At 55.4% G+C, this 230686-nt stretch carries 201 protein-coding genes and 2 pseudogenes (1 of these 203 running past the window's edge); 103 read left to right on the plus strand and 100 right to left on the minus strand.

What is annotated here, in order from left to right:
• Positions 1-176: the 5' portion of a tRNA (guanosine(46)-N7)-methyltransferase TrmB gene (gene trmB / locus DYY88_RS01040; protein WP_039724967.1), read on the minus strand. The gene continues 457 nt to the left of window position 1, outside the view; the window shows 176 of its 633 coding nt (coding positions 1-176); the start codon lies at positions 174-176; its stop codon lies beyond the left edge, outside the window.
• A 218-nt stretch (positions 177-394) separates the two neighbouring features.
• On the opposite strand from trmB, the gene rpsP reads away from it, so the two are divergent.
• From rpsP to DYY88_RS01055, 3 genes are all read left to right on the plus strand, one after another.
• Entirely contained in the window at positions 395-640 is a 246-nt protein-coding gene (gene rpsP, locus DYY88_RS01045) for a 30S ribosomal protein S16 (protein WP_039724697.1), read from the plus strand.
• A 67-nt stretch (positions 641-707) separates the two neighbouring features.
• Entirely contained in the window at positions 708-1064 is a 357-nt protein-coding gene (locus DYY88_RS01050; RefSeq protein ID WP_039724695.1) for a KH domain-containing protein, read from the plus strand.
• Between the two features lie 29 nt (positions 1065-1093).
• The gene (locus DYY88_RS01055; protein WP_039724693.1) at positions 1094-2074 is read left to right on the plus strand and encodes a PhoH family protein; all 981 of its coding nucleotides are present in this window, start codon (positions 1094-1096) and stop codon (positions 2072-2074) included.
• A 16-nt stretch (positions 2075-2090) separates the two neighbouring features.
• Here DYY88_RS01055 and DYY88_RS01060 read toward each other — a convergent pair whose 3' ends face one another.
• The 4 genes from DYY88_RS01060 to DYY88_RS01075 form a co-directional block, all read right to left on the minus strand.
• Positions 2091-2759: a PD-(D/E)XK nuclease family protein gene (locus tag DYY88_RS01060; protein ID WP_039724692.1), complete on the minus strand. Its 669-nt coding sequence runs from the start codon at positions 2757-2759 to the stop codon at positions 2091-2093.
• A gap of 1352 nt (positions 2760-4111) precedes the next feature.
• Positions 4112-5092 carry a hypothetical protein gene (locus DYY88_RS01065; RefSeq protein WP_052288137.1) on the minus strand — a complete coding sequence of 327 codons (981 nt, stop codon included), beginning with the start codon at positions 5090-5092 and terminating at the stop codon, positions 4112-4114.
• Between the two features lie 519 nt (positions 5093-5611).
• Complete coding sequence (locus DYY88_RS01070) at positions 5612-6616, minus strand: endonuclease/exonuclease/phosphatase family protein (RefSeq protein ID WP_130199287.1); 1005 nt, start codon at positions 6614-6616, stop codon at positions 5612-5614.
• A 36-nt stretch (positions 6617-6652) separates the two neighbouring features.
• On the minus strand, positions 6653-7222 hold the full coding sequence (locus tag DYY88_RS01075; protein WP_039724690.1) for an SRPBCC family protein: 570 nt from the start codon (positions 7220-7222) through the stop codon (positions 6653-6655).
• A 293-nt stretch (positions 7223-7515) separates the two neighbouring features.
• Here DYY88_RS01075 and DYY88_RS01080 point away from each other — a divergent pair, with 293 nt between their 5' ends.
• The gene (locus DYY88_RS01080) at positions 7516-9186 is read left to right on the plus strand and encodes an ATP-binding protein (protein WP_039724688.1); all 1671 of its coding nucleotides are present in this window, start codon (positions 7516-7518) and stop codon (positions 9184-9186) included.
• On the opposite strand, the gene DYY88_RS23905 is transcribed toward DYY88_RS01080, so the two are convergent.
• The 8 genes from DYY88_RS23905 to DYY88_RS01110 form a co-directional block, all read right to left on the minus strand.
• Positions 9173-9322, minus strand: coding sequence for a hypothetical protein (locus tag DYY88_RS23905; protein ID WP_160299473.1), 150 nt, complete (start codon positions 9320-9322; stop codon positions 9173-9175). The genes DYY88_RS01080 and DYY88_RS23905 overlap by 14 nt on opposite strands.
• Positions 9323-9374: 52 nt before the next feature.
• Complete coding sequence (locus tag DYY88_RS01085) at positions 9375-9776, minus strand: type II toxin-antitoxin system VapC family toxin (RefSeq protein WP_039724687.1); 402 nt, start codon at positions 9774-9776, stop codon at positions 9375-9377.
• Positions 9773-10027 (minus strand): AbrB/MazE/SpoVT family DNA-binding domain-containing protein, encoded by a 255-nt coding sequence (locus DYY88_RS24990; protein ID WP_039724686.1) that lies wholly within the window; start codon positions 10025-10027, stop codon positions 9773-9775. Before DYY88_RS24990 ends, DYY88_RS01085 begins: the two co-directional genes overlap by 4 nt.
• Positions 10028-10080: 53 nt before the next feature.
• Entirely contained in the window at positions 10081-13650 is a 3570-nt protein-coding gene (gene mfd / locus DYY88_RS01095; RefSeq protein WP_039724684.1) for a transcription-repair coupling factor, read from the minus strand.
• A gap of 620 nt (positions 13651-14270) precedes the next feature.
• Entirely contained in the window at positions 14271-15218 is a 948-nt protein-coding gene (locus DYY88_RS01100) for a glycosyltransferase family A protein (RefSeq protein ID WP_044150283.1), read from the minus strand.
• Between the two features lie 479 nt (positions 15219-15697).
• Positions 15698-15853, minus strand: a complete 156-nt coding sequence (locus tag DYY88_RS24400) for a hypothetical protein (protein WP_201278884.1) — start codon at positions 15851-15853, stop codon at positions 15698-15700.
• Between the two features lie 9 nt (positions 15854-15862).
• Positions 15863-16345, minus strand: coding sequence for a Uma2 family endonuclease (locus tag DYY88_RS01105; protein ID WP_201278883.1), 483 nt, complete (start codon positions 16343-16345; stop codon positions 15863-15865).
• A 185-nt stretch (positions 16346-16530) separates the two neighbouring features.
• Complete coding sequence (locus tag DYY88_RS01110) at positions 16531-17046, minus strand: phycobiliprotein lyase (protein ID WP_052288136.1); 516 nt, start codon at positions 17044-17046, stop codon at positions 16531-16533.
• Positions 17047-17221: 175 nt separating this feature from the next.
• On the opposite strand from DYY88_RS01110, the gene hemE reads away from it, so the two are divergent.
• The 4 genes from hemE to ftsE all read left to right on the plus strand — a co-directional run bounded on the left by hemE (position 17222) and on the right by ftsE (position 21938).
• Entirely contained in the window at positions 17222-18286 is a 1065-nt protein-coding gene (gene hemE / locus DYY88_RS01115; protein ID WP_039724682.1) for a uroporphyrinogen decarboxylase, read from the plus strand.
• Between the two features lie 137 nt (positions 18287-18423).
• Positions 18424-19410, plus strand: a complete 987-nt coding sequence (locus DYY88_RS01120) for an NAD-dependent epimerase/dehydratase family protein (protein ID WP_044150287.1) — start codon at positions 18424-18426, stop codon at positions 19408-19410.
• Between the two features lie 302 nt (positions 19411-19712).
• Positions 19713-20864, plus strand: a complete 1152-nt coding sequence (gene ruvB, locus DYY88_RS01125; protein WP_039724681.1) for a Holliday junction branch migration DNA helicase RuvB — start codon at positions 19713-19715, stop codon at positions 20862-20864.
• Positions 20865-21041: 177 nt separating this feature from the next.
• Complete coding sequence (ftsE, locus tag DYY88_RS01130; RefSeq protein ID WP_084606896.1) at positions 21042-21938, plus strand: cell division ATP-binding protein FtsE; 897 nt, start codon at positions 21042-21044, stop codon at positions 21936-21938.
• Positions 21939-22031: 93 nt separating this feature from the next.
• Here the strand turns inward: ftsE and DYY88_RS01135 are convergent, their stop codons facing one another.
• The 5 genes from DYY88_RS01135 to DYY88_RS01155 all read right to left on the minus strand — a co-directional run bounded on the left by DYY88_RS01135 (position 22032) and on the right by DYY88_RS01155 (position 29598).
• Positions 22032-22625 carry a DUF2808 domain-containing protein gene (locus tag DYY88_RS01135; protein WP_063776143.1) on the minus strand — a complete coding sequence of 198 codons (594 nt, stop codon included), beginning with the start codon at positions 22623-22625 and terminating at the stop codon, positions 22032-22034.
• 177 nt (positions 22626-22802) lie between these two features.
• The gene (locus tag DYY88_RS01140; RefSeq protein ID WP_039724680.1) at positions 22803-24080 is read right to left on the minus strand and encodes a glycosyltransferase family protein; all 1278 of its coding nucleotides are present in this window, start codon (positions 24078-24080) and stop codon (positions 22803-22805) included.
• 134 nt (positions 24081-24214) lie between these two features.
• Positions 24215-25474: a rod shape-determining protein RodA gene (gene rodA / locus DYY88_RS01145; protein ID WP_039724679.1), complete on the minus strand. Its 1260-nt coding sequence runs from the start codon at positions 25472-25474 to the stop codon at positions 24215-24217.
• 297 nt (positions 25475-25771) lie between these two features.
• Entirely contained in the window at positions 25772-27379 is a 1608-nt protein-coding gene (gene murJ, locus DYY88_RS01150) for a murein biosynthesis integral membrane protein MurJ (RefSeq protein WP_039724677.1), read from the minus strand.
• Between the two features lie 227 nt (positions 27380-27606).
• Entirely contained in the window at positions 27607-29598 is a 1992-nt protein-coding gene (locus DYY88_RS01155; RefSeq protein ID WP_130199288.1) for a prolyl oligopeptidase family serine peptidase, read from the minus strand.
• 886 nt (positions 29599-30484) lie between these two features.
• Here DYY88_RS01155 and DYY88_RS01160 point away from each other — a divergent pair.
• The 3 genes from DYY88_RS01160 (at position 30485) to DYY88_RS01170 (ending at position 34193) form a co-directional block, all read left to right on the plus strand.
• Entirely contained in the window at positions 30485-31801 is a 1317-nt protein-coding gene (locus DYY88_RS01160) for a glycosyltransferase family 4 protein (RefSeq protein WP_044150289.1), read from the plus strand.
• A gap of 435 nt (positions 31802-32236) precedes the next feature.
• Positions 32237-32710 (plus strand): NAD(P)H-quinone oxidoreductase subunit N, encoded by a 474-nt coding sequence (ndhN, locus tag DYY88_RS01165; RefSeq protein WP_039724676.1) that lies wholly within the window; start codon positions 32237-32239, stop codon positions 32708-32710.
• 169 nt (positions 32711-32879) lie between these two features.
• On the plus strand, positions 32880-34193 hold the full coding sequence (locus DYY88_RS01170) for an IS4 family transposase (RefSeq protein ID WP_039724675.1): 1314 nt from the start codon (positions 32880-32882) through the stop codon (positions 34191-34193).
• A gap of 318 nt (positions 34194-34511) precedes the next feature.
• On the opposite strand, the gene DYY88_RS01175 is transcribed toward DYY88_RS01170, so the two are convergent.
• The 4 genes and pseudogenes from DYY88_RS01175 to DYY88_RS01185 all read right to left on the minus strand — a co-directional run bounded on the left by DYY88_RS01175 (position 34512) and on the right by DYY88_RS01185 (position 39222).
• A complete protein-coding gene (locus DYY88_RS01175) occupies positions 34512-35501 on the minus strand; it encodes a GGDEF domain-containing response regulator (RefSeq protein ID WP_039724674.1) in 990 nt (329 codons plus the stop codon).
• Positions 35498-37351 (minus strand): response regulator, encoded by a 1854-nt coding sequence (locus DYY88_RS24600; protein WP_242517559.1) that lies wholly within the window; start codon positions 37349-37351, stop codon positions 35498-35500. The genes DYY88_RS01175 and DYY88_RS24600 overlap by 4 nt, the downstream gene beginning before the upstream one ends.
• A 241-nt stretch (positions 37352-37592) precedes the next feature.
• Positions 37593-38540 (minus strand): annotated as a pseudogene (locus DYY88_RS24420) (GAF domain-containing protein); the annotation flags it as partial.
• Positions 38541-38562: 22 nt separating this feature from the next.
• Entirely contained in the window at positions 38563-39222 is a 660-nt protein-coding gene (locus tag DYY88_RS01185; protein WP_084606895.1) for a response regulator, read from the minus strand.
• Between the two features lie 229 nt (positions 39223-39451).
• Between DYY88_RS01185 and DYY88_RS23910 the strand changes: the two genes are divergently transcribed.
• Positions 39452-39613: a hypothetical protein gene (locus DYY88_RS23910; protein WP_160299472.1), complete on the plus strand. Its 162-nt coding sequence runs from the start codon at positions 39452-39454 to the stop codon at positions 39611-39613.
• Between the two features lie 32 nt (positions 39614-39645).
• The gene (locus DYY88_RS01190; RefSeq protein ID WP_039724671.1) at positions 39646-40470 is read left to right on the plus strand and encodes an HAD-IIB family hydrolase; all 825 of its coding nucleotides are present in this window, start codon (positions 39646-39648) and stop codon (positions 40468-40470) included.
• Here DYY88_RS01190 and DYY88_RS01195 read toward each other — a convergent pair.
• Both DYY88_RS01195 and DYY88_RS01200 read right to left on the minus strand, forming a co-directional pair.
• Positions 40467-41000, minus strand: coding sequence for a GNAT family N-acetyltransferase (locus DYY88_RS01195; RefSeq protein ID WP_052288134.1), 534 nt, complete (start codon positions 40998-41000; stop codon positions 40467-40469). The genes DYY88_RS01190 and DYY88_RS01195 overlap by 4 nt on opposite strands.
• A gap of 169 nt (positions 41001-41169) precedes the next feature.
• Positions 41170-42273, minus strand: a complete 1104-nt coding sequence (locus tag DYY88_RS01200; protein WP_039724670.1) for an isocitrate/isopropylmalate family dehydrogenase — start codon at positions 42271-42273, stop codon at positions 41170-41172.
• 299 nt (positions 42274-42572) lie between these two features.
• Between DYY88_RS01200 and DYY88_RS01205 the strand changes: the two genes are divergently transcribed.
• Together DYY88_RS01205 and DYY88_RS01210 are read left to right on the plus strand one after the other, a co-directional pair.
• A complete protein-coding gene (locus tag DYY88_RS01205) occupies positions 42573-42776 on the plus strand; it encodes a hypothetical protein (protein WP_039724669.1) in 204 nt (67 codons plus the stop codon).
• A 467-nt stretch (positions 42777-43243) separates the two neighbouring features.
• Entirely contained in the window at positions 43244-44767 is a 1524-nt protein-coding gene (locus DYY88_RS01210; protein WP_242517560.1) for a YcjF family protein, read from the plus strand.
• 349 nt (positions 44768-45116) lie between these two features.
• Here DYY88_RS01210 and DYY88_RS01215 read toward each other — a convergent pair whose 3' ends face one another.
• From DYY88_RS01215 to DYY88_RS01225, 3 genes are all read right to left on the minus strand, one after another.
• Positions 45117-46025 (minus strand): polymorphic toxin type 23 domain-containing protein, encoded by a 909-nt coding sequence (locus DYY88_RS01215; RefSeq protein ID WP_039724667.1) that lies wholly within the window; start codon positions 46023-46025, stop codon positions 45117-45119.
• Between the two features lie 139 nt (positions 46026-46164).
• Positions 46165-47409: an MlaD family protein gene (locus tag DYY88_RS01220; protein ID WP_052288132.1), complete on the minus strand. Its 1245-nt coding sequence runs from the start codon at positions 47407-47409 to the stop codon at positions 46165-46167.
• Positions 47410-47495: 86 nt separating this feature from the next.
• Entirely contained in the window at positions 47496-48326 is an 831-nt protein-coding gene (locus DYY88_RS01225) for an ABC transporter ATP-binding protein (RefSeq protein ID WP_044150293.1), read from the minus strand.
• Between the two features lie 232 nt (positions 48327-48558).
• On the opposite strand from DYY88_RS01225, the gene DYY88_RS01230 reads away from it, so the two are divergent.
• The 3 genes from DYY88_RS01230 (at position 48559) to DYY88_RS01240 (ending at position 52338) form a co-directional block, all read left to right on the plus strand.
• A complete protein-coding gene (locus DYY88_RS01230; RefSeq protein ID WP_039724665.1) occupies positions 48559-49947 on the plus strand; it encodes a gluconeogenesis factor YvcK family protein in 1389 nt (462 codons plus the stop codon).
• Between the two features lie 149 nt (positions 49948-50096).
• Complete coding sequence (locus DYY88_RS01235) at positions 50097-51068, plus strand: cation diffusion facilitator family transporter (protein WP_039724664.1); 972 nt, start codon at positions 50097-50099, stop codon at positions 51066-51068.
• Positions 51069-51204: 136 nt separating this feature from the next.
• Positions 51205-52338, plus strand: coding sequence for a geranylgeranyl reductase family protein (locus tag DYY88_RS01240; protein WP_039724663.1), 1134 nt, complete (start codon positions 51205-51207; stop codon positions 52336-52338).
• A gap of 56 nt (positions 52339-52394) precedes the next feature.
• On the opposite strand, the gene DYY88_RS01245 is transcribed toward DYY88_RS01240, so the two are convergent.
• The 3 genes from DYY88_RS01245 to cysS form a co-directional block, all read right to left on the minus strand.
• A complete protein-coding gene (locus DYY88_RS01245; RefSeq protein WP_130199289.1) occupies positions 52395-52742 on the minus strand; it encodes a cupin domain-containing protein in 348 nt (115 codons plus the stop codon).
• Positions 52743-52916: 174 nt separating this feature from the next.
• Entirely contained in the window at positions 52917-53240 is a 324-nt protein-coding gene (locus DYY88_RS01250; protein ID WP_130199290.1) for a hypothetical protein, read from the minus strand.
• Positions 53241-53358: 118 nt separating this feature from the next.
• Complete coding sequence (gene cysS / locus DYY88_RS01255) at positions 53359-54834, minus strand: cysteine--tRNA ligase (protein ID WP_039724661.1); 1476 nt, start codon at positions 54832-54834, stop codon at positions 53359-53361.
• Positions 54835-55207: 373 nt separating this feature from the next.
• Between cysS and DYY88_RS01260 the strand changes: the two genes are divergently transcribed.
• The 3 genes from DYY88_RS01260 to DYY88_RS01270 all read left to right on the plus strand — a co-directional run bounded on the left by DYY88_RS01260 (position 55208) and on the right by DYY88_RS01270 (position 58007).
• Positions 55208-56299 carry a Gfo/Idh/MocA family protein gene (locus DYY88_RS01260; RefSeq protein ID WP_039724660.1) on the plus strand — a complete coding sequence of 364 codons (1092 nt, stop codon included), beginning with the start codon at positions 55208-55210 and terminating at the stop codon, positions 56297-56299.
• A gap of 184 nt (positions 56300-56483) precedes the next feature.
• The gene (locus DYY88_RS01265) at positions 56484-57278 is read left to right on the plus strand and encodes a hypothetical protein (protein WP_039724658.1); all 795 of its coding nucleotides are present in this window, start codon (positions 56484-56486) and stop codon (positions 57276-57278) included.
• 36 nt (positions 57279-57314) lie between these two features.
• Complete coding sequence (locus DYY88_RS01270) at positions 57315-58007, plus strand: YdcF family protein (RefSeq protein ID WP_039724657.1); 693 nt, start codon at positions 57315-57317, stop codon at positions 58005-58007.
• Between the two features lie 212 nt (positions 58008-58219).
• Here DYY88_RS01270 and DYY88_RS01275 read toward each other — a convergent pair whose 3' ends face one another.
• Together DYY88_RS01275 and DYY88_RS01280 are read right to left on the minus strand one after the other, a co-directional pair.
• Positions 58220-58684: a slr1601 family putative cell division protein gene (locus tag DYY88_RS01275; RefSeq protein ID WP_039724656.1), complete on the minus strand. Its 465-nt coding sequence runs from the start codon at positions 58682-58684 to the stop codon at positions 58220-58222.
• Between the two features lie 152 nt (positions 58685-58836).
• Positions 58837-59463, minus strand: a complete 627-nt coding sequence (locus DYY88_RS01280) for a TenA family protein (RefSeq protein ID WP_039724955.1) — start codon at positions 59461-59463, stop codon at positions 58837-58839.
• A 302-nt stretch (positions 59464-59765) separates the two neighbouring features.
• Between DYY88_RS01280 and DYY88_RS01285 the strand changes: the two genes are divergently transcribed.
• The 3 genes from DYY88_RS01285 to DYY88_RS01295 all read left to right on the plus strand — a co-directional run bounded on the left by DYY88_RS01285 (position 59766) and on the right by DYY88_RS01295 (position 65168).
• Complete coding sequence (locus DYY88_RS01285) at positions 59766-62129, plus strand: ABC transporter permease (protein ID WP_039724655.1); 2364 nt, start codon at positions 59766-59768, stop codon at positions 62127-62129.
• A 17-nt stretch (positions 62130-62146) separates the two neighbouring features.
• Entirely contained in the window at positions 62147-63553 is a 1407-nt protein-coding gene (locus DYY88_RS01290) for an efflux RND transporter periplasmic adaptor subunit (protein WP_084606894.1), read from the plus strand.
• A 415-nt stretch (positions 63554-63968) separates the two neighbouring features.
• A complete protein-coding gene (locus tag DYY88_RS01295; protein WP_039724654.1) occupies positions 63969-65168 on the plus strand; it encodes a class I SAM-dependent methyltransferase in 1200 nt (399 codons plus the stop codon).
• A 10-nt stretch (positions 65169-65178) separates the two neighbouring features.
• Here the strand turns inward: DYY88_RS01295 and cpcF are convergent, their stop codons facing one another.
• The 9 genes from cpcF to DYY88_RS01340 form a co-directional block, all read right to left on the minus strand.
• A complete protein-coding gene (gene cpcF / locus DYY88_RS01300; RefSeq protein ID WP_039724653.1) occupies positions 65179-65820 on the minus strand; it encodes a C-phycocyanin alpha-cysteine-84 phycocyanobilin lyase subunit CpcF in 642 nt (213 codons plus the stop codon).
• A 65-nt stretch (positions 65821-65885) separates the two neighbouring features.
• Positions 65886-66704: a C-phycocyanin alpha-cysteine-84 phycocyanobilin lyase subunit CpcE gene (gene cpcE, locus DYY88_RS01305; protein ID WP_039724953.1), complete on the minus strand. Its 819-nt coding sequence runs from the start codon at positions 66702-66704 to the stop codon at positions 65886-65888.
• Between the two features lie 183 nt (positions 66705-66887).
• Complete coding sequence (cpcD, locus tag DYY88_RS01310; RefSeq protein ID WP_039724652.1) at positions 66888-67124, minus strand: rod-capping linker protein CpcD; 237 nt, start codon at positions 67122-67124, stop codon at positions 66888-66890.
• Between the two features lie 149 nt (positions 67125-67273).
• Entirely contained in the window at positions 67274-68143 is an 870-nt protein-coding gene (locus DYY88_RS01315) for a phycobilisome linker polypeptide (RefSeq protein ID WP_039724952.1), read from the minus strand.
• 113 nt (positions 68144-68256) lie between these two features.
• A complete protein-coding gene (locus DYY88_RS01320; RefSeq protein WP_039724651.1) occupies positions 68257-69081 on the minus strand; it encodes a phycobilisome linker polypeptide in 825 nt (274 codons plus the stop codon).
• A gap of 106 nt (positions 69082-69187) precedes the next feature.
• Positions 69188-69676, minus strand: a complete 489-nt coding sequence (gene cpcA / locus DYY88_RS01325; RefSeq protein WP_039724650.1) for a C-phycocyanin subunit alpha — start codon at positions 69674-69676, stop codon at positions 69188-69190.
• Between the two features lie 84 nt (positions 69677-69760).
• Positions 69761-70279 (minus strand): C-phycocyanin subunit beta, encoded by a 519-nt coding sequence (cpcB, locus tag DYY88_RS01330; RefSeq protein ID WP_039724649.1) that lies wholly within the window; start codon positions 70277-70279, stop codon positions 69761-69763.
• A gap of 742 nt (positions 70280-71021) precedes the next feature.
• Positions 71022-74189 carry a WD40 domain-containing protein gene (locus DYY88_RS01335; RefSeq protein ID WP_039724647.1) on the minus strand — a complete coding sequence of 1056 codons (3168 nt, stop codon included), beginning with the start codon at positions 74187-74189 and terminating at the stop codon, positions 71022-71024.
• A 145-nt stretch (positions 74190-74334) separates the two neighbouring features.
• The gene (locus DYY88_RS01340; protein ID WP_039724646.1) at positions 74335-75111 is read right to left on the minus strand and encodes a hypothetical protein; all 777 of its coding nucleotides are present in this window, start codon (positions 75109-75111) and stop codon (positions 74335-74337) included.
• 192 nt (positions 75112-75303) lie between these two features.
• Between DYY88_RS01340 and DYY88_RS01345 the strand changes: the two genes are divergently transcribed.
• Positions 75304-75531, plus strand: coding sequence for a hypothetical protein (locus tag DYY88_RS01345; protein WP_130199291.1), 228 nt, complete (start codon positions 75304-75306; stop codon positions 75529-75531).
• Positions 75532-75583: 52 nt separating this feature from the next.
• Positions 75584-76243 (plus strand): chorismate lyase, encoded by a 660-nt coding sequence (locus DYY88_RS01350; RefSeq protein ID WP_242517561.1) that lies wholly within the window; start codon positions 75584-75586, stop codon positions 76241-76243.
• Here the strand turns inward: DYY88_RS01350 and DYY88_RS01355 are convergent.
• Together DYY88_RS01355 and DYY88_RS01360 are read right to left on the minus strand one after the other, a co-directional pair.
• The gene (locus tag DYY88_RS01355) at positions 76240-77310 is read right to left on the minus strand and encodes a hypothetical protein (protein WP_039724645.1); all 1071 of its coding nucleotides are present in this window, start codon (positions 77308-77310) and stop codon (positions 76240-76242) included. The genes DYY88_RS01350 and DYY88_RS01355 overlap by 4 nt on opposite strands.
• An 85-nt stretch (positions 77311-77395) precedes the next feature.
• Entirely contained in the window at positions 77396-78934 is a 1539-nt protein-coding gene (locus tag DYY88_RS01360) for a phytoene desaturase family protein (protein ID WP_039724644.1), read from the minus strand.
• Positions 78935-79123: 189 nt separating this feature from the next.
• Here DYY88_RS01360 and DYY88_RS01365 point away from each other — a divergent pair, with 189 nt between their 5' ends.
• Positions 79124-82483: a TIR domain-containing protein gene (locus DYY88_RS01365; RefSeq protein ID WP_084606893.1), complete on the plus strand. Its 3360-nt coding sequence runs from the start codon at positions 79124-79126 to the stop codon at positions 82481-82483.
• A gap of 49 nt (positions 82484-82532) precedes the next feature.
• On the opposite strand, the gene DYY88_RS01370 is transcribed toward DYY88_RS01365, so the two are convergent.
• Positions 82533-84080 (minus strand): multicopper oxidase family protein, encoded by a 1548-nt coding sequence (locus DYY88_RS01370; RefSeq protein WP_039724643.1) that lies wholly within the window; start codon positions 84078-84080, stop codon positions 82533-82535.
• A gap of 155 nt (positions 84081-84235) precedes the next feature.
• Here DYY88_RS01370 and DYY88_RS01375 point away from each other — a divergent pair, with 155 nt between their 5' ends.
• From DYY88_RS01375 to DYY88_RS01400, 6 genes are all read left to right on the plus strand, one after another.
• On the plus strand, positions 84236-84646 hold the full coding sequence (locus DYY88_RS01375) for a hypothetical protein (RefSeq protein ID WP_130199292.1): 411 nt from the start codon (positions 84236-84238) through the stop codon (positions 84644-84646).
• A gap of 37 nt (positions 84647-84683) precedes the next feature.
• Entirely contained in the window at positions 84684-84971 is a 288-nt protein-coding gene (locus DYY88_RS01380; protein ID WP_039724640.1) for a hypothetical protein, read from the plus strand.
• An 83-nt stretch (positions 84972-85054) separates the two neighbouring features.
• A complete protein-coding gene (locus DYY88_RS24605; protein WP_084606892.1) occupies positions 85055-85537 on the plus strand; it encodes a DUF411 domain-containing protein in 483 nt (160 codons plus the stop codon).
• Positions 85538-85965: 428 nt separating this feature from the next.
• Positions 85966-88176 carry an APC family permease gene (locus DYY88_RS01390; RefSeq protein WP_039724639.1) on the plus strand — a complete coding sequence of 737 codons (2211 nt, stop codon included), beginning with the start codon at positions 85966-85968 and terminating at the stop codon, positions 88174-88176.
• Between the two features lie 63 nt (positions 88177-88239).
• The gene (locus tag DYY88_RS01395) at positions 88240-89007 is read left to right on the plus strand and encodes a precorrin-2 C(20)-methyltransferase (protein ID WP_044150299.1); all 768 of its coding nucleotides are present in this window, start codon (positions 88240-88242) and stop codon (positions 89005-89007) included.
• Between the two features lie 35 nt (positions 89008-89042).
• A complete protein-coding gene (locus DYY88_RS01400; RefSeq protein ID WP_130199293.1) occupies positions 89043-90386 on the plus strand; it encodes a hypothetical protein in 1344 nt (447 codons plus the stop codon).
• Positions 90387-90714: 328 nt separating this feature from the next.
• Here the strand turns inward: DYY88_RS01400 and DYY88_RS01405 are convergent, their stop codons facing one another.
• Together DYY88_RS01405 and hemC are read right to left on the minus strand one after the other, a co-directional pair.
• On the minus strand, positions 90715-91659 hold the full coding sequence (locus DYY88_RS01405; RefSeq protein ID WP_039724637.1) for a lysophospholipid acyltransferase family protein: 945 nt from the start codon (positions 91657-91659) through the stop codon (positions 90715-90717).
• Between the two features lie 18 nt (positions 91660-91677).
• Positions 91678-92652, minus strand: coding sequence for a hydroxymethylbilane synthase (gene hemC / locus DYY88_RS01410; protein WP_044150301.1), 975 nt, complete (start codon positions 92650-92652; stop codon positions 91678-91680).
• A gap of 139 nt (positions 92653-92791) precedes the next feature.
• Between hemC and DYY88_RS01415 the strand changes: the two genes are divergently transcribed.
• Positions 92792-94108, plus strand: a complete 1317-nt coding sequence (locus DYY88_RS01415) for a tetratricopeptide repeat protein (RefSeq protein ID WP_039724636.1) — start codon at positions 92792-92794, stop codon at positions 94106-94108.
• A gap of 26 nt (positions 94109-94134) precedes the next feature.
• Here DYY88_RS01415 and DYY88_RS01420 read toward each other — a convergent pair whose 3' ends face one another.
• Complete coding sequence (locus tag DYY88_RS01420; protein ID WP_039724635.1) at positions 94135-94725, minus strand: hypothetical protein; 591 nt, start codon at positions 94723-94725, stop codon at positions 94135-94137.
• Positions 94726-95431: 706 nt separating this feature from the next.
• Here DYY88_RS01420 and alaS point away from each other — a divergent pair.
• The gene (alaS, locus tag DYY88_RS01425; RefSeq protein ID WP_039724634.1) at positions 95432-98071 is read left to right on the plus strand and encodes an alanine--tRNA ligase; all 2640 of its coding nucleotides are present in this window, start codon (positions 95432-95434) and stop codon (positions 98069-98071) included.
• A 40-nt stretch (positions 98072-98111) separates the two neighbouring features.
• Here alaS and DYY88_RS01430 read toward each other — a convergent pair whose 3' ends face one another.
• Positions 98112-99479, minus strand: coding sequence for a Na+/H+ antiporter NhaC family protein (locus DYY88_RS01430; protein WP_052288131.1), 1368 nt, complete (start codon positions 99477-99479; stop codon positions 98112-98114).
• Positions 99480-99735: 256 nt separating this feature from the next.
• On the opposite strand from DYY88_RS01430, the gene DYY88_RS01435 reads away from it, so the two are divergent.
• The 3 genes from DYY88_RS01435 to DYY88_RS01445 all read left to right on the plus strand — a co-directional run bounded on the left by DYY88_RS01435 (position 99736) and on the right by DYY88_RS01445 (position 103122).
• Positions 99736-100548: a carbon-nitrogen hydrolase family protein gene (locus DYY88_RS01435; protein ID WP_039724633.1), complete on the plus strand. Its 813-nt coding sequence runs from the start codon at positions 99736-99738 to the stop codon at positions 100546-100548.
• A 666-nt stretch (positions 100549-101214) separates the two neighbouring features.
• Positions 101215-102000 (plus strand): phycobilisome rod-core linker polypeptide, encoded by a 786-nt coding sequence (locus DYY88_RS01440; protein ID WP_039724632.1) that lies wholly within the window; start codon positions 101215-101217, stop codon positions 101998-102000.
• A 387-nt stretch (positions 102001-102387) separates the two neighbouring features.
• The gene (locus DYY88_RS01445; protein ID WP_039724631.1) at positions 102388-103122 is read left to right on the plus strand and encodes a TspO/MBR family protein; all 735 of its coding nucleotides are present in this window, start codon (positions 102388-102390) and stop codon (positions 103120-103122) included.
• Positions 103123-103211: 89 nt separating this feature from the next.
• Here DYY88_RS01445 and DYY88_RS01450 read toward each other — a convergent pair whose 3' ends face one another.
• Entirely contained in the window at positions 103212-104342 is a 1131-nt protein-coding gene (locus tag DYY88_RS01450; RefSeq protein WP_039724630.1) for an aldo/keto reductase, read from the minus strand.
• Positions 104343-104387: 45 nt separating this feature from the next.
• Positions 104388-104897, minus strand: coding sequence for a bifunctional nuclease family protein (locus DYY88_RS01455; RefSeq protein WP_039724629.1), 510 nt, complete (start codon positions 104895-104897; stop codon positions 104388-104390).
• 293 nt (positions 104898-105190) lie between these two features.
• On the opposite strand from DYY88_RS01455, the gene ribE reads away from it, so the two are divergent.
• The gene (gene ribE, locus DYY88_RS01460; RefSeq protein WP_039724628.1) at positions 105191-105856 is read left to right on the plus strand and encodes a riboflavin synthase; all 666 of its coding nucleotides are present in this window, start codon (positions 105191-105193) and stop codon (positions 105854-105856) included.
• Positions 105857-105991: 135 nt separating this feature from the next.
• On the opposite strand, the gene DYY88_RS01465 is transcribed toward ribE, so the two are convergent.
• Entirely contained in the window at positions 105992-107920 is a 1929-nt protein-coding gene (locus DYY88_RS01465; protein ID WP_039724627.1) for a putative bifunctional diguanylate cyclase/phosphodiesterase, read from the minus strand.
• Positions 107921-109014: 1094 nt separating this feature from the next.
• Here DYY88_RS01465 and DYY88_RS01470 point away from each other — a divergent pair.
• Positions 109015-109608 carry a 5-formyltetrahydrofolate cyclo-ligase gene (locus DYY88_RS01470; RefSeq protein WP_044150302.1) on the plus strand — a complete coding sequence of 198 codons (594 nt, stop codon included), beginning with the start codon at positions 109015-109017 and terminating at the stop codon, positions 109606-109608.
• Between the two features lie 86 nt (positions 109609-109694).
• Here the strand turns inward: DYY88_RS01470 and kaiC are convergent, their stop codons facing one another.
• From kaiC to DYY88_RS01485, 3 genes are all read right to left on the minus strand, one after another.
• Entirely contained in the window at positions 109695-111248 is a 1554-nt protein-coding gene (kaiC, locus tag DYY88_RS01475) for a circadian clock protein KaiC (protein ID WP_039724625.1), read from the minus strand.
• Positions 111249-111432: 184 nt separating this feature from the next.
• Complete coding sequence (kaiB, locus tag DYY88_RS01480) at positions 111433-111747, minus strand: circadian clock protein KaiB (protein ID WP_039724623.1); 315 nt, start codon at positions 111745-111747, stop codon at positions 111433-111435.
• A 410-nt stretch (positions 111748-112157) separates the two neighbouring features.
• Entirely contained in the window at positions 112158-112865 is a 708-nt protein-coding gene (locus DYY88_RS01485; RefSeq protein ID WP_084606890.1) for a lysozyme, read from the minus strand.
• A 359-nt stretch (positions 112866-113224) separates the two neighbouring features.
• On the opposite strand from DYY88_RS01485, the gene DYY88_RS01490 reads away from it, so the two are divergent.
• A complete protein-coding gene (locus tag DYY88_RS01490) occupies positions 113225-114553 on the plus strand; it encodes a M16 family metallopeptidase (protein WP_039724622.1) in 1329 nt (442 codons plus the stop codon).
• Between the two features lie 97 nt (positions 114554-114650).
• On the opposite strand, the gene DYY88_RS01495 is transcribed toward DYY88_RS01490, so the two are convergent.
• Together DYY88_RS01495 and DYY88_RS01500 are read right to left on the minus strand one after the other, a co-directional pair.
• On the minus strand, positions 114651-115472 hold the full coding sequence (locus DYY88_RS01495; RefSeq protein ID WP_039724621.1) for a toll/interleukin-1 receptor domain-containing protein: 822 nt from the start codon (positions 115470-115472) through the stop codon (positions 114651-114653).
• Positions 115465-115881, minus strand: coding sequence for a toll/interleukin-1 receptor domain-containing protein (locus tag DYY88_RS01500; protein WP_039724620.1), 417 nt, complete (start codon positions 115879-115881; stop codon positions 115465-115467). The genes DYY88_RS01495 and DYY88_RS01500 overlap by 8 nt, the downstream gene beginning before the upstream one ends.
• A 97-nt stretch (positions 115882-115978) precedes the next feature.
• Between DYY88_RS01500 and DYY88_RS01505 the strand changes: the two genes are divergently transcribed.
• The 5 genes from DYY88_RS01505 (at position 115979) to DYY88_RS23920 (ending at position 120528) form a co-directional block, all read left to right on the plus strand.
• A complete protein-coding gene (locus tag DYY88_RS01505; RefSeq protein WP_084606889.1) occupies positions 115979-117187 on the plus strand; it encodes a toll/interleukin-1 receptor domain-containing protein in 1209 nt (402 codons plus the stop codon).
• Between the two features lie 161 nt (positions 117188-117348).
• Entirely contained in the window at positions 117349-118647 is a 1299-nt protein-coding gene (locus DYY88_RS01510) for a flippase (protein WP_201278882.1), read from the plus strand.
• A 365-nt stretch (positions 118648-119012) separates the two neighbouring features.
• A complete protein-coding gene (locus tag DYY88_RS01515) occupies positions 119013-119843 on the plus strand; it encodes a Cof-type HAD-IIB family hydrolase (RefSeq protein WP_039724617.1) in 831 nt (276 codons plus the stop codon).
• A gap of 211 nt (positions 119844-120054) precedes the next feature.
• Complete coding sequence (locus tag DYY88_RS23915) at positions 120055-120201, plus strand: hypothetical protein (protein WP_163685883.1); 147 nt, start codon at positions 120055-120057, stop codon at positions 120199-120201.
• Positions 120202-120366: 165 nt separating this feature from the next.
• Positions 120367-120528, plus strand: coding sequence for a hypothetical protein (locus DYY88_RS23920; RefSeq protein WP_160299471.1), 162 nt, complete (start codon positions 120367-120369; stop codon positions 120526-120528).
• Positions 120529-120543: 15 nt separating this feature from the next.
• Here the strand turns inward: DYY88_RS23920 and DYY88_RS01520 are convergent, their stop codons facing one another.
• Positions 120544-121881 carry a Coenzyme F420 hydrogenase/dehydrogenase, beta subunit C-terminal domain gene (locus tag DYY88_RS01520; protein WP_367889247.1) on the minus strand — a complete coding sequence of 446 codons (1338 nt, stop codon included), beginning with the start codon at positions 121879-121881 and terminating at the stop codon, positions 120544-120546.
• Between the two features lie 355 nt (positions 121882-122236).
• Here DYY88_RS01520 and DYY88_RS24995 point away from each other — a divergent pair.
• The 4 genes and pseudogenes from DYY88_RS24995 to DYY88_RS01535 form a co-directional block, all read left to right on the plus strand.
• Positions 122237-122308: pseudogene (locus DYY88_RS24995) on the plus strand (4-Cys prefix domain-containing protein); the annotation flags it as partial.
• 18 nt (positions 122309-122326) lie between these two features.
• Positions 122327-124300 carry a serine/threonine-protein kinase gene (locus tag DYY88_RS01525; RefSeq protein WP_236146261.1) on the plus strand — a complete coding sequence of 658 codons (1974 nt, stop codon included), beginning with the start codon at positions 122327-122329 and terminating at the stop codon, positions 124298-124300.
• 156 nt (positions 124301-124456) lie between these two features.
• Complete coding sequence (locus DYY88_RS01530; RefSeq protein WP_039724614.1) at positions 124457-125374, plus strand: FTR1 family iron permease; 918 nt, start codon at positions 124457-124459, stop codon at positions 125372-125374.
• A 21-nt stretch (positions 125375-125395) separates the two neighbouring features.
• Entirely contained in the window at positions 125396-126292 is an 897-nt protein-coding gene (locus DYY88_RS01535) for an AEC family transporter (RefSeq protein WP_039724613.1), read from the plus strand.
• A gap of 145 nt (positions 126293-126437) precedes the next feature.
• Here DYY88_RS01535 and DYY88_RS01540 read toward each other — a convergent pair whose 3' ends face one another.
• The 3 genes from DYY88_RS01540 to DYY88_RS01550 all read right to left on the minus strand — a co-directional run bounded on the left by DYY88_RS01540 (position 126438) and on the right by DYY88_RS01550 (position 129332).
• Complete coding sequence (locus DYY88_RS01540) at positions 126438-127370, minus strand: 2-hydroxyacid dehydrogenase (protein ID WP_039724612.1); 933 nt, start codon at positions 127368-127370, stop codon at positions 126438-126440.
• Between the two features lie 14 nt (positions 127371-127384).
• Positions 127385-128314, minus strand: coding sequence for a thylakoid membrane protein ThyD (thyD, locus tag DYY88_RS01545; protein ID WP_039724611.1), 930 nt, complete (start codon positions 128312-128314; stop codon positions 127385-127387).
• Between the two features lie 175 nt (positions 128315-128489).
• Positions 128490-129332, minus strand: coding sequence for a basic amino acid ABC transporter substrate-binding protein (locus DYY88_RS01550; protein WP_039724610.1), 843 nt, complete (start codon positions 129330-129332; stop codon positions 128490-128492).
• A gap of 120 nt (positions 129333-129452) precedes the next feature.
• Here DYY88_RS01550 and DYY88_RS01555 point away from each other — a divergent pair, with 120 nt between their 5' ends.
• Positions 129453-130217 (plus strand): amino acid ABC transporter ATP-binding protein, encoded by a 765-nt coding sequence (locus DYY88_RS01555; RefSeq protein WP_044150305.1) that lies wholly within the window; start codon positions 129453-129455, stop codon positions 130215-130217.
• A 134-nt stretch (positions 130218-130351) separates the two neighbouring features.
• Here DYY88_RS01555 and DYY88_RS01560 read toward each other — a convergent pair whose 3' ends face one another.
• Both DYY88_RS01560 and psbX read right to left on the minus strand, forming a co-directional pair.
• Positions 130352-131275, minus strand: a complete 924-nt coding sequence (locus DYY88_RS01560) for a Ycf66 family protein (protein WP_039724609.1) — start codon at positions 131273-131275, stop codon at positions 130352-130354.
• 488 nt (positions 131276-131763) lie between these two features.
• Positions 131764-131883, minus strand: coding sequence for a photosystem II reaction center X protein (gene psbX / locus DYY88_RS01565; RefSeq protein WP_039724608.1), 120 nt, complete (start codon positions 131881-131883; stop codon positions 131764-131766).
• Between the two features lie 597 nt (positions 131884-132480).
• Between psbX and DYY88_RS01570 the strand changes: the two genes are divergently transcribed.
• The 4 genes from DYY88_RS01570 (at position 132481) to DYY88_RS24820 (ending at position 136383) form a co-directional block, all read left to right on the plus strand.
• Positions 132481-134007: an adenylate/guanylate cyclase domain-containing protein gene (locus DYY88_RS01570; protein WP_242517562.1), complete on the plus strand. Its 1527-nt coding sequence runs from the start codon at positions 132481-132483 to the stop codon at positions 134005-134007.
• A gap of 47 nt (positions 134008-134054) precedes the next feature.
• Complete coding sequence (gene dusB, locus DYY88_RS01575) at positions 134055-135149, plus strand: tRNA dihydrouridine synthase DusB (RefSeq protein WP_044150307.1); 1095 nt, start codon at positions 134055-134057, stop codon at positions 135147-135149.
• Between the two features lie 121 nt (positions 135150-135270).
• On the plus strand, positions 135271-135927 hold the full coding sequence (locus DYY88_RS01580; protein WP_072041270.1) for a DUF3318 domain-containing protein: 657 nt from the start codon (positions 135271-135273) through the stop codon (positions 135925-135927).
• Between the two features lie 330 nt (positions 135928-136257).
• Positions 136258-136383, plus strand: a complete 126-nt coding sequence (locus DYY88_RS24820; protein WP_302849220.1) for a hypothetical protein — start codon at positions 136258-136260, stop codon at positions 136381-136383.
• Between the two features lie 111 nt (positions 136384-136494).
• Here the strand turns inward: DYY88_RS24820 and DYY88_RS01585 are convergent, their stop codons facing one another.
• Both DYY88_RS01585 and DYY88_RS01590 read right to left on the minus strand, forming a co-directional pair.
• Complete coding sequence (locus tag DYY88_RS01585; protein WP_044150309.1) at positions 136495-137310, minus strand: peptidoglycan recognition protein family protein; 816 nt, start codon at positions 137308-137310, stop codon at positions 136495-136497.
• Positions 137311-137432: 122 nt separating this feature from the next.
• The gene (locus tag DYY88_RS01590; RefSeq protein WP_039724605.1) at positions 137433-137882 is read right to left on the minus strand and encodes a T3SS (YopN, CesT) and YbjN peptide-binding chaperone 1; all 450 of its coding nucleotides are present in this window, start codon (positions 137880-137882) and stop codon (positions 137433-137435) included.
• Positions 137883-138004: 122 nt separating this feature from the next.
• Between DYY88_RS01590 and DYY88_RS01595 the strand changes: the two genes are divergently transcribed.
• Positions 138005-139462: a GTP-binding protein gene (locus DYY88_RS01595; RefSeq protein WP_039724604.1), complete on the plus strand. Its 1458-nt coding sequence runs from the start codon at positions 138005-138007 to the stop codon at positions 139460-139462.
• A gap of 64 nt (positions 139463-139526) precedes the next feature.
• On the opposite strand, the gene DYY88_RS01600 is transcribed toward DYY88_RS01595, so the two are convergent.
• From DYY88_RS01600 to DYY88_RS01630, 7 genes are all read right to left on the minus strand, one after another.
• A complete protein-coding gene (locus DYY88_RS01600) occupies positions 139527-140480 on the minus strand; it encodes an RNA polymerase sigma factor, RpoD/SigA family (protein WP_039724603.1) in 954 nt (317 codons plus the stop codon).
• A 425-nt stretch (positions 140481-140905) separates the two neighbouring features.
• Positions 140906-141454 carry a plasmid pRiA4b ORF-3 family protein gene (locus tag DYY88_RS01605; RefSeq protein WP_039724602.1) on the minus strand — a complete coding sequence of 183 codons (549 nt, stop codon included), beginning with the start codon at positions 141452-141454 and terminating at the stop codon, positions 140906-140908.
• A gap of 8 nt (positions 141455-141462) precedes the next feature.
• On the minus strand, positions 141463-142866 hold the full coding sequence (locus tag DYY88_RS01610) for an LCP family protein (protein WP_039724601.1): 1404 nt from the start codon (positions 142864-142866) through the stop codon (positions 141463-141465).
• A 535-nt stretch (positions 142867-143401) separates the two neighbouring features.
• Positions 143402-143770, minus strand: a complete 369-nt coding sequence (locus tag DYY88_RS01615; RefSeq protein ID WP_236146260.1) for a hypothetical protein — start codon at positions 143768-143770, stop codon at positions 143402-143404.
• Positions 143771-143979: 209 nt separating this feature from the next.
• The gene (locus tag DYY88_RS01620; protein WP_039724600.1) at positions 143980-145338 is read right to left on the minus strand and encodes a leucyl aminopeptidase family protein; all 1359 of its coding nucleotides are present in this window, start codon (positions 145336-145338) and stop codon (positions 143980-143982) included.
• Positions 145339-145526: 188 nt separating this feature from the next.
• Complete coding sequence (locus tag DYY88_RS01625; RefSeq protein WP_130199294.1) at positions 145527-145724, minus strand: hypothetical protein; 198 nt, start codon at positions 145722-145724, stop codon at positions 145527-145529.
• Between the two features lie 10 nt (positions 145725-145734).
• Complete coding sequence (locus tag DYY88_RS01630; RefSeq protein WP_052288128.1) at positions 145735-146472, minus strand: PPC domain-containing protein; 738 nt, start codon at positions 146470-146472, stop codon at positions 145735-145737.
• 303 nt (positions 146473-146775) lie between these two features.
• Between DYY88_RS01630 and DYY88_RS01635 the strand changes: the two genes are divergently transcribed.
• Both DYY88_RS01635 and glgB read left to right on the plus strand, forming a co-directional pair.
• On the plus strand, positions 146776-147075 hold the full coding sequence (locus DYY88_RS01635) for a hypothetical protein (protein ID WP_039724598.1): 300 nt from the start codon (positions 146776-146778) through the stop codon (positions 147073-147075).
• A 263-nt stretch (positions 147076-147338) separates the two neighbouring features.
• Positions 147339-149642 carry a 1,4-alpha-glucan branching enzyme gene (glgB, locus tag DYY88_RS01640; protein ID WP_039724597.1) on the plus strand — a complete coding sequence of 768 codons (2304 nt, stop codon included), beginning with the start codon at positions 147339-147341 and terminating at the stop codon, positions 149640-149642.
• 103 nt (positions 149643-149745) lie between these two features.
• Here the strand turns inward: glgB and pheT are convergent, their stop codons facing one another.
• Positions 149746-152187, minus strand: coding sequence for a phenylalanine--tRNA ligase subunit beta (gene pheT / locus DYY88_RS01645; protein ID WP_039724596.1), 2442 nt, complete (start codon positions 152185-152187; stop codon positions 149746-149748).
• Positions 152188-152881: 694 nt separating this feature from the next.
• Between pheT and DYY88_RS01650 the strand changes: the two genes are divergently transcribed.
• Positions 152882-154486 carry a serine/threonine-protein kinase gene (locus DYY88_RS01650; RefSeq protein ID WP_039724595.1) on the plus strand — a complete coding sequence of 535 codons (1605 nt, stop codon included), beginning with the start codon at positions 152882-152884 and terminating at the stop codon, positions 154484-154486.
• Between the two features lie 181 nt (positions 154487-154667).
• Entirely contained in the window at positions 154668-155594 is a 927-nt protein-coding gene (locus DYY88_RS01655; RefSeq protein ID WP_039724593.1) for a pentapeptide repeat-containing protein, read from the plus strand.
• A gap of 160 nt (positions 155595-155754) precedes the next feature.
• Here the strand turns inward: DYY88_RS01655 and DYY88_RS01660 are convergent, their stop codons facing one another.
• The 10 genes from DYY88_RS01660 to DYY88_RS01705 form a co-directional block, all read right to left on the minus strand.
• Positions 155755-156633 carry a ChaN family lipoprotein gene (locus tag DYY88_RS01660; protein WP_063776142.1) on the minus strand — a complete coding sequence of 293 codons (879 nt, stop codon included), beginning with the start codon at positions 156631-156633 and terminating at the stop codon, positions 155755-155757.
• An 11-nt stretch (positions 156634-156644) separates the two neighbouring features.
• Positions 156645-156863, minus strand: coding sequence for a hypothetical protein (locus tag DYY88_RS01665; RefSeq protein ID WP_039724935.1), 219 nt, complete (start codon positions 156861-156863; stop codon positions 156645-156647).
• A gap of 5 nt (positions 156864-156868) precedes the next feature.
• Positions 156869-157087, minus strand: coding sequence for a hypothetical protein (locus DYY88_RS01670; protein WP_044150315.1), 219 nt, complete (start codon positions 157085-157087; stop codon positions 156869-156871).
• 54 nt (positions 157088-157141) lie between these two features.
• Positions 157142-157621, minus strand: a complete 480-nt coding sequence (locus DYY88_RS01675) for a thioredoxin domain-containing protein (RefSeq protein ID WP_039724591.1) — start codon at positions 157619-157621, stop codon at positions 157142-157144.
• 107 nt (positions 157622-157728) lie between these two features.
• Positions 157729-158259 (minus strand): globin family protein, encoded by a 531-nt coding sequence (locus DYY88_RS01680; protein WP_039724590.1) that lies wholly within the window; start codon positions 158257-158259, stop codon positions 157729-157731.
• Positions 158260-158351: 92 nt separating this feature from the next.
• The gene (locus DYY88_RS01685) at positions 158352-159083 is read right to left on the minus strand and encodes a hypothetical protein (RefSeq protein ID WP_201278881.1); all 732 of its coding nucleotides are present in this window, start codon (positions 159081-159083) and stop codon (positions 158352-158354) included.
• Positions 159084-159607: 524 nt separating this feature from the next.
• A complete protein-coding gene (locus DYY88_RS01690) occupies positions 159608-160258 on the minus strand; it encodes a c-type heme family protein (RefSeq protein ID WP_039724588.1) in 651 nt (216 codons plus the stop codon).
• Positions 160259-160371: 113 nt separating this feature from the next.
• A complete protein-coding gene (locus DYY88_RS01695) occupies positions 160372-161184 on the minus strand; it encodes a hypothetical protein (protein WP_201278880.1) in 813 nt (270 codons plus the stop codon).
• Positions 161181-161825 (minus strand): cytochrome c3 family protein, encoded by a 645-nt coding sequence (locus DYY88_RS01700; RefSeq protein ID WP_044150316.1) that lies wholly within the window; start codon positions 161823-161825, stop codon positions 161181-161183. The genes DYY88_RS01695 and DYY88_RS01700 overlap by 4 nt, the downstream gene beginning before the upstream one ends.
• 27 nt (positions 161826-161852) lie before the next feature.
• Positions 161853-162851 (minus strand): globin family protein, encoded by a 999-nt coding sequence (locus DYY88_RS01705; RefSeq protein WP_039724586.1) that lies wholly within the window; start codon positions 162849-162851, stop codon positions 161853-161855.
• A gap of 731 nt (positions 162852-163582) precedes the next feature.
• Between DYY88_RS01705 and DYY88_RS01710 the strand changes: the two genes are divergently transcribed.
• The 7 genes from DYY88_RS01710 (at position 163583) to DYY88_RS01740 (ending at position 175707) form a co-directional block, all read left to right on the plus strand.
• On the plus strand, positions 163583-165400 hold the full coding sequence (locus DYY88_RS01710; protein WP_039724585.1) for a cytochrome c biogenesis ResB family protein: 1818 nt from the start codon (positions 163583-163585) through the stop codon (positions 165398-165400).
• A gap of 187 nt (positions 165401-165587) precedes the next feature.
• Positions 165588-167303 carry a cytochrome c biogenesis protein gene (locus tag DYY88_RS01715; protein ID WP_039724584.1) on the plus strand — a complete coding sequence of 572 codons (1716 nt, stop codon included), beginning with the start codon at positions 165588-165590 and terminating at the stop codon, positions 167301-167303.
• Positions 167304-167429: 126 nt separating this feature from the next.
• Positions 167430-167894 carry a QcrA and Rieske domain-containing protein gene (locus tag DYY88_RS01720; RefSeq protein WP_039724582.1) on the plus strand — a complete coding sequence of 155 codons (465 nt, stop codon included), beginning with the start codon at positions 167430-167432 and terminating at the stop codon, positions 167892-167894.
• A gap of 698 nt (positions 167895-168592) precedes the next feature.
• Positions 168593-169084 (plus strand): CGLD27 family protein, encoded by a 492-nt coding sequence (locus tag DYY88_RS01725; RefSeq protein ID WP_039724581.1) that lies wholly within the window; start codon positions 168593-168595, stop codon positions 169082-169084.
• Between the two features lie 40 nt (positions 169085-169124).
• Positions 169125-170078, plus strand: coding sequence for an asparaginase (locus DYY88_RS01730; protein ID WP_039724580.1), 954 nt, complete (start codon positions 169125-169127; stop codon positions 170076-170078).
• A 208-nt stretch (positions 170079-170286) separates the two neighbouring features.
• Positions 170287-171753, plus strand: a complete 1467-nt coding sequence (locus tag DYY88_RS01735; RefSeq protein ID WP_201278879.1) for an alanine/glycine:cation symporter family protein — start codon at positions 170287-170289, stop codon at positions 171751-171753.
• A 294-nt stretch (positions 171754-172047) separates the two neighbouring features.
• Complete coding sequence (locus DYY88_RS01740; RefSeq protein WP_052288126.1) at positions 172048-175707, plus strand: EAL domain-containing protein; 3660 nt, start codon at positions 172048-172050, stop codon at positions 175705-175707.
• Here the strand turns inward: DYY88_RS01740 and DYY88_RS01745 are convergent.
• The 3 genes from DYY88_RS01745 to DYY88_RS01755 all read right to left on the minus strand — a co-directional run bounded on the left by DYY88_RS01745 (position 175704) and on the right by DYY88_RS01755 (position 177474).
• Complete coding sequence (locus DYY88_RS01745; protein ID WP_039724579.1) at positions 175704-176264, minus strand: NUDIX hydrolase; 561 nt, start codon at positions 176262-176264, stop codon at positions 175704-175706. The genes DYY88_RS01740 and DYY88_RS01745 overlap by 4 nt on opposite strands.
• An 80-nt stretch (positions 176265-176344) precedes the next feature.
• Positions 176345-176866, minus strand: a complete 522-nt coding sequence (gene folK / locus DYY88_RS01750) for a 2-amino-4-hydroxy-6-hydroxymethyldihydropteridine diphosphokinase (protein WP_044150318.1) — start codon at positions 176864-176866, stop codon at positions 176345-176347.
• 164 nt (positions 176867-177030) lie between these two features.
• Positions 177031-177474 (minus strand): hypothetical protein, encoded by a 444-nt coding sequence (locus DYY88_RS01755; RefSeq protein ID WP_039724577.1) that lies wholly within the window; start codon positions 177472-177474, stop codon positions 177031-177033.
• Between the two features lie 140 nt (positions 177475-177614).
• Here DYY88_RS01755 and pyrE point away from each other — a divergent pair, with 140 nt between their 5' ends.
• From pyrE to metX, 4 genes are all read left to right on the plus strand, one after another.
• Entirely contained in the window at positions 177615-178232 is a 618-nt protein-coding gene (gene pyrE, locus DYY88_RS01760; protein ID WP_039724576.1) for an orotate phosphoribosyltransferase, read from the plus strand.
• A gap of 202 nt (positions 178233-178434) precedes the next feature.
• The gene (locus tag DYY88_RS01765) at positions 178435-179340 is read left to right on the plus strand and encodes an EamA family transporter (RefSeq protein WP_039724574.1); all 906 of its coding nucleotides are present in this window, start codon (positions 178435-178437) and stop codon (positions 179338-179340) included.
• Positions 179341-179590: 250 nt separating this feature from the next.
• Positions 179591-180877: an O-acetylhomoserine aminocarboxypropyltransferase/cysteine synthase family protein gene (locus DYY88_RS01770; protein WP_039724573.1), complete on the plus strand. Its 1287-nt coding sequence runs from the start codon at positions 179591-179593 to the stop codon at positions 180875-180877.
• Positions 180878-181169: 292 nt separating this feature from the next.
• Positions 181170-182312 (plus strand): homoserine O-acetyltransferase MetX, encoded by a 1143-nt coding sequence (gene metX, locus DYY88_RS01775; protein WP_039724572.1) that lies wholly within the window; start codon positions 181170-181172, stop codon positions 182310-182312.
• Between the two features lie 179 nt (positions 182313-182491).
• Here the strand turns inward: metX and DYY88_RS01780 are convergent, their stop codons facing one another.
• Positions 182492-183139: a hypothetical protein gene (locus DYY88_RS01780; protein WP_039724571.1), complete on the minus strand. Its 648-nt coding sequence runs from the start codon at positions 183137-183139 to the stop codon at positions 182492-182494.
• A 146-nt stretch (positions 183140-183285) separates the two neighbouring features.
• Between DYY88_RS01780 and DYY88_RS01785 the strand changes: the two genes are divergently transcribed.
• The gene (locus DYY88_RS01785; RefSeq protein WP_039724570.1) at positions 183286-184797 is read left to right on the plus strand and encodes a UbiD family decarboxylase; all 1512 of its coding nucleotides are present in this window, start codon (positions 183286-183288) and stop codon (positions 184795-184797) included.
• 148 nt (positions 184798-184945) lie between these two features.
• Here the strand turns inward: DYY88_RS01785 and DYY88_RS01790 are convergent, their stop codons facing one another.
• The 4 genes from DYY88_RS01790 to rfbC form a co-directional block, all read right to left on the minus strand.
• The gene (locus DYY88_RS01790) at positions 184946-186124 is read right to left on the minus strand and encodes a citrate synthase (protein ID WP_039724928.1); all 1179 of its coding nucleotides are present in this window, start codon (positions 186122-186124) and stop codon (positions 184946-184948) included.
• Positions 186125-186634: 510 nt separating this feature from the next.
• The gene (locus tag DYY88_RS01795; protein ID WP_242517563.1) at positions 186635-187717 is read right to left on the minus strand and encodes a glucose-1-phosphate thymidylyltransferase; all 1083 of its coding nucleotides are present in this window, start codon (positions 187715-187717) and stop codon (positions 186635-186637) included.
• Between the two features lie 13 nt (positions 187718-187730).
• Complete coding sequence (gene rfbD / locus DYY88_RS01800; RefSeq protein WP_039724569.1) at positions 187731-188618, minus strand: dTDP-4-dehydrorhamnose reductase; 888 nt, start codon at positions 188616-188618, stop codon at positions 187731-187733.
• Positions 188615-189166 carry a dTDP-4-dehydrorhamnose 3,5-epimerase gene (gene rfbC / locus DYY88_RS01805; RefSeq protein WP_039724568.1) on the minus strand — a complete coding sequence of 184 codons (552 nt, stop codon included), beginning with the start codon at positions 189164-189166 and terminating at the stop codon, positions 188615-188617. Before rfbC ends, rfbD begins: the two co-directional genes overlap by 4 nt.
• Positions 189167-189762: 596 nt before the next feature.
• Here rfbC and DYY88_RS01810 point away from each other — a divergent pair.
• The 4 genes from DYY88_RS01810 to DYY88_RS01825 all read left to right on the plus strand — a co-directional run bounded on the left by DYY88_RS01810 (position 189763) and on the right by DYY88_RS01825 (position 193503).
• A complete protein-coding gene (locus DYY88_RS01810) occupies positions 189763-191484 on the plus strand; it encodes a M48 family metalloprotease (protein WP_044150321.1) in 1722 nt (573 codons plus the stop codon).
• A 124-nt stretch (positions 191485-191608) separates the two neighbouring features.
• Entirely contained in the window at positions 191609-192991 is a 1383-nt protein-coding gene (locus DYY88_RS01815) for a pentapeptide repeat-containing protein (protein WP_130199295.1), read from the plus strand.
• Positions 192927-193151 (plus strand): pentapeptide repeat-containing protein, encoded by a 225-nt coding sequence (locus tag DYY88_RS25000; protein ID WP_367889248.1) that lies wholly within the window; start codon positions 192927-192929, stop codon positions 193149-193151. The genes DYY88_RS01815 and DYY88_RS25000 overlap by 65 nt, the downstream gene beginning before the upstream one ends.
• 61 nt (positions 193152-193212) lie before the next feature.
• Positions 193213-193503, plus strand: a complete 291-nt coding sequence (locus tag DYY88_RS01825) for a nucleotidyltransferase family protein (RefSeq protein WP_039724567.1) — start codon at positions 193213-193215, stop codon at positions 193501-193503.
• 94 nt (positions 193504-193597) lie between these two features.
• Here DYY88_RS01825 and DYY88_RS01830 read toward each other — a convergent pair whose 3' ends face one another.
• Together DYY88_RS01830 and DYY88_RS24825 are read right to left on the minus strand one after the other, a co-directional pair.
• The gene (locus tag DYY88_RS01830) at positions 193598-194650 is read right to left on the minus strand and encodes a Fe(3+) ABC transporter substrate-binding protein (RefSeq protein ID WP_039724923.1); all 1053 of its coding nucleotides are present in this window, start codon (positions 194648-194650) and stop codon (positions 193598-193600) included.
• Positions 194651-194882: 232 nt separating this feature from the next.
• The gene (locus DYY88_RS24825) at positions 194883-195017 is read right to left on the minus strand and encodes a hypothetical protein (RefSeq protein WP_302849221.1); all 135 of its coding nucleotides are present in this window, start codon (positions 195015-195017) and stop codon (positions 194883-194885) included.
• A 266-nt stretch (positions 195018-195283) separates the two neighbouring features.
• Here DYY88_RS24825 and DYY88_RS01835 point away from each other — a divergent pair, with 266 nt between their 5' ends.
• The 9 genes from DYY88_RS01835 (at position 195284) to DYY88_RS01875 (ending at position 205000) form a co-directional block, all read left to right on the plus strand.
• Positions 195284-195901 carry a PHP domain-containing protein gene (locus DYY88_RS01835; protein ID WP_236146259.1) on the plus strand — a complete coding sequence of 206 codons (618 nt, stop codon included), beginning with the start codon at positions 195284-195286 and terminating at the stop codon, positions 195899-195901.
• 98 nt (positions 195902-195999) lie between these two features.
• Entirely contained in the window at positions 196000-196692 is a 693-nt protein-coding gene (locus tag DYY88_RS01840; RefSeq protein WP_039724566.1) for an urease accessory protein UreF, read from the plus strand.
• A 136-nt stretch (positions 196693-196828) separates the two neighbouring features.
• The gene (gene ureG, locus DYY88_RS01845; protein ID WP_367889249.1) at positions 196829-197509 is read left to right on the plus strand and encodes an urease accessory protein UreG; all 681 of its coding nucleotides are present in this window, start codon (positions 196829-196831) and stop codon (positions 197507-197509) included.
• Positions 197510-197850: 341 nt separating this feature from the next.
• Positions 197851-199125 (plus strand): urea ABC transporter substrate-binding protein, encoded by a 1275-nt coding sequence (gene urtA, locus DYY88_RS01850; RefSeq protein WP_242517564.1) that lies wholly within the window; start codon positions 197851-197853, stop codon positions 199123-199125.
• A gap of 347 nt (positions 199126-199472) precedes the next feature.
• Positions 199473-200873, plus strand: a complete 1401-nt coding sequence (locus tag DYY88_RS01855) for an ABC transporter permease subunit (protein ID WP_039724564.1) — start codon at positions 199473-199475, stop codon at positions 200871-200873.
• A gap of 9 nt (positions 200874-200882) precedes the next feature.
• Positions 200883-202058, plus strand: coding sequence for an urea ABC transporter permease subunit UrtC (urtC, locus tag DYY88_RS01860; RefSeq protein ID WP_039724563.1), 1176 nt, complete (start codon positions 200883-200885; stop codon positions 202056-202058).
• Positions 202059-202223: 165 nt separating this feature from the next.
• The gene (gene urtD, locus DYY88_RS01865; RefSeq protein ID WP_039724561.1) at positions 202224-203345 is read left to right on the plus strand and encodes an urea ABC transporter ATP-binding protein UrtD; all 1122 of its coding nucleotides are present in this window, start codon (positions 202224-202226) and stop codon (positions 203343-203345) included.
• Positions 203342-204094, plus strand: a complete 753-nt coding sequence (gene urtE / locus DYY88_RS01870; protein ID WP_207223282.1) for an urea ABC transporter ATP-binding subunit UrtE — start codon at positions 203342-203344, stop codon at positions 204092-204094. The genes urtD and urtE overlap by 4 nt, the downstream gene beginning before the upstream one ends.
• A 120-nt stretch (positions 204095-204214) precedes the next feature.
• Positions 204215-205000: a dienelactone hydrolase family protein gene (locus tag DYY88_RS01875; protein WP_039724919.1), complete on the plus strand. Its 786-nt coding sequence runs from the start codon at positions 204215-204217 to the stop codon at positions 204998-205000.
• 308 nt (positions 205001-205308) lie between these two features.
• On the opposite strand, the gene DYY88_RS01880 is transcribed toward DYY88_RS01875, so the two are convergent.
• From DYY88_RS01880 to DYY88_RS01895, 4 genes are all read right to left on the minus strand, one after another.
• On the minus strand, positions 205309-206136 hold the full coding sequence (locus DYY88_RS01880) for an inositol monophosphatase family protein (RefSeq protein ID WP_039724560.1): 828 nt from the start codon (positions 206134-206136) through the stop codon (positions 205309-205311).
• A gap of 4 nt (positions 206137-206140) precedes the next feature.
• Positions 206141-207556 (minus strand): BCD family MFS transporter, encoded by a 1416-nt coding sequence (locus tag DYY88_RS01885; RefSeq protein WP_039724559.1) that lies wholly within the window; start codon positions 207554-207556, stop codon positions 206141-206143.
• 432 nt (positions 207557-207988) lie between these two features.
• Positions 207989-208678, minus strand: coding sequence for a type 1 glutamine amidotransferase domain-containing protein (locus DYY88_RS01890; RefSeq protein WP_039724918.1), 690 nt, complete (start codon positions 208676-208678; stop codon positions 207989-207991).
• Between the two features lie 162 nt (positions 208679-208840).
• The gene (locus DYY88_RS01895) at positions 208841-209245 is read right to left on the minus strand and encodes a GNAT family N-acetyltransferase (protein ID WP_039724558.1); all 405 of its coding nucleotides are present in this window, start codon (positions 209243-209245) and stop codon (positions 208841-208843) included.
• Between the two features lie 101 nt (positions 209246-209346).
• On the opposite strand from DYY88_RS01895, the gene DYY88_RS01900 reads away from it, so the two are divergent.
• Positions 209347-209685 (plus strand): hypothetical protein, encoded by a 339-nt coding sequence (locus DYY88_RS01900; protein WP_039724557.1) that lies wholly within the window; start codon positions 209347-209349, stop codon positions 209683-209685.
• 252 nt (positions 209686-209937) lie between these two features.
• On the plus strand, positions 209938-210861 hold the full coding sequence (locus DYY88_RS01905) for a HEPN domain-containing protein (protein WP_130199297.1): 924 nt from the start codon (positions 209938-209940) through the stop codon (positions 210859-210861).
• Between the two features lie 220 nt (positions 210862-211081).
• On the opposite strand, the gene DYY88_RS01910 is transcribed toward DYY88_RS01905, so the two are convergent.
• On the minus strand, positions 211082-211627 hold the full coding sequence (locus DYY88_RS01910) for a PadR family transcriptional regulator (protein ID WP_039724555.1): 546 nt from the start codon (positions 211625-211627) through the stop codon (positions 211082-211084).
• A gap of 102 nt (positions 211628-211729) precedes the next feature.
• Here DYY88_RS01910 and DYY88_RS01915 point away from each other — a divergent pair, with 102 nt between their 5' ends.
• From DYY88_RS01915 to DYY88_RS01925, 3 genes are all read left to right on the plus strand, one after another.
• Complete coding sequence (locus DYY88_RS01915) at positions 211730-213079, plus strand: efflux RND transporter periplasmic adaptor subunit (RefSeq protein ID WP_052288122.1); 1350 nt, start codon at positions 211730-211732, stop codon at positions 213077-213079.
• 101 nt (positions 213080-213180) lie between these two features.
• Entirely contained in the window at positions 213181-214353 is a 1173-nt protein-coding gene (locus tag DYY88_RS01920) for a GUN4 domain-containing protein (protein WP_052288121.1), read from the plus strand.
• Between the two features lie 196 nt (positions 214354-214549).
• The gene (locus DYY88_RS01925; RefSeq protein WP_084606886.1) at positions 214550-217675 is read left to right on the plus strand and encodes an efflux RND transporter permease subunit; all 3126 of its coding nucleotides are present in this window, start codon (positions 214550-214552) and stop codon (positions 217673-217675) included.
• An 11-nt stretch (positions 217676-217686) separates the two neighbouring features.
• On the opposite strand, the gene psb35 is transcribed toward DYY88_RS01925, so the two are convergent.
• Complete coding sequence (gene psb35 / locus DYY88_RS01930; RefSeq protein ID WP_039724914.1) at positions 217687-217899, minus strand: photosystem II assembly protein Psb35; 213 nt, start codon at positions 217897-217899, stop codon at positions 217687-217689.
• Here psb35 and DYY88_RS01935 point away from each other — a divergent pair.
• The 7 genes from DYY88_RS01935 (at position 217899) to DYY88_RS01965 (ending at position 224099) form a co-directional block, all read left to right on the plus strand.
• Entirely contained in the window at positions 217899-218153 is a 255-nt protein-coding gene (locus DYY88_RS01935) for a hypothetical protein (protein ID WP_130199298.1), read from the plus strand. The two genes, psb35 and DYY88_RS01935, sit on opposite strands and share 1 nt — an antisense overlap.
• Positions 218154-218314: 161 nt before the next feature.
• A complete protein-coding gene (locus DYY88_RS01940) occupies positions 218315-218521 on the plus strand; it encodes a photosystem I reaction center subunit IV (RefSeq protein ID WP_039724554.1) in 207 nt (68 codons plus the stop codon).
• Between the two features lie 155 nt (positions 218522-218676).
• On the plus strand, positions 218677-219525 hold the full coding sequence (locus DYY88_RS01945) for a DNA-formamidopyrimidine glycosylase (protein WP_039724553.1): 849 nt from the start codon (positions 218677-218679) through the stop codon (positions 219523-219525).
• A gap of 151 nt (positions 219526-219676) precedes the next feature.
• A complete protein-coding gene (locus DYY88_RS01950) occupies positions 219677-219898 on the plus strand; it encodes an NAD(P)H-quinone oxidoreductase subunit O (RefSeq protein ID WP_039724552.1) in 222 nt (73 codons plus the stop codon).
• Positions 219899-220201: 303 nt separating this feature from the next.
• Positions 220202-220963 (plus strand): response regulator transcription factor, encoded by a 762-nt coding sequence (locus DYY88_RS01955; protein ID WP_039724551.1) that lies wholly within the window; start codon positions 220202-220204, stop codon positions 220961-220963.
• An 89-nt stretch (positions 220964-221052) separates the two neighbouring features.
• Positions 221053-222657, plus strand: a complete 1605-nt coding sequence (gene ggt / locus DYY88_RS01960) for a gamma-glutamyltransferase (protein WP_039724549.1) — start codon at positions 221053-221055, stop codon at positions 222655-222657.
• 731 nt (positions 222658-223388) lie between these two features.
• The gene (locus tag DYY88_RS01965; protein WP_044150329.1) at positions 223389-224099 is read left to right on the plus strand and encodes an amino acid ABC transporter permease; all 711 of its coding nucleotides are present in this window, start codon (positions 223389-223391) and stop codon (positions 224097-224099) included.
• 60 nt (positions 224100-224159) lie between these two features.
• On the opposite strand, the gene DYY88_RS01970 is transcribed toward DYY88_RS01965, so the two are convergent.
• Positions 224160-224618 (minus strand): hypothetical protein, encoded by a 459-nt coding sequence (locus tag DYY88_RS01970; protein WP_039724547.1) that lies wholly within the window; start codon positions 224616-224618, stop codon positions 224160-224162.
• A 128-nt stretch (positions 224619-224746) separates the two neighbouring features.
• On the opposite strand from DYY88_RS01970, the gene DYY88_RS01975 reads away from it, so the two are divergent.
• From DYY88_RS01975 to DYY88_RS01985, 3 genes are all read left to right on the plus strand, one after another.
• Entirely contained in the window at positions 224747-224998 is a 252-nt protein-coding gene (locus DYY88_RS01975) for a DUF7219 family protein (RefSeq protein WP_039724545.1), read from the plus strand.
• 147 nt (positions 224999-225145) lie between these two features.
• Positions 225146-226501, plus strand: a complete 1356-nt coding sequence (locus DYY88_RS01980) for a histidine phosphatase family protein (RefSeq protein WP_039724543.1) — start codon at positions 225146-225148, stop codon at positions 226499-226501.
• A 22-nt stretch (positions 226502-226523) separates the two neighbouring features.
• Positions 226524-227813, plus strand: a complete 1290-nt coding sequence (locus tag DYY88_RS01985) for a dihydroorotase (protein WP_039724542.1) — start codon at positions 226524-226526, stop codon at positions 227811-227813.
• A 106-nt stretch (positions 227814-227919) separates the two neighbouring features.
• Here DYY88_RS01985 and DYY88_RS01990 read toward each other — a convergent pair whose 3' ends face one another.
• Positions 227920-228321 (minus strand): RidA family protein, encoded by a 402-nt coding sequence (locus DYY88_RS01990; RefSeq protein ID WP_039724541.1) that lies wholly within the window; start codon positions 228319-228321, stop codon positions 227920-227922.
• A gap of 278 nt (positions 228322-228599) precedes the next feature.
• On the opposite strand from DYY88_RS01990, the gene DYY88_RS01995 reads away from it, so the two are divergent.
• The 3 genes from DYY88_RS01995 to DYY88_RS02005 all read left to right on the plus strand — a co-directional run bounded on the left by DYY88_RS01995 (position 228600) and on the right by DYY88_RS02005 (position 230636).
• The gene (locus DYY88_RS01995; RefSeq protein WP_084606884.1) at positions 228600-229103 is read left to right on the plus strand and encodes a 2TM domain-containing protein; all 504 of its coding nucleotides are present in this window, start codon (positions 228600-228602) and stop codon (positions 229101-229103) included.
• A 50-nt stretch (positions 229104-229153) separates the two neighbouring features.
• A complete protein-coding gene (locus DYY88_RS02000; RefSeq protein WP_039724539.1) occupies positions 229154-229390 on the plus strand; it encodes a helix-turn-helix domain-containing protein in 237 nt (78 codons plus the stop codon).
• Positions 229391-229628: 238 nt separating this feature from the next.
• Positions 229629-230636, plus strand: a complete 1008-nt coding sequence (locus DYY88_RS02005) for a WD40 repeat domain-containing protein (protein WP_165390095.1) — start codon at positions 229629-229631, stop codon at positions 230634-230636.
• Positions 230637-230686: the final 50 nt, after the last annotated feature.

Consider the following 230686-nt stretch of genomic DNA (forward strand, 5'->3'; position numbering starts at 1 on the left):
CAGTCTGGCTGTAGTGCCGCCATCTGGTTAATAAAGTGGCCCTTGGCGCAACCAATATCGATATGCAAAGACTGATGTGGATTTTGGTAAATCTCGGCCCAGTCCAATGCCTCAACCTTAGTCTGGTACTTATAGCTAAGGGGATTCACATGTTGCCGAACGCGGACAGCCGCCACCACAGACTCCTAAATTACTTACAGATATCTACCCTACAGCAAACCTCAGTCCTTGGAAAAAGGCCGCTCGTCAGGCTAATTCAATCAACTCAAGTACAGATAATTCACAGGTCTGGGCTTAGCTGATAGAATAAAAGACTTGCGAATCCAAGATCAGTTCACTAGGATCGAGGTCTTGTCATTTTCAGTCGTTGTCAATTCTAAGCAGTCAAACATCCATGATTAAGTTGCGTCTAAAGCGATTTGGTAAAAAGCGTGAAGTCAGCTACCGTATCGTCGCCATGCCTAGCCAAGCTCGCCGTGATGGCCGTCCCCTCGCTGAGTTGGGCTATTACAACCCCCGCACCGATGAAACGCGGTTAGAGGTGCCGGAAATCGTTAGCTGGCTACAAAAAGGCGCTCAGCCCACGCCAACCGTGCGCAGCATTTTGCAAAAAGCCAGCGTGTTTGATCAGCTGAAGTAAATTCTATCCCCGGCGCAGGCTGTGTTTCCTGTTGAGCCGCACTGCTAACCCCATGAAATAAGCTGCAATGGCTGAAAAACCAGACTATGAGGGCCTAGTCAGCTACCTGATGAAGCCCTTCCTCGACTCTCCTGAAGCACTCAAAACTGACATCGAGCGTGTCACTGGCAAGTCTCGGGTAACTTTGAGAGTCGCCTTTTCACCAGAAGATCGCGGTCGCATGTTTGGGCGAGGTGGTCGTAACATCCAAGCCATCCGCACGGTCTTGCAAGCGACGGCGGCTTTATATGACGAACGAGTATCTCTCGACGTTTATGGCGAGTCGGCTCACAAATCGCGCAATGATGATGAAGGTGGCGGTTCCCGTCGTCGTCGCCCGCCCCGCCGCGGCGGCGATCGCCCCGCGCCACCGCGTAAGAAATAACTGTTCTATTGACGCCGAGATGCCTCTGCATGCAGCAGACCGCCCACATCGATTTATCTTCCTCTGAAAGCGCGATCGCGCTTTCTGGTCAACAGAACGACAACATTAAGTTCATCGCCGAGCAAACCGGAGTCAAAGTTGCCCTGCGAGGTCGTGATTTATTGCTATCGGGCACGGCAAAAGGGGTTGAGCTTGCCCAAAAAATTGTTCGTGCTTTAGAGCCGTTATGGAGCGAAGGTACGATTATCAGTCGGGCTGATATTCTGACGGCGCGTCAAGCCATTAACACTGACCAGCTAGACGAACTGCGGGCCATTCAAAGCGAAACCGTTACCCGCACCCGACGCGGGGAGATCATCAGGGCCAAAACTTTTCGCCAGCGGCAATACATCCAAGCGCTTAGAAAGCACGATCTGATTTTTTGCAGTGGGCCAGCGGGCACAGGCAAAACTTTTTTGGCCGCAATGGTCGGCGTACAAGCGTTGCTCAACGACGAATATGAGCGCTTGATCTTGACTCGTCCCGCCGTCGAAGCGGGCGAGCGCCTGGGTTTTTTACCCGGTGATTTGCAGCAAAAGGTGAATCCGTATTTGCGGCCCCTCTACGATGCGCTGCACGAGCTAATTGACCCCGAAAAAATTCCAAGTCTGATGGAGCGCGGCGTCATCGAAGTCGCGCCGCTCGCCTATATGCGGGGCCGTACTTTGAGTAACGCCTTCGTGATTTTGGACGAAGCGCAAAATACCACCCCAGCCCAAATGAAAATGGTGCTAACGCGATTGGGCTTTCAGTCGCGCATGGTGATTACCGGCGACACGACGCAGACTGATTTGCCGACCACTCAAACCTCAGGCATGGCAGTGGCCCAAAATATTCTCGCCTCCGTCGAGGGGATTGCTTTTTGCAAGCTGACTCAAGCAGACGTCGTGCGCCATCCGCTGGTGCAGCGCATTGTCGCCGCCTACGAAAAGTACGAAACAACTCGCCCTCGTCGTCAAAACGCTGGCTAAGCGGTTGTGTATTTGCTCAAGACAGCTGAGGGCGGAGAACGTAATACTCTGCCAAACGCTGTTGGAACTGATGCCAATGAGTTTGCAAGTCGGCCTGATCGAGCCAAAAGGTTTGCGCTGGCGCATCATCAAGAGCGATCGCAATGAGTGCCCCCTCAATCTTCAGACCCGTGGCCTCATACACCTGGTCCACCGCCTGGGCATAGGCGCTGACCTGCAGACAGTAATCGCTGATCCACTCGCGCTTTTTGGGCTTAATCGCCGTCTTCCAGTCGCAGACACACAGTTTGCCCTGATAGGTCATCACTGCATCCGGAAAGCCCACATACCCGGCATCGTGCCACACCGCCCCCTCCACCAGTAGCGCCTCTTCTACCTGATTGAGAATGGGCCACATCGACTCCCAGTAACCACCGATATCTGCGGGAATATCAACAGCATTGCCCTGCAGAAACGCCGCAATTTGCTTGTGCAGGCGGGTGCCCGCTGATGAGGCCTTGTTGGAGATTGATTGAGCCGCTTCCTGACCAATCCGCTGCCGCCACTCATAGAGCGCCTTTCTCGCTTCGGCTGGCTTCGTGACTGAGAGCACCGTCGTCACTCCCGGATACCGATAGCCATTGATTTCGTAAACCCGCCGACGATTTACCCGAACCGTTTTGGCCTGATACCGCTGTAGTTGCAAACGAGAACTCCTGTATTGGAGGACTTCATACGCCTCATCTATCAGGGCGATCAAGAAGAGTAATTAGGACAGCGCCAATGGCAAATACCTCTAAACATGCCGACCAAGAGTTCTCCCAAAATAAAGACACACGCCGCTCAAACGTACAGAGCAAATTCCAAACATCATCGAATCATGTAAAAAACAAAGCACTTAGTAACTAAGCAACCTTACTCAACAGCAAAGCAAGGAAGACATACAGAAATGCGCTGTAAATCAAACAGACTCTTAGTCAAGCTCACCCAAAGCTGGAGGCATATCGGCAATCCCTCCTCCCGCTTTATTCAACGAATGACTCGAAAAAGAATCAGACAAGTGCGTACAAGCTGAAATTGCGAAAGTAACTAAAAAGCCGCAAACGAGGATAAGTACATACTTTCTATCTAATAGTCCGCGCATAACCCACCTAAAATGTGGTTAGTAAGTACACAAGTAAGCTAATCGTCGTCGGAGACAGCAACCGCTCACATTGATTGCTTCAACACCTGACAAGCATTGCCCGTAAAGATAGAGCGTCAGCTTCGAAGCCAATAAGAATATCCTGCAGCGAGCCTATTATATGCCAATGGTGAATCACTTGCCACACTTTTTACGTCAATTCACGAAAGTCGAATACAGTTTGTTTGAACTACATTTGGGTGCGGCGAAATAAAAATCAGTCCCTTACTGAGAGTCACTTAACTGACTCAGAGGCACATGAGTCTATATTGCAGGTGCTCAGTCTTACCTTGGTTATAGATGTGTATGCGGAGATTCTACCGAGAGGAGACCGAAAGCACTCCTTAAATTCAGGATAAGCCGATTTCCAGGAACGCAGAGGATGTTGAATATTCCACAAAAGGCACCCCACTTGCTCAAAAGAAGTGAGCAAATGGGGCGTAGTTGATATCGTAATACCAAGAACCTTTCCTGGAATGGCAACCGCAGGCCTACCGAGTTAAATAGCACTAAGTGTTTTGATAATCTGCAACGACAACAAAATATCAGAATCTTGTTGGTGGCATACTACCGGAATAGGGTGGTGGCATTCTCCCAATGCCCCCGCCAGTTGCATTAAAACTGTCTGCTCCTTTAAAGATTTCCTTGGAAACACCAAACGAAACCAATAAAAATGTTGATGCTAGAACACTGCCCAGTAGAACAAGAAATGATCTGCTCATAGGTTTTGGTGAGTGCAACTCACTGATTCGTTGGACATGCCGATAGTAAATAGAATGCTGCCCATAAACCATCTCAGAAAACTCAGCTAACTTCAGGCGTTTTTTCAGGATCACCAATTAACGGGTTAAGTATGCACCCAAACAGTCTTTCGCTTAACTAGATCCACTGAGAGGGGATTGTTGCAAAGGACACGTCAATGCACAAGGATAAGCTGCATAACTGTCAGAATCTAATGCAGATGCAGTTAAAAGCGGCTTCAAAATGCGGTTGTTATTGAGGCTAATACCAGCACCTTCGTAATAGTTAGTATTGATTTCTGTAAGCTTACTTTCGATCATATTAAGAGCGTCAGGAGTCGACATTCCTCCATAGCGATGTAAAAGAGCAAAAGCCAAGGCAGTATTAAAGTTGATCCTGTCAGGAATGAAGTTTTTTTCGTCATACATCCAATTAATCCAAGCCATAGCTTCTTCACTGGTATCTTGCTTAACAAAATCAATCAGTTGAAAAGCAGTTTCGCCATCTTCAATAGCTATACGAGCATACTTTAGAGCGGATATCTCATCGCATTCCACATCGCTAGCAATCAGATAGGCATACTGAGAGTAGTGATATTTAGCAATTTGGGCACCCAGATCTTTTTCAATACTTGAATCCTGAATTAAATGAAAACGTTCGCCTATATTACTGGCCTGCCTACGAATTTGCTGGCATGGATTAGCATTTTCTTCCATCTCGTCTAGTCTTTCCCAGTCGTTTGAGAGTAATGCCAGCTCTTTGTGTAATTTATCGAGTTGATTAATCTGTGGCGATCTTGGGTCGTCGATAACGAGGGACGCAGGATTCAGTAAATAAATAAGGACGAAGACAGCAATCGCTCCTCCAGCCTTTACGATGCCAGATATATTTACGTTGATCAGTCCTGGTATAATCGCAGCAACGCCCGCAGCTGCAAGCGCTAATACCACCCGAAATACAAAAAACTGAAAAGCAGTTGGGTTTGGTGTCCGAAAGGCGATACCAAGTAAAGCGACAATCAAACTAGCTCCAAACAAAAAAGCCAGGATTAATTGAAGCAGTCCGTACTTATCCGACGAGTTTGGATCTGGTTGGCCGTTATGGTTGTTGCTCATCTCGCACCCAGTCAATCGAAAACATAGAGTAAAACCACTAACAAAACTCGTAAAGTGTTTTGCCTTGTCACACAAAGCGAAGAATTTTAGGATCAGGCTTCAGGCAGACGTCTAGTCGCAATCTTAACTGCTAAGACTGTTTCATACAAGGAGAATGGAGGCACTGAAAAATATTCAATTTTCTCTAGTAAAACCTTCTGTAATGATTATATCGATTTGATTGAAGCGACTTTATCTTTCTCCTTGCCATTTCAACGTTTTCTCTACTGAACCGGGGCTTCGACGTAGAAAAAGATTATCAACGTGCATCTGCCCCAGACCTTAAAGCCGATTTTGTGCATAGATCCTTACATCAGCAACCAGGAGTAATCCCAACAATTGTGCTCGCTAACAAGCACAATTGTTGGGATTACTTGAACGCTAATCGTAGTGCAATAGTCTAACCAGACTGACTATTTATGGATGAACAGCATGGATGAATAGCGGAACAATCGAAAAAAGGTGAGGGTGATTAAGCCTCTAAATCATTAAATCCAACACCACTGGGCGATGGTCAGAGCCAATATCCGGGCCAATCTGGACGCGCCCGACCGTCAACTCTGGACTGACCAACCCGTGGTCAATGGGAATAGCGAGCCAGGGCGTCAACCAGCTAGGGAGAGGCGGAAAAGATTCAGCGCTTGGCCAACTGGGCAAAATGCCAAAGCCGTGGCGGACGTTTTTGAGTCCTGTTTGCTGCTGCCAACGCCGATAATAGGGCGACCACATCGTAATGTTGAAATCGCCGATAACCACTTGGGGCAACTCGACGGTTTGGAGGTATTGGCCTAGCTGCTCAAGCTGTCGATTGCGAGACTGAAAGTATTGGCGATTGACCGGCGGCAGAGGATGGGTACCCACGATCGCCAATGACTCCCCTTGCACAGTAGTCGTCGCGACAATGCTGGGCATACTGTCAGCCGCAAAATTCACCATCTCCGCCGTAGTGAGCGGATAGCGGCTGTACAGCACCAGGCCGAAGTTGTCGTCACGGTCTTGACCCGCCATATGGGGCAGTTCTGCTTGAAGCGGAGAAAGTTGTTCAACCCAACGCGCATCAACCTCCATAAATAGTGCCAGGTCAGGATTAGTTTGCTGGGCCCATTGCAAAACTGCTTCAAAGTCGCGATTTTGGCGGTTTACGTTCGCAATCAGAATGCGGTAGTTGCCTGGTTCACTGGCGGCCACAAAATGGGGCGGCAGATACCAGGGCAAAAGTTGAGCCGTTAGGGCCGTGACGCAGAGGAGGCTAAGACAGAACGGTAGACGGCGACGAGTCAGTCCGATTGTTCCCATGCCCAGCACACTCAAGCCCCAGTATTGACGCTGAAAATGCGACAGCAGTTCTAGATATAGCGGCCAGCCAAAGTGACTGCTGATCAGAGCGATCGCCGTCACTACCCCAACGCCAACGAGCAGCCCCCAAGCGAGCAGATGGCCGAAACGCGATCGCGGTTGCCCCATAAACGCAAAAACCCTACTCACAGGAGTAGGGTACACAATCTGTTCATCGAATGACGCCTAAGCTGCGCCATTCGCGGCGATCGCATAATTACGAATCGCCTGAAGATTTTGGGTCAGGTCGTGACGCAAATGCCGCTCAATTAGCACGGCAGGAATGGCCCGAGGCGGACAAATCGTGATTTCGTAGTTCAAGCGAGTGCCCTGTTCAGCGTCTTCGGCTTGCTCTAGTTTCCACGCCCCCTCAAAAGATTTGAAGTCGCCTTCCACCATGGAGAAACCAATGCAATGGGGAAACTGCTCGGCCATATCGAGCACTACCCGCGCACAAAACTGAATATTAAGGAAACACTGAGAGCCGACCTGTTCTAGTAAGGTACGCGAGCCATCGGTCTCTAAGCGACGGCTGACTGTCAGGTTCGGGATGAAGCTGGACAAATTTTCGTAATCGGTCAAGATGCCCCATACTTGCTCGACCGAACAAGGAATGGAAATCGAAGCGAGAATCCGACGATGGCGGTGCGGCAGCTTTTCCGTCGCAATCGACAAATTACCTTCACTGGGGAGTTCCTCCACTGAAGGGTCGAGTTGAGTGTCTTCTACGGTTTCGAGCGGAGTGGCGTCAGTCATGATTGATGCTTGCCGATACCTACTGCATATTAGACCCAAATTTCCACGATTGATCAAGTCCATGGCCTGAACTCCACCTCAATTATGACTAACATTGAGTCGTTAATTCATAGCGTACTGTGGGGCTTGGTCGTCATATCACCGTGGAATCGCGGCAGTTTTAGCGGCAGCAACGTCCGGTTCCGTAAAATCCCTAATTTTGCTGCACGTCAGAAAATTATTGATTGTGCTGACTGCTGCCCCATGCGAAACATTTGCACTATAGTTTTGCTTAGGAGAATCCGGAATCCGCTATGACCGCAGATATGCTTCAAGTTGTCGGTACTGTGAAAGGCCCTGGTGAAAACGGCAACGAGTATTTGTTCATCACTGCTGATAATCGCGAGGTCAAAATTGGCGAATTCGTGGCCTATCAGGTGCAACAAGGGGACGAAACGCTCGATATCTTGGGCAAAATTGCCGATCGCCGGTTAATCGACCATCTACCTGATCGCATCTTTGCCGATACTGCAATCAGCCCTGAAGCGATCGCGGCCTTAGTCGGCTTTGCCTATCCTGATCCCGAAATCTACGAAGTCACCGTTACGGTCATCGGCTACTTCCATCCCGCCTTAGGATTCATCAATCCCCGACTGACGCCAGATCCGGGTGCCAAGGTCTATCGGGTCGATGACGCCACGCTGGTTCAGGTCGTGAACAAAAGGCAACCGGGGGAAATCGGTGGGGCGCATGTCGGCTCCCTGTTGCTGCGTCCGGGCGAAGCGGTACCCGTGGCGCTCGATGTGAAAGAACTGGTGAGTACCCACATGGCGATTCTCGCCGGGACGGGTTCCGGCAAATCGTACACGGCTGGGGTGCTGATCGAAGAGTTGCTGCGCCCTAACAATCGCGCTGCCGTTCTGGTGTTTGATCCCCATGGCGAATACGGCACACTGGGCGACATGCGAGGACATCCAGCCTTTCAAGGCGATGATGGCTATGCGCCCCAGGTCAAGGTACTAAAGCCGGAGGATATTCGCATTCGCATGTCCTCGCTGGATTATTACGATGTCATGACCCTGCTGCCGAATATGAGCGATCGCCAGCAGGCCATTCTCAGCAAGGCATTCAAGATTCTCAAGCGCCATCGCCACGGCGACTATCGCTGGGATGTGGAGGATCTGATTCGCGCGGTGAATGAAGCGGACACGAGCGAAGACGAGGACGGCAATCCCAAGATTGGGTCATCGGCGCCCGCGATCGAATGGAAACTAGAAAAGCTCGCCAGTTCCGACTATTTTCACCAGGCGGAACACTTGGCCCCAAAGGATTTGTTTGAGCCAGGGCAAGTAACCGTACTGCAAATGAACGAAATCAGTCAAGAAGAGCAGCAGGTCATTTGTGCGGCAGTCTTGCGGCAGAGCTATCAGGCACGCATGGGTACGGAAAAGCAAAACATCTCAGATGGAGATGAAAATTATTTGCCCTATCCGGTATTCATTTTGCTGGAAGAGTCGCACCGCTTTGCCCCCGCCCATGAACCGGCTCGCTGCAAGCAAGTGCTGCGGACCATTCTGAGTGAGGGGCGCAAGTTTGGCATGGGAGTGGGCCTGATTACCCAGCGTCCCGGCAAGTTGGACTCGGATGTGTTGTCGCAATGCATGAGCCAGTTTCTCATGCGCATTGTGAACCCAGTGGATCAGGAAAGTTTGAAATATGGCGTTGAAGCAGCAGGGCGAGATCTACTGAAAGAGCTGCCAGCCCTCACCAAAGGTCAGGTGATCATTTCAGGGGCCTGTGTGAACACTCCGGTGTTATGCCAAGTCCGCAAACGTCTCACCCAGCACGGTGGCGAGACGATGGATGCACCCCAAGATTGGCAACGATATTTTCAGCAGCACCACGCGCGCAAACGCAAAATCGAAAAATCCACTGTGGCTCGCCCCAGACCCGCCGAAACTGTCGGCGGCATCAGCATTGAGTAGCCTTGAGTCGAGCGATCGCCCCTACCCCCACACTTTCCTTCTCAGGCAAGCCTGCCGCCTGCATGAGTTGGAACCACTCCAGCAGATTGTCTAACTGCTTTTCGGGCTTGAGGCGCGAACGGTGGATTTGGCTCATTTTTTTGCTTAATCACAGTTCAAACTCTGTTTAAGCCACTTATGGCTCTTACTTACTCCGGCAAGGTCACCCTCACGTCACATTGCTTTAGGTCTACTGCCCATTTTACAAAGCGCTGATCAAACGTATACAACGTTTCACAGCTCTGACACTGGGCCAGATGTAGAGCATCGGCAAAATCCAATCCGGTCTCATGCCAACGCAATGCGAGGGCTAACTGGCTTCCGTTATCCACCCGCACGTTGGGCAACCCCAACACCTTTCTTAAGGCAGTGCAAATTGCTTTTGGCTGAAAGTCATACAGAGTCCGTAACACCCAAGCGGTTTCTAGGATCACGGTTGTAGGTATGAAAATCGTATCGGGGCTTTGAAACAGCTTTACACTTCGCTCGTATTGATCAGCATCATCCTGTGTGAGTAGCCGCACCAGCACGTTGGTATCGACTGCAATCATGACCACTGTTCCTTGAGGGTTTGGGCGATCGCCTGGTCAAACTCCTCAAGCGATTTGGGTGGGCCTTCATACCGCAGGCAACCCGCAACTTCCTCTAGCGTCGTTGTTTGAAAGGGTGGCTTCGGTTGTAGTAACACTCCATTATCGGTATCAATAGCCACAAACTCCTGGCCTGGCTCCCACTGGTGGGCTAATCTCAGCGACATTGGAATGATGACTTGGCCATCACTTGACAAGCGCGTTACTTCCACAGCCCTGGCTCCCTGGATAAGTCATTTGGAACTATTGTATTGAATCAAGTTGCTCACGCGATCGCCTCTAACCCCACACCTTCCTTCTCGGGCAAGCCCGCTTGCATCAGTTGGAACCACTCCAGTAGATTGTCCAACTGCTTTTCGGGTTTGAGGACGCCGAGGCCGCGGACGGTGACTTTGCCGCCGGCGTAGATAAAGCGGGACTTGAGGTGGCCGGGGATGGCGTCGAAGAGGAGCTTCCAGGCGGGTTCCTCCATCGGGGTTTCGAGGATGATGTGCTGCTTACCTTCCGGCTTGATGCGGGAGAAGCCGAGGCGTTTGCCGAGCTGCTTGAGTTCCAGCACGCGGATGAGCTGTTCGGTGGCGAAGGGGATGGTGCCGTAGCGATCGTTGAGGTCGGCGGCGACTTGGGCCAGTTCGCGTTTGCTGTCGGCGGCGGCGAGGGCGCGGTAGGCGCTCATCTTCTGTTCCGTGTCGTCGATGTAGTCGTTGGGGATGAAGGCCGTGACCTTGAGATCCACCTGGGTATCGTCCACCTTGGGAATCTCCTGGCCGCGAATTTCGGCGATTTCTTCCTCCAGCATGTCCATGTAGAGGTCAAAGCCGACGGCATCCATCTGGCCGGACTGCTGGACGCCAAGCAGGTTGCCGACGCCGCGAATCTCCATGTCGCGCATGGCGAGCTGATAGCCGGAGCCGAGTTGGGCAAATTCCTGGATGGCGCGGAGGCGCTGGCGGGCTTTGGGCGTGAGGGTTTGCTGGCGCGGGTAGAACAGCCACGCATGGGCTTGGATGCCCGATCGCCCCACCCGTCCCCGGAGCTGATACAGCTGGGATAGGCCGAATTTATGGGCATCTTCGATCAGGATGGTGTTGACGCGGGGAATGTCCAGGCCGGACTCGATGATGGTGGTGCAGACGAGAATATCCGCCTCGCCGCTGCTGAAGCCGAGCATGGTGGATTCCAGTTCGCCTTCCTGCATTTGGCCGTGGGCAATCATGATGCGGGCACCGGGAATCCATTCCCGCAGGCGAGCGGAGACATCTTCGATGCCTTCGACACGGGGCACGACGTAGAAGATTTGGCCGCCGCGATCGAGTTCCTGCCGCGCCGCACTACGGATGGCTTCGGGATCGTAGGGGGAGAGGTGGGTTTTGATGGGGCGGCGGGAGGGGGGCGGCGTGGTGATCAGGCTCATCTCGCGCACGCCGGACAGGGCCATGTAGAGCGTCCGGGGAATGGGGGTGGCGCTGAGGGTGAGCACGTCCACCTCCGTCTTCAGGGACTTGATTTTCTCCTTTTGGTTCACCCCGAAGCGCTGTTCTTCGTCCACCACCATGAGGCCCAGGTCTTTGAACTGGACGCTTTTGCCGAGAAGCTGGTGGGTGCCAACGACCACATCCAGTTCACCCGTTTTGAGCCGTTGCAGGATGTCTTTTTTCTCTTGGGCGGTGCGGAAGCGATTCAACAAGCCGACCTGGATGGGGTAGGGGGCGAAGCGTTCTTTCAGGGTGTGGTAGTGCTGCTGGGTGAGGATGGTGGTGGGGGCCAGCATCGCCACTTGTTTGTGGGAATTGATGGCTTTGAAGATGGCGCGGACGGCGACTTCCGTTTTGCCGAAGCCGACATCGCCGCAGACCAGGCGATCCATGGGGCGATCGCTCTCCATGTCCAGCTTCACGTCCTGTACCGCTTTGAGCTGGTCGGTGGTGGGCTGGTAGGGGAAGGAGTCCTCCAGTTCTTGCTGCCAGGGGGTATCGATGGGGAAGCGGAAGCCCTCCAGCTTGGCCCGCTGGGCATAGAGCTTGAGCAAATCGACTGCCACTTTTTGGACGGCTTTGCGGGCTTTGCCTTTGGTTTTCTCCCAGGCTTTGCCCGTCATTTTGTTGAGGGTGGGCGCGCGCTCGGTCGTCGCCCGGTAGCGGGAGAGGGAACCGACTTGATCCGCCGCCACCCGCAGCAGTCCGTCTTCGTACTGGATGACGAGGTATTCGCGGGTTTCGTTGTCTACCGTCAGGCTTTCGAGCTTGAGGAAGCGCCCGATGCCGTGGTTGCGGTGAACGACGAAGTCTCCCGGCTTCATCTTGTTGGGATCGACCTGTTTAGAGGTGGCTTTGCGCCGCTTGCGGACGTAGCCGGGGGTAGCGAGGCTGTGCTGGCCGAAGAATTCGCGATCGGTGACGATCGCAATCCGAAACGTCGGCAACACAAACCCTTCCAGTTCCGCCAAACCGGAATACTTCAGTGCCACGGGGATGTGCTGCCCCTGCAATTTCTCAATGGCGGGGTAGTCGCGGGTATTCGGGATGAACTGCGCCGGACAGTCGTGCTCTTGCAGCAGCGCCACGGAGCGGGACGGCTGGGCGGAGATCAGCCAGATGGCAAAGTTGCGATCGCGCTCCCCCCGAATGGTTTCTGCTAATTTGCCAAACTGGTGGGGAATGGCGGGAATGGGGCGACTCGCCAAGTTCAGGCTGCTGTTGTTGGCTTCGGCGATTTCCGTCAGGTGAACGGCGGGGAACAGGGCGATTTCGTCCAGGGCATCGGTGAAGAGACGGTGGATTTTTGGAAGAGTGTGAGGGTGTGAGGGTGTGAGGGTGTGAGGGTCCGAGGTTGGCTCAGAACCTGATAGATCGTCTTTTGAATTTTGAATTTTGAATTTTGAATTTTGAATTTCCCGCCAATGGTCTTCGACGTGTTCGATCCAGCGATCGCTGTGGGCCTGGCATTGATCCGGTTCGTCCAGGGCGATGACGGTGTTCTCTGGCAGGTAGTCGAGTAGGGAGGCGGGGGAGTCGAAGGCCAGACCGAGCCAGCGGCGAACGCCTTCGGGGAAGATGCCGTCGGCCAGTCCTTCGAGGGATTCGGCGGGGAAAATCTGGTCGAGGAGGTTTTTCTCTTTGAGGACATCCAGGATGAGGGGAACGTAGTCGGTGGGGGTGAGGACGAGGCGATCGATGGCGTCGAGCGATCGCTGGGAGGAGGGGTCAAATTCGCGAATGCGCTCCAGTTCGTCGCCGAACAGTTCCAGACGAATGGGCAATTCGGAGGAAACGGGAAACACGTCGATGATGTCGCCCCGCTGCGCCCACTGGCCTTCCGTTTCGACGAGGGGCACTTTTTCGTAGCCGAGGCGCGCCAGCCGCAGGGCGAGATCCTTGAGGTTGATCTCCAGCCCTTTATTGAGGGTGAGGCAGTAATCTTTGAGGACTTCGACGGGAGGCAGGTGGGGCTGAAGGGCGCGTTCGGTGGCGACGATCGCGGTTCTATCCAAGCCGCTCTCGCTGGTGAGGTCGGCGAGGGCTTGCAGTTGGCCCCAGGTCATTTCCGATTCCTGGTCAAAGGGTTCGTAGGGGGAGGCTTCGGAGGTGGGGTAAAAGTGGACGGTGCTCCAGCCCATCGCTTCGAGCTGAATCGCCCAACGGCTGGCTTCTTCGAGGGTGGCTGTCACTACCAGCATCGGCGCTTGGGATTCCTGCGCCAGGGTGGAGGCAACGAGTCCTTTGGGTAGCCGCGACGCCCCGCTGAGCTTGACGCGCCCCTGCTGCTGCAACTTGCTAAGAAGTTCTGAGGTGAGGGGCGATCGCCCTAATGCCCGAACTACTGAAGAAAATGCCATGTCAGTTCCACCACCCAATCAAAAACGCCCCCTAATGTGCAAACACCAGGGGTTGAAGCTAGTTTTCAGTTACTTGTTTGCGATCGCTGCCCTCCCATTCACTTCAGGACGAGCCAGACAGCAAACCGCTTTTCATTTTAAGAGGGTTTTTACTCGGATTGCTAGGACTGCAGGGAAGTAGTTGCTGTCTAGGAGACACTACAGCAAAGTACTGACTGTTCAAGCAATTATCAGCAATTTGAGATATGGAGTTTTTGAAACGGGTGAAATAATTAATGCTGTAATAGCCTGAAATCCATATGATCAGCTAATTGCCTACCTCACCAGGCAAGGAAATACTGTAAGCCAAGGCAGCAACAACTAGGAACCTTACTCTGCCATTATTCTCATCTCAAATTAATGAAATTTATCATTAAAGAACTAATGTTTCGGCCAACTCAAAGAGAAAAACAACCAATTAAAACTAGAAATTTTTCTCCTCATACATTTCAATAATCAGTAGGCATCTCATCCATCATTTTCCTTCTTGCCGAATAGCCTATCAACTCGAACAGCTAACCAAAGAGATGCCGGAAAATTCGAGCTTCGTTGACTATCATGTCTACAATATGTCAGGTCAGTCAAGTAATTTCTTTCGCAGGAGTTCCCGTTCGATAAGTTTTTTTCTGTAGCTTCCACTTCAGCGATTTACCCACTATCCGGGGCAGATAAGACACCTTGTTGAAAAATAAGTTCCAAAAATAACCGTACTGAGGAAAATGCTTGACTAACAGAAAATCTGATAGGAAGTGATAGCGTGGTGGCTTTAGGGCCGGATCTTGACTGATAAACCGAACTTGGGCGGGTCGGGGCATCCAGTGACCTACAGTTATGCCAGATTCAAAACAGGTGGCTTGCACAAATAATCCCATCAGGCGGTCAAAACCAGAGCGTGGTATCCATGTGAGTATGCCCCCTAGAATCGTTGCCTGAGAAATTTCTACCAAAGATTTCTGCACAACATCATTGCGCCAAACCTTAGTGTTGAAATTTTCGATATGGGGAGCCCGGTCGTCTCGGCGTTCGATGAAGGGCCAGACGAGATAACGCTTATCAAAAGGAATATCAAGAGGAGCAATGGGCAACTGCTGCAATTGTCCGGCCTGTCTTTTTCCCTCCGATAAGTTAGAAACTGCTGGAATGGGCTCCCATGCCCGACGATATGCTTCAACGTTTTGCTCGTCAATTTTGTCGGTCATCAGCCGCAGCACTATGCTGTCTGGAAAGCGTTGAAAGTAGGCAGCAACAGTAGCAACGACCTCAGGGTGCAGATAATCATCGTCGTCCAGGGCAATAACATAGTCACCGTCCGCATTGAGCAGGCCGACAAAACGCTGAAACATTTCACCTTTGTAGGGACTCTGCAAGACCTTGATGCGGGGGTCAGCAAAAGATTGATATCTGGTTCCTGGCGGAAAGACCAGCACGAACTGCACCTCTCCTTGAATACAAAGTAACTGCTCCAGCCAGTATTCTGAAAAATTTCCACGGGTAGGGGTCACAACCGAAAGGATAGGCTTGGCAGTCATAGAACCATTTCTCCGCAAGGTGCCAATTCAGTCTGCCCAGAAACTCTCCGGGAAACAGAATGTTTTTCAAGCTTCACTCCGATTTCAAAGGAATGTTAAGAAAGAATTGATGATGGCAGAATTGCTACTTGAGAGAACTGTGGATGCAATGCTTCAATCGCTCCTCCAGCACAGGCCGATCGCCCTAATGCCCGAACTACTGAAGAAAATGCCATATCAGTTCCACCACCCAATCTAAAACGCCCCCCAATGTACAAACACCAGGGGTTGGAGCTAGTTTTCAGTTACTCGCGATCGCTACCCTCCCACTCACTTTTGAGAGATTCAGCAACGAATCGATTTTCATTCTAAAAGGGTTGCCACCCGGATTGCTAGGACTTGGGGGAGCGATCGCCCCCTCAATGTCTCATTAACTTGCTGCGCGCAAATCAGTTTTAGGTAGAGTCAGTTAGTGATGATCTGGGTTAGCATCAAGGGGGTTAGCGATCGCGACAAAACTGCCGAACGGCTCTGATTACCGTCAAGTCCGTTCCCGTCTTGCGCAGTTGAATCCACTGATCAAGCTGGGGCGCTGAGATTTCAGGAAAGGCGCGACTAAACCTTTGAGGTTGATATTCGTCAGCTTCAAGCACCAAAATAGTCAATTACTCTTGACGGCAAAGCCAGATCTCAGGCACTGCCATCGCTTGATAGATCGGCAACTTACTGTCAGAGCGATTGGCGATATCGACTTCTATCGCTAAATCGGGTGGCAAATCTTGCGGAACGGTCGTCTCAATCCCCTGTCCAGCTTGGGCGTTTTGCAGGTAAAAGCAACTGTCTGGTTCGATGCCCTTGTCCAAATCAGAGCGGTTCATCCGCATTGAGCCTAAATTGTTGAACTCTAAGCCGAGTTCTTCCGCCAATACCAGGATGATTGCGGCTAGCACTTGATTCAGGACTTCATGCAACTGTCCCGGCATTCTGATTTCGAGGACTCCACTGTCATAAGCTATGCGCGTCTGGCGACTTTCTCCCAGTTCGCTGAGCAACGCGACATAACTTTCCCAAGTGACACCTGTAATCCGCAAGGCACTACCGGGGGTGAGTTCGATCTGACTGAGCGGCGTCGCAAGTATCGCTGTCATGCTGACCAGAGAAAACGACTAATTCAAGTATGGTCTATGGCCTGAAATTTGAGCCGGAAATTGCAATTCGCAGCGACACCCTAAAAGTTTGTGAACAGAGATTGCCCCGACGCCCCCTTACATCACTTCGGTGCGATCGCCTATCCCATTTCTAGCGCTGTGATAGCTAGAGTGTTTGCAACCAGTTAGGACGATCGCCGAATTTCGGAACAAAAGGACGCCATTTGATAACCGTCGGCCCGTTTGACCAGACTGGTGCGCATCCGCAGGTTGGGGTTCATATACCACAGCCGCTCGTCTGACTGAAATTCCTCGTTACGAACGCTGAGGGTCAAGACTTCACCCTCCAAACAATATTTGCCCGCGATCGCGGGTTCGCGGTCAGTTTGGCTAAAAAACTGGCCTGAGCAGTCATCGTCAGACTTGAGCCCCACCATCAGGGTCGTGCGTGGCGGTGTGGCGGCACCACTGCCATAAAGGCTCGCTTGCCCTTCTTGCTGAATGGTGTACGCAAAAATCGCGGCATTCGCATCGGCGTTGCACTGCTGGCACAGAGCCGTTACCCGAGCATCACTGGTTTCAACGCGGGCGATCTTGAGCGTCGCCTGCCCAGTTTGGGAAGGTTGCCCGGGGGCAAAGTGGGTCGTGCGTTGTGAAAACCAGGTTCCTTCAACTGTTTCAAAAAAATTAACGATACTCATGCCAATGCTTTCAGGGGCGTCAAATGTCCTTGTGCCCTTTATTCTACGTTGAAGCGATCGCTCTCCCTCGGTAAAAAACGGCAAACTCCTGAGAACCCCTGAGATAGGGGGCTTCACTGAATGTTACGCTAGCCTCTACGCTTAAAAACTTTTCGTAAACACAGGTAAAGCTTCAATGACTGGTTTGAATCAGGAACCTTTATTACTTCGGGCGGCTCGCGGCGAATCGGTAGAACGCACCCCCGTTTGGATGATGCGACAGGCCGGGCGCTACATGAAGGTCTACCGTGATTTACGCGAAAAGCATCCGTCCTTTCGAGAGCGGTCCGAAAATCCTGAGTTAGCGATCGAAATTTCCCTCCAGCCGTGGAAAGCGTTTCGTCCCGATGGCGTCATTATGTTTTCCGACATTTTGACCCCGCTGACGGGAATGGGCATTCCTTTCGACATTGTGGAAAGCAAAGGCCCAATGATTGATCCGCCCATCCGCACCCAGGCACAGATCGACGCGGTTCACGAACTCGATCCCGATACGGCGACTCCCTACATCCGCACCATTTTGAGTACGTTGCGATCGGAAGTGGGCAACGAAGCAACGGTATTGGGCTTTGTCGGTTCTCCTTGGACCCTGGCCGCTTATGCCGTGGAAGGGCGCACCTCCAAGAATTACGCCAACATTAAGGGCATGGCCTTTTCAGAGCCCGCCATGCTGCACCAGCTACTCAGCAAGCTAGCAGACAACATTGGCATTTATGCTTGTCACCAAATTGAATGCGGTGCGCAGGTCGTTCAACTGTTTGACTCTTGGGCGGGTCAGCTCAGCCCCATGGACTACCGCACTTTTGCGTTGCCCTATCAGCAGCAGGTGGTGCGTCGGGTCAAAGCGAAGTATCCCAACACGCCCCTCATCCTCTATATCAGCGGCAGTGCGGGGGTGTTGGAGCTGATGGGCGAGTCGGGTGTCGATATCGTCAGCGTGGACTGGACCGTGGACATGGCGGAAGCGCGTCGTCGCCTCGGTCCTGGAATGGCGGTTCAGGGCAACGTTGACCCCGCCGCCCTGTTTGGCTCGAAGGACTTTATCCGCGATCGCATTCTCGACACCGTCCAAAAAGCCGGACGCCAAGGCCACATCCTCAACTTGGGCCACGGCATTCTACCCGGCACCCCCGAAGAGAACGCCGCCTTTTTCTTTGAGACAGGCAAGAACCTGGATCAACTGCTGGCGGTGCCTGCGTAAGCCGAATTTTTCAGTCGGGTGATACGCTGGGATCACCCCAAACTCGTCTCATCGCGATAGCGGACGCTGCGTTCCCACAATGGGGGCGCAGCGTTTGCGTATGATTGGGGCTTTGAGTGTGTTTTCCCAGCAGTACCGTGTCTGAACTAAACCCAGCTTTCGAGAGTCCGCAGCCGAAACGAATTTTCATCACCGGAGCCAGTGGCTGCATCGGCCATTATCTGGTCGAAACTTTGCTGAACGATACCCCCCACGAACTCTTTTTGCTGGTGCGCAATCCGGCGAAGCTGCTCTTTAACTGGCAGGACGAGCCGCGCCTCCATGTGATTCAGGATGACATCCGCAATATCGACGCCCATGCCGAATTGCTAAAGACCATCGACACGGCAATTTTGGCGGCAACGTCTTGGGGCGGCGCACCGGAAATTTACGATATCAACGTCACGGGCAATCATCGGTTAATGGAGCTGTTGGATGGCGATCGCTGCCAACAGGTGCTCTACTTCTCCACTGCCAGCATTTTGGACAGCAATAATTTGCCGCTCAAGGAAGCGGGCGAAATCGGCACTGATTACATTCGCAGCAAATATCAGTGCTACATGCAATTGCCGGAGCTGGCGATTTATCCCAAAATCACCACCGTGTTTCCGACTCTGGTGTTTGGCGGCGACAAAGACAAACCCTACTCCCACATTTCCGCTGGCATCACCGATGTCACGAAATGGATGGGGATCATTCGGTTTCTCAGAGCTGACGGCAGCTTTCACTTTGCCCACGGCAAAGATATTGCCCTCGTAGTGACCCATCTCGTCGATCATCCCCCCAGCCCCGAAGCGGCCCATCAGGTCATTATCGGCAATCCGGCCCTCACCATCGATCGCACCATTGAAGAAATTTGCGAGTACTTAGACAAACGCATCTATTTCCGCATTCCCCTATCCATGTGGCTGGCCGATCGCATCATCGACTGGTTCCACATTCGCATGGCCGACTGGGATCGTTTTTGTCTGCACTATCGCCATTTTGTTTACAATCAACCCGTCCATCCCGAAAAGCTCGGTTTGCAGCCCTATTGCCCCACCGTGGCGGATTTGATGCGGGTCAGTGGCGTGCAGCCGGGTTGAGTAATACGACCGTTCTCATTAGAATCAGAGGCAATCTGCGATCGCGCCAGCCTTCGTTGAGAACTACACCAGCGTGTTCATGGGCAATCCGACCTCACCGCCTGCGGCACCTCTCCTTGCCAAGGAGAGGTTTAGGGGAGTGACTGTTCTCTCCCAAAGGCTTAACAAAACCCCGATTCCTCTCCTTGAGAAGGAGAGGTTAGGAGAGGTTCATCGATCGCATATGGCTTTAGCATGCAACCTCCATCAGGGTTAATGCGCACTCAGTACTTAGTATTAAAAATCTCTCGCCCACCGAGTTTATGGCTATTATTTCTTCCAAGTCATCACCAGAGCCAAAACCACCGAAAAAGGGCGATGCCCCTTTGGAGACGACAGCCGCACCCAAGCAGTCAGCCCCAGAGTCGCTAGTGCGAGAGCCCAAGACTCCGCCCCAGAACGACGCAACTCCGGCGGCGGTGCCGGTAGAAGATGGGCTGCGACCGCAAAAGCTGGCGGATTACATCGGGCAAAAATCGCTGAAGGAAGTGCTGGACATCGCCATTCGGGCAGCGCAGTCGCGGAAGGAACCGCTGGACCACTTACTGCTCTATGGACCGCCAGGACTGGGCAAAACCACGATGGCGCTGATCTTGGCCCAAGAGATGCAGGTTGATTGCAAAATTACCACCGCGCCCGCCCTCGAACGCCCCCGCGACATTGCTGGCCTGCTGGTGAATCTGAAGCCAGGAGACATCCTGTTTATTGACGAAATTCACCGCTTACCGCGCGTCACCGAAGAGATTTTGTATCCGGCGATGGAAGACTCGCGGCTGGATATCACCATCGGCAAGGGCCAGAGCGCACGCACCCGGAGCATTCCCCTGCACCCATTCACGCTGGTGGGGGCGACGACTCGGGTGGGAGCGCTGACCTCGCCGCTCAGAGACCGCTTTGGCCTGATTCAACGGCTGCGATTTTACGAGGTAGACGAACTCACGAAAATTGTGCAACGCACGGCGCAGGTGCTGAGTACCCCCATTCAGCCGGATGGAGCGGAGGAGATTGCCCGGCGATCGCGCGGCACCCCCCGCATTGCGAACCGATTGCTCAAGCGGGTGCGCGACTATGTGGAAGTGAAGCAGTCGGGAGACATTGATGAGGCGATCGCGGCAGAAGCCCTGGAACTCTTCAATGTTGATCCCTGTGGTTTAGATTGGACTGATCGCCGCCTGCTCTCGGTCATGATTGAAAACTTTAACGGCGGCCCGGTCGGGCTCGACACCATGGCTGCGGCCACGGGAGAAGACGCTCAGACCATTGAAGAGGTCTACGAACCCTATCTGATGCAGCTTGGCTATTTGCAACGGACTCCTCGGGGCAGAGTGGTCACTCGCGCCGCCTGTCGCCATTTGGGATACGAAGACAGTGCTGTGCCCGATTTCCATGGTGAACAGCAGCTATCCATCATGTAGGGCCAAACCAATGGGAGCTAACGCTACCGGTAGCGTCAAAGGCTTCAGGTCGTTGCTCATAACTTTACAGAGAAAAACTAGACATTTGCGCGAAGTTCAGTACAATACAGCGTCATGGCGTCCAGTCAGCGAGTCTCCGGGAAATTCTGGTCGTCAGCCTGTTTTAGGACTTTACCCATGACCTCAGTTGTTACTCGGCCCACTAGCAGCAACTATGACCGACTGCCCGAAGAGGTACGCACAGCGTTGAGCGATCGCCTCCAACCCACGGGGTTAGCCACACCGAGCCAACCGCCATCGCCGCCTACAGCAGAGCACAAATTGCCCAAACAGGCGCGTCGCCCTGCCGCCTCAGGGACAACAGCTCAATCGTCGACCAAGACTCGGCAAACGGCCCCCAATCGGGATGTCGTCGTGGCTCTGCAAAACGTCTCTAAACAGTACGCCAAGGGCAAGCCCGCCCTCGTAGACGTCAACTTACAGATGCACAAGGGGGATTTCCTTTTTATCACGGGGCCATCTGGTGCCGGGAAATCGACTCTGCTGAAGCTACTGTATGGTCAAGAGCGTCCCACTTCTGGAGAAGTGATTGTTGAAGGCACCCCCATCAGCCAACTTCGGGGCAACCAACTCGCAAAAGTTCGTCGTCGCATTGGTGTGGTCTTTCAGGACTACAAGTTGATTCCTCGGCGCACCGTGGCCGAGAATGTGGCGTTTGTGCTGTGGGCGCAGGGCTATTCCCGCAAAGAAATTCACCGCCGCCTCTGGCCGACACTCAAAATGGTGGGCCTGCAAGACAAGTCAGAATCTTTTCCCCATGAGCTCTCTGGGGGCGAGCAGCAGCGCGTCAGCATTGCCCGTGCGGTGGTGGGCACGCCGCCACTCCTGTTGGCCGATGAGCCCACGGGCAACCTCGACCCCGACAATGCCCTTCAGGTCATCAAAATTCTCAAAAAGCTCAATTCCATCGGCATCACCGTCGTGGTGACCACCCACAATGAACAGTTGGTCAGGGTGTCGAACCATCCGGTAGTGCAAATCAAAGACTGCCATTTGCGGCATGTGCGCAAGTAAGCGCGATCGCGCCTCTTTGCCTGGTCAATCCCTCTGTGATGACATCATTGCTGCGTCATTGCCGATATCGCAGTCAATCGCTCATGACGCAGCTCAATCAAAGAAGATAAAGTCTCGCTGGTAAATGTGGATGCGGCCCGTGCCGACTCGCTGAAATTGGGGCTTTTCACCCGCTGGGGCAGCCGTCACTTCGTATAAATAAACGCCTTCCCAACGGGGATTGCGCACCAGTGTGAGGGCAAAGGTGAGCAGTTGCCCGGGTTCGGCGGGCTCGGCCAGTTGCACAGTGAGGGTTTGCGAATCGGCGTCATAGTCCGCCGTGGCAATGTCGTACGATGCACCGCGATCGCGCCGGGTGCCCGTAAACACCTCAATGTCCTGAGTGCGATAGTTCAACCGCGTAAACCGCCCCTCAATGAGCGACACGGTCAGGGTTTCGAGGGGTTCCTCAGCATCAGGCGGCAGGTTGACTGTGACGTAATAAGTTGGCCGACGGTCATAAGTATCGTTATCCAGCGTGACGAAGTCGGCCAAGCGCGGGGGACTCGTGAAGACCGTCGTGCCATCCCCCAGCTGCACGGCGGCGGTTGGCCCCAGTGGCAGCACGACTGTCGCTATGCAAGTGATACTCGCCAGGGCTAAAGCGAGTCGCGATCGCCCTCGTCTCCGTGGCTTTCCCAGTTTCATGATGACTTTCCTCAACGGACATTGCGGTACCGAAATGCTCCCTTCTCCAGCATAGAACTTAGCATTGGCTTTGCGTCTAGCGGCGGTGATAGAACGCGATCGCCATACACCTGTGGGGAAGCAGACTCTCTTAGCCGCTCCTGCCTCTATCGGTTGCCACGACCGGGAAACGTTGCTTTATTCTGCAAACTGCAGCACCAGTTTCGCCAACTTGTAGGCAGCTCCTGACTCTCCCCTCACCTGTTGCAAATCCTCGCGTATCTGCTGGAGCTGTTCAGGGTGGTCGAGATAGTTGAGCACGCGATCGCCCAAATCCTCTGCGGTCAATCGTCCCAGCAGTTCAGGCACCACCTCGCGGCCAGCCCAGATATTCGGCCAGGCAAAGAGCTTGCGGCGGCGCGATAGATAAGCCAACAGCAAGCGATTAATCAAAATATTGAACGGTTTGCCCACCAGTGGCAGCGCCACCAAGAGTCCCAAAATGCCGTCCCAGGCGTTCATCGCCTCCAACTGTTGTGTCGGCAGCAAGACGATCATGGGCACCGCGAGGGCTCCCAGTTCTGCCGTGTTGGCTCCCACAGTGGTGAGACAGAGCCGACATTGACTGGTCACCGCCTGAGCCGGAAACGTCTGCCACAAGAAGATCTGACACCCCTGAGCCGTTTTGAGGTAAGGCAATTCCCCAGCCTCAGACGGCATCACCAGGGTGAGTTGGGGCGCATTAAAGACCGAGTGAAAGGGATTTTGGGCGGGGTCAGCATAGGTCATCAGCGACGCTAAATCGACCGTTGGCGCGACCGGAATGACAAATCGTACGTCGGGGCGATGCTGGTGAACGTAGTCGGCAGTGGCGGTTAACAATGGCACCCCCTGAGTCAGTTTGGCCCGTTTTGAACCGGGCAAAATACCAATGAGGACGCTGTCATCCGTCAAGCCCAACTGTTGAGCGGCGGCGGCTTGTCCGGCGAGGGTGGTCTGACCGTCCGCCATCAAATCGCCCACGACGGTATACTTCTCGCGATACTTTTGGGGTGCCTGTTCCACTAGGCGCGGGTTCATCACGCCAAAGGCATCAACCCAGCGCGGCCAGTTGGTAAACCATTCGGCGTAAATGACGGTTTTATACCCCAGATGTCGCCCGATGATCACGGGGTAAACCTGGTCGCCACCGAGAAAGAGTACAACGCCACGATCGCGCCAATCCCAACCCTCCGCAGTTTTACCCCGCAGCAAAAACGGCCAGAAATGCTGCGCCGACTGCACGCGATCGACTTCGGGATATTGTTGGGCAATGTCAGCTTCCCGGCCAGTGGCATTAGGACAAGGCGACAGTACCACCGAAATCCGTAAATCTTCGCGGGAGGGCACCTGAGTCCGTAGCGCAGTCACCACGGGCTTGACCCAAGTCGTAATCTCACCGGGACCATTGGCCAATATCACCACATCCATTGCCATGACTCACCGGCTCCTAAAATTGACAATATCCGGTCTGAGCGCAGCGACTCCGCATTCACCATTAGGACATGCTGCCTGAGTTAAACCACCCATCCCCCCGGCTCCCGTGCCATGCAGACAAGCACCCATTATTCTCAGAAAAATTTGAAGCGGGAACGATGGTTCGCCACTGATTCCACAATGCCAACCGCTAGGAAATTCGTGATGAGGGCCGATCGCCCATAACTCATCCACGGTAGCGGAATGCCCGTCACCGGGGCGAGCCCAATGGTCATGCCAATGTTGACCACCACCTGAAAAATCAACATCGAGAAGACCCCGATCGCCAGCAGTGAACCGAAATTATCCTTGGCATTTTGGGCAATGAGGACGAGCCGCAAACAGATAAACCAGTAGGCTGTGAGCACTGCGATCGCCCCCACAAAGCCCCATTCTTCGCCTACTGCCGAAAAGATAAAGTCGGTGTGCTGCTCTGGAATGAAATTCAACTGAGTCTGAGTGCCCTGGTGCAAGCCGCGCCCCCATAGCTGTCCAGCCCCAATCGCAATGCGCGACTGAATCAAGTGATAGCCACCGCCTAGCGGGTCTTTATCGGGGTCCAGGAAAAGAATGAGGCGATCTTTTTGATAATCCTTGAGCAGCCCCCAAAAGACTTCGCCGAGCTTGCCCGAAATGAGATTGATCGCAGTCGCGGTTACCGTACTGAACAGCCGCCATGGCAGAGTGAACCAGGCAATCAGCCCCATGCCAACGGACCATACCAACCAAATCGGAATCGAAAAGTGAAAGATGATTGCCGCCACTAAAGGAGAAATCATCAATACGAGCCAGCCGGGATTCACGTTGGCCCAATAGAGCATCCCCAAGGTAATGGCCCCAAATACCAGCGAGGTGCCCAAATCCGGCTGCAAAAAGACCAGCGCCCAGGGCACAGCCGCGATCGCCAACACCTGGATCAGGTTCAGCAACGTGATGGAGCGCAATCCCTGTAAATTGGCCGCGAGGGTGATGATTAACCCCACCTTGGCAAACTCTGAGGGCTGGACGTTAAAGCCAAAAATTGTAATCCAGCGCTGCGCTCCCAGTCCTGACGTACCGATAAAAATGACCGCCAGCAGCGACGCATTCACCAGGGCATAAATTACCCAGCGCCACTGCAGGTAGACTTCATAGCGCACTCGGGCCAACGCCAAGGCTAAGCCGACCCCAATCACCCCCAGAAAAATGTGATTCCAGCCGTAGGGAGTCGCCTCTTGACTGTACTGCGTGCTCGCAATTACCACGCTGGCAAAGATTGTCAGGCCAGTTGTCACCAGCAACAACGACCAGTCAAAGTGCTGCCAACCCCGCCACCAACGTTGCCAGCTAGAGCTAATCCGAGAAGAACTAGTCATACCTCATCCTGCCGAGAACTGTCGGCTGCTGCCATATGGGCGCTCAATCCTGAAAGCAGAGAGTTGAGCGTTAACTACAGTAACACTCAGGAATGCTTGTCGGAGTAAATCGGCCGCCACCGTCGCTGCTAGTGGAACCTAGAATTTGGAACCGACGGAGTTGCCTCACCCCCAGGCCCGACATGCTTCTCAGCCCTTCCCTGGCTGATGTTTGAACGCTTGGGGCTTGGGGCTGAGAGCATGGATTTTGCGGTGAGGATGGAGTCCTGACCGCGCATTCAGAACTTTGTGCCCTGTTTAGCGGCGGGTAAAGCGCGATCGCACCCGATTCACTAGCAGCGTCGCTTCGGGGATGCGCAGGACCAGAGTACCCAGACCAAAGACAGTGAGGCCGATCGCGCTGGCGATCGCTAACTGCACTAAGCGGTTCACAAATCCTTCAATACCGAATATCTGCTCCAGGCCTAACCGGGTACCGTAAGTCACGAGTCCAGCCACACCGCTGAGCAGGGTGAGCACGAAAATCGAGCGGCCCCAGTCGAGCCAGGGCAGGCCGTTGAGTTTGCGATGCAGGATGACCACCATCGCGATCGTGGAGGTAATGTTGACCCCGACTGTCGCCAACACCAGCCCCGGTGCGCCGAACCAGCGAATGAAGAAATAGTCGAGCACTACGTTGAGACCGATATTTACGAGGCTGATCCGAAACGGCGTTTGCGCATCGCCCAGGGCGTAATAAACCCGCACCAACACATCCCGCGCCAGATAAACAAACATGCCCAGACCGTAGGCCACCAGGACAGCGGTGACGATTTCGGCGGCAGCCAAGTCAAACGCCCCCCGTTCGTAAATGACCTGCACAATAGGCAGCGCCAGGGTCATGATCAGCACCCCTAACGGCAACATGGTCAACGCGACCATCATCAAGCTCTGGCGAATGCGATCTTTGAGTTCGGGCCAGTCTTCGGGGGAGGCCAACCGCGCAAAAATCGGCAAAAACGGCACCAAAATCACGTTGGAAATGATGCCCAGGGGGGTCTGCACCAACAGCGTGGCATACCCCAAGGCCGCTGCCGTACCAGGAATGTAGGAAGCAAAAAACAGATCGGTGAACACATTGATCTGCATCATGCCAGAGGCAAAGGTGGCCGGGGCCAGAATTTTGAAGACATCTCGCACCCCCGGTTCACGCCAGTTGAACCGCAGCCGCAGTCGTCCCAACCCAGAGCGCCACAAAGCGGGAATTTGCACCAGCCACTGCATCACGGCCCCGAGCAAGGTAGAACCCGCCAGCACCATGCCGCCCAACATAAAGTAGCTTGGCTGGGTCATATCACTGCCGATCGCCGCATATAGCAGCCCCAACCCGACAATTACCGCCACGCTCGAAAACATCGGACTCACGGACGGCAACCAATATTGATCGTCTGCATTTAACGTGCCAAAGCCGATGCCGATCAACCCGGCAAACACAGCCATGGGAGCCATGATTTGCAACTGACGAATGGCGATCGCCCGCGCAGTCGGATCCGTATCGCTTAACCCCTGGGCGACAAAGTCGATGATTGGGGCCGCAAACACCACCATGGCAATGGCGACCAGCAACAAAATTGCTGTAACCAGCGTGCTGATAGTTTCGACCAGCGGGCCAATTTCTTCGCGATCGCGCTTAGCGACCACACTCACAATGGCGCTGTGAAAGGGGCCGTTGATGCCCCCCAGCAGCACGAACAAAAAGCCTGGGATAACATAGGCAAAGTTATAAGCATCAGCCACTGGCCCGACGGCAAAAGCAGCCGCGATCGCCTGCTGCCGCACCAGCCCAAAGACTTTGCTAATCAGGGTCGCCGCCGCCACAATCGTGGCAATATTGGCCAGAGAACGAGCAGGTTTCGCGTCAGACACAGGGCGATTCACCGATTCCGCAACAACAGTGCGCAGCTAGCTTATCACCTTATTGGAAAGCAGCAGACAGGCGACAGCAGACACTAACTGCTTGCTCTAGGCACCCGGTCCCTGCCTGGTCAACCGATATCTCAAGGTCATAACCCAGGGACCGGGTGCCTCTCCTGAGGAAATGTCCCCTTTTCAGCATTCGGTGTATCCATAGACCATGACTCTGCCCGTCACGCCTAATTCAACGCCCCTTCTACCAGCTCATCCAACAGAAACTGCCGCATAAACATAATGTTGGTATAGAACTGGTAGTCGATGTTTTGCTTCTTCGCAAAGCCGTGCCCTTCATCCGTGGCCACCAGGTACCAAACCGGCACCTCCTGGCCGGCGAGAATGTCGAAGAGTTGCTCGGCTTCACTGACTGGCACTCGGGGATCATTGGCCCCATGGACGATCAACATGGGCTGTTGAATATTGTCAGCGTTGGTCAGCGGTGAGATGTCTGTCAAAAATTGGCGCATTTCCGGATCGCGCTCATCGCCGTATTCCACCCGCCGCAGGTCGCGACGGTAGTCCTCCGTGTTTTCTAAAAAAGTGACGAAGTTGGAGATGCCCACCACATTAATGGACGCGCGAATGCGATCAGGGTAGTTGGTCGCCACGGCCAGAGACATGTACCCGCCATAGCTGGCACCGCTCACCAGAATGCGATCGCTATCCAACCCGGGTTCTGCTGCAATCCAATCCAGCAGCGCCCCGATATCCTTCACCGAGTCCTCTCGCAAATAGCCATTGTCGAGCTTAGTAAAGGTTTTGCCATAGCCCGTCGAGCCCCGCACATTGGGAAACACCATGGCAATGCCGAGTTCATTGATGTAGTAATTCAACCGCCCCAGATAAGTGGGCCGAAACTGCCCCTCTGGCCCCCCGTGGATATACATCGCCACGGGGCGCGGACCCGGGAATTTGTCTGCCGGGGGGCGATAGAGAAAGCCCGTAATCTCGCGCCCGTCAAAGCTCTCCCAAGCAATCAGCTCGGGCTCCACAAAAGTATCCAGATTCAAGCCCGCCGTCTCGCTCTGCGTCCACCGTTCGAGCGCCCCGGTAGATACATTGAGCGAGTACACATCAGCAGTCGATTGGGCGGAATAGAGGGTGAACCCCAACTCTGCGCCGTTGTGGCGCCATTCCAGCCCCCGCAGTCGCCCGGCAGGAATGGTGTCAAACGTTTGTCTGGCACCCGTAGCAGCATCAATGACGTATAAAACGCTGGCCCCATTTTCATTCATGATGACGGCAATCTGAGAACCATCTGGCGACAAATCCACTGCCTCCACATCCCAAGGAATGTCATCCGTCAGGTGAGTCAACTCCAACGTTGCCAGATCGATATAGCCGAGGTGCAAAAATTCCGAATCGCGATCGCTCACCGTATACAAGCGCTGACCATCGGGACTAAAAATGCCATCTAGATAAGCCACTGACTCTTCGTTCACTGGCGGCGTCAGCAGCGTACGCTCTCCCGTTTCGGCATCAAAGAGCCAGAGATTAGCTTGGTTAATTGAGATATATTCAATCACCACAATCTGGCGGTCATCCGGCGACCAATCCGTGGGGAACCAGCCCCCCCCTGGCACTTCGGCCAGCAAGCGATCGCGCTCAGGCTCGCGGGGATTCATGACGTAAAGATCGCCATCAGCCCCATTACGCCGGGTTGAGGTGTAAACAATGCGATCGCCCGCTGTAGACCACACACCGCCACTGTTACGAGACGTGCCATCCGTCAACAGCATCACCGCTCCCGTGGCCACGTCGTAGCGAAAAGTTTGATTGGCCTCACTGCCACCAATGTCTTTACTGAATAAGAAGTAATCTCCGACCGTCGGCTGGTAGCTCACCCCCGACACCCCCTCCTCAAAAAAGGTGAGTTGGTAGCGTGCCCCCAGCGGTTCACTCACTCGATGGGTTTGAGACGTGTCACCAAACCGGGTCGAAATCAGCATCTCGCGCCGGGTGGGGTGCCAGCTTTGCAACGACGCCGTACGGTACTGAGTGTAGCGATCGGCTTGCTCGACCACACTCATCGGGATGGGCGGGATACCTTCAATCACCAGGTTTTCGCCGGGTGGCAACACGGCGTCAGCCGCCGACGTCACCGCCAGCTGAGGCCACAACACCGACGACAACGCCACGCAAACGGCCAGCAAAACAAACTTAGGTTTCACCATCACTCCCCACCTCACCGGATAACTGCATACCGAACGCCCCGCCGATTACTCTACCGAGAAAATCATTCGGATCGCCATCCCTCAACGGCTAACAGGGACTACTAATGACAGCAAGATGACACCGCTCACTATAGATAGAGGAAATTTAGATAGAGGAAATTCCCCATCAGCAAAACGAGATCGCTGACCCAGAACATGGCATCCCCACAGCCCCCTGGCCGTTCAATTGGTTCGCCATGCCCCATCTGACCAATAGCGCCCCCAACAGGACTACCTGAGCGCCAAATTCACCAGTCTTTAATAAATGACTAGTGAAGCTTAATAAACAACTCATGGAGAAACTTAGAAGGAACCTAAAGTTTTTGATCGCGTCATCAACTTTGTCCTTTTGAGTGGTACTTAATTCAGGTTTATAGAGAGGATATACAGGCGATCGTCACCCTCGCATTTATCTGAACTTAATCACCAATTAGAAAGAAATTCACATTTCTGTTGAGCTTCTGCGAAGCAGATTCAGTCTCCTTTTTTGACATCCGTAATCTTACTGAAGATGCCATGGTTACTGATTAAATCACAGGTGAAAACACCTGAAAATATTAGAACTGAGTCATTTAGGCACTTATTCGGGCACCCTAAGTATGCCAAAAGCATAGACTCATTTCTCTTTGCTGTAACTTAACCAAAAGTTTTGAATCTCATAAAGTCAACCTTGATCTCCGGACATTCCATGTAAATCAAGGCATATGTAGAAGTATGAGCTAGCTAATAAGGCTGCACGTACACGTTTGTTGTCAAGCGTTGAGTCGCCTCGATGACTAGTCATCCTTCTGGAATCTCTTGCCCTCAGACCAGCCAACAGTCAATATCTCAAGGAAATTCTGCAAACATGCGCATCCTGATTTATTCCTACAACTATCATCCTGAGCCCATTGGTATTGCGCCGCTGATGACGGAATTGGCTGAAGGCTTAGTAAAACGTGGGCATGAAGTTAGAGTGATCACCGCAATGCCGAATTATCCGGAGCGGAAAATTTATCCCGCTTATCGAGGCAAATGGTTTGCGACAGAGGAGAAAAACGGCGTCACTATTCAACGATGCTATGTCTGGATTCGGCCGAATCCAGGGCTCTCTACACGATTGCTGTTGGAAGGTAGCTTTGTGGGGCTCAGTCTCATCAAAGCGTTACAGGGCTGGCGACCTGATGTAATTTTGAACACCAGTCCGTCTTTGCCAGTAGCGGTACCGGTAGCTCTGCTCAAACTGATCTATCGATGTCCGACCGTCCTCAATTTGCAAGACATTTTGCCCGAAGCGGCAGTTCAGACGGGGCTAATTAGTAATCCGTTGGCAATTCGGGCCTTTGAAATTTTAGAAAAGTTTGCCTATCGCTCTGCCACTCAAATCAGCGTGATTGCCGAAGGCTTTCGGCAAAACCTGCTGGGCAAAGGCGTCCGCGACAGCAAGATGAAAATTATTTCCAACTGGGTGGATGTGAACTTCATCCGGCCCATGCCTAAATATGAGAATGCCTTCCGTCAGGCCAACGGCTTAGAGAATAAGTTTGTTGTGCTTTACTCGGGTAACATTGCGCGAACCCAAGGCATTCAAACCGTGATTCGAGCGGCCGCCCGACTACAGCATATTGAGGACCTGGTCTTTGTAATTGTTGGCGAAGAAAGCCAGCTTTCTGATTTGGATGAACTGCGACAAGAGTTGGGTGTGCAAAACGTTCTGCTTCGACCGTTTGCTCCCCGAGCTGAGTTGCCGGAAATGCTGGCAGCGGCTGATGTGGGGCTGATTATGCAAAAGCGGAATGTGGTGGGCTTCAATATGCCATCGAAAACTCAGGTGCTGCTGGCGAGTGGGCGGCCCATTCTGGCCGCAGTGCCCGATCATGGCACGGCAGCACAAGCGATTCGCGCAAGTGGCGGTGGCCTAGTCGTCGAGCCAGAAAATCCCAGTAAGCTGGCAAAGGCCATTCAGCACCTCTACGAAAACCCTGAAGTTGCTGAAAAGCTAGGCCGCCAGGGACGGCACCATGCTCTGAGCGAATATTCCTTCGAACAGGCACTCAATCGATATGAGACGCTCTTTAAGCAATTGGTTGAAGGCAAGCGCTCTCAGACCCCTTACGGTAAGATGACTCCTCAAATGGCCTCAGCAGAAGCGGTTTCGAGCAATCAGCTACCGCCTCGGGTGTAATTCAACGACCAGTTTGACTGGCGCCTGTGCACGCATTGCCCCCAGATGAGCAAATCCTTAATCTGGGGGTTTTGAGTGCGATCGCAGGCGGGTACACAATCAAACCTAAATTTTAGAGTTTGTCGCTTGGCGTCGAGGTGCTAGTCCGTCAGGTTCGCAGGGCACCGTAGGGGGCCTCAATTTGCAGGTTGACCAAGCACTCAGCTGATGAGCCTGGGTCCAGCAAGTGAAATGCGCTGAAATTCAAGCGGTCGAACATGGCGGGGGCGATGCCGACGCTGATACTAGCTCGGGGCTGTCTAACAGATGCTGCAGTCGTATCAGTCAAGGCAATTGCAGAGCACAGGAAAGCCAATCGCGATCGCTGCTCTGATGGCCGCTAAACCAGTAGGATAAAGGTTGGAGACCGAACGTTATCTAAACTTCAAAATCACCATGGCATTGATCACTACTGGCAAGCGCTTTATCAAAGACCTCGAATCTGCTGGTGCTTTAGCTGTGAGGGCTCCCCTAGAAGGGGGCTTTGAAGGGCGATATCAGCGCCGTTTGCGAGCTGCGGGCTACGAGTGTGTAAATTTAACGGTCAAGGGATTGGGTGATCTGTCGGCCTACCTGACCGATATCCATGGTGTGCGCCCGGCTCACTTAGGCAAGAAAACGATTGGCCAATCAGCGGCAGTGGGGTATCGCTATTACATCCCCCCCATTATCAGCTACCGCATGGAAGGAATGTCGCCCAAGGCGAAAGGCATGGTGCTCTGGCTGATTGAAGGAAACATTTTGTCCCAGCAAGAAATTGCTTACCTGACTGAGCTGCCCAAAACGATGCCCAATGTCAAAGTGGTGCTGGAAATGGGGGGCGATCGCGTCTTTAGCTGGCAACCTTTAGAAAAAGAACTCGCGGCCTAGTCTATGGCTTGAGTAGAGGGCTTGCTCCTTAGGAATCAGGATTTTATAAAATCCAAGTTTTGTCGGGCAGGCATCTTGCCATAGGCGTCAAGTTAACAAATAGGTTCAAAAGTCAATCCGTTTGGGACTGTCCTTGCTAATCTGAATTGCTACCGTTGAGTTGAGCGCCATGAGCAAACCTCACAAACGCCGAGGCAATCCTGACTTTCGGCGGTTTGTAACGCCACCGGCCCCCTCGAGCGAGGCGCTGGAACAGCGGTTGATTGCCTGGTTGACGCCGGGTACCTTTGCCAACCTCAAGACCGTCAACGATAACGGTCGTCAGCTTCGAGATCGAACGCTCACGCTGTCGGTCATGGCGGCGCTGGTGGTGAGTCTGGTGTATCGCCAAGTGCGCTATTTGTCAGACATCGTGCGCCTACTGGAGCAAGCGGGATTGCTGTGGGTGCCGGCGCAATCGGTCACGAAACAAGCGGTCTCTGAGCGTTTCAGGACTCTGCCGGCGGCGTTATTTATGGAGATGTTTGAGCACGTTGTCAGCCGCATTCGCGCCAGTCCCCAGCCCGGCGGCGGCGGGGCTTATCAAAGCGTGTCAGAGCGCTTCAGTGCCATTTGGATTGCCGATGGTTCGACGATGTCGCGCCTACAGCGTCGGCTCGCTCAGCCGCAACCCCTCAAGTCGAACCCGTTGGCCGGCAAAATCATGATGGTGGTGGAAGCGCTGAGCCATCGGCCGGTGAAGGTTTGGCACGATGACCATCCGCAACGCTCCGATATGAGCTGGAGCGATGAGTTCACCGCACTCTTGCCCGTGGGTGGACTCTTGATTGTCGATATGGGCTTTTTCGCCTTTCCTTGGTTTGATGCGATGACGACGGCGAAGAAGTGCTTTTTAACGCGTCTCAAACAGAAGGTGAACTACCAGGTCGTGCGGGGGCTCTCGCAGGGACCCTGCTACCGGGATGAGCTCATTGAGATGGGATTGGGCCGTCATCCCTGTGAGCATCCAGTCCGACTCGTTTCAGTGCTATGGGGCCAGACTTGGTATCGATACCTCACCAATGTCCTGGACCCAGACGTGCTGTCCGCGCAGCAGGTTTGTGACCTCTATCGGCGGCGCTGGCGGATTGAAGAAGCATTTTTGCTCACCAAACGGTTGTTAGGCTTAGCTTACTTGTGGGTCGGTGGCAGTAATGGCGTCAAAATTCAAATCTATGCCACCTGGACGTTTTATGCGGTGCTCAATGACCTCTGCGCGGAAGTGGCGATTGCCTTAAAACAGCCGATAGAGATGATTTCGGTAGAAATGGTGTTTCGTAGCCTTTATCACTATGCCCAGGCAAAGCAAAGAGAGGATGAAACCGAATTGATTCCGTTCTTGGTCAAGTTTCACCAATCGTTTGGGCTCATTAAAACTAAACGAAGGCGACAACTGAAACAGCAAACACAATCTGTTGACATTTGGACTGAGACCCTAACTTGACGCCTATGGCATCTTGCCTGCTCTTGAACAGCCGAGACGGCTGTTCACACTTAATTTAATTCCAATTCCTTAGCAAATCAGTTACGCAGAGAATGGCTTTTAGCCACATGCGGACACTGGTCTGATTAGGGAGGGGGACTCCTTAGCATCTAGCTCTGGCTACGTAAATCTAGTGCCGATAAATGAACGGCTAAGCAGGCTTTCCAACAGTTCCGGTTCTCGCACTCTCGGGCATAAGGGGTGGTCGTTAGCATGCCGTCGTTGCGCGGTGGATGGAACTGCAACTTTGATACTCAAGCCCGTTATTTATCTGCTGCTTTAATCATGCTGAACGGCAGCTTTTTTGCGTCTCTTTTGCTGATACATCAGATCGTCGGCATACTGGATAAGGGTTTCCAGTGATGCTTGCTGGTGCTTCAGGCATTCGACAAAAGCGAAACTCATCGCAATTGAATATGGGCGCGTCTGCGTTTGATTAAATGCGTCGATATGGGTTTGTAAGCGTGACTGAAGTTCTGCACTTTCGCGATCGCAAGCAGGAATCAACACCACAAATTCATCCCCACCGAGACGTGCCAAAATGTCAGTTTGCCGAAAGGTATCTCGCAAAATCTGGGCGGTATCTTGAATCATCTGGTCGCCCGCTGCATGGCCGAGGGTGTCGTTAATCGTTTTTAAGCCATCCAAATCGGCAAACAGCAGATAGCCGTGACTAGTGGCTCTTTGGGCCAATTTAAGTTGTTGCGTCGCTAAAAGATGAAAACCACGGCGATTGAGCAGGCTCGTCAGTTCATCCGTAATCGCCAGACGTTGCACCTCTGCTTCCGCTTTTTGGCGTTCTTGAATTTCTTGTTTAAGTTGTTCATTTTTGGCCGCAAGTTGCTGGCGTTGCAAATCTATCGCTTGTTGTTGTTGCTGAATGAGGAGCTGATTTTTGACCCGCATGAGGATCTCTTGCTCTTGAAAGGGTTTGGTAATGTAATCACTGCCGCCGGTTTCAAAAGCGAGCACTTTGTCCTGAATCTGGTCGAGCGCACTGATGAAAATGATCGGGATATGGGCGGTTTTAGGATTGCCCTTGAGAGCGCGACAAACCTCGTAGCCGCTCATTTCCGGCATGTTGATGTCGAGCAAAATCAGGTCAGGGGGCTGCCGCAAAACGCCTTGCAAAGCCATTTTGCCGTTCAGGGCTTTGCGCACAATGTAGCCCTGGGTTTCTAAAATTCTGGCGATCAGCCGGAGGTTATCTGCCGTGTCGTCAACAATCAGCAGGGTGATTTCGCTGGGCGGTTTTAGCAGGGTAGTCATGGCTGCTCCTTCAGAGAGGAGTCAGTCAGTCGGGAAAGCGCCTCAAGCTGAAAGTTATCGACCAGTTGAGTGAGTTGGCCGGCAATGGTGGGCGCGGTGGGCGCGATTTCTTGGATCAACCGATAGAGCGTGGCATCGTCTAAGTCGAGTGCCGCTTCGTAGACGGCCTCGCGCCAAACGCCAGGAAAATCGGCTAAGTCTTGGGGGCGCAGGGGCGACGGCAAGGATGGCGAGTCCGTAGGAGCAGTTTCCTGATATTGATACCGCAGATCGAGCGTCTGGGCAATTTTTGCCAAGAGGATGTTAGGGTCAAACGGTTTGGCGAGATAGTCAGTGCAACCCGCGGCGAGGCACTGGTCACGATCGCTCTCAAAGGCATAGGCAGTGAGGGCAATGATCGGCGTCGGCGATCGCTGCTGTCGGGCTTCGGCTTGGCGAATTTGGCGCGTAGCGGCTAAACCATTCAGATGCGGCATTTGCACATCCATCAAAATTAGATCGGGATGCCAGGTCTGCCACTGCTGCACCGCCGCCTGGCCATGCTCAACCACACAGACGATAAAGCCAAGGTCGGTGAGCAATCGCTGTAACAAGTGACGATTAGCAAAGGTATCTTCGGCAATCAGCAGCCGATAAGAGGGTTGATCTGGTGCGATCGCGACAATTTTGGGAGCCTGGGACTGAGGAGGCAGCATGAGCGTCGTCGAGGGATGCACCATAACATGACAGGTAAAGGTCGAGCCGGTGTTGCTGCTGCGTAGAGTAATGTCGCCGCCCAACAACCGGGCAAACTGACGGCTAATAGAGAGACCCAGGCCGGTGCCTTGGGAGTCGCGACCCTGCTGAGTTTGGCGAAACGCCTCAAAAATTGCTTGTTGGTCGGCAGGGGCAATGCCGCAGCCTGTATCAGTCACCGCTAAGGCCAGGGCTAGGGGCACGGGGCCAGGGGGCTGAGCCAGATCAGGCTCTAAAGCCCCGGTAACACGAAGCCGAATCTGTCCCTGATCCGTAAATTTCACCGCGTTGCTAAGTAGGTTAATAAGAATCTGCCGCAGTTTTGCCTGGTCGGTGCAAATGTATTGAGGAACATCGATGGGTACATCCAGCGTGAGTTGGATACCTTTTTCTGCCGCTTTGAGGGCAAACATTTGGTGCAGAGACTGCAACAAATCAGTCAGCGAGAAGCAGCTATGGTTGAGTTCCAGTTGACCCGCCTCAATCTTCGACATTTCCAACACGTCGTTGATTAGGGTGAGTAGGTGCTCACCACTCTGACCAATGATGTCTAAAGAATCGCGGAGTTCATGGGAGACCGAGTCATCTCGCAGCATGAGTTGGGTAAAGCCCAGAATGGCATTCAGCGGCGTGCGGAGTTCGTGGCTCATTTTGGCGAGAAACTGACTTTTGGCCTGGTTGGCGATCGCGGCCCGCTCGGCCTCAGCGGCAAGAGCTGCTTGCGAAAATTCCAGCACCGCGAGCAGTAGCGTGTTGCGCATCTCTTGGGCAGCAGCGAGTTCAGCCGCTTGCCAGGGGAGGGCTTGTCCCCTGACCGTCTCTTGCCAGCGTTGAAAAGAGTGACGCGGGCATAGACTCAGTTGCTCCAGGTCGGGATCGAGTTGCAGAGCGGATTGGGGGTTACCTGCCCAATTGATGGTTTGCAGCACTTCGGGGCGAAACCACAGCAGATGATAAGACCGCTGCGGATGATTGCCCAGGCAAATGGAAGCAGCTAGCAAGCCGCTGGCCTGGGCTTGATAAGCTTGGGCGGGCGCATAGTGTTGAGCGAGTTGATGAGTGGCAAACACCGGTTCGGTCGTTTGCTCGACTAACCAGTCCACTAGCGATCGCACAGCGGCAGCGGGGGGGGGTGTGGCCCAGCAGCGTCAGATGATCGTCAATGAGGATGGCCGCGCCCTCGGCGTTGACCAGGGTCAACAGGTGGTCACGATGGCGAGTTAAGACCGCCTCGATAAAGTTAGGGGTCGTCGCAAACGCCCGCTGCAGTTCGGCTTGAATGGCTCTGACCTGTTGTTGATAGTGGTGTCGACCGCGCGACTGCTGATGCATCAGCTCAATGGAAGCCAATTGACCGATTAATTCACAGGTATGGCGCATTTCATAGTCAACGGTTTTGGGCTGGTAATGGTGACAGGCAATCAAGCCCCACAACCGCTGTTCGGTGATCAGGGAAAGGGTCATGGTGGCGGCGACGCCCATGTTTTGCAAGTATTCGATGTGATAAGGCGAGACACCGCGCAGCACCGAATCGCTCAAATCAATCGCGTGGTCAGCATCGGGGGGCAGCAAGGGCACCGGGGCCGCTTGTACATCGGGGATGAGCCGCACCCAATTACGCAGAAAAAGCTGTCGCGACGCGGGCGGAATATCGAAGGCGGGATAATGCAGTCCCAGATAGCTTTCTCGGTCGGGGCGCTTGGTTTCGGCGATGACGACACCGTGATCATCGGGTTGAAACTGATAGACCATGACGCGATCAAAGTCGGTCAAATGGGCGATGGTCTGGGTCAACCGTTGGGCTAAATCGTGCAGGTCGGTGCTTTGCCGCAGTTCTAACAGGGTGGCTTGCAAACGGTGGTACAAGCTCACACCGTTGAACGATGAACGTGGATGGAGGGGCTCTAGTTCTAACAGCACGCCGTCAGCGATCGCCTGTAGCTGGCAGCGAAAGCTCTGACGGGGCGGAGTTGGGGTCATCTGGTGGTGGGCTTTGAGCCGTAGCTCAAACGGGGTGCCCAAGCCAGCGTAGACCTGGTTGAGATGGTGCAAGACACGTTGATATTGGCTGGCCGACAAAATTTGCTGAAGGGGCTGGCCTATTAACTCGGCCTCGGAAAGATGAAGCCAGGCGGGGGCGTTGGCGCTCAGGTGTCGAATGGTGAGGCCGGGCGCTTGCAGTACCAGTAGCAAGCCATGGGGTTGAATATAGCCGGGGGCGATGAGCGAGGCGGCACTGCATTGCTCGTTGAGTCGCTGCTCGTAAGCGGCCAGCCAGGCAATGGTGGAAGAGAGAGAAGGCATAATCGGCGAAGTCTACCTTTGACTAAGAATTAGACAAAACTTGGAACATTTGGACAATGCGCTCGAACTGGTAGTGATCGGCGAGGTGGTTGAGCCGCTGGGCCAGCCCCGCCAGGTTAGTCGGCAACTGCCTGACCAGGGTGTGGATGGCGAGGTCGGTGCCACAGATAGCGGCGTCATCCAGGTCTTGCAGCCAGGTCGCGGGCAAATGGCGCAAATCTTCCGGCGCTAGGGCAGTGGGCTTGTACTCATCGGCACATGGGGGCTGAGCGATCGCGGCTGGATTCGGAAGATTCGGAAGATTAGGTTGGGCAAAGACATATTCCAGGCCCAATTGTTCTGCCATTTTGAGAAAAAGGGTGGCCTCTTGAAAGGGCTTGATGATGTAGTCGTCACAACCAGCAGCAAGGCTAAGGGCGCGATCGCGGTTGGAGACTTGCGCGGTAACGGCAATAATCACCGTTCGAGCAGCGGGATCTTCTAAGCGGCGAATCTGGCGAGTGGCGTCGTAACCATCAAATCCGGGCATGCGAATGTCCATCAAGATCAGGTCAGGCTGCCAAGCCAGCCACTTGTCGATGGCATCGTGACCGTTGTAGGCCGATTTTACCCATAACCCTACTTGCTCTAGCAGCTTGACTAAGAGTTGACGATTTTCGGGCTGATCATCAACTACGAGGATGCGGCGTTGCTGATTTCAGGAATGACTGCTTCAGAGGCGATCGCGCCGGGCTGCTTTGTTTAGTAAGCCGCAATCGTCCAGCGCTCTAGAACCCAAGTTTGAAAAATTATTGATTAGTAATGAAGCGGGTAAAACCAGCAAACTATCCAATCAATTCTTATTAATTGGTCTGGCCCGACCAAAAAATTGGTAAGTCGCAGGGGTGAGACGATTCAAGTTTCATTTCTGGATGCCCAAACTTGCGGTGGCGGCGATCGCGCTAAGAGACGTGTTGGAAGGCTGGCGATTAGAACCTATTGGTGGCTGGGACTCGGCGATCGCGCTGGGTTCTGTGGAGTTCTGCAACGGTTTGGGGCTGGCATGTCCGAGATCATTCAGCTTGTTGCGATGATAAGGGCGATATGTGGGAACTGGGATGAAATCATGACGGCGCTCATTCTCTTTACCGATTTGGATGGCACCTTGCTCAATGGCGAAAGTTACGCCTATGACGCGGCGTTGCCCGTCTTGCAAACGTTGCAGCAGCGAGGCATTCCGGTAATTCCGGTGACGAGCAAAACGCGGGCGGAGGTGGAAACGCTGATTCTACAAATCGGGCTGACGGGGCCGTTCGTCACCGAAAATGGCAGCGCGATTTACATTCCCCGCGACACCTGTCCGTTTGCGCTGCCGGAGGGTGAAGACGACGGGCCGTATCGGGTGGTGGCATTGGGGGTGATTTACGTGATGGCGCGGGCGGGACTGAAGGCGATCGCGCAAGAACTGGGCCGACCGCTCAAGGGCTTTGGGGATCTCTCGGTGGAGCAGGTACAGCAGCTCACCGGGTTGTCAGCGGATGACGCCCACCAGGCCAAAATGCGCGAGTTTACCGAGCCGTTTCTGACGCCGAAAAATACGCCGCCGGAAAAACTCACTGCTGCCGTCGAGTCGATGGGCTTCAAGGTGGTGGTGGGCGATCGCTTTTCGCACTTGATTGGGGGCGCAGCCGGTAAAGGCGTTGCTGTCCATCAACTGGTGGAGCTGTACAAGCCCACCTTTCCAGCCGGGGAAGACATCGTCACCGTGGGTCTGGGCAACAGCCCCAACGATATTGACATGTTGGAGAACGTGGATCGCGCGATCGTATTGCCGGGAACGGATGGACCACATCCACAACTCAGCGATCGCGGCTGGGCGATCGCCCCCCAACCCGCTCCTGAAGGCTGGGCTATGGCGGTCAATCAAGTGCTGGCGGAGTTTCCTGACTAGACTGCACGAGTCCGGCAAAACAGGCGTAGATGATAGCCGCCGTAGTGGTCGTCACTCATGCCCAGATCGGTCATGCCCAGGCGGCGCATGACGTTGAGCGAGCGATCGTTGTCGGGCAGGGTCACGGCGTAAATGGCTGGCAGGTCGAGAGTGGTGAAACCGAGCTGTAGAATGGCGCGGGCAGCTTCGGTAGCGTAGCCATGGCCCCAACTCGCGGGGCGCAAGTGCCAGCCAATTTCGACTTTGCCGCTGGGTTGGTTATCGCGATCGGGCAGGGGCATCAGCAATATTGTGCCGATCGCCGTGTCGCTGTCTTGCTGCACAATGGCCCAACATCCCAAGCCTGGAAAGGCGGCGGCGCGATCGCGATACCGCTGCAATCGCGCCTGCACCGCCTCGACGGTGGTATCGAGAGATTTGTCGCCAATCCACTGAGTGACTTGAGGATCGCCGTAAATGGCGATCGCGTCCGGCGCATCCGACTCGGGTTGCCAGTCACGAATCAACAAGCGAGAGGTTTCTAATTGCATGGCGATACTCCATCGCGAGATCGCTAAGGGGACGGGTCCCTGTCGGCTCAACCAGAAGGGTCAGAAATCGTCCGAGGGACCCGTCCCCTGACAGGTTACTTCCAGGGCCAAGATACCCAATCCTCAGCGCGATCGCCCTAGCCACGACCAGCGTCAGAGCGACCATCTGTCATGAGCCAGACTCCAGTGTAGACCAGACCTCCAGCTTGGTTTTGACCTTGCGAATCACCTCGTCGGTAAAGTCAGAAGTGGTCAGGGCTCCCCCCAGATCGGGGGTGGCTTTGCCCTCGTGCAGTGCTTCAAACACCGACTCGTAAATGGAACGGGAAGCGCGATCGGCCAGCGGCGTTTTCACATAGGTGAGCAGGGCCGCCCCCGCCAAAATCATCGCCATCGGGTTGGCAATATTTTTGCCATACAGCGCCGGAGCCGTGCCGTGGGGCGCTTCGGCCATCACGGTTTTGACCTGCAAGGTAGCAGCGTCAAAGCCCATCACTAAACTTTCTGACCCGGCAATGCTGCCATACATTTGCAACACCATGTCCGAGAGCAAATCACCATCGCGATTCAGCGCGGGAATCACTAACGCTTCGCCGCTGTTTTGCAGGAGCAGCGCAAAGGTGGCGTCGATTAGCAGCGGTTGATAGGCCACTTCGGGAAAGCGCTGCGCGGCTGCGTCCAGTTCTTCTTTAAACATGCCTTCGTAGGTGGCGCTGACGGTAAATTTGGGGCCGCCAAACACTTTGGCCCCGGTGCGCTGGGCATGGGCAAAGGTAAATTCCGCCACGGTGCGGCAGATTGAGCGGCTAATTTTGGAGGTACGCCAGGCAATTTCATCTCCGGCTTCCGTGGTTTCGCGCCACTCCTGCGCGCCATAGGCATCGTCCACGGCCATGCGCACAATGGTGATCGGCGCATACACGCCCCCGATGGGTCGCACCTGGGGAATGCGTCGTCCCGTGCGCAAAATGACTGAGGCCCCCAGCTCTTCGCGCAAAATCGCGTTCGGACTCCCCACGTCACCAGAGATTTCGGGGGTGATGGTGGCGGCTTTGAGTGAGAGTCCGGTTTTACAGGCAGCAGCGGCAGACTCGCGCACCACATCGTTTTTGGTGGCGCGCCGATTTTCTAAACTCAGGTCGTAGTCGATAAATTGCAGCGGTTGGCGAATGACGGCAGGCTGCAAAACTCGCAGTGCTTCGGTGAGCAGTTCTTCCCCGGTCTGATCACCGTGCATCACTACGATCGCGGGGGGGGATGGCTGAGCTGACATAAACGCGGATTAATCCTTGCAGGGGTTTGCTGCCCCGATTTTTAGGGGAGGCCGCCGCCGTCGTTGTAAACGTCGGTACTAAATGGGCAGACTTCGCTTTTGCTTAACGTCTGGCGACGGTTCCGCAAGGGGGGCAGGGGGGCGAGGGGGGCGATCACCAGCGGGGGTTCACGCGATCGCCGCTTTTCCTCGGAAGTTGTCCACTAGAATTAACTACTTGAGAGGAGCCGACCCGGAGCCCTTGTGCAGCCACAATCGATAATTGTGCCTCGATCAATTCCCGACCCTGAGATGAAGTAATGACCCAACCGACGAAATTTGAGCTAGTCATGGCCGCGATTCAGCAGATTCAGGCACAGCTAGATGACATCGATGTGCGTCTCCGACGGATTGAAAAATCCACCTTGCAGCCGCCGGAACCGCCCAAACCGCCCGGCAATTTAGAGCGGCAAAACGAGTTTCTCTCGCGGGAGTCGCGAAAGCAGCGGTTTGTGGAAGATTGACCAGCGATCGTTCGGATTAGCGAAACTGTCACCAGTGATGGCGATTAGGAAGGTGGCAGTAAATCAGCCTATGATGCCTCCTTATCGTCCGATCCATTCGGCATGAGGCGGGTATAGTCAAGCTTCTGTCAGCAACGTGCAGGGGTTTGTTTAGCCAAGATTCAGGCTGCGTTAAGTCGTTACGACTGGGGGAAATTTCGTTTTGCCCCCAGACCCCCAGCTTCGCGCGGCCTACGGCCTACGACCAGGACGAACTGCCGTCCTGGACCTCGCAGATCAGGTTATCTGTAGGAGTTTGAGTAAGCTTTTGTCATGGGTCGGGCTAGTCAATTTAATGGTTTAGCATTCCAAACGGGTCGTGAAACCACTGCTATGTCAGCAACAAAGCAACTTTTGCGTAAAGGATCGCCTTGGAGCATAGGGCAAGTGAGTAGGGCATGAGGCGATGGCGGCTTCCGATAATCGTGGTGGCAGCAGTTTTGGGGCTGGGAATGCTGCTCTGGCTGGTGGATTTTGTGCTGCGGTTGCAAGGGGCGATCGCGCTCTTTTCGCCGTTGCTAGCCCAGATCTTTCTGATTGCGGTGGGGGTGGGGGCGATCGCGGTGATCGCGGGGGGAATTTATTACCTGCGCCCCTTTTTCCGTCCCCGGCGTGCCGCCGCACCCCAAGTCCCCGAGGCCAAGGCTGAGGCCGCGCAGGTGGCGCTCTCGGGAGTCGAGCAGCAAGTGGCCCAGATTCAAGATACCGTCGCCCGCACCGCGTTAGAAGAAAAGCTCGCGGCGCTCAAGACGGATTGGCAGCAGCGCGACATTCGCGTGGTGCTATTTGGCATCGGTTCCGTGGGCAAAACCTCCATTGTGAACGGGCTGCTGGGCGACCTGGTGGGCACGGTCGCCGCGCCGTTGGGCACCACGACCACGGCCACCGCCTATCCGCTCCAAGTGAAAGGCGTGGAACAGGTGGTGTGGCTGACCGATACCCCCGGTCTGTTAGAAGCGAGCGCCGCTGGCCCCGATCACGAAACCCAAGTGCGGCAACTCGCCACCGACGCCGATCTGCTGCTGTTCGTCATCGACAATGATCTGCGCCAGTCAGAATATGCGGTGGCGCGATCGCTGCTCGACATGGGCAAACGGGTGATTGTGGTGCTCAACAAAGCCGACCTGTATCCCGACGATGAGCTGTCGGAAATTGTGGAGAAGGTGCGATCGCGCTTAGCGGCGGCCCTTGACCCCGCCGATGTGGTGGATGTGGCGGCGAATCCCCAACCCGTACGCCTCATTACCGGAGAAGTGGCCCAGATGGAGCCCGACCTGTGGCCGTTGGAACAGCGTCTCACCGCCGTGCTCCGAACCGAAGGGGCTGACTTGCTGGCCGATTCGCTCTTGCTGCGATCGCAGCGGTTGGGGGTCGAAGCGCGCAATCTGATGCAAGCCCAGCGACACCAAGCCGCCAACGCCGTCATCGAGCGCTATCAGTGGATCAACGCTGCCGTCGTCGCCGCGACACCACTCCCAGGCATTGACCTGTTGGCCACTGCAGCCATCAACGCCCAAATGGTGCTGGAACTCGGCAAAGTCTACCAATTCAACCTTTCCATCGAAGAAGGCAAAGACCTAGCCTATGCGGTGGCGCGATCGCTCACGGGCTTAGGCATTGCCAAAGGCGTGATGAATCTGCTGGCCCTGGGCATGCAAACGACGCTGCCGACGGCGATCGCCAGCCGGGGCGTCCAAGGCATCACCGCCGCCTACTTGACCCGCATTGCGGGCAAAAGCTTTATGGACTATTTCACTCAAAATCAGGACTGGGGCGACGGCGGCATTGGTGAAGTCGTGCAAAAGCAATTCCAACTCAATCGCCGCGAGCAGTTCGTGCGGGAATTCATCGCTGATGCGATCGCCCACCTGCGCGAAGAAGTGTCCGTCCCCCTCGACCTGCCCCTGCAACTCAAAGACCTGCCCCCGCTAGATAACGCCCCAGATCGATAGGCACTGGGCTGGGGCGTTCGACCCTCAATCTCATCCCAAATGCTCAGGCTCCTCACCCAGCTCACGCGGCTTGACTCAATGTTGCGAGGGGTGTGGGGAAGTCGAGTTCCCCACATCGGGGGTTTGGGGGCCTGCCCCCAAGGGTTCGGCTTTCAGTTTCTTGCAGACCTCATCAATCACCCCCTTCTGAGTTAGGTCATCCTCTTCCCAAAGGTCAGGGAGTTACCTATGAAGCCTCCCCGATGGTTGGGGGTTGGGCAGTGCCCAACCCGTACAGATCCTAGGTGGGGCTGGCAAGTTGATTGCAGCACCCAGCCTGATTGCACCAGCGCTTACAGATTTGAACTCGTCAGGGATACAGTGTTTGCCCATGATTGGTGCCCACCTGCACATAGGGGCGACCTTCGACCTCACGCAGCGGAATGCGAGGATTGGCCAGTAAATCGTGCAGCCGATTTTGCACCCCATCGCGAATGGCCTCATCACTCCAGCCCACCCGCACTTGCAGATTGTCGAATCCCAAAGCGTGCCAGGTATCGTCATTGGCCTGCGTCAGATCCAGATTGCGGATACCGACGTAAGCATTGCCAATGGAGCGATCGCCCGCCTCAATCGGGCGACCATTCCGCTCCGTCCGGGAATATTCGCCATGGGGACCCGCGCCGCCGTCTTCGGGCCGAATGATGTAGCCATCACCAATATCCCCCGTAAACGTGTTGAACCCCGCAACAAAGTTGGTGCCATCTGCTGCGCGATAGCCGACTTCCAACGCCCCCGTACGGAAGCGATCGCCATACTCTCCCAAAATCCCAATGGGGTCAAAATCATTTTCAAAGCGGAGGTTAAAGGCTCCGACATTCAGCCCCAGGCCGATGTTGCCTTGACTCGTGTTGTAGGTGTCGTCATAAAACGTGGCGTACAGGCTGACACTGTTCGTACGCTGGGTGTTGTTGGCGGCAAGCGACCAATCGTAATCCTCGGGCAGCGATCGCACCCCACCAAACCCATGAGTCAGCCCCACCGTCACCTGACTTTCCCACCCCGACTCCGCCGTTTCGATGTGCGATAGATTGCGGTAGCCCGACCAACTCATAAACGACTCCAAATTGTCAGGATTCGCCCGCACAAAGCCGCCCGCATTAAAGCCTACCCGGTTGCCCTGAGTGCCAAACTGATAGCTGATGCCCGCCCTCACCCCAGTCGCGATATTGGCCGTTTGATCCACCGATAGTTGAGCAATCAGCATAGGGGCAAACATGGGCGAGTCTCCGCACGAACAAATCAACGACCGCAAGCGGCATCTTCTTCATTGACCTGGCAGCATCCCTTGGTGACCAATGACGGACGCTGACCAGTTCCGAGTTCCATCCACCCTGTCGTTGCGGGATGATGCGACGCTATCGGCCCGAGTTGGTCGGGGTCGGCTGGCGATTAGCCAGTTCAGCAAGTTGAGCTTGCAAAGCTTGGTAGTCAGCGCGGGAAAGGGCGATCGCTCGACTTTGGGGCGGGGTAGATGCAGCTCGTTGCTCCAAGGGCGCGAGGGCGATCGCTAATTGCGTCTGATACTCCAAAATCTCGACACTAGAGAGCAAATCACTGAGCCCGTAGATCAAGCGCCGAATATTCTCCCGCACCTCCGGATCACCCGTGATCTCATCAATATCGGATAACACCTTCTGCACCCCCTGAAACACATCTCGCGCCGATTCCAGCGACTGTTGAAGGAGCAGCACGTTGTCAGGCTGATTAATCGCCCCGGTGAGGGTGCTGAGGTCAATCGCCGCATCGCGAAAATAGCCTGACGCCTCTGCCGCATTGGCCGATAGGATGCGCAAGTCCTCCAGCAGTTGGGGATCTTCTAGCTGGGTGGCTAATTGGTTCAAGATACTCGACAGCCGTTCAGAACCCTGACTGACATTGGTCAGCGTAGAGGTGATGTTGACCCGGTTAGCCGCCAACAACGTGCGCACCTCCGTTGCCGTCAGCTGAACTTCCTGGGCGGCAGCGGCGGCACTCGTGGTCGCCGCCTGCACCGAGTCGCTCAAGGGCTCCACCTCGGACTGGGCGGTCATGGTTAACGTCGTCAGTTCCTCAGCTAGGGCCGTCGCCTGCGCGGTAAAGTCAGTCGTGTTAGCCAGCGTCTCTTTAAAGCCTTCCATCAATTCAGGATCAGCCAAGGCCGCCGCAAGGCTATCGGCCGACTCCAGCAGCGAGGCATAGCTGACTCCCGTGATCCCCAACAGCGTTTCGCCATCACAGACGATCACCTCAGGGTCACAGTCATCACCAAAGGGACTGATGGCTTGTTCGGCCTCCGTCAAGTCGGTCATGGGGGTAATGTCAATCGTCGTCTCGCCAATAAACCCCGACTGGTTCGCCGCAACCCGGAGATCAGCTTTGGGAATCCGCAGGGTGGACTGCGTGATTTCCAAACGCACCTCAACCTGATTGCTGGTTGGGTTAATGCCGACGACGCGGCCCACCGGCACCCCGCGATATTGCACCGACGTGCCGACTTGCATGCCCAGCGTGTCTTCAAAAATGATGGTCATGTCGTAGTTGCGATTGCCAGGGTTGAGCCCTCGCAGCCAGAGCACTAACCCCCCAAAGAGCCCGACTCCCACTAAAATCAATAATCCCACTGAGCCTTCTCGAACTGCTCTTGCTCGCATTTCAACACTCCGTCACCATGTCGCTTACCAAGGCATGCATGCGGTCTTACTCCTGATTACTGCACCAGCTGAATCGGGCCTTCGACATTGCCACTAAAAAATTGCCGCACAAACGGATTATCCGTCTCGTCAATTTCGGTGATGCTGCCATTCCACTGAATTTGGCCTCGGTGCAAGAATATCACTCGGTCTGCCGTGCGGCGGATCGTGCTGTCTTGGTGGGTGACGATGAGGTAAGAACGACAGCCATGCCCACTGTGAATCGTTCGAATCAGGTCTTCAATTACTGTGGAGGCGATCGGGTCGAGTCCGGCAGTGGGTTCATCGTAGAGAAGCACGGCGGGGCGATCGGTCGGGTTTTGGGGATTGGAGACGATCGCCCTTGCAAAGCTCACCCGCTTACGCATCCCGCCCGACAGTTCAGCCGGATAGCGATCGGCAATCCCCGGCAGGCCCACCATTTCCAACACTTCTTCCACCAAGCCATGAATCTGGCGATGAGAGAGGGTGGAATGCTGATACAGCAGAAACCCGACATTCTCTTCCACCGTCAGCGAGTCAAACAGAGCCGCCTGCTGAAAAACCATGCCAATGCCGACAGGATCTTGGGCGTCTTCAATCAGGCCCACCCGCCGCTGGCCCGCGATGTAAATTTCCCCTTCGTCGGGCGGCAATAATCCAGCAATGATCCGCAGAATCGTCGATTTACCGGTGCCCGAAGGGCCAATCACGGCCACCGCCTCACCGTGATAGATGGTCAAGTCCAGTTTATCGACCACGCGATTTGACCCAAAGGATTTCGAAATGCCCCGCAGCTCGATTAACGGCTCAGTGTTATCGCAGTCGGCAGTCGCCGCAGCAGAGGATTCGAATAGCTGATCGGTCATGGGCTAACTCAAACAGGTCACAGAGACAGCAAAAAAACTTAAACGGTGGGGACAGGTCACAAACTGACCGATTTTATCTTCACACCTCTTCTAATTAATGCTAATGATTAACAGGTTGAATTGATCCCAATACTTGATTGAGTTGGCCCAGGTCTGAGATATGATGCGTCGCAGTCTCCTTCTGTCAGTCTCCATCATGGACTGAATTGTTCTGGAAGCCACTCGGTAGGACATGTTCTTTAACTCACTGAACAAATCGTTCTCGCAAATGTTGCGCCGGGTGCGCCACGAAACGCCGTGGCTGGCACCAGATCCGCCGCGCCGTGTCAACCGCATCTTTAAGTGGCTGGCCCCTGGCTTGCTGGTTAAGCGCTGGCTATTTTTGAGCGTCGGTGGCGTCTTGCTGGTCGGCTTGGGCGTTTTGATCTCTCTCAAGTTAACGCCTGTTTTCTATACCGGCCAATTTTTGGGGTCAATTTTTCGATTTTTAGCGAACCAGATTCCCAACTATGTGAGCGGGCCGCTGGCGATTTTGATGGGGCTGCTGTTCATTCTCTGGGGGCAGACCCGCACGCTGGGAGCGATTACCGAGGTCTTGCTGCCGGGCAATGAGACCGAGTTGGTCGATGTGCTGATGCAGGAACGGCGGCTGGCGCGCGGTCCTAAGGTGGTGGTGATTGGCGGCGGCACGGGCTTATCGAATTTGCTGCGCGGACTCAAGCAATACAGCCACAACATCACCGCGATCGTGACGGTGGCAGATGATGGCGGCTCGTCAGGCCGCTTGCGACGCGAGATTGGGGTGCTGCCCCCAGGCGACATTCGCAACTGTTTGGCCGCCCTAGCGGATGAAGAAAAGTTGCTCACCGAACTGTTCCAGTATCGCTTCAAGGCTGGAGATGGGCTGGTGGGCCATAGCTTTGGCAACTTGTTTCTCACGGCGATGAATGATGTGACGGGGGACTTGGAGCAGGCGATCGCCGCTAGCTCTAAAGTGCTCGCCGTGCGGGGACAGGTACTGCCAGCGACCCTGAGTGATGTCAAGCTATGGGCCGAGTTGAGCGATGGGCGGCGCATTGAAGGGGAGTCCAAAATTCCCGAGGCGAAGGGTCAAATCGTGAATATTGGCTGCTCTCCCAGTCATCCCCCGGCGTTGCCGAGAGCGATCAAAGCGATTCGCGAAGCCGATTTTATTGTGTTTGGTCCCGGCAGCCTGTATACCAGCATCATTCCGAATTTGCTGGTGCCGGAGATTGCTGAGGCGATCGCGACGCGCAAAATTCCCCGCATTTACGTTTGCAACGTTATGACCGAACCGGGGGAGACCCTGAGCTATGCCGTGTCTGACCACATTCGGGCGATTGACCGCGCCTGTGGCAAACCGTTATTTGATGCGGTGTTGGTGCAGCGGCGGGGTCCCTCTGAAGTGGCGGAAGAGCGGTATGCCCAAGTTGGAGCTGCGCCCGTGCTGCTCGATCGCGAAACGGTACTCAGTTCAGGACGACGCATTATTCTCGCCAATGTGATGGAAGAATCGGCCACCGGCTCAGTCCGTCACCATCCCCAGCGCTTGGCGAAAGTTTTAATGCGCTGGTATTCTCGCACCCAAGGCATTTGGTAACTGGCAGGATGACCCTTGGGCGGTTGGCCCTGGGAAGAGCCCTGTTGCTGGGCGACCAGAAAACATTACAAATCCCCCGGTTGCGGGGTCACGACGATGCCAACCAGATTTAATGAAAGACTGATAAGCCTGCTGGAGTAACGTATTCGGTGAATCTTGCCGCTGACCCGCAACGCCGTCGCTGTTATCGGTTGCTGCTGACCTGGCTCTGGGTCACGCTGCTGGTGCTCGGCATTGAGGCGATCGCGGGCTGGGCCACCCGTTCGCTGTTGCTCTTTGCCGAGGCCCTGCACACCTTTATCGATGCCTTTAGCACCGTCTTGAGTCTGGTGGCGGTGGCGTCAGCGCAGCGACCGCTGGGGCGCGAGGTCTGGGGGCATGGGCGCGCCGAGGTGGCAGGAACGCTGGCCGCGGTGTCGCTATTAGGCTTCACCGGGCTCAGTTTGGTGTTCACCGCGCTGAGTCAGCTGTTCAGTGCCGTGACGAGCAGTGCCGACGCCTTTCGCGTGGCGCTTGACCGGCCAGTGGTGTACCTCATGGTGGTGTTGCTGGCGCTGTCACTGGCGATCGCCGCCTATGCGTACTATCGCATTCAAGACTTTGGTAGTTTGGCGCTGATGCTGCACACCCAGCATGTGCTGGGCGATGTGTGGCTATCAGGGGTGACCCTGGTGGGGCTGATAGCCATCTGGCAGCAGCAGACTTGGGTCGATCCGGTATTGGCGGTTGGGCTCACCGTGTTTTCGATTAGCAGTCTGTGGCAAGTCTTGGGCGACCAACTACCGACCCTGCTCCGCCCCATGGCGATCGCCCCCGAAGCGATCGCCCAGATCGTGACTCAAATTGAAGGGGTGACCCGCTGTGTCCGCATTCGTTCTCGCGGGCTGGTGGGGCGGCAAGTCTGGGTCGAGTTGCATCTCATCATTCACCCTGAGTTTGCGGGGGTCGCTCACATCGTGGGCGAACGGGTCGAAGCGGCTTTGCGGCTACAATATGGCCCGTTGCGCGCCCAAATCTGGGTCGAAGATGCCCCCCCCAACCAAGCCGCCTATTTGCAGTACCCCCAGACCGAATGGACGGAGCCCGAAAGTACCCCCGATAACTGGCTGGAAGGTGGATAAGCCAACCGACAAGCGGGTAATGACCCAAGCAGGAGCCCCTGGGCCAGCGTTTGGAGTACACCAGATGAGCGTACTAAGATGAGCAGCTAGGCCATACCAGGCAACCTGGGCCAATTCATCATCCTGGCAGAAAATTATGTACGACTGCATCATTGTGGGAGCTGGCCCTAGCGGTGGCACGGCAGCTTATCACCTCGCGAAACGCGGCCACTCCGTGCTCCTCATCGAGCGAGCCAGCCTGCCCCGTTATAAGCCCTGCGGCGGTGGGGTTTCGCCTCAAGTGGCAGAATGGTTTGACTTTGATTTTTCCCCAGTCATTTCCCAGCGGGTGCGCCACATTCGCTGCACCTGGGAAATGGAGGATGCCGTGGAAGCCGAAGTCCCCGCTGACGAAGCGCTTTGGATGGTGCGACGTGACGAGTTTGACTATTTTTTGGTGCAGCAGGCCCAGCAGCAGGGAGCTGAACTATGGCAGGCCACGAAAGCTCAGGGCATCGAGTTTGTGAGCGATCGCTGGCGGGTCGAGACCTCTCGCGGTCCAGTCGAGGGGCGCTACCTGATTGCCGCTGATGGCGGCCGGGGCACCCTATCGCGCTGGCTGGGCCTGAGTCCGCGCCCTGACAAAATAGCCGCTGCCGTAGAAATCGAACCGCGCCTCCCCATGCCTGATCAAGCCTTACTGCATCTAGAGTTTGGCATGGTGCCCTATGGCTATCTCTGGAACTTTCCCAAAGCCGATGGCTACTCCATTGGGGGGGGCGTCTTTGCTGCCTACACGAAACGTCGGTACGACTTGCGACCCTTGCTCACGACCTACGCTGACCAATTTGGGGTGCAGGTTGCCCAAGAAAAAGCCTACGGGCATCCCATTTTGATTTGGGACAAACACCGTACCCTGCACACCCAACAGGCACTCATTGCCGGGGAAGCCGCCCGAGTGGTCGATCCCTTTACCGCCGAAGGGATTCGCCCTGCCATCTTTAGCGGGATGCAAGCCGCCGTCGCCGTTCACGCGGCATTGGGGGGCGATCGCGACGCTCTCCCGCGCTATACCGAGACCATGCAAACCGAGTGGGGGCAGGAAATGGTCTGGGCTAAACGCCTCGCCAAGCTGTTTTACAACGTCCCCAAGGTGGCTTATCAGGTGGCAGTAAAACACCCTGATGCCGCGCCACAACTTATTAAGCTGTTCAACGGCAAACAGACCTACGCTTCTATCACCCAGCGAACGGTCAATCGCCTGAGCCGAGGCTTATTGGGCCGCCGGTAAGCAATCTTTTTCGTCAGTGTGAACAAGCCGCGATCGCCCTCCCTGGTCTTCCAAGGTCATGACACCGCTGGGGGTAGATGAACGGCTAGCCAAATACAAGGTGGCTGTTGGCTAGTGGCCATGACTCGATGCTTGCAATGGGCGGGCAAAAAGACGTAGTCTCCTGGTCCCAGTTCAGCCGTCGTGCCGTCTTCATAGGCAAGCGTCGCCTGACCTTGCAGCAGCACGACCCACTCATCCTCATTCTGGTCGTACCACTCGCCGGGCGGAGTCGTCTGGCCGCACGAGACAATGCGCTCAATCCGAGCGGCAGGGTGCTGGAGTAGCGGCTCAAAAACTTCTTCGGCAGGCGCTGCTGCCGCGAGCTGAAACAAATTCTGCACCTGGGGGTTAGGGAGTGGCATGCGCTTCTCAACCATTGTGAATCGTGCAGGTTGCCAGGGGAACGAGGCTAAAGGGGGTGAAATCGCCCTGGCAAGCCGTCACATTGACGGCTCTTGAACAGCCGATACGGCTGTCCACACTTCATTTAATGCCTATCCCTAAGGCTCGGCCCAGACCGCACCGAGCGATCGCCCTCACGGCTCAAACATCGTGGTATCAATGCCGAGCACCTGATGATATTTGATATACAAAAAGGCGATAAGCGTTTCCCAGCCTTTGAGTTCTTCCGCCAACTGACCATATTCTGCGGGCATATCAGCTATCACTTGATCGGTGGCTAAAGCAACTTGGTTGATATCAAGACGCCGATTTTTAGCGACCTGAAAAATGACTCCATCTAGCAGCCGCTCAAAAGTCTGTTTATCCGTCACCTCTGAATCTTCAACAGTTTTGATGACTTTGCTTACCATGCGATCGATTTCGCGCATGGCGTTACGGCGAGAATTGGGGAGTTTCATGGTGTGAGGCTTGTAAGGGAACTGCGCGTAGATAATGTGCCGAATACAGGAAGGGTTCTTGTAGGGGTTTGGCGTGCCAAACCCCTACAAGCCGCGACCCTATTTTCAAGCGACTCCCTTAGCGATGCCATTCGGTGACGCCGCCGGGTTTGTCGATCAGGGTGATGCCTTGGGCTTGGAGTTCGTCGCGGAGGCGATCGCTCTCGGCAAAATCTTTCGCGGCTCTGGCGGCTTTGCGCTGCTCAATCAGGGCCTCAACGTCAGCGTCAGAGAGTCCATCGACGGCTGCCACAGGCTCAGCAGGCGCGGCCTTCAGACCCAAAACCGCTGCCAGGCACACCAGGGTTTGCCACTGTTGGCGCAGGACATCGCTGGCGGTGTCGGCGCTTCCGGTGTGGGTGATCAGATTGCCCGCGCGGCGCAGTTCCTTCGCCAGCTCAAACAGCACTGCCAGAGCTCCAGCAGTGTTGAAGTCGTCGTCCATGACCGTCTGGAACTGCTGCACCGGGGCGCTGTCGCGATCGATGCGCATGGCGGCAGGATTCAGAAAATCGGGATCGTCTACATCGGGCCAGCCCAGTTTGGCTCCATAGTCAGGGCCAAAGCGCAATCCTTCTGACAGGGTGTGCCAGCCGTTGGTGGCGGCGGCGATCGCTTCGTCGGTAAAGTCCACGGGCTTGCGGTACTGACCTTGCAGCAAAAATAGGCGCACCGCCATGGGCTCTGGCCCATCCGGCGAGTCCAACAATTGGCGAATGGTGATGAAGTTGCCGAGGGATTTCGACATTTTTTCGCCGCCGACGTTCACCATGCCGTTATGCATCCAGTAACGCGAGAGGGGATGCCCCGTCACCGCTTCCGACTGGGCAATTTCGTTTTCGTGGTGGGGAAAGACGAGGTCGCTGCCGCCCATGTGAATGTCGATGGAGTCGCCAAGGCGATCGCGAATCATGGCCGAGCATTCAATATGCCAACCGGGACGCCCCGGCCCCCACGGCGACTCCCAAAACGGTTCCCCCGCTTTCGCCCCCTTCCACAGGGCAAAGTCAGACGGATCGCGCTTAATGTCAGTGTCGGTAGACACGCGCCCGCCTGCCCCAGCCAGCATATCTTCCAGCTTGCGCCCCGAGAGCTTGCCATAGCCGTCAAACTGGCGCACCGCATAGTACACATCGCCGTTGGCCGGATAGGCGTACCCCTTTTGTTCCAGTTCAGAAATTAATCGCTGGATGCCATCCAAGGTCTGGGTGGCATAGGTATATTCGTCGGCCTCCAGCACATTCAGCCGCTCCATATCCTCAAAGTAGGCTTGGGTGTAGGTCTCCGCCACGGTCTGCATCGACGAGCCTTCGTCCTTGGCCCGATTCAGAATTTTGTCGTCGATATCGGTGAAATTTTGCACATAGTGCACGTCGTAGCCCCGCCACATCAGATAGCGCCGCACGGTGTCCCAGGTGATGTAACAGCGGGCATGGCCCAAGTGGGAATAGTCATAGACCGTCACGCCACAGCAGTACATCTTGACCTTGCCGGATTCCAAGGTTTCAAAGGGCTCTTTCTTTCGCGTCAGCGTGTTGTAGAGAACGAGGCTCATGGCGGTTTGGCAAGCGAGGACACAGATTGATTCAACACTGAATGGGGGTTGGAGGCAAGGAGGGTGGCCGGGGGATGGGTAACAGGGTGGATGGGGGGATGGGTCGGTGGGTAACGTAGGGGCGAGGCAGTTTCGGGATATCTGGTGACAGCCTAGCCAGTCGATCATGGCGAAATTGCCTCGCCCCGATAGCAGGACAGCGGGATAGTGGAGAAAGTCCGGGCGATCAATGGTGGCAAAATTGCCTCGCCCCAATGGGAGGGTTCGGGATATCGTGAACATACCGAGCCCGTTTGGTACGGTAAAACTGCCTTGCCCTGTCAGGATTGTTTTGTATCAAGGTTGGGCTTGCCGTGTTGTAGAGGAGAGCAGGATGACTGGGGAAACGATTGGCGTGGCCGTCATTGGCACGGGATTTGGGCAGAAAATCCATATTCCAGGATTCCAGATTCACCATCGGACGGGGGTGGTGGCGGTTTATCATCGCGATGCCGAAAAAGCCAAGGCGATCGCCACCCAACACCAAATTCCCCACGGTTGCAGCTCCATCGAGGAATTACTAGCACTGCCAGAAGTGGATGCGGTGAGTGTGGCGACACCGCCGTTTTTGCGTAAAGAGATGGCGATCGCGGCCCTGCAAGCGGGCAAACACGTGCTGTTGGAAAAGCCCACGGCGCTGACTGTGGAAGAAGCCCGGGAAATTGAAGCCGTCGCCCAGCAACAGCAGAAAGTTGTGGGGCTGGATTTCGAGTTTCGCTTTGTCCCAGCGTGGCAACAGTTAAAAGCCAAGCTGACCGAAGGCTATGTGGGCACGCCCCGCTTGATCAAAGTGGACTGGATGGTGCCGGGTCGGGCTGATCCCCAACGAGCGTGGAGTTGGTATGCTCGCAAAGATCAGGGGGGCGGTGCTTTGGGCGCGTTTGCGTCGCACACGTTTGATTATCTGGCGTGGCTGTTTGGCCCGGTGCAGCGGCTCAGCGCCAATTTGGCGACAGCGATTCCGCAACGGCCTGATCCGCAAACGGGGGAAATGAAGCCCGTGGATGCCGACGATACCTGCACCCTGATGCTGGAAATGCAAGATGGCACGCCCTGTCAGGTCACGATCAGTTCCGTGACCTATGGCGGTCGGGGGCACTGGGTCGAGGTGTATGGCGATCGCGGCACCCTCATTCTCGGCAGCGACAATCTCAAAGACTATGTGCACGGGTTTAAGCTCTGGGGTGCCCCCGCTGGCGAGGCCCTGGCCGAACTGCCGATTCCCGCCACGCTGGAGTTTCCGCAAACCTATGACGATGGCCGCCTCGCTCCGTTTGTGCGGGTGGTCGATCATTGGGTGAACTGCATTGATCAGGAAAGGGCGATCGCCCCTGCGATCGCTGAGGGCATTTATTCACAACTGTTGATGGATCTGGCCCATGCCTCCCACGAGCGGGGCATTTGGATGTCGGTCAAGCCGTTGTAGCGCCCAATGACAGCAGACACTCAACGACCGTTACACTTTCCCTGCGGCTAACGATTAGCAGCGTCTCAACGTTGGCACAATCGTGACGCAAGCTTACGAAATGCAGCGATCGCCCCTGATCTTGAATGTTTGCGGTTGCTATTGGGGATAACTAAGAACTACAAGGATCGCCGATTTTGCCCCTATGGCTCTGCAAAAATTCTCATTAGACGTTGTCCAAAAAGTACAACAATACATTCAGTCGCAATTGACGCTGCCAGCCTCAGAGCAACAACCGGTCAGCGATATGAATGAGCGGGCCATGGCGATCGAGGCAATGGCCCCAGAATCGCTGGACGCCCTGGGTGACTTGTTTCGCGTGGGCGGCTTTGGCGATGACGAAGGGGTGGCCCCCAATGCCGAGGGACGTTGGTTTATCAGCACGATTAATCCGGCGGCAGCCCTGGGTAAACTGCCTGGCTTAGAACTCAAAAACAAAGTCCGCTTGGTGACGTATTTGCAGCGGCAGTCGACGGGGGGCATGGGGGTCACCTGGGCCTTACCAGAGTTGATGAGCACCACTGCGGAACTGGAAGCCGCCATTGAAGCGGCGGGCGATCGCGCCATTCCGCCCCATCCGAAGGGGGCGTTGGGCAATGTGATGGATGGGGTGACGGGCGATCGCTCTCCCGCTTCCTACCTGGAAGCCTCCATCCTGCTCCGAGAATTCAAGGAATTTGGCCGCAGCGGCCAAAACTGTCGTTGGTCGCACCATCGTTTGATTACCGCCGCCCCGAATAAACCGTGGAAGTGGCGCACGCAAAAACCGCTCACCAACCTGGCCCCGAAAGTCCAAATTAAGGACGAAAAAATGGTCATGGTGGAGTTTTTCTCTTGTCGGGTGGTGCCCCCGATCGCCCTCTTTCGCCATTTAGATCAATATGTTGCCAAGTCTTATCGTCCCAAGACCAATGATCAAGTGGTGGCCCTGCTGCCTTGACCCGTTACCGGGAGCGATCGCGCCCCGTCATCGTAAATGACTCAACCTCCATCGGCTCAAGTGAGACACGGGTGGCGTCACCAGCGCTGGCTCGGGTGGGCGCTTCTTCTCGTTCTCGCTATCTGGGGCAGCAGCCTCGCGACCCAACTCCATCGCCATGCGCGTCAACCGGCAGATGCGGTGCTGGTGTTGGGAGGCAGCATTCGCCGCGAAATTGTCGTCGCTGATGCGGTGGCCCAAGGCAATTCGCTGCCAGTGCTGATTTCCCACGGGGCGAAACCTCCCTGCACACGGTTGGTGTTTGAACGGGTGGCGGCCCCCATTGATCAGGTGTGGTTGGAAACCTGTGCCGAATCGACTTTTGATAATTATCGCTACAGCTTGCCCACGTTAAAGCAATGGGGCGTACAGCATGTGGTGGTGGTGACTTCTCCCACGCACCTGCCCCGCGCCGAGTGGCTGGCCCGCATTTTGCTCAGCAGTCACGGCATCTGGGTCGAGATGCAACTGGTAGAAGAAATCGGCATCCCAGCCAATGTAGAAGCACCGCTCAAAACGATGCTAGATGTGGGGCGATCGCTCGCATGGGCCATCATCAGCCAGGTTTATCGTCCCGCTTGTGACAGCGTCTTTCCGCTCTCGTCTGTTGACCTGGCAGAATGGACCGCTCGCGGTTTCCAATGCGAGCACCAAGCCGATATTCAAATTCCGGACACAGACTCCAACTAGCCGCGGCAGTCAGCTTAGGAATGAGAATTGAATTAAGTGTGGACAGCCGTCTCGGCTGTCTGAGGGCAAGCAAGATGCCTGCCCAACAAAACTTGGATTTGATAAAATCCTGATTCCCTAGGAGATGTCTGGAAAAGAATTGCCCACTCATAGGGCGTCATGGGCGCAGCGTCATGCACCGCAGCCGGATACTTTTGCTGCTGGAACTCTCTTTATTCAGCGGCGGCTTCGGGCGACTCGACAGGATTGGCAGCATCCACCGGATCAGTGGAGTTGCCAATTTGCTCAGGCAACTGCTCCACCCAGACAATGGGAATGTGCTGCGCTGACTCCCGCGCGCCGTTTTCTTGCAAGATTTGGCTCGTTTGCGCCGGGTCAAAATACCGGGTGAAATCTTTGCGGAGCCGGCGATTATGGACTTGCAGCGTAGCCACGGAATCTTCCAGTTCGCTTAAAACTTGGCGTTGGGTCTGGTGATAGGGCACCAACTTAACCAAAGCAGCGAGCGCCACCAAGGTCAGCACCAGGTTCACCGTGAGCCGTCCCGTAAGCTCCCACCCCAAAGCGCGAAACCGCGCCGATCGCAACGACCGATGATATTGCTGCTGTCGCTTTTGGCGCAGCGACAACACTTTTTCGGAAGGCTCAACATCTAAGGTCGGTTGAGGCAAGGACATACACGCTACTCACAGCACTGAACACAAGATAATGGGGCTAATTTTGGCGAACAACCCGACATCAGCCCCCATTATGAAACAAAAATACACGAGAATGAGCTGAACTCGTCAAACCTCGGCAGGATAGGGATTTGAGCCACGGCACCGAATGGTTACACAGCGGCATTGTAGGCCATCTGCCAAAAGTCTTTTTCCAACGCAGCCACCCGCAGAAAAGCTGTCTCTGCCGCTGCTTGTTCCCCTGGCGGGGCGATCGCAAGAACCGTATCCGCCTGATTCGCCAACAGTTTCACATAGTCGGTGAACCCCGGATTGCCCCAGCGATCGGCAAATTCAGTATACGGAGCAGGCATCGGTCCAGGCAGTTGCCAGCCCTGATTGTAGGCGTACTCAATGGCCCACAACGCCGTCGCTTGCACAGCATAGGGCGCATTCACCAAGCTGCCCATAAACTCGCAGTAAATCTGGCAGGTCATTTGGCGTGGGGTGCTTAAATCGAGCGATCGCTCCGCCGCTTTTTCCCGAAACCAGTTCAGCTCATCCTGTAGGGCATTCAAGCCACTGAGCAAAATATCCAAGTGCTCATCGGGGGCCGCCGCCAATGTCCGCCCTACAAACCGGGTGAACTGCGTCACGAATAAATAATCCTGCACCAGCCAAGTATTGAACTGAGCCGGACGAATCGTGCCCTGCTGGCACTGCGTCAAAAACGGATGCACCGTCGCCGCCTGCCACGCCTCCGGATAAGTAGAGAGCAACCCTTCACACGTCAAAACCATCGCTACAAAAATCGCCAACAACACCGTTGATTGTGACAAAGTATTGGCCGCAGCGACACACCCGTGGTCCCAGCGTTCAGCATTAGAGAGGAAGGATGCTTGAGGGGTGAGGGAGCATGGGAGCGAGGGGGCGAGGGGGCGTTAGCTGTTGGCTCGGCCATTCAAGCTTCCGCAAGGGGGCGAGGGGGCGTGGGAGCAAGGGAGTTTCTGCCACTGTGCCACCCTGCGACTCTGCGACCCTCACACCGTGCCACCCTGCTACCCACACCCTGCCACCCTCCTGCCTCTGCTAACTACTCACCATGACTGCTCTCGATCGCAAACTCATCCGTGACCTGCTACACCTGCGGGGCCAGGTGATTGCGATCGTGCTGATTGTGGCTTGCGGCATTGCCAGCATGGTCACGATGCTGAGCGCCTACGATTCCCTCAAGCTGACCCAGCAGACCTATTACGACCAATATCGCTTTGCCGATGTGTTTGTGCAGCTCAAGCGGGCACCCGAACATTTGCGCGATCGCATCCAGGCCATTCCTGGCGTGCAGCAGGTGCAAACGCGGGTGGTGCGCGATGTCATTATCGATGTCCCTGGCCTAGAAGAACCAGCAACGGGACGGTTAATTAGCATCCCCGAGCAGCGCCCCCCTCAGTTGAATGGCCTGGCCCTACGGGAGGGCCGTTATATCAACCCAGGGCGGCGGGATGAGGTGATGGTGAGTGAAACCTTTGCGGCGGCTAATGATCTCGCGATCGGCGACACCCTAGGCGCTGTCATCAATGGGCGGTGGCAAAACTTACGCATTGTCGGCACAGCGCTCTCCCCCGAATATGTGTACGAAATTCGCGGCACAGATTTAGTGCCGGACAATCAGCGCTTTGGGGTGATCTGGATGGGGCGGCAGGCCTTAGGCACCGCCTTTGACATGGATGGCGCGTTTAACGATGCCAATCTGCTGCTGACGAAAGGAGCCAGCGAACCCGCTGTCATTTTCCAGCTCGATCGCCTGTTGGAACCCTATGGCGGGTTGGGTGCCTATGGTCGCCGCGACCAAATTTCCCACCGCTTTTTGTCAGACGAAATCACCAGCCTGCGGGCCACTGCCGTGATCATGCCCATCATCTTTTTGGGCATTGCCGCCTTTTTGCTGAACTTACTGCTGGCGCGGCTCGTCAGCACCCAACGTGACCAAATCGCCGTGCTCAAGGCGTTTGGGTACAGCAATGGGGATGTGGGCTGGCATTATCTCAAGCTGGTGACGTTGGTGGTGTTAGCGGGTACCTTGCTGGGCTTGGGCCTGGGCCTGTGGATGGGCGAAGCCGTCACCCGCAACTATGCCAATTATTACCACTTCCCGGTGTTGACCTTCGAGGTGGAACCCAGCCTGGTCATCATCTCCCTCGCGGTGAGCTTGGCGGCGGCACTTACCGGAGCGTTTGTTGCGGTGCAACAAGCGGTGCGTCTGCCCCCCGCCGAGGCGATGCGGCCCGAGCCCCCTGCCCAATTTCGTCCCACCTTGGTGGAGCAGTTGGGCTTACAGCGCTGCTTTTCCCCTGCTGGACGCATCATTTTGCGGAATGTAGAACGCCAGCCCATTAAAGCGGGTTTGACGATTTTGGGCTTGTCCCTAGCCGTGGCGATCCTCGTGGTGGGCAATTCTTTTAGCGATGCGATCAACTATTTGATTCGGGTGCAGTTCTACGAGATTCAGCAAGAGGACATCACCCTCACCTTTACGGAACCGCTATCCGGCAGTGCTCAATTTGACTTGCACCATTTGCCGGGGGTAATTCGGGTCGAACCGTTTCGGGCCGTCCCGGCGCGGTTGCGGTTTCAGCAGCGGACCTATCTGGGGGGCCTGACGGGGTTGCCCGCCGAGGGCAGCTTGCGTCGCCTGATGGATCGTGATTTGAACTTGTTAACATTGCCCACCCAAGGGGTGCTGCTGACCGACAAGCTGGCGGACATCCTCGGGGTGCAGCCGGGCGACACCCTCACCGTTGAGGTGTTAGAGGGGGCACGTCCCCAGCGTGAAGTGCCCGTGGTGGGCTTGGTCAAAGAATGGGTGGGGGTGGCAGCTTATATGAATTTGTCGGCGCTGAATCAGCTAATGAGAGAAGACACAGCGCTCTCGGGGGCCTACCTGACGGTCGAGCCAGCCTCTCTGGAGGCCATCTATGCCGAGCTGAAGGTGACGCCCGCCGTTGCTAGTGTTGCCCTGCGGCAAAACAGTCTCGATCGCTTTGAAGAAACCATCTCCGGCAACTTAGCCGTATTCACCACGGTGATTGCGATGTTTGCCACGATCATTGCCTTTGGGGTGGTTTACAACGCTGCCCGCATTGCCTTATCAGAGCGGGGGCGCGAGTTAGCGACCCTGCGCATCATGGGCTTTTCGCGGGCGGAAGTGGGCTTCATTCTGCTGGGCGAACAGGCGCTACTGTTGGGCGTGGCCATCCCTCTGGGCTGTGCCCTGGGCTTTGGCCTGGCGGCATTGATGAGTGTGGCTTACGATACGGAGCTCTATCGCTGGCCGCTGGTAGTGAGTCGGGCGACCTACGGCCTGGCGATCGCCATCATTGCGATCGCGGCCCTGATTTCCGGCGGGTTGATTTTACGGCAGATCACCCGCCTCGACCTCGTTGCCGTGTTGAAAACCCGTGAGTAAGTAAAAGGAGTAACTAAATGGCTCACGATACTGATTTGCGGCAATCTGCCCAGCCAGAGGCAGCCGAGTCGCCAACCGACTCAAAGTCATCGCGCTGGTCTTGGCGATCGCTCGACCAGCGGTGGTGGTACTTGCTGGCGGGCTTAGGGCTAGTGGGGCTCGGTAGTTGGGCCTTACGCCCGAGTCCGCAGCGGGTCGACCTGGTCACGGTGGAGCGAGGCTCGCTAGAGGTGTCCGTAGAGGCCGAAGGTCGCACCCGCGTGCGCGATCGCTTCGTGGTGTCAGCGCCGGTGGATGGTCGCCTCACCCGCATTGAGCTGCTACCGGGCGATGCCGTCACCGACAATCAGGTCGTCGCCCGCATTGACCCGCTGCCCCTCACCAGCGAAGTGCAGCAAGCGCAAGCTCGCATGGATGAGATTCGCGCTCAAATGGCCGGGGTCGAAACGCTGCGCCCGAAGGAAGCCGCACTGCAACAGGCCCAAAGCCGCATTACGGCAGCCCAAGCCGAGCAGCAACGAGCCACCGCTGACCTCGCCCGCGCCGAGGCCAGTCTACAGCAGGCGCAACGGGACATGACTCGCGCCAACGAGTTAGCCGCCCAAGGCGCCATTTCCGAGCAGCAGCGAGAATCAGCGGGACTCGCGGCGACCGCCCGCCAGCAAGACCGCAATGCCGCCCAGCAGCAAGTAGCGAGTGCTGAGGCCGCGATCGCCGCCGCCCGCGACGACCTCAACATCCTCCAGGCCGAGCAACAAGACCCCGATTATTTGCTGGATGTGTATCAAGCGGAAATGGCCAGCGCCGAAGCCCAACTGGCCCGCTTGGCCGACGAGGCTCGCCGCACCGACATTGTGGCTCCCGCGGCGGGGCAAGTGCTGCGCGTGTTGGAAGAAAGTGCCCGCTTCGTCACTGCTGGAACGCCGCTGCTGGAAATCGGCGACGCGGCCCAATTGGAAATCGTGATCGATGTACTGTCCAGCGATGCGGTAAAAATTCAGCCGGGCGATCGCATTCACCTCAACCAGTGGGGCGGCGACGATACGCTGGCAGCTCAAGTGACCTATTTAGAACCCAGCGCTTTTACCAAAGTCTCCGCCCTCGGGGTCGAAGAGCAGCGCGTTAACGTTATCGCCAACTTCACCAACCCCGACGTGCCCCTGGGCGACAGCTTCCGCGTCGATACGCAAATCGTGATTGATGAGAATCCCGACGCCCTCATTATCCCCATCAGCGCCCTTTTTCCCTGCGAACCGGGCACCTGCGTCTTCACAGTAGAGAACAATCGCGCTCGACAAACAACCGTAGAAATCGGCCTGCGCAATACCTTTGACGCTGAAGTCACCGACGGGCTGGCCGTCGGCGATATCGTTATTGCGTACCCAGAGTCCGTGGATGGGGGCGATCGCGTCCAGCCCCGTTAATGCCAATGACTGAGTCCAACTCGCAAAATGCTATCCGTATTACCCAAGCCTTCTCCCTGCGACGAATGACTATAGCGTTGCGCAGATAGCTCTGTTCATCGCCTTGGCAGAAAACCGAGGGGATTGAGATTGAGAAAGCCAGATTTTGTGAAATCCAAGTTGGGACAGGCATCTTGCCTGCTTAGAGACAGCCGAGACGGCTGTCCACACTTAGATGGAATGCCAATTCTTTAAGCTTTTGGGCTCTCGGCACCTGACTGCGGATTGCTATATCAAAGCGCGGCCTGAAGCTTTGTAAACTAACGGTATCAGCCATCACCGTCTGATAGATTTGTCAGAGGCTGCGAAGCCGCCCCCGTCTTGAGAGGAAATCAGCGACATCCACTCAGACCCCGCCCACAGGAATTGCTCATCCATGTCAGACTCCCAGCAGATCAGCGCCGCCGTTGCCAAGCTCTACGACACGTACCCCTTTCCGCCAGAACCGCTGTTGGACGAGCCGCCCCCTGGCTACAACTGGCGCTGGAATTGGCTCACGGCCTACGCCTTTTGTACGGGCCAAAAGCCGCCCCGCCAGGATGTGCGCATTCTCGATGCCGGTTGCGGCACCGGCGTCGGCACCGAATATTTAGTGCATCTCAATCCTGAAGCCACTGTGACCGGCATTGATTTGAGTGCCGGAGCCCTCGCGGTCGCGAAAGAACGCTGCCAGAAATCGGGAGCCACGCGGGCCGAGTTTCATCACCTCAGTTTGTTTGATGCCGAGCAGTTGCCGGGGGAATTTGACCTCATCAATTGCGTCGGGGTGTTGCATCACACGCCTGATCCCATTGGCGGCATTCAAGCCCTGGCGAAAAAGCTGGCCCCTGGCGGCTTGCTGCACGTCTTTGTGTATGGTGAACTCGGTCGCTGGGAAATCAAGTTAATGCAGGAGGCGATCGCGCTGCTGCAGGGAGATCGCCGGGGCGATTATACCGATGGGGTCGCGATCGGTCGCCAAATTTTTGCCCACCTGCCCGAAAACAACCGCTTGCGGCAGCGCGAGCAAGAGCGCTGGTCGTTGGAAAATCAGCGGGATGAATGCTTCGCTGACATGTACGTCCATCCCCAAGAAATCGACTACAACATCAATACTGTGTTTGACTTGATTGATGCCTCGGGGTTGGAATTCGTCGGCTTGTCGAATCCCCATGCGTGGGATCTCAAGCGTCTGGTTGGCACGGCTCCCGAGTTGATGGAGCGGGCGCAGGGGCTGAGCGATCGCGATCGTTATCGGCTGATCGAACTCCTCGACCCTGGTAACGTCACCCACTACGAATTCTTCTTAGCCCGCCCCCCGTTGCCCAAACAAACCTGGCAGGACGATGCCACCTTGCTAAAGGCCATCCCCGAACCCAGTCCCTGCCTGGAAAGTTGGGAACACAGCCCCCAATTTTTCAACCAGGACTATCAACTGGTGACCTTGGAACAGGCTCCGTGGGAGTTTCTCGTCGCCTCGGGTAAAGCATCCGGCCAACAATCTGTCGGGGAGATTTTGGCCACCGTTGACTGTACTTTGGACGACGTGCGATCGCTCCAGCAACAGCAGTACCTTCTGCTCACGCCAGGATCATGATCTGATTTGGTTACGGCAAGGGCATCAAGGCCATCTGAGCGCGAGCCCGCACCACAATCTCGGCGTCTTCATGGCTGCAAGCGGATAGCCGCTGTTTAATTTCTTCCACCCTTTCATCTGACTCAGGCTGGGCTGTCATCAAACCTGAAAGTCCGACAATCGCGGCATAACGCACCACCCATTCGGGGTCATCCAAAGCGACTAGCAGCGTATCGATCGCTAGAGCTAGAGCCGCTGCCCGGTGCTCATCTGGCAGCGCATCCCAGTCGATAAAGCCGAGGCCCTTGGCCGCCGCCCGCCGAACACTCAGCGCAAAATCACCCCGTGCCGTTTCCATCAGCACGTCCAGCGCACGCGGGTCGCCAATCATCGACAAGGCCCGAATCGCCCACGCCCTCGCCCCATAGTTGTACCCGTCCAACTGCTCCAGCAAGGCTGGAACGGCGTCCTGGCCCAAGGCAACTAAGCCATCTACCGCCGCTACCGCTGCCCCCGGATTATTGAACCCGAGGACGGTGATCAGGGTGGTCACGGCTTCGGGTGATTGGGCTGCTGCCAGCGATCGCACCGCACCCACCAGAGCGGCAGCAGAATCAGCCGTTTCCACAGCATTAATCAACGATTGAATATTGACAGAATCGGTCACAAGCATGGAAGTGATGAGTAGAAAAGTTGGTCTCTAGCAAACCGCCAGCGAAATCGTCGCGATTGTGAGTTTTACAGCAATCCGTCCATCAGCTGCATGACCTCGATGGCACGGGGCGTGAGTTCAAGGTCCCTCGACGGCTCACAGGCTAAATGGTTGTCCATCAAGCCCTTCATGGCAATCAGTTTCAGACTGTTTTCGGTGAGGGCGGAGGCGATCGCTTCCGCCGCTGGCAGATAGCCAATCGCCCCCAAATCCATCAGGGCCGAGCGCCGCAATTGCAGACTGTGCCCTTGCAAGGTGGTAATCAAGCGATCGGCATATTGCGCATCGTCTGTGAGTTGATAAAGAGCCCGCGCCGCCGCATTTTTGACGGTGGCGAACTCATGGTCAATGAAGGGCTGGATGGCGGCGATCGCCTCCGTCACTCGCAGCATACCCAGCGCCTCAATAATGGCGGCATAGGGTTGCGTGAGATGCGGCTTGCCGGGCACCTGAGTGGCCGCCTCAATCCCCCCATCCAGCAGCGCTAATAAATCAGGCGCACACTGAGCGTCACCCAGTTCCGCCAGCGCTTGGGCAGCAGCTTCGCGCACATAATAATCATCACTGCTGAGGCAGCGGGTCAGGGCTGGCACCACGCGGGTATTCCCCAACTTGCCCAGGGCGCGAGCGGCATTACGCCGTAGCGGATAGCCCCCATCCGGCGAGCGACTGTCGGTATCTTCCAGCGCAGCTTCTAGGGCATCAATCACCACGGGCTCGTCGACGCGAAAGCGCCCCAGCCACCAAGCCGCGTAATATCGCAAGCTGGGATCAGCCGTTTGCTGCAGGTTAGCGATCGCCTCTTCTTTGGTCAGCGATTCACTCGTAATTTCAATATCCGTCATCAGAGAAAAAGACAATAAAAGCAAAATAAAGAGACGCACTTATGGAATTCAAAGAATCCGAGAAAAACGGTGTTTTCACACAGGTTCTTCGGCTCCCTAGAGCCCCATAATGGCGTCTCAAAAGTAAGATTGAGAACCCCAAAGGGTGAGTTAGCACAGTTGGTGAGGGTCACCAACCACGACTTATTCGCCAGTTAATGGCTTGATGCTGACAATCTCACCACCCATGCGAGTGATGCGCTGCATCTCTTGATTCATGCGGCTATAGGGCACCTTGATAAAGATGCTGCCGCTCTGACGAATGGGATACCCATTCTTGTCAGTTTCCTGGTTTTGACGCATGCCGGTCACTTCGTACAAAAACATGCGCCCCTTAGACGGGGAAGCGGTCGCAGTCCCGAAGGCATTTTGACCCATCATGTAGAGATATCTCCTACGCAATAAAACAGCATCTCCACTGTAAGTAAGGAGATCACTGCAAGATGTTCTTCTCAGTACTAAACAGTGGGATTAAGTCACAAATCAGGGCAGGCAAAGCCCACCCTGATCGCATTCTAACCAGCCGCTAACTATCTGCTAGCTGCGGTCACGCTCGACACTCGACCGCCCATGCGGTTGATCTGTTGGAGCTTGCTAGACAGTTGCTCGTAGGGCACCAAGAAAGCGGTGTTGGTACGGCGGATGCGGGGATAACCCGGCCCCGCCATGCCGACCACTTCGACGCGATACATCTTGCTGTCTTGGCCACCAAAAGGCGTCGTGCCGCCCAGAGCCTTGCTGGGGGTAACGCTGCCCTTACGAGTGGTGGAAGACCCGACCGAGCTCGGTGGCTTGATGGAAGAAGCCTGATTACGACCCAACTCTTCGGCCAGTTTCGAGATGCCGCCACCCATTTGGGCGCGATCGCTCGTGGCATAGCCGCGATAGAGCTGGAACATGCGCGTAAAGCCTTGGCTCCGCTGACCCGGCTGATAGACGAAGCTGCGGTAATAGGGCACCACATTTTCGCCAAAGTTAGCCTGGTACTCTTCGCTATCGATGAAGGAATCGACATCGGCGTCGTAGCCTTCGTTCTCATAGCGATCGAGGTGCTCAATCACTTCCAACTCGCTGTAGGGAGCGCGGCCCAGCAAATGCTTGAACTGCAACTCGATCACGCGAGTTTGAAAGCTGTTATGAAAAAACTTGTTCTTATACAAGTCGGACTTGGCGACAGCGCGCACAAATTCACGCACCGAAATGTAGCCGTTGCGCAACAGCGACTCAGCGCTAGTCAGACGCTCAGACTTCATCAGGTAATCATTCCCGAGCAGTTGACGATAGACCGCCCGAATCACCCCTTCGGCATCTTCGGCAGACCAGTTTGCCCGTAATTCGACTTTGCCCGTTTCCTCAAACGGAACAGTTCCCAAGCGGGATGCTGCCGTAGTAATCGGCATGAGATTCATCCTCCATAAACAACAGGATACGCAAACTGACCCGGAAGAGACCCAAGACCTTTCGCAAAAAGTCTCAGGCTCCGCCGAGGCAGTTTACCGATTTGAGTGCTGGTTTAAGCTTCGGTAACGCCTGTTACCCGGCCACCGGCACGGTTGATTTGTTGGAGCTTGCGAGACAGTTGCTCGTAAGGCACCAGATATTCGGTGTTGCTGCGCCGGACTCGAGGCAGTTGACCAGGGGCCGCTGCTTGAGCTACGCGCACCCGGTAGAGCTTCTCTCGGTTGCCGCCGCCAGTACCCACAAGTGCAGCACCTGTGCTAGCGTCAGATACGGGGGATGAAGAGTTTCTGGCGATCTCTTGAATCAGACGAGCGCGAACTCCCGATTGTTGAGAGCGATCGCTCGTCGCATACCCCCGATATAATTTGAAAAATCGAGTGAAGCCGACCGTTTTTTGACTCCGCTGAGTCAAATAGCCACGACTAGAAGGCACCGTGTTTTCACCAAAGTTTTCCGCATATTCGGCAGAATCAATATAAGAATTGATCTCCGCTTCATAGCCTTGACTGTGGTAAATCGCCCCATGGGCTTGAATTTCTTCTTGCCCGTAGGGAGCGCGCCCTAGCAAATGCTTAAAGTTCAGTTCAATAAAACGATTTTGCGGACCAGAAGCAAAAAACTTTTCGCGATACAGTTCCGACAATGCCAATGCCCGCACAAAGTCGCGCACTGAGATATCGCCCTGCCGCAATAAAGATTCTGCACTCACGAGCCGCTCATTCGCCATGATGTACTGGTTGCCAAACACCTGACGATATGCAGCCCGAATCACCGCATCGATGTCAGTCGTTTTAGTCCAGTTTTGGCGTAGCTCTACCTTTTGGTTCTCCTCAAACGGAGACACTCCCAGACGTCCTGCCGCAGTTGTGACTGCCATTGGCCTTTTCTCCTTCGGCAATTCAGATACAACAATGCCCGGACAAGCAAACAACTGTTAACCATGCGCTAACAACTGTCTGCCCCTCCGGGCAATTTAGGGCAACCTAGCTGAGAGCGTTGATTGCGTAGTCGAGGTAGGAGTTAGCGATCACAGCAGGGTCACCACTCAAACCGTGGCTAGCCTTGATGTTGCTGAGCGCTTCAACATACCAGCTGGGGGACAGCTCAAACGTGCTGTTGATTTCATCCAAACCAGCGATGAGGTACTCATCCATGGGGCCAGTACCACCAGCGATGCAGCAGTAGGTGACCATGCGCAGGTAGTAACCGATGTCACGAGCACACTTGTCCTTACCACGCTGGTCAGCAGCGTAGTTAGGGCCCTGCATTTGGGTGGTGTAGGGGAACTTGTTGTAAACAGCCTGAGCTGCACCAGAAACCAAGGAATCAGCCTTGGAAGTCAAGGTCTTAGCAGCTTCCAAACCAGAAGCAGCCTTGTCCAAGCGGCCAAAAGCAGCTTGCATTTCAGTGTTGCTCAAAAAGCGGCCCTGGGAATCAGCAGCAGCAACTGCTTCAGTCAGAGGAGTTTTCATTGGAACTATCTCCTAAAAGATGTACAAGTTTGGTCTTGGTAATTCGAGAAAATTCGTGCGTTTCGCACAGAAAACTGCCTAGGACTAGGCAACAGCAGCAGCAGCGAGATCGAAGTAGCTGCCGATTTCGGAAACGAGGCTGGAGCAGTCACCTTGGGTGATGTTCGCAGGATCGTTCACGATCGCAATGGCAGAAGCCTTCATCTTCTCAACGCCAGCAGCGACGGAAGCACCGGGAACACCCAGAGCCACGTAGGTCTCACGCAGGCCGTTCAAGCAGCGATCGTTCAGCACGGAAGAGTCGCCAGTGAACACAGCGTAAGTGATGTAGCGCAAGATGATTTCCATGTCGCGCAAGCAAGCAGCCATGCGGCGGTTGGTGTAAGCATTACCACCAGGAGCGATGAGCTGGGGCTGCTCAGCAAACAAGGCGCGAGCGGCATCAGAAACGATTTTGGAGGCGTTGCTGGTGATCCGGTTAACGGAGTCCAGACGCTTGTTGCCATCAGCAACAGTCTGCTGCAGCGCATCGATCTGATCCATGGACAGGAAGTCGCCACGAGCATCAGCCTGGGAAACAACCTTGGAATAAACGTCAAACATTAGACTCAGTCTCCTAAATAGATGAGTTTGGTTTGTTTTTTCTTGACTGGAATCGCAAGTTAGCCAGCTCACGCTGCCTAAAAGCGTATATGAGAGGATCTTAAAGAGAGGCAACAGTCGACTCTTATTTTCTTGACATTTCTTCAACTTCTGACACAAAGCTCATTTGCGTAGAGTTGCCGAAAAATCCACCGGAATAAGAGAGACCATTCCTTGGAACTGAGTGTTTACAAGAACAACTTCAAGTTACTTGTAAGTCACTTAGGCTCCTGAATTAAGCCCTCCAGAATTTTATACACTGCCCTCGGGCCAACACAATTTACGAGTTGTTAAGCCTGATACAGTTTGCAACATTACTGAAAAAGCTTAACCTCAGTGGATTTTCGGATTTCCTGAGATTTTCCGGCTAAAGATAAATGAGCCTTTGTTACATAAGTAAATAAAACGCCACGATGGAAAAATCCTGATTGCGGTTTTACGACTCAGGAAAGGAATTTTTAGTCTGGAGAGGATAGGCAGTCGGCAGCGGTGCGATCGCCTCTCTTTATTCCCCGTTGCCAGCCAGGAGACGACCAACGGCCAAGCAGCACAACATTAGATTTTTGATGGGCTGGGGTAGCGCCCTGCATTGGAGCTTGGCCGGCCATCGGTAACGAGGAACCAGCGCTCTACGACATGCTGCGACTCAAACCACAGAAAAGCGAGGAAGGAGAAGATGTGACCGCGTTTCTCGCACCTAGAGCTAATTAGTACTCGTGGCTGCGGTATCAGCTGCCGTGTCGGGCTCGGGAGTTTGGCAGAGCGTCTGAAGCGTAGGGTCAACTCGGCTATTGTGGGCGAGGTAGTCTTCTAACCAGGCACAACTGCTGGCGAGCGAGGTGGCAATATCTTCAATGCCATCGCGTTCCCAAATCAGACCTCGGCCATCATTACTCGCAGACACCACATAGCCCTCTTTAGAATCGACAGCAACATCGTGCACCCCTTGGGTATGACCTGAGAGAGTCGAGATGGTTTGACCATCCAAATCCCAAATGCGAATGGAATTGTCGTTGCTGGCAGTAATAATGTGCTGGCCACTGGGGGTAAAAGCAACCGACAGCACGCCATCTTCATGGCCCTTGAGGGTGGTTAACTGTTCACCGGTGCTGGCCTGCCACAGCTGCACCGAATTGTCGTAACTGGCAGTGGCAATAAGCGAGCCATCAGGGCTGAATTGAGCATCGAGCACCCATCCCTGGTGGCCTGCCAAAATTTGCGGCGGCGTCCGGTCAATGTCGGCAACTGTCCAGATTTTCGCGAGGTGATCCCAACCCGTAGTCACGATTTTTTGACCATCTGGACTAAAGGCAACGCCAAAGGCTCCATCGCTATGGGCGTCTATTGTAGCCACCAAAGTGCCATCGGGCCGCCACAAGCGGAGGGTGTGGTCTTCACCAACAGACGCCACCAGGTCACCACTGGGACTAAAGGCAACATTATTCACAGCTCCCACGTGGCCTGAGAAGACTCGCACGTCTGGGGTGTCCGATTGGAAATTTTGCCAGAGACGCACGGTGCCATCTGTCCCGGCGGAGGCAAGCAGCGCGCCATCAGTGCTGAAGGCCACGGCGTTGACGGAGCTACCATGTCCAGTCAATGTCTGGAGCGGGTTACCCGATTCTTGCCACAGGCGGACGGTGCCATCGCGTCCCCCGGTAGCGATGAGGTCTTCGATGGGGGAAATGGCGACAGTGTTGACGGAGCCTTGGTGACCGAGCAACACGTGCAGGTTATCGCGCTGTAAATCCCACAGGCGGATGGCATGATCACCCCCAGAAGTGGCAATCATTTTGCCATCGGGGCTAATGGCAAGGGCCGCAATCAGGCCCGTGTGCCCCACAAGGGTGGCAGAGGGGGTACCGTCTAACCGCCACAGGCGAATGACTTTATCGTCACCGACCGTAATCAATTGTTCGCCATCAGGGGTGAACTGGACGTTGTAGATGGCCCCCTCATGGGCGGGAAATTCGCGAATGAGGGTCTGGTCGGCGAGATTGTGTAGCCGCACCTGGCGATCGCTACCCACGGCCGCCAAAGTCGTGCCATCAGGGCTCAGAGCCAGGGCAATCAGCGCCATCGACGAACTGGAAAACTGGCTCAGTAACTCCCCAGTGGCATCCCAAACGTAGATGTTGCCTTGCTCGTTCCCCGCGATGATTTGATTGTCAGCCGTCCATAACAGCGCTTGAAAGCCGCCGATATCCCCCTCTAGGGTGGTTACGAGGTCACCTGCTGTCGACCAAATTTTGACGGTGGCATCTTCGCTTGCTGTGGCGATTTGATTGCCGGAAGGGGCAAAGGCAACGGCGCGGGTGGGCTGTTCGTGGGCCCGCCAGGTGTTCTCGAGAATGCCATTGGCACTCCACAGGTGGATCGCGCCATTGTTATCCACCGCCACGAGGCGATCGCCATCGGGGGCAAAGGCCACATCCAGCAGCGGCGACCCGTCGCATTCCAACACGTTTAAGAGTCGGCCATCAAGGCCCCACAGGCGCACATCACCATCAGCGCTGACCGACGCCAGTTTTTGCTCATCGGGGCTAAAGGCCACCTGCCACACAGTGCCGGTGTGGCCTTCTAACCGATTCCGTTCTTGAATCCAAAACAGGGACTGCTGGAGCGCACTGAGCACCTGCGATCGCAATTCAGGCGTCTGCCATTCTGGCTCTAACGACTGAAAGAGCTGCCCGGCTTGGGTGGCCGATAACAGGGCATCAAACCGCTGATCGGAGAGAAATAACGCCTGGGCCGACTGATTGAGCGCTTTGAGTTGGGCTTGCTCGGCGCGTTTTTGGGCAGTTTGCGCCTGCCGCGATAGCCCCCAACTGGTGATGCCCATCGCCACGGCGAGTACCGACACGGCAGTCACCAGCTGCAGCCAGCGTTGTTGGCCCGCCATCGCAGCCTTCTGGCGTTCCAGTTCGACGGCCCGAGCCGCAGCTTCCACTTCCCCACTGGCGATGACATATCGATGGTGCAGCGCCGTGGGGCGAGGCTCTTGATCTTTGCCTTGGGCCAGGTAGTGATTAGCGCGATCGAGGTCGGCCCCCCGCAACAGGTAGCTCGTATCGAGTCCGTTGCGCTCCCATTCCAAGGCCCGCACTAAAATGCGCGTATGTGTCCGCACATAGTCCAGGTCTTGATCCAGAGCTTCGAGGAGATTTTTGAACCCCTGCTGAAAATCGTCTTGCGTGCGTAGAAAAATCCAATTCAGGCGGGCCAGTTCGGGATGGACTTGATCGGGTTGCACATCCTGACAGACGACAGGCACCAGCCGCTTGTTGTGTTTCAGGGCTTCTTCAATTTCCTGACCGCAGACCTTGGAAGCGACCGAATCAGGACTCAGTACGAAGACGAAGGTATCAGCCAGTTCAATCCCGAGCTGAATTTCCTGCCACCAGTCCACCGCGACGGGAATATTTTCCCAATCGACCCAGACTTCGCGCTTAGTTGCCTCCAAAGCACTGTGCAGTTCTTGCACAAATTCCTTATTACGCCGCGAGTAGGAAATGAAGACGTTAGCTTGCTTGGTGTCGCGGTCTAAGACTTGCCAAACATCGGTAGGCATTTGCCGACCCGACTTGGGGGCCAGCTTAACTCGATAAAAAGTGGTGCCCTGACGGTCAATGGTTTTGAGCAATCCCTGTTGGGTCAGGGTGTCAAGGCTGGCTTGGACCTGCTGCTGCGATTGATTGATGTTTTGGGCAATGGTTTCAGCCTGCGCTTCATAGTGACGCAGCAACCAATTCACGAGCGATTGTTGCTCCGGTGGCATGGTGAGAATGTCTGCCACCTTAAGTCCGGGCAGACGCGCCTGCCGTTTTCTCGGTTCACCTTTGAGTAGCGCATCTAGCGCATCATCTGGCATGGGCACTCCTGATTGCTGAGGCCACCGCCCCCCAATCAAGAGGCCAATGGCGGGAACTCCTTGCCTCTTATCATATCGGAGGAAGTTTTTCCGGCTGTGTAGCCTGAGTGGAACCGTTCACAATTATCGAGGAGGCCTGGTTCGCTCAACCCATGAGCATATTTTTGAGGTCTTGAATGAAGTCGGCGGGGCGGTTGTCTAGGTCGATCGCGGTGAGTAGCTCATCCGAGGTGTCAATCAGTTCCGCCAGTCGAGGATCTTCAATGGTTTTGCCTTCAACTACTTTGTACCGCAGCGCTTTCACAATGTCGTCGGCAATGCGTCCGGTGCCCGCCACAATCACAATTTCCCGCCCGGCGGCAACACTGGCATAGGCGTCGCTCACCGTCACTGAGCCGCCGTTGATCAAGATGGTCATGGACTCATGCTCGCCAGACAAATGGGTGGCAATCTTCGCAATCCAAGGCGATTCGTCGCCCCATTGCTCACCGGGGACTAGCAGACAGTGCGTATGGTTTGGCTCGAGCGTCGAGGCGTCGGGATGGGTGGCGGGCTGATCGGGCAAGTTGACCAGCGATCGCGGGGCCACCCCAATTAACGGAAAACTCGCGTTAATAGCTGTGCGGGCTTGTCCCATCAGGCGCATGACGCCCGCATCAGTGCCGCCATCCACGACATAGAGCTGCATCTCTTCGGCGAGGGGCGCTAAGACGCGATGAAAGAGGTCATCTAACTGAGTCTGTTGGTCGTTATCTAAGCCGCTGGCCCCACCCACAATGACCAGGGTCAAATGCGGCTGTCCTAAACCCGTTTCGTCAAAAAAACGGGTGACATCGTCGATTTGATCGACAAAGCCAACCTGAACCCCTTGATGGTCGGTTTTCGTTTCTTGTAATTGATAAATCTGAACGGGAGATGACATATATCCAAGTTGGATGCATAAATAGCTGAAATTTGCCCGCTCTGACGCCAGTCCGATGGCGGCTGCCCCCCAACCAGAAGCTGTCGCTAGCAGCGGTATATCACCCTAATCGAGCATTAATATGCCCAGCTTGACCGCTGGCAGAACTCGTATAGTTTCAGAACTCAATAGTACCCAAAGAAATTCAACCGGGTGCATAGGGCATCACATATTGATGAATCGCGACTATTGGGCGGTGGCTTGGGTGACCGACTCATCTTGATAGAGCGCCCAGTCGGGCTGGGGGCAGAGGCTCTTGCCACTCAGCAACCAGTGGCGGCGATCGCGCCATTCCCCAATCGCCTTGCAATGCCCAGCGGCGGCATGGATAAGCGGCCCCGACCATCCCGAGCCCCACCGGATTCGGCGACGGCCCAGTAAGCAAGAGATTTCGGGGCGGCTGCGGTCCCAGGGGGAAAGCAGGTACTATGATGTGAAAGAAAGCTTAACTTTTGTAAACATTTTGACTCCGGCTGTCAAACCCTCCCAAGTGATTTCTGGCGCTTCTGCGTGGCTGGCCCTTGACGTACTCTGGCAGGGCGGCGGCACTGTGGTGAAGCGAGGGTTGCCCCATGACCAGCTCTCGCCCGCCTGGCAAATTTTGCTGCTGGGGGATGGGTCACCGACTCGGCACTTGCAGTTACTCACCCGCGAGCGCACTGAGGTCGATGTGATTGACATGTCGGCCATTGGCATGGCCCCCGACGATGCGCCACAAATCATTGATGCGGTCCCTGGGCCTCGTCTGCGCCGTCAGGTGTGGCTACGAACATCGTCGGGGCAGCGGCTTGCCTATGCCACCTCATGGTGGGAAGCCAGCCATGTAGATGAGTATTTGCAAAATCGCTCGCTGCCCATTTGGGCCAGTCTCACCCGCATTCGCGCCGAACTGTATCGCGACATTCGGGGCATTCATTACGGCCATTCTCAACCGCTGGAAGTCGCATTTGGCGAACGGGGTCCCTTTTGGGGGCGGCATTACTTGTTCTGGCACAATGGCAAGCCGCTGACGCTGATTTACGAGGTCTTTTCCCCTTATCTGACGCGCTATCTGGGGCCGACACGGGCGGAAGTGCTGCCGCCGGAGCACTAATACTGCACTGGGTAGCCCCCACTAAATTGAGGCTGATACGGCGAGGCGGCGAGCTGGGGTTGAGATACAGGGGTCACGGTTGGGGCCACCTCGGTCTGCGCCAGGGTAATTTGTTCCTCGCTCCAGCGATGCACCATGGGTTGAACGGCCTGCCAGCGATGGGTGGTGGGATCGATCTGGTGGGCGATCGCGATCGCGGCATCCCGCTCCATCACGCTCCCCGAGTGCCACAATCGCTGGGCTTCATTCCACAGTCGTGTGGTTTCGCGTTCGACGGTGATTTGGTGCGCCAGTTGCTGAGATAACTCGGCAGCACCAGCCATCTGATCGAGCTGTTCTAGCTGCGCCAGTGATTGGTAGGCAGTGGCCCAATCCGCGGTGGCGAGGGCGGCCTGCGCTTGCGTATCGAGCGCTTGGGCCAGTTGCTGATGTTGCGTGTGGAGTTGGGCTTTCAGCGCTTGTGCGGCAGCAAAATCTGGACTCTGCCACGACACTTGTTCGACGAGGGCGATCGCCGTAGCCCAGTCTTCCGCAGTGGCGGCCTGTTGGGCTGCTTCCAGAGCGGTGCGAGACCACTGTTCCAGCAAATCTTGCCCTTCACTAAAGAGGGGATGGCTGACGGGCCAGCGGCTCACTTCAGCTACCGCCATTTGCCGCGCTTGCATGTCGCCAGCCGCGATCGCCCCTTGCCAGCAGGTCAACTGGTCGCGGGCCACATCGAGACTGGTCAAATCAGTGCAGTCGGGGGCGGGGGGCACCCCTACTAACTGGTCAAAGGCCAGCAGCGTCAGGTTGCCAGCGGCGACGGTCCCAGCCAACAGGCCGAGCGTCCAATGGCCAGACAGGCCCCCGAGGGTTTGGACCAGCAGTTGCCCCATCGACTCTGAGGGGCACAGCGTGACCGGGTCGGCGAAATCTGCTTCATCCGGGAGATCGTCGCTTTCGACTGCTAACGGCTGGGACTGCAGAAAGCGCTGCCACCCTGATAAATCTGCTGGGGCGGAGGCGATCGCGCTAGCAGTCAGGGGTGTGACGGGCTCAGACGCTGAGTAGGAAGAGGACACCATGACCACACGATGATGAGGGCATTCGCCTCATGTTTCACCCTGTCGTCGCGATCGCCCGGAGAAAACAGCGACCTAGTCGTGCAACTTAACGGAGCCCGATGGCAGCTAACAGCTTCAGCTGATCGGGGACGGGCACCAGGGTATTGGCCGTGAGCCAACCGCTGGCCGCCACCGCTGGCAAGCCAATGCCGGGAAAGGTGGAATCGCCGCCGCAGAGCAAGCCATCGAGGGGCGTCGTGGGGCCGGGGAAGATCGCTTGGCCAGCCGCGATCGCGGGGCCATAGCTACCCCGGTGTCGGCGCAAAAAGCGTTCGTGCGTGAGGGGGGTGCCGACGAGGGAAACTTCGACGCGATCGCGAATGTCGGGAATCACTCGCTCCAGGGCTTGCCACATGACTTGGGAACGTTCCGTCTTGAGTTGCTGGTAGGCGTCGCTGCGGCGATCGAGCCCTTGCCACAGGTCGTAGGGTTCGTTGCCGGGAGTGTAGACGTGGATCATGTCTTTGCCGGGGGGAGCCAGGGTGCGATCGAGGCGGGAGGGGATGGAGATGAGTACCACATTTTGCGGGGCGGTGACGCCCATTTCCCAGTCATTCACCACGATGTGATGGCAGGCCAAGTCATCGGGCAGGCCGGTGGCGTCGATGCCAAGATGGAGGTGCATGAAGCTGTCGCAGGGGGGCAGGTCTTGCCGCTGACGGCGCAGCGATCGCGTGGCGGGATGATCGGGCAGCAGTTTCAGCGTGTCCCAAATGGAAGCGTTAGAAACGACGGCGCGTTTGGCATGGAGGGTTTCACCGGAGCGGAGGCTGACACCGGAGGCGCGATCGCCTGTTACCAAAATTTCCTCGACGTGCGCCCCGAGACGGAGCGTGCCGCCGTGCTTTTCCAATCCCCGCACTAGGGCATCCACCAGGGCCGCACTGCCCCCGACGGGATAATCGAGCTGCACACCGGGGCGATACCAATCGGCAAACATGAAGGCCATCTCGGCAGCGCTAGTGCCAGACGCGGGCAGGCCCGATAGCAAGAAGCACAGCAGATCCAACCAATTACGGAGAAAGCGATCGCTCACCACTCGCTCCATCAGGCGGCTAAATGGCCCGGTGAGATCGAAAATGCGGGGGGCGTGGCGCAGCATCGGCCAGGCATAGGGTGCCGCTGTTTGTAAACCGCCCCAGTCAAAGCGCAGCGCTGCCGGGGGCAAGGCGACGACAGCTTCGCCATAGGGCTGCATGAAGGTTTGGAGGGCGCGCCATTGGGCGATCGCGTCGGCTCCCCGCAACTCGCCCAACACCTCACAAAACTGATCGGCCCCGACCTGAGTATCAAAGGTGCCTTCGGGTAGGCAGCAGCCCCAGGTGTCATAGGTATGCCACTCAGGGGCTTCGCCAATGGCATCGAACACGTGGCGCAGCGGATTGTGGGAAGGACGGTAGGACAGCCCGGAATAGAGCGATGGCCCGGAGTCGAAGGTGAAGCCGTCTCGCTCAAAGCCGTGGGCGGCCCCACCGGGAATCGTGTGGCTTTCGCACACCACTACATCGAGTCCGTAACGGGCTAATAAAGCCGCACAGCTCAGGCCCCCGATGCCACTGCCAATCACCACCACGTCTGTTTTCATTCGGTTCTCAATCGCCCATTTTTCTCTTAGTGTGGCGAAAATTTGGCGGGGCTGTAAAGGCGAGGGGAAAGGGGGCGATCGCGGGCCAATTTGGGCTAAGGCGGTGTTGATATCGGCCCTCCATGTCGGAATTCTTTATCTAGGGGTTAAAACTGAGAGGAGAGTTGTTGACTTGCCCCGCATAATTTGATGAGCACTAAGCGATTTCGGGTGGCCTTTTCCTTTGCCGGAGAAAAGCGCGCCTTTGTTGAACGGGTAGCGGCGCTACTGGCCGACTGTTTTGGCGAAGCGCAGATTCTCTACGACAAATATTGCGAAGCGGAATTTGCTCGTTACGACCTGGGCATCTATTTGCCGCGACTCTACAGCGAACAGTCTGATCTGATTGTGCCGGTGCTGTGCTCAAACTACGACCAGAAACACTGGACTGGCTGGGAATGGGTGCATATCTACGGCTTGCTGACAAAAACTGACGGCGAGCGGGTAATGCCCTGTCGCTTTGACTATGCCACTGCCGATGGGCTCAGCCCTGTTTCTGGCTTTGTTGAATTGGATAACAAAACGCCCGAGCAGTTGGCAACCCTTATCCTGGAACGGTTGGCCGTTAACGAGCATCGGCCGAAGGACTACTACACGTGCACCGCCAAATTTGTCAGAAATGATGCCACAAGCCGTCAACCTAGCGTTAAGGTTCCTTATAGTAATTTACCCCAGGTGCAACCTTCTTTTGAGCGAGATACTACCTCTGCTCATCCCCCAACCCGCGATTTTTTCATCAGCTACACTAAGCCAGACCGGGCTTGGGCCGAATGGATTGGTTGGATGCTCGAAGAAGCTGGTTACACCATTTTTATTGACGTGTGGGATTTTCGACCCGGCTCCAATTTTTCCATCGAGATGGATAAAGGCACCCAGTGTCGGCAAACCATCGCTGTCTTGACGCAAAACTATCTCAAGGCCCGCTACACCAAACCCGAATGGGCCGCCGCCTTTGCTGACGATCCGGAAGGTGATAATCGTAAATTCATTCCCATTCGTGTGGAAGATTTCAACCCCTCCGGGTTACTGAAATCCATCGTTTACGTTGATTTTGTTGGAGTTGACTCGCACCAGGAAGCGAGGCAGCGTCTCCTGAATGCATTGAAGGAGCGAGGTAAACCGGATACCCCACCTATCTTTCCTGGCGATCTCAATCTTGACGCGGCTCTAGAGATAGCGGCTACAGAGCGCGCTAAGCCTGACAGTCAGCCGTCCTTCCCGGCCCTTGCCGATAGGATAATAGAACAGACCGCCAACCCTTTTCTTCCGCTGTACGGTGGGATAGAAGAAGCCGATCAGTTTTTCAACTGTGAAAGTCTGCTCAAAACTGTGTTCGAGTTGTTGAACACGAATCACAATTTGGCTCTCATTGGCAAACATAATTCAGGCAAGTCTTCGCTACTAAGAGCTATTGTTCGCCAAGCTCCGAAGCGGTTAACGGTAGATCGCGCACCAATCTATCTCGACTTGACCAATGTGTTTGCGGAAGAAGACTTCTTTGAAGATCTTTGTGAAGCAATAGGGTTGGAACAATTAGAAGGAAAGGCTTTAGTACGAAAGCTGAATAAAGAGAAAGGCAAACATAAATATCTTCTGTTACTAGATGAAGTAGAACGGTTTTGCCAGGAGGGATTCACACGCAGAATTCGCGAGCAGTTACATGGCATTGCCAATACCAATGATTCTCCCATCAAGTTAGTAATTGCAGCTCGGGTCTCGCTCGATCAACTTTTTCCAGATAGTAATCAAGATCGAGAAGTCACTCCAATTGAAAATATTTGCATGGAACAAGGAGTACCTGCCTGGACTGAAGTTATGTGTCGCGAATTCATTATCAACCGTCTAAACGGCAGCCCCTTCAAATTTTCGGATCAAGAAATCGCTCAACTTGTTAAGGGTAGTGACGGCAATCCTCAGCAACTCATACAAACCTGCCACGAACTGTATAACCAATACCGTATGACTTATACGGAGCTCGAAGTAAAGCAAGAAGAACAAGTTAGCCAAACTACTAAACTCCCTCCAAAGCTGCCTCATGGCGCGGAGAAATTCACCATGATGAGTATATTGGCACAGTTTCAGCAGGCAAAAACTGCCTCAGAAATTGCAGCGCTTGGGATAAATAAATTTCCAATAGATCTACTACATCCCATAACTTGGAAGGCAATGCAGCGATTTGGCCACGTGATTTCTGACACGAAAACAGCGGCAGGAAGTGCATCGCGAACCTCTAAAGCATTTTCGTCGAACCGAGCATTAGGAGAGCTTCAGAATATTCTCGATTACATCGACGATGTACCAGAAGCGGAGCGCGGAGTGATTGAGGAAATTGTCAAACAGTGGCGCAATGCCTTGCTTGATATGGCGACTTCTGGGGGTGAGCAGACTATTACTACTCCCGTTCAAAACCCCTACATTGTCGGCGATCCGGTGGAGGGCAATCTGTTTGTGGGGCGAGAGGATGTGCTGCGGCAGTTGGAGGAGCTTTGGTTAATGGGGCAGCAGATGCAGTCGGTAGTGCTGTATGGCCATCGCCGCATGGGCAAGACCTCCATTCTGCGCAATGCCGCCAAGACGGTGGGGGCGGGGTTGCGGCTGGTGTATGTGAACATGCTGCGATCTGCCAGTGCCGAGTCCATTAGCGATGTGCTGCTGGCGATCACCGATGAGCTAGCGGCGGTAATGAATGTGCCGCCGCCCAGTGATGAAGAGATGATGGCGCAGCCAATGCGGACGTGCGATTGTTACCTCAAGCGCATCCTCGACAACCTGAGCAACGACGAAACCCTGATTATCGCGATCGATGAATTCGAAAAAATTGAAGAGCTGATTGATACGGGCAAGCTCGCTCCTGACTTCATCGCTTACTTGCGGGGGCTAGTGCAGATGAGTCCCAAACTGGGCTTTGCCTTCGCCGGACTCCACACCCTGGAAGAAATGACACAGGACTATTTCAATCCCTTCTTTGCCAGCGTCATCCCCATCAAAGTCGGATTCCTGCAACCAGGGGCGGTGCACCAACTGCTAGCGAATCCGGGGGGTGAGTTTTTGCTCGACTACGATCGCGCCGCCCTCGATCTCATCTATCAACTCACTAGCGGCCAACCCTATCTCACCCAACTCGTCGGCTTCCAGCTCGTGCGCCGCTACAACAATCTGGTCTTTGAGCAGGGCCGCGAGCAGTCTGCTATTTTCACCGTCGCGGATGTCGATACCGTCACCACTGACCCCGAGTTCTTCCAGCTGGGGCGCTACTACTTCACCGGTGTCTGGGATCAAGCCGGACTCGACGTCCCCGAACAGCGTCCTGTGCTAACGGCCCTCGCCCCTCATCCAGACGGCCTCAGCCTTGATGACCTGGCCCACACTGCCCGCCTCAGCCCCACCCAACTCACTGCCGCCCTCACTCGCCTCGATCGCCATGATGTCGTCACCGTCGACAACAACCAAGCCCGCATTCGCGTCGAGCTGTTCCGCCGCTGGCTGCAGCAACAACAGCCTCAGGAATAACGCTAGTAGCGTCGGATAGAGTCCCAAGCTGGGGGCATTGCGGCCCCACTTACGCTTGTATCTGCAACGTCCCCATCATGCCGCGATCTTCGTGATCGAGAATGTGGCAGTGGTACACCGTTTTGCCAGGATAGTCGCGAAAGGCGATGCGGATGCGGGCCGTTTCACCGGGGGCGACATTCACAATATCCTTCCAAGCACGATAAGGTGCGGGCTCACCGTTGCGAGCCATGATTTGAAACTTATTGGTGTGGACATGGAAGGGATGAGCCATCATGCCGGTGTTGATGATTTCCCACTCTTCCACCGCGTTCAGAGCAACTTGGGTGTCGATGCGATCGTGGGCAAAGGGTTGGCCGTTAATCAAAAACACCATGCCGCCGCCCATACCCATACCCATGCCGCCACCCATGCCGTGATTCAGCGTGAACTGTCGCACCTGCTGCGGTTCTGGCAGGGGCTCTACCGCAATCAGTTGGTTGGGCAATGGCGTGTCCTGGCGATCGCCCTCATAAACCACCGTCGCAATGGCTTCCAGTCCTGCCTCGCGGCGACCTAGTTGGTCCGCGTTCCTCGGTGTTTCGGGGGCACCCATCATACCGGGGCCACGCCCCATGCCGCCCATCATGCCAGGGCCGCGTCCCAGGCCACCCATCATGCCCTGCGCCGGATTAAATGCGCGATTCAACAGGCGATAGGAGCCGGGCGTCTGATCACCCCGCACGAGCACCTCCGCCCGCTCGCCAGGAGCCAGTACCAGTTCATCCAGTTCCACTGGGGCCGCGATCGCCCCGCCATCCGTCGCAATCAGATGCAGTGGATGATTTGCTAACGACAGGGCAAAGAAGCGCGACGACGATGCATTTAACAAACGGAGGCGCAGCAAGCCGCCGGGTGCGATCGCCACCGATGGATTGAACTGCCCATTGACCGTCAGCAAGTCCCCCACCCGGCCCGTCATTTGGGCCATGTGCCCCGGCTCCGGAATGGCACCGTTCGCGGTCAGGGCAAAATCCTTAAGCACCATAAAGGCTTCTTGCGCCGCCTGAATTTCGGGAATCTCGTCCAGTTGCCCGCGCACGACAAATAACCCCGCCAGACCGCCAAACAACTGTTCTGCCACCAAGCCATGCAAATGCGGGTGATACCAAAAGGTGCCCGCCGGATGATCGGCAGGAATCTGAAACTCGTACTGGTAGCGCTCTCCGGGCGGAATTTCCAGAAACACATTGTCCGCAGTGCCCGTGGGGGGAATGTGGAGGCCGTGATAGTGCAGATTAGTGGGTTGATCGAGTCGATTGTCAAACTGCAAACGCACGGTATCGCCGGGGCGAGCCTCAAGTCGGGGGCCAGGCATTTGGCCGTTGTAGGTCAGCAGAGACGCGGGGCGATCGCCCAACTGCACCGTCTGTGGTCGCGCCTGCAACGTCGCTTCCAACAATCCGCCTTGGCTCTGATACACCTTGGGCGTGGCGTCCATGGCGTTGCCCGCGTTGCTCGTGCTGAGCTGACCCAGCCAAGGACTCCGAGCACACCGAGGCGCGATCGCCGCACTCGCTCCGACCAAACCCCACTGTAAAAATCGTCGGCGTTGCATACCGTATCCGCTCAACTTACTTCTTTATTTAGGAAGTGGACAATCTAGGCTGATGCCCAACAGGCTTTTCAAGGCCATTACGCTCAGTCTAGACACTCCAGTAGACTGCAGGGTCTATAGTATGGGCGAAGTCAGGCAAATTGCTGGGAGCCATCTTGCGTTGGGTATCGCGATTAACACTCGGAGCCGCTGGACTGCTGACGGTATCAACCACGCAATTGGCCGTGGCCCATACCGGACACCCCCACGGCGAAGCCGCAGACACCCCCACGGCGGATACCCCGACAACAGACACCCCAGAGCCAGAATCCCACTCGTCACCGCTGCATGCGGATGCCCTGGTACAGGAAATTGCGCATCCCTATGGGGCGGTGATGGTGCCAGCGGTGCAGTTGGCAGAACAGGTCGACTTCACCGCGATCGCGGCCCTCACCGATGACAGTCCGATAGCTCAGCTCGCCTCTCCAGAAGGGTTGGTGGGCTTGGGGGAAACACTGTTCTGCCTTATGCTTGGCACTCCGCTGTTGCTGTATCTGGCCCGCGATCGCGGCTCCACATCCGCTTAATTGATCCATCCATCCACGCCCTGTGAGGACTGCCCGCATGAATCGCCTACAAGTGCGCCAACTGCACCGTTTTCTGGCCCCGATCATGATGGTGCCACTGCTCTTGACCCTGACGACCGGAATGCTCTTTCAGCTGGCGATCGCGCTGGGCAAAGGCAGCGACTTTGTCTGGCTGCTGGCCCTGCATCGCGGCAAATTTGGCAGCATTAATCTTGAACTGGTCTATCCCTTTCTGAATGGTTTAGGATTGCTGACACTCGTGGTCACCGGCATCCTCATGTGGTGGCGTGGACCGCGATCGCGGCGACGGTCTCTGCGCCCATAGCAATCCGCATGTCACCGTCGTTCGCGTCATGGCCCAACCCCAATTAGCAACGTACTCACAAAATTTGCCCCTGATCAAACCCGATGAAAAATCCTTTAGCCTCTCTCCGTTTTTGGTTTTTAAGCGCGATCGCCGCTGGCCTCGTGGTGAGCGCTTGCAGCATGGCGAATCCTGGCGGACAGAGCGCGATCGCCGCTGAACTCACCGTTTTTCGCAGTCCGACCTGCGGCTGCTGCAGCCTGTGGATTGACCACATGAAGGAAGCCGGATTTACAGTGCGCGATGAAGTCACGGAAGACATGACCGCCATTAAGCAGGAATATGGCCTGCCGCAAAATCTGGCTTCTTGTCATACCACCATTGCCAATGGCTACGTGATTGAGGGGCACATTCCCGCTGCCGATGTCCAGCGCTTGTTGACAGAGAAGCCTGACATTGCTGGCATTGCCGTGCCGGGCATGCCCATCGGCTCACCCGGTATGGAGTCGGGCAATTATGTCGAGCCTTACACTGTCTTTTCTTTCACCGACACGGGCGAGACAGCTGCCTTTGCCGAGCATTCCTAATAATCTGTCAACTGATTGAATGTGAAGCGGTGTCGGCTAGGCAGAACGGCGATGACCTCAATCCCCCCTGCGACCGACCATACAGGGGTCTAGAAGCGCCCCGGGTCCTTGCGGAAGCCTCGCCTTGGACCGTAGTGAGCAACTGCCATACTGGTCAGGAGTTCCGGCTTCTACGATGAATGCCTGTAATATAAACCCGGATCGCCCCCGCAATCTGTGATTGGTCACGTTTGCCTGTCACCGCTTTGATGGGCACTCTGGGCTGGGCGCTGCTTCCTCGCCCTTGGATAGAGCAGTGATCGTCGTGCGCGATCGTACAATCTTTTTTGCTGGCAGGGGTTAATCACCAAACTGGGTTTAGCACGCTCTCGACTTCTTTCTTTTTGCCGTGTATTTTTATGTCTCAACACAGCTCTGATTCGGGCCTGATGACAACCAAGTCTCAAACTGCGGACGAGGCCACGGGGCTGGGAACCTTTGGTGGGGTGTTTACCCCCTCAATTCTCACCATTTTGGGGGTGATCATGTACCTCCGCTTTGGTTGGGTGTTGGGACATGTGGGCCTAGCCAATACGCTGCTGATTGTCACCATTTCCACCAGCATTACGTTTTTGACGGGGCTCTCGATTTCCGCGATCGCCACCGACCAAGTCGTGCGAGCAGGCGGCGCCTACTACATGATCAGTCGCTCCCTCGGCATCGAAACCGGGGGCGCGGTCGGTATTCCGCTCTTTTTCGCCCAGGCGCTATCAGTGGCCCTCTATACCCTGGGGTTTGCCGAGAGTGTGGTGCGCATTTTCCCCAACCTCAATTTGACGCTGGTGGCGCTGATCGTCACGGTGCTGGTGACGGTGCTGGCGTTGCAGTCCGCCGAAATCGCGATCAAAGCCCAGTACTTCATTATGGCGGCGATCGCCCTCTCGCTGGTCTGCCTGGTCTTTGGACATTCGACCGAACCCACCGCCGCCGCCGACTCCGTAGAAGTCGGCTCCGTGGGCTTTTGGGAGGTGTTGGCGGTCTTTTTCCCAGCAGTGACGGGCATTATGTCCGGCGTCAACATGTCCGGCGATTTGAAGAATCCGTCGCGGGCAATTCCGGTGGGGACGCTCGCCGCCATTGGGGTAGGCTATCTCATCTACATGCTGATTCCGCTGACCCTCTATTTCCGGGCCGATCCGGCTTCCATGATTGCTGACCCGCTGATCATGCGCCGCATCGCCCTATGGGGTGACTCCATTTTGCTGGGGGTCTGGGGCGCGACCCTGTCGAGTGCGATCGGCAGCATTCTCGGGGCCCCCCGCGTATTGCAGGCCCTGGCCCGCGATGGCGTGATCCCCAAATCGATGCGCTGGCTCGGCAAAGGCGAAGGCCCCAACGACGAGCCCCGCTTGGGCACCTTGTTCACCCTGGGCATTGCCCTGGCGGCGGTCACCATTGGCGACCTGAATTTGATCGCTCCGGTGCTGACCATGTTTTTCCTCACGACTTACATGGTGCTCAATGTGTCGGCAGGTATCGAGGGCTTTCTGCGCAGCCCCTCCTTTCGCCCCACGTTTAAGGTGCCGTGGATTCTTTCGCTGCTGGGGGCGGTGGGCTGCATCAGCATCATGTTTTTGATCAACGCCGTGGCGACGGTGGTGGCGGCGGCGATCGTCCTCGGCATTTATCTCTGGCTCGAACGGCGCGAAATTGAAGGCACCTGGGGCGATGTGCGTCAGGGTGCGTGGATGACCCTGATTCGCACGGGCCTGTTTCGCATCAAGGGGCCGCTGGATTCCAAAAACTGGCGACCGCATTTGCTCGTGTTCTCCGGCGCGCCGACCAAACGCTGGCACTTGCTGGATATGGCGGATGCCCTCACCCACAAGCGGGGTCTCTTCACCGTGGCGAGTGTGCTGCCCGAGGGCAGTCGCGACGTGGGTCGGCAAGAAAAACTGGAAGCCACCTTACAGGATTATTTGGAAAAGCGCGGGATTCAGGCGTTTGTGCGGCTGGTGACGGCTCCCGATCCCTTTCAGGGGATGAAGCAGTTGATCGAGGCTTACGGCATCGGGCCGTTATTGCCCAACACGATTTTGCTGGGGGATACGGAAAATCCTGAGGGGCGCGATCGCTTCAGCGATCTCGTCGCCCAATGTCACCAGGCCCGGCGCAACGTGGCGATTTTGCGTAGCAGTCCCGAACAGTTCACCTTGGTACAACGCCGCCCGGCGCGCTTTCGCCGCATCGACGTGTGGTGGGGCGGTCTGCAATCCAACGGCGGGCTGATGCTGATTTTGGCCTACCTGTTGAGGACGAGTTGGGCCTGGCGCAATGCCGAGATTTGTCTCAAACTCGTCGTCCCCGATGCCGCTGCCGCCGAATCCGCCGAAAAAAACTTGGAGGGCTTGACGGAGAGCTTGCGAATTGGGGCAGTTTCTCAGGTGATTGTGTCGGAAGGGCGATCGTTCGACGAAATTTTACTGATTTCCTCGCAGACGGCGGATCTCGTGCTGCTGGGGCTCGCGACCCCCGATGCGGTGGATAGCTTTACTGACTACTACGCCCAGTTGCAGCAGCGCATTACCCCGTTGCCTAACACGTTATTGGTAATGGCCTCGGAAGAGCTCGACTTTTCGGATGTGTTGCAAAAGGAATAAGTTGAGGCGTTCCCCAGCGATGCAAACAAGCGCGGCGGCAATGCTTAGCGGCATAAAGGTGTGATGGCAGAACAATCAACTGGGACACTCTGGGGCATCAGTGCCGGGCCCGGCGACCCCGAATTGCTTACCCTCAAAGCGGCGCGACTGTTGCAAACCTGTCCCGTGGTGGCGTTTCCGGCGGGACGACAGGGACAACCCGGCGTGGCGCAAAAGATTATTCAGCCCCTGCTGGCTCCTGAGCAAGTGCAACTGCCGCTGACGTTTCCCTTTGTGCAAGATGCGGCAGTGCTCACCGCTGCGTGGTCACAAGCGGCCCAAGCCGTATGGTCATATCTAAAAACGGGTCAAGACGTGGTGTTCGCCACCGAGGGGGATGCCAGTTTTTACAGCACGTTTACGTATCTGGCGCAGACCTTGCAGCAACACCATCCTGAGGCCAAGGTAGCCACGGTGCCCGGAGTCTGTTCTCCTTTGGCAGCGGCGGCCCAGTTAGGTCTGCCGCTCACGATCTTGCAGCAGCGGCTGCTGGTGTTGCCCGCACTGTATGCGATCGCTGACCTCGAAACCGCCCTGGATCAAGCCGATGTCGTGGTCTTGATGAAGGTGGCGTCGGTGTATGCCGAGGCCTGGCAAATTTTGCAGCGTCGGGATTTGCTCGCCCATAGCCGCGTGATTGTGCGGGCGACCCAGATCGACGAGCAAATTTATACGGATTTGAGCGATCGCCCCCACCTGGATCTACCTTATTTTTCGCTCATGATGATTAATTGCGATCGGTCATCTTCTGCGCTGCCCGCAACACAGCGTCCAGATTTCCGTCTAGGATAATTATCGCGTCTGGGCTTAAGGGAGCGATCGCGTTCATGACTGCCAACTCACCTTTATCGTCACGATTTAACTGGCGACAATTCCTCCAACCGACCTGGTTAGCCGGAGCTATCTCAGTGGGATTCCACGGCGTCTTGTTTGCCGCTGGCCCGACGTTTCCGAGTCTCGGGTTTGAGCAACTGACCGAAGCGGATTTGGAAGCGGAACGCCGTAACGTGCCCCTGGTTGAGCTGACAGCAGCGGAACAAGAGCGGCTGCCAGACTTTTCGAATTCTTTCTACAACTTCGACGAGTTCGGTAGTTTAGATCCCCTGTCGCCCCTCTTCGAAGGCGATAACTCGTCAGGCGGCGATCGCGTCATCAATTCCGAACCCTTATTATCTCCAGGGCGCAACAATTCCCCGCCGTCAGCCTACAATCTACCGTTTAACATCAGCGGCATTGGCCGACCCCGCTCGCCGTTCCCGCTGTCGGGCGGCAAGCCGCCGATCGGCAGCACCGGCACCGAGCCGGCCAATCCAGACGCCGTGACACCCGGCGGAACGACGCCCAATCAGCCCCCTGGTGCAGCGGCTCTCCGTCCTGATGATGATGACTCAAGCCCCGTTTCACAAGCAGAGGCTGAGGCGATCGCGGCGAATAGCAACCCCACCGATACCCTACCCCTCGAAGAACGTTTGCAGGCGTACACTTTTGACGCGGACAGGACGAATATTGATCAGGTCAATGACAGCTATGGCGAGTGGTTAGACACAGGCGAAACCTTTGCCCGAGATTTAGAAATCGGCGACGCCGACGCCATTGGCAGCGCCTTTGAATCGGCGGCAACCGCCGGGATCTTGACGCCAGTCTCAGACGAGGATGAAACCACCGATCCGGAAGAGGCGCTAGTGGCAGGTATCATTCGTCGCCCCCTCACTTTAGAAATTGAACATGATGCGGGGATCTGTTTGACCAAAGAACCGCAAAAGGGCTTGATCGGTGCCTGGGTGAGTCCGGCGGGCGAATTATTGGGAGAACCCACTGTGATTCGCAGTACGGGGTATCTGGGCCTCAATCAACAGGCCATTGCCTATATCGAAACTCTGGATTTTTCCACTGTGGAAAGCTTCACTGGCTACCAGTTTGAGGTGTTGGTGGCCTACGAGCCCGGCAACTGTGTTGAGGTCGGCAACCGCAGACCCAGAACACCGGGAGCAGATGCAGCCACCGAGCCGGAACGAGATACCGCTGAAGAAGATAAACCGACAAGTCTAGACAAGCTGCGATCGCCCGCCGCGACGGAGGAACGCGATCGCCCTTCCAATGCTGAGTCGGCAACGGCAGACGAACCTAATAGCCCCGCAGCGCCCTCAGAAGACGCTTCATCTGAAGACTAAAAGTTCTGTAAGCGACTGATAGACGAGAGCGGTGCTCGTCTCGATTTTCCCAAAGCCGCTGCCTACCCATAGAGCAATCCACAGTCAGGTGTCGAGAGCCCCAAAGTTTGAATGGGAATTTAATCTAAGTGTGGACAGCCGTCTCGGCTGTCCCGGGACAGGCAAGATGCAAAACTTGGATTTGTTAAAATCCTCCGTCCTCATCTAATCCCCTCGTTTTTCTGGCAAGGAGATGAGATGAACGGAGCTATCTGCCAACAGCTATACGAGCAAATACACCTCACGTCTGACGACCGACGCCCCATCCGCATTGTGAACGCAGCACGAGTTACCAAAATAGATGGTTGAGCCAATTTTGTAAGGGTTTCGCCCCAGCAGGCTCCTGATAGTCGCTGGCTAAGAGGTCGAGCATGGCCGTTTCGAGTTGACTCAGCGCATCGTCAATGTCGGCTCGTTTGGGACGGGTGTGTTGGCCCAAGGTCAGCGGGTCACCAAAGCGTAGGAGCAGTCGTTTGCGAAGAAAGAGGGTTTTAGTCCCCGCGATCGCCACGGGCACAATCGGCACCCCCGATCGCATGGCATAAATCACCGTGCCCCGTTTCAGCGGCAGATGCAGCTGACCTTCCTGCCCACCCAAGCGCCCCTCAGGAAAGAGCATCAGACCGTCCCCCCGCTGCAAAATCGCCTGCACCGCCTGGTCGATCTGGCGCATTTGTTTGATGGAGCTGCCGTTCGGCACATCAGCTTTAATCGCGTCCGCCAGTTCTTTCAGGTCGGGGCGATCGCTCTCTGCTTGATGCATCACGGCCACTTCTTCTTTCCACCAGCGTTCCAGGGGAATCACGCCCCCTGACTGGCCGACCACCCAGCGTTTCCAACGCTTGTTATACAGCGTGCGAGCATCCCCCAAGATGTAGTAATACGGGTGAGGAGGCACCGCCGCCAAAATCAAAAACGGATCGAGGTGGCTGAGGTGATTCGCCACCAGCACCACTGGCCCCTGGGGAATCTTCTCGGGTGACTCCACCTCAACGCGAAATAGCAGCCGAATAAAGCGTTTTAGCAACCAATGGCGAAAGCGCCCGCTCACCCGAGGGTCGGCCTGCCCTTGAGCCACCGCCGCAATTTGAGTGAGGGCGGTTTGCGTGTGGTGCTGGACTTTGGGATTGCGAGCCGCTGCTAACCCCTCGCGCACTCGCTGCACGACGTCAGGGGTCAACTCCACAGACTCGATCTCGGCTGACGGCAATTCCGCCTCAGTTGGCTTCGTCATGCTCGATTGGCCGATTTCCTATCGATTGGCTGCGTTGATTTCATCCAAAATAGCCTGAGCCCCTTGCCCTCGAACGCTTTTGGCAAGGGCAGTGCCCATCGCTTCCGCTTCGCTAGGAGCCCCTTGAATTTGTTCTTTAATCAAGGTTTGTCCGTCCAGGCTAGCAACCAAGCCCGTCAACGTCAGAGTCTCGCCGTCCAACACGGTGTTGACGCCGATGGGGACCTGACAGCCCCCTTCCAATTCACGCAAAAAGGCTCGTTCGGCCAAGCAGCGATAGGCCGTCTCGCTGTGCTCTAAGGCCTTGATGACATTGAGAATGTCGGTGTCGCCCTCGCGGCACTCGATACCTAAAGCCCCTTGACCGACCGCATGGAGGGAAATGTCAGCGGGAATGTTTTGATGAATGCGATCGCCCATCCCCAGTCGTTCCAGACCCGCAACCGCGAGAATAATGGCGTCGTATTGACCTTCATCGAGCTTGCGCAGGCGCGTGTTGAGGTTGCCGCGAATGTCTTTGAAGGTGAGGTGAGGAAAATGGTGACGCAGTTGCGCCAGACGTCGTAGCGAAGAAGTCCCCACCACAGCACCTTCAGGTAGGGTGTCGAGCTGCTTGTCTTGATGCTTTTCGTGAACGACCAGGGCATCAGCGGGGTCTTCCCGCTCGGTAATGCAGCCCAGCATCAACCCTTCGGGCAAACGGGTCGGCAGGTCTTTGAGGGAATGCACGGCAAAGTCAATATTGCCCTGCAACATGCCATCTTCCAGTTCTTGGGTAAACAGCCCCTTATCCCCAATTTTGGACAAGGAGACATCTAATACCTTGTCGCCCTGGGTATCCATAGTCGTGACTTCAAAGGTCAGGTCAGGGAACTGTTTTTGCAACTCATCCCGGACCCAGTAGGTTTGCACGAGGGCCAATTGACTCTTGCGAGAACCAATGCGGATGGTGCGGGTCGGAGTAGCGGTGGGCGTTGGAACCGTGGAAGTCATGGAAACTTATGGGCTTGCTAAAGTCGTCTAGGGATTGATATTGCGCAGAAAAACTGCAAGATCTTAAGACTACCGCAATTGTTTCCTCTTTCTGGTTTGGTAAGGGGACTGTAAACGAACGTGAAGTTGCTTCGCAATCATGGCAAACACCCATTCTCGATCTTGGCGTCGCTGGCTGGTGGCGATCGCGCTCACTGCGACTAGTTGGGCGGGGCAACCACGTCTGGCTGAGGCCCAGCTAGCCCCCAGCCTCGTGGAGCAGTTTCTCTCTGATCCAGAGTTTTCGGAACCGCGCGATCCGCTCCTGCCTGAGTTTGCGGTGGAACGTCCCTTGAGTCCGCTCGAAAGGCGGGAGCTCGCGGCTGAACTTGATGAACTCGCACTGGAGACTGAAGCCCGTTATCTCGAAGAGGGAGCAACGGAAGAGGTAGTGATCGACTGGATGCGGGAGGTACGACTGCGGCGCATCTTAGGGATTGAAGCAGAACTCGCAGCCATTCAACGGGTGGGACTGCGCCTGTGGGAAAATTCACAGGCCGATGAAGTGCAATTGCTGAGTCTGCGATTGCAAGAAATTCAGGCCGAATTGCTGGCTCAACCAGTGCCCGATCTGGAACTGATTGGCGAATTAGTGGCGGCTTTTGAAGTGCTGCGAGATGTGGATGCGGCCGTAGCGGTTTATGAGATTTTGCTGGAGCGAGCGGTGCAAGCGGGCGATCGCGAAGCCCAGCAGCAGATTCTCGAAAACCTCGCGAGTCTGCGAGAAAGTTGGTTTCGGTTTGCGCCCGCTGCGGCGACCTATGAGGCTCTGCTGGACTTTGCGGATGAAGACGATTTACTGGCAATCGAATATCTCAAAGGGGTGATTCGCAATTATCAAGATTTGGGCGAGCTCGCGACGACCATTGAGTATCAACGTCGCCTGGTGGGTAAGTATGAAGAGACGCTGCAACCACAGCCGATACCGGCGCTCACACTCGCGATCGCCCGCAATTTTCGCGATCTTGAGCAGCTCACCGAAGCGCAAAACTACTATTCCGCCACCTACTCTGGCGCGTTGGCGCAAGCGCAAACGGATGTGGCGAGCGACGCGCTGCAAGATTTGGCTGCCCTGTACCTAGCGGATGACCAACCCGAAGATGTGCAGTATCTGTATGAACAGCGCTTAGCCGTGGAACGGCTCTCGTATAACGGGTATGGCCTGATGCAGACCTTTGATCACTTAGGCCAACTTTACGAGGCGCAAGACTTGCCAGATAGCGCGATCGCGGCTTACAAAGAAGCCCTGATCATTGCCGAGCATTTGCACCATCGCGAACGCTACTTTAAGCTGCGGCTGCAAACGCTGCTGTTAGAGCAAGGTCGCCTCGAAGTCTTGCCATTGGTCAATCACCTGGCTAGTCCGGTGGAGCCACTGCGAGATCCGACCCTTTGGACGGGCAATCAGCGTTCATAGACTACTGACCTGTCGCTGAGCCCCCATCAGCCTTCGGCTTCGATTTCAGCTAAGGCATAGCGGGCGATCGCGAGACTCAGTTTTGCTTGTTCCATTTCCGACAGGTCGGCCCAATCAGCCGCCCGAACCGACTGCACAATGGTGTCAACCGACTCGGTTTTGCCACTACGCATCGCCATCGCCATGGGGCGGGCTACCACTTGCAGGTCGTCTACGGCTAAATCTGTCAGCACTGCCTGAGTCGCAGTCACCAGTTGGTCCATCAGCGACTGACCATTGTGCGCCACAGCTTGCACCTGCGTCGCTAACTGCGCCAGCAATGCCTGCGGCATACGAGTCCCGAACTTTTGAGCCAGGGTGGTCAGCAAGCTACTATCCGCCGACTCCCATAAGGCAGCCGCTAACGCTGAGACCTGCGACCATTGTGAAGCGATTTCGAGGTCGTCACCGAGTTCATCCGCCACCGCTTGCTCGAGTTGGTCAAAATATTGAGAGGCGGCAGGGCTATATGGATGCCAAGGCACAGTTGGGGTCGAGCCTAAAACGGAGTGCAGCAGATCGAGTTGGGCTTGCTGCTCAGCATTGCTGGGAATGGCAGGATTAGTGGACTCACTCATGGGTATGCTCTCAATAAATGGATGCACCGATATGAACTACATGGGCGCGATGATGGTCAAAATAGCCAGCAATTTCATTGGCTGAGATTAGCTACAAACGGGCTTCCAATGGTTCCGCATAAAACAAAATAAAGTTGCCGTTAAAGAAAACATGAGTCGGCACTACAGATTTATGGCTGATGTGACTGACCGGGAACTCAAAGCCACCTGCGAATGGCGATCGCCTACTGACCAAGCACTATGCACCTGAGTTTTCATAACTGTGGAGCCACTTTACCAAATCCTGCTTTTTTGCACAGAGGGGTTAGCCCTACCCCTAGAAACGCCCGTATTGCTGGGTTAAAGCAGGTGATCAATATGACAGAGTTAGGGGATGTTACGGAACTTTACTCTGGATACTGGTTGACTGCATCGTATGGCCTCAGAGGACAAAACCGCACAGTGTCCTTCATACAGATGATGGATTTGAGCACTCCCCCCAACCGACAGTAATCACCACCGCTTTCAACTTTCATCACTGGCAACTCCCAAGAAACACTTAATTTGTGCCCGAAGCCTTTGCACGGCTACCACAGAGACTGGTCGAGACTTCGACGGCTCTGAGTTCCATGAGTTTGTTTGGGCTTTCCTTACCAGATGGGCTAACATCCCTCACAATAGATAAATAGTTGTCAAGTTTGCTTGCGCCAGAATTGCCCATCGTCCTATGCCTACATCTCAGTCTCAGTCCGTGGTGACCCGTGGAGCGGATATTCGCAAAACCTTCCTAGAGTTTTACGCGGAGCGGCAGCACAAGATCTTGCCGAGTGCGTCGCTGGTGCCTGAAGACCCGACCGTATTGCTGACGATCGCGGGCATGTTGCAGTTCAAGTCCATCTTTTTAGGACAGCGACAGGCGGAAGTTGATCGCGCCACCACTTCGCAGAAATGTATCCGCACGAACGACATTGAAAATGTGGGACGCACCGCCCGGCACCATACGTTTTTTGAGATGCTGGGCAACTTTAGCTTTGGCGACTATTTCAAAGAGCAGGCGATCGCCTGGGCGTGGGAACTCTCCACCGAAGTCTTCCAACTACCGGCGGAACGGCTGGTAGTCAGCGTCTTTCGAGAAGACGACGAAGCCTTTGCCATCTGGCGCGACCAGATTGGAGTGCCGCCCCACCGCATCCTGCGCATGGATGAGGAAGACAACTTTTGGACCTCCGGCCCCACCGGGCCTTGTGGCCCCTGCTCAGAAATTTATTACGACTTTCATCCCGAACTGGGGGACGACGAAATTGATCTGGAAGATGACTCGCGGTTTATCGAGTTCTACAACCTGGTCTTTATGCAATACAACCGGGATGCCGAGGGCAACCTGACGCCCCTGCAAAAGCAAAACATTGATACGGGGTTGGGCCTAGAGCGCATGGCCCAGATTCTGCAAAAGAAGCCGAACAACTATGAAACCGACCTAATTTTCCCCATCATTGAGACGGCGGCGAAAATTGCAGGGCTGGACTACGCCCAGTGCGACGAGACCACCAAGGTTTCCCTCAAGGTGATTGGCGACCACGTGCGGGCCGTTGTGCACATGATTGCTGATGGCATCGCGGCGTCGAACGTCGGGCGCGGCTACATTTTGCGGCGACTGATTCGGCGGGTGGTGCGCCACGGGCGACTGATCGGCATTGACGGCGCGTTTGTAAATCAGGTGGCGGAGACCGCGATCGCGATGTCGGAAGACGTCTACCCCAATGTGCGCGATCGCGAGACCGCCATTAAGGGGGAACTGGAGCGGGAAGAAGCCCGCTTTTTAGAAACGCTGGAGCGCGGCGAAAAGCTGCTGGCGGAGATTTTGGCCAAGCAGCCTCAACAAATCTCAGGGGCCGATGCGTTCGTCTTGTACGACACTTACGGGTTCCCGCTGGAACTGACCCAGGAAATCGCCGAAGAACAGGGGCTGACAGTGGATGTCACTGGGTTCGAAGCCGAGATGGAGCAGCAGCGCCAACGCTCGAAAGATGCCCACGAAACCATTGACCTGACAGCGCAGGGCAGTTTGGATGCCTTAGCTCAAAGCGTTCACTCGACGGCGTTTTTGGGCTATACCGACCCGGTGAGCACCAGCAAGGTCGAGGCGATTTTGGTGGCAGGCATTGCCCAAAATGCGGCGGAAGCGGGAACCGAAGTGCAGATCGTCATGGATCAGACGCCGTTTTATGCGGAGTCCGGGGGCCAGATTGGCGATCGCGGCTACCTCTCCGGCGATAACGTCGTCATTCGCGTGGAGGATGTCCAGAAGGAAAGCGACTTTTTCCTCCACCTGGGTCGCGTGGAGCGGGGCACCGTGCAGGTGGGCGATCAAGTCACCGCTCAGATTGACCGAGCCTGTCGTCGTCGCGCCATGGCCAACCACACGGCCACGCACCTGCTGCAGGCGGCGCTGAAAAAGATCGTGGACGACACCATTTCTCAGGCGGGGTCACTGGTGGCCTTTGACCGGATGCGATTTGACTTTAACTGTCCTCGCGCCTTGACGGCTGAAGAAGTTCAACAGGTCGAAGAACAGGTCAACACCTGGATTGCCGAGGGTCATGGGGCCACGGTGGAAGAGATGCCCATTGAGGAGGCCAAGCAGCGGGGCGCGATCGCCATGTTTGGCGAAAAGTACGGCGCAGAGGTGCGCGTGATCGATTTCCCCGGCGTGTCGATGGAGTTGTGTGGCGGCACCCACGTCAGCAACACAGCAGAAATTGGCCTGTTCAAAATCATTTCAGAAACGGGCGTGGCGTCGGGCATTCGTCGCATTGAGGGCGTCGCCGGGCCAGCAGTATTGGATTACTTGAACGTGCGCGATACCGTCGTGCGTGACTTGTCCGAGCGCTTCAAAGTGAAGCCGGAAGAGGTGCCCGATCGCATTACCAGCTTGCAAACGGAACTCAAGTCTTCCCAAAAAGAACTGGAGGCGCTGAAGTCAGAATTGGCCGTAGTCAAGTCAGATCAGCTGGTCGATGACGCAGAAACGGTGGGCGGTCTGAAAGTGCTCGTGGCAGAAATGCCCGGAGTCGCCCCCGATGCGCTGAAGACCGCAGCGGAACGGCTGCAGCAAAAGCTCGGTGAAGGCGCAGTGGTACTCGGCTCGGTGCCAGAGGAAGGCAAAGTGAGTCTGGTCGCCGCATTCAGTCCCAAAGTGATTGAGCAAAAGTTGCAGGCGGGTAAGTTTATTGGCGCGATCGCGAAGCTCTGTGGCGGTGGCGGCGGCGGGCGACCCAATTTGGCCCAAGCCGGTGGCCGCGATGCGTCGAAACTACCGGAAGCGCTGACGACTGCCAAACAACAGCTGCTGGACGCCTTGGGTTAATCCTGCCAGGGCTTCATCCTCATGATGGGAACCACCGCCGTTATGGTGGCGATGTCGTCGCGTCGATTTTTGGGAGGGCCACCGAGGGGTGGGAGGGCGATCGCCCTTTTCGGCAACCCCAGAGCCAGTGCCACAGCGGCAGCAAATACAAGTACACCGCGTAGGGAATAAAGCTGGCATCGGCGAGGATTACGGTTGCGGGCACCAACCCGGCAATATTCCAGGGGATGAGCGGGGCAATGACCACGGCGGAATTTTCAATATCCACCGCGAGGGTATCGGCCTTGGCTTGGGTCGCGACGTAGTGTGGTTGCGTGATCTGTTGAGTCAGCAAAATGGCAATCGTCTGGGTGCAGCCAAACGCACTGGTGAGCACACTCGCTAAAACCGTACTGCCAAAGCGTCCCCGAGGGCTCGACCATCGCGATAACAGTCGCCCCACCCGGTCAAAGGTGCCTTGTCCCGAGAGCAAGCCCGCCAACGCCGTAGAAACGAGGACGACACTGCACACCCGGGCCATCGGCCAGAGCCCGCCCCCTTGAAAAATGAGACTGAGGTCATGATCCTCGGGGAGACGGCTCCCCCAGAGTAAGGTGGCAGCGACGTGACCGAGGGATTGCGATTGCAGGGTCAGGGCTAGGGCGATCGCACTACCCAAACTGATCCACAAAGTCCGCAGTACGGGGCATTGCAGCAACGTCAACACAATCAGCAGCACCGCTGGCAGCAACGTCAATGGTTGTACGACAAATGCAGTTGGAATCGCTGTCACCAGCGCCTCATCCACCACAGTCAGCGGGTGCAGCCGAGAGGCCCCAGCATAAATGATCGCTGACACCAGCAGCGGCACCCAACTGGTCTGCACCATGCGCCACAGATTTTGGGCAACAGCGGTATTGGTAATGGCCGCGACTAAATGAGCGCTGGATGACATGGGCGAGCAGCGATCGCCAACATAGGCCCCGGCAATAATGGCCCCCGCCGTCCACCCTTCCGAGACTCCGGCCCCCCGCGCCATAATCATCAACGCCAGACCAATCGTGCCCGCACTGCCAAACGACGTGCCCAAGAGGGTAGACACCAGAGCCGTGAGGCCAAACGCTGAGACCAAAAAATATTGCGGATGCAGCCACTGCAGGCCGTAATACACCAGCGTTGGCACGGTGCCTGCGGCTAGCCAACTTGCCACGACCGCACCAATTAACAGCAAAATGCTCAGCACGCCTGCCGATTGTCGAATCCCGGCAAACAGGTGCTGTCGCAAGACCGATAGTGGGGTCCCCCGCCGCCAGTAGACCGTTGATAGCAGTCCCAAGGTAAACAGCAGCGGCCACACAATCAACACGCCACGATGCACTGCGATTAGCAGAGTCATAAAGGCCAGGGCTAGGGCGATCGCAATATCCATCAAAGGGCATCCTCAGGCCAAGACTACGCCCCACTATCCAGCGACCAATCAGGGACCATAGCCAATCCGTTTTCCGGTAACAATCCTAGTCGATTGGCACGATTGCCCCTGGCCGCTGCACCCGCAAGCCTGGGTCGATCAGCAGGCGGCTGGCGACCGCGAGCAAACCTGAGTCAAGGATTGCAACCGGGCGTCAGTGGAGGCCCCAAATCCGCGTAAAATTGACAGTTAATGATTCGTTCGGTGGCGATCGCGCATGAAGTCATACCTGGCAGCAGCGGTACAAATGACCAGCGTGCCCGATTTAGAGAAAAATCTGGCCCAAGCTGAAGACCTGATTGATCTCGCGGTGAAACGCGGGGCCGAGTTGGTCACCCTTCCAGAAAACTTTTCGTTTTTAGGCTCAGAGGAAGACAAGTCCGCACGAGCCCAGGAAATTTGCGATGCCAGCGAGCAGTTTCTCAAAAAAATGGCCCAGCGCTACCAAATCACCTTGCTGGGTGGCGGCTATCCGGTGCCGGGGGAGGGAGGCAAGTTCTACAACACGGCCTTGCTGGTCGATGCCGATGGCAGCGAGTTGACCCGCTACGAAAAAGTGCATCTCTTTGATGTCAACGTGCCCGACGGCAACACCTATCGAGAATCCAGTACAGTAATTTCGGGACAATCCCTGCCTGCCGTCCATCCGTCTAAGCATCTGGGCAATTTGGGCCTCTCCGTCTGTTATGACGTGCGCTTTCCCGAGCTATATCGTCATTTGTCCCAAATGGGAGCCGAAGTCATCATGATTCCGGCGGCCTTTACGGCCTTCACCGGCAAAGACCATTGGCAAGTACTCCTGCAAGCGCGGGCGATCGAAAACACGTCTTACATCATCGCCCCGGCTCAAACCGGCTTCCACAATAGCCGCCGACAATCTCACGGTCACGCCATGATTATTGACCCCTGGGGCATCGTGCTCGATGATGTGGGCACGGATGTGGGGGTTGCGATCGCCGAAATCAATCCCGCCCGGCTCGCTCAAGTCCGGCAGCAAATGCCATCGTTGCAACACCGTGTCTTCATCTAAACCAGTGGCTCAGCAGAGTGGAGAAGAGTGAACCCGCCGCGACCTGACCGACATCACTGGTCGAAAAAACTTTTTTAGGTAGCCTTTGCGATCGCGGTATTCGATCAATTTTGAGTGCCGTCTATTTTTTGCCAGACTTGAGGCGGATAGGGCACCGACTCCAAGCCATTAATAAGTTCGCATAAGTAGGCAGCATTCCTGAACTTTGTTGTCTATTTTTCTAGCATTCAAAGTCTTTTAATCATCCAGGAAAATTGGCACACCAGACAAACAAAAATCTTATGGGATCAATTGATTGATATCAGCTTATTAATGCAATTAAAAATCGAAATTCATCTCGCAGAATATAAACATATTTGAATTTATATTCTTCCTTTGTGAACAAAACTTTCAAAGTGTAGGGTCTAGAAAAGATAATTTTTAGGCAAGCCACCTGTATGGAAAGCCTATCAAACGGGCTTTTTTGCAGAGGCCATAGCCCTCACCCAAGGGTAAATTAATCCAGCTGAGCAGCCTGGATTCAACAGTCATATCGGGCGATCGCTTGCTTGTGGAGCATATTCTTCGATGGATGAACATGGTCTGCTGGGAGGCATTTTGCCCAATGGCTTTAATCGTAACTATTGATGAAACGAGTTCCAAAACAGTTTTGATAAGGAGACGCTAGTGGTTCTGCAACAATTGACTTATGCCCCCAGTAGCCAAAATCAGCGAGTTAAAAACTTTGAGGTGCCGGGGGATGAGTACCCCAGAATGTTTTCTGGCGACAATCTACTGGACGACAATGGCGAAGTCCAAGATCTGATCTCTGCGGCCTATCGCCAAATCTTTAATGAGCAGCAATTATTAGCAAGCAATCGCCTGCCCAAGTTAGAGTCACAACTCAAAATGGGACAAATCACCGTCAAAGAGTTTGTCCGGGGACTGTTGCTTTCCTCGACGTTTCGAGAGCGTAATTTTGATGCGAATAATAACTATCGGTTTGCCCGCATGTGCTTGCAGCGCGTGCTCGGGCGTGAACCCTATAGCGATCGCGAAATCCTGTCGTGGTCGATCGTCATTGGCACCAAAGGCTTAGTGGGCTTTGTTAACGGGCTCTTAGAAAGTCAGGAATACCTGGATAACTTTGGTGAGCACATTGTGCCCTATCAGCGGCGGCGCATTTTGCCCCAACGGCCTCAGGGAGACGTGACCTTTGCCCATATGCCGCGCTATGCCGAAGATCACCTGGCCCAACTGAAAGCTCTGGGCTATGACTTCGATCGCGATCATGTACCGGGTGGTTATCGCTGGTCGTCGCAACCGTCTCCGGTGCGCTGGCAATGGCAAAAGCCGCCTTATTCACCTGTGGTGCGACGCATCGGGGCAGGCATCACGATCTTTGGGGCGAGCGCGATCGGCTTGATTTTGGCCGCCGTAATTCTGTCATGGTTTGGCTGGCTGCACATTTAAGCTGACTGTTTGCCGCCTTGCAGGAGGCTAACTGTAGTGCATTCCCTGGCGTTACCCCCTAGTCGATGATGCGCGGCTGTGGCGGTAACGTCAGGGATTTTTCGTTTAAAACAAAAAGTTGGGTAGAAGCTTCTTTGCAGAAGACTTCCCCCAACTAGTGCTCAAGGAGCACACGCGAGTCTACAGGATGTTTTTATGATGGCGGGCGCTTGATGATGTGACCACGGGGAAAAACTCAGAAAAATTCAGGTGTTGTCCAAAAGTGATGAAATTTGCCGGCCTGCTCAACCGCAACGCTCGGTAAAGCGGCTTTATTCTTCTGGCCCGGGCCGGATAGGATATGCCTGGTAGCAAAATCTTGGCCTGTTAGCATTCTGAGCGTCAGAAATGAGTGATCAAAATCTTGTGAATAGTGGTGTCCGCTCGGTCATGGGCGTCAGAGAAGGGGCGACGGATAAAACCGTGCAGACCGATCTGGCCAATCCCAAGTGGGATCGGGCCGCCACGTTGAATTATGTCGGAGCCACGATCGCCCAAATCAGCGTGATGACAGCTCTGCTGTGGTTCATGGACTTGGGGTTTGAGCGGCTGCCGTTGGCGACGCTGCCTAGCTGGAGTGCGACGGCGATCGCCGTTGCCTTTTTCGCATTTATCACGTTGCGATCGCGCCTCTTCTCTCTGCTGGACAATACGCGCAACAGTGGACGCTATAACGCTATTCAGCGACCGGGGTGGGCACCGCCGCCGCTGGCTTTTCCCATTGTATGGATGAGCATTGCGGTATTGCGGGTGGTCTCGGCTTACCTGGTGTGGTCAACGTTGGGACAAACGTTCCTGTGCTGGCCCTTGGTGCTTTACATGATTCACCTGAGCTTAGGCGATACCTGGAACACGATTTTCACCGTGGAAGGGCGATTGGGCCATGCCGTGCCCGTGGTGATAGTCGGACCACTGCTCTCAGTCATTGTGGTCACGGTGAGCTATTACCTCACCCTGCCGCTCGCGGGGTGGATCATTGCGCCATCGGCGGCATGGCTGGCGATCGCCACGGTGCTCTGCATCAGTCTCTGGCGCTTAAATGGAGTAGAGCCGCTGTATCCGGTGGTAGCCAAGGCGAACTAACACGGGCTCTAGGGGACGCTTCCCTGTCGGATAATCCAATGATCTAGGGCGTAGGTTAAGGGAAGCGTCCCCTTGAAGCCTCATCAGTCTTAGCCCCAGAGGCGGCGGCGGTCTGGGCCATTTAGGCGTTGGTGGGCATCGCGGAGCAGCTCAGGAATTGGCAACTCACTGGGACAACGGGGCAGGCAGTCGCCACAGTCGGTGCAGCGGTTGCCCTTGCGACCCGAAAACCAATGTCCGGCATTCTCAAACATGCGATAGCGGTATTGGCCGTACTCGGCCATGTCGTAGGCCACGGCCAAATTTCGCAACCGCAGCACTTCGGGAATGTTGATGGATTCGGGACAGGGCAGGCAGGCGTAGCACTGCTGGCAGCGATCGCTCCCCAAGGTTTCCTGAGCTGCTGCTTCCAACCGTGCCAACGCCGCCACTTCTGCCGCATTGAGGGACTCGGTGCGATCGCACACCGCTAGCGGATACGCAAGCTCATCGGGTGCAGCAGGGCCAATGCTCAGGGTCGTCACGGCGGGTTGGCTCAGCAACCAACGATAGGTCAAATGCAGGGGCTCAAAGGGGGCGCAGAGTTCGCGCAGGCGAGCAGGCGGTGTGTAGAGCAGTCCGCCTTTGTCGGCTGGTGAAATGATAAACACACCCAAATCATGCTGCTGGGCCAACTTTACCGCTGGTTCATGGCGACGAAAAAAGGCGTAGTAGTGCAGATTGACAAACGCAAACAGCCCAGTGTTGATCGCGGCGGTGATGAGCTCTAAACTGCCATGGGTCGAAAAGCCGATGTGGCGGATCTTGCCCGCCTGCTGCGCCGCTTGCAGGGCCGCCATACACCCCTCGGGAGCCTGCACCCAGGCTAGATGCTCCGGCGTATTGATACCGTGAACCGCAAGGCAGTCGATCGCGTCAATCTGCAAGCGTTGCAACGACTCATCAATCTGGGCGGCCATACTGGCGGCGTCAGCAGTGGGCGGAATTTTGGTGGTGATGATGAGGCGATCGCGGGTTGCCGCCCCAAGTTGCTGCAATGTTTGCCCTAACAACAGTTCGCTCTGGCCGTAACCCCGAGCGGTCTCGATGTGGTTAATGCCCCGGTCAATCGCCGCACTGACTGTCTTGGTGAAGATCTCGGCAGTCGAGAGCGATCGCATCGTGCCCACCGAAAACACCGACAACTGCAACCCCGTTTTGCCAAATCGGCGATATTGCATCGTGTCGCATTTCACCCGTGCATCCTGCCCAGCCCTGCGTTACCCTTACTGCTCAAAGGTGTCGTTGCTAATGCCACCCTGCTGGGTAAAGTCGGAGGGGCTTAGATTAGAAATGAACTCTCGGAAGGCTTGTTTCTCGGCTTCGTCGGCGGCGCGATCCACCGGAATTGACGCATCAGCGATGACTTCTTCCATCACCCAAATCGGGGCGTCTAACCGGAGGGCGATCGCGATCGCGTCACTGGGGCGCGCATCCAATTCTTTCCGGGTTTCCCCCGCGCTCAGCGTCAGCAGCGCATAAAAAGTATTGTCTTTGAGTGCGTGGATCACGATGCGTTCTAGCGTCATTTCCCAGTCATCGATGAGATTGACGAATAGGTCGTGGGTCAACGGCCGGGGAGCTGGCTGATTTTCCAGCGCACCAATGATGGATTTGGCCTGATCTTGCCCGATGTAAATGGGTAGGGCGCGGCGATCATCGGTATCTCGCAGGAGCACCACGGGATTGCGTGAAATCGCGTCGAGTGCAATACCAGCGACTTTCATCTCAATCATTAGCTTGGCCTCTACAGCTCACTGGACGGGATAAAGGGTGGGGAAGCTCCACAAGTTAGTGTGATTCTAAGCGATAGCCACCGCTTTGAGGGCTCAGTCTTTCACTCCACGATTTGACTTGCAACGGCGGAAAAAGGTTCGGCTGAGGCCTGACCTGACTCCCCCCGATGTTAAAGACAACCCGACATCAGTATGGATGTGTTGGGAGAGAAAAATCGGTATCGTTTCTAAGTATGCCCTTATATTTCAATGTGTGGGGCCAGATGTCGTGAATATTTTGGGATGAAAATTTTGTGTTTACAGGCTTAATACAAACGCTAGGAAAGTTAACACGAGTCGACTCTAACCATCTCAAGATTGTCTGCGACGGGCCGGGTAGCGATCGCTTGCTGGCCGATATGGAATTAGGGGACAGCATTGCCGTCGACGGCGTGTGCCTCACCGTCGAAACCGCCCTGAACAATGGTTTTATTGCCACAGCCTCGCCAGAAACATTGGCAAAATCCACCTTGGGTAACGTGGTAGAGAATGGCTGGGTGAACTTGGAAAGCTCGCTGCGGGTGGGCAGCAAAATCGGCGGCCATTTTGTCACCGGCCATGTGGATGGCTTCGGGCGATTAGCATCGGCGGTTTCTGACGCCACCTCTTGGGAACTGCGGTTTGCCGTGCCCTCGCCCCAAGTAGCCCGCTACATCGTGCCCAAGGGCAGCATTGCCGTGAATGGCATCAGCCTCACGGTGGCTGACTGTAGCGCCAGCGGCGACTGGTTCACTGTGGCCGTCATTCCTGTAACCTATCAGGAAACCAATTTGCAGTATCTGCAGCCCCAACAAGCCGTCAATTTGGAAGGCGATGTACTGGGCAAATATGCCGAAAAATTTCTGAATTTGGGACCCACTCACAGGACCACGGAACCCGATATCGCCCTCGACTTTTTGGCTGAACACGGTTACGTCTAGCTGTTGTAAGGCGACGCATCAGTTCGCCAGTGTTGAGAAATCATGTTCACCCAAGACAATAGAGACACCTTGGCTCAGTCTGGGGTTTAGCGTTGTGGACTGGTGGATTCTTAGAGAGACAGCGATCGCACTGGTTTACTGGGTGCGCACTCGATTCCATTCGGCTTGCAAGACCGCTTCTATTTCCGCCGCGGGCAGGGGTTCGCCATGCTCAAAATAAAAGCCCTGACCAAACTGCACGCCTGACTGAGTGAGCGCCTGAGCTTGGTACTGAGTTTCAATGCCTTCAGCAATGACTGTCATGCCAAAGTGATTGGCGATCGCGCAAAAGGCATCGCACAACAACAGTGAAGCTTTCGGACCCGAAATAAAGCTTCGGTCAATCTTGAGCACATCAAAGAGACTGCCAATCTGATTAACCACACCCAAGCCGTTATAGCCAGTGCCCGCGTCATCAATGGCCCAGCCCGCCCCAGCCGCCTTCAAAGTCTTAATCGTATTCAGCAACGCCGCTTGCGATAGATCAGCGAAGGCTTCTTCTGTGAGTTCAAACACAAAATCATGATTTTTCAAAATGCCTTGCTGCAACACCTTTTGCGCGTGGTTGAGAAACTCAGAATTATTTAAGTCGTGAGCACTTAGATTAATGCTCATCTTTAGGGATTTATCAAAGCGGCTCCAGACGCAAGCCTGCCGATAGGCCTCAGCCACTACATAGTTTGTGATCAGCCCAATGAGGCCAGACTTTTCCGCCATGGGAATAAAGTCATCCGGCATGATCAGCCCCTTTTGGGGATGCTGCCACCGCACCAACGCTTCAAAGCCAACAGTGGGGTAGCTCGGATCTTGGAGATCAACAATGCGCTGATAGAACAAGACAATTTGCCCGTCAATGATGGCCTGTTTCAGCTCCCGGTCAAACTGATATTCTTGCTCGACCCGTTCTCCCATAGCCGGTTTATACAGCACCACAGGTTCATATTTTTCTCGCTCCGCCTTGCGCGTGTTGAGCGCAATATCAGCCAGACGCATGGCACTCTCCAGTGAGTCGTCTTTGTGGGCCAAATAAACCCCGATCGAGACCCCAATGTGCAAAATCAGGTCATTCACCGAATATGGTTTTTGGATGGCATCATGAATGCGCCAGGCCGTTTCTAACGCCACTTCTTGAGGGGCCGCATCGTCAATAGCCATCAACACCAAAAACTCATCTCCCCCCAGTCGAACAATTAGATCTTTGGGGCGGATACTGTGGCGAAGGCGATCCGCAACCTGCTGTAGCACCTCATCACCGACGGCATGTCCCTGCAAATCATTCACCTGCTTGAAACGGTCTAAGTCCAGATAAAGCAGGGCATTAAACTTGGGGGTTTGGTCTAAGATTTGACGACTATGCAGGCCCGTGAGACGGTCAAAAATAGCGGAATTTTTAAGCGCAGTGATATTCGCAAAAGTCACTCCAAATCCTTGCAGTAGGGGAAATGAACGATTTTGAAACCAGCCCAGGTTGGGGTAGTTAAATTCTGCAGTAATGTTTTCGCCTGCGGTGCTGCGGCAATATTGTTCAAACAGGCCGCTTTCTAAATGCTGTGGCATGGCCTGCAACAAGAGACGTCCCACCATAGTTTCGCGCGCTCCCTGTTGTATGGCGTAGGGGTTTTCAAGGGTGCAGCGAAAATCGACAATTTCATTAGTGTCACTATCTCGCACGGCATCAAAGGCCATCATGCCGATCTGAGCATTATCGAGAAAGCCTTTGAGCAGGCGCTGAGCTCGCAGTTGGCGGATAAAGTTGTCAGCCATCCCCCGTGCACTCAGGATGAGGGCGACGGCTTCGCCGCCGCTGATCAAAGCACACGGATAAATCGCCCAAGAATCGTGTCCCAAAAGATGGGTCGTGGCACAACTCAAAATAAACGCTGAGAATAAACCCAAATGGGCAAATAACTGCCACGGCAATTGATACTTACGCAGTCTCCAGAGCCAATAAATCAGACAAAAAGGAATGATTAGATACGCGATCGCAGTAGCGATATTGGCGATTTCAGAGGCAGTCAGTTCCACATCACTATGCTCCTCTGGTGAATTCTGTGACCATCTGAATCAGCGGGTTTCGTGAGCGACAGCTTGATCTCCGCCAATGGCCAACCGACAATCACCTGACATTTACTTTCGAATATAAGCCACATTTCTCACCAGGTTTCCAAAAACAGGGCAGCTCCTAGTCTCAGCAATATTCCTGTTACGGCCCGCAGTTACGCGAGTTCGATATGTTCAATCAACCTTACCTGACTTATCTGCTGGCAAACTGGCAAGACCAAACACATTTTTTCCCCAGCGAGGAAAAAATTGGCACAGATGTCCCCCAAGGCTCAAACTTTCAATCAAGATGCCGCGCCTCAAATTTGCGTTTAACCCTTTGGCACTTTAGGCCTGGGGCAATGAGGGCCATCCGTTCTGAAGCGTCACTGCAACCTAGTGGCGGCGATCGCAGAGTCAAACTCACGCCATGAGCGTTAGAGCCAGATATCTCAAGACATAAGGTCATCAGAGTTATTTTTAAAAGAGCTTCTAAAAAAACAATTAACGTTAGTAGATGTCTTAACCCAGCTATTCTATCGGCTGTTTTCTCTTTGAATATTTTGCCTGGGTTTAACAGAAGAAAAAATGCCGTTATTGACACAATCACCACAACATTAGTTGGCAATTTACCTGTGGTTGAAGATCGGCATTTGATCCACAGGCAAAGGGTATTCAGCAACATCGGCATGCCCTTCTCTGTTAGCAGCACATGCGCTAAGTAGGTGGAGATAAATAAACGTAGGTATATGTAGGTTGTGGTTGAGGAACGAAACCCAACGCCCGCATGGGTTATGCTGCGCTAACCCATCCTACAAAAGCTTTAAATATTTAGGGCACTTTACTTACTTTGGGCAGAACGAGTTGCTGACCTGATCACGATCGCGTTACGCCGATACTGGGTTCTGCCCTAGTGCGGCTGGCGCAGTCCAGCCATGGTTGAGCAGCCTATCCCATTGCATCTCGTAGCCTAGAGCATTGGGCAATTTGCCCAAATTCGTCGTGCCGTTTCGCCCATTCCCGTTTAGACTTTCTAGCAACGATTTTGCTCACGCGAAGGTCTACACACCGAGTCTCTGATGTCCCTACCTGTTCAGTCATCCTTGTCTAGCGATCGCCCCACCGAAAAAGCTGATTTGCGCCGTCGGTTACTCAAAGCTCGACAGGCCATTCCCCCCCAACAATGGCGTCAAAAGAGCGATCGCCTCTGCAAACATCTACAAACCTGGCCTACCTTTCAAAATGCTCATTGCATTCTCGCTTATTGCAGCTTTCGCAACGAGCCCGACCTCAGCCCACTGATGAATCATCGGCGCTATTGGGGGCTACCGCGCTGCGTGGGCAAACAAATGGTGTGGCATCAGTGGCTCGGGCCGCAATCTTTGCAGACAGGCAAATACGGCATCACCGAACCCGTCGAAATGGCGCCCGAGATTCATCCCGATATGGTGGATTTGATTTTGGTGCCAGCGGTAGCCTGCGATGTCACGGGCTATCGTCTGGGCTATGGCGGCGGCTATTACGATCGCATGTTGACCAAACCCCAGTGGCGACAAAAGCCGACGGTGGCGATCGTGTTCGAATATGCCCGCTTACCCAAGCTCCCCCGCGATGTGTGGGATCGCCCCATGCAGGGCATTTGCACCGAGTCGGGACTCTTTTTGCGAGGTTGACAACAGGGGCTCAGAGAGCGATCGCTTCCAACTATCTAGCGCGTTGATATCGGCCGATTGTTCAGTAAATGGATGATACAGACAGACTAAATCTCCTCGTCCTGCACACCCTGGACAATGCGCGAGAGTTCGCTCTTTTCATCAACAGCGATGCGCGTGGGAGAACCGCTAATGACGCGCTCCAAGTTGCGGAAGGAATCCTTAATGTCGGGACCACCATCGGTAATCTGATACTCGCGAATGCCCTTGTCGTGCCAGGAACCGCGCATTTTGAAGACGTTGAGGGCGCGCGACATTTCGCCCCGCACTTCCACATACTGAAGCATCAAAATGGTGTCGGTAATGGTGGAAATATGTGACTCGGTAATGGAGTGCAGACCCATGAACTGCTCGGTGGTGTTGGTGAAAAAGCCAGTGATTTCTTCCTGCTTAGCGTAACCCGTCACCCCAATCACAAACTGTCGGAAAGAACTGTTGCTCACGCCGCGGTCTAAGGCCGAGAGGGAATCGATCGCAATTCGGGCTGGTTTAAATTGCGAAATCTGCGACTTGATAATTTGCAAGTGATCTTCTAAGCCCGCCGATTCGGGGTAAGCGCAGAGAATTTTTAACAGCCCTCGCTGTTCCAAATCTTCAAAATCAATCCCCCAAGATGTGGCGTTGCGCAGTAATTGAGCGCGGGACTCTTCGTAAGCAAACAAAATCGCCTTTTCGCCATTAGCGCAGCCGTTTTCTAAGAACTTGCTGACTAGCAGTGTCTTGCCCGTGCCAGTGGCTCCAGTCGCCAGAATAATGGAATCGCGGAAAAAGCCACCGCCACACATTTCGTCCAAGGTCTGGACCCCAGACGACACCCGCACGTTGGACGATCGCTGCGTGAGCCGCATCGCCCCGAGAGGAAAGATGTTGATGCCGTTATCAATAATCGTGAAGGGATATTCTCCCTTCATGTGGGTGGTGCCCCGCAGTTTCAAAATCTCAATGGTGCGGCGGCGGCGCTCACCTTCCAGCACATTACGAACGATCACCACATTGTCAGAGACAAACTCTTCCACGCCATAACGCGCAACGGGGCCGTACTCGTCAACCCGCTCGGTGGTCATGATGCTGGTGACGCCCATTTGTTTGAGTCGCGCCGATAGGCGAAAAATTTCTCGCCGGACCACTGAGGCCGCATCATATTGCTGAAAAATCGCGGTCACCGAGTCGATAGATACGCGCTGCGCTTTGTATTTGCGAATGGCATATTGAATGCGCTCGATCAGCGCCGACAAGTCAAAGTTACCGACAACATCTTGACCTTCGGGATCGGGTGACGCATCAAGGATAAAGAGCTTGCCGTCATCAATCAGTTTTTGCAAATCCCAGCCAAAACTGAGGGCGTTTTTGACAATATCGGCGGGCGATTCTTCAAAGGTGACGAATACCCCAGGTTCGTCAAAATGGACGATGCCCAAATACAAAAATTGCACCGCCATCAGGGTTTTACCAGTCCCTGAAGTGCCGCTCACCAGGGTCGTGCGCCCAACTGGCAAACCGCCATGAGTAATATCGTCAAACCCTTCGATTAGGGTGCGAATTTTAGCAATGCTGTTAGAGCGCGTAATTGAATAAATATCAATGTCAGAAGATTGACTCATGGAGTTTATAAAACAGCCTTAGTTATTAACTAGCAAAGAGTTATTGAAAGTCACACTCAAGCCATAAGCCTATCGCGATCGCGGCACATTGAAAACTGTCGTTAATGACCTGTCGGCCTTTGGTGCCGTTGATCTAGACCGCTACTCAGGGCCGATGTCAGAGACGCCATCCCGCGAGTCTTCTCTAGTTGTAGAGATCGTCCTCACGTAGTTCTTCGTAGAGCAAATCGAGCCCAATCAATACCCGCTCGCGATCGGACAAATCACCAATAATTTTGCGTACTGGCGGCGGCAGAATTTTGGCCAGGGTGGGCGTCGCCAAAATCTTATCTTCTTCGGCTAGCTGGGGATTTTTCAGTACGTCAATCACCTTGAGCGCATAAACGCCTTGGAATTCTTGTTCTAGGATTTGATTGAGCGTTTTCAGCGCACGCACCGAGTTGGGCGTGTTGCCAGCTACATAAAGCTTGAGGACGTAGGTTTTCTTAGCGGGAGTCATTGATTCATCAACCAAAGTTAAGGGAACGGGTTTAAGCGCGGATGGCGAATTACAGGAGACGACCAGCCTCAGCAGCTCAGAGAGATGCTAATGGAGCTCGGGACATACTGACCCGGAAAGCGCGGCAAGCTTACGGAGAAGCTACAGCAAAAACCTAGCGATTCAACCTAACTCTAGGTCAAACGCCTTAATTTTGGGACTGAGCACATTTACTTTTGTCTTGATCCTTAACCTATCAAGGCACCTTAAAAGGTAACTGATCAAAGCCGATTTTTTTTAAGATTTTCGGGGCGAATTGAGACGTCTGCAGCGATCGCTGACGCTGTGACGGAGCGGTGTCTCCCAGTTGCGCTTGCCGCAGGGTGGACCGATTGGCGAGTGAGGGATGCTGGCGCGATCGCCCTCAAATCCTAGTGAATGAATTGTTGGTAATCTTGGCTCAAAAATAGTGCCCTCTCAGCATCGCGCCGCCGCACCAAACCGGGCAACGTTGCCCCACCGGCCTTGACCCAACGGGTAAACTCATCGGCGGCCCCAGCGTAATCGCCCGCGTTGAGTTTGCGGAGCAACGTCGAGTTGCCAAACGCCCCCAAACCGACGTTAAAGCTAAAGGAAACCAGGGCCGAAAATTGGTCGCTGTTGAGAGGCACTTGCACGCGATCGCGCACCCCGGTTTCAAACAGCTCTAAATCGGTTTTGAGAATGTCTTCCGCCTCTTGTTCCGAGATGGTCATCCCGGCCCGCACCTGGGGATCGCCCGCCGCCGAAGTATGGCCATAGCCAATCGTCCAAATGCCGACCGAGTCTTGATAGGCTTGCAGCTCTCGCCCTTCAAAATGTTTGATGATTGCGAGGCCCGCGTCATTGATGTGGTCGGTGCCTGAGCTGGGGGGCGGGGCGGGCGGAGTCGGTTTCGGATTGGGCTCTTCCGTCGCTTTCAGGGCAACCGTCATTGCTTGGGGATAATCTTCGCGCATAAACCAAGAGCGCACGGCTTGAATATTCAAGACTTGCTCGTCTGGATTAGTCTTCGAGGGATACTTAGTCAGCCGGGAAATCCAGTAACCGCCCTCCATTAAATAGATCGCTTTGCTCGTTTCTTTGATCCAGGTGCCCATGGGGATTTGTCCGGAAATACACAGCCCAACTTTAGAGTCGGCATCAAGGCTCGCATTCAAAGCCGTCCCGACTCATCATGGGGGCTCATTGGTTGCTGCCTCAGTCTAGTTTAGAAACTCAGGCAGCGGCGCATGAAACCCAGCAATTGCAACGATCTGCAAACTCTCGGGTCAGCTAATCAAGCCACCTTGCCATGCCCCAAATCGAGGTCGACTGATACAAACTTTTGTTGCGCCTAGCGGCCTGATCGTCAGGGTAGACGGACATTATGGCGAAGAACTCAGGTGACGGTAGAACTTCCCGATCGCAGCCGTTAAGATAGGTGAAGTTAGTTATCCGCTCGGAGTACCCGAATTTAATGACAGCCGCGATCGCCGATCATTCGTTTCAATCTGCTTTGGCAGTCCCCACCGTGCGGCGATTGGATAACGGACTCACCATCATTGCGCAACAAACCCCGACGGATGCAGTCAACCTGAATCTCTGGTTTCGGGTGGGGTCGGCGGTCGAGTCAGACAGCATCAATGGCATGGCCCACTTTTTGGAGCACATGCTGTTTAAGGGCACCGACCACCTGCCCCAAGGGGAATTTGAGCGCCGCATTGAGGCCCGGGGCGGGGTCGCCAATGCCGCCACCAGCCAAGACTATACGCACTTCTATTTCACCAGTGCACCGCAGGATTTTGCGGCCCTTGCGCCCTTGCAAATCGAACTGGTGCTGAATCCACGCCTCGCGATATCAGACTTTGAACGGGAGCGATCGGTGATTTTGGAAGAGATCGCCCGCGCCCACGACAACCCCCGACGGCGCATCTTTGCGCGATCGATGGCGATGACCTTTGACCGGCTGCCCTATCGGCGATCGGTGTTGGGCACCGCTGCGGTGGTCAAATCGCTAACCGCCCAGCAAATGCGGGACTTTCATCACTATTGGTATCAGCCCGAAAGAATCACCGCCGTCGCCGTCGGCAACCTCCCAGAAGAGGAACTCATTCAAACGGTAGCGGCTGGCTTTGAGCAGGCACTGGCCCGCCGTCAGCGAGTCGACGAGAGCCGCAACCCTGCCACTCAAGTGTGTCGCTCGGCCCCAGAAGCGCCGTTCGCGACAATCCAGCGTCACTCCTTTACGGATGCGGCGTTGCAGCAAGCCCGACTGGTGTTGAGCTGGCGGGTGCCGGGCCTCACGGATGTGGAACAGACGAATGCGCTAGATGTGTTGACGTCTATTTTGGCGCGGGGGCGACTGTCTCGCCTCGTGCGCGACCTGCGAGAGCAGCAGCAGCTCGTCACCAGCATCGCCGCCAGCAATATGTCGTACTGGCAGCAGGGTGTCTTTACTATTGCCGCCAGCCTACCCACGGAAAATATTGAGACGGTGGAAGCAGCGATCGTCGATCATGTGCAGCGGGTGCAGACTGACCCCGTCGCGCTAGCAGAGTTGCAGCGGGTGCAGACCCAAGTCGCTAACCGTTATGTCTTTGACAGCGAAAGCCCCAGCGACCTGGCCGGGCTCTATGGGTATTACCAAACCCTCACCGGGCAGTTGCAGCCAGCTTTGCATTACCCCAATGAGATTCAGCGACTGACGCCCGCCGATATTCAAATGGCAGCGCAAATCTACCTCTCGACGCAAGCCTACGGTGCCTTGCACATTTTGCCCACCGCTGCCCCGTCCACAATCTCGTGACCCATCCACGCAAGATTTAGATGCAATTAGCAAACTGAGGAGAGCCACTTCCCCTTGGTTCCTGCTCCTGTCCCTTATTGAGGCGACCTTCATAGCATTAGTGATTTTGACCCAATAGTGTAGCAATCTCCGTTGCAGTATTTCTTACATCAGGTGCAATATCTTTGACAGCATCCGCGGCCTCAATCAAACCCTCTGCACCCAAATTTAAGAAAGATGTATTAGGTGATTTTCGGGAACTTTCAGAAACCAAAACATCAGTCATTTCTGAAATACGTTGGGCATCTTCCAAACGGTCAGAAGGCATCTTTTGTAATGCTGCTTCCAGATTGGTCAGCAAGATTTTCAGCCTTTGGTGTTGGGTAAGATCACCCCAGGTTATATCGTTAATTGTAGGAAAACATCCAGTATTGTGAACATTTCCCCTCATGCCGGCAGTGCCGCCAAAAGCAACCGGGCCAATGATTTCCCCAATTTCAATATCGCTGAAGGATTTAGCGGCAGAGCGCTCACTCGATTTCATCTCGACGCGAGTGATGGCTCGTCTCAGTTGTAAGGCCAGCTCGTCAAAATCTGTAGTCTTGTCCACTTTGATAGCCTGACGATCAGAAACCAGAGGCCAGATCCAGTTGTGGGTTGCTTCATCATCCAGCAACAGTGGAACAACAAGTTTGTCTCCTTCAAGAGCGGAGACTAGTTCTTGCTTGACCCAATGACTACGTTGTGCGTGACGTGATAACACCAAAACAACGGCCCGAGCCTCCGCGATTTCACGAGCCACCTGGACTGAAAACTCTTCCCCCGCAACTAGGGTTTCTACGTCCAGGCAGGTAGATAGGTGGTACGGTTGGAGAGCATTTGCTAGTCGTAAAGCTACACCACTATCTTGTCTAGTGTACGAAATAAAAACGTCATGCATTGTGATTCTCCACTCGGTCGCTCAACTGTGAGAGATATTTGTCAACATCTTCGTCTGTCAGGTTCAAAAGATTGTTCGTTCCCAGCAGAGAGAGTATGCCAAGTTCTTGCAACTCTGACTCCGAAGGACCGTAGCGAATCGCGACGATGCGCTTATTGCGGACAAGAATAGCGCCGACCTCGGCCAGAACCCAAGGTCGGCGCAAGGAGGACCTAGTGAAAAGTACGAGCAACTCGTCGCAGATCGCTAGCTCGTCTAGAATCTTCCTTCGGAAATCATCTCCGTACTCAATTTCACCTGCATCTAAGAAAACTTTAGCGCCTGTGGCCTCTACTTTGGGTTTTAGCAAGTTGGCGACGACATACTTGTCATCGCTGCCATGAGAGAAAAAGACTCGATATGGTTGCATATGAGTGCACTCTGTTGCCTAGATGCCCTCAACCTCACAAGACTAGTAACTTGAAGGGCATACCGCTTAACTCATGATAAGTCAGTGATAGATCGAGATGCTGACATCGCAACGCTTTTGTTCAAGCTGGCTGGCTCGGATTAACGTTGCTAAATTGGTGACATCGCTAGGACACGCAACAATGGCGAGCACAGAACAATTAGCTTTACTCAAACAAGGGGTGGACGTTTGGAATCAGCAAAGGTTAGTGCTGTGGAATAAGTTCAATAAACAGCAGCTTTGGGAAGAGCCAAATTGGTTAGCTTCAGAAGAAGGCAAGCTGCTGTTCCCGGATCTTCGGGGTGTCAATCTTAGCGAAACCAGTCTCGAAAACGTTGACTTGCGAGAGATCAACCTTTTCAAGGCATCATTCCGGAACTCAAATCTTTTTCAGTCTAGGCTCGCTGGAGCCACGTTAGATGAATCAGATTTTAGTGGGGCTAGCCTAGAACAAGCCGATCTCAGTTTCGCTGATTTGTGTGGTGCAAATCTGAGTGGGGTGAATCTAGTTGCAGCAGACCTGACTGGAGCAGACTTGACTGGAGCAGACCTAACCGGGGCAGACTTAGACAGCGCTACTTTCAATATCACTAAACTTTCCGGCACTAAGTTCAACAGCGCGAACCTAAGCGGCACGATTTTTGCAGGTGTTGATTTAAGTAGTTCCCAAGGGTTGGAAGATTGCAGGCATTCATCCTACAGCCACGTTGACCACCAAACTCTCCTGAATAACAGTCAACTACCGCTGTCTTTTCTTCGAGGTGTCGGCTTACCAGATACCCTTATCGATTACATGCCATCTCTGTTGAATAAGCCAATTCAATTCTACTCTTGCTTCATCAGCTACTCTCATAAGGATGAGGAATTTGCTAAGCGCCTCCATGCAGACTTACAAGATAAGGGTGTGCGCTGCTGGTACGCACCAGAGGATTTGCCGATTGGAGCCAAAATTCGAGCAGGTATTGATCAAGCAATTCGCAGGCATGACAAATTGTTGCTGATTTTGTCGGAGCAGTCCGTTAACAGTCCGTGGGTGGAAAGCGAAGTGGAGTCAGCGCTGGAGAAAGAGCAAGAGAGCGGGTGTCTAGTGCTATTTCCGGTGAGGATTGATGATGCAGTGATGGACTCCAGCGATGGATGGGCGGGATTGATTAAGCGATCACGCAACATTGGTAATTTCTGCAACTGGAAAAACTACGATGTCTATCAATCTGTCTTCGATCGTCTCGTGAAAGACTTGAAACGTTCTCTGTCAGAGACAAGTTGACCCAGCTGGAATGATTCTATTTTGGGGTGGCCTTAATGAACTGTCAGGGATTATTGCTCAACATTTTGTCATCATCATTGACTACCCTTAAATTGCTACTCGTGTCGAGGATATTATTCGTAATAACTGACAACGTTGCCCAGTGACTATCAGGACTGCGGGTGCAACCATCGGGGCTGTTGACCACATTTATGCGCGGGGCGGGGGCGGCGCTGAGCGTGCAACTCCTGAGCGCCTGCATCCTTTACGCGGCGCAGGTGTGGCTGGCCCGCTGGCTGGGCACTACCGATTACGGCGTGTATGAATACGCCACTGCCATCAGCGTCATTGGCGCGTTTATTGCCAGCTTTGGGCTGCCGGGGGTAGCGCTGCGACTGGTATCGGCCTATCGCGCCCAAAGCGATTGGGCGCGACTGGGGGGGCTCATTGGCGGCAGTTGGCGACAGCTGTTGCTCGTCAGCATCGGCGTTGCCGGGTGCGCCACTGCCGGGTGGGTCTGGCTGCAATCAACTCGCGACTTGGGGGTCTATACCTGGCCCCTGCTCCTCGGCATTTGGAACATTCCGGGCTTGACGCTGCTCAGCCTCCAAAAAGAAATCATTCGGGGCTTTCAGCAAATTGTCTTGGCGTTTGCTCCGTCACTGATTGGGCAGCCCGTGATGCTGCTAGTGTTGGCGGTTAGTTGGCGATCGCACCGCTCCTTGAGCAGTACCGTCGCGATGGGGCTGAGTCTCATCGCCCTGCTCCTGGTGCTGCTGTTGCAGTGGGGCTGGTTTCAGACCCGACTCGCGCCCCCCATTCGCCGCCCCCCGCACATTTATGAAACCGCGCAGTGGTGGCGCATCGCCCTGCCGCTGATGCTGATGGGCGGTTCCTACATGATTTTGAGCCACACCGACACCCTGATGATTGGGCTATTGTTGAACGCCCAAGATGTGGGGATTTACACTGCCGCGTTAAAAACTGCCGCCTGGGTGCCCTTCATCTTGATGGCGGTTAATGCCATGGCCGCGCCCCTGATCGCCACCCTCTATGCCCAGAATGACCAAGCCGGGTTGCAGCAACTCGTTTCCACGATCGCCCGCTGGATGTTTTATCCCGCCCTCGCCATGGCGATCGCGATCGTGTACTTTTCGCACCCCATCCTGCAATTATTTGGAGCCGAGTTTGTCGCCGCCCAGGGAGCGCTAATTGTTTTGATGCTGGGACAACTCGTGAACGTCGGGGCCGGGTCAGTGGGCTATCTGATGACCATGACCACCTACCAAAACCAAGCCGCCGGAGTCATGGCCGCCAGCGCCCTCGTCAACGTGATTTTGAACCTCGTCGGCATTCACTGGTTCGGCATCTTAGGAGCCGCGATCGCCACCGCCCTCTCCATGGCCATGTGGAATATTTGGCTCTATCGCCTAGTGGTGCAAAAGCTCGGCGTCCGCCCCTCCATCCTCGATACCTTTTGAGGTGCAATCCTGATTGACTGACCAGCTGCCAGCGCCCACTCTCCCCCAAAATGTCGCCTTGAGGACACCCCCACGATCGCTCTTTTCAGCCCTCAATCACCATCAGTTTGCGGAGGCACCCCACCCGGCTTTCGCCGCTTGGCCGAACCTTTCGAGGGGCGTGGGGAAGTTAGGTCCCCACATCGGGGGTTTGGGGGCCTGCCCCCAAGGGTTCGGCAACGCAGCCCATTAGCTTCCCCACACACTCTCTCACCGCAATCCCATGCACCAATTCTCGTCGTCAGCAAATTTGTGCTCCCTCGCCCTTGTGATTTGCCCCACCTCTGCGTCACGCTGAAGGGCGATCACTTAAAGGATGCGGCGGCATGACAGACATTCGACTATTGGTGCTCGACATTGACGGCACAATCGCAGGCAAATCAAACGACGTCACCGAAGGCGTGAAGCAGGCGATCGCCGCCGCTCAGCAACAGGGCGTGCAAGTGGCGATCGCCACCGGGCGCATGTACCGTTCCGCCGTGCGCTTTCACCAGGCCGTGCAATCGCCCCTGCCGCTGATGTCCTACCAGGGCGCGCTGATCAAAGATCCCGTTTCCGGCAAACTGTACCGCCACACCCCCCTCTCCCGCGAACACACCCTGGCATTACTCGCCGCCCTCGCCGAGTTAGAAGCCGCCGAACGCCTCTCCATTCACCTTTACATCGACGACCAACTGCACGTCCGCGAGATTTTGACCGATACTCGCGAATATGCCGAACGCTCCGGCATTGAGCCGATTCCCGTCGGAGACTTAGCCGCTTATTTGAATGGGCAACGCGCGATCAAAACCACCAAGCTGCTCGCCCTCAGTCCCGATCCCACCGTCATCTCCGAATTGCTCAGTCGCTTTAAGCAGCAGTATCCCCCCGCTGAGCTCTATCTCACCCAGTCCGTGTCCACCTTCTTTGAGGCCACCCACCCCCTCTCCAACAAAGGCGCTGCCGTGAAATACCTGGCCGAAGAGCTGCTGGGTCTCACGCCTGATCAGGTCATGACCGTGGGTGACAACTTTAATGACTACGAAATGATTGGCTATGCCGGCGTCGGGGTGGCGATGGGCGATGCACCCGAAGGCGTTAAAGCGATCGCTGACTGGGTGGCCCCCAGTGTGGAAGATGACGGTGTGGTGAGCGCCATTGAGCAATTTATTTTGTAGCGATCGCTCGGCTCAGACAGCCCTAAAAAATATTTAAAACAGAAAGGACACCGACGACTGGCCGTGTTTCGTCTCGGTGCCCTTACTGGTTCGCTCCTCACACAGTAGTAACTGTATCGGAGAAACGAGAGTCTGTCACTAGGAATCAACCACTTTCTACTTTAGATTTTCTTATCAGTGGCGCGATTGCCCTCCTCAGAAGTAGGCCAAAGTGGCCCAGCAAGGAGATTTCAGGCTACCGCGATCGCCCTTCCCAGAGGGCATTAAACTGTCGCGACTTATACCAAACTTAATTTTGGCTGGCGACGAATATCCTTCCGAATGGGCGATCGATGCCAGCCCTACCGCCGCCACCTAAAACCGTGAGCGTTATAAACCTATAGAGCATCATGGCTTTATGCCGCTTTATGACAGATTGCCGCGCCGCCGGGATGGATTGCTAAGATCGACCCATACGAGCCGCATCCATGCCACTCCTCTGCAATTCTCAGGCACCTTGCGGCACTGCTGCCTGGCTAAACCCATGAAAACGACACTCGCCACCGAGGACGCGATCGCCACCCGCACCTCACTGCAACAGGAAAACCAAGCTCTGCGATCAGAAAATCGCCGCCTCAAAGCGGAAGTTCAACGGCTGAAGCAGCTTGTGCGGCAATTGGAGTTGCTGGTCAGACGACACTGGTAAGGCCCAAAATCGGACTTACTCAGGCAGCTTGTATTGACCCACAATGCGCTTCGCAAACTCAGGCACATGCTCCTCCAGCTTTTCGGGATGGTTGCGCTTCACATAGAGATAGTTGCGGGTAAAGTGCGAGTCAATGGAAAAGCGGGCGTATTCCAACCCTTTGGGGCCAACCCGCTCAATCACGACGCCCATCAGTTGCGCCGCCCACATGGGCAGGGTCACGCCTTTGTCATAAGCGGGAATGCTCTGCTGCACAGCGGCGTGGCGATCGCCCTTGGAATCCACTGGCTGCGTCTCTAACTGATCCATCACGATGTCGAGCATTTCTTGCCCGCGCTCATTGCGCACCGTGATCCACTGCCAGCCAAAGGGCGCACCCATGTAGCCCACCACAATGTCCGCCAGTCCATTCACATAGTCAAAACAGCTCATACAAGACGGCGCAAACACATCCTTGAGCTGATTGGTTTTGAGCCCAAAGAACGGCACTTTTTCAATGGAGCCGTCTTCGTGTTTGAAATGCACCCGAAAGTCTTGCATGAACTCGTAATGCACCACGGTTTCCGGCGAGCGGCTGGTGGTTTCCAAAAACTTTTGCAGCCCGGTACGGGTAACGTTATCCACACAGGGCGTCCCGAGGACGTAAAGCTTTTCCAGCCCTAACTCTTTTTCGACCGCGCGTAGGGCTTGAATCTGGCAGCCGACGCCAATTACCAGCAGCCGCTTCATGCCCGACTGTTCGACCTGCTCCAGTACGGAAAGGTTCGGTGAGAGGGTGGGCTTGTTGACCCGCGCCGCCAAAATTTCCTCTGGCGTGGTGGCGATCACCGGCTTGGGTTGAAAGCGGTCTTCCTCAGTGTTTTGGACGCACACAACCCCTTCGACATGGCCTTGAGTCAGCATGGCGATCGCAATGGAACTGACGATCCCCGTCCACTGAGCGCCTTCAATGGGCTCGAGCTTGCGGGCCGCCATCATATCGTGGTGCACGCCAAAGTATTGCTCTAGGGGCTCATCTAAGTCGCGATCGCGGCCATGGGTCTGAGTTTCCAACTCCGGAAACTGCTGATTCAAAAAAGCGCAGGCTTCTTTTACGTAGTGGATGTAATAGGTGTCGCACAAGCCGCATTCACTACAGAGTTCCTTAGCCGGACGGCGGGCTCCGGGGCGGAGGGCTTTCGCTTTTTTGTGGGCAGACTGAGCCAACGTCATGGGTTCAAAAACAGTTTGTAATAGGAGTCTGACAACCACCTTACCGCAGGGCTTTGACGGTTTCTCGTTGGCGGCAGAAATGTAAAGAATTGCTGCGATCGCCCGGCTGTTCGTCGCTGCGCCAGCCCCACCCCCTGTCACTACAACGGTTCCCTCTTTCATGCTCAGGGCTGCCACATGACAGCGACCCTGGCCTGTTTGCGAAACTTTTGATAAACGGTGGCGAATCAAAAAACTACACTATGCTTAGGTGTGAGTTTCCCGGTCTGGTGAGCCGATTTTGGCCAGACGGTGGGCAACCTAGAGACAGCAAGGGAGTTGATCGCCGCGTCGTTATTGCGGCCCGCTGTCAGTCACGGTGTGACTAGCGGCAGGTCTCTCTGCTTGCCTGTTGACGAGCCTCCTGGGCTAATGGTGGGTCTTAGGTCACCGCTTGGCCGGGTAGTTAGCGAGGTTCACATGTTTGCCGGCAACGTGACCGGACAGGGTCTGTTGAATGATTTGTTGTTTGAATCCTCAGTGTGCTCATCCTTTAAACCGTGACACGGCGCAAACCTGCCGAAGTTGCGGTACGCCCCTGGTCAAGATGCTAAGGGGGCGCTATCAGCCTCAAAAATTAATTGGCCGAGGCGGCTTTGGCCGCACTTATCTCGCGTTAGACAGCGATCGCCTCAATGCGCCCTGTGTGATCAAGCAATTTGCGCCGCAAACCAAGGGCACCAAAGCCTTTAACAAAGCGGTCGAGCTCTTTAATCAAGAAGCCGTGCGCCTCCACGACTTGGGCGAGCATGTGCAGATTCCGGCCCTCCTGGCTTACTTTGAACACGACCATTTTCTCTATCTCGTCCAGCAGTTTATTGACGGTAAAACCCTCATTCAAGAGGTGCTGGAAAGCGGCCCCATGGATGAGCACAGCATTCGCGATTTATTGCTCGATATTCTCCCTGTGCTGGATTTTATCCATCGGCACAACGTTATCCATCGCGACATTACGCCGACCAATTTGATCCGGCGAGATACCGATCGCCGCCTCTTCTTAATTGACTTTGGTGTGGCTAAGCATTTTGGCGAAGCCTTATCCGAAGCCGCACCAGGCACTCGCATCGGCACCGAGGGCTATGCTCCGATTGAACAGTTGCGCGGCGGCCAAGCCTATCCCTGTAGTGACCTGTATAGCCTGGGGGCGACCTGCCTGCATCTGCTGACGGGCTGCAAACCCGAAAAGCTTTATGACCACATGGCCGGCAATTGGCGATGGCAAGACGTTTTGGCGCAACAAAGTCGCTCCGTTAGCCCCGAACTCACGGCCGTGCTCGATCGCCTGGTGATGGATGCCGTGGGAGAGCGGTTTGTGGATGCCCCAGCGGTCTTAGCGGCGCTAGATTCATCACCGACCTTTCGCGGCAACGTGCCGGGCTGGGTACGCCAGCATCCTGAGAGTCAGGCCGCCACTCCGACAGCGCCTCAACCAGACTCCGTGGCCGTACCAACCCAGAACTCAGTGGCGGTGCCAACGATCGATGCGCAGATTCCCCAAACGAGTCCGCCACCGGCCACTGCGACCGCCCCGGCGCCCACACCACTCCCGACGCCAGCGACGCCAGCTCTGGCCATGCCGGTGACGGCACCCGACCCCGTAAAAGCCCCTGACAGACCTGCGGAAAGCGACAACTGGCAATGTGTCCGCGTGCTCTCAGGACATCAGTCTTGGGTGACGGCAGTAGCCTTTAATCCGCGATCGGCAACGTTAGTTAGCGGCAGCTTAGACGACACCATTAAGGTGTGGGATTTACAAACTGGGGCGCAAATGGTGACCCTGCAAGGGCATCCCCGTGGGGTCAATGACCTGCGCATTAGCACCAAGGGTCAAGTGCTGGTCAGTTGCGGTGATGACGGCACCGTCAAAGTTTGGAACCTATCGGCTGGGCGCTTAATCCACACGCTGGAAGGACACGCTCGTGACGTCACCAGCGTCACCATCGGCCACAAAGGCTGGATTCTGGCGAGCGGTAGCAAAGATAAAACGATCAAACTCTGGAAGCTAGACAAGGGAACTGCCATTCGGACGTTGCTGGGGTCGCCAGCAGCGGTGCGCGCCGTGGCTATGATGCCGGATGAATCAACGCTATTTAGCGGCGGTCTGGATAATAAGGTACGACAGTGGGATCTCAAAACCGGCGAAATGATTCGCTTCTTTTCAGGCCATGTCAGCCCAATTAACGATGTGGCCGTGAGTACCGATGGTTTGTTTGTAGTCAGCGCCAGCAAAGATAAAACGTTGGTGGTTTGGAGTGTCGGCACCGGGTCGATCATCCATGTGCTCAAGGGGCACAACCAAGAGGTGAACTCGGTGGAAATCGCCCCCGATAACCGCACCATTGTCAGTGGCAGCAACGATCGCACCGTAAAAGTATGGGATGCCCGAACAGGCACGCTGTTGCACACGCTGTTAGGACATAGCCATGTGGTGAGCGCGATCGCCATTCACCGCACGGGCCGACTCATTGCCAGCGCCAGTGCCGACAAGACCATTCGGGTTTGGCGGTTGGGGGGCAACTGACCCCGTGATCGCGTCGCCTCGCAGAGAAACCCTTTACAATCACCATCAGAAGTACCCAATGGGAGCGGCCCCGGCTCGTCTCCAGACAGGCTTTCCGGCAACCGCGACTGGGTTGTACCTCCATTTCACGATTTACCGTCATTGCTCCCCCCATCTATGGATTTTGCCCCTGCTCTCCCGACCTTTTTTGTCACCCTGCGCGAAGGGGTCGAAGCGGCTCTCGTGGTTGGTATCGTCCTAGCCTGTCTCAATAAAGCCCAGCAGAGTCAGCTCAATCGCTGGGTTTATCTCGGCATTGGAGCCGGATTACTGGGCAGCTTGCTGACGGGCATCTTGATTTTTAACAGCGTGGCTCAGGCGCAGCAAGCGTTACCCACCCTGGAACCGATTATCGAACCATTGTTCGACAGTTTGTTTTGCGCGATCGCGATCGTCATGCTGAGCTGGATGCTGCTCTGGATGACGCGACAGGCGCGATCGCTCAAGGGCGATATCGAAGGTGACGTGATTGCGGCGCTGCAAGAGGATGACGCCGCAGGTATCACCATTTTCAGCCTGGTCTGCATTGCCGTCCTGCGAGAGGGGATTGAAACGGTGCTGTTTATTTTCACCAGCGTGGAGCAAAGCGTCACCGCCGCGATTGGGGCGGCTGGCGGGCTACTGGGAGCAACCCTAATTGGGCTGGCATTGTTCAAATGGGGCGTCCGCATCAACTTAAGGGCCTTCTTTCAAGTAATGGGCGTTTTGCTGATTTTGATTGTGGGGGGCCTCGTGATTTCGTTTTTCCGCAATTTGGATGCCGCCTTTCTCGCCATCAGCAATTTTGATCCGGTCAACGTCGACCTTTGCATTTCCCAGACCTCATGCATTCTCGGACCACAACTGTGGGATGCCCGCGACGTCTTGCCCGATAAAGCGTTTCCCGGCGTGCTGCTGAAAACCCTGCTGGGCTATCGCGAGCAACTTTTTGCCGGTCAACTCTTGGCCTACCTGGCGTTTATCATCACCGTCGGCGGCACTTATTTCCGCAGTCTTGGGGCAGGGCCTACCGCCCAAAAGTCGCCCTCTAGTTAAACGTCACTCAGCGCCTGCGTTATGGCTGTTTTACTGCCCGCGATCGCGCCCGTAGCCCTGATTATTTTGGTGGGATTCATTGCAGGTCGTACCCTCGGCCTGGATCGCCGTACCTTGTCGCGGCTCAGTCTCTACGTTCTACTGCCCGCCCTGATCGCCAGCAGCCTATACGGCATTACGCTGACCGCCGAGCGGGCCTTGCTGATTGTGGTGGGCTTCTTTGTCGTATCGGCCCTGCTGTATGGCTTAGTGTATGGTTTATGTCGCCTCATCAAAGCGCACCCGCTGCAACAAAAAACGCTCCTCGCCACCACCCTCTTTGCCAATACGGGCAATTTGGGATTGCCGTTTATCACCTTTGCCCTGGGGCAAACGGGGTTAGAACGGGCGATCGTTTACTTGATCAGCAGCAGCATTTTGCTCACCACCGTCGGGCCGACTCTCCTTAAAGGGCAGGGCTTAGCCACTGGACTCAGAACAACCCTGAGGCTGCCTGTCTTTTGGGCGATGCTGGCCGGTCTGGCCTTACAAGCGTTGACGATTACTTTGCCGCTGCGGCTCGATGAAGGGTTGGACCTGCTGGGTGGGGCGGCGATTCCCGTGGCGCTGATCACCCTGGGTATGCAACTCGCCAAAACGCAGTTTTACCTGGATCGCCCGGTGTTAGTCGCCGCCGGATTGCGCCTGGTCCTCGGCCCCGCGATCGCCCTAATCATTGGCGGCGCGATCGGCCTTCAGGGCCAAGACTTGCAAGTGCTGGTGCTGCAAGGTGCCATGCCCACAGCGGTGAATACGTTTATTTGGGTGACGGAATTTGGTGGCGATGCTGACTTAGTAGCTAGAGCGATCGTGCTTTCCACCCTGCTAAGCTTCATTACCCTGCCCAGCATTTTGTGGGCACTGCTAACGTTTACCTGAGTCCCTTTAACGAGGCACCCGGTCCCTGCCGGATAACCCGATACCCTGAGGTCAAGACCAAGGGACCGGGTGCCTGGAGCGATCTATCCCATCACGCATGCCCCTGCTCATCCATCTCCCGGCCCCCCGGCCACCCATTTCTCCCTCAATAGCCGCGCGATCGCGAGACTTGATTGAGCAATGGTTCTCCCGCCTGCGATCGCCGATAATTTTCGACAATCTGGGGAGCCACCGACTCCGGATTAGTAATGCTGGAGCAGTGGGGCGTCACTCGAATCTGAGGATGTGCCCAAAAGGGATGGCTCGGCGGCAGGGGCTCTTGGCGAAAGACATCCAAGCAAGCCCCACGCAAATATCCGGCATGAATCGCCTCCACCAGATCCGCCTCGACCAAGTGCGCACCGCGAGCCACGTTAATGAGGTAAGCCGCACGCGGTAGTTGGGCAAAGAGGTGAAGATTCAAAATATCGCGCGTCTGTGGCGTCAGCGGGAGTAAACAGACCAGGATCTGGGTCTGCTGCAAGAACTCCGGTAGTTGCGCATCCCCAACATACGCGGTGACACCTGCAATCTGTTTGGGCGATCGCGCCCAACCGACCACGTTGAAGCCCAAGTCCACAAGTTTTTGAGCTGTATACGTACCGAGTTGCCCCAACCCCATAATGCCGATGGTGCAGTGCTGGCTTAAGGTGAGCGCGTGGGGCTGCCAAATTCCCGCCACCTGCTGCGCTTCGTACACATCGAAGTCTCGCAAAACCCCCATAACCCCCGCCGCAATGTATTCGAACATGGACTGAGCCAATAACGGATCGACCAGTCGCACAATCGGGAGGGCGATCGGCAGGTCGGGATCTTGCAGCAAATGGTCAACCCCCGCCCCAAACGACGATACGCAGCGCAAATTCGGCAATTGCGGCCAGATGCCAGCAGGCTGCTGCCATGCCAACGCAAAGGTGACATCTTCCGGGGTGGGGACTTGAGGCCAGATCGCCATCTCTAAATCGGGGGCGATCGCTTGCAGGGCCTGTTGCCAACGGTTGAGATCGGGACGATTTGGCGAAACAATGAGCAAGGTCATCAGGAACGAGTGGCTTAAAGCGCGTTAACTACCGCCTGCATGGCCTGTCCCACGGTGGGGTATTGGTACTCAAACCCCTCTGCATATAAATGTTTGGGCAAAACCTGCTGTCCTTCTAACACGACCACCGCCCCATCGCCGAGCAGTGCCTCAATCACAAAATCAGGCACGGGCAGCCAAGAGGGACGATTGAGGGCTTGCCCCAGCGCTTCGCAGGCTTGCGCCATGCGCACAGGGTTCGGAGCCGTAGCATTGTAGACGCCGCTCATCGACTCATCCGTGAGGGCGCGCATCAACACAGCGACCAAATCATCACGGTGAATCCAAGAAAACCACTGTTTGCCGCTGCCAATGGGGCCACCGGCGAACAGACGAAAAGGGGTTAGCATCCGCTCCAACGCGCCGCCATCCCCCAGCACAATGCCAATGCGGGGAATGACCAATCGAACGCCCTCAATGTCTTGCACCTGCAGGGCAGCGGCTTCCCATGCTTGACAGATTTGTGAGAGAAAATCGCTCTTAACTGGGTCACTGCTTTCGTCAAAGGTCGCCGTTTCACTGGTGCCGTAGTAACCGATCGCCGACGCACTCACCAAGACCTTCGGCTTTACCTCAGCTTGGGCGATCGCCTCCACCAACTTCTCCGTGCCGACTTTGCGGCTATCCATCATGGCTCGCTTATGCGCCGCCGTCCACCGTTCCGAGATGGGCGCTCCGGCTAAGTTCACCACCCCATCACAGCCCGAAATGGCCGCCTGCCAATCACCGGAAGTTTGGGGCGTGTAAGTGACCGTCGTTACCTGAGGAAAGGTCGCTGCAGGAAAGATCCGTCGGGCTTTGGCAGCATCACGAGAGAAAACCAGCACTTCGTGGCCGGCAGCTTGCAGAGCTTTGACCAGCCCACTGCCCACAAATCCAGTGCCCCCGGTGACTGCCACTTTCATGTAACCCCGACTCCTTCACAATTCACTGCCTTAAACCTACCAAATTGCCTTGCGCTGTGCGGCAGCGAAATTAGGCGCAAGATTCCGACCCGCCGGTTTGCAGCAAAAACGGCTGATTCGGACAACCTGTTAGGAAAAAGTCCAAACCAGCCGCTTCACAACTGTTCAAATGAGCTTAAAAAGCGGACTCTGGCAATTCGGGCGGCTCTTCACCAAACCATTTTTGGTAGATTTCAGCGTAGGTGCCATCTTCCATCATGGTCATGAGGGCGTTGTTAATCACCTCTACATTGGGCGAGCCCTTGGGCAAGGCGATACCGTAAAACTCAGTGGTCAGCAGTTCGCCGACAACCTTGAGGCCATCGATGTTACCGGAGGCGATCGCATCCAGCGTTACCGGAGCGTCGTTAATGACCGCATCCACGTTGCCATTCGCCAACTCTTGCAAGGCAAGGGGGGCCGAGTCAAAGGTACTGAGTTCAGCCCCAGGAATTTCTGCCGCTGTTTCCGCCCCGGTGGTCCCAATCTGCACGGCAATCCGCTTGTCTTGCAAATCATCCAGCGTCGCGACTTCGGTATTGTCGGCTTGCACCGCGATCGCCAGACCCGCTTTCACATATGGTCGGGAAAAATCGACAGTTTGCAGACGTTCTTCGGTGATCGTCATGCCACTAATTGCTGCATCCACTGTACCTGCCTGCAAGGCGGGAATGATGCCGTCAAAGGGCAATGATTCAAACTGCACTTCCAAACCAGCGGTTTCGCCAATGGCGTTCATTAAATCAATGTCAAAACCGGCCAGTTCGCCATTTTCGTCCTGAAATTCAAACGGCGGAAAGGCCGGCTCAGTGGCGACGGTCAGCGTACCTGTGGCTTCCTCGGTGTTGGCTGAGTCCGTTGCTGAGTCGGTGCCATCGGCCGTGTCAGTCGGCGCAGAACCGCCACAGGCAGCCAATACCAGCGATGCGCTGAGGCCAAACGCGACATTCCGTAAAAAGGCTGAACGCTTAATCGTCATATAAAATCTTTCCTTTCACCACAAACTGGCTTTCCACGATACGATACTGCCAGTTTGTCGATGATAATCTTCACAGTATTTCTCGAATGCCATCCCCATTACAGAATTCGCCCATTTGCTATGCCTGACTCTCAGATTGCGATCGCCTTTAACCAACTCCGCAAAAGCTATGGTCCCTTAGAAGTGCTGAAAGGGCTCAGTGGCGAAATTTATTCTGGGCAAGTGGTGGCCATTATTGGGCCGTCAGGCTGTGGCAAAAGCACGTTGCTGCGATGCTTCAACCGCTTAGAAACCATTAACGGTGGCACTCTGACGGTAAATGGCATGGACCTATCCAACCCTAATTTGTCCCGCAAACAGCTGCAACGGCTGCGGGCACAGGTGGGCATGGTGTTCCAGCAGTTCAACTTGTTTCCGCACCTGACCGTACTGGAAAACTTGACCCTGGCACCGCAAAAGGTCCTGGGCAAACCCAAAAACGACAGTCGAGAACTGGCCAGCCACTTTCTGAGCAAAGTCGGCTTGGTGGCTAAGGGCAACTCCTATCCTGACCAACTCTCAGGCGGACAAAAACAACGGGTCGCGATCGCCCGTGCCCTCTGCATGTCGCCTGACATCATTTTGTTTGATGAGCCGACGAGCGCCCTTGACCCTGAGCTCGTGGGCGAGGTGCTAGATGTCATGAAGCAACTCGCCGAAGAAGGCATGACCATGGCCATCGTTACCCATGAGATGCAGTTTGCTCGGGACGTCGCCGATCGGGTTATCTTCCTCAATCAGGGCTTAATTGAAGAAGATGGCAAAGCCTACGACGTGATCACCAATCCCCAGAGCGATCGCCTCAAATCGTTCCTGAGCCGCATGCAGCTCGCTGGTGTCGTTTAGCCTCTCCACTCCCTTGCCCCAAATCAAAAACGGCGTCACTTAGAATCCAGTGACGCCGTTTTTGATTCAATACACCGAGGGGCTGAGTTACATCAGAGTTTCAAAGTAGCTGCCTGCCTCAAAAACTCGGTGAGTTAATATTGTCGGCTGCCGTAATCGGCAGGGGGCTGACCAGCTTCATCGTTGGGATAATTATTCACCGGGCGATAGTCAACATAACTGTCGTCCCCGCCATTCCCAGCAGCGGCATCGCTAGACTCTGGTGATGAATGACTGCTGTACCCCCCAGACCCCACATAATTATCTTCGCTGGCGGCTGAATAACCAGACCCAGCAGCATTCCTGCCATAGCTATCAGCGCCGTAATTACCGCCGTTAGCCGAGTAGCCCCCCGAATTTGCAGCATAACCGCTAGCTGACTCATCCCATCCGCGCGCAGGTGGCATGTCATACCGACCCGCGCCCGGTTTAGACCGACGGCGAAGGCGATCGCTACTCGGGTTCAAACGCTCCACCGGGCGATCGTTCGGCGGCATGGAGCGATCGCCATACCCACCAGGACTAGCCCCGTAGCGATCGTCATATCCCTCGTCATAATATCCTGACCTGCGCGGCGGCTCATCCCGACCGCCAATCATCCGGCGGTCTTCCGGAAAGCGTGGGCGATATGGCCCTTCATTATCCAACTCAGCCCGCACGTTCATGCGGGGGCTGCTGCCCCGATAATCTTGCGGGGGGCGACTGGGCCGGTAGTAGTCATCGCGACCACCACCCGCTGGCTGCGGAGCATAGCGATCTTCCCTGGGGGTCCGGGCGTTCACACTTTGAATCGTGACGGTAATCAACATACCCGCCATAATCAACTGCTGAAACGAAGCCAGCAGCTCCATGTTGAGGTGCCCTAACAAAAACACCCCGGAAATCAACCAGAGAACTGCATAGACCTTGTCCGAGTCTCGCCCGTAGCCAGGTTTGAGCCTGTCTACAAAAAACAGGGCAACCCCGCCAAGAATCAGAACAATGCCGATGAGAAGGGGAACTGGTGTACCGAAATTCACAGGGGATTCCTCTCAGGATGAAGACGCAACATTGATAGACTTGGCCAATTCTTTCAAAGGTACCCATCTCAAGGCAGCCTGTCGCTGTCCCCAAGCGGTTAACCTACTGTGGCAAAGCTATTCTAGCGGTTGCCACTATGACCTGTTGCTTGTCACATGCTAACGGACTTTAAAGAGCTTTCAAAAAATCTTTTGACTCGTTTTATCCGTTTCAGTTGCGGCAATTGGCTGAGCGTGTCGGCACGGCTAACGACAGGTTGATGAGTCAAAACAGAGCCACTGTCTTTCATAGGTCTGGTGCCCCATGGCAGTAATGTGCGAGGCGTAATCGGCAAGTATCGAAAAACCTCAACAGCCCATTCAGTCAGGCGACCACGCCGCAAGAACACAACTTAGCCAAACAAAAAGAGCATGCCGGTATCAGGATGCCCTTTTTGTTTAATCAATTGCTTAACCAGTGTCTAACCAGGCTGATGCTGGAAACTTAGCTACTGGCGCTGAATTTTATCCTTCTGGCTAACAAAGACCAAAAAGGCGGTAGCTGGGATGACCACGATGAGGGTACCAGCCAAGAGGCTCAACAAAAAATTAGCAAGAGAGGGTGTCATGATTTGCAGAGTATTTTAATAAACCAACTTCCAGAATTGTAACCTACCCCCTGACAGCACAGGCCCAAATCATCGGTGGCAATCCTCAAATCTTAAGACCTGTAGCGGCTTGGCCTTGGCCCCCATGCACAGCCAAAGTGGGCTCAAGGCATTTCTAGGCGTTCATCAATTTAGATTAGCGATCGCCCTATCCTGAGCAGCCCATTAACTCTCTGTAAAGAAAACATAGGTTGACCTTGGGCTAGTTCACAAATCCCTTATATGCTGATGCTTTCAGCTATGTTAAAGATTGGTGCGCTTGCGTTCAATGCATTTGCGCTGGTTCAGGGCATCATATGACTACTGTCCACGGTTAGCCATTGTTCACCGTCACAGAACCAGTCCTTGATGTTCAACCTTATTCAGAAAGTTAGGGCAAAGATAATCAGTCGATTTTAGGTATGGTGCAGCTGGCATCGGTTGAGTGGCATGTCATAAATCCAACCATGGAGATTGGTAGTGGGGTTTTGCCAAGGTCTCACCCAGTCGATCAATTTAACAGGCGACACTGCACTAGGCCACAGAATAAATCAATAGATTGGCAGGGATAGAGCAGTTTTGAATCAGCAGGCGGAGTTTTCTGACACCAGAGACGACTTTCTTCCGGTAGGCCAAGATTGCCTGCTACTAATGTATCGTGACCAGCTTACCAAAACCGCTCTACAACAAGTATTGGATGCTCACTATCGCTTGGAGTTTAGCCAAGACACGGCGATCTCCCTGGATTTATTGAAGTCCTATGAAGTGGCCCTAATTCTGATTGAGAGTAGTCTCTTTGTCGAGATGGGCCAGGACTTTTGTCAACAAATCAGAGCTCAGCGCTGGAGCCGTGATCTCCCCATTATTGTGGTAGGCGATCGCGACCCGCAGCTAGTGGCGACCGCCTTTGCGGCCGGAGCGCAAGATTATCTCAGTCTGCCACTACTGGCGGCAGAAGCGATCGCCCGCTTGCAGGCGCGACTAAGTGACTACCATCGCAGACAGCAGTTGAGCCAGCAAAACCGCCTGCTGCTAGCCGAAGTACGCGAACGCAAACAAGCCGAAGAAGCGCTGCAACAAGCCGAAATCAAATACCGCCGCATTTTTGAAAATGCAACCGAGGGAATTTTTCAAACCAGTCGCGAGGGCCGCTACATCAGCGTCAATCCGGCCCTGGCCGAAATTTATGGCTATGCCTCACCTGAAGAATTGATGCAAACCATCACCGATGTCGGCAAGGAGTTATACGTCGAACCACAACGGCGGGCTGAACTCGTGGTCTATCTTGAACAGTTCGACCAAATTGAAGGCTCAGAATCAGAGGTTTATCGCCAAGACGGCAGCAAGATTTGGATTAGCGAAACAATTCGCAAGGTTTATGACGAGGCGGGCAACTTTCAGTACTACGAGGGCATCGTTCACGACATTACTGAACAGCGGCAGATGGAAATGGAACTGCGGCAGCAGCGACAACAAGCTGATCGCCTCCTGGGCAACATCTTGCCTTATCAAATTGCCAATCGGCTAAAGATGGGGCCAAAGTCGATTGCCGAAAATTACGATTCAGTCACCGTTTTGTTTGCCGATTTGGTGCAGTTCACCGCGGCTTCCGGTGAGATGGAAGCCCACAAATTAGTCAAACTGCTGAACGAAATCTTCTCGGCGTTTGATCGCTTAGCAGAGAAATACGGATTGGAGAAGATTAAAACGATTGGGGATGCCTACATGGCTGCAGCGGGCTTACCCACTCCCCGCGCCGATCATGTAGATGCCGTGGCCTCCATGGCCCTAGAGATGCAAGCAGCAATTCAGCACTTTCATCGTCCCGATGGTCAGCCGTTTCAACTCCGCATTGGCATCAGCACGGGTCCTGTCATTGCGGGCGTGATTGGGGTGCGCAAGTTTGCCTATGACCTCTGGGGCGATACGGTCAACCTGGCGAGCCGCATGGAAAGCACTGGCATTCCGGGCAAAATTCAAGTCACGGCGGAAGTCTACGAACGGCTTCATCACCTTTACAACTTAGAACCTCGGGGAGCCGTCTTTGTCAAAGGGCGCGGCAATATGGAAAGTTACTGGTTGCTCAGTCGCAAACGGGCGCTGTAGCGATCGCCCCTGGCATACTGAGAAAGCACTGTATTGCTGCCTGGCCCATGACCGCGCTCTCTCCTACGCTTCAGCAAAAGCTGGCCACCCCGTTGCACATTGGGGCGATCGCCGTCCACAGCCGCGTTTTGCAGTCGCCCCTCTCAGGCGTTACCGACAAAGTATTTCGGCAACTCGTCCGGCGGTATGCGCCGAGCTCGATGATGTATACCGAAATGGTGCACGCGCCCAGCGTTTGCCACGTAGACACGCTGCCCAAAATCATGGAAGTCGATCCCGACGAGCATCCCATCAGCATTCAACTGTTTGACTGTCGTCCCGATTTTCTCGCGGATGCGGCCCGCAAAGCCGTCGCCGAAGGGGCCGACACCATCGACATCAACATGGGCTGCCCGGTGAACAAAATCACCCGCAAAGGCGGGGGGTCATCCCTCCTGAAAGATCCCGACATGGCGGTCAAAATTACTCGCACGGTGGTGGAGGCAGTGAATGTGCCCGTAACCGTCAAGACGCGCATTGGCTGGGACGACGACCACATCAACGCGATCGAGTTTGCTCGTCGCTTAGAGGATGTCGGCATCGATATGCTGACCCTGCATGGCCGCACCCGCGCCCAGGGCTACACAGGCACCGCCCGCTGGGAATGGATTGGTCGCGTCAAAGAGGCGCTCGCGATTCCCGTGATTGCCAATGGCGACATCGACTCGGTGGAAGCAGCCGTGCGGTGTTTAGAAATGACCCACGCGGATGGCGTCATGTGCTCGCGCGGCACTTTGGGCTATCCGTTTTTGGTCGGCGATATTGACTACTTTTTGAAAACCGGCGATCGCCTCCCGTCGCCCACGGTGATTGATCGCTTGCTTTGCGCGCAAGAACATTTGCGACTGATTGCTGCCTACAAAGGCTATCGCGGCATTTGTCAGGCCCGTAAACACATGACCTGGTATGTCAAGGGCTTTGCGGGAGCGGCCGACCTGCGGGAAGCTCTGTGTCGCATTGAGTCAGTCGCCGATGGTGAAACCTTGCTACAGGGGGCGATCGCGGGGTTGCAGGCCCAGGGCGAAACCGCCTGTCGTTGGATGTCGCCGCTGCCGTCCACAACCCCAGCCGTGAGACATACCCCATTACCGATCACTAGATAGTACGGAAATATACCCATGAAATTTCCGATTTTTGGCTAGGATAGTAAGCACTACTGCCTCGCACAGATGATCTATCGGGTCAGGCGAACGCTGAGGTGATCATTTTATTCATCAAGTTTTCATGACTTCCTACGCAACATCCACCGCTAGAGCCGATATGGGAGAGTTACGCCGCCTACGCAGTCTATTACCACCAGAGCTTCAAAGTTGGGTGACAGTCGAAGCGGCGACCGATGTGACGCCTCCGCTGATCACCAGTGAGGAGTTGGGCAAAGACCAGGTTGAAATTCAAATTGATCTGGCCAAGTGGGAAAACTTTGCCCTCGACCAGCGCAATCTCCTGTTCTGGCATCAAGTCGGTCATGTCCAAAATGACACCATTCCTCGGGATGGCTGGGAAATGGCAGCCCTGGCAATTGGTCTCGGTGGTGCCATCGGTGAGCTGTGGGTACAAGATGGTTTGTTATTGATGCTGGCCTTGGCGCTCTGTAGTTTTTCCGGTTGGCGGTTGTATAAGCGCAACAATCCGATCAAGGCGGTCGAAGAGGCCATTGATGCCGACGAACGAGCGATCGCGATCGCCACGCGGTTTGGCTATACCCTACCCAACGCTTACAAAAGTCTTGGCAGTGCGCTCAAAACCTTGATCGAGCAAACGCCGAAAAAGCGCAAGCGAGATCAATACATCAAGCGATTAGATGCGCTGAAGAAAAGTGCCGCCAAAGCGAAAGAGCGTGCTCGTGGAGGTGCAACACCGGACACTCGCCCTGCTTATTAAGATCAATCTTGAAAGAACACCATTCATGGGAAAGGAAGCTGCAGTTGGGGCTTCCTTTTTTATTAAGCCGGTTTTTATTGAGTGGTTTTAGCCTGTACAGTGCCTTACTTTAGTCAGTAGCCACTTCAAAATCTGTCTGTTTCTAAGGTTTCGAGCCCCTCTATTCCGGCAACATTGCTATCTGAGCACCACCGATAAAGCGATCGATTAGCTTGCTAAGCGCTAGTCTTACAGGGACAAGAGCTCCGATCAGCCCCTTTCTGAGGATTTAACATGCCCCCCCATGAGGTTCGCCCCTGGCGCCTTGCTGCTTTATTCATCGGCGTTTTTATGCTGACTGCTTACATGCCTCATCCCAACCTGGGTGCATCGCTGCCAGATGCCATCGGGGCATGGCTTAAAGGGGGTGCGGCGACGGCAGACACTCCCACCGAGGTGGCTTATCCAGACTCTTGATCAGGGGCGCTTGTCGCGCCCCGTAGCTGCTAGACACAGATATCCACGGCTAGCAGTTTTTTGAGGACTGGGAGTAAGTTTTCATCTGCTCACAATCCTATTCTCAGACCCCTAGCCTGGGCGATTGGGATACCGTCGTAGCAAGGTAAAAAAGCGATTGTAATCAAACGAGCGGGGATCTTGGCGACTACCCGACTGATCCACAGCCTTGTGGGTAGTGATGCGATTATCTGGAATACTGCTCTGCGCCAATAGCCAGGCCAAAGATTCATACTGGGCTGAGGTGTAGCCGCTGTGAGTGGGGCCATTGCCGCGACCATCGCCTGGCGTTTCGAGAGAGACGTGGTAAGCGAAATTATTGACCGAAGACGGAAAGGCCGGGTTAGTGGTCACCGATTCTGGGCCGTTGGGGCCGTTAAAAACGGAATTCCCAGCACCATAAGCGCGTTTTTCGGGCGGCACGATGTAGTAAATAGTGCCGTCGCGTCCAATCAGGGTGTGATAGCTGACCTGATCGTTGTCATTGGGGTGATAAGTCTGAAACAGGTTGATGGCGCTTTGGGCTGATCCTACCGTTTCATGCATCACGGCAATGAATTGATTACGAATCGGACGGCCATAGGCATCAGTGCTGTAGCGATCGCCATAGTTGGAAGGATCGGCAAGCTGAATCACCTGACGCGGCTGATAGTTGGGGGCGGTTTGGGCCACCACGTTTTCGGCGGGGACAAAATCAAGAGGACTGTCGACGTTGCCCAGAGTCGTGGGCACCATGGCAACGACCGCTGACTCAGCTAGTTCTGGCAAGCCGGAGACAGACTCGATCGCTTGAGGATGGGGCGATCGCGGCCACAACAGTAACAGCATCAAGCTCATCAAAATTGCACTCAAGCCCTGCCACCAAAATTTGCGGCTGCGTCTCAGCATGACAATTCACTCCCCAGTTGTGTTGCGCTTGTGGATGGTTATGGTTATAAACCAGCTTGCTGTCAATTTTGCCGAAGACTTTGATAGCGATCGCAGGTTTTACAATTATTTTTCTGCAAAGTTTACCAAGAAGACCAGCGATCGAGCGCCCGTTTGCCGCCCCAACGCGCCACAATTTCATCGTCATAGCTGTCGGCCTTGCTGACGACCGTCGTCACTGAGTACTGCAGCTCAATTTGATCACAGGTCGAACCCACCAAACTGTGTTCAAAGACGATGTCATTTTCCGAATCGAGAGCAAAACGACCAAAGCGAATATCGTTGTTTTCTCGGAGCAAATAATAGGAAAGTTCTGGAGTGACCTGGATATCCGTCACCACATAGGAACGGGTTGTAATCAGCGCATCATTATGTTCCCAGGGAATGACACGAGTCGATGCCACGGCTGAGCCAAAATTCACCACAAAAAGGGGTTCGTCATCAAAGAGGACAACGCTGCCGCCAAACAAATGGTGCATCCAGGGGCCAATACGCTTGTAGCAGGCTTCTTGAGCGGTTGTCTGAAATTCCATTACTACAGATAAATCGATCCTGACCTTTATTTTCGCATCGATAGGTCGCCCTGATCGGCGGTAAACCGCCGTTAATGTGATTTTTGTATCACAGTATCTTAGAGAAAAATGTCGCGATTTGTATGCGCTCTCCTGATATGCCTGATGTGCCCGACACAAACTCTTTGGCTGATGAGCTCGATGCGGTCATTGTTGAGTTTGAAGATTTGCAATCTGAACTCACCTACGACCAAGCTAAAGGCGCGTTGCAGTCCATCTTAGAGCGGCTGCAACTTACCCCCCGCGAGGCAGCCGGCCTAGAGCAAGAAGTGCAAGCGCTCACGGGACTCATGCAAAAGCTGGACCAAGCTGTGGTGCAAATTGCCGTCTTCGGCCTGGTGGGTCGGGGCAAATCTTCGTTATTGAATGCGCTCGCGGGGGAGACGGTATTTGCCACTGGCCCGACCCATGGCGTGACTCAAACCATTCAGGCAACCGAATGGCAGGTGAGTCAGGAGCATCTGGGCGATCGCACCACCATCAACAAAGCGACTCTGCAGGGGGTGGGCCAGTCGCGTATTGAGCTCATCGACACCCCCGGGCTGGATGAAGTCGCCGGGGACGAACGCGAGCGTCTGGCCCGCCAACTGGCGAACACCGCCGACCTGATTTTGTTTGTCATTGCGGGAGACATTACCCGCGTCGAGTTTGAGGCCCTGGCCCAACTGCGCGAAGCCAGCAAACCCATCCTGCTGGTCTTTAACAAAATTGATCAATATCCGGCTGTTGACCGTCAGGCGATCTATACGGCCCTGGTAGATGAGCGATTGCGGGAACTCATTTCTCCCAATGAAATTGTCATGACTTCGGCGGCACCGTTAGTGGCGGTGGCAAAGCCTCAGGCAGACGGCCGCTTGCGTCCGACCTTACAGCGGGGCACCCCTGATGTGGCAGCCCTCAAGTTCAAGATTTTAGAGATTTTGCAACAAGAAGGGCTAGCGTTAATTGCCCTAAACACGCTGCTGTATGCCGATGAGCTGAATGAAGCCATTGTGCAAAAGAAGCTAGCCATTCGCGAACAAATGGCGAATGAAATCATTTGGCGCAGTGTCATGACGAAGGCGATCGCGGTCGCCCTGAATCCCGTTACCTTACTAGATATTCTGACGGGGGCGATCGTCGATGTCGCCATGATTGTCAGCCTCTCGCGCCTCTATGGGCTACCGATGACCCAAGCCGGCGCCATTAAACTATTGCGCAACATTGCCTTAGAACTGGGGGGACTCTCTGCGAGCGAGCTCATGGTGACCCTTGGCTTGAGCTCTTTAAAGGGGCTGCTCGGGGCGAGCGCCCCTGCCACTGGGGGACTGTCCCTAGCGCCTTATACCTCTGTTGCCATGACCCAAGCGGCGGTTGTCGGGGTGGCGACCTACGGCATCGGCCTCGTGACGAAACAATACCTCGTCAACGGCGCGACCTGGGGTCCCGAAGGCCCTAAGCCTGTCGTTACTCGCATTCTCGACAACCTAGACGAAACATCCATTTTGAATCGCATCAAAGCTGAGTTGGCACAAAAGCTGGCAACCCCGCCGAAAACATGAAGCGACTGCCCAGGCTTGCTAAGCAGTCGCGACTGATCAGGTTTTACATCCAGCTTTAAGTGGCTTAGCTGGCCAGATATTCGCGGACATCTCCCCGCCGCTTGCGCAAAGAAGACAGCGCCTCACGCTCAATCTGCCGCACCCGCTCACGAGACACGCTCAAAATTTCGCCAATCTTAGCCAGCGTCATCGTTTTGCCATCGGTGAGACCAAAGCGCAGGGTTAGGACTTGGCGCTGTTGCGGTGTCAAATCCACCATCAGACGATCCAGATCGCTCTTCAAAGAAGACTGAGTCGCGAATTCTTCAGGCGAAATACCGTCATCCTCTAGCAATTCGCTCAGTTCAGTATCCTGGTTATCACCGACCCGCAAATCCAACGACAGCGGCTGCCGGGATTTTTCTAAATAATCGCGCACTTGCTGCGGGGACAGTTCCAAAGCGTCGGCAATCTCGGAGACGGTGGCAGCGCGTCCATGTTGCTGCGAGAGCTGACGTTGCACCTTTTTAATCTTATTGAGCTTCTCAGTAATGTGAATGGGGAGGCGAATGGTGCGACTTTTTTCCGCGATCGCCCGCGTGATAGCCTGCCGGATCCACCAGTAGGCATAAGTAGAGAAGCGGTAGCCCTTCGTGGGGTCAAACTTTTCCACCCCTCGCTGCATCCCGATGGTGCCCTCTTGGATCAAATCCAGCAGATCAACGTTGCGCTTGATGTACTTTTTAGCCACAGAGACAACCAACCGCAGATTGGCCTCAACCATTTTCCGCTTAGCTTGACTGCCAATCCGCACTAATGTTTGCAGCTCATCAACTGCCACTTCCGCCGCTGCAGCCCATTCCTGTTCCGTCGGTTCGCGCTCTAATTCATCGATCAAAGTCTCTTTAATCTTCTCTAGCGCCGTCAACTGCTGCACCTGCTTTCCCAGCACAATCTCCTCTTCGTGAGTGAGGAGGGGCACTCGACCAATCTCTTTCAAGTAAGTCCGCACCAGATCAGTACTTTGGGTTGTTTTCATGAGAACAGCGCGAATAAGTGACTACAGACGTAAAAACTACGGTTACTTGGTCGCAACAGCTCAGCAGGCTATAGCCAAAATGAGAAACGCTACGTCGCAACCGCCTTCATGTAAATCAATGTAACATTTATGAGAGGCTTTGAGGAGTTTCTCAGGAAGGATTCTTAAGGAAGTTTTTATCTAAGCGAATCCTTGTAAAGTTACTGAAATCATAGCCTTTTCAAACTTCGGCAAACTGCATCCGAAGTAACAAAACCACGATCGCTCGCCCCCGAAGCTGAGAGCTGCTCCTATTCTTTGTTGAGAGATTGTAAAGGAATGTTGAGCAGGGATGCTGCGATCGCGGGTGACGACTGACGCGGTTCTCAACCTCGCGATCACAGTATCCCCCCGCCATTCAAGCTTTCGCAAAGCTCGACTAATCGTTACGCTGCCTGCAACCGAGCATTGACTGCGGCAACATCAAAACGCTCGGAGTCAAAGTCAACCCCAATCCAGTCCAGCAGCTCTTCATATTCAGGATCTTCAGGATCGGCTAAGCGCTCTAGTAAGCCCTCGTAGCCCCAAACGCCCCCACAATTCTCTGGTGGGCAGGCGCGATCGCCCTCTAGGCAACGGGGCAACTGCACATTATCGTGCCACGGCAAAATGTCAGCCACCGTAATCTGGTGTCGCCAGCCATCGCCGAAGTCATAGGTGTAAGTAAACTGTGCGTCTTTTGAGAATTCAAAACTCGCCAATACAGGAACGGTGGCATCCAGTGTCCCTTCAAGGGGTGCGGGAAGTGGGGCCGCATAGCGATCGCTGGCAATCTTGAAGTCGTACAGGTGACTCAATTCCCAACCCATCACCTGCTGCAAAACGCCATGTAGCGCGTCCAGCGTGATTTGGTCACTAACTTCAAAGGTGCGCCAGATCGGCGGCTCGCTATCCACCAGCCACACATGACACTGCAAAATCTGAGACGTCGCCATATCAATGCCTACAAGCGAGAACTCGTGCCGTACTCATCAAGCCAATCACGCCCCACTTGAATGGTGATATCCGAGTCGAGAACGCCGGTGCTCTCAACCCGCACATCCCCGACGCCCAAAAAGCGTTGGAGGGTCTCAGCACTCGCCAAATCGCCATTCTGGGCCACGACTCGCGTAAAGGGCAGTTCCGAGTTCCAGGGTTGCTCGATGTAAACGTTGTAATAGCCGCTGTCGTAAAGCGTCTGAACCAGATTATCGACAGCGATCGCATCTCCCGTACTGTCTTGAATCGCAATCCGCAGCGATTGTGGATCGGCAGAGGCCGCTACCTGACGGGTGCCGTACCCAAAATATTCCGACACCATCGTGTCAATTTCGCCGAGATTCGGCAGCCAATAGCTCAACTCAAACTCACTACTGCTGCTGAAATCCCCAGGCAGCATCAACATCTGCGTGTTGTAAGCATCAGTATTCGACGCATATCCAGCTAAGGCCAACAGTTCTTCAATGCTGAGGTTGGTGTCAACATGGGACTGCACCACCGAGAGAATTTTCGGCAAACGCGCCACGGTTTTGGGACTCAATGCCTGCTCGACCAAAGCCCGCATTAACATTTGCTGCCGCTGAATGCGGCCAATGTCACCGTAGTCGTCATAGCGGAAGCGCAGGAATTGCAGCGCTTTGTCGCCATCTAACTGCTGCTCGCCCGCTTTTAGATTGATGTAGAGATGTTGGCTATCGTCCTGATAGGACAAATCTTTAGGCACATTAACAGTGACCCCCCCGAGGGCATCGATGAGCTTTTCGACCCCTTGGACATTAATGCGGACGTAGCGATCGATCTCAACGCCACCCAGCAAATCACTGACTGACCGCGCCGCCAAAGCCGGGCCACCATAGTGGTTGGCTTCGTTCAGCTTGGTCATTTGGCCTTGCACCATCGTGCGCGTATCTCGTGGCAGCGATAACACGATGAGCTGATCTGTATGCGGGTTAAAGCGCACCAACAGCATCGTGTCAGATAGCCCATCAAACGAGTTAACCAGCGCGTGATAGCCCAAATTACGGGCCTCCGGGGGCAGGTCATTGACGTCAGTCGTCAGCACCTTCATGCCGAGCACCAAAATATTGACCGGACGGGTCAACTTCGGCACCTGCAAGCTGTTGCCCTCGGTTATCGGCTCATTATGGTTAAATGCCGCCGACTCTTCTTCAGTAAGGCTATCGTGCAGTAGCGGGGTGCTATTCAGCGAGACTGCCATCAATGCGCCCCCCACGGCAGAGATCGTACCAACGCTCAACAATGCCACGCTGACCCCTAACCATTTTGGAATGCGAAACCGCCGAGTTTTTTGGGCGGAAGGGTGGGGCTGATAGTGGCGAATCGGGCGATAGGATTTTCGACTAGACACAAGAAACCTCAAACCACGGGGGTTGGTCAGAATAGAGAACGTTGGCAGAGCGTCACTGGTGGCCGGGCCAAGGCCAACTTTAGGAATGGCGATCGCCCATTTTGTGGTACACCTGTTTTAATCTTGTCTGAGATTCTAACAGGCTGCCTCAAGGCGAGACAATGGGCCGACCAGTCCCTCAAAGAATTTCAAATGGCTGAAATAGTAGCAGCTTTTTGTGGCGATGACACCGATTTTTCTAAGGCTTTGTTAAAAGTCACCCGTATTTTAGTGATGAATCACAAAATTGCCAGTTTTTGCCTTTCCCAGAGGGCCGTTCCCGATCGGCTCAACCGGATCCGATAAGGCACGGTTTAAGGGAACGGTTGCCTGGACAGCAGCGTTTAAGGAGATCTCTGAAAAAGAAATTCCCCAAAAGACGGTGCGCCGTAGATTGCGGTTGACGTCAGGAAACCCAACACATCGAGGATTCAAGCATGTTGGTTCTCGTGCCTCGACCCCAACCTACGATGGGAAATTTATTTTTAGAGAACACCTAAGGCAGGCGATCGCCCAACTTACTGACGCCGGGCAGTCGCGCCGAACCGCCTTGCAGGAGCCGCACCATGAGCCACAAATTCGTCACAAAATAGCCCGTCGTGGTTAAGAGACTGGTCACTAGCAAGCGCGTCGAGACCAAGTCAGAGGCTTGACTACCAGCGGCAGTCAGGACGTACACCATCACCCAGGCCAACGCCAGAGTTACCGCTGTTTTGCTCACCGTCTGCTCACGTTGCGACCCCTGGCGCAGATACAGGCTCCACAATGACGGAAAGAAGCCAAAAATCGGCACCAAATAGATGATCAACTTCAGGGTTTCTAATCGAGTCTCAGGGTCAGAATTGCGAGAGCGCATAGTAGCCATCAAAACAAAACTGGCGGAGTGGCAAACGGTTCACATTGCCAGTCATTTGCAGTAGTTGCAAGGTAGCTTATTCTGCACAACATTGCGGTCCAGTCAGCGACAACTCTTAATCTGGCGCTCAATTAACTGAAAAATCCAATGATTGACCGGCAACCAGAGGTTCGCCCGCTACCCCCATCAACTAACCGAGGCATGGCCAGCGACAACGCCTAGTTCTGCGGCACTGCAATCTGTTGCTGAATCAGCTCAAAAATTGTGCGCATCCCCATCACTTCGCCCCCTTCGGGCCGTCCAGGAAGATTGCGCAGGTTCCAAGCCATCACGTCAATGTGAATCCAGGGAATTTGGGCTTGAATGAACTCTTGCAAGAAGAGGGCAGCCGTAATCGCCCCCCCGTAGGAACCACTGGAGACATTCGACAGGTCGGCCACTTTGCTATTGAGCAACTCTCGATAGGGCTCATGGAGCGGCAAATTCCAGAGGGGGTCAGTGGTCGCTTGCATTGCCTTCTCAAGCGGTTCTAAAAAGGCCGGATCATTGCAGAAAAAGGCGGGCAGTTCAGTCCCCAGAGCGACTCGGGCAGCCCCGGTCAGTGTCGCAAAATCCACAATCAGCTCAGGTTGCTCGCTGCTGGCTTCCCACAGGGCATCAGCCAACACCAGTCGGCCCTCAGCATCCGTATTGCCGACTTCGACGGTGATACCTTTGCGGGTCGGAATCACATCCAGCGGACGCATGGCATTGCCCGCGACGCTATTTTCCACCGCAGGGATGAGAACCCGCAAACAAACGGGCAGATTGAGCTTCATGATCATGGTGGCCAGCCCCAGCACGTGAGCGGCACCCCCCATGTCTTTCTTCATCATCAACATGCCTTTGGCAGGCTTAAGGTCGAGGCCGCCAGAGTCAAAACAGACGCCTTTGCCCACTAGAGTCACTTTAGGCGCATCGACATCGCCCCAGCGCAGGTCAATTAAGCGGGGGGCTGACACGCTCGCTTGACCGACGGCATAAATCATCGGGTAGTTTTCGGCTTCGAGCTGTTTACCTTTGGTGACGTTGAGGTCAGCGTCGTAGGTCACAGCCAGAATGCGAGCCGCTTCTTCCAGATCATCTGGCCCCATGTTGTTGGCGGGAGTGTTGATCAGGTCGCGGGCGAGAAAGGTCGCCTCAACGACCGCGTCGATATAAGCCAGGTCAGCATTGTCGGGGGGCAAGAGCTCAGCGATCGCCCCCGGTTTGGTTTGCTTGTAGCGGTTAAAGGCGTATTGCCCCAGTCGCCATCCCAGGGTCAGCGCGGTCGCCTCATCTGGCGTCAAGTCACTGGTCAACTCATAACGATTGGCGGGCAAGGATTGCGACAACAACCCGAGCAGCCACATATCTAGGGTCTCTGGGCGACCCACTAAGACTTTTGAGAGACTTTGCTGCGCGCCGGGAAGCAAGCAAAAGGTGCCGGGCTCGGCCTTAAATCCCATCGCGTCGATCCAGTTTTTTTCGGCTTTGAAGTGGGTCTGCAACTGGTCGGCAGTGACTAACAGAATGGGAATCGGCGTAGTGGATGACATGCGCTTGGAGACTGGAACAATTTAACCTGACAGGTTCAGCATCGGCGGCGGGGCGCCATCGCTCAGGATTGTGAGCCGCGATCGCAGGCTCGACGGCAACCGCCTTACTTGACGGTGACGAGCGGTCAGTCAGCAGACCTGTCGAGGTCAGTGTATCGCTTTTGCTTAACCTCTAGGCGATTTTATCGTCACCCACCGCGATCGCCGACCCAGGTCACGGTCGTCCACGACGGCCCCAAGGCCACAAAAAACCCCCGACCGTCAGGCCGAGGGTTAGAAATCAGGGTGCATCTACCATTCCTTTCTACTGAGGGGAGGCGTCGCATCCGGACAGAATTCTGAAAATTTTCGAGCGGCGATCGCGCCTCCCCTCCTTGAGCCTTCATTCAGCCCAGGCTATTCAGTGCGCGGCCCGCCCCCCGTTGGTCCGGGAGCTTCGCCCGTTTCGATGTAGAGAATTTGCTCCCTCAACCGTTGCGCTGTGAACGGATCGCCATCGGCTTCGTAGAGCTCAGCCGCCGTTTCAAAATCCGTCACAATCAGATCACGCACCAGAGGGGGTAAATCTTCCAAAAACTGCTCTTCAAAAGAAGCATCGGCGTTTTCGTCAAAGTTGCCCTGACTTTCCCATTCATCTAAGGCTTGACCAAAGGTGGCATCGGCTCGGCCTAAAAACGCTTCAGGGTTGCTGTCATCGAGTTCGATCGCGGTAGTAAACGCGTCAATCGCACCGGCCAAGTCTTGCGCTTCCAAACTCATCTGCGCCTCGTTAAAGGCCACTTCATAAGGCGAAGCGGGACGCACCTCTAACATAAAGTCGCCGCCCTGCTGGCCGTCATAGGTCATGGCGCGGATGATGTAGTCGCCGCTCGACGTGGCCGAGTAGACGATGCGAGAGTTCAACGTGCCGCCGTAATCGTCGTTAAAGGCCACCTCTTCGCCATCGGGACCAATTAACGACACCATCGTGTCAAAGTCTTCGCTGGTCACCACAATCGCGATGATGTCTCCGGCCTCAATCGCCAACGGATAATCTTTGAGGGCTGGGGTAATCGTCCCTTCTTCTTCAAGAATGGTTTGAGCGTTGGCGATCGTGGCGGGGCCGAAGCAAATCCCTCCCGAAAGAACAGTCATCGTCGCCAACAGCCCAACAGTCCTTGAAAATACATGCTTCATATCGCAAATCCTTGTCTAATCGTCCTTAGGGTATCGAGTCTTGGCCTGACTGCCCCCATCATTATGCCGCTTGTTGCTGGCGACCCCTTCAGAAAGCGATCGCCGCGCTTCGGCTGCTTGTTCATCAACATACTGCGTAAATTCCCTGACGTGTGCCCCCCCCTGGTCAGTTCCGCCATGCCATCGAGTCGGGCGGCTCAGGGTTACAGATGCGGCGCAAAAGAGTATGGTGTGAGCAGTTTCCGCCGTATCGTTACCCGCATGAAGTTGACGTCTCTGCTGTTGCCGCTATTGACGAGTGTCGGTGTGCTGTCTGGTCAAGCGGCGGGTCGCGCCTTGCCGCCGCCAGAAGACGTGCCCGAAGAACGGCTGCGCACAGAAATCATTTTAGAAGCGCGATCGCCCATCGATGGTACCCCCCTCACCCCAGCCGAGTACGAAGACTTACAAGCCGCGATCGTGGACTATCCCGCGCCAACGCTCGATTCCCAAATTCGCGAAGTCGTCTTTCTACTCCAAATTCGGCGAGTCCTACGCCCCGTGATCCCCTTCTTGCCATAGCCGGGCAAAAAAACTCTCCTCTTTCCACCAGCGAGTTCTAATTTTGTTACGAAGTTTTGTTAATCTAAACCGCATAGATCAAAAACTTCTCAAATCAACGCCTAGGGGCTTAGCACTTAAACAATCTCCCCAAGACCGCAAGGTTGCTATAAGGGTTTGGCAGTGCCAGCCCCCAACTAGCAGGGAGGCTTGTTCAAGCAACTCCCCAGCGGAGAAACTCACCCCCATATCGCTTCTGAAACCCGTTTTATATAAGGTTACCTATGGCTGTTACGGTTGCTCCAGAGCAGATTGATAGCATCGTTTGGAACCAGCATCACGACCCCTTCGAGGTGCTAGGCCCCCACATGATTCAACAAGATGGCCAAACGGTGTGGGCCATCAGAGCCTACCTGCCAACCGCCGACGCCGCCTGGGTAGTGTTGCCTGAGAGCCGCAGCGAGTACCCCATGGAACAGGGGCACAATCCCCATTTCTTTGAATGCGTACTGACTACCCAAGAGCTGAGCAACTACCAGCTCAAGTACCAAGAAGGGGAACACGAGCGGTACGTTTACGACCCCTATGCTTTCAAGACTCGGCGGATCACTGACTTTGATGTGCATCTCTTTGCCGAGGGTAACCACCACCGCATCTACGAAAAACTCGGCGCCCACGTCACTGAAATCGATGGCGTCAGCGGTGTTTACTTCGCCGTTTGGGCTCCCAGCGCCCGCAACGTCTCTGTCCTCGGCGATTTCAACTATTGGGATGGCCGCAAGCACCAAATGCGGCGCACCGGCAATGGCATCTGGGAACTATTTATTCCCGAGATTGGCTACGGCGAGCACTACAAGTACGAAATCAAAAACCATCACGGCCACATTTACGAAAAGTCTGACCCGTACGGCTTTCAGCAAGAGGTGCGGCCCAAAACCGCGTCTATCGTCACCGATTTAGACGCCTACGAATGGCAAGATGCCGACTGGATGGAGCAGCGGCGACAGACCGAACCGCTGGATCACCCAGTATCTGTATATGAAGTCCATCTCGGCTCTTGGTTACACGCCTCTTCAGCAGAACCGTCCGTCTTGCCTGACGGCAGCATTGAACCCGCTGTGCAGGTAGCCGAACTGAAGCCAGGGGCGCGGTTCCTGACTTACCGCGAACTTGCCGCCAAGCTGATTCCCTACGTCAAAGAACTGGGCTTTACCCATATTGAACTGCTACCGATCGCCGAGCATCCGTTCGACGGTTCCTGGGGCTATCAGGTGACGGGGTACTATGCCGCGACCTCGCGCTACGGCACCCCCGAAGATTTCATGTACTTCGTGGATCAGTGCCACCAAGCGGGCATCGGCGTCCTCATCGACTGGGTGCCCGGTCACTTTCCCAAAGATGGTCACGGACTGGCGTTCTTCGACGGTACCCATTTGTACGAACATGCCGATCCGCGTCAGGGTGAGCACAAGCAGTGGGGCACGCTGGTCTTTAACTACGGGCGCAACGAAGTCCGCAATTTCCTCGTCGCCAATGCTCTGTTTTGGTTCGACAAGTACCACATCGACGGGATGCGGGTGGATGCTGTAGCCTCGATGCTGTATCTCGACTACTTACGGGAAGATGGCGCTTGGGTCGCCAACGAGTATGGTGGGCGCGAAAACATCGAGGCCGCTGACTTTTTGCGGCAAGTCAATCATGTTGTCTTCAGCTACTTTCCCGGTGTTCTCTCCATTGCCGAAGAATCCACATCTTGGCCCATGGTGTCTTGGCCTACCTACGTCGGCGGTCTTGGCTTCAACCTGAAGTGGAACATGGGCTGGATGCACGACATGCTGGACTACTTCCACATGGATCCGTGGTTCCGGCAGTTCCACCAAAACAACGTGACCTTTAGCATTTGGTACGCCTTTAGCGAAAACTTTATGCTGGCCCTCTCCCATGACGAGGTCGTCCACGGCAAGAGCAACATGCTCGGCAAAATGCCGGGAGATGAGTGGCAAAAGTTCGCCAACATGCGGTGTCTCTTTACGTACATGTTCACCCATCCGGGCAAAAAGACCCTCTTCATGAGCATGGAGTATGGTCAGTGGAGCGAGTGGAATGTGTGGGGCGATTTGGAATGGCACCTGCTGCAATATGAGCCCCACCAAAAGCATCACACTTTCATGACCAAGTTAAATGAGTTGTATAAGAGCGAGCCCGCGCTCTATACCAACGACTTTTCGCAAGATGGCTTTGAGTGGATTGACTGTAATGACAATCGACACAGCGTCGTGTCGTTCATTCGCCGCGATCGCGATAGCCATGATTTTGTGGTGACGATCTGCAATTTCACCCCTCAGCCCCACAGCCACTATCGTCTCGGCGTGCCCGAGAGCGGCTACTATCGCGAAATCTTTAACAGCGATGCCCGCGAATTTGGCGGCAGCAACATGGGCAATCTGGGCGGCAAGTGGACCGATGAATGGTCTTACCACGGCAAGCCCTATTCCATCGACGTGACGTTGCCGCCCCTAGCGGTAGTGGTCTTCAAGCTCGATCGCGACTATACCGAAGGGGTGCGATCGGGCACGATTCAGCCCTAATTTTGCGAGTAATCGGCGTCAACGTATTCACTCAACAGTCTTCACCCTGCATCTTCCTCCAGAAGGTGCAGGGTGATTAGGTTTAGGCAAAGTCGTCGAGTCTCTAGCTTCGCAGAGCCACCTTAAATTGCTTCTCTAACGCCGCGCGGACTTTTTGATGCACGGGTTCCACATCGTCATCGGTGAGGGTGCGATCGAGGGCGCGATACACCAGCCGGAAGGCGAGGCTCCGCTGACCATCGGGCACCGATTCCCCTTGGTACTCATCGAACAGCGTGACCGAATTGAGGAGTTTGCCTCCAGCCTTGGCCATCGCTTTTTCGAGATCGGCTACGGTGACGGTCACCGGAGCGTAGAAGGCGATATCGCGATCGCTCGCCGGGAACGTGGAATAGGGCTGGAATTTCACCGCTTTGCGCCGTCCGCTTGCCAGACACGTCACCAGGGCTGACCAATTGAGCTGAAAGACGTAGACCTCATCGGGCAAGTCTTGCGCTTGACACAATTGCGGGTGCAGTTGCCCAAAGGTGCCCAGACGCAACCGTCCTCGCACCCAGAGGGAGGCTGTCCGACCGGGATGCAATCGCTGATCGTCGCTATCGGATCGATAGTCCACCGCTAAGCCCAATCGCTGAAAGATGGCTTCCAACACTCCTTTGGCCTCAAACCAGGTGAGGGGCTGGGGGCGATCGCTGGTCACCCACTTGCCTTGCCGAGCATCGCCGCCCATGATACCGCCCACCACTTCCGACTCTTGCGGCTCACCGTCTACGAGTTGGAAAATGCGCCCAATTTCAAACCCGTTCAACGGGCCATTCCCCTGCTCCAGGTTGAACTTATAGGCTTTAACCAAGCCATCGATTAAGTCTGTGCGCAGGGCCGAATATTCGGGGAAGAGGGGATTGGCCAACACGACCTGATCGGGGGAAGTCGGTTTGGTCAACGAGTAGTGAATCAGTTCCGTCAACCCGGCTCCGCGACAGGTTTGCCGCAGCTTTTGAGAGAGGGCCGCTTCAGGCGACAATTCTCCCCCGGCAGCAGCTTGGGGCAGAGTATTGGCAAAGTGGTTATAGCCGTAGATGCGGGCCACTTCTTCAATGAGGTCAATTTCTCGCTCTAGGTCGCGATAGCGGAACGGGGGCACGGTGACCTGCCACACCTCGTCACTGCTCGCGGCAACTTCGCAGCCCAGCGTTTCGAGCACGGTTTTGACTTGGGCCGCCGGTAGCGGCACAGGCGACTCGCCCAGGTTAGTGACGGGTCCCAAAATCGCATGGACGCGCGACAACCCGAGATCCAGGGTGCGGGTAGGAGTAATTTCCCCGACCGGGGTACGAGCCGTCACTTGAGAAACGACTTGGGCCGAGGCCAGGGTCGTCATCAGATGGACGGCGCGATCGCAGGCCAAGCCCAATTCGGCCGGATTCACCCCCCGCTCGTAGCGGGCCGACGCTTCGGTGCGCAATCCCTGGCTGCGGGCCGACTTACGAATCACCGCCGCGTCAAAGTAGGCCGCTTCCAGGGTGACGGTCGTGGTGCTGTCAATGACCTCCGTGGCTTCGCCCCCCATCACCCCCGCCAGGGCAACAGGCTGGTCGTTGGCGGTAATGACGAGGGATTCAGGCTTGAGCGATCGCTCCTGGCTATCTAACGTCAGCAGCGCTTCGCCGTCTTTTCCATACCGGACACCCAATTCATAACTGGCGCTATTGGCCGCAGCGGCGAGGCGATCGCCATCAAACGCATGGAGCGGTTGGCCCCATTCCAGCAAGACATAGTTAGTGATATCCACCACGTTATTAATCGGACGGGTGCCTGCCGCTTGTAAGCGCTGCTGCAACCAGGTCGGCGACGGGCCAATTTTCACCCCAGCCAACACCGTAGCAATGTAGATTGGGCCGGCTTTTTCGTCACTCAGCTTGACCGCCACCGTCGAGGTCGAGGATTGGGGCGTCACAGCGGGGGCGATCGGCATTTTGAGTTCGGCTCCAGTGATGGCCGCCACTTCACGGGCGATACCCACCAGGCTCAGCGCATCGGCCCGGTTCGCCGTAGAGGTGACATCTAGCACCACATCATCTAGCCCCAACAGGGGACGGGCATCGCTGCCTACCGACAAGTCAGATTCAGAAAAAATGTGAATGCCCGCAGACTCTTTGGCCAGTCCTAACTCCGCGAGAGAGCAGATCATTCCCGCAGACAATACGCCGCGGACTTCACGCGGCTTAATCTTGAGATCAGGAATCGGCAAGTGGGTGCCCACGGTAGCCACAGCAACATAACTGTCCGCTTTGACATTGGCCGCCCCACAAACGATTGAGGAAGGCTCACCCGCCCCAATATCAACGGTGCACAAACTCAATTTGTCAGAGTTGGGGTGCGGCTGCCGCTCAGTGACGTAGCCTACCACCACACCATCGGCCCATTGGCTGCGATCTTCAATATCTTCAACTTCGAACCCCGCCATGGTGAGCGCGTCGGCCAAGGCCGCTGGCGATAGGGTGATGTCAACGAGTTCTTTGAGCCAGTTTAGAGAGATCCGCATCGATTCTTTCGATAATGTGTGATAGCTAACAGTCCGGAATTAGGGCGATCGCCCGCGTTAAGACGGCTGCAACCAGTTTGCGATATCTGGCCCCGATGACTCAGCCTGAGTGTCTCCAGACGATTCACCTGGCAGGGGTCGCCATCAAATCAACGGCCCAGTGCCCCAGCGGTAGTTCGCAACCTTTTGCAACATCCCCTAGTCAGTCTACTCCAGTGATTGTCTCAAAACCCGTGACCATCGCGAACAATCGTGGTCAGACGCCACTCATGGTCGGTAGCTGGGCTACTGATCGATAGCTACACCCTTTACCATCAGGGCGTTTCCGGCAATAGGGTGCGACCGCTGAGGAGCCGCTGGGCGATCGCACCCCGCTGGCTTTCCAGACCCATGCAATGCCTCTGCTCATTGGGCTGTGCCGCAATTTCAGGCATTGCTTTAAGGCAATCCCGCAAGAACTTTATCAGAATCTTAAAAAGGGCATCAAACCCCTCTAGGAAGGTGGGAATAATTAGAGTAATGTGACATCACTCACATTGGCTTTCATGATTCAGCGTCTTTATGGACGTATAAGTAGCTAGCTGTCATCGATAGTATGGAGTCAGGAGTCACGCAGTCTCTGTAACGACAGGGTCTTCTATCGTCAGTAGCTCCTACACACACTACACGGGCACACATCATTATCTCGGGTCGCATGAGTTACTGCACCAATTTAGACTGCCCAAAACCGAAAAACCCCCCACGGATTACGCACTGCCAAGCTTGCGGAGCCGAGCTGATATTGCGCGATCGCTACCGCGCCTTGAGAGCTCTGGGGCGGGGAGGATTTGGTGCGACCTTCCTAGCGCGGGATGAATCTTTGCCGGGTCATCCCCCTTGCGTCATCAAGCAACTACGCCCCTCCGCCGATGCTCAGCACATTCTCGATATGGCCCGCGACCTGTTTCAGCGAGAAGCCAAAATTCTCGGCAAAATCGGCAACCATCCCCAACTGCCGCGCCTGCTTGATTATTTTGAAACCAACAACGAGTTCTTCCTGGTTCAGGAGTTTATTAACGGCAAAACCCTACAGCAAGAAGTTCGGGGCGGTGGCCCATTTACCGAAGCAGGTGTGCGGCAATTTCTCAGCGAGGCCTTGCCCCTCATCCAATACGTTCACGACAACAAAATTATTCACCGCGATATCAAACCCGCGAATTTGATTCGCCGTAGTGAAGACAAAAAACTGGTGCTCATTGACTTTGGGGCGGTGAAAGACAAAGTGGCTCCGGCCCAAGAAACCGCTGACCAAACCGCCCTCACGGCCTATGCGATCGGCACCCCCGGTTATGCGCCGCCCGAGCAGATGGCCATGCGCCCGGTATACGCCAGCGATATTTACGCGATGGGGGTGACCTGCATCTATCTGCTCACGGCCAAATCGCCCAAAGACTTGGACTATGACCCCACCACTGGGGAAATGATGTGGCGCAACTTAGTTCACGTCAGCGACCATTTTGCCGACGTGCTGCAAAAAATGTTGGAAATTTCTGTGCGTCACCGCTATCAGTCGGTGGAAGCAGTCTTGCGTGATCTTGATCTGGAACCCTACATGGATAGCCTGGCGCAAAACCTGGCGTTTCCAAATTCCACTAGCGGTCGCGACGACAGCAAAGGTGATCTCAATAGCAGCTCAAATTATCACCAACTGCGAGAAGGCCGCAATCGCGAGTCGGCCTCTTCCCCCTCTTCGCGCATGGCGGCAGCCATTCGGGCGCGCCGTGAGCGGGCGAACTCACGCACGGGCAATAGCGGTCCTAACTCTCGCCAAGGAATGACCACCCGTAACTCCCGCATGACCTCTGGCTCACGCTCCGGCGGCAAAACCAAACTTACCGCTGACGAGCTTAAACAAGCCTATGCTAAGGGGCGACGCGATTTTTCACTGTTGACCCTGTTTGCCCTTGATCTCTCCAAAGTCACCTTGTCGGGCACCAGCTTTGTGGAGTCAAAACTCAAAAAGGCTAATTTCCAAAATGCCGATCTAACGGGGGCTAATTTTGGGCGAGCTGATTTGACGCAAGTTGCTCTGCGGGGCGCAAACCTGGGCCGCGCTTACTTTACCAATGCCAATCTACAAGGGGCGGACTTGCGAGGGGCCAATCTGAACTATGCCACGCTCTCGAATGCCAACTTAAAGGGCGCCAATCTGTGCGGGGCTGACCTGACCGGCGCACGGGTAAGTGATGAGCAATTGGCGACGGCCAGAACGAACTGGGCAACGGTGTATCCGAACGGTAAGCGCGGCCTGATGCGATAGAGTTTCAACCCTGCCGGGGTTCAAAGCCACTAGCCCCATGACCTGATGCGCCCGTCAACCGCAAGCGAGCAGCGATCGCCTTGCGACCTAAACCGCTTGCGACCCTTCGGCTTCACAATTTATTTTGTATTGGCTGATACCAAATATGGCCATAATATATCTATGTTGAGTGGAATCAATCATGACGCAACTGGAAGCCTCTCATGTGATGGCTCGTTTGCAAGCAGGACAATCGCTCGCCCAAGCAGAGTTGAGTCATCTCAATCTCGATCACAGTTGCTTAGATGGCGGCGATTTTTCGCGGGCTTATTTGCGTCGAGCCCAGTTGCGGCAGGCTTCTTGTCGAGCGATCGATTTGTCCCACGCAACGTTGGTGTTAGCAGATTTATCTGACAGCGATTTGTCTGATGCAGAACTGTCGGCAGCGGTATTGACTCAGGCCCGTCTCTGCCGAGCCACGCTACAAGGGGCTGTCGCCAAAGCGGCCAAGGTTTATGAGGCCGATTTGACCCAGGTGAACGCTCGCCAGTCCTGTTTCGATAAGGCGGATTTAAGAGGTATCCAAGCGACGCGATCGCATTTCGAAGGCGCATCCTTGATTTCGGCTCAACTGGATGAATCAAATTGCAGTCGCTCGACCTTTGCCAATGCCCGCTTGCGCGATTCGTCTTGGTCGTCAGCCATGCTGGTGGGCGTGTCGTTTGCAGGGGCGCAACTTTCGCAAGCGAGACTCGGCCAAGCCTTGCTGATGGGGAGCAACTTTTCTGAGGCGGATTTGCTGAGTTGTGACCTGTCAGAAGCTGATTTGACGGGCGCGGTGTTGATCGCCGCACAACTCGACTGGGCCGATTTGTGGAATGCGGTATTGATGGGGGCAAATCTGCGCCAGGCGTCGCTTTACGGCACTAATTGCGAATCGGCAAACTTAAGTTTGGCCAATTTCAGCGGGGCCGATTTGCGAGAGGCCAATTTTGAAAAGGCTCAACTCAATGGGGCTTGTTTTGATCAGGCGATCGTGCGCGGCGCTTTGTTTACCGATGCGTCAGGGCTGACGGATGAGCAGAAGCAATGGTTGCGGCAGCAGGGCGCGCTGAATTTGGATCGGTAGAGTGATGGAGTCGCAGGGTAGTTGGGTCGCAGGGTGAGAGGGCCTAGCAGCCTGGGATATGTCAGTTGCTATCCTGCTGTTTAGAGAGTCGTCTTGGCGGTCTGTTCCTGCGTTAGAGAGCACGGTTCAATTGAAAAATTCGAGGATGTCGCCTAGCCTGTTACTCGCTGTACCAGAAGGCATCGGCGATCGCCCCACCTTCTTCCTCAAAAAATTCGATGGGGTTGAGCACGACAATTTGCTGAGTCAGGTCATCGCCTAAGCGGCGCTGCACGCGATCGGGAATGCCGTGACCATAAATGACGTGACCATTGCCCGCTAGCACGACCACCTGAGTGTCGGGATTAGCGGTTTTGAAGTCGGCGATCGTCATTGCCATGGTTTCATCCCAGGTGACTTGGGCGGCAAAGAAGTTGTCAAGATTGAAGTCGCCGTGGGCTCCGTGCGCTCCAAACGCAGCGGCGACGAATTCTCGATAGTCTGCGTTGCTGGTGTCAATTTCCTCAAGGGGGGGAATGTAGCGAAAGTCATCACCTTCAAGACTTTCCAATCCCTCGCGAGCTACTTGGCGAGTAATTTCTGCTGGCGCATTCAACGCGAGTACAGGCAGGTCATGGGCTTGGGCAAAGCGCAGCACAGGCGCATAAAATTCCCAGGGAAAGCCCCACCGCTCCAAATATTCCGTTTGGGCAATCAGCTCTTCTTCGGTAATGTCGCCTGCCAGGTAGCGATCGATCGCGGGTTGAAACGGGCGCTGAAACATCTCTAGGGCGATCGCCAAATTAGGGTTCTCGGCATAGAGCCCTTCAATAATTTCTAACTGAGCCGCATGATCAGCCAAACTATCGTGACGCTCGCCCAAATACACCACATCAGCGGTTTGCAGGGCTTTAAAGGTTTCGTCTTGAATACTGGAAATGGCGGCTGGCGACTCGGGTGGAGTCAGGCCATCTTCCGCCGAACAGGCGAGGGGAGACGTCACCAACATGGCCCCCAAGAGCGCCCAACCCAAACCCCATTGCCGCAAACGTGATGTCATGATGCCAGAAATTAATAAGTTGGCCGATTCATTGTGCAGTATAGGGTCAGTGCTGCCGTGCTCGCCAAAATCGTGGCGGTCGTCACATCACAGCCCATGAGCGCAAACGCCTGATAGCTCAGTAAACAAAAGACGCCAGTGCTACCGAGGGGAGTGGTCAAAAATTCCCCGAACTCCACCAGTTCTTCCAGCAGTTTCAAAAAATGCAGCAAGCGGTTGAGAATGGCCATGATCGTCACCCCTTTTGTGTGAGCGAAAAACTGGAAAGGTTGCGAGAATGCTGCTTCTCGGCTCGGGTCAGCTGGGGATTGCCTGGCGACTGCTGCCAGGGATGAGCCATTTGCAGCATATGTCGTTGCAACCCGGAAACGTAGCCACTGATGCGCCCAGTTCTTAGGACTGGGTCGATCGCTGGGCGATCGCGGCGGGTTCGGTTGATCAATCCTTGAGACATCATCAATTCCCTCAATCAACGGCAATCATGGATTCATAAAACTGAGGCGATCGCTTAAAGCAGCGGCTGCAGGCGTTCGACGAGCACTGACTTAGGCACTTTGCCGACAAAGGTTTCGGTGATCGCACCATCGCTTTGGCGCAGCACCAGATGCGGCACGCCCGTCACATTGAACTGCTGTACCTGCTCGCGCCATTGAGGATCATCGATATCCAACATGACGAAGTTGAGCGCCGCCCCATAGTCTTGATGGATGGCTTGCAACGTGGGGGCCATGCCCTGACAGGTGGTACACCAGTCGGCATAAAACTCGATTAAGGTCGGTTTGCCGTTGGCGATCGCCGTTTCGTAAGGCGTCGCAGTTTGGGCACTGGCTTTGAGCGTCATCAAGCCCGATACCGGCGAAAGACTCTGCGCCCCGGTAACCGGACGGGTGAGCCAAAACGCCGCGATCGCAAAGGTGGCGATGAGGGCGATCGCCCACAGGCTGCGGCGATTGACGTCTGAAGTGGCAGAAATACGATTCACGGTCATAGGTTTGGGTAGAACGATGAATGCAGAATTTAAGTCAAGCGATCGCGGGATTCCGCCCCGTCACCAGACGTCCCTGGCAACTGTCTACAGCAACATCCTGGTTGCAATTACTCTTGGGTGCCGTACTTAAAGTGGGTGGTCGATTCGACTAACTTGCGCAGGGTCGGACTCGACTCACCGTACAAATCTAGCCACTCGTAAAAGGTCAATTCCCCATCCAGCAAATCTTCCGAGTGCGCAGCCCCCTGCTGCATGATGTCGCTAATGGTGCGATACGCCCCCATCCACGCCTGAGCTACCTCTGGCGTCCAGTCTGAGCCTAAAAAGTCTTCAAACGCTTCCAGCAACGCTTGCCCCACATAGGGATAGTGCTCGGCCATCGTCCCTTTGGTCACGTGATAAGCGCCCAAACCTTGCAGGGCATGGCCTAACGCATCTGGATTGTGCAAATTTTCGACAATCAGTGCCAGCGAAGCGACGAGCTTCTTTTCCATCAGCTCCAAACTGAGGTCGCCAAACAGGGGCTCAATATCCGGGTGCTTAGCAAACAAATGCTGATGAAAGCAGTTCGAAAACGCCATCGCATTCGGTTTGACTTTGGCAAAGCTGTCTTCCAGCAAACGAATCTGGTCGGTCATGAGATTTTAGTCGTAGTACGCCAGGATGATTTGCGATACCCACCGCTCAACGCGGTTGCCTAACCACTGCAAAAAAGTCGTCATGGAAGTCACTAGTAGTAATAAGCCAGAGCAATATGAAACACGAGCATGACGACGAAAACCGCGACAAAAAAGATATGACTGGTGAGCCAGACCGCTCGTAAGCCACGAATCAGAGGGCCTTTGGTGAGCACGGTGCCGGAACCCGGCAATTTGCCAAAGTAACTGCGGGTGGATTCTAAAACGCCTGTTTCAGCCACAACTCCCACTAACGCGGTCAGGGTGGTGGCAAAAAAGACCCAAAGAAACACGGCGTTAAAGTTGAGGCCATTGGCTCCCAGGGTGTGGATGAGCACGACCGCCAGCAAGCCAACCCCCGCAAAGATGTGCAGGCTGCGCCATAGCATCATCGACCCTGGTAGTTTGATACTGGCGATCCAACCCCGGCCGCGTTTACGCACGGTGAGCAACATCTCTAGAACGACAAACAGGAGGGTGGCATAGCCGGTGCTCTGTTTGTACAGTTCCCCGCGAATGAACTGATGCAGGTCGAAAGACTGCGATCGCAACCAATCAAAATAGGCATCACTCAACGCAAAGGGCACCAACAAGGCCGCCGTCAATAGCGTCAACCCAATTAAGACTTTGAATCCAGGCTGAATACCTCGAGGCCGCATCGGTTTGCGCCGTTGGGGAGCGATCGCTGCAGCCGGACTGGCGAGGTCATCCCCAGTATTAGAACTGGTCGCCGCCGACAGTTGCGCCGTGTCAGCGATGTCGCGGGAGTGAGAAGGCTTGCTCATGACTTAAGAGATAAAAAAGCAATAGAAAAGCGGGATAGCGAGGTCATCGGTCGTTGGTCAATAGCCCCAAAGCATAGACCCCAGAAAACTGAAGAAAACCTTAAGTCCCTTGGCGACTATATCGACAGGTGGAACCCGGAATTGCTAACTGTGAACCTCATCACTATCCGTTGTGGTCATATAACAGTCCGCAGTAAGTACCAACAGGCAAGGGGCTTAAGCCCCTTGTTCAGCAGCATGGGGATGTACGGAGCTATTTACGCGGCGCTATACGAAGTCATGTCTCAAGAACAGCAATAACTGCTAACTGGCCCAGGGAGGTAGAGAAGGGAGGTGGTGACTCCCCCCTCTAGTTGGCTTCACTAGGAGATGTGAAGTGCTAGTTCCCAGGTAACTAGCGTCAGCGGTGATTTACCCATTGAGTAAATGCACCATTCGCTTTTGGGGAACAACTGACCGCTCATTGCGAATCGGCCCGTTTTTGACCACCAGACTCCCCAAAAATCCCGATTAGCAATTAGCGCTTAAGCGCCTGCCAGGGGAATGTTGATTACCACGCCACCCATGACGTCATCAACGACAAACTGCTTGTCGGGATAGCGCTCCAGGTGGACGGGGTGAGTATTGTGGCAAGACGCACAAGCTTCTGCCACGGCGATGTCGGGATACATGGCCGAGAAATACTGCTGACCCCCAATTTCTTGGTAATCTTTCACCGGCTCACCAGTCTCGATCATGGTATTGACAGCCGTTTCCTCAAATTCTCCTTTAGGTGCATGGCTATCGTTGATATACCAAGGAGAAATCAGGTTATAGGTGAAATACCCTTTTTCGTTGGCAATCTCAGAACCCAGGCGGAACATTTGAGCAGGCAACGGAATCCCTGAGCCTTGCTGCCAAGCTTCTGTTGCCTCAACGGGCACGACACCATCAGGATTTTCCTTACCTTCAAGGACGTTAACGCGGCTCACCACATGGCGAGTGTAAGCAGTCCGGTCAGCTTCCATGACCGTATGAATGTAATCAGCCACCAACTCAGGGGCAATGCCTGCAGAAGCGGTAGCAGTAGTACCGCCGCCACAAGCAACAGCAGTGACAGCCACCGCCATAATGATTGCGATGAAAGCCACTACGCGCAGGCGCAGGGTATTCATCCATTTTCCTACGAGTGTCATTTGACTTGTCTCCTCTGTTTAGAAATCAGCAAACGGATTTGCGAACGTTACGTGATCGTGATGTGGGGTGTGAAATTGTTCGTGGGATACGAACGCTGGATTTGACGATCGCCCTAACCATCCCCTTGATCGGTGCGTCGCGATTCAAAGTCGCGCACCAGCTCAAAGGTTTCCATGGCCAAGGTCGGGGGGGCATCAAAGTTGGCCTCCACCAAGTCATCGTCAAAAATGCTGTTGTAGCTGTACTCCATGCCGTGGCAGTTCATACACACGTCTTTGACCATGCGATCGCGGGGCAATAACGTGTACGTGTTGTTGTGATTGACCAGCGTCACCGCATTGTCGCCAGAGCCGGTCTGATGACGCGGCAGGTGACAGGTCGCACAACTGACCGAACTAGCCGAAGGGCGAGGTAAATCGCGATCGGCGGCAAAGAGCTCAGCATGGCGCGAGTTGCCATAGTTCAAGGAATGATTGTCGCTGTGGCAGCTCAGACAAGAATCGACCGCCGCTTGCACCGTGTTCACCGAGTGCACGTCATGACAGCTATTACAGGTCATTTGTCGATTCATCGCGTCCGGCTGCATCGGGAGTCGAGCCATTGCGGGCGTGAGGGGTGTCTGCCCTTCCAACATCCGAATGCCGTGCTGACCGAGTAAGAAGGTATCAACATCCTGCTCGTGGCAGGTCTGGCAGCTTTCGATCCCGGGCTGCGCCACAAATTCCTTCGTCTCCTTGGATTCATGACAACTCGAACAATTGATTTCGTTAAAAGCGTGGGCACTGGTTTGCCACAGCTGAGTGGCTTCATCAATCTGGGCCTGATCGACTGGATTGGCCCAAGCTGGTGCGCCCCAACCCCAGGTGAGCCCCGCCACCATGCCAACGATGATCGCCAGGCGGCCCAATGAGAGCATCAGAGTCATGTCCCACCTCCCAAAAACTCTTGGGTGAGGTCAGGAGTCGGAGCCGTCTCTAACTTGGTAAACACAGTGCGATCGGGGAGCTGCTGCACGGGCAACATCGGCGGCTGATCGATGTTTTCAATCAAAAAGCCAGTCGATATTGAACGGTGATCGTGATAGTTATGACAACCCGCCGTCCAGCAGCCATCAGCGGCAAACCCGTCATGACTCTTGAGACCGCCCTCAATAATCCCTTGGTGACAGTTCATACAGAGATCAGGCTGCAAATGCACTCCCCGCCCAAACATATGGACATGCTCGTTGTGGCAGGTCGTGCAAGTCAGCGCCTCGATTTTCTCCAGTTCTCCGGCCCACCGGGGGTCCCGAAATTTGCTGGCCCCATGCTTGTCTTCAGCCATCTCCGCTTCGTGACAGCGCATACAAGTTTCGTTGCTCACCGGCTTGAATCCCTCATGGCAAGAAGCACAAGAAGTTTCAAAGATGTAATGGCCGACCGAAGTCTCTCCAGGTAAAAAGACCTGCTTGTTATCCAGCGCAAAGGCTGCTCCAAACCAGGCCACCAGGCCAATACACACCAGGACGATCGCGGTTTTCAAATTCAGCCAAGACCGCCATCTAAATATTTGGCTTCTCAACGCCATCGATCTTGCTCCGTGCAGTCTCCAGCGTTAAACCAACAAAAATAGGACGATTAGCGCAATGGCCCCACCGCCAATGACCCCCGCGGCAGCGCCGGTGCTGATATTGCTCTCCGGGGCTTCCACGGTGGCCACTGAGTCCAGCTGCACATCCGCCTGGTTGTAGTCGGCTCCCTTCAGCATCACTTCGGTAATCAGCCCGTAGGCATCAATCCAAGCCTGCTTGACTTCAGCCGTCCAGTCATTGCCGAGAAACTGTTCAAAGGTTTTGAGCAAGGAATTACCCACGAGCGGATAGTGCTCCGGTAAAGCGCCATACTTGACATGACGAGCGCCCAAGCCTTCCAACGCTCCGGTCAGCTTGCCAGGGTCGCGCAGGTTTTCCACTACAAAAACGAGAGAATCCAGCAGCATTCTTTGCTGCTTGGCCATGTTGGTGTGCGTGAATAAAGGCTTAGCAGCAGGATAGTCGGTGAATAAGTTGCCGTAGAATCCCTCAACAAACTCATTTGCCCGGGGAGCGACCTTGCCGAAGCTTTCTTCCAAAAGCTGAATCTTGAGCCCCGTAGCTTCATCTACCTCAGCGGCTGAGGACTCGAGCTGAACGGCCGCTTGGTCATAATCAGCCCCTTCGAGCATGACTTCAGTAATGACGCCGTAGGCATCAACCCAAGCCTGCTTGGTTTCAGGAGTCCAGTCTTCTCCCAGATACTGCTCAAAGGTCTTTAGCAGTGAGCTGCCCACCAGAGGATAATGCTCTGGCAGCGCCCCGTACTTGACGTGACGGGCTCCCAAGCCCTTGAGCGCACCGGTCAGTTCACCGGGTCGGCGCAGGTTTTCGACCACAAACACGAGTGATTTGAGCAACTTGCCGCCCTGCTCTTCCATGTTGGAATTGGCAAATAGGGGCTTGGCCGCAGGGTAATCGGTAAAGAGGTTGCCATAAAAACTTGCGACAAACTCATTAGCTTGCGGTTTGACTTTCTCGAAACTGTTTTCTAAAAGTTCAACTTGCAACTCATTCGCCATTAATTTTCTCCAACTCTCCTAGCTTGGACAATTAAACAAGAACAGACAGGAATCAAAACTCGAAACTCTTTGAAGACAGGCAACCTTATCGGCCAGAAATGACCGGAAGCTCAAAAACCTTAAAGGACTTTTACCTGACTAAAAGCCATCGATCTAAATTCCTAATTTTCAGACATCTTGCGAAAAAGACAGCTGCCGCAATCATTACCACCTGCCTCACAAACTCGAGCGAAGCCAACCAACTACTCAGTTCCAGAGACGTCAATAAATTGACAAGTGGTTAGCGGTCTCCACTTGAATGCACTGACCCTAGTGGAAGTCAAAGGTGATTTTTTGTAACAAGAACAACTAAACATAAATTCGTTATTCACCTTTCGCATTGAATCAATGCACTTTCGCCATATTCACTCAACCAGGCTCTATGACTCAGGAAATCGGCATGCGAATGAGCCTGTGCATGGGCTTTTGAGGCGAAAGTCTGAGCGAGCAAGAATGATTAAGGGAATCGAGAATTTCTAGGGACGGCAATTTTATCAATGTGACAGCAAATTTAATGGCTGAGATTGAACAGAGATTAAGTCAACAAGAGTCCATGCATTTATTGCGCTTATTCAATGTAAAAATTGCATTGACTGATGTTTTCGGTAGTTGCGAATACAGAAGCGATCGCTGCCCTCGTTGAGGCTATGTAGCAACTTCTTTGTGATGGTTTTGCTCTGCTAGATTTTGCTATGGAATCTAAAATTTTCCGGTTTTTAGGCTCAATTCGACTGGCAGTGCCATTGTTAGTCGCGATCGCAATCATTTTGATTGGGGCGACTTTTTATGAGTCCGAAGTGGGCTCAGCGACAGTCCAGCGGGAGATCTATAAAAGCGCTTGGTTTGGCGCTTTAATGTTTCTACTGGCGGTGAATTTAGGCATTTCAACCCTCAGTCGCTTTCCCTGGAAAGGGCCGCGAAAAATCGGTTTTGCTTTAACCCACTGGGGATTGATTGTGATCATTGCCGGATCGGCAGCAGTCATTCACCTCAGCACGGAAGGCATGTTGCTGGTGCGGACTGACAGTGGCCCTGGCAGCCAAATTCGCGTTGAGGGCGACTTATTAGAGGTGGTGGCGCCTGACCAAACCCGGCAACAGACGGATATTTTCATCAAGTCCGACGGTTCGGTCTATCCTCGCCAGTTTGGGGGCCTGTCACTGCTGGGCTATAGCGATAACGCCATCAAGACGGTGCAGTTTACCAATGATGGCGCGGTCGAAAATCTGGCGGTGCAGGTGCAGTTGCAGAGCGATCGCATGGGGCAAACTCTGGAGCGATGGTTGGCCGTAGCGCCTGCGGCTTATAGCCAGATGGACATTGGCCCAGCTCACCTAGAGCTCTTTGAAGCGCGGGATGAAGCCGAGTTGCAGCAGCTATTGCAGGCCCCCGATGCAGAGCAGAGCCCCATGGGGACATTGGCGATCAGCCAAATTGCGGGCCAAAGCCGAGATCGCGCCATTGATGTATCAAAAGCGTTAGGACAAACGCTGGCGTTAAGTCCTGACCTGTCTTTAACCGTGGCTAACGTTTGGCCGGACTTTCGCCTGGGCAGCGACGGCCAGCCGACCTCCGCGTCGGATCAGTATCGGAATCCAGCCGTGCAGCTAGTGGTGACGCAAGGCGAACTGCAAGAACGGTGGTTTGTGTTTGGCAAAGCGGGGCTGCCGCCAGTGCGATCGGACGACCAGATTGCGTTAGCCCTCACTTATGAGCCGCCCGCCGCCACTCCGACGGATTACTTCCGACTGGTGGCCGCGCCTAATCATCAACTCTTTTACGCCGCCGCCTCTTCTAAAGGCTTTAAATCGGGTGAATTCTTGCCGGAGCAGTCGGTAACACCGGGCTGGGCCGACTTTGAGATTTCGCTGGCTCAACAGTTAGACCACGCCCAGGTGCAGCGTCAAATCGTGCCGGTGATGCCAGTGGCTCAGGGGGCAGTGCCCGCAGAGGGGTCACCCGCCTTGCATGTGGCGACTGCCGACGGTCAAGATTTTTGGCTGCCCTGGGGCGAACCCACCGAGTTAGATACGCCTAACGGTGAGTATTTTGCTGCGTTCACCCCGAAGCTGCTGGAACTGCCCTTTTACGTGAAGCTCAACGATTTCATTGTGGAACGGAACGAGGGCAGCGAGTCGGTGGCGATGTGGACGAGCGACATTACCCTATTTGACGCTCAGACGGATACGGCAGTGCAGCGATCAGTGTGGATGAATCATCCCACCTGGTTCCGGGGGTGGAAGCTGGCCCAAGCGTCTTGGAATCCCGGCGATTTACAACAGTCCACTTTGCAACTCAAGCGCGAACCCTGGTGGGTGACGGCACTGACCTGGACGGGGTCACTGCTCGTGGTGATCGGCATTGTGGTGATGTTCTACGGGCCGAGTCTGGTGAAGCGGTGGCGACGGTGGACGCGATCGCCCCAACCGGAGTCAGAACCAACTGTGGAGGAAAACTCTGGCGAAAAGGCCGTCGGCACGATTCCCATATTGGCGGTGTTTGGCAAGTAGGGAGTACGTGAGTGGATGAGTAGGTGAGGTAAGTGAAGCGGGTGAAGTCGGTAGGTTGATTCAACCGCTTGATGGATGATGTTCGCTTCCCCTGTTCCCGCTCTTTGCATTCTGCTATGCCGCTCTCTGAACAACACATCCTAATGTCCGTATTCTGTCTTTTGCATTCTGAACTTCTTATCGCGCTATGAAACTGACAACATTTCTGATTGGTTTAGTGTTGGGAGCCGTGCTGTTGGTGATGCCTATCAGCCAGTGGCAGCCCGACGGGTTGGACTCGCTGCGATCGCTCACGGTGCAACTCGACGGTCGCAAAAAGCCTCTGGATACCGTAGCTCAGGAAACCGTGGCGAAAATTCACGGCTCAACCTCGTACAAATTGGCGGATGGGACGAAAGAAGATGCCCTCAGCACCTACCTCGCCATGTGGTTTAACACCCGCAACTGGAATGAAGAGCCGTTTGTGCTGGTGAGCTATCGCCCGCTAAAGGAAGCCGCCGGACTGGATATCGAGCGCAAGCAGTTCACCTTTCAAGAACTGATGGCCAATCGGGAACTGGCGGGGATTGTCAGTGAGGCCCATCGCAAAGAACTGAACGACGTCGATCTCAGCCGCAATGAGCGCGAGGCGCTAACCATTGAAGGGCGTTTGAATCTGCTGTATCAGTCGGTGGGCGATCGCCAGTTGCCAATTGTGCCGCATCCCGACGACATCAAAGGCAAGTGGGGCAGCCTCGACGAAACCGCCAAACTCTACACCCCAGAGCAAGCCGCACCGCTATTGGCGGCATTTGCCATGATGCAGCAAACCTTATTGCAGGGCGGCGCGACCCACATTCCCATGGTGGCCGATTTGGCCAGTCAGCTCAAAGCGGGACTCCAGCAGTTGAGTCCTGAGATCTATCCTGCCGATGCGGTGATGGGTCGCGAAGTGCATTTCAATCATTTCCATCCTTTTGCCAAGGCGTGGCAGCTGTATGCGATCGCCTTCACCGTCTTGCTCGTCAGCCAGTGGATCAAACGCTGGAATGTGTATTGGACCGCGATCGGCCTTTTCACCGCTGGCATTGCGGTTCAGAGCTATGGCTTCTTCCTGCGGATGCAGATTGCGGATCGGCCCCCCGTGACCAATATGTATGAGTCCGTCGTTTGGTGCGGGTTTGGCATTATGGCGATCGCCCTGCTGCTGGAAGTGTTTTCGCAAAAGCGCTTTTACCTGCTAGCCGCCGCCCCCCTTTCAGTAGTATGTCTGGTGTTGGCCGATAGCCTGCCCGCCGTGCTCGATCCCAGCATTGCGCCGCTGGTGCCCGTCCTCCGCGACAACTTCTGGCTCAGCATTCACGTTCCCACCATTACCCTCAGTTATGCCAGTTTTGCCCTGGCCCTCGGCGTCGGTCACGTGGCCCTGTTCAACTATTTGTTTACGCCCCAGGCCAAGCAACGCATCAAAACGCTGTCTCAGCTGAACTATCGGGTCTTACAAGTCGGGGTGCTATTGCTGACTGCGGGCATCATCCTCGGCGGCATTTGGGCGCACTTCTCTTGGGGCCGCTTTTGGGGCTGGGATCCGAAGGAAACCTGGGCGCTGATTGCGTTGCTCTGCTATTTGGCACCGCTGCACGGTCGCCTCGTGGGGTGGCTGGGTGACTTCGGCATTCATGTCGCCAGCATCGTGTCGTTTAATGCAGTGTTAATGGCCTGGTACGGCGTAAACTTCGTGCTGGGGACGGGGCTGCACAGCTACGGCTTTGGCACCGGGGGTTCTGAATTGCTGATTGCCAGCGTGGTTGGCCTGGATTTGCTCGTTGTGCTGGCCACTGCCGCCCGTCATTACGGCTGGTTTAAGCGCTCAGAGCCGTTGACCACGGCAGAAAATCTGGAGCAGTCAATGAGCCAGCTATAGGTCAGTTTCGATCGACGCGGAGTTGCGAGAGTTGCAAGCCGCTAGGCGCTGTCCTGGTCAACTTCTGCAACCGCATCGCCAAAGGCATACACTGTCATATCAAGCATTGATGAGGAGAACATTTCGATGAATCGACGTGATTTTGTGAATTGGATGGGCGTGGGCGCATTGGCGACTTCTCTGCCAGTCGCTCTAGCAGCTTGTGGTTCCGATACGGCGGAAGCGCCCGCCGATGCCCCGGCTGACAATACGGCGGCAGCCCCCGCTGATGATGCCGCTGCGGCCGATGGCTTTGAGTCGATTGGGACAGTCGCAGAACTCGACGAAGCGGGTGCCCTGGCTAGCAGCAACTTCCAGGGCACACAGGTCGTGGTCACGCGATCGCCCGATAATCCTGACACCCTCATTGCGGTCGATTCTCTCTGCACGCACCAGGGCTGCACAGTCGATTGGGATGGCAGCGCCTTCGCTTGTCCTTGCCATGCCTCCATGTTCAATCCTGATGGCACCGTGGCATCTGGCCCCGCCAGTGCCCCGCTCCCCGTTTACGAAGCCAAAATTGAAGGCGACCAAGTGTTGGTCAAAGTCTAGGCCTCGTCGATGCGGGGACGTTGCCCTCAACAGCTCCTAGAACTCATCGTGGTTACCCACAGGGCACCGTCCCCTGATTGCCGGGTGCGATCGCAACTAATCTTGCTTATCCTGACTCCCCCTGTTCTGCCGCTTGCTTGGTGGAACAGGGATTTTTTTGCGGCGTTGCCATCGCTGCCTTTAGGGACCGGGTCCCTGAAGATTACTCAAGCTTTATAGCAATCCGCAGTCAGGTGCCGAGAACCCAAAAGTTTAAAGTATGGGCATTGAATCGAAGTGTGGACAGCCGTCTCGGCTGTCCTGGGGCAAGCAAGATGCTTGCTCAACAAAACTTGGGTTGGATTGAAAAATCCGGCTTCCTAACCTAAGCCCCTCGTTTTTCCGTCAAATTAATGAACGGAGCCATCTGCGCAACGCTATACGACTGCTGAGGCTAAAAGAACCCGATCCCTCAATACTTGCCGCTTCCCCCGTTCATCTTTCAAGGGATCGCGATCGCTCTACGAACCATTGCGCTGCCCCTAAACATGGCTCGGAAAAGGTTCCTTGCAACATTCCGGCGATCGCCAGACCATTGACCCCGTCGTGGCTGTGCTGCCGCGATCGCAGTCCCAACCACGACCAGTAGCGTGAGGCATTTTCACCATTTAAATTTCACGTTAAGGTATCGAAGTAACTTTTACGCACTCACTGGCGCTGTGATTAAGTCTCGTTGCCCGGTTCCACCAGAACAGTTGCCCATCAACCAATACGAAGACATGCGCGACTCCTGGTTTTATGCCTGGGGCAGCCGAGACTTGGGTAGCTATCTGAAACCCATCGTGATTTTGTGGTTGGTGAGTTGGGCCGTGACGGGACCGATGGTGGGCGCGAGTTATGCGCCGGGGCGCTATCCCCTGTCATTTAGCTTATTGGCCGCTGCCGGGGCCTGCATTTTGCCCATGCTCTCCCTAGCGCAGCTCTACGTGGGATGGTTTCACATCGGTCAGCGCCTCCAGCAAGCCGCCGTGCCCTACGAAGAGTCAGGCTGGTATGACGGTCAAACCTGGTTCAAGCCAGAAGAGGTGCTCAATCGCGATCGCCTCATTATGGATTACCAAGTCAAACCCATCTTGCAGCGAGTTCGCAATACTTTAGCGTTGCTGCTAGGGATTGCAGTAGCATTGGTCATAGCTTGGAAAGTTCTGTAAGCCGTTGCCTTTATGACCCCTGTATGTGAGAGTCTTAGTCATGACTAGGGCTAAACGTTATCAATCTCCTGAACTCGAAGTTCAGCTCCTGCGAGAAGGCATTATTGAGTCGGTGCATATCGGTCATGCCGTCGTCTGTGACAGCCGGGGCCGCATGTTGTCTGTAGCGGGCGACGGGGACGCTGCAACCTTTATCCGCTCATCGCTTAAACCCTTTCAGGCTCTGGCCGTCGCGGCTGCCGGCACGCTAGAGCGCTATGAGCTGGACGATCGCGACCTCGCCATCATGTGTGCCTCTCACCAAGGCCGCATCGAGCAAGTGCGCCAGGCCTTTCACATTCTTTGGAAAGCGGAGCTAGAACCGACCCAACTGCAATGTCCGGTTCCCGCAGGCAAACAAAGCTCGCTAGAGCACAACTGCTCGGGCAAACACGCCGGGATGTTGGCGCTCTGTCAGCAGCGTAACTGGCCGTTGGAAAGCTATTTGCATCGCAACCATCCTCTGCAACTGTTCATCTTGAATACGGTGGCAGAGCTGTTGAGTATGCCCGCTGATGAATTTATCGGGGCGCACGATGACTGTGGTGCGCCGACCTATCTCATGCCCCTGCGACAGATGGCCGTGCTATTTGCCAAGCTGGCCTCGGGCGACAATCTCGAGATGGAACGCATCGTGCGAGCCATGACTCACCATCCAGAAATGGTGGCTGGCCCGGGCGCTTTTGACACTGAGCTAATGCGCCTGACCGCAGGCGAGCTAGTCAGCAAATCGGGGGCCGAAGGTGTTCAGTGTATTGGTCGAGTCGGCGAAGGTCTGGGCCTTGCCATTAAAGTGCGGGACGGCAGCAAGCGGGCCAAACATGCAGTGGCTGTGCATTTGCTCAAGCAATTAGGCTGGGTCACGCCGGATATTGCGGAGCAGTTGGCTGACAGCTACATGACGCTGAGCCCCTATAAACGGCTGGATGTGCAAGGCGACCTCGACTTGATGTAAAACGGGCGTTGCCCACACCCTTGAGTCACGGCTCAGAGTCTAATGACTCCTCGGTGGCTGCTTGGCCGCTGGAGTCATGCCCACAGTCCCTGGCAACAGGCTGCGAGCATTGGGCCGACGACGCGACCAATAGGATCGGCAGCGCTATCGTTAGCCCCTGAGCCAGTCAGACTCTCTATAATTAGGGGCGGTGCCGTCGGAGATCTGTTTGCTGAATTCGTTGCCGTTTGACCTCGCTCTATTCTTGGATGCCGTCACCAATGGGTTAGACCGAGCCCTCAATACCAGTGTCAATGCCCTAGAAAAGACCCTGTTCTTCAGTATTGGGGGCTTACCCCTCGTCATTTTGTGGCTGTTAGTCGGGGCTACCTATTTCACCCTGCGGATGGGGTTGATTAATATTCGCGCCTTTCGCCATGCGATCGCCGTCACCCTGGGCCGCTACGACGATCCGAATGAACCGGGGGAGGTGAACCACTTTCAAGCGATTGCCACCGCCCTCTCCGCCACCGTCGGCTTAGGCAACATTGCCGGGGTCGCGATCGGCATTCAACTCGGGGGGCCAGGAGCTGTGGTCTGGATGACCCTGGCTGGCTTTTTGGGCATGTCGAGCAAGTTTGTGGAATGCACCCTGGCCCAGCAATATCGCACTGTACGCCCAGACGGCACCATTGCCGGTGGCCCCATGTATTACTTATCGCACGGGTTAGACAAACTAGGGCTGCCCTCCCTCGGGCGGTGGTTAGCGTTTGCCTTTGCCCTGCTCTGTGCGATCGGGGCCTTGGGGGGCGGCAATATGTTTCAGGCTAATCAGACCCAGGCCGCGATCGCGCAAATTTTTCCCCTGATTGATCAGTACCCCTGGATTTATGGACTGCTGTTGACGGCTATGGTCGGGGTGGTGATTGTCGGGGGCATTCAACGCATTGGCACGGTGGCGGGCACCATTGTGCCGACCATGGCAGGACTCTACGTGCTGTCGGGCGTCTGGGTGATTGTGGCGAACTTGCCAGCGGTGCCAGGGGCGATCGCGCTGATCACGCGGGAGGCATTCAGTCCCCAAGCGATCGAAGGGGGCATGATTGCCGTGATGGTGCAGGGATTACGCCGGGGACTCTTTTCCAACTCGGCGGGGGTGGGATCGGCGGCGATCGCCCACGCCGCCACTCGCACCAAAGAACCCGTACGCGAGGGCATCGTCGCCTCGCTGGAACCCTTTATCGACACCATCGTGATCTGCAACCTGACGGCGCTCGTGTGCGTTGTGACGAATGCGTATCAAACCGCTCCTGATGCGGCGCTCGGCTTTGAACTGGTGGCGATCGCCTTTGGGCAGGCGGTTTCCGGCTTCTCGATTATGCTCACCGTTGCGGTGTGCCTCTTTGCCTTTTCCACCATTATTTCCTGGGGCTACTACGGCGAGCAGTGCTGGCGCTATCTGACGGGCGATCGCTGGTTGGCCGCCTACCGAGTGGTTTATGTGGCCGCCACCTTTGTCGGTACCGTCACCCAACCCAGTGCCGTACTGGCCTTTAGCGACATGATGCTGTTTGCGATCGCCATTCCTAATCTGCTCGGCTGCATGTTGCTGTCTAACCAGGTGGCAGCCGCCCTAAAAGACTATTGGCAACGGCTGCAGACAGGGCAAATGCCCATTCACGGCATCAAAATTTAGCGCTGAATCTGCGACGCTGGCTGCTGACTAAGTTCACCATTAGCGGCGATCGCTGACCTTCATATCAGGTCAATTACTAGGGGCAAAAACATTGATTTTCATGTCGTCAACTTATTTTTTTGTAACCCTGGTAAGTATGCTGTAACCAAAGAAAGTTGGTAAGCGCAGGCAACTATTTGCAATGCGTGAGCTCAATATTTGCCCAAGCCGATGTTCCCAGGCGAACAACCCGTTTTCCTATCTTCGCCACTGCATTGACGTCACGCTAGCAGCATTGAATCGCTGCATGAGGATATGCCAGGCCAACCTTCATCTCTCGATCCAGTCGGCGATAACTGGAGCCAGATTTGTTTCGATCCGTCATCGGCCTTACTGCTGAATGCCATCAACCAGGCGGTCATTGCCACCGATGCGGAGGGTAATATTCGGTTTTGGAACCAGGCGGCGGAATCACTCTATGGATGGCCCCAAAGTGAAGTCTTAGGGCGGCCCATCTCGACGGTGACGCCAGCCTTGAATAAGCAGCAGCAATCTGCTGAGATTTTGGCCGATTTACGGCAGGGGAAAACATGGTCTGGGGAGTTTCAAGTTCGCGATCGCCACAATCGCGAGTTCACAGCCCTCGTCCACACTGCGCCAATACATGATGCGACCGGAAATTTGCTGGGCTTGATCGGCGTTTCCTCTGATATCAGTGAATTGAAAACCACCCAAGCCCAACTTGAACAGCAAACTCAACAAACAGCAGCTTTACACCGGGTCGTTGATGCCATTCATCAGTCCTTAGATCTCGACACGATTTTTTCGGTTTCGGCCTCTCATATTGCTGAACTGTTGAACGCCCAAGTGAGCATTGTGCAGTATTTGCCAGAGCGCCAATGTTGGATTCATCGCATTGTTTTCAATGCCGATCATGAGCCCGTCACCAAAACCCATGATGTGATTCCCGATCAAGATAATCCGTTCGCCGAACGGCTGAAGCGATTGGAGGTCGTGCAGGTCAACGATACGCGCACGATTCAAGATCCGGTAAACAGTCAGCTGGCTAAAACCGATCCCGGAGCCTGGCTATTAACCCCCATCAGCATTGGCGGAAAGATCTGGGGCAGTCTGACCCTCGGACGCTTGCATCAATATGTGGACTGGTCCGAAGAAGACATTCAACTCGCTCAAGGCGTGGCGGCTCAACTGGCGATCGCGATTGAGAAAGCCGAAACCTATCAGCAACTGCAGCAAGAACTGAGTCTGCGAGAGGCGAATGAAGAACGCCTCATACAATACGAACATATTGTCTCCGCAACGCAAGACGGTCTTGCCTTGTTGAACTGCAACTACGTCTACCGAGTGGTAAATCAAGTCTATTTAGACTGGAATCAAAAATCACGTCAGGACATTATTGGTCATTCAGTCGCCGATTTACTCGGACAAGAAACGTTTCAAGCCGTTATCAAGCCCCGGCTAGATGAATGCTTGCAGGGCAACGTCGTGCAATATAGCGATTGGTTTACTTTTCCGGAGGGTCGGCGGCGCTTTGTTCACCTCACTTATGCGCCCTTTGTGGATGATGACGGCGAAGTCCATGGAGTCGTCGCCACATCGCGAGACGTGACCGACCTACAGTTGGCCCAAGAGACTTTGCGCCGTCAAGCCCAGCAAGAGCGAGCGGTCAACGACATCATCAAACTCATGCGGCAGTCATTTGAGATTGAGTCGCTGTTCCCCCTGGTATTAGAAGACGTCTGCAGATTGCTAGCAGCGGATCATGGCGCGATCGCCCGCTACGAAATGGCATCCCAAAGCTGGCAACACATTGCAGAATATCGAGCGAATGAGATGGCTCCATCCTGTTTGGATTTATGGATACCGGATGCCGAAAATCCTCTATCGGCGGCCCTGACACAGGGGGAAGTGATTTGTGTAGACGATAGCAAGACCCTCGTTGACCCATTACATCGCCAATTGGCGAAACAATTTCCCGGGGCCTGGCTGATTGTTCCCCTGCGGGTTAGCCAACGCATCTGGGGCAACCTAACGCTGAGAAAAGTGCGCCCGACTTGGGCGCCCGAGGCTGTGGCACTGAGTTCACGCATTGCCGATCAACTCGCGATCGCCATTCACCAATCAGAGCTATTTCACTCAGCCCAAGCCGAATTGCAAAAACGTCAGGCCACCGAACAGGCGTTGCGCGATCAGCAATCCTTTTTCACCTCGCTGTATGAGCAAGCCACCCTGGGCATTGCGTTTTGTCAGTCTGATGGGCAAATCGTGCAGGCCAATGCCAAGTATTGCGCGCTGACTGGCTATAGCGAACGCGAGCTGCAATTAATGTCGTTGAGCCAACTCGTGCACCCTGATGACCAAAATTTGCATCAGGAATTGTTGTCGCAAATCAACCGCTCTGAAAAGTCCGCTTTCACCATTGATGAGCGCTACGTGGGCCGCGATCAGTCCGTGCTCTGGGTCAATTTGACCGCCTCAGTGATTCGAGATGAGCAGGGTAACTTTGAGGTGCTCGCCGCCATCATTCAAGACATTAGCGATCGCAAGCAACTCGAAGCCGAACGGCAGCAAGCCGAAACCCAACTGCGCCACAACGCTTTGCACGATGCCCTGACCCAACTGCCCAACCGCAATCTGCTAATGACTCAGCTTGAGCGGGCTTTAGAACGGGTCAAGCGCCCCCCCCATCAAGAATTTGCGGTGCTGTTTCTCGATTTAGATCGATTTAAGTTAGTCAATGATTCACTCGGGCATATGGTCGGCGACCAACTGCTGACCCTGGTGGCCCAAGCGCTCGGTCACATGGTGCGCCCGGGGGACTTAGTAGCTCGCTTGGGGGGAGATGAGTTTGTCATTTTGCTAGACATGGTCAGTGACACCGCCGAAGTCTTGACGGTGGCCAACCGCCTGTTAGACAGGCTACGACAGCCGTTTGCCATCGCCCAGCGAGAAGTTTTGGTCACCGCCAGTATTGGCATTGTGATGGGCTCATTGGCGTATCGCAGCGCTATGGAGCTGTTGCGCGATGCGGATATTGCGATGTATCGCGCCAAAGCGAATGGCAAAAACAGTTACGCCATGTTTGATCCGATCTTGCATGCGCAGGTGACCGACCAGCTGCAACTCGAGCAAGACCTGCGACGAGCGATCGCCACTCAGCAGTTAGAGCTGCATTATCAACCCATTGTGAATCTCCACAATGGCGACATCTATGGCGTCGAAGCCTTATGCCGTTGGCGGCATCCCAAGCGCGGCCTGATTTCCCCCAGCGAGTTTATTCCTATCGCCGAAGAGACGGGACTCATTGTCGAGATTGACCAGTGGGCCATTACCACCGCGTGCCATCAGGTCAAGCAGTGGCAACAGCGCTATGCCCCCGCCCAAGCGCTGAAGGTCAGCGTGAATCTGTCGGCGCAAGATTTGCAAATGCCGAATTTGGTGGAACACATTCGGCAAGCGCTAGAGGTGTCTGGATTGGCTGGCGAGTATCTCGTCTTAGAAATCACCGAAAGCCTCTTAGTGGGCGACTCGCCTCAGCTCCTACAACTCGTAGCTCAGATTCAGCAACTGACGGTGCAACTGGCGATCGATGATTTTGGGACGGGCTATTCATCGCTGAGTTATTTACACCGCTTTCCCCTCAGTGCCCTGAAGATCGATCAGGCTTTTACCTCGAACCTGCAGTTAGCCGAGGTGAATCAAGAAATTGTGGAAACGATTGTGACGCTAGGCGATCGCTTAGGCATGATTGCGATCGCTGAAGGGGGTGAAACCTTAGAGCAACTGCAACATTTGCGCCAGGTCGGCTGTGACTATAGTCAGGGGTTTTACTTCAGCCGTCCTTTGCCAATCGCCGAAATCGAACCCCTATTGAACACGCCCCACCCCTTTCGGCATCAGGTGCCCGCATCCTTATCCCCATCCCTGAGGGAATCAACGGACCCAACTGCCTAGCTAGATGATTCAGCCAGTAAGCCTTTCGCCAGCATGTAACTGGCAATGGATTTCGCATCCACGCCTTCACCATTGGCCACGGCCTGCGCAAACTCAGCCGGCGTGAGATGAACCACCTCAATGTCTTCGTCCACATCACCCGCAGGGGGCTGGTCAATTTTTTCTAGATCGGTGGCCAAAAAGGCATAGATAAACTCATCGGAATAGCCCGGTGCCAGCGGAAAGTTACCCAAAGATTGCCAGGTATTGGCGCTATAGCCAACTTCTTCCTGAATTTCTCGTTGAATGGTTTGCAGGGGCGTTTCATCCATTTCGACGGTCCCAGCAGGAAATTCGAGCAGGCGACCCTGCACCGCAAAGCGATACTGCCGCACCAGTACCAACTTGCCCTCTGCCGTCACGGGAATCGCCAATGCTCCGCCCGGATGTCGAATGCATTCCCATTCGCCTTCGGCCTTGTTGGGCAAACGCAAGCTGTTAACTTCAAAATTAAACTTGCGGCCCTTGATCAAAATACGCTGTTTGAGCAGTTGGGGCGGTTCGTTACCGAGTGGCATAAACGTTGGCAGCAATAAACAAAATGAACGCGCCGCCGACAAAACTGACCAGGCCAGCGGGCGTTGTGAGGAATAGACTATCACAGTCCTCTAGAGGAGGGCGGGACACACACGCAGACATCAGGGAGGCGGTGAATGTCGTCGGTCGACAGGGTGGCGCAAATCTCGGCCACTGTTTGCCCCGTTGCGGGATGCGGCCAGTCGGGCGCAATTTCAGCTAGGGGCACCATCACAAAGGCCCGTTCCCACATGCGGGGATGGGGCAATTCTAGCCGCGAGGTTTGGCATTGCTGACTTTCGACCAGCAGCAAGTCCAGATCTAACAAGCGCGCGCCCCAACGCTCTCGCCGCACCCGCCCAAATTGCGCTTCGATCGCTAATAACAATTGCAGCAGCGCCTCAGGTGGCAGGGTCGTCGCCAGCAGCGCACAGGCATTGAAATAATCTGGCTGAGGGGGGCCAACCGGGGCGGTTTGATAAATGCTGGAACAGCGGGTCACCGAGACATTGGGATGACGATCTAGCGCTGCGATCGCCCCTTGCAAAATCGCTAAGGAATCCCCGAGGTTGCTGCCGAGGGCGATCGCAGAGTTGACGGTCATGGGCAACGATTCTGGCAAAACAAATCCTTTTCCAAAGGCTTAGCGACGCCAACTAGGATGATCGGTCAATGACCATTTGGCAATCTCACCTCATTGATGGGCCAGGTGTGCAAGCCAGATTTGGGCACAGCAGCTGAAGTCAGGGCTGCCCCCAATATCGTTATTTATTCAAAAACAAACTCACTGCCAGAAATTGCCCCTTCTGTCATCGTGGGCAAAAACTGCACCGACGTATTGTAAGGATTCATCAGGTCGGGGACGCGCAGCGTGGGGTCAGACTGCGTTTGTAGCTCCAGCAAATAATTGTAAGCGTTAAACACGTCATAGCCGTCCTGCATGATGTTCTGTTCGGGAAAGCCACCGACGCCAAACATCGTGCTCAACTGCCCACCCAAGGAACGACGCTGATTAAAGGATGGCGAATTATTGAAGAAAATTTCATTCGCCGCTTCCGGAACATAGGCTGAGTTCGTCGTGGGAGGCTCGTCAGCTTTGGCCACAGAGGTGATTGCCACTGCCGATACCGCAGCTACAGTCACAGTTAACATTCGGACGATAAAGTTGGCCATGTCGCTTTCCTCACTCCAGTAAATCGGCAGCGGCAGCATTCGACAAAGTTGGGCTGCGCTTGATGAGCATTTGGCGGCGTAAACTATGTTGAGCTTTGATCTCACTAGATACGCCTGTACGCACGTCATTTATAGCGCAGCCTGCTAGAAACGGCGCATTTTTTATTGATTTTGAATCCATGACTTTGAGCAATCACCCTTCGACTCTGGCCCTGACGACGTTGCCGCTGCCTGAGGTGCGCGATCGCCTACTCGATCTCTTTTGCGAGGTAGCTTATCAAGAAGGCGACTTCACCCTATCTTCGGGGCAAAAAAGCACGTACTACATCAATGGCAAGCAGGTCACGCTGCATCCCGCTGGCGGGGTCATGATGGGGCGGTTGTTGCTCGATCGCATTCCCCCTGAGGTGACGGCAGTGGCGGGGCTCACCCTGGGGGCCGACCCAATGGTCAGCGGCGTCAGCATCGTTGGCGCTTATAGCGATCGCCCCATTACCCCGCTCATTGTGCGTAAAGAAGCTAAAGGTCACGGGACTCAAGCCTATATCGAAGGACCAACCCTACCCGCTGGCGCGTCCGTCATTGTGCTGGAAGATGTGGTGACGACGGGACAATCGGCGTGGAAGGCGGTGGAACGGCTGCGGGGCGCTGGCTACACCGTCGATACTGTGCTGGCTCTGGTGGATCGCCAACAGGGTGGGCGGGAGTTTTATGAATCCAAGGGGCTGAAGTTTGAGGCGCTATTTGCGATCGCTGACCTGAAAGCCCACTATGCTAAACGGCAACCGTCGGCCTAATCAGACTGCGGCTCAACGGGCGATCGCGGCGCAAAGGTTCAGTCAGTGTGAAGTAACGCCGACTTCGGGAGTGGGTGTGGCAGCATGGGGAGCGATCGAAATGATCGCAACGAAATGAAGATCGATTCAGGACAGAGGTGTAAGTTCTGAGGGCGATCGCCATTTCCTTGCAACCGATTGTTGAGGGTTCTGAGGGCTGCGCATGAGTGTTGTCCACACGCTACTAGCGATTTTGGCGGCGTCGCTTTGGGGCTTTACCTTTGTCGCGATCAAGGTCGGACTGGGAGAATTTCCGCCCCTGCTGTTTGCTGCATTGCGCTTTGTCGTGGTGGCGTTTCCCGCCATTTTCTTTGTGCCGCGCACGGGCATCCCCTGGCGGTGGATTGTGGCCGTCGGACTCGCAATGGGCGCGTTTCAATACGGCTTTTTGTATGTCGGCATGGAAAATGGCATGCCCGCCAGCCTGTCGTCATTGGTCATTCAGTCCCAGGCGCTGTTTACCCTGGTGTTTTCGACCTGGGTGTTGCAGGATGTGCCGCGTCGCCAGCAATGGTTGGGGGTGGGGCTAGCGCTGGCAGGCATGGGGGCGATCGCCGTTGCTCGCAGCGGCCACGGGTCTTCCCTCGGCTTGCTCCTGGTGATTGGGGCAGCGGCGTCATGGGCCGTCGGCAATATCTGCATCAAACTCGCAAAAGTGAGCAATGGCTTTCGGCTCTTTGTGTGGATGGCGGTGGTGCCGCCCTTGCCGCTGCTGGGGCTGTCGCTGCGGTTTGAGACAGGGCAGTGGACAGCGTTGCGATCGCTCACGCCCCTCGGCATCGGGGCCATTTTGTATACGGGCTTAATTGCCTCGCTGCTGTGCTTTGGCTTTTGGGCTTACCTCGTCCAGCATTATTCACCCAATCGGGTCGCGCCCTTTTCCCTGCTGGTGCCGATTTTTGGCATGGCGTTTTCGGTATCCCTGCTGGGCGACAGCCTCAGCCGCTGGGAAATCATGGGTTCCCTACTCGTCTTCCTGGGCCTCTGCTGCACGATCATGACCCCGCCCCACGTCCCCAAGCTGACGGAGGCGATCGCCGAAGAATCCCCTCAGCTACCTGATCCGTAAGTTGGCAGGCGGCTGGCATCCATGGCTGGATTGCCCCTCGGCCCCGGTTAGGAATGGAAATTGATTCAGTGTGGACAGCCGTCTTGGCGGTTCAAGCGCCGGCAAGATGCGCTTTGCCGAGGGGGACAACCGAGCTGCTTTAACCGCGCCCTCGGTCTCAAGAATGCTTAAGGATCGGCGAGTAATTGCCCAGTCACCGAAGGAATCAAGATAAGATCCCTGGGCAAATCTTATTTGGAGATTCGGGTCGATGAACGCACAATATGGCCTTGGCACCCAATGTCTGCACGCAGGCCAGGAACCTGACCCCACGACCTTGGCCCGGGCGGTTCCCGTATATCGCACCAGCTCTTATGTCTTCAAGGATACAGAGCACGCCGCCAATCTGTTTGGCCTCAAGGAACTGGGCAACATCTATACGCGGTTGATGAACCCGACCCACGACGTGTTAGAAAAGCGGGTGGCGGCGTTGGAAGGGGGAGTCGCTGCCCTGGCTTTGGCATCCGGCACCAGTGCCATTTTCTACAGCATTATCAACATTTGCCAGGCGGGGGATGAGATTGTCTCTGCGAATACCCTGTACGGCGGCACCTACACCATGTTTAAGGACATTTTGCCGACCTTGGGCATTAAGGTGAATTTCGTCGATCCTCGGAATCCAGAGAACTTTCGCTCGGCAATTAATGACAAATGCAAGCTGGTGTTTTGCGAGACGGTGAGCAATCCGGGGCTAGAAGTGTCTGACCTGGAGGCGATCGCGGCGATCGCCCATGAGCAAGGCCTGCCCCTGGTGGTGGATAGCACCTTCACCACCCCTTATCTGATCCGCCCCCTAGAACATGGTGCCGATATTGTGGTGCACTCGTTGACGAAATGGCTCGGCGGCCACGGGGCCGGCATTGGGGGCATCGTTGTGGACTCCGGCAAATTTGACTGGACTTCGGGCAAGTTTCCCCTCATGAGCGAACCCGATGCCAGCTATCATGGGCTGCGTTTTGCCCACGATTTGGGGCCGCTGGCACCGCTGGCCTACATTCTCCGGATGCGGCTGGTGCCCTTGCGCAATCTGGGGGCCTGCATTGCTCCAGACAATGCCTGGATGTTTTTACAGGGCATTGAAACGCTGCATTTGCGGATGCAACGCCATTGTGAAAATGCCATGGCGGTGGCTGAATTTTTAACCCAGCATCCCAAGGTGGAGTGGGTGCGGTACCCCGGTTTAGAAACGGATAAAGCCCATGAAGTCGCCAAACGCTATCTGAAAAAAGGCTTTGGGGCAATGGTGGTCTTTGGCATTACCGGCGGGGCCGACGCGGGTAAAACCTTCATTGAAAAGTTAAACCTCTTTTCGCACCTGGCCAATGTGGGTGATGCCAAGAGTTTGGCCATTCATCCCGCCAGCACCACCCACTCCCAACTCTCAGAAGCCGATCTCACCAGCTCCGGCATTTCGCCTGAGCTGGTGCGCTTAGCCATTGGCATTGAGGATGTTGACGATATCATTGATGACTTAAAGCAGGCCCTGGCGCAGGTTTAAAGGGGCGATCGCGGCCGCGATCGGAGTCCCCAGTAACTCCGGATGTCGCTGTCAAGGAAGCTCCTGGGAGATGGAGGGCGATCGCCCTGTATCTGTTTAGTGTCAGGTTGCGACTGCTCCCCCTTACATCCCCCTCAATCACCCTTTGGCAAGGGGACTCCGAGCCGGGATATTCTGAGCCCCCTTGCTAAGGGGGCAGCGACAGCGGGGGATCGCAAGCCTCGCTAAACAGATACATCGCCCTCCATCGTTTTCATCATTGCCAGCTGCCGACCACGAGCGATATCGCCCCATGACCATTGGTTCCGTTACCACTCAGTTCTTTCATCTCAACGAACCTTTTACCTTAGAGTCGGGGGAATCCCTCGCAACCCTGACGTTAGCCTACGAGACCTATGGCCTGCTCAATGCGGACGCTAGCAATGCCATTTTGGTGTTTCATGCCTTAACCGGCAGTCAACACGCGGCGGGCGTCAACTTAGCCGTGCCCGGCGTGGCTCCCCTGTGGACGGATGAATGTGTCACCGGCTGGTGGGATGAGTTTATTGGACCGGGTAAAGCGCTCGATACCGACCTGTATTGCGTCATCTGCGTCAACTATCTGGGCAGTTGTTACGGCTCGACGGGGCCACGCTCCATCAATCCGCAAACGGGGAAATCCTACGGCAGCCAGTTCCCCAAAATTAGTGCCGCCGATATTGTCCGCAGTCAGATCTTGCTGCTAGAGCATTTGGGCATTCACTGCTTGCACGCCGCTGTGGGCGGGTCTCTGGGCGGCATGTTGGCGATTCTCCTAGCCACCCGATTTCCCGATCGCGTCAAACGGATCATTCCCCTAGCCTCAGGATTTCAAACCACGGTAATTCAACGGGTGCAGAACTTTGAGCAAATCGTCGCCATTTGCAACGATCCAGATTTTAACAACGGCGATTACTACGATGGCCCCCACCCCAAAGCGGGCATCATCCTCGCTCGGATGATCTCCCATAAAACGTTCGTTTCTCTAGACGTGTTGGAAAAGCGGGCGAAACAAGAGGTGCTGCATCCAGACGAGACGGGCCAACAGTACGAACTCTCGACCCCCATTGAGTCTTACATGTTCTACCAGGGCAAAAAGTTTGCCGAGCGCTTTGATGCCAATAGCTACCTGCGGATTATGGACGTTTGGCGGAGCTACAGCCTGGAAGCAGTAACGCCGAAAATTTTTCAGGGCTGCGAACACCAACAATATTTGGTTTTCAGCATTGACTCGGATGTGTGCTTTTATCCGGAAGAACAGTTTGCGATCGTCAAAGCGCTAGAGGCGGCAGAGGTGCCCGTGAAGTACATTACAGTGCACTCGAACAAGGGGCATGACTCGTTTTTATTAGAACCAGAACTGTACTCACCCTACATTCGCTTTGCGCTGACCGACGGCTGTTTTCAACCGGCTTAGGCAACGTCGGGCATTTATCCAGGGCGTGACCAAGAACGGTAAGCCGAAACCCACCTGCTTTGCATTTTTTAGATGCCAGGGACAACTCGTTGGATAGGCGTCCTAGCCTGTCCAACCACGCCTGAAATTGAGTCAACTGTGCAAATTAAAGGGCTAACAGCTTATCCTGTCGGCTCCTCTCACTGCGTTTCCGCATTGTTAGCGGAGGCAGACGGGGCCGTACGATCATTCGCGGCAGGTTGCGAATTGCCGGTTGCGTCTGGGCTATCCTCGGCTGAGGGATTAGCGACGTTGGTGACGGGGGCGATCGCCTCCCGCATCTCATACCAATTCAAATTACCGTCCGGGTCAACCTGCACCACCACCGTCGTAATCTGCTCAGCGTCCAGCACGACACCGCCCACCACCTCACACTCAAATTCCGCCCCCGGCTGATTGAGTCGATACAGCGCCCCACAGTCGATATTGGCCCGCTTGGCAAACGCCTGGGCAAAGTCCTGCTGAATTTGGTCTTCCACCTTCGCCAGGTTCAAAATTACTGCCGAACTGGGCACATCCCACTCGATGCTGCCCTGGGCATCTTGCTGCACCACATTGATGGTGAACTCGCCCTCGGGGCGTAGATAACCCACGCAACGAAAGTAGGCGCCCGCCTGTTTGGGGATGTTGGTCGGACAGCGCACTTCCGCCAGTGAGAGCCGTCGACTCTGGCTCTCAATTTCCGCCTCAATTTCTTGCTGAATGGCGATCGTGTCGAGACGGTTAAAACATCCGGTCAGCGCCAGACCACCGCCCAGTAACACGATGCCGCGCATCATCGATCGCATCTATCTTTATCTGCCCGACAAGGTAATTTTCTCTCACTATACGGAGTCCTTGGCGGAATGAAGTAAAGATCCCGTTAACGGTTTTCCGGGAGCCGCTGCCGATTTCCCCCATAATGAAACCAGGACGGCTTTACATTTCTTTAATCATGGCAAAAGACCTGCAAGCGTTTTTGAAGCGGCTGGAAGAGCGCGGCCAACTGCGGCGCATCACGGCTCCCGTCGATCCGGATTTAGAAATCGCGGAAATCGCCAATCGCCTGCTGCTATCGGGCGGACCAGCCCTGCTGTTTGAAAACGTCAAAGGCGCGTCGATGCCGTTGGCGATTAACGTGCTGGGCACGCTGGAGCGCGTGTGCTGGAGCTTTGGGCTAGAGTCGCCGCAGGAATTGGAGGCGATCGGCGACAAGCTCGCCCTGCTATATCAGCCCCGTCCACCTAAGAAATTTTCCCAAGCGGTGGAAATGGGGAAAGCCCTGTTCGACGTGGTCAAAGCCAAGCCCGATCGCGATCTGTTTCCCCCGTGCCATCAAGTGGTGTTGAAAGGGGACGAGGTCGATCTCAACCAACTGCCGCTACTCCGCGTCTACAGCGGCGATGCGGGTAAGGTCATCACCCTCGGCCTCATGGTGACCAAAGACCCCGAGAGCAAAATCCCCAACGTGGGCGTCTATCGTCTGCAAATGCAGTCCAAAAATACGGCCACGGTGCAGTGGCTCTCGGTGCGTGGCCCCAGCCGCCATTTACGCAAGGCGGCAGAGCGCGGCGAAAAATTGGAAGTCGCCGTGGCCCTGGGCGTTGATCCGCTGTTGATTCTCGCCGCCGCCACGCCGCTGCCTATTGACCTGTCCGAGTGGCTCTTTGCGGGCCTCTACAGCGGTCAGGGAGTGAATCTGGCGAAGTGCAAAACCGTCGATCTCGAAGTCCCCGCCCTGTCGGAAATCGTGCTGGAAGGCACCATCACCCCCGGCGAAACGGACGTGGATGGTCCGGCGGGCGACCATATCGGCTACTACGGCCCCCAACGCGACAATGCGCCCCTGCTGCGCTTCCACTGTATGACCCAACGCAAACAGCCGATTTACATGACGGCGTTTAGCGGTCGCCCCCCCAAAGAAGACGCCATGATGGCCCTGGCGCTAAACCGCATTTACACGCCCATTTTGCGGATGCAGGTGCCGGAAATTATCGATTTTTTCTTGCCGATGGAAGGACTGAGCTATAAGGCTGCGGTCCTGTCGATTGACAAAAGCTATCCCGGGCAGGCGCGGCGAGCTGCTTTCGCCTTCTGGACGGCGCTGCCCCAGTTCACTTACACGAAGTTTGTCATCGTGGTGGATAAGTCGATCAATATTCGCGATCCGCGTCAGGTGATGTGGGCAGTCACGTCGAAGGTTGACCCGGCACGGGATGTGTTCATCCTGCCGGACAATCCCTTCGATAGTCTGGACTTTGCCACCGAGAAACCGGGTTTGGGCAGCCGCATGGGCATTGATGCGACGACCAAGGTGTACCCCGAAACCGATCGCCCCTGGAGTGACGAACTGGTTCCCGATCCGGACACCGCCGCCCTGGTCGATCGCCGCTGGGCCGAGTATGGACTCGCTGACCTGAACTTGCAGGATGTCGATCCCAATTTGTTTGGCTATGACATTCGGTAGTCGGCCTGGACTCGGCGTTTCCAGCTCTCTCCCAGCCCTTAAAAAACAAAAATCCCTCCACGTCTGTGAAGGGATCGGAGTTCCTGAAAATCGTCACTGGATTTAATATGCGTCCTTCACCCCAAAGTGACCAGGGGGGAGGCACCCCTTAGGGGCGTTTACCATTCGTCACATCGCGGTCCCAGATTTGCGGCCGCTCGTGCAGCGCCACATATTTCTGGTCATGGCTCCCGGTGTAAATCTGCGTCGGCCGGAAAATGCGGTTTTCGCGGATTTGCTCTTTCCAATGAGCCAGCCAACCCGCCACTCGTGCGATCGCAAACACCGGCGTAAACAGATCGGTGGGAATGCCCAAACGGCGATAGACCAACCCAGAATAAAAGTCCACGTTGGGATAGACCCCTTTGGCCCCCAAGCGCTCAGTGACGACCTGCTCTAGCTCTAGGGCAATTTCGTAATATTCATCGGTGCCAAATTTTTCAAAGAGCTGCTCGGCCAGCTTTTGCAAAATGTTGGCGCGGGGGTCTTTGACCTTATAAACCCGATGGCCGAACCCCATGATCCGGCGTTTTTCTTTAATGCACTGGTCAATATAGGGGCGCACATTTTCCACACTGCCGATCGCTTCCAGCATGTCGATCACTTCCTCATTGGCCCCACCGTGCAACGGCCCCGCCAGCGTCCCCACCGCCGACGCCACCACCGCATAGGGATCCGTCAGGGTGGAAGCCGTCACCATCGCCGAAAAAGTCGACGCATTAATCGTGTGCTCGGCGTGTAGGGTCAGGCAGATATCAAAAATCCGGGCAGCCAATGGATCGGGCTCTTGCTCATTCAGCATGTAGAGAAAGTTGGCCGCATAATCCAGGTCATCGCGAGGCTGTACCGGGTCATTGCCCTTACGCATGAGCTGAAAGGCCGCCACCATCGTGGGGATTTTGGCCATCAGCCGCACCACCGCATTTTGGATGTACAGCGGATCATTTAACGCCCGCTTGGAATAGAACAAACCCAGCGCGGCGGCACACGCCTGCAGTGCATCCATCGGGTGCCCCCCTTCGGGAAAGCACTTCATCATGTCGCGGATGCGGTATTTGAGTCGCCGATGATGACGAATGCCATGCTCAAACTCTTCGAGTTCAGTCTTGGTGGGCAACCCGCCCCAGATCAGCAGATAAGACGTTTCTAAAAACGTGCTGTGTTGGGCCAAATCCTCAATGCGGATGCCGCGATACTCCAAAATGCCTTGCTGGCCATCGACATGGCTAATCGACGATTGAGTTGCTGGAATCCCCTCCAGACCGGGTTTGTAGTCACAAACTGTCATCGTTGCATCGCTCCCATACATTGACTGACGGCGTCAGTTGCCCAATCGCCGTCGCCTGTCAACTTTACAACCCTCACGACGTTTAGATTGGGGCAGCGATCGGAGTCGAATCTGGCGCTATGGCTTTGGACAAGTTGCGCTTCGAGCCTTACCCATACCAGCATTGGGGCCGATTAATCTGTCTCGTCGACAACCGCTGACCAGACAAAAATGGGCCACGAGTCTGGGTAGAACTTTAACGTCTCCCTATTATGCGGCGTGGCGCTACGGAAAAACAGCCATTCGCGATCGCCCTGCGTCTCTTCGATAGCAGAGGGGTGAAAGGTTCCAGGTGTACGGTACACGGAATGCTTTTGCCATCAGCAATTCGGCAACTGAACGGGATCTAATCTGATTGCGGTTCGCTATAGATAAGGCAAATTCCCGCGATCGCCTTAAAGCAGTTGCCGGATGGGGTCCGCTTCCGACTATCCAGGCATCCGCCACTTCGCGCAGACAGCACAGCTCGGCTTAAATGAGCTCAATCACGCAATCGTCACCCACCATAAAGCGCGACGCCTTGGGCCGTTTGGGACTATGAACGAGGCGAGCCCGTCGACCGATGAGACTATCGACGATGCGCTGATGCAGTTCTTTGATGACCGCGCCTTCGAGCACAACGCTGTGGTCCATTTCTACATCGAGCATGGTGACACCGTTGGCAATGCTGCTATAGGAGCCGATAAAGCAATTCTCGATGCGGCAATTGTCGCCGATCACCACCGGCCCGCGAATGGTTGAGTTCACCACAGTAGTCCCTTTGCCAATGCGCACCCGACCGCTAATCTGCGTCGCGTCATCGACGGTGCCCGCAATGTGGTGTCCGAGGGTTTCATCCAAAATAATTTGATTCGCGGCTAGGAGATCATCTTTTTTGCCCGTATCAAGCCACCAGCCCTGCAAGGTCTCGGCGGTGACGTTGCCGCCCGTATCCACTAACGCTTGAATCGCGTCGGTAATTTCCAGTTCCCCTCGGGGTGAGGGCTGGAGCTGAGCAATCACCTGGTGGATCTGGGGAGAAAACAGATAGACCCCCACCAAAGCCAAGTCAGAGGGTGGCTCTTTTGGTTTTTCGACCAGGCGAGTGACGCGGCCTTCAGGGTTCAATACCGCAACGCCAAAAGCGGTGGGATTGGGCACCTGCTTCAGCATGATCAGGGCGTCGAGCGATCGCTCCACAAACTCGCTGACAAACCCCGACAGCGCATCCCGAATCAGGTTGTCGCCGAGGTACATCAAAAACGGTGACTCGCCAAGGAAGGGTTGGGCAATTTTCACCGCATGGGCCAGACCATCGGGGCTGTCTTGCAAAATGTAGGTGATCTTGGCCCCAAACTGAGCGCCATCGCCCGTGGTCGCCCGAATGTCGTCGCCCGTTTCAGGACTGATGACGATGCCAATGTCGGTGATGCCTGCCGCGACAATTTGCTCAATGCCGTACCAGAGAATCGGTTTATTCACCACGGGTACCAGCTGCTTGGCGCCCGTGTAAGTGAGGGGACGCAGTCGGGTACCACGACCGCCGGATAACATGAGTGCTTTCATCTGCGTCATGGGTGACCTCTGGCTAGCTTTGAGATTGAGCCGAGAGCAATTCTGGCAGCATTTTGCGGAGGCTGACGCGCCAGTGCGGCGGCGTTTGGTTGAGCAGGGCATCGAGTTTTTCTGAGCCCATTACTGAGTAGGCAGGGCGCTGAGCGGGGAGCGGATACTGATCGGTCGTAATGGGCAAGACCGTTTTCAGCGCGAGGGGATAGCCCAGGGCGGCCGCTTCTTCAAAAATGGCGATCGCAAAGTCGTACCAACTGACGGCTCCACTATTGGTGAAATGGTACGTCCCAAAAGTCTCAGGGGTGAGATGCGGAATGAGCTGGGCGATCGCCTGGGCGATGTCATAGCTCCAGGTGGGGGTACCGACTTGGTCATACACGACTTTTAGCGTGTCGCGCTCGGCCCCGAGGCGCAGCATAGTTTTCACAAAGTTGCCCTGACCCTTCGCGCCATATACCCAAGCGGTCCGCAGAATGACGTGGCGATCGCAGGCCGCTTTGACGGCCAATTCCCCCGCGAGCTTGGATTGCCCATATACCCCTAGCGGCTGCGTCGGACTGTCGGGGCGATAGGGCTGGTTTTGCTGACCGTCAAAGACGTAATCCGTCGAAATGTGGATCAGCGTGGCGCCACACGCGGCGGCGGCTTGGGCCAATTTGCCCGGTGCTTCACCGTTAATTGTGTGCGCCAGTTCCGGTTCCTGCTCGGCTTTATCCACAGCAGTGTAGGCGGCAGCGTTCACAATCACATCCGGTTGCTGCGCGATTACCTTGGTTTCGATGGTGTCTAATTGAGCCAGATCTAACTCGTCACGACTCCAAGCGGTGACGGTGCCTAGCGTCGGCAGCGTCAGCAGCAGTTCTTGGCCGACTTGGCCGCGACTTCCCAACAGCAAAATTTTCATGCGTCAAACACCTCCGCATCAGCCAAGCGATCGCCCCCTTGATCTTTGGCCGACAACACCGGATGCGGATCGCGCAAGGGCCAATCAATAGCGATATCAGGGTCATTCCACAAAATGGAGCGCTCGTGCTGGGGCGCATAGTAGTCCGTTGTTTTGTACAGCACGTCGGCACTGTCAGACATGACGTAAAAGCCGTGGGCAAAGCCTTCGGGCACCCATAGCTGTCGATGGTTGTCAGCCGAGAGGACCTCACCCACCCACTGACCAAAGGTGGGAGAATGGCGGCGAATATCCACCGCGACATCAAAGATTTCGCCCGCGACCACCCGCATGAGCTTGCCCTGAGTCTGCTGAATCTGATAGTGCAGCCCCCGCAGAATGCCGCCCTTTGAACGGGAGTGATTGTCTTGCACAAACATCCGGTCTAGGCCCGTTTTCTCGGCAAAAGTTTGGTGATTGAAGCTCTCTAAAAAGAAGCCTCGGTGATCGCCATAAACCTGGGGCTCTAGCAACAACACCTCAGGAATCGCGGTGGGAATAACTTTCATGCGAACTCAAGAATTAGCAGTCTGGAATCGCTGCGAAATTACGACTTGGGAGATGCGAAATTTCACGCTCTGGAGCGCGATCGCTACCGCAGAGAGTTTAGCCTGAAGCGGGCACAAACACCACGACAGTTCTAGCCGCAACATCGACGTTGGCCCGGGTGAGGCCGCTCTAGAGGGGCAGAGTGAAGAGCGATCGCTTGGCCAAGCATCTCCCCTTGTAGGGTGTCATCTCGCCCTTTGGGCACGGCCCCGCTCAAGCGCAGCATACCCGGCATTTTCGTTGCTTAGGAATGGGAACTTAATTAAGTGTGAACAGCCGTCTCGGCTGTTCGAGCGCAGGCAAAATGCTGTCAAAAAACCTTGGGTTTTATAAAATCCTGATTCCTTAGCAGGTCATTCATCGCGTGCAGCAACGAGTTCCCAACACCTGGGGAACTCATCGCTTACAGCTTCGTCTAATGGCGTTAGCTTGCCCCCGTCTTAGAACCCTTTTTGCCGCGTGTTTTCTCAAGCCGCAACAAGGGCTCGGCGTCAGGGATGGAAGACGTTGCAAGCTAGAGTGAGAGCGTGGTTGTAGTGCAGTCAGGCAAAAAGCCATGAACAAAGGACGGCGGTTGATCGCTTGGTGTCTGGTAGGTCTTTTGATCTCCACTGGCTGGCAGTGGTTTGCCTGGGGCGGACAACCGGGCTACGCTAGTTCACCCCCCGTGCTGGCCCAAACCCCAGCGGAGGAGGCCCCGTCGCCCACCGCCTTGGAAGAGTTGAGCATCCCCGAGGCCAACACCTCAACCGACGATGACCCTGCTCCGACAACCGAAACCCTCGACTTGCCAGACTTTGAGCCCCAACTCCCCGTCGAAAGTTCCCCCGAAGAGGCTCCAAGCAACGATGACGAGTGGACCGACACCGATATCGAATCCACGGGCACCGACACGTCGCCGCCCAAAATCACGAAGCGTCAGCAGATTTTGATGACGGCGGATGAGCATTATTTGGCGGGGGATTACGCAACGGCGGAAGTCCTTTACCGCCAGGTGAAAGATGCCGTTTGGCGCATCGATCCAGCCTCGTTGCGGCCTGAGCCGATTACCGATCCGGCGGATTTGCCCCCAGCAGGCGCGGTGTATTGGCGCGAAGCCCAAGCGGGCTATGAAATGGGACTCACCCATCGCACCCTCGTGCCGCTGGAATTGCTGGTGGAGGAATATCCCGAATTTATTCCGGCTCAAGCCTTTTACTCTCAATATTTAATTGAAAACGATCGCGCCGCCGAAGCAGATGCCATTTTGGATCAGTCGCTGATGCTCTACCCGAGCCAGCCAGAACTGTTGCAGGCTCGCACCCAGGCCCAAATGGCCCTAGAGCAGTGGATCGAAGCGGCCATTACCGCCAAGCAGTTCGCCCTGTTGAATCCAGAGCATCCTGACCGCGACGAGATGGATGCGCTGAGTGCCCAAAACCTCGATCGCTTTCGGGCGGAGATGAATGAAGAATTGACCGGCAACTTGATCGGCAATCTCATCACGGGCACCGCCGGACTGTTGCTCACGGGGGGATTGATCGGCCCGTTCACTGCACTCAACTCCGCCATGATCTTGCTCCAGGGAGAGTCGGCGGTTGGCGCGAGTGTGGCGGAACAGGCCAAAGACCAGTTACCCATGCTGCGCGATCGCCAAATTGAGGAATACCTGAACCGCATTGGTCAAGAGCTAGCCAGCTTGGCGGGGCGCGACGAATTTACCTACGAGTTTTATGTGGTGGATGAGCCCGAACTGAATGCCTTTGCCCTGCCCGGTGGCAAGATTTTCATTAACGCCGGGGCCATTCTCAAGACCGAATCCGAAGCGGAATTGGCCGGACTCGTCGCCCACGAACTGGCCCACGCCGTGCTGTCCCACGGCTTTCAACTGGTGACGAATGGCAACCTGCTCAGCAGCATCGCTGGCGTGATTCCAATTCGGGAAGTCGGCGGGCTTGCGGCCAACCTGATTTTCAGCAGCTACTCGCGAGAAATGGAGCGCCAGGCCGATATTTTGGGCACCCAGTTGCTCTCGGCTGCTGGGTATGCTGCCGATGGCCTGCACAGCTTGATGATCACCCTGGAAGATGAAGTGGGCGATCGCGGCGGCGTGCAGTGGTTCTCGTCTCACCCCGCGCCGGAAGAGCGGGTCGATTATCTACAGCAGATTGTGGAAGTGGGTGGCTTTAACCGCTACGCCTACGAAGGCGTCGCCCCGCACCTGACCATTCAACAGCGGGTCGCCCGACTCGCCACCAAAGAACCCGAACCGGAGCCCACGATGGAGACCGTTGAATAGCGATCGCTCTGCACTCAGAGGTCGTAAATCTTGTGGAACTGTGGCCGTATCAACATAGTTGCCCATTTTGCGCCGACCGTTGGGGACTCGCCTACAATACCGATGACGGCAAGGCACAGGTGAGATGGCTCAATCGGGAAGTGGTGACACGCAAGGCGATCCGGTAGCCGCGATCGCTGAGCAGGTGTACAAAAACAGAGAAAAGCTACACCGTCCCGGCGACGCTGACAGCGACTGGCAAGCCGCCGAGCAAATCGTGCAAAGCCCCATTCAACGCCTACTTCTGCGGGGCAACAGTCAGCTGATTGCCAGATTGAATCCCAGCACTTACCAAATTCTCAAAGGTGGCGTCTGGGATGCTCCGAAATGGGCTTTGACCGGATTGCTAGTAAAGCTGCCCAAAGCGGAATGGGTGAAACTCTTGGCCGTGCCGCTAGCTGTAGCTGTTGCCGGTACGATCATCACCCGTAACTTTCAGCGCGAAGCCGAGCAAAACCGCATCCTCAAAGAATACTTCACCCTGCTCGAAACCTTCACCTTTGAACGCGAGTTGCTGACTCAGCCGCTGGATTCGGGTGTGGTGATTTTAGCCCGAGGTCGCACCGTCACAGCCCTGCGTGAACTGGATCGAGATCGCCGCGAGCAGCTATTCGCATTTCTAAGAGCCTCTGACTTGGCGACCATTGCTGCTGAGGAGCCCGCCGACAAGTCGGCTCAGAGCCCTGATACCGCGACGCCAAATGCTGAAGAGACCGAGGTGCTTACCGGAGAAACCATCCAGAATCCTGACGAATTGGCCGAGAATCCGGAAGCAGCAGATGAGAATGCGGCCCCCATTCCAGAACCCGTCATCAGCTTCCGAGACCAAGACTTGTCAGAGATGGATCTACGCAATGTCAATTTGAGCAATCTCGATTTTCCATTCACGAATTTTCGTGAGGCAAACCTGGAAGGTACTAATTTTAATGATGCCAACCTACAAAACGCTATCCTTTGGGGTGCTAGCTTACAGAAGGCTTACCTTTGGAATACTGATTTACGAGACTCTTCCCTTAGCAAGGCTAACTTACAAGACGCTAGCTTGTGGAATGCTAATTTACAAAAGGCTTATCTCGGGGAGGCCAACTTACGAAACGCGATGCTTTGGAATGCCAACTTACAAAGCGCTATTCTTCGGAATGCTAATTTACAAGGTGCTGAACTTCAACAGGCAAACCTACAAGACNNNGCGATGCTTTGGAATGCCAACTTACAAAGCGCTATTCTTCGGAATGCTAATTTACAAGGTGCTGAACTTCAACAGGCAAACCTACAAGACGCTAACCTCGGGCAGAATCTCATAAGCCTTGAGCAGACAAACTTACAAGACACTAACCTCGGGGGTGCTAACTTACAAAACGCGATGCTTTGGAATGCCAACTTACAAAGCGCTATTCTTCGGAATGCTAATTTACAAGGTGCTGAACTTCAACAGGCAACTTCAACAGGCAAACTTACAAGACGCTGATCTTCAGGATGCCAATCTAGAATTCGTTAACCTTGCAGGTGCTGATCTTAGGAGAGTCTCTTACCTGACCGAAGAACAGCTTGCTGAGGCAATACTTTGCGGAACGAAGCTGCCGGATTACATAGAGTTGGATGGAAACCGCGATTGCAACACGCCCTAATCGGCCTGCGATAATTGACAGGCAAGCGCTTCATTCCCAATGCTGATTTAGAGACTGTCAGGTGGATAAGCAACAGGTGTTGGATAAACTCGCTGCCCACAAAGATAGCCTCGACGAATTTGCGGTCAAGGCCCTGTATTTATTTGGTTCGGTGGCGCGAGATGAGGCCACTCCAGACAGCGATATCGATTTTTTAGTAGAGTTCGATCGCCCGGTTGGCCTATTCACCTTGCTAGCGTTGCAGACCTACTTAGAAGATCTACTGGGCTGTTCAGTAGATGTGGGCACGCCCAGCTCTTTGCGGCCACATCTGCGGAAAACCGTGTTGAAGGAAGCCATTCGTGCCGTTTGAAGGAGCCGGAATGGTGGGGCGGGTCGCCTGACGGTTTACTAAGACAACATCAGCAACCCACCCCGATCGCTACTGGACTCAGACTAGCAGTGACCTATTCCCAGCCGACACGATCTGCCAGTTGCAGCGCTGCCGCCGCATTTCTGCCATAGGCTTCGACATTGACATCATCGGCAATGAAATCACCAAAGCTGGCCAGAACTGGGTCAAGCTCAGTCCCCTCGACCACCGGGTACTCAGAATTGCCTTGAGCGAAAAACGCTTGAGCGGTCGGTGTAGAGAGGTATTCGAGGAAGGCGATCGCCCCGTCAGGGTTAGGCGCCGTTTGGAGTACGCCTGCGCCACTGACATTGACGTGAGTGCCCCGGTCTGACTGGTTCGGGAAGAAGATGCCGACTTTCTCGAATACTTCTTGATCCGCCGGGTCATCCGACTTGCCCAAGCGAGCCAGATAATAGCTGTTGGCGAGCGCGACATCCCCGAGACCGGCTGCCACTGCCTTGATTTGAGCTGTATCGTTGCCTTCCGGCTCCCTCGCCAAATTGCTCGCAAAGCCTTCCGCCCATTCTTCAGTCGCTTCCTCACCGAGGGTTTCAATCATTCCCGCGATCAGAGAAATGTTGTAAATGTTGCCTGAGGTTCGCACCAAGATCCGGCCACCCCATTTGGGCTCAGCCAAAGCTTCATAGGTCGATAATTCTGTCGGATTGACGCGATCGCGGTTATACATGATGGCCCGCGCTCGCGTCGAAAAGCCAAACCAGAGGTTATCCGGGCTGCGCAGATTCGCTGGGATGCGCTCTTCGAGAATAGAAGAACTCACCGGCGCAAACAGCCCCTCTTGCTCCGCACGCCACAGTCGGCCGGCATCAACGGTCATGTAGATGTCAGCCGGGCTATTAGCGCCCTCGCTCAAAATCCGCTCTCGCAGTTCGTCACCATCGCCCTCAATCAGATTGACGCGAATCCCGGTCAACTCAGTGAACCCCTCGTACAGCGCATCATCGGTGTTGTAGTGGCGCGATGAATAAAGGTTGATCTCGCCCGTTTGAGCGATCGCCCGCCGAGGCCGATTGAGTTGAGCGGCGGTGAGGGCGAGGGTAGCACCTCCAGCCACCAAAAATGAGCGCCGGGTGAGTTTGTGCATGGACATGACTTCCGTTCGAATCCTTATTGAGAATAACTACGATTAAAACAACTAGCGCACATCCTATCACTATTGCAAACGACTCTCTACAATTTTTCTCGGAATTTGGACTAACTGGGCTTGCATATTGACACCTAAGCTGATTTTTTGACGATTTAGCAGGATTTTTTTGTGGTGTGCCGCCTAACCTTGATCAGATAGAGTGGCAACAAGCTAGCGATCGCTCTAGTGACTAAGCTGATTTGTTTTCACTGAAATAGCGATCTTGCAGAAAAGTATTCTCAATTAAGCTGGCGATCGCCACTCCCGCCCGCAGAGGCTCCGAGGCGTTCGTCCCTGAGCCCCCTTGGGTGCCGACGTCAGGCAAGACAATGCAGAGCCGACAACACCGGACAAAGAATTTTTCTATTTAGGAAAAAATAAGAATTAGTTATACGTAAACTTTTTTCGACGGCTATATTAGATAGAGATAAAGAAATTTAGTGAGAAATATAGTCGGTAAGGTCAATCATGGTAACCAGCCCCGTCCAAATAGGCGTCTCGGCTAGGGCATTGCAGAGAGATGCTCTAGAACTTCGAGGAATATTTGAGACGGTAGACGAAACGAGCTGTCCCGGCAGGCTGAATTTTCATATGCACACCCATCATTCGGATGGGCAACTATCAGCCGAAAACCTGATTGAGCAAGCCATTCGCCTCGGTTTACGAGAATTTGCCATTACTGACCATCACACCGTCAGCGGCTTTCGCAAAGCCAAGCAATATTTAGAAGACTGGCAATGGAAAAATCCGGCGCCGATTCAGCGGCGCGGTCGTCACAAAGGAACAAGACGGTTACCGCGTCTGTGGACGGGGGTCGAAATCACCTCCCTGCTAGCCGACGTGGAAGTGCATATTTTGGGCTATGCCTTTAAGCCCGGTCACGCGGCAATGCAGCCCTATCTCAACCACTGTTCCCCGCGAGGGCACGACCAGCAAGCAGCGCAAGTGATCGCGTCGATTCAGGCGGCGGGGGGCATTGCGGTGCTGGCCCATCCTTGTCGGTATCGGCGATCGCCCGAAGAGTTGGTCGCGGCCGCCGCCGACCACGGCATCGATGGCATTGAGGTTTACTACGCCTACGACAATCCCAAAGAGTGGCGCCCCTGCCCCAAAAAGACGCCCACCATGCGCCAGCTGGCCGAAGACTTTGACCTGCTCAAAACCTGTGGCACTGACACCCACGGCCCCAACCTGACCCGGCGCATTTAACGCGATCGCGGCTAAATCCGCTCTCGTTTTGTGCCCACCGTGCGCTACTGTCAATCAACGCTAAACTCGGGAAGCATGACGGGTATGGGGGTTGGAAGATGAATGCGCAATTAACGGGTGGCAAATTGCTGACGCTGTTGCAGCTATCGAGTCCGGCGTTGCCCATCGGGGCTTACAGCTATTCCGAAGGCGTCGAAACCCTAGCAACTCAGGGCACAATCGCCACCAGCGCCGATCTCCTGCACTGGCTCACCCAAGAACTTAGCAGCGGCAGCATTCGCCTCGAAACCGCCATCCTGCGTTGGAGCTACGTTGCTGCCAGCCAGGCCCAGTTTGAGGCAGTGGACCGCTGGAATCAATGGTTGTCAGCATTGCGCGAAACGGCAGAAATGCGATCGCAAAGCTGGCAAATGGGACGATCGCTGCTGCGCTTGTTTGCCGATTTGGAACCGGAATTGACGCGACAGTTGCCCGACCTCGCGCGCCAGGGCAACTGTAATTTTGCAATCGCCTACAGTCTGGTGGCTCAGGCTTGGCAAATTCCGTTAGAGGCAGCCGCGATCGCCTTCCTCCACAGTTGGGCTGCGAATCTCATCAGCGCCGCCGTCCGCGCCGTACCCCTGGGCCAAACCCAAGGGCAACGCCTCCTCCAGCAGTTAACGAAACCGATTCAGACTGCACAGGCAGACATTGCCACCATGACTGAGGCCGATCTCATGGCCTGCAATTGGGGCGTTTCCCTCGCGAGTATGCAGCACGAGGGACTATACAGCCGACTGTTTCGCAGTTAGCAGCCTGCCTTCGCCCACATAGTCCGGTTGGGTTCAGCCAGTTATTACGAAAATGTCTGTCCTGACAGTTTGCCAAACGGCAGTCGTTATAATGCCTGCCAACCCTATTTGCTCTTTCAAAATTGAGGATAATTTCGTGACGAAACCGTTTCGGGTCGGGGTAGCTGGCCCCGTGGGCTCTGGCAAAACTGCACTGATCGATGCGCTCTGCAAAGCCATGCGCGACGAATTTAACCTTGCGGTGGTGACCAACGACATCTACACCCAAGAAGACGCCCAGTTTTTGGTCCGCAGCGAGGCGTTGGAGCGCGATCGCATCATCGGCGTCGAAACCGGCGGCTGCCCCCACTCGGCCATTCGCGATGACGCCTCGATCAATTTAGAAGCGATCGATCGCCTGGTGGAGCAGTTTGACCCCGATATCGTATTTGTCGAAAGTGGTGGCGACAACCTCGCTGCCACCTTTAGCCCTGAACTGGTGGAGATGACCCTGTATGTGATTGATGTCTCGGCGGGAGATAAAATTCCGCGCAAGGGAGGGCCGGGGATCATGAAATCAGACGTGTTAATCATCAACAAAATTGATCTTGCCCCCTACGTCGGGGCCGATTTGGAAGTCATGCGACACGACGCCCAAAAGATGCGCGGCGATCGCCCCTTCATTTTCGCCAACCTAAAAACCCGCGAAGGCCTCAACACCGTCATTGACCTGATTCGCCATCAGCAAAAACTCGGCCCCAGTCCGGCAGTGGCTAGCGCAGCTCAGGAGTTTGCCCACGTGCACTCTCACGGTCATTCACATTCCCATAGCCATTGAGCAAGCAGCGACGAGCGATCGCCCATACACAGCCTCCAAGGGCACAAAATCCCCTTAAATTCTTCTTAACCCTGGGCAAAAAACAGCATTTTGTATCGTGGACTACATTTAAGTATTTACCCTGACTTTAGTATCACCATGCAATTACTGTGGCGAAGCATAACGGTTTGGCATCCGCCGCTGGTTAGATCTGGAGATGGAGTGACTCTGTATTGAGAACTCTCCGGGGCTAAGCTCACAGTCACTTTGCTACGGTTAAGCAACTTTTTGAGTCAGGAGCGACGGCACGAATGACAAATCGATTTGGAAGACGGAAGTTTCTCATATACGGATCCGCCACCATGGGCACAGCAATGCTGCTCAAGGCTTGTGGAGCCCCCTCCGACACCACAACTGAGGAAGCTCCCGCCGAAGGCGGCGAAGAAACCGCAGCCGCAGGCGGTGATGGCGAAACCATTAAGGTCGGCATTTTGCACTCCCTGAGCGGCACCATGGCGATTAGTGAAACGACCGTGGTGGATGCAGAAAAGCTGGCTATCAAAGAAATCAACGCGGCTGGCGGTGTGCTCGGCAAGCAGATCGAATATGTCGAAGAAGACGGCGCCTCTGACTGGCCGACATTCGCTGAAAAAGCGGAAAAGCTGATCGACCAAGACCAAGTGGTTACGGTCTTTGGCTGCTGGACATCGGCGAGCCGCAAAGCGGTACTACCCGTGTTTGAATCGAAGCAACATCAGCTTTGGTACCCGGTGCAGTACGAAGGCCAGGAATGTTCTCAGAACATCTTCTACACCGGGGCTGCCCCCAACCAGCAAATTGAGCCTGCGGTGGACTGGCTCCTGGAAAACAAAGGCACCGACTTCTTCTTGGTCGGGTCTGACTACGTCTTCCCCCGGACGGCGAACACCATCATCAAAGAGCAGCTGGCCGCGAAAGGTGGCAACACCCTCGGTGAAGACTATCTGCCCTTGGGCAACACCGAAGTTACCCCCATCATCACCAAGATCAAAGCCGCAATGCCCGAAGGTGGGGTGATTTTCAACAGCTTGAACGGTGACAGCAACGTCGCCTTCTTTAAGCAGTTACAGGGCGCGGGCATGACGCCGGATATGTATCCGGTCATGTCTGTCAGTGTGGCGGAAGAAGAAGTCCGCCAAATCGGCCCTGAGTTCTTGGTGGGCCACTACGCCGCTTGGAACTACTTCCAAACTGTGGAGTCCCCCGAAAACGAGAAGTGGGTGGCTGACTTCAAGGCAGAGTATGGTGACGATCGCGTGACCAACGACCCCATGGAAGCGGCTTACATCATGGTTTATCTGTGGAAGCAGGCGGTCGAAGCGGCTGGCACCACGGATATCCCTGCAGTGCGCGAAGCGGCTTATGGTCAAGAATTTGCGGCGCCTGAAGGGCCTGTGACCATGAACCCCAACCACCACATCTCGAAGACGGTGCGGATTGGCCAGGTGCGCGACGACGGTCTATTTGACATCGTCTCTTCGACCGATGGCCCCATCGATCCGGTGCCCTGGAACCAGTACGTGCCCGAAACTAAGGGCTTTGCTTGTGACTGGTCTGATCCTGAAAAGGGTGGCAAGTACGAAGTTGAAGGCGCATAACTAGCCACTTTGAGCGGTATGTAACCTGAAGTAAAGGAGAGCACAACTTTGCCATGGGTGGCGAGCGGTGGCTCTCCTTTTTTATTGGTAACAAAGGCAACAGTAATGGGCCTTTGGGCGGGGTTACATAGCTAGCGAATGATGTTTTTAGGCTTGTAGTCGGTCGATAACTCAGTGGGTGGATGTTTGATCGCCATTCATTGCAGTGATGGCAAAACTTCCAGCCGGTCAGGGTAGAGACAGCTTTTCTAGGGTCTGGCCGCGCATTCATGGCGTTGTAGTTTCACGGACTCAACACGCAAGACATTTTTTGATGTCAAACAAGCACACAAACCGCAGGTAACAAGGTGATTGAGGGACTGCTTGGCGGATTATTTAACGGCGTCAGTATCGGGGCGGTGCTCTTGATTGTGGCGCTGGGCCTGGCGATCGTATTTGGCCTGATGGGGGTCATTAACTTGGCCCACGGCGAATTAATGATGCTCGGGGCTTACACCACCTATGTGGTACAGAACGGCGCGGCGGCGATCGGGGGTGGAGCACTGGAAATTTATTTTTTGGTGGCGCTGCCAATCGCCTTTTTGGTGGCAGCGTCGGTGGGGCTGTTGCTCGAACGGGGGGTGATTCGCCACCTGTATGGGCGACCGCTGGAGACGCTGCTCGCCACCTGGGGCGTCAGCCTGATTTTACGGCAGTTTATCCGCAGTGTGAGCTGGTCGCTGGTGATTGGCTTAGTGATTTTTTGCGTGCTCTTTTTTGGCGGACGGTGGATTTTGCAACGTCAGGCCAACTGGGAGCGGTTGAGCCGCATTGCCAATCCGGTGGTACTGATGCTGTCGGGAGCGATCGCGATCGTCACGGGGATTGTGATTAACCAAAGCGGTAATACCAATCTGATTCGACCTTGGTTTGGGGCGCGTAACGTCGATGTGACTGCGCCCAGCTGGTTGCGAGGTGGGGTATCCATCAGTGGCGAGTTCGCTTCGCAACTCTATTGGGCTGTCACGGTTGGGGTGTGCTTATTTGCCCTGTTGTGGATCGTGGGCTATTTCGCATTTATCCGGCCCGAGCGGCGCATTACCGAACGGCTGGATAACGATCGCGTCGTGGTCATTGCCTCGGCACTGATTGGGGCCATCCTGGCGCTGCTCACCTTTTTCACAAATCAGCCCCCGCGACCAGACTGGTTTAGCAGCGGGGTGCCCTTACAGTTTCCCTACTCTCGCTTATTCATCATTGGCCTGACGATTGTTTGCCTGATTGGCGTTTACTGGTTTCTCAACGGCACGGCTTGGGGCTTACGCATCCGTTCAGTCACGCAAAACCGCAAAATGAGCGCCTGTTTGGGCATTCCCACCGAAAAGGTTGACGCCCTGACCTTTGCTCTGGGCTCGGGGTTGGCGGGCATCGCGGGCTGCGCCGTGACCCTGCTGGGCTCAGTGGGTCCCAACTTGGGCGGCAACTACATCGTGGATGCCTTCATGGTGGTGGTGGTCGGCGGCGTCGGCAAGTTGGCGGGTAGCATTGTGGCGGCACTGGTGATCGGCATTGTGACCTACCTGATTGGGTCTGGCACGATCGCGCTCCTGCTGACCCCCTTCCCTGCTTTACAGCCCGTGACCGACTTCTTCACCTTCTTCGCCACCACGAGCATGGCCAAGGTGATGGTATTCGCACTGATTATCGCGTTCCTGCAATGGAAGCCCGCTGGTATGTTTCCGCAAAAAGGCCGCTCGGTGGAGGTTTAAGAGAGAGTTATGGTTACCGATACTCCCGTTCGGCCTCGGAGAGAGGTCAAAGCGCAAAAGTCGCGCCAACGTACCCTGGAAATCGTTGGCATTATTGCCTTTGTGGTGCTAATGGCAGTCATTTTGCCACTCCTGTTAAGCGGCTTTCGGCTGGGGCTGCTGGGGCGCTTTTTGTCTCTGGCGATCGTGGCCCTGGGCATCGATCTCATTTGGGGCTTTACTGGCCTGTTGAGTTTAGGCCACGGCATTTTCTTTGCCCTGGGCGGCTATGCCTTTGCCATGTTTTTGCAGCTCAATAGCTTGGGCGAAGGACAAATTCCCGAGTTCTTTGGCCTGTATGGCGTTGATACGCTGCCCTGGTTTTGGGAACCGTTTGCCTCGCTGCCCTTTACCCTGATCGCGATTTTTACCATTCCCGCCATCGTCGCAGGGCTGCTGGGCTACCTGGTGTTTAGGAACCGGATTCGCGGCGTGTATTTTTCCATCTTGACCCAGGCGGCCTTGGTGGTGTTCTTCAACCTGTTCAACGGTCAGCAAAAGTGGATTAACGGCACCAACGGCCTGAAGACCGACACCAGCGTCTTTATGGGCCAAGAGGTGGGCAGCGATCGCATGCAGATGACCTTTTACCTGATCACGGTGGTCATGCTGGTGCTGATGTATCTGCTCTGTCGCTGGCTCACCAGTGGTCGGTTTGGCCGCTTACTGGTCGCCATTCGCGATGACGAAAACCGGGTGCGCTTCTCCGGTTACGACCCGACGGGCTTTAAGGTGCTGGTGTTTGCAGTGTCGGGGGCGATCGCGGGCATCGCCGGAGCCCTATACACGGTCCAATCCGGGATTGTCTCGCCCCAGTTTATGGACATCGCCTTCTCGATTGAAATGGTAATTTGGGTCGCCGTGGGCGGTCGCGCCACCCTGGTCGGGGCCATTCTCGGTGCGCTGCTGGTGAACTGGGCTAGAGCGCTGCTGAGTGAGAGCTTTCCCGAAGTGTGGTTGTTCTTCCAGGGGGCTTTATTCCTGCTGGTGGTGACCGCGCTGCCGGACGGCATTGTGGGCTGGCTACGCAACCAAGCCCCCGACGGACTGCGATCGCTCATGGGCAAACCGGAGCCGCTGATGACGTATCCCCAAGTCGAACTCGACCCCGACGTGCAACAGGAGCGATCGGAAATCTCCGAATAACCTGTCGCCCATTTCCCGCAGGGGGCAACACATTCCCCATATTGTCCGTAGGGGCGAGGCATTCTCGGAATTACGATGCACTGGTGACCATATCCTTGCAAAGAGAATGCCTCGCCCCTACAGCAGCCCCCACCTACCTTCCCACCCATCCACCCACCCACTCCCATGCCACCCATCCTAGAAATCGAAAATGTCACCGTCAGCTTCGACGGCTTCAAAGCCCTCAACGACCTCACCTTTTCGATGGCCGAGGGCGAACTGCGCGTCATCATCGGCCCCAACGGCGCGGGCAAAACCACCTTTCTCGACGTGATTACGGGCAAAGTGCAGCCCACCGAAGGCCAGGCCCGTTTTAAGGGCAAAGACCTGAGCAAACAGGCCGAGCATACCATCGCCCGGCTGGGCATTGGCCGCAAGTTCCAAACTCCTCGGGTGTATCTGAACCTCACGCCGCGTGAGAATTTGGAACTCTCCTGCAACCGCGACAAAAACGTCTTTGCCACCCTATTTACCAAAACTCCCGCCGCCGAAAAACGCACCGTGAGCGGCCTGCTGGAAACCATTGGCCTCGACCACAAAGCCGACGTGCCCGCCGCCCTCCTTTCCCATGGGGAAAAGCAGTGGCTGGAAATCGGCATGTTGGTGGCCCAGTCTCCTGACTTGCTACTGGTGGATGAACCCGTGGCCGGATTGACTGACGAAGAAACTGAGCAGACGGGCAACCTGCTGATGTCGCTGGCCGAGAGCCACTCCATCATCGTGATTGAGCACGACATGGAATTTGTGCGCCAGATTGCCCGTCAAGTGACCGTGCTGCACCAGGGCTCTGTGCTGTGCGAAGGCACCATGGACGAAGTGCAAAACGATCCCCGCGTGATTGAGGTCTACCTGGGACAAGAAACCAGCGTCACGCCAGAGCAACTGCTGCAACTGCGCATTGCGGCGACAATGGCCTGGGCGGACGACAATTTCGACCCCATCCAGCAAGACCTGATTCTCGATCGCCTCAGTCGGCAATTTGCCGGCGATTCCCACGACCAGGCAGAACTCAAAGACACCCTGGGTAACCTCCTCGCCAAAGAGATTCCCCTAGAGGACTTGGTGCCCCAGCTCAAATCGACAGCCGAACGGGAGCAAGCCCTGATGCTGAGCTACGCCGTCATCAGTTCCAACCAAATCAACGAAACCGAAGCCTCGGTCTACCAAAACTTGGTTTCCCTATTAAACTTGCCGCCGGAAACCGTGAGCCGTCTTGAAGCCGCCGCCCTAGAGGACTTGAAATCATGACCAGTACTGTCCCTGCTCCCGTTGCTGAAACTACCGGGCAAACGCCCATGCTCCAGGTCTCGGGGTTGAACTTCTTTTATGGCGAAAGCCACATTCTGCGGGATGTCGATCTGACGGTGCCGCGCGGCCAGATGGTGTGCCTGATCGGGCGCAATGGCGTGGGCAAAACCACCATGCTCAACAACATCATGGGGCTGTTGATGCCCCGCACGGGCGATATTCAATTTGATGGTCGCTCTGTGCTCCGCGACTCGCCTGACAAGCGCGCTCGCATGGGGATTGGCTATGTGCCCCAGGGCCGAGAGATTATCCCGCGCCTGACGGTGGAAGAAAATCTCATCATCGGGCAAGAAGCATTGGGCGATCGCGGTCAAAAGTCGAAGGAAGTGCCCGCCGAGATCTTTGAGCTGTTCCCCGTGTTGGAAACCATGCTCAACCGGATGGGGGGCGACCTCAGCGGTGGTCAGCAGCAGCAGCTCGCGATCGCCCGTGCCCTCATGAGCCAACCCCAACTACTAGTACTGGATGAACCTACCGAAGGCATCCAACCCTCCATTATTTTGGACATTGAGGCGGCGGTGCGGCGCATTATCGAAACCCGAGGAATCTCTGTCCTGCTGGTAGAGCAGCACTTACACTTCGTGCGCCAGGCGGACTATTACTACGCCATGCAAAAGGGCGGCATCGTTGCCTCTGGTTCCACCTCAGAGTTGAGCAATGCGGTCATTCAGGAATTCCTCGCGGTGTAGCGATCGCCCCCATTTTGTCGCCAGTTTATCCCAGCAGAGGGCCAGAACTCCTTACACTATGGACTGAGGCATAGAGCAAATTCAATGCTCGTGCTGGACGCAGTTTAGGAGAAAAGATTGGTGTTGAGGAAATTTGCACTCTTTTGTTTAGCGGTGGCGGCGATCGTTGGCTTCACCACGCTGAATGCCCAGGCCCAGATCGTCGGCGAGTCCGTCGTTTATGAAATCGAGGGCCAACCCTTTGAGGGCTACTTTGCCAGTAATCCCGGCTTTGGCGATGAGCAGCCCGTGGTGCTGCTGATCCACGATTGGAATGGCATTGGCGATTATGAGCAGCGCCGGGTGGAGATGCTGGCTGAGCGGGGGTACGCGGCTTTCGCGGCGGACCTCTACGGTCAGGGCAATCGCCCCAGCAATGTAGAAGAATCTCAGGCGGAGAGCGGCAAGCTGTATAGCGATCGCGCCACCATGCGCCAACGGCTGATGGCCGGTCTCGAAACCGCCCAATCGATGGCGGGCGTTGATCCGGAGCGAGTGGTCGCCATCGGCTATTGCTTCGGCGGGGCGGCTGTCCTCGAAATGGCTCGCGCGGGCGCTGACATTGATGGCTTTGTCAGTTTCCACGGTGGGTTAGCGACGCCGGAAGGTCAGGATTACAGTGACGCCCAAGCGCCGATTTTGATTTTGCACGGGGGCAACGACCCGGTCGCCCCGATGTCGGAAGTCGCGGCGTTAGCCGATGAACTCAACGCGGCCAACGTACCCTACGACATGGAAATCTACGGCGGCGTGCTGCACTCCTTTACCGTCTGGGGGGCAGACGGCGGCTCTTCCCGTTATGATCCCCACGCTGATACCCAGTCTTGGGATGCTCTGCTGAGTTTCCTGACTCGCCAAGTGGGATAAGTCTTCGGGTTGCCAATCAAGGCGTTCCCCAGGGGACGGTTTCTTGCTCAAGGAACCGTCCCCTCTGTGATTGAGAGTTGATCTCTCAGGCGCAGCGATCGCACTCGACCTTTAGAAATCAGGATTGGATACAATCCAAGTTTTTTGTCGGGCAGCCATCTTGCCTGTTGTTGAACAGCCGAGACGGCTGTCCACACTCAATTAAATTCCTATTCCGAACCGACAGATCTCCACAGTTTCTCAGGGGACGGGTCCTGGTTTCTGGACAAGCACTGAGCCTAATGTACTAGACCAAAGGACCCGTCCCCTCAGCGTTTGCTTGAGCGATCGCCCACCACCACCTGCACCAGGGGACGAAACTGCTCGACCAGATCGGCTCGGTTCAGCAGCAGCGTGGGGAACGGACGCTTTTCGTAGTTCTCGCCGACGGTGAGGGGAAAGGGTGGTTTGTCGTCGAGGGAAATCCAGGTCGCTCCGGCAGCATGGACAATGGGCCAAATTCCCGCAATATCCCAGACTTTGGGCGTCGCTTCCACTGCGCCGATCGCATAGCCCGCCGCCACAATCAGCAGATTGTAAGTCGCCACCCCCAGCATCCGCACCTTGCAGGGAAAGGACTGCTTCAGCACGTCGGTGCTGCGGGCACACAGACTGAAGAATTGATTTTTGCCCGGATCATCAGGCCGCACCTGAATTGGCTTGTCATTGAGAAACGCCCCAATGGGCAGGTCAAGGCCGCTCGTTCCGGGCCAATAACCGTGAAACCGTTGGTTCAGTGTGGGCAGGTAGATGTAGCCGAAGACTGGCGTGCCGCGATAGAGCAATCCCAACGACACCGCCCAGAGGGGAATGCCCTGGGTGAAGTTGGTGGTGCCGTCAATGGGGTCAATAATCCAACACCAGTCGGTGTCTGGGAACACATGGGTCGTCTCTTCACTCAACACCCCATGGTCAGGAAAGGCGTCGTGGATTGCCGTGCGCAGCCGCTCGTCTGACCATTTATCAAACTCCGTGACGAGACTCCCGTCCGACTTTTCTTCCGCGTGGGCACCGCCGAATGCCGCCAGTAGCTTCGCGCCCACTTCAGTTGTGATGGTTTGCGAAAAGTCGAGAATCTGATCCCAAAATGCCTGCATTCACCTAGTCCAAGTCCATTTCCATGAGGGTGGCGATCGCCTTCCCCGATTCCGTTTTGAACTGCTGCACGTTGATGCGCGTCAGCAAGCCAAACGCGATGACCATGCCCACGGCCTGACAGGCAAACACTAGGGCAAACGCCAAAAAGGTACTGGGAAAGAGTTGCCGCCCCGTATCCAACAGCGCCCCGCCAAGCACGGTCGCGCTGGCTTGAGCCATGGCCTGTGACAGTCCCCAGGCACCGATAAACGTGCCCGCAGTTTCAGCGGCAGTAAAGTCCAGCATCAGGCTCACGGCGCTGTTGGTGAGAATGCCGGAGGCCAGGCCAAACAGCATCACCGCACTGCGCAACGTGGTCGGATTGGCCGTCACCCCGGACAAGATCACCAGAACAAAGCACACGGCTGAGAACAAGCAGCCCAGCATGGCGGTGCGTTGTTTGCCCAGTCGCGGCACAATCAGAAAGCCCGACAGGCCGATGCCCACCAAAATGCCGTAGCCCCAAAACTGGTTCAACCCGGCACTTTCGCCAATGCTGAGGCCAAAGACCTCGCGGGCATAGGGTTCCAGCACGGGCTGCTGCAAAAACAGGCTGATGGTCATCACCAGCAAAAACACGAAGAAAAAAGCCGTTTGCTTGGATGCCGTCAGGACCGCGATCGCCTGCCGCAGCGTTACCTGATCCTCGCGGCCCGCCAGGGATGATCGCGTCGCGTAGCGAGAATATTTTTTTTCAATGCCGAAGGTCGCGATGATGCCCAGCGCCACCACCGACAGCGGAAAAATAATGAACAGTCGCGTGATCGCCGATTGCAGGTCTTCGGCGGCCAGGTTTTCGAGCAGCACCTCGCCGACGATCGCCCCCGCGACAATGCCCACCATCAGCATGGCCCAGACAATGCCCACCAGTTGCGAGCGGTTGTCTTCGTCCGACACATCCACCAGCAGCGCGGCAAAGGGCGTCGAACTGGTGGCAATGCACAGCCCATACAGGGCAAACATGCCCGCCAGCAGCGTCATCCAGGCGGTGGTGACGGGTGTCCAGCCACTCGCAGCACTGGCCCCCAACTGCCACACCACCTGAATCGCCAGGAACAAACAAATCGCCTGCAAACACATGCCCAGCCACACATAGCCCGTGCGGTGATAGCCGCGAATCGGTTTGGAGTCGGACATTTGGCCCATCCACACCCGGGCGGGAGACACGAACTGATACATGGCGATCGCGCCCCCCGCCAGCACCGCCGGAATCTGCAATTCTGAAATCAACACCTGGTTCAAAATGCCGAGGGTCAGCAGGGACAATAGCCCCAATCCCATCTGGAACAAGCCCAACCGAAACATGGTGAACAGGTTGATACGCGGCGGCGAGGCCGTGGTTGAAAGGTCGGGGGAATGGGGAAGATCGCTAGTAGCCATGAGTCAGGGAAATAAAGGACGCGAAATCGCATCAAGCGGTCGGGGGAGTTTGGTTGGGGGGCTAACCTCACCGCCTGCGGCACCTCTCCTTCGCAAGGAGAGGTTTAGGGAGATGCCGGTTCCTTATACCAAAGAGAGGTTTAGGGAGATTCCGGTTGCCCTCGCCCAGGGGGAGTTTAAGTGGAACTCCGGTCCCTCTCCTTGTGAAGGAGAGGTTAGGTGAGGTTTTCCCAACCGCACATTACTCCGGAGGTCTAAAGAAACTCCGGTTCCTCTCCTTGGGAAGGAGAGGTTAGGTGAGGTTTTCCCGAAGATAAACCACTCCAGCCTTTCACCTGAATGGGGTTTAAACAGCAAAAACTGCCGCAGCCTCCCATCAGGGAAAACAACGACAGTAATAGCATAGGGCGTCATTGACGCAGATGCGATCGCTTACGCAGGCACCCGACTGAGTAACTTCACAATCGCCTGGGCAGTAGACGCCGAGGAGGGCGGATTTTGCCCGGTCACCAACAATCCATCCGTCACCACATGGGGCTGAAAGACATCGGCCTGGCTAAACTCGCCACCCAGTTCCCGCAGTCGCGTTTCCAGCTCAAAGGGCACCACCTGATCAAGCTGTACGGCTCGCTCTTCGGCATTGGTAAAGCCGGTCAGTTGTTTGCCTTGCAGAATGGACGTACCTTCGGGAGTCTGTGCCTTCACGAAGGCGGCTGGCCCGTGACACACAGCCCCAATCACTTTGTTCTGAGCGTAAAATTCTTCCACTAACTTGGCGGCGGCGTCGCTATTGGCGAGATCCCACATGGGGCCGTGGCCACCGGGAAAAAACAAAGCATCGGCTTCCCGCACATTGACCTGATCCAGGGTGATCGGATTGGCGAGCTTCGACTTAGCCGCGACATCATGCTTGAGGCGATGGGTCGCGTCTGTCAGATTCTCGGGTTCGCTGCTGCGGGGATCAATGGGGGGATGACCAGGTTCGGGCGCTGCAATGACCACCTCGGCTCCCGCATCGACAAAGGTGTAGTAGGGCGCGGCAAACTCTTCTAGCCAAAAGCCCGTCTTTTCGCCCGTGTCGCCTAGCTCACTGTGGGAGGTCAATACCATGACTATGCGCATAAAAAACTCCTGAATCTGTGTTGATCGATGATTGCGATCGCTTTTCACAGTAAAAGGCCGACAGGAGTGCCTGCGTCTATAAAAGGTATTGTTTTGAGGCCCTCCTACGGTTGCAATGAGGGAGCTCCGTCCACCGATGATGCTGATGTTTGCCGCCACTATTCAGTGGTCACTGCCGCTGTAAATCCACATCGGCTCCGTGTTGCCTGCTCGGGTAAAGCCACATTTTTCGTAAAAGGCGATCGCCTCACCATCGGCGACCAGCATGTGCATGTGCATATCGGCGTATCGCTGCTTCAGCCGTGCCATGATGCGTTGGCCGATGCCCTGCCCTTGATAGTCGGGATGCACCAACAGATGGGGATAGTAAACGACTAAAAACCCATCGGAAATCGCGTTGCCGATACCCACCAGGCGATCGCCCTCCCAGGCGGAAACGAGCCCGTGAGAATTGATGAGAGCTTGGTGCAAAGCTTGGGGCTTTTGGGCAGACGACCAGCCGTTGGCCTCATAAATTGGCAAAATTTGCTCAATGTCGATATCGCGGCGCTCTGAAACGTTAATCATCTTGAGACCCTATGTGGAAGGCGTTGCGGGGGGCGATCTCGCCTGCCCAGCCGCTAATATATTCGAAAGTAACTTCGCTGCAAGCCGTTTGAGGTCTGCCCATGACAAACGCGCAATCTAACGACGACATTGAAAGTCGCCTGACTCGCATCGAAAGTCTGTTGATGAATACGGCTGCTTTGGCTAATCGCAATGCCACCGATTTTGACCGCATGTTGGCCGCATTTGACACTATTCGCGAAACGTTGAGTAATGTGGCGGCGGTCACTCAAAGAAATGCTCTAGACATTGATGCGCTCACCCAAGATATTCGCCGCAATGCCGCTGATATTCGAGCGATGAGTCAGCGAGTGGACAGCTTAGCCGCTGCTGGCGAGCGTCATGATCGCATTTTGGATTACCTGCTACGTCGCGAAGCGGGAGACATCGACCCAGAATAGCTACTTGGGCCACAACATTGATGCACGTGCTAGAAACCCTTGTTTCGGCAATTCAAGCCCGCATCTTGGAATCGTTTAGGAATTTAGGACATATCTACGTGATGGCAAAGGGTAATCTTTCCACATAATCAGCAATCCATAAAAATGGGATTGAAAGTTATCGGAAGCCTTACAAAATAGGCGTTCTGATGACTTAGGGAATTTCTCGTATTATGTAGAATGTTCCTCTGCGGTAAGTATTTACATTGCCCAATGGATAGCCACTTTAATTTCGAATTCGGCCTCTTGTTTACAGATGTATCGACTGAGATGCATGCCAAGGAACATTCCTTCGGTGACTACATTTTGCGCCCGTCCACAGTTGACGAAATCAACAAGGCAATGCCGTACCTTCAGATGTGGTCACAGCGTCGAGGTATGGGCTCATGGCCCGTGCAATGTCATCCTGAGTGGCGATTGCAAGATGGTCGGTTTATGTCCCTCGTTTTTACTGGACAAGAGCCATCACGGATTTTCATGCCATCAATAAACTTGGCTTTTGCCATTTCAGACTCAGAAATGCGAGTTGGATACTTTCTTGACAGTGAAGGCGGGATATATCAGCCATTTCACAAGTTCTTGGGCTTTGGTGTTCAAAACGACCTTGGTGCGATATTTCCTTCGCGACCTGCTACGCAAACAGGTGACTTAGCTGATTTGGAGGATATATTGTCTCACTTTCAAACAAAATCGATAGACAAATTTGTGCTTGGCTCACTTGAACTTTTTTATTCTCTCGACCGTTTACCAGACCATGAGCCGATCAAAGTACTTGGTTACTTTACAGTCCTAGAATCTCTTCTTTCGCACGCGCCCGCAGACAACGATCGCGCAGATTCAATACGTCGTCAGCTAGAACGGAATCTCATACTGCTCGACAACCGTTTGAAGCCTATTGGTCAATCGCTAGGATTTGAAGACTTTGGTGGTATCGGGCCAAGGAAACTGATGGGGAAACTATACTCTTACCGCAGTGAGATTGCGCATGGTAGCCTGTCGGATTCATCCATTGAAACATTGCAAAAACTTCGGAATGATATTGATGATTTATGGTTCCACAACTGGCTGCGTAGGCTTGTCCGAAAAGTGCTTTATGCGACGATTCGCGAACCGGAGTTGGTACGTGATCTGAAATGACGGACGCGAAACAACAAACAACGCCTTAGAGCCGCAAAGCAGAGTGTGTTCAAATGAACGCAACTGTTCACACGAAAATGGTTTTTAAAGCGTGTCAGTCGTAACCAGAAAAGTGGGTTTTAGGTGGGGTTTTAGGTGGGTGAAAATTTAGGTCAGAAGACCGATTTTGGCCATATCTGAGTACGATTTGGCTTTTTCCGATCGCACCCAACCCTACCTCTCAAACTTCATTAGTGTTCTGCTTCAGAAACGTCAGCACTTCATCGCACCAATCGATCCAGTCTTGCTCATAGCGAATGCCGCGCCGCAGGGTGAGGTAGCGATATTGTTCCTGCCGAGGAGGATTGGGATGACTCTGATACCAACCCTCCTTCTCCTGATAAGACGTGAGTTGGGCCTGATGCATTTGCCGCCGCCGCTGCAACTCCTGAATTAAGCGATCGTTCGGCAAGTGGGCACCGCCTAACACCTTCACCAGCAAATCTTCGCGAATGGGGGTCGGCTCCGTCGGTTCTTGATACCAGCGGCGCAACTCTTGCGTACCCGCGTCGGTAATGGCGTAGATCTTTTTGTCCGGCTTGCCCGCCTGGGGCACCAGCTCAAACGACACCCAGCCCTTCTCCTCCATTTTTCCGAGTTCCCGATAGATCTGCTGTTGGCTCGCTTTCCAATAGCAGCTCACCGTTTCCTCAAACTGCTTGCTGAGGTCGTAGCCGCTCGCCGGATGCTCGCAGAGCACGGTCAGAATGGTGTGAACAAGGGCCATAGGGGATGCGGTTGACATACTCAATAAGTTGAGTATAAGCTCGAAGCGCATACACAACAAGTTGAACACAAACTTGTTGTTAAAAACTCCTTGGGTACTGCTATGGTGTCGCCGTCCAGAACGCTACCGTCCGCCCCTGCCACCCCCGATCGCCCGTCCCATTCCCCGGCGACACCCCGCTGGCGGCGCTATCGCTGGGGCTTAGTCCCTGGAGCGATCGCCCTGCTTGTCGGGGGCATTGCCCTTTACCGCATCGTCGGGCCAACGGATGCGCCCCCGGAGTTGACGGCGGCCCTCCCCGTCGAGGCCGTCACCGTCGATGCCGTGAGCGAGTACACCACCCAGCGCGAATACACCGGCGAACTCGTCGCGGGCCGCAGCAGCCAGCTTGGGTTTGAGCGGCCCGGCACCGTCGTGACCGTCTTAGTGGATGAGGGCGATCGCGTCGTCGCCGGACAACCCCTGGCGCGGCTCGACATTCGCACGTTGGCAGCGCAGCGGCAGCAGCTCGCCGCCCAACAAGCCGCCGCCCAGGCCCAACTGCAGGAATTAGAGGTCGGGCCGCGTCAGGAAGACATTGCCACCGCCCAGGCCACCGTCGCCGAAATTGAGCAGCAGTTGGCGTTGGCCACGTTGCAGCGCGATCGCCGCGCAGACCTCCATGCCCGAGGCGCGATTTCCCGCGAAGAGTTAGATCGCGAAGTCTTCAACACCAGTGCTCTGGAAAGCCGCCTCGCCCAAGCCCAGAGCCAGCTCCGCGAACTGCAAAACGGCACCCGTATTGAACAGTTAGCGGCGCAAACTGCCCAGGTGGATCAGGCCGCCGCCAGCCTGCGCCAAGTGGAAGTGGATCTCGACAAAAGCGTATTGCGCGCGCCCTTTGATGGCGTCGTCAGCGCCCGCTCCGTCGATGAAGGGGGAGTGGTCGCGGGTGGTCAAACCGTTTTGAGCCTGGTGGAAGCAGGACCGCTGGAAGCCAAGGTCGGCGTGCCGCCTGCCGTGGCCGACACCCTGCGCGAGGGGGAAACCGTGACGGTCACCGTCAGCGATCGCCCCTATTCCGCCACCATTACCGCCCTGCTGCCAGAACTCGATGCCACCAGCCGCACGGTTACCGTCGTGCTGCAAGTCGCCGCCGCTGACCTCACCGTGGGACAAACGGTGCGGCTGCGCCTGACGGCCACCCAACCCACTGAGGGCATTTGGCTGCCGACGACGGCCCTGGTGCCCAGTGAGCGCGGGCTCTGGTCGGTCTACGTGCTGACAGAGCCGGAAACCGAGTCACCGGACGAGGCCACCGATGTTTACAGCGTCAGTCGGCGCGATGTGGAAGTCGTCCATACCGAGGGCGATCGCGCCCTGGTGCGCGGCACGTTGCAGCCAGGGGAACCCACCATCACCTCGGGTGCCCACCGCATGGTGCCAGGACAGCTCGTGCAGTGGGCGCCTTAATTTGTGCAGTTCAGGAACTTTCGGGGCAATGCGGGTATCTCTAATGCTCATTCCCCACGGGGCGTCATCAGTGCCCCCTTTTGGCCAACGGAGGCAAACGCATGGAACGCATACTATTAGCGGTTTTGATTACCGGTTTAGCGATCGCGGGTGAACCGATTCACGGCAGGGCGCAGTCCCCCTCGCCCGACCTGTCCCCCGCCAATCCCCGCTACGACATTTATCTCAATTATCCCGATGGCCTGCGGTTTATCTATCCCGCAGGGTATCAAGTCGATGGCGCCACCCAATACACCCCGCCCTCACCAGAAGCCGCCCTGCAAGTCAGCCTCGACCTGTGGAAAGTCGCAGACTACTCCCCCTTTGGCATGATGTACAACGCGACCGCCCCGACCGAACCGCCGCCCCACATCAGCATTGACATTTGGCAAAATCCGGCGGGTCGGCCCCTGAGCGATTGGATGGAACTCGCCACCGCTCCCGGCACGGTGACCACGGTCGCGGGTCAGGGCGCGATCGCCTATACCGCCACCGGCCTGTACGAATCGGACGTAGTGCTCTTCACTCAGGCCAACGGCGACGTGGTAAAGCTGCAAGTCGAGTACAGCGACGCCAATGACCCCATGCGACAACACTTTCAAACCGTGGTCGAAAGTCTGACCTTTGACACCACCACTAGCGCAGTCATCGAGGTCGATTATCGACGGTTGCAAGACACCTTGAGAGACGGCGATTGGCAGGCCGCCAACCTGGAAACCATCGCGATTTTGATGCGCCTGGCGTCTAGCTACGACTACACCTATCCCCACATCGAAACTGACGATATCGCCGACCTGCCCTGTGCTGACCTGCAAACCATCAACACCCTCTGGAGTCGATATAGCGAGGGGCGCTATGGGCTGACGGCGCAGCAGGCCATCTGGCGATCGCTGCCCACCTCTGACCCCAGCCAACGAGCGGAACAGTACGGCGACCAACTGGGCTGGCGACTGACCGAACCCCCGACAGCGGATTTTTTGAGCAATTCTCTCTGGCGGTCTGACACCGAATTGCTCTATACCGCCGTTGCCCCAGTCGGTCAGTTTCCCTGGCCCGGCGTGCCCTCGCTCACCACCGATCGCATGCTCCAAAACAGCGGCCCGGCCTGCGGTAGCTGTAGCGTCGATGCCATGTACATTCAGAGCGATCGCTGGCCCGACTTTCTCAACGCCTTCATGACCCGCGTCGACGACTGCCTCTGTGCCGGTGATACCACCGCCCCTAAAACCTTGTAATCCCGCCATTTCAGCAACCTCAAAGGGCACTTCCTGCCAGCTTCTGCCAGGGCGAGGCATCCTCAAAATCGCCGTTCGGTCAAGCTTTGAGCCAAATCGCGAGAATGCCTCGCCCCTACCCACCGACTTCACCTACGATCCAACCACCCTGCCACCCTGCCACCCTCACACCCAACCACCCAGCCACTCCCCCAAAATGCTCACCCTCTTCTACCGCAACCGCCAACTGCTCACCCTCACCCTCACCCTGGTCATCGTCTGGGGCCTCTCCGCCCTCTTCACCCTGCCGCGTCTGGAAGACCCTGAAATCACCCAGCGCAATGCCCAAGTCGTGACCTTTTTGCCAGGGGCGACGCCAGAACGGGTCGAGTCGCTGGTGACGGAACCCCTGGAAGACAAGCTGTTTGAGCTGGAGGAAGTAAACACGCTCGAATCCACCTCGGGCACGGGCATTTCGGTCATTTCGGTGGAACTCAAAGAGTCCATTCGCAATGTGGAGCCGGTATGGGCTAAGGTACGGGCCAAAATTGACGATGCCGTACCGGATCTGCCCCCTGAAGCCTCCGATCCGGAATATCGCGACAGCAACGTCAGCGCCAGTGCTCTGATTGTGGGCCTCACCTGGGAACTCCCCGCCCCCCCGAATCAACTCATTTTGGGACGGTTGGCCGAAGGGCTGGAAGACGCCCTGCGATCGCTCCCCGGCACCGACAGCGTGGAACGATTTGGCTATGCCGATGAAGAAATCCGCGTCGAAATTGCCGCCAGTGAATTGGCGCGACTGGGGCTCACCGCCCAAGCCCTCGCGCAACAAATTGCCGCCAGCGATGCCAAGGTCTCAGCCGGACAGGTGCGGGGCGATCGCAACGAATTCCTCCTCGAAGTCAACAGCGCCCTCGACTCTCTGGAACGAGTCCGCGAGATTCCCATCCAGCTCGGCGGCGATGGGGCCACCGCCCGCTTGGGCGATATCGCCACGGTGAGCCAGGGAGTCGCCGATCCCGCCGCCAGTTTGGCCTACGTCAACGGCTATCCAGCCGTGGTCGTCGCCGCCACCGTGGAATCAGACTATCGCGTGGATACCTGGGCACAAGCAGCCCACCAACGCCTCACCGAATACGAGCAAACCCTTTCCGACGGGCTCGGGCTGCGAATCGTGTTGGACCAGAGCCAGTATGTGCAGCAACGGCTCAACGGGGTCATTGGCAATTTGATTTTTGGCTCGCTGCTGGTCATCGGGGTGTCGTTGCTGGTGCTCGGGGCCAAGTCCGCGTTGCTGGTGGGGTTGGCCCTGCCGCTCACAACGCTCATGGTATTTGGCTGGATGAAGGTGCTCGGGGTGCCGCTGCATCAGATGTCCGTTACGGGCATCATCATCGCCCTGGGCTTGCTGATTGATAACGCGATCGTCGTGGTGGATGAAGTGCAAGGTCGGCTGCGATCGGGACTATCCCCAGCCGAAGCCGTGGGCAAAACAGTCAGTCACTTATTCGTCCCATTACTCGCCTCCACCCTCACCACGGTGCTGGCGTTTGTGCCCATCGCCACCTCCCCTGGCGGCACGGGAGAATTCATCGGCACCATTGGCCTGACCGTAATTTTGGCGCTCATCAGTTCTCTCACCCTCTCTCTCACGGTGATCACCGCCCTGGCGGGACGGCTGCATCACTGGCAACCGCTGAACTGGCAGCGCGTCTGGTGGCAGCAGGGTTTGTCGAATGAATCGCTAGCGACGGGCTATCGCTGGACGTTGCGGCGAGTCTTGCAGCGACCGTGGCTGGGCGTAGGGCTCGCCCTCATCCTGCCCATCAGCGGCTTTGCCGTGTTTGGCAGCTTAGAGCAGCAGTTCTTTCCGCCCACGAACCGCGACCAGTTTCAAATTGAAGTGCAGTTGCCGAACCAGAGCGCGATCGCCCAGACCCGTGACCTCGTGCTGGCCGCCCGCGATCGCCTGCAGCAACACCCCAATGTGCAGGATGTCCACTGGTTCATTGGCGAAAGTGCGCCTTCTTTCTTCTATAACGTGATCGCGAATCAAGAAAACGCGCCCAACTATGCCCAGAGCATTGTGCAACTGCAGGGCACGAAAAACCTGCGGCAAACCATTCAAGCGCTCCAAACAGATTTAGATGCGGCCTTTCCCGCCGCGCAAATTCTGGTGAAGCAATTGGAACAGGGACCCCCCTTCGACGCGCCCATTGAGCTGCGGGTTTATGGATCAGACATGGATCAACTCCGGGCCATTGGCAATGACTTGCGCGCCAAACTCACGCCCTTTGAACAGGTCACCCACACCCGCGCCAGCCTGACCGAAGCCTTGCCCAAGCTGGCGTTGCAAGTCGATGAAGTCCAAGCCCGACGCGCTGGACTCGATAATCGGGCGATCGCCCAGCAGCTCCAGGCCACCCTCGATGGCTCCGTGGGCGGCTCCATTTTGCAAGATACTCAAACGATGCCCGTCCGGGTGCGCGTACCGGATGCCCAACGCGATGACCTGAGCCAAATCACATCCCTCGATTTGGTGCCCCCCAACCCTGGCGCCCCGTTGCCGCTTTCGGCCCTGGCTGAGGTCACGCTAGAACCCGACCTGGCCAGCATCGCCCGCCGCGATGGTCAGCGCATCAATACCGTGCAGGCCTTTCTCACCGCTGGCGCATTGCCCGACACCGTACTCACGCAGTTTCAGCAGCAGTTAGCCAACGAGAATTGGCAACTGCCCGCTGGCTACCGACTGGAATATGGCGGCGAAGCCGATGCCCGTGGGGATGCCGTCGCCAGTCTCCTCTCGACCGTTGGCGTGCTCGCGATTTTGATGACGGCCACGTTAGTGCTGTCGTTCAACTCATTTGGTCTGGCCGCCCTCATTGGCTCCGTAGCGTTGCTATCGGTCGGCTTGGCCGCCCTCGCGCTGAAACTATTTGGCTCCCTCTTTGGCTTTACCGCAATCTTAGGAACCCTGGGCCTGATTGGGTTGGCCATCAACGATTCCATTGTGGTGCTCGCGGCCCTGCGCGAAGATCCGGCGGCGCGGCAGGGCGATCGCCACGCCACGGAACAGGTCGTCATGCATGCGACCCGCCACGTCATCGCCACCACCGTTACCACCATCACCGGCTTCATTCCCCTCATGCTCGACCCGACTGGATTTTGGCCGCCCCTGGCGATCGCGATCGCGGGCGGACTCGGCGGCGCGACGTTGCTGGCCCTGTATTACATTCCGGCGGCCCACCTTCTCATCGCCCGCTGGACGGGTGCCCCGCAAAAAACGACCGGGCATCAAAACCTGCGTCCTGATGCCCGGTTGGCAAGCTCTACTGATTAACGGCGTGCGGCCTATTCTGAGTCTTTGGCAGATTTTTCTTTATCCATTCCCGGTACCCAGTCGGGCTTCTCTGCGCCTTCCCAGCCGGGTGGCTTTTTCGAGTTGTACCAGGCGATAGAACCAATCACCACAGCCGCCAAAAAGCCCACGGCCAGCAAGCCATAAAAGGCAGTTTTCAGCGTTGTTGAATAGTCGAGTTCGGCCAAAGGCAGCGGGATAAGCATTGTATCGTCCTCAAACTGACAGCGAAACCACATGGAGTGAGAAAACCGACACGATCACCTGTGGCCTCTGCCTCATCAGCTTGCGCCGAGCGGCCCGACAGCGCGATCGCGAGTGGAAGCCAGTATATCAAACGGACTTCCCCAGCAATGGGCGACGGGGATCCCCGCCCACAGACCGCCTTGACTCCCAACTCCGGCGGTTGCCCCCATGGTCGTCAGCCAGCGCCACTACAGTCAGCGATGGCGGTGAGTAAACGCGCGATCGCCAGAGTGTTGCGAAGTGTTTCAATATCCCGAAAAACCCGCTCCCTGGCAACAAAACTTAAACCTCAAAGCACGGCATCATCAGGGTTCCGTAGTAGTCTGTTGACTGAGTCATTTATTCATAAAACTCGTTTTTCAAGAGGACATATCCATGGTTCAACGTGGTTCTACGGTTCGGATCCTGCGCCCAGAATCCTACTGGTTCCAAGAAACTGGCAAAGTCGCCAGCATCGACCAAAGTGGTATTCGCTACCCCGCAGTTGTGCGGTTTGACAAAGTCAACTATGCGGGCGTCAACACCAACAACTTTGCGTTAGATGAGCTAGTAGAAGTGGAAGCTCCGAAGAAAAAGAAGTAGAAATTCTTCCCAGTTAGAGCTTCTCCACTCCACCCACGTGAGTTAGCCGACGGCTAAACTTGCGTGGGTTTTCAATTGCGCCTCAGAGCACCCAGACCGGCTCAGAGCGGTATATTAGCAATGCTGTCGAGGTCTGAGACCAAGTTGTTGCGATCGTGCCGGAGCTGCCTGAGGTCGAAACCGTCTGTCGTGGCCTGAATCAAGTCACGCCAAATCAACCGATTCGGGGAGGAGAAGTGCTGTTACCACGCACGATCGCCTACCCTGATTCCCTTGAAAAATTTTGGGACGGCGTCACCGATACCACGCTGCAATGGTGGTTTCGTCGCGGTAAATATCTGCTTGTACCGTTAACGCATCCCAATGGCCAAGCCGCTGGTCACTTGGGGGTACATCTACGCATGACGGGCCAACTGCTGTGGCTCTCGCCCCACGAGCCAGTGGCAAAACATTGCCGCGTGCGGTTTCGCATGGATGAACAGCATGAACTGCGGTTTGTCGATCAGCGCACCTTTGGGCGCATTTGGTGGGTGCCGCCAGGGGTGGCTGTCGAGTCGGTCATCACTGGTCTTGCGGCCCTGGGGCCAGAGCCGTTTAGCGATCGCTTCTCTCCCGATTATCTCTACCAGGCCACCCGCGGCCGCAAACGCCCGGTCAAAAATGCCTTGCTCGACCAGGCCCTCGTCGCGGGCATCGGCAATATCTATGCCGACGAAGCCTTGTTTCTCAGCGGGATTCGGCCCACGACCTTATGTAGCCGCTTGGGTCGCCAGCGCATCGCCCGCCTGCACAGCGGCATTCAACAAGCCCTGACGGCGGGCATCGCCCAGGGCGGCACCACCTTTAGCGACTTTCGCAACGTTCACGGCATCAACGGCAATTATGGCGGCGTCGCCAATGTGTACGATCGCGAGCAGCAGCCCTGCCGCGTTTGTGAAACCCCGATCAAGCGCATCAAACTCGCAGGGCGATCGGCCCATTATTGTCCCCAATGCCAGCGATGACCTCCACACCCCGGCACGGTCATCAACCCATGCCATGGCGTTATCAGTCGCCTTAGAACTTTATATCACTGGATTGCGGCTTGGGAGCGATCGCCGAATGCTGGCGGTTTACAATAAGGCCAACGCAGTTCAGTAAAAGAGCGACGAAGTCATGGCTGACACCCCCAAACGTGGCGACCTTGTGCGAGCTATCCGAGAAAAGTTGGAAAACAGCGTTGAGGCCACGGCCAGCGATACTCGCTTTCCGCCTTACCTGTTCGAAACCAAAGGCGAAATCTTAGAAACCCGCGACGACTATGCACTGGTCATGTTCGGTCACGTGCCGACCCCGAATATCTGGCTGCGCCTCGATCAGTTAGAAAAGTTCGAGTAATCGCTCAAGGGGCGGCTGGAACATAGCCGTTCCCCTCGTTGGAGTTGGGCAGTGCCCAACCCGTACAGATGCTTCACTAATTTAGGAAGTCTTTTCTGCCTGGCCCTTGAGCCTGAGGATTGCATGACGTGTGTGAACAGCCGTCTCGGCTGTTCCAGAACAAGCAAGATACCTGCCTAACAGCACTGACTGGCGGCGATCGCGCCTACCCTCCAAGGTCACCTCCTCGACCTCAGATTTTCTTTGGTTTAAAAGGATCCGGTTGGTTGGTACATTTAGCTTGTAAGTGACTCAGTGTTTCCTATGTCATCTCTCACGCTGTCTGCGGCGGATAAACAGTCGGTTCGAGTGGGTTTAGGGCGGGTGCTCATTGTTGAAGACGAAGAGCTGATTCGCGAAACCATTGGCTTAGCTCTAGCCGAAGTGGGCTTTGAAGTCCTCGCAGCCGGAGATGGCCTCTCGGCATTAGAAATGCTGGGTGGCACGAAAAATAACAGTCGCCGCTTGGTGCAAGACGTTGACCTGGTGGTTCTCGATTTGATGCTGCCCGGCATGAACGGTCTGGATTTGTGCCGACTGTTGCGGTATCAAGGCATTGACGTCCCAATTTTGATTTTGAGCGCCAAAGGCACCGAAACTGATCGCGTGGTCGGCTTAGAAGTGGGCGCTGACGACTATTTGACCAAACCCTTTGGCATGCGCGAGTTAATCGCTCGCTGTCGCGCCCTATTGCGGCGTCATAGGGGTGGCCAAGAAGCGGAGCCCGACCCCGTGCTGCGGTACGAAGGATTGACCCTCAGCCCCAAGGAGTGTCGAGTTTTTTTGGACGATGAAGAGATCAACTTGTCGCCCAAGGAATTTCGGATTTTAGAGCTCTTTATGAGTCAGCCCAAACGAGTCTGGTCACGCGATCAGATTATCGATAATGTTTGGGGCCATGACTTCATGGGCGATAACAAAACCGTGGACGTGCATATCCGCTGGATTCGCGAAAAGTTGGAAGAAGATCCCAGCAAACCAAAGTATCTCAAGACGGTGCGGGGCTTTGGCTATCGTCTGGGTTAGTCGCCCTTGATGGCTGACGTTGGATCATTTTTTGAAAGGCGTGGTGAGCGATCGCGCCTTTTTTAATGGCTAGAAATGGGGCGTCTATTATGAACATCGCCAATGCATCACAGTCGGTTAAGTCCACCACGGGCCTGGTGGTCTGCCCGCATCATTTAGCCTCGGCGGCAGGAGCGCAAATTCTGCGAGCGGGGGGCAATGCAGTGGATGCGGCGATCGCCACCCAAGCGGCGTTGGGCGTGGTGTATCCCCACATGACTGGACTGGGGGGCGACGCCTTCTGGTTGATCTACGATGCGAAAACCCAAGCGCTGCGAGGGCTCAACGGGTCGGGACGCGCCGCCGCTCAAGCCACCCAAGCGTTCTACACGCAGCAGGGCTATGACGAAATTCCCCAACGGGGGCCGTTAGCGGCGTTGACGGTACCGGGGGCGGTCGATTCCTGGGCGCAAGCCCACCAGCAATTCAGCCAATTGGCCTGGGCCGATCTGTTGCAGCCCGCGATCGCCCTCGCTCGCAACGGTTATCCCGCCACAGGCTCACAAATCCACTGGACTCGTCGCGATCGCCCCTATCTGCAAGCTGACACCATTCAACCGTGCCCATTTCTCCCCAATGGCGAAGTGCCCAACACGGGCGAGACGCTGACCAATCTCGACCTGGCAGCAACCCTCACAACGTTGGCCAAGGAGGGCGCTAAAAGCTTTTATCGGGGCGCGATCGCCGCTCAAATCACCGACTTTTTGGCCTCGGTTGGCGGCCTCTTAACGGCGACCGATCTGGCACAGCACCGCTCCGACTGGGTAGAGCCGATCGAGACGACCTATCGCGGTTATCGGGTGGCTCAGTTGCCGCCCAATTCGCAAGGCTTCACCGTGCTGCAAATGCTCAATCTCATTGAGTCGTTTGACCTGGCGGCCATCGGCCACAGCACCGCCGACTACTATCACCTCATGGTCGAAGCGACGAAGCTCGCCTTTGTCGATCGCGATCGCTGGCTCACCGACCCCACCTTTGCCGACATCCCCATCGATGAACTGGTGAGCAAGGCGTATAGCGATCGCCGCCGTTTCCGCATCCGGCTAGATCGCGCCAACCCCGATCCGGCCTCACCCGTAGGCGGCGACACCGTTTACACCGCCGTGGTGGATGCGGCAGGCAATGCCGTCTCGATTATTCAAAGTTTGTATTTCGACTTTGGCTCGGCTGTCGTAGTGCCCGACACCGGATTTGTCCTGCAAAATCGGGGTTCCTTTTTCTCCCTCGATGCTAGCCACATCAACGTGTTAGCGCCCCGCAAGCGCACCTTCCACACCCTGATGCCGGGGCTGGTGCGGCATCCCGACGGCTCGCCTTATCTGGTGCTGGGGACGATGGGCGGCGAAGGCCAACCCCAAACCCAACTGGCCCTGCTGACGCGACTGCTCGACTACGGTTTTGCCCCCCAAGCCGCTATTGACCAGCCCCGCTGGCTCTGGGGCCGCACCTGGGGCGAGGTCGAAACGGGCCTCACCTTAGAAGGTCGCATTCCAGCAGAAGTACAACAAGCGTTGCGCGATCGCGGTCAGCCCGTCAAAACCGCCCCCGACTGGACGGAGAAAATGGGCCATGCCCACGTCATCCGCTTTAATCCTGACGGCACTGTTGAAGGGGGCTGTGACCCCCGCAGCGACGGAGCGGCGATCGCGCCTTAACCTCGACCCTCTTGCCGCAAACCAGTGCCATACCGACTGATCGCAGTCCCTTAATATGATGCCGCCAGTGAAATCAAGAATTAAAAAAACGAGCTGTGCAATCCTTGCACCTGTCATCATTTAATCGTTAAATCCTTTCGGCAAAAGGACGACAGAGATGAGTGTGGTTCAAGAGTGCGGCGCGGTAATACTCATTCCGCAGGGTTTCCTGGAATCAATTGATAACGCATCCTAGATTTCTGAGCCTTCCAAGATTGGAAGATTCGCCTATCTGTTACAGAAAGATTACTAGATCGATTACGCAGCCAAGTTTTAGCACCAGTTTGGAACGCTAGATAACTTCGTTAACTCACGCGACTCTTCTCAACAGCTTAATTAAACGCCTAAAAGTAACCTGATCTGCGAGGTCCAGGACGGCAGTTCGTCCTGGTCGTAGGCCGTAGGACGCGCGAAGCTGGGGGTCTGGGGGCAAAGCGAAATTTCCCCCAGTAGCAACCACTTGACGAAGCCCGCACCTCCGTCTTACACAAACATCTAAGCCAATGCTAGAAACCTCAATTTCTCGCGATGTTCATAGCCAGGCCAGATTTCTACTGAATACATACAGCCTGACAGTAGGGGAATTTCACGCAGAAAGTGAGTCAGAAGTACACCCAGAACGGCCCAATAGTGAATCGCACTGATACTATGTCGGGATTGTGAAACACATTAATTTGAGGAGTGCGATCGCGGTGTCTGAATCTTTGCAATTTGCTCTGGATGCGTTGCCAACGCTGTTGATCGGGGCCATTACCACTTTGCAACTCACAGCCTCAGCCGTCATTTTGGGGCTCATTGGCGGTACCTTGCTCGGCATGGCCCGATTATCCAGCTTCAAGCCATTACAAATTGCCAGCCGCGTTTATATCGACTTCTTTCGGGGCACCCCGCTCCTGGTGCAAATCTTTATGATTTACTTCGGCATTCCTGCCGCCACGGGCATTAGTTTTAACCGATTTTTGGCCGCCATTTTGGCCCTGAGCCTTAACGCCTCGGCCTACCTAGCGGAAATTGTGCGCGGCGGCATCCAATCCATTGAGACGGGCCAGCGCGAAGCCTCCGAATCGCTCGGTTTGAGCCCCGTGCAAACCATGCGCTACGTGATTTTTCCCCAAGCCTTTCGCCGCATGATTCCGCCCCTGGGCAACGAATTCATCACCCTGCTCAAAGATACGAGTTTGGTCGCCGTTATCGGCTACGAAGAAATTTTGCGCCGGGGGCAGCTCATCGTGGCGACCAACTACCGGGCCTTTGAAATTTACTTCACGGTAGCTCTGGTGTATCTCGTGCTCAATATTCTCTCGGCGCAAGCATTCATCTGGCTCGAAAAGTGGATGGACCCAACGAACAAATCCAAGCGCCATGAGGCGACAGTCGTGCCAGAGCCCACGCAGTCAGCATAAAGGCAAGCGCGATCGCTCCCCATTGCCCAACTTGCCCCCCGCCACAGCTCCAGCCCGCCATCAAGCGGTGGGGGGCGTCGAGTCTGAGGACTCTGGGGTAGTGGGGACGCATAACTCTTGGACATTCGGCAAAAAGAGCGCCGCGATCAGGGTGCCACTAAACGCGACCGAAAAATATACCTGGGGCGATAACTCTTGCCCAACCAGCAGGGTCAGTCCATTATTGGCAATGCACAGAATCTGAAAGATGAGTGAGCCCGTCCAGCCCCAGGGCTTGAGTTGCCACAGGCCATAGGTGACCACCAGACCAAACCCGCTAATTGCCAACCCCACCGCAATCAACCCCTTGAGCGGCAAGGTCAGGCTTTGCAAGTCTTGTGACAATACCTGCACGGCACCCGTCATCAACAGCACTAAAAAAATGCCCGAGGCCAAGGCCAGCAGGCTGACGGCCCCCTGCACCAACACCAACAGAATGAGGGTCAGAGATCGCGTGCGGGTATCGGATGTGCGAACCATGCTGTTCTGTCTCCCTTAAATGAGCGCCCGAAGTTTTTTCAAGTTAAGAGGAAATGTCGTTAAAGTGAAGTTGTCTAGACCAATCACGCCGGGATGGCGATCGCGGCTGAGCACTGACAAGGTTTGGTATGACAGCTTCAGACCCCCACAACCAACACTTTTTAGCTCCCCAGAGTCGCTATTATGGCCACTTTTCGGCGGTCAATTTGGCCTTTAACGCGCAGTTGCAAGAGTTTACGCGGCGAGTCAACATCCTTTGCGATTTAGAAACGGGCGGCAAAATCACTCCTCAGGAAGCCTTCGAAGACATCAAGCAGCTTTGGCAGCAGCTATCTGATCGTTATCAGGCTTTGGGGCTCAGCGAGCGAGCTGACGATTAGCCCCGCGTTGGGACGCCCCTACTGCTCATGGTGGCCCATCATCGAAGCTTCAAGGATGGCATGACCTCGATCCTTGCAGGGTTCGTCCGTGGGCTTTCCGCTATCAGGGTAAAATCGGACTGGCTTGCAGCAGGGGAGGGAGACCGCATGACCACGCGCGTCATTTTAGTGAGACACGGACAAAGCACATTTAATCTTCAGCAGCTCATTCAAGGGCAAATCGACGTTTCTGAGTTAACCGAGTTAGGCATTGCTCAGGCACAACAGGTCGGCGCCACGCTGAAAGGCATTACCTTTGACCAGATTTACGCCAGTCCGCTCAAGCGAGCTTATAAAACGGCGGAAACCATTGTTGAAGTGCTGCGATCAGAACGGGTCGACACGCCCCTGCCCCAAGCAGTAGACACCATTAAAGAGATCGATTTGCCGCTGTGGGAGGGCATCTCGTTTCGCGAGGCGGAGGAAAAGTATCCAGAGATTTATCGACTCTGGCGCGAGGATCCGCAAAACTGCATGATGCCGCTGGCCGATGGCACGGAATTTTATCCGGTGCGATCGCTGTACGAGCGCGCGACCCAATTTTGGCAAGACATCTTGCCCCAGCATGACGGCCACACGGTATTGGTCGTGGCCCACAGCGCCATTAACCGAGCGCTGATTGCGACGGCCATCGGTCAAGGCCCCGACATTCACGAACAATTGGGACAAGCGAACTGCGCCATTAGCGTGCTGAATTTTGCAGGCACGCTGGGCGAGGGCGTGCAGCTGGAATCGATGAACCTCACCAGCCACATGGGAGAAACCCTGCCCACAATGCGATCGCGCCATCGCGGCCCCCGCATGCTGCTCGTTCGCCACGGCGAAACCGAGTGGAATCGGCAAAAGCGCTTTCAAGGCCAGATCGACATTCCGCTAAATGAAAACGGCAAACGCCAGGGGGGCCAAGCCGCAGAGTTTCTCAAAGACGTGAAAATCGACGCCGCCGTCTCCAGCTCTCTCTCTCGCCCGAAGGAAACGGCAGAGCTAATTTTGCAACACCATCCCCAGGTGACCTTAGCCACCACCGATGGCCTGAAAGAAATTGGCCATGGGGAATGGGAAGGGCTGTACGAGCACGAAATCGAGTCCGGCTATCCGGGCATGTTGCAACAGTGGCAAGAAAAACCCGAAACGGTGCAAATGCCGGGTGAGGGGGGCGAAAGCTTAGCGCAAGTGTGGGCGCGGGCGATCGCTACCTGGAACGAAATTGTGGCCCAATACAGCCATACCGAAACGCCTGTGACCGTTTTGGTATCAGCCCACGATGCCATCAACAAAGCCATCCTCTGCCATGTGGCGGGGCTGGGGCCAGAGTCCTTCTGGAAATTTAAGCAGGGCAACGGGGCCGTCAGCGTGATTGACTATCCCAACGGGGTCGAGAGTGCCCCGGTCTTGACGGCAGCGAACCTGACCATGCATCTGTCGGGCAGCATCTTTGATCAGACGGCGGCGGGTGCGTTGTAATTTTTGCGGGCGATAAACGACGATGGCGGGCACGTTACTGCGGCAGGTACGGGTGATTGACCCGGCGACGGACACAGACCAGGTGCAAGATGTGTGGATGGCGGGGGGACGCTGGGGCGCGATCGCCCCGACCCTGGACATCGACACCGAGACCGTGGACGTGATCGACGGCACGGGCAAAGTGCTGGCTCCCGGTCTGGTGGATCTGTACAGCCACAGCGGCGAACCGGGCAACGAATCACGGGAAACTCTGGCCGAGCTGATGGCGGGAGCGATCGCGGGCGGCTTCACTCGCGTCGGCATTTTGCCCGATACTGACCCTGCTCTGGATAATCCGGGGGCGCTGCGACGGCTGGTGGATCTGGCCTGCGACCTGGATCAACTGCCCCAACCGCTGCTGTTGCCCTGGGCGGCCCTGACCCAAGGTGCCCAAGGGGAACAGATGACCGAGCTGGCTGAACTGGCTGGGATTAAGACCTTTGCGATCGCCGGATTTGCCGACGGTCAACCCATCACCAATCGGGTCTTGCTGCGCCGCCTGTTGGAATATACGCGATCGCTCAACCGTCCCCTGGCGCTGTGGCCCTGCGATCGCACCCTGGCGGGCAACGGCATCGCCCGCGAAGGCGCGTTAGCGCTGATGGGAGGACTCCCCGGCGTCCTCGTCGCCGCCGAAACCGCCGCCCTCACCACCATTCTGGAACTGGTGCGGGAACTTGAAACTCCGGTCCACCTGATGCGCCTTTCCACCGCGCGCAGTGTCGCCCTGATTGAGCAGGCCAAAGCCGACGGTCTGCCCGTCACCGCTAGCACCACCTGGCTGCACCTGCTGTTTTCCACCCAGGAGGCGCTGAGTTACGACCCCAACCTGCGCCTCGACCCGCCCCTGGGCAATCCTGCCGATCAAGCCGCGCTCATCAGTGGGGTTAAGCAAGGCATCATCGATGCGATCGCCATCGACCACAGCCCCTACGCCTACGAAGAAAAAACCGTTGCCTTTGGCGATGCGCCCCCCGGCGCGATCGGCTTAGAACTGGCCTTTGCCGCCCTGTGGGAACGCTTTGTCACTCCCGGCGTTTGGACAGCGCTGGAACTGCTGCGGGCGCTAAGCGATCGCCCCGCCCAAATTTTGCAACTGCCCTCGCCTCAAATAGCCGAACGGGAAACCGTCGAAGCGTTTCTCTTTGACCCAGCCGCAACGTGGACCGTCGATGCCCAGACGCTGCGATCGCCCGCCCGCAACACCCCGTTTTACCAGCGATCGCTCCAAGGCCAAGTGCTGCAAACCTGGCATCATCCCGTATTGCATTAGCCCGTCACACGATCACCGTCGCCAGTCGTCCCTCACGAAACGGGTGACGCTAAGCTCCCCCGCCCCCTGGCCCCCCTGGCCCCCTTGCCCCTCAACCGCTTCACCCTCAGTCAGCAACATCCGGCGCGATCGCATCCGCTTCCACCTCGATCAGCATGTCCGGATTCACCAACCCCGCGATCGCTACCATGCAGCTCGCTGGAGGATGATCCCCAAACAGTTCCTGATGGGCGCGGGCAAAGTCTTCCCAATAGTCAAAGTCAGTAATGTACAGCCGCGTTCTGACAATGTGGGACAGATCCGCCCCCAGTTCTTGCAACGCCGACTCGATAATTTCAAAGCAGCGTTTGGTTTGGGCATAGGCATCGCCCGGGGCAAAGGTGCCGCCCTGACCATCCGACGGTGCCGTCCCCGAGATGAAGATTTGATTCCCCGACCGCACCGCCCGGCAATAGCCGACCTTGGCTTCCCACGGACTGCCCGATAACACTCGTTGCATCTTCGTCATATGACTCTCTCCTCCATCGCGAGCGATCGCCCCATTAACCGCTCAGACCACCGATGCGCCATTCTATATCGCTCAAATACGGCTCAACTCCCCCACTGAAAAAAATCAATCTTTATCAACTCACCTCCCCCCTCGCCCTCACTCTCCCCCGCCCCCTTGCCCCCCACTCTCCACTCCCTGCTTTCCACCAAAATTACAAACCACCACATTCCAGTGCCCATTTTGCCGAAAATTCTCTATAACAGAAGTATTAGCGCACCCTTCCCCGTCTCTCCGGCATGTCTGAATCGACCATAATGCCCCCCAGCCAAGACGAGCCACCCATTTATCAGTCAGAAGATGCTCAAGCAATTCTGCAAATTGCGATCGCCCGCCACACAGAAGACGGCGACCTGACGCGATCGCAGTTATTTGAGATTGCCGATGAACTAGGCATTGCTCATAACACCCTGGTCGAAGCCGAGCAGCAATGGGCTTTGCAGCAGCAGGAAACGGTAGCGCTAGCCGAATTTGATCACTACCAACAGCAGCGCTTTCAGAGCCACTTAGTGCGGTTCGCCATTATCAATTCAGTCCTCTTCATCCTGAACTGGATGGCCGCTGACACCCTATCGTGGGCGCTATATATTTTTGTCTTTTGGGGCGCGGGCCTGAGCCTGCAAGCCTGGCAAACCTACTGGCCGAATGAACAGCAATATCGCAATCGGTTTGAAACCTGGCGACGGCGCGAGCAAATCAAACGTTCCTTTAGTCGGGCGATGGACTGGCTTTTGGGCACCTGAGCCGCTAAGGTCATCAATGTCTCGACAGTTGCAAAAGGCAGTCAACCTCTATGGGCAGAGCTGGGCGCGCCCTCAAAGAAACCCTAGAAACTTACGCCATTAGCCAAAACAAGTTGGCCGTCACCATGGGCATGGAGCGCACCGTGGTGTATCGCTGGGTACATGAGCGCACTGACCCGACGGGCGAAACCATTGTTGAAATTGTGAGATCGCTCAATCAGCTCGATCCCAGTGCCGCCAAAGCGTTTATCGCGCTATACCTCATTCCTGTACTCAACGAATACTGAAATGGTCGCGCCATTGGCCTGCGGCTCGTCGGCAAGCAGGCGATCGCCCCTTTTCCCCTCAGTCAGAATAAATTACTGGGCGGCTCCGTAACCTTGCGGAATCGCAACCGCAGTTTCTGTAGTCCTTTCATGAAGTCAGCCCGGTACACGCAGATCTGCGCGGTCTCCTGGCCGGGCTTCCCGAGGGGTGCGATCGCAACTGGCCACACTTGACGTTACTCATGCCGATATGCAAGCCATGGTACTGTCTGACCCAAGAACCCCCAACTCAGTCGCCGCTGCGGCTTGGACGACGACTCCTATTCGTAAGACATCATCGTCAGGGTCTACCTTTGCCCAGCGTGACGCGGCGGCACCTTTAGCCAGTGGTTGGCGCTGCCGACACACACTGCATGGACACACCAGCTGGGTGCGCACCGTTGCCATCAGTGCCGATGGACAATACATCGCCAGCGGCAGTGGCGACAAACGCGCCGCCTTGTGGAGCTTAGACCAGGGTAAACGGCTCACGTTTTTAGCGGGACACCAGGGATGGGTGCGCTGTGTCGCCTTCAGTCCCGACGGTCGGTGGCTGGCGAGTGCGGGCAATGACAACGAAATTCGGCTTTGGGATGTACGCACTCAGACGTTAGCGGCCACCCTGTCAGGCCATCGCGATTGGGTGCGGGCGGTTACCTTTAGTGCCGACAGTCGGTATCTCTACAGCGGTAGTCAGGATAAGACTATCGGCGTTTGGCAAGTGGGGCAGGCATCTCCGGTCAAGGTACTGACGGGGCATGAGCATTGGGTGCGATCGCTCGCCGTCACCACCGACGGCAGCACCCTCGTCAGCGGCGGCCAAGATGGGCAAGTTCATCTGCACCGACTGCAAAATCGGGGCACCCACCATGTCTTAAATCACTCAACAGAAATCCACTCCGTTGCCACCAGCCCCAATAACTGGCTGCTCGCCACCGCCGGGGCCGATGGTTTTGTTCGCTTTTGGAAAGTGAATAGCGGAAGGTTAATTACCGAGTTTCAAGCCCACTCGGCAGCGGTGAACTGCGTGACCTTCAGCCCTGACGGTAAGTTGTTGGCCACGGCCAGCAGCGACAAAACCATTCGCATTTGGCACATCGACAGCGGTCGACTCATCGGCATTTTGGCGGGCCATACCGGTTGGGTGTGGTCCGCCTCGTTTGCGCCCGATAGCCGCACTCTGGTGAGCGGTGGTTGGCATGGCGAGATCAAAATCTGGCAGCGCTGACATCGTTAGCTCGGGCAGAGTCTATCGCGCGATGAAACAGCCCTATCCCC

This window comes from Leptolyngbya iicbica LK, from assembly GCF_004212215.1.
GTDB lineage: Bacteria > Cyanobacteriota > Cyanobacteriia > Phormidesmidales > Phormidesmidaceae > Halomicronema > Halomicronema iicbica.

Excerpts from the sequence above, each read along its gene's own strand:
- rpsP (WP_039724697.1), top strand. The coding sequence starts at position 395 with ATGATTAAGTTGCGTCTAAAGCGATTTGGTAAAAAGCGTGAAGTCAGC.
- DYY88_RS01050 (WP_039724695.1), top strand. The coding sequence starts at position 708 with ATGGCTGAAAAACCAGACTATGAGGGCCTAGTCAGCTACCTGATGAAG.
- DYY88_RS01055 (WP_039724693.1), top strand. The coding sequence starts at position 1,094 with ATGCAGCAGACCGCCCACATCGATTTATCTTCCTCTGAAAGCGCGATC.
- DYY88_RS01065 (WP_052288137.1), bottom strand. The coding sequence starts at position 5,092 with ATGAGCAACAACCATAACGGCCAACCAGATCCAAACTCGTCGGATAAG.
- DYY88_RS01075 (WP_039724690.1), bottom strand. The coding sequence starts at position 7,222 with ATGACTGACGCCACTCCGCTCGAAACCGTAGAAGACACTCAACTCGAC.
- DYY88_RS01080 (WP_039724688.1), top strand. The coding sequence starts at position 7,516 with ATGACCGCAGATATGCTTCAAGTTGTCGGTACTGTGAAAGGCCCTGGT.
- DYY88_RS23905 (WP_160299473.1), bottom strand. The coding sequence starts at position 9,322 with ATGAGCCAAATCCACCGTTCGCGCCTCAAGCCCGAAAAGCAGTTAGAC.
- DYY88_RS01085 (WP_039724687.1), bottom strand. The coding sequence starts at position 9,776 with ATGATTGCAGTCGATACCAACGTGCTGGTGCGGCTACTCACACAGGAT.
- mfd (WP_039724684.1), bottom strand. The coding sequence starts at position 13,650 with ATGGCATTTTCTTCAGTAGTTCGGGCATTAGGGCGATCGCCCCTCACC.
- DYY88_RS01100 (WP_044150283.1), bottom strand. The coding sequence starts at position 15,218 with ATGACTGCCAAGCCTATCCTTTCGGTTGTGACCCCTACCCGTGGAAAT.
- DYY88_RS01105 (WP_201278883.1), bottom strand. The coding sequence starts at position 16,345 with ATGACAGCGATACTTGCGACGCCGCTCAGTCAGATCGAACTCACCCCC.
- DYY88_RS01110 (WP_052288136.1), bottom strand. The coding sequence starts at position 17,046 with ATGAGTATCGTTAATTTTTTTGAAACAGTTGAAGGAACCTGGTTTTCA.
- hemE (WP_039724682.1), top strand. The coding sequence starts at position 17,222 with ATGACTGGTTTGAATCAGGAACCTTTATTACTTCGGGCGGCTCGCGGC.
- ruvB (WP_039724681.1), top strand. The coding sequence starts at position 19,713 with ATGGCTATTATTTCTTCCAAGTCATCACCAGAGCCAAAACCACCGAAA.
- ftsE (WP_084606896.1), top strand. The coding sequence starts at position 21,042 with ATGACCTCAGTTGTTACTCGGCCCACTAGCAGCAACTATGACCGACTG.
- DYY88_RS01135 (WP_063776143.1), bottom strand. The coding sequence starts at position 22,625 with ATGAAACTGGGAAAGCCACGGAGACGAGGGCGATCGCGACTCGCTTTA.
- DYY88_RS01140 (WP_039724680.1), bottom strand. The coding sequence starts at position 24,080 with ATGGCAATGGATGTGGTGATATTGGCCAATGGTCCCGGTGAGATTACG.
- rodA (WP_039724679.1), bottom strand. The coding sequence starts at position 25,474 with ATGACTAGTTCTTCTCGGATTAGCTCTAGCTGGCAACGTTGGTGGCGG.
- DYY88_RS01155 (WP_130199288.1), bottom strand. The coding sequence starts at position 29,598 with ATGGTGAAACCTAAGTTTGTTTTGCTGGCCGTTTGCGTGGCGTTGTCG.
- DYY88_RS01160 (WP_044150289.1), top strand. The coding sequence starts at position 30,485 with ATGCGCATCCTGATTTATTCCTACAACTATCATCCTGAGCCCATTGGT.
- ndhN (WP_039724676.1), top strand. The coding sequence starts at position 32,237 with ATGGCATTGATCACTACTGGCAAGCGCTTTATCAAAGACCTCGAATCT.
- DYY88_RS01170 (WP_039724675.1), top strand. The coding sequence starts at position 32,880 with ATGAGCAAACCTCACAAACGCCGAGGCAATCCTGACTTTCGGCGGTTT.
- DYY88_RS01175 (WP_039724674.1), bottom strand. The coding sequence starts at position 35,501 with ATGACTACCCTGCTAAAACCGCCCAGCGAAATCACCCTGCTGATTGTT.
- DYY88_RS23910 (WP_160299472.1), top strand. The coding sequence starts at position 39,452 with ATGCCCAAACTTGCGGTGGCGGCGATCGCGCTAAGAGACGTGTTGGAA.
- DYY88_RS01190 (WP_039724671.1), top strand. The coding sequence starts at position 39,646 with ATGACGGCGCTCATTCTCTTTACCGATTTGGATGGCACCTTGCTCAAT.
- DYY88_RS01195 (WP_052288134.1), bottom strand. The coding sequence starts at position 41,000 with ATGCAATTAGAAACCTCTCGCTTGTTGATTCGTGACTGGCAACCCGAG.
- DYY88_RS01200 (WP_039724670.1), bottom strand. The coding sequence starts at position 42,273 with ATGTCAGCTCAGCCATCCCCCCCCGCGATCGTAGTGATGCACGGTGAT.
- DYY88_RS01205 (WP_039724669.1), top strand. The coding sequence starts at position 42,573 with ATGACCCAACCGACGAAATTTGAGCTAGTCATGGCCGCGATTCAGCAG.
- DYY88_RS01215 (WP_039724667.1), bottom strand. The coding sequence starts at position 46,025 with ATGTTTGCCCCTATGCTGATTGCTCAACTATCGGTGGATCAAACGGCC.
- DYY88_RS01225 (WP_044150293.1), bottom strand. The coding sequence starts at position 48,326 with ATGACCGATCAGCTATTCGAATCCTCTGCTGCGGCGACTGCCGACTGC.
- DYY88_RS01230 (WP_039724665.1), top strand. The coding sequence starts at position 48,559 with ATGTTCTTTAACTCACTGAACAAATCGTTCTCGCAAATGTTGCGCCGG.
- DYY88_RS01240 (WP_039724663.1), top strand. The coding sequence starts at position 51,205 with ATGTACGACTGCATCATTGTGGGAGCTGGCCCTAGCGGTGGCACGGCA.
- DYY88_RS01245 (WP_130199289.1), bottom strand. The coding sequence starts at position 52,742 with ATGCCACTCCCTAACCCCCAGGTGCAGAATTTGTTTCAGCTCGCGGCA.
- DYY88_RS01250 (WP_130199290.1), bottom strand. The coding sequence starts at position 53,240 with ATGAAACTCCCCAATTCTCGCCGTAACGCCATGCGCGAAATCGATCGC.
- cysS (WP_039724661.1), bottom strand. The coding sequence starts at position 54,834 with ATGAGCCTCGTTCTCTACAACACGCTGACGCGAAAGAAAGAGCCCTTT.
- DYY88_RS01260 (WP_039724660.1), top strand. The coding sequence starts at position 55,208 with ATGACTGGGGAAACGATTGGCGTGGCCGTCATTGGCACGGGATTTGGG.
- DYY88_RS01265 (WP_039724658.1), top strand. The coding sequence starts at position 56,484 with ATGGCTCTGCAAAAATTCTCATTAGACGTTGTCCAAAAAGTACAACAA.
- DYY88_RS01270 (WP_039724657.1), top strand. The coding sequence starts at position 57,315 with ATGACTCAACCTCCATCGGCTCAAGTGAGACACGGGTGGCGTCACCAG.
- DYY88_RS01275 (WP_039724656.1), bottom strand. The coding sequence starts at position 58,684 with ATGTCCTTGCCTCAACCGACCTTAGATGTTGAGCCTTCCGAAAAAGTG.
- DYY88_RS01280 (WP_039724955.1), bottom strand. The coding sequence starts at position 59,463 with ATGGTTTTGACGTGTGAAGGGTTGCTCTCTACTTATCCGGAGGCGTGG.
- DYY88_RS01285 (WP_039724655.1), top strand. The coding sequence starts at position 59,766 with ATGACTGCTCTCGATCGCAAACTCATCCGTGACCTGCTACACCTGCGG.
- DYY88_RS01290 (WP_084606894.1), top strand. The coding sequence starts at position 62,147 with ATGGCTCACGATACTGATTTGCGGCAATCTGCCCAGCCAGAGGCAGCC.
- DYY88_RS01295 (WP_039724654.1), top strand. The coding sequence starts at position 63,969 with ATGTCAGACTCCCAGCAGATCAGCGCCGCCGTTGCCAAGCTCTACGAC.
- cpcF (WP_039724653.1), bottom strand. The coding sequence starts at position 65,820 with ATGCTTGTGACCGATTCTGTCAATATTCAATCGTTGATTAATGCTGTG.
- cpcE (WP_039724953.1), bottom strand. The coding sequence starts at position 66,704 with ATGACGGATATTGAAATTACGAGTGAATCGCTGACCAAAGAAGAGGCG.
- cpcD (WP_039724652.1), bottom strand. The coding sequence starts at position 67,124 with ATGATGGGTCAAAATGCCTTCGGGACTGCGACCGCTTCCCCGTCTAAG.
- DYY88_RS01315 (WP_039724952.1), bottom strand. The coding sequence starts at position 68,143 with ATGCCGATTACTACGGCAGCATCCCGCTTGGGAACTGTTCCGTTTGAG.
- DYY88_RS01320 (WP_039724651.1), bottom strand. The coding sequence starts at position 69,081 with ATGGCAGTCACAACTGCGGCAGGACGTCTGGGAGTGTCTCCGTTTGAG.
- cpcA (WP_039724650.1), bottom strand. The coding sequence starts at position 69,676 with ATGAAAACTCCTCTGACTGAAGCAGTTGCTGCTGCTGATTCCCAGGGC.
- cpcB (WP_039724649.1), bottom strand. The coding sequence starts at position 70,279 with ATGTTTGACGTTTATTCCAAGGTTGTTTCCCAGGCTGATGCTCGTGGC.
- DYY88_RS01335 (WP_039724647.1), bottom strand. The coding sequence starts at position 74,189 with ATGCCAGATGATGCGCTAGATGCGCTACTCAAAGGTGAACCGAGAAAA.
- DYY88_RS01340 (WP_039724646.1), bottom strand. The coding sequence starts at position 75,111 with ATGTCATCTCCCGTTCAGATTTATCAATTACAAGAAACGAAAACCGAC.
- DYY88_RS01355 (WP_039724645.1), bottom strand. The coding sequence starts at position 77,310 with ATGGTGTCCTCTTCCTACTCAGCGTCTGAGCCCGTCACACCCCTGACT.
- DYY88_RS01360 (WP_039724644.1), bottom strand. The coding sequence starts at position 78,934 with ATGAAAACAGACGTGGTGGTGATTGGCAGTGGCATCGGGGGCCTGAGC.
- DYY88_RS01365 (WP_084606893.1), top strand. The coding sequence starts at position 79,124 with ATGAGCACTAAGCGATTTCGGGTGGCCTTTTCCTTTGCCGGAGAAAAG.
- DYY88_RS01370 (WP_039724643.1), bottom strand. The coding sequence starts at position 84,080 with ATGCAACGCCGACGATTTTTACAGTGGGGTTTGGTCGGAGCGAGTGCG.
- DYY88_RS01380 (WP_039724640.1), top strand. The coding sequence starts at position 84,684 with ATGAATCGCCTACAAGTGCGCCAACTGCACCGTTTTCTGGCCCCGATC.
- DYY88_RS24605 (WP_084606892.1), top strand. The coding sequence starts at position 85,055 with ATGAAAAATCCTTTAGCCTCTCTCCGTTTTTGGTTTTTAAGCGCGATC.
- DYY88_RS01390 (WP_039724639.1), top strand. The coding sequence starts at position 85,966 with ATGACAACCAAGTCTCAAACTGCGGACGAGGCCACGGGGCTGGGAACC.
- DYY88_RS01395 (WP_044150299.1), top strand. The coding sequence starts at position 88,240 with ATGGCAGAACAATCAACTGGGACACTCTGGGGCATCAGTGCCGGGCCC.
- DYY88_RS01400 (WP_130199293.1), top strand. The coding sequence starts at position 89,043 with ATGACTGCCAACTCACCTTTATCGTCACGATTTAACTGGCGACAATTC.
- DYY88_RS01405 (WP_039724637.1), bottom strand. The coding sequence starts at position 91,659 with ATGACGAAGCCAACTGAGGCGGAATTGCCGTCAGCCGAGATCGAGTCT.
- hemC (WP_044150301.1), bottom strand. The coding sequence starts at position 92,652 with ATGACTTCCACGGTTCCAACGCCCACCGCTACTCCGACCCGCACCATC.
- DYY88_RS01415 (WP_039724636.1), top strand. The coding sequence starts at position 92,792 with ATGGCAAACACCCATTCTCGATCTTGGCGTCGCTGGCTGGTGGCGATC.
- DYY88_RS01420 (WP_039724635.1), bottom strand. The coding sequence starts at position 94,725 with ATGAGTGAGTCCACTAATCCTGCCATTCCCAGCAATGCTGAGCAGCAA.
- alaS (WP_039724634.1), top strand. The coding sequence starts at position 95,432 with ATGCCTACATCTCAGTCTCAGTCCGTGGTGACCCGTGGAGCGGATATT.
- DYY88_RS01430 (WP_052288131.1), bottom strand. The coding sequence starts at position 99,479 with ATGGATATTGCGATCGCCCTAGCCCTGGCCTTTATGACTCTGCTAATC.
- DYY88_RS01435 (WP_039724633.1), top strand. The coding sequence starts at position 99,736 with ATGAAGTCATACCTGGCAGCAGCGGTACAAATGACCAGCGTGCCCGAT.
- DYY88_RS01445 (WP_039724631.1), top strand. The coding sequence starts at position 102,388 with ATGAGTGATCAAAATCTTGTGAATAGTGGTGTCCGCTCGGTCATGGGC.
- DYY88_RS01450 (WP_039724630.1), bottom strand. The coding sequence starts at position 104,342 with ATGCAATATCGCCGATTTGGCAAAACGGGGTTGCAGTTGTCGGTGTTT.
- DYY88_RS01455 (WP_039724629.1), bottom strand. The coding sequence starts at position 104,897 with ATGATTGAGATGAAAGTCGCTGGTATTGCACTCGACGCGATTTCACGC.
- DYY88_RS01470 (WP_044150302.1), top strand. The coding sequence starts at position 109,015 with ATGTCCCTACCTGTTCAGTCATCCTTGTCTAGCGATCGCCCCACCGAA.
- kaiC (WP_039724625.1), bottom strand. The coding sequence starts at position 111,248 with ATGAGTCAATCTTCTGACATTGATATTTATTCAATTACGCGCTCTAAC.
- kaiB (WP_039724623.1), bottom strand. The coding sequence starts at position 111,747 with ATGACTCCCGCTAAGAAAACCTACGTCCTCAAGCTTTATGTAGCTGGC.
- DYY88_RS01485 (WP_084606890.1), bottom strand. The coding sequence starts at position 112,865 with ATGGGCACCTGGATCAAAGAAACGAGCAAAGCGATCTATTTAATGGAG.
- DYY88_RS01490 (WP_039724622.1), top strand. The coding sequence starts at position 113,225 with ATGACAGCCGCGATCGCCGATCATTCGTTTCAATCTGCTTTGGCAGTC.
- DYY88_RS01495 (WP_039724621.1), bottom strand. The coding sequence starts at position 115,472 with ATGCATGACGTTTTTATTTCGTACACTAGACAAGATAGTGGTGTAGCT.
- DYY88_RS01500 (WP_039724620.1), bottom strand. The coding sequence starts at position 115,881 with ATGCAACCATATCGAGTCTTTTTCTCTCATGGCAGCGATGACAAGTAT.
- DYY88_RS01505 (WP_084606889.1), top strand. The coding sequence starts at position 115,979 with ATGCTGACATCGCAACGCTTTTGTTCAAGCTGGCTGGCTCGGATTAAC.
- DYY88_RS01515 (WP_039724617.1), top strand. The coding sequence starts at position 119,013 with ATGACAGACATTCGACTATTGGTGCTCGACATTGACGGCACAATCGCA.
- DYY88_RS23920 (WP_160299471.1), top strand. The coding sequence starts at position 120,367 with ATGAAAACGACACTCGCCACCGAGGACGCGATCGCCACCCGCACCTCA.
- DYY88_RS01525 (WP_236146261.1), top strand. The coding sequence starts at position 122,327 with ATGCTAAGGGGGCGCTATCAGCCTCAAAAATTAATTGGCCGAGGCGGC.
- DYY88_RS01530 (WP_039724614.1), top strand. The coding sequence starts at position 124,457 with ATGGATTTTGCCCCTGCTCTCCCGACCTTTTTTGTCACCCTGCGCGAA.
- DYY88_RS01535 (WP_039724613.1), top strand. The coding sequence starts at position 125,396 with ATGGCTGTTTTACTGCCCGCGATCGCGCCCGTAGCCCTGATTATTTTG.
- DYY88_RS01540 (WP_039724612.1), bottom strand. The coding sequence starts at position 127,370 with ATGACCTTGCTCATTGTTTCGCCAAATCGTCCCGATCTCAACCGTTGG.
- thyD (WP_039724611.1), bottom strand. The coding sequence starts at position 128,314 with ATGAAAGTGGCAGTCACCGGGGGCACTGGATTTGTGGGCAGTGGGCTG.
- DYY88_RS01550 (WP_039724610.1), bottom strand. The coding sequence starts at position 129,332 with ATGACGATTAAGCGTTCAGCCTTTTTACGGAATGTCGCGTTTGGCCTC.
- DYY88_RS01555 (WP_044150305.1), top strand. The coding sequence starts at position 129,453 with ATGCCTGACTCTCAGATTGCGATCGCCTTTAACCAACTCCGCAAAAGC.
- psbX (WP_039724608.1), bottom strand. The coding sequence starts at position 131,883 with ATGACACCCTCTCTTGCTAATTTTTTGTTGAGCCTCTTGGCTGGTACC.
- dusB (WP_044150307.1), top strand. The coding sequence starts at position 134,055 with ATGACCGCGCTCTCTCCTACGCTTCAGCAAAAGCTGGCCACCCCGTTG.
- DYY88_RS01580 (WP_072041270.1), top strand. The coding sequence starts at position 135,271 with ATGACTTCCTACGCAACATCCACCGCTAGAGCCGATATGGGAGAGTTA.
- DYY88_RS24820 (WP_302849220.1), top strand. The coding sequence starts at position 136,258 with ATGCTGACTGCTTACATGCCTCATCCCAACCTGGGTGCATCGCTGCCA.
- DYY88_RS01585 (WP_044150309.1), bottom strand. The coding sequence starts at position 137,310 with ATGCTGAGACGCAGCCGCAAATTTTGGTGGCAGGGCTTGAGTGCAATT.
- DYY88_RS01590 (WP_039724605.1), bottom strand. The coding sequence starts at position 137,882 with ATGGAATTTCAGACAACCGCTCAAGAAGCCTGCTACAAGCGTATTGGC.
- DYY88_RS01595 (WP_039724604.1), top strand. The coding sequence starts at position 138,005 with ATGCGCTCTCCTGATATGCCTGATGTGCCCGACACAAACTCTTTGGCT.
- DYY88_RS01600 (WP_039724603.1), bottom strand. The coding sequence starts at position 140,480 with ATGAAAACAACCCAAAGTACTGATCTGGTGCGGACTTACTTGAAAGAG.
- DYY88_RS01605 (WP_039724602.1), bottom strand. The coding sequence starts at position 141,454 with ATGGCGACGTCTCAGATTTTGCAGTGTCATGTGTGGCTGGTGGATAGC.
- DYY88_RS01615 (WP_236146260.1), bottom strand. The coding sequence starts at position 143,770 with ATGGCTACTATGCGCTCTCGCAATTCTGACCCTGAGACTCGATTAGAA.
- DYY88_RS01620 (WP_039724600.1), bottom strand. The coding sequence starts at position 145,338 with ATGTCATCCACTACGCCGATTCCCATTCTGTTAGTCACTGCCGACCAG.
- DYY88_RS01625 (WP_130199294.1), bottom strand. The coding sequence starts at position 145,724 with ATGAAGGCTCAAGGAGGGGAGGCGCGATCGCCGCTCGAAAATTTTCAG.
- DYY88_RS01630 (WP_052288128.1), bottom strand. The coding sequence starts at position 146,472 with ATGACTGTTCTTTCGGGAGGGATTTGCTTCGGCCCCGCCACGATCGCC.
- DYY88_RS01635 (WP_039724598.1), top strand. The coding sequence starts at position 146,776 with ATGAAGTTGACGTCTCTGCTGTTGCCGCTATTGACGAGTGTCGGTGTG.
- glgB (WP_039724597.1), top strand. The coding sequence starts at position 147,339 with ATGGCTGTTACGGTTGCTCCAGAGCAGATTGATAGCATCGTTTGGAAC.
- pheT (WP_039724596.1), bottom strand. The coding sequence starts at position 152,187 with ATGCGGATCTCTCTAAACTGGCTCAAAGAACTCGTTGACATCACCCTA.
- DYY88_RS01650 (WP_039724595.1), top strand. The coding sequence starts at position 152,882 with ATGAGTTACTGCACCAATTTAGACTGCCCAAAACCGAAAAACCCCCCA.
- DYY88_RS01655 (WP_039724593.1), top strand. The coding sequence starts at position 154,668 with ATGACGCAACTGGAAGCCTCTCATGTGATGGCTCGTTTGCAAGCAGGA.
- DYY88_RS01660 (WP_063776142.1), bottom strand. The coding sequence starts at position 156,633 with ATGACATCACGTTTGCGGCAATGGGGTTTGGGTTGGGCGCTCTTGGGG.
- DYY88_RS01665 (WP_039724935.1), bottom strand. The coding sequence starts at position 156,863 with ATGGCCATTCTCAACCGCTTGCTGCATTTTTTGAAACTGCTGGAAGAA.
- DYY88_RS01670 (WP_044150315.1), bottom strand. The coding sequence starts at position 157,087 with ATGTCTCAAGGATTGATCAACCGAACCCGCCGCGATCGCCCAGCGATC.
- DYY88_RS01675 (WP_039724591.1), bottom strand. The coding sequence starts at position 157,621 with ATGACCGTGAATCGTATTTCTGCCACTTCAGACGTCAATCGCCGCAGC.
- DYY88_RS01680 (WP_039724590.1), bottom strand. The coding sequence starts at position 158,259 with ATGACCGACCAGATTCGTTTGCTGGAAGACAGCTTTGCCAAAGTCAAA.
- DYY88_RS01685 (WP_201278881.1), bottom strand. The coding sequence starts at position 159,083 with ATGAGCAAGCCTTCTCACTCCCGCGACATCGCTGACACGGCGCAACTG.
- DYY88_RS01690 (WP_039724588.1), bottom strand. The coding sequence starts at position 160,258 with ATGACACTCGTAGGAAAATGGATGAATACCCTGCGCCTGCGCGTAGTG.
- DYY88_RS01695 (WP_201278880.1), bottom strand. The coding sequence starts at position 161,184 with ATGACTCTGATGCTCTCATTGGGCCGCCTGGCGATCATCGTTGGCATG.
- DYY88_RS01700 (WP_044150316.1), bottom strand. The coding sequence starts at position 161,825 with ATGGCGTTGAGAAGCCAAATATTTAGATGGCGGTCTTGGCTGAATTTG.
- DYY88_RS01705 (WP_039724586.1), bottom strand. The coding sequence starts at position 162,851 with ATGGCGAATGAGTTGCAAGTTGAACTTTTAGAAAACAGTTTCGAGAAA.
- DYY88_RS01710 (WP_039724585.1), top strand. The coding sequence starts at position 163,583 with ATGGAATCTAAAATTTTCCGGTTTTTAGGCTCAATTCGACTGGCAGTG.
- DYY88_RS01715 (WP_039724584.1), top strand. The coding sequence starts at position 165,588 with ATGAAACTGACAACATTTCTGATTGGTTTAGTGTTGGGAGCCGTGCTG.
- DYY88_RS01720 (WP_039724582.1), top strand. The coding sequence starts at position 167,430 with ATGAATCGACGTGATTTTGTGAATTGGATGGGCGTGGGCGCATTGGCG.
- DYY88_RS01730 (WP_039724580.1), top strand. The coding sequence starts at position 169,125 with ATGACTAGGGCTAAACGTTATCAATCTCCTGAACTCGAAGTTCAGCTC.
- DYY88_RS01740 (WP_052288126.1), top strand. The coding sequence starts at position 172,048 with ATGCCAGGCCAACCTTCATCTCTCGATCCAGTCGGCGATAACTGGAGC.
- DYY88_RS01745 (WP_039724579.1), bottom strand. The coding sequence starts at position 176,264 with ATGCCACTCGGTAACGAACCGCCCCAACTGCTCAAACAGCGTATTTTG.
- folK (WP_044150318.1), bottom strand. The coding sequence starts at position 176,866 with ATGACCGTCAACTCTGCGATCGCCCTCGGCAGCAACCTCGGGGATTCC.
- DYY88_RS01755 (WP_039724577.1), bottom strand. The coding sequence starts at position 177,474 with ATGCTGCCGCTGCCGATTTACTGGAGTGAGGAAAGCGACATGGCCAAC.
- pyrE (WP_039724576.1), top strand. The coding sequence starts at position 177,615 with ATGACTTTGAGCAATCACCCTTCGACTCTGGCCCTGACGACGTTGCCG.
- DYY88_RS01765 (WP_039724574.1), top strand. The coding sequence starts at position 178,435 with ATGAGTGTTGTCCACACGCTACTAGCGATTTTGGCGGCGTCGCTTTGG.
- DYY88_RS01770 (WP_039724573.1), top strand. The coding sequence starts at position 179,591 with ATGAACGCACAATATGGCCTTGGCACCCAATGTCTGCACGCAGGCCAG.
- metX (WP_039724572.1), top strand. The coding sequence starts at position 181,170 with ATGACCATTGGTTCCGTTACCACTCAGTTCTTTCATCTCAACGAACCT.
- DYY88_RS01780 (WP_039724571.1), bottom strand. The coding sequence starts at position 183,139 with ATGCGATCGATGATGCGCGGCATCGTGTTACTGGGCGGTGGTCTGGCG.
- DYY88_RS01785 (WP_039724570.1), top strand. The coding sequence starts at position 183,286 with ATGGCAAAAGACCTGCAAGCGTTTTTGAAGCGGCTGGAAGAGCGCGGC.
- DYY88_RS01790 (WP_039724928.1), bottom strand. The coding sequence starts at position 186,124 with ATGACAGTTTGTGACTACAAACCCGGTCTGGAGGGGATTCCAGCAACT.
- DYY88_RS01795 (WP_242517563.1), bottom strand. The coding sequence starts at position 187,717 with ATGACGCAGATGAAAGCACTCATGTTATCCGGCGGTCGTGGTACCCGA.
- rfbD (WP_039724569.1), bottom strand. The coding sequence starts at position 188,618 with ATGAAAATTTTGCTGTTGGGAAGTCGCGGCCAAGTCGGCCAAGAACTG.
- rfbC (WP_039724568.1), bottom strand. The coding sequence starts at position 189,166 with ATGAAAGTTATTCCCACCGCGATTCCTGAGGTGTTGTTGCTAGAGCCC.
- DYY88_RS01810 (WP_044150321.1), top strand. The coding sequence starts at position 189,763 with ATGAACAAAGGACGGCGGTTGATCGCTTGGTGTCTGGTAGGTCTTTTG.
- DYY88_RS25000 (WP_367889248.1), top strand. The coding sequence starts at position 192,927 with ATGCTAATTTACAAGGTGCTGAACTTCAACAGGCAACTTCAACAGGCA.
- DYY88_RS01830 (WP_039724923.1), bottom strand. The coding sequence starts at position 194,650 with ATGCACAAACTCACCCGGCGCTCATTTTTGGTGGCTGGAGGTGCTACC.
- DYY88_RS01835 (WP_236146259.1), top strand. The coding sequence starts at position 195,284 with ATGCACACCCATCATTCGGATGGGCAACTATCAGCCGAAAACCTGATT.
- DYY88_RS01840 (WP_039724566.1), top strand. The coding sequence starts at position 196,000 with ATGAATGCGCAATTAACGGGTGGCAAATTGCTGACGCTGTTGCAGCTA.
- urtA (WP_242517564.1), top strand. The coding sequence starts at position 197,851 with ATGGGCACAGCAATGCTGCTCAAGGCTTGTGGAGCCCCCTCCGACACC.
- urtC (WP_039724563.1), top strand. The coding sequence starts at position 200,883 with ATGGTTACCGATACTCCCGTTCGGCCTCGGAGAGAGGTCAAAGCGCAA.
- urtD (WP_039724561.1), top strand. The coding sequence starts at position 202,224 with ATGCCACCCATCCTAGAAATCGAAAATGTCACCGTCAGCTTCGACGGC.
- urtE (WP_207223282.1), top strand. The coding sequence starts at position 203,342 with ATGACCAGTACTGTCCCTGCTCCCGTTGCTGAAACTACCGGGCAAACG.
- DYY88_RS01880 (WP_039724560.1), bottom strand. The coding sequence starts at position 206,136 with ATGCAGGCATTTTGGGATCAGATTCTCGACTTTTCGCAAACCATCACA.
- DYY88_RS01885 (WP_039724559.1), bottom strand. The coding sequence starts at position 207,556 with ATGGCTACTAGCGATCTTCCCCATTCCCCCGACCTTTCAACCACGGCC.
- DYY88_RS01890 (WP_039724918.1), bottom strand. The coding sequence starts at position 208,678 with ATGCGCATAGTCATGGTATTGACCTCCCACAGTGAGCTAGGCGACACG.
- DYY88_RS01895 (WP_039724558.1), bottom strand. The coding sequence starts at position 209,245 with ATGATTAACGTTTCAGAGCGCCGCGATATCGACATTGAGCAAATTTTG.
- DYY88_RS01900 (WP_039724557.1), top strand. The coding sequence starts at position 209,347 with ATGACAAACGCGCAATCTAACGACGACATTGAAAGTCGCCTGACTCGC.
- DYY88_RS01905 (WP_130199297.1), top strand. The coding sequence starts at position 209,938 with ATGGATAGCCACTTTAATTTCGAATTCGGCCTCTTGTTTACAGATGTA.
- DYY88_RS01910 (WP_039724555.1), bottom strand. The coding sequence starts at position 211,627 with ATGGCCCTTGTTCACACCATTCTGACCGTGCTCTGCGAGCATCCGGCG.
- DYY88_RS01915 (WP_052288122.1), top strand. The coding sequence starts at position 211,730 with ATGGTGTCGCCGTCCAGAACGCTACCGTCCGCCCCTGCCACCCCCGAT.
- DYY88_RS01920 (WP_052288121.1), top strand. The coding sequence starts at position 213,181 with ATGGAACGCATACTATTAGCGGTTTTGATTACCGGTTTAGCGATCGCG.
- DYY88_RS01925 (WP_084606886.1), top strand. The coding sequence starts at position 214,550 with ATGCTCACCCTCTTCTACCGCAACCGCCAACTGCTCACCCTCACCCTC.
- psb35 (WP_039724914.1), bottom strand. The coding sequence starts at position 217,899 with ATGCTTATCCCGCTGCCTTTGGCCGAACTCGACTATTCAACAACGCTG.
- DYY88_RS01940 (WP_039724554.1), top strand. The coding sequence starts at position 218,315 with ATGGTTCAACGTGGTTCTACGGTTCGGATCCTGCGCCCAGAATCCTAC.
- DYY88_RS01950 (WP_039724552.1), top strand. The coding sequence starts at position 219,677 with ATGGCTGACACCCCCAAACGTGGCGACCTTGTGCGAGCTATCCGAGAA.
- DYY88_RS01955 (WP_039724551.1), top strand. The coding sequence starts at position 220,202 with ATGTCATCTCTCACGCTGTCTGCGGCGGATAAACAGTCGGTTCGAGTG.
- ggt (WP_039724549.1), top strand. The coding sequence starts at position 221,053 with ATGAACATCGCCAATGCATCACAGTCGGTTAAGTCCACCACGGGCCTG.
- DYY88_RS01970 (WP_039724547.1), bottom strand. The coding sequence starts at position 224,618 with ATGGTTCGCACATCCGATACCCGCACGCGATCTCTGACCCTCATTCTG.
- DYY88_RS01975 (WP_039724545.1), top strand. The coding sequence starts at position 224,747 with ATGACAGCTTCAGACCCCCACAACCAACACTTTTTAGCTCCCCAGAGT.
- DYY88_RS01980 (WP_039724543.1), top strand. The coding sequence starts at position 225,146 with ATGACCACGCGCGTCATTTTAGTGAGACACGGACAAAGCACATTTAAT.
- DYY88_RS01985 (WP_039724542.1), top strand. The coding sequence starts at position 226,524 with ATGGCGGGCACGTTACTGCGGCAGGTACGGGTGATTGACCCGGCGACG.
- DYY88_RS01990 (WP_039724541.1), bottom strand. The coding sequence starts at position 228,321 with ATGACGAAGATGCAACGAGTGTTATCGGGCAGTCCGTGGGAAGCCAAG.
- DYY88_RS01995 (WP_084606884.1), top strand. The coding sequence starts at position 228,600 with ATGTCTGAATCGACCATAATGCCCCCCAGCCAAGACGAGCCACCCATT.
- DYY88_RS02000 (WP_039724539.1), top strand. The coding sequence starts at position 229,154 with ATGGGCAGAGCTGGGCGCGCCCTCAAAGAAACCCTAGAAACTTACGCC.
- DYY88_RS02005 (WP_165390095.1), top strand. The coding sequence starts at position 229,629 with ATGGTACTGTCTGACCCAAGAACCCCCAACTCAGTCGCCGCTGCGGCT.